Source organism: Pseudooceanicola algae (assembly GCF_003590145.2).
Lineage (GTDB): Bacteria > Pseudomonadota > Alphaproteobacteria > Rhodobacterales > Rhodobacteraceae > Pseudooceanicola > Pseudooceanicola algae.
Genome location: NZ_CP060436.1, coordinates 2,885,990 through 3,111,074 on the forward strand (window position 1 = coordinate 2,885,990; position 225,085 = coordinate 3,111,074).

A 225,085-nucleotide genomic window follows, 5' to 3' on the forward strand; every position below is an offset into this window, starting at 1 on the left:
CCGTAGCGCGACTTGGCCGCGCGGGCGAGGGATTCTTCCATCGCCTCGACCACGAGGCCGGGGTCGATCATCTTTTCGCGTGCGACGGCTTCCGCGGTCTGCAGCAGTTCTAGCTGGTTGGCTGAGGTGATGGCCATTGTACTCAGTTCTCCTCGGAACCCGGATCGGTGTCGATCTCGTCAAATTGGTCTTCGTTCAGGATGCCCGCATCCTTGCGGGCCTTCAGCATCTGTTTGATGAGCTCGTCGGTCAGGACCAGCTTGGCCTCGGCGAGCCAGTCGAAGGACAGGCCAACGGTAACTTCCGCGCCCTGGTCTTCGATGTTGATCAGCACGTCATTGCCTTCGATCCCCGCCAACACGCCCTTGAACCGCTTGCGGCCGTCGATCAGTTCGGAAGTCTCTATCCGGGCGTCGTAGCCTTCGTAGGTGTCGAAATCCTTTAGACGGGTCAGCGGGCGGTCGATGCCGGGGCTGGACACCTCGAGGTTATAGGTCTCGGTGATGGGGTCCTCGACATCGAGCGTTGCGGCAACGGCGTTCGAGATCCGGGCACATTCGTCGACCTCGATCCCGCCGCCGGGGCGCTCGGACATGATTTGAAGAGTTTTCACCGAATTGTTCCCGCCCAGCAGGCGGACCCGAACGAGTTCGAACCCCAGGTCTTCGATGACTGGGGTAATGATCTCGGCCAGGCGGCGGTCGATAGCGGTCTTGGCGATAAGGTCCATGCGGACTCCGGGCACAAAAAAACGGGCGCGCGGCCCGTCGTGCATCCGGTTGGAGCGTCAGTCCGAGAGGCCCGACACGCCGCTGTTGAGGGGGATATACGCCTGCTTTGCACGAATCGCAAGGGGGGCTGGAAAGCGGGTCGGGAAATGGCCGGGGCGGGACCCTCGGCAAGCGGGTTCTGGGGCTCTGCCCCGCCTCCCTGCGGGAGCCTCCCCGGGATATTTGGAACAGGGAAACGGGGCCGGGGTCGCCCCCGTGTCAGCCGCGTCCGATGGTGTTCATGATCTCTACCAGGCGGGCGGAAATGCCGGGTTCGGAAAGGGCGTGGCCAGCGTCGCGGATCATCGACAATTCTGCGCCGGGCCAGGCGCGGGCGATGGCATGGGCGGTTTGCGGCGGGCAGATCATGTCGTAGCGGCCCTGCACGATATGGCCGGGAATATGAGCAATGCGCGGCATGTGGGCGAGGATCTGGCCTTCTTCGAGCCAGCCGAGGTGGGTGAAGTAGTGGTTTTCCAGCCGGGCGAAGGCGCGGGCGTACTGGCCGGGCGGTTCGCCGCCGTTTCCTGTGGATCGGACAGAAGCCAGCGCATTTTCCCAGGCCGACCAGGTCTTGGCATATCGGATCTCTTCGGCCTGATCGCCACTGAACAGGCGGCGGTGGTAGGCGCCGATCATGTCGCTGCGTTCGGATTGCGGGATCGGGTCCGCAAAACGGGCCCAGGTTTCGGGCCAGAAGGCCGCGGCGCCACCGCCATAGAACCAGTCGAGTTCCGGCGTGGTCATGGTGAAGACGCCGCGCAGGATCAGGTGAGTCGTGCGCTCGGGGTGTTCCTGCGCGTAGATCAGCGACAGGGTCGCGCCCCAGCTGCCGCCGAAGACAGCCCAGGCCGCGATACCGAGGGTTTCGCGGATCTTTTCAATGTCGCGCACCAGATGCCAGGTGGTATTGGCCTCGACACTGGCATGGGGGCGCGAACGGCCGCAGCCGCGCTGGTCGAACAGCACCACGCGGTAGATCTCGGGGTCGAAATAGCGCCGCATCGCCGGAGAGCAGCCGCCGCCCGGACCGCCATGCAGCACCACGACAGGTATGCCATCGGGGTTGCCGGCCTGTTCGACATAAATGGAATGCCCCTCGCCCACCTCCAGCATCCGCTGGTCGAAAGGGTCGATCGGGGGAAACAGCAGCTGGCTTGCGCTTTTCTGACCCGAGTTCTTGTCCATCGTCGTCCCTTGCATAGATGCTTGTTACCGGGGGCCGAAACATGGCAGGCCCAATGGCAGGCAAGGGTCAGAATGACCGCAAGGAGCGCGGAATGCAAACCGACATAAACACCATCGATCCCGCCGAAGTCGCCAAGTTCGAAGCCATGGCGGCCGAATGGTGGGACCCGGCGGGCAAGTTCAAGCCACTGCACATGATGAACCCCGTGCGGCTGGATTACATCACCCGCCAGATCGCGGCGGAATTCGACCGCGACATGACCACGAAGACCCCGTTCGTCGGCATCCGCATCCTGGATATCGGCTGCGGCGGCGGGTTGCTGTGCGAACCCATGGCGCGGCTGGGTGCCACGGTCGTGGGCGCCGATGCGGCCGGGGGCAACATCCCCGTGGCGCAGGTCCATGCCGAACAATCGGGGCTGGAGATCGACTATCGCCACACCAGCGCCGAGGCCATGGCCCGGGACGGCGAGCAGTTCGACGTGGTCCTGAACATGGAGGTCGTCGAACATGTCGCCGATCCGCAGGCCTATCTGAACGCCTGCCACGATCTGCTGAAACCCGGCGGGTTGCACCTGTGTTCGACCATCAACCGCAATCCGAAAAGTTTCGGCATGGCGATTCTGGGTGCGGAATGGGTCATGCGCTGGCTGCCCAAGGGCACCCATGACTGGCAGAAATTCATCACCCCGGACGAGCTATACGGGCTGCTGCGCAAGGCCGGGTTGGAGCCGGTGGATCGCAAGGGCTATGTCTTCAACCCTTTGAGCTGGCAGTGGAAGATCAGCGACCGGGATCTGAGCGTGAACTACGTGACCGCCGCCCTGCGTCCCATCTGAGGGCTGCGGCGCGCGGTTTGCGCGGGGGGCTTGCCCCCCGGGGATCGGGCGGGGCTCGATGCCCGGCGGGATCCCGTCGGCTGGAACAGCGCCGCAAGAAAGCGGAACCGGCAGCGGGTCGGGGCGTTGAGGCGCCATGATCGCTTCTCTTCCGCTGCCCGCCCTGCTTGCCATTTTCGCTGTTTCCGGTCTGGTGATTGCCGTGTCCGGCGTCATCATGACCGGCTATGCCGACAAGATTGCTGATCGTACCGGGTTGGGCGAAGCCATTGCGGGGGCCGTGATCCTCGGTGCGGCAACCTCGCTTTCGGGCACCGTGGTGTCGGTGAATGCGGCGCTGGAAGGGCGGGCGTCGCTCGCCTTCTCGAATTCGGTTGGAGGGATCGCGGCGCAGACGGCCTTTCTGGCGCTGGCCGACCTGGCGTTTCGGCGCGCCAATCTGGAACATGCCGCGGCAGAGTTGACCAATGTCGTGCAGGGTATCCTGCTGATCTTCCTGCTGTTGTTGCCCTTGTCCGCGCTCGTCACACCCGAGGTGACGCTTTTCGCCATTCACCCGGTCTCTTTCCTTATTCCGACGCTTTATATCGCGGGGCTGATGATCAGTCAGGCGGTGCGGGAAGAGCCCATGTGGCACCCGGTGAAAACCCGCGAAACGCGCACCGATGCGCCCGAGGAAGAAGAAGCCGGGACCGCCGACAAATCCAATATTCGGTTGTATGGCGAATTCGGCGGGTTGATGGGGCTGATGGCCCTGTCCGGCTGGGCAATCGGGCAAAGCGCCGGGGCCCTGACGGATATGCTGGACCTGTCGGGCGCACTGGTCGGCGCGCTGATGACGGCGGTTGTTACATCGCTGCCCGAGCTGGTCACGACGCTGGCCGCCGTGCGGCGTGGCGCGCTGCAGCTGGCCGTGGGGGGTATTATCGGGGGCAACACCTTTGACACGCTGTTCCTGCCGCTGTCGGATGCAGCCTATCGCGATGGGTCGCTTTACCACGCAGTCGGCATGGACGATTATTTCTGGATCGTGACCGCGCTGCTGATGACCGTGGCCCTGTTGGGCGGGCTGATCGTGCGCGAACGTCAGGGGCCGGCGGGGATCGGGTTCGATTCCCTTGCACTGCTGGGGATCTACGGCGGGGCGGCTGCGCTGACGATCCTCGCCTGAAAGCAACGCCCTAGCGGTCTTCCTCCAGCTTGGCGCGCAATTCGCGCAGCAGGGGCAGAACGGCGCGGATCTTGTCTTCGCCCAGATCGTCGAGGACCCCGGCAAACATCGGCGCAACTGCCGTCAGCGCATTGTCACGGGCTTGCCGACCAGCCGGGCTGATCGCCACCATCTTGCGCCGCGCATCGTCCCAATCGGGGCGGATATGGACGTAGCCGGCCCATTCCAGCTTTGACAGCGTGTTGGTCATCGCGCCGCGCGTGACGTGAAAGCTTTGGGCAAGCTGCGCCGGGCTTCGTTCCGCGTTGGCCCGGGCCAGATGGTTCAGCACGGAAAAATGCGACAGCTCCATTCCCTTGGGAAGAACTTTGCTCAGCCGGTTCCGGGTCATCTGGTCGGCGGCCAGGATTTCGGAGAACAACGCGATGGCTAGGGAACTACGGGCGTCGCTCATCGGTCTAGGCGGATCTCTCGGTCGTGGGTCAGGGTCGGCACGCGCGACCGGGCCGAGGCGACGGCCCCCGGATCAAGGTCGACATAACCGATGCCCGGCGCGGTGCCCATGTCCAGCAGCACCTCGCCCCAGGGGGCCACGGCCAGCGAATGACCATAGGTCTTGCGTTCGCGCCCTTCGGTACGGGGATGGGTACCGGTCTGAGCCGGGGCCAGCACATAGCAGCCGGTCTCGATGGCGCGGGCCCGCAACAGGGTGTGCCAATGCGCGGCACCCGTGACCGGCGAAAAGGCCGCCGGGCCGGTCAGGATCGTCGCCCCCGCCTGGGCCAGCATCCGGTGCAGGTAGGGAAAACGCACATCATAACAGACCGTCAGACCCAGCGTGCCAAAGGGCGTCTGGGCGACAACGGCGCGGGACCCGGGGCGGTAGCCGTCGGATTCGCGATAGGTCTCGGTCTCCGACACATCGACGTCGAACATGTGGATCTTGTCATACCAGGCCGCGATCTCGCCTTCCGGGGAAATCAGGAAGGACCGGTTGGCAAAACGCCCGTCCGCATCACCGGTCTTCACCCCGAGGGAGCCGATCAGCAACCAGATGCCAAGGTCTGCTGCCGTTTCGCGCAGCCCGGCAAGGGTGGGGTCGTCTTTCTGCAGGCACAGCACCGCATTCTGGCGGCTGCGCGACGAGGACAGGCAATTGCTGACCTCGGGCGTCAGCACGAAACCGGCGCCATTCTGCGCCGCCTCGACCACCATTGCGCGGATCATGGCCAGGTTGTCCTCCGGGCTGTCAGAGGAGGTGATCTGCAGAAGCGCGGCCTTCATACGCCTGAAATCAGGCTGTCGAGCTTGCCGGAACTGTCCAGCGCATAAAGGTCATCGCAGCCCCCGACATGGGTCGTGCCGACAAAGATCTGCGGCACCGATGTTCGGCCCGCAGCGCGTTGGGTCATCGCCGCGCGGCCTTCGGAATCGCCGGTCACGTCGATCTCGGAATAGGCCAGGCCCCTTTCGTCAAGCAGGCGCTTGGCGGCATGGCAGAAGCCGCAGAAGCGGGTGGTGTAGATCTCGATCTCTTGCATGGGAACTCCGACGGTCGTGCATTCGGCCCCAACCTAAGGCGCTTTGACCGCCCGCGCCAGAGCCAGCACCGAAACCGGCCCCGAACCGGCGTCGAGGCAGGCCCGCGTCGCCGCCGAAAATGTCGCCCCCGAGGTCATCACGTCGTCGATCAACAGCACCGGGCGGCCCACCAGCGCGGCGCGCCGGGCCGGGGTCACGACCAGGCGGTCCCCAAGGGCGGCAAAGCGGTCAGCCGCACTTTTGCCATCAAGGCTGGGCGTCGCGCGGGGACGGCACAGCAGGTCCGGCAGATCCAGCGCCCCGCGATCCTGCAAACGGCGCGCCAGTCGGCGCGAGATTTCGGCCGATTGGTTGTAGCCCCGGCTGACCCGTCGCCGCCAATGCAGCGGAATCGGCGCAACGATCATGCCGTCCTGCAAGAGTGGCGCGGCGGTATCGACCATCCAGAAGGCCGCCGGCGCGGCAATGTCCAGCCGGTCGCCATGTTTCAGGCCCAGCACCAACCGGCGGCCGAGGTCTTCGTAAAGCATCACCGCGCGGCCCCGATGCCAGGGGCGCGGCGTACGCAGGCAATCGTCGCAATGGGCGATCTCGTCCGGGTCGCCGCCGGGCAGCGGCGCGCCGCACAGGTCGCAGGCCAGCCCGCCGATGAAGGGCGTCTCGGCCCAGCAGGGACCGCAAAGGCCGAAATCGCTTTCCACGATGCCACCACAGCCAAGACAGCGCGCCGGGTAGACCAGTCGCAATGCCGTTTGAACTGCCCGGCCCAAGCGCCTATCTATCCGACCCATGACAACGCCCCTTCTGACCGATCCCAAAGCCCTCGCCGCCCGCCGCGCCCGCGCAACAGCGGACGGGCTGTTCCTGCATCACCGCGTGGCGGAGGATCTTCAGGATCGGATCAGTATCGTTAACAAGTCATTTACAGAGCCGGCCCTCGTCACGCCCTTCCCCGCGTTCTGGCAGGATCTGGCACAGGACTTCCCTGTCCGGCCCCGGCTGGTGCCCGCCACAGAAGTCCTTGATTTGGAATTGGAAAGCGCCGACCTGGTGTTGCATGTTCTGGACCTCCACTGGGCGAATGACCCGGTGGGGCAATTGATTCAGTGTCGGCGGGCCCTGCGGCCAGACGGGCTTTTCCTTGGGGTGCTGTTCGGCGGACGCACCCTGACCGAATTGCGCGAATGCCTTGGCCAGGCAGAGATCGAGGTAACCGGCGGGCTGTCACCACGCATCGCCCCCATGGGCGAAGTTCGCGACCTTGGCGGATTGCTGCAACGCGCCGGGCTGGCCCTGCCGGTGGCCGACAGCGAATTGGTGACGGTCAGCTTCAGTTCTCCCTACAAGCTGCTGGCGGATCTGCGCGCCATGGGCGAGGCCAATGCCCTGGCCGGTCGCCTGCGTCAGCCAACGCGCCGCGCGGTGATCCTGCGCGCAATGGCGCTTTACCTGCAGACCTACGGCGACAGCGACGGACGGGTCCCCGCGACCTTTGAAATGGTCACCCTGACCGGCTGGTCCCCCGATGCCTCGCAGCAGCAACCCCTGCGCCCCGGCTCGGCCAGGGCCTCGCTTGCGGATGCGCTCGGGACGCGGGAAACCCCGTTGAAAAGCTGAAACGCTACGACAGGCCGCATTGACCGGGGGTCTGGAATCCCTATTTGCGGACAAGACAGCAGCAGGAGACCGAAGATGGACCGAACCCAGGCGCCCGCCGATCACCCGAAGATTCCCGTCGAAAAGGTCGGGATCCTGCTGGCCAACCTCGGGACGCCGGACGGGACCGATTACTGGTCGATGCGGCGATACCTGTCTGAGTTCCTTTCGGATCAACGGGTTATCGACTACCCAAAATGGAAATGGCAACCCATCCTGCAGGGCATCATCCTGAGCATACGGCCCCAGAAAAGCGGTGCTGCCTATCGGTCGATCTGGAACGAAGAGGCCGATGAGAGCCCGCTTCTGACGATCACCAAGCAACAGCACGCGGCGTTGTCGGACAGCCTTCACGCGCGCTACGGCGACCAGGTGTTGGTCGATTACTGCATGCGTTATGGAAACCCATCGACGGCCTCCAAGGTCCGCGCGATGGTCGAGGCCGGGTGCAGCAAGATCCTGTTCTGCCCGCTGTATCCACAATATGCCGGGGCCACGACCGCCACCGCCAACGACCAGTTCTTTCGCGCACTGATGCAGGAAACCTGGCAACCGGCGGCCCGCACCCTGCCGCCCTATTTCGACAATCCCGCCTTTATCGACGCGCTGGCGCAGTCGGTGACCCGCGCCCTGCCGGATGGCCAGCCCGACCTGCTGATCTGTTCCTACCACGGGCTGCCGGAACGCTACCTGACGGCGGGTGACCCCTATCATTGCCACTGTCAGAAGACGACGCGACTGCTGCGCGAGAAGCTCGGCTGGGACAAGGACCGTGTACTGACGACCTTCCAGTCGAAGTTCGGCCCCGAAGAATGGCTGAAGCCTGCCACGGTGGACGAAGTCGCCCGGCAGGCAAAAGCCGGCAACCGGCGAATCGCGATCTGTGCCCCGGCGTTTTCGGCCGATTGCATCGAAACGCTGGAAGAGATCAATGAAGAGATTCGCGACAGCTTCATCGAAGCCGGCGGCGAAAGTTTTACCTATATCCCCTGCCTCAACGACGATGCTGCCCATATCGCAGCGCTGACGGATCGAATCGTGGCGAATCTGGCAGGTTGGCTGGACTAGGGACTGAAGCACCGGGGACTCGCGTACCGGGGACTGGCCCTGGCGCCCGAATCAGGCGGCGGAAGGCATTGGGCAAAGAAAAAAGGCGGTGGCAAAACCACCGCCTTCTCCATTTCCGACCAGGTCGAAAATTATTCGCTTGCAGCAACAGCTGCGATAACAGCCAGCAGGATCAGCGGCAGGATGATGCCGGACGACGAGCTGGTGGTTTCTTCGACGATGACCGGAGCTTCGATCACCGGCTCGGAATATGCACCGGCGGTGGCGGAAGTTGCGGCACCGGCCAGAACAGCGGCGAGAACGAGTTTCTTCATTTTATCCTCCAGATAAAGGCCTATCACGCGATAGTTGTACGCATACAGGCACCCAAGACGTACCTCGTGATTCAGATGTAAGCGGGACGGCCTGGAAAAATCAAATGGAAGATCGTTAAGACCCACTGACCACAGGGAAATGTCGTCAAATTAGCAACACCTGCGTACCGACATTGGTCAGCTCGAACAGCTCGGTGATATGCTCGTTGTAGAGCCCGATACAGCCATTGGAGGAACGGCGGCCGATCTTGCGAGTGTCGTGCGTGCCGTGGATACGGTAGTAGGTCCAGCTGAGATACAGCGCCAGCGGGCCCAGCGGATTGTCCGGCGCGCCGCCTTCGACGACCAGCGGCCATTCCGGGTTTCTTTCCCGCATCGACGGCGTCGGACGCCACGTAGGCGCGACCACCTTCTGGATGACCGAAGTCCGGCCACGGCGGGTCAGATCCTCGTTCAACGGCACCGATGTCGGGTACAGCTTGTAGATCGACTGGTCATCAGACCAGAAATGTAGTGCCCGCGACGAGAGATCGACAAGAACGGCGCCGTTCCTGGTGTTGTCGAAATAGGGCCGCCAATCCAACGTCCGGAAGGACGATATATTGTGACGGACCACCTCGTTCGGGTCACGCTCGACCTCGGTCGAGTTCTCGAAAGGGGTCGCATAATCGGACCCCTCGCCTGAGGACTGGCTTTGCGCCAGGGCCGGGCTGGCCAGCAGGGCCGCGCTGCCCGCAAGGAAGCCGCGGCGGGTCGGAAATTTAAACGGGGGGATGCTCATCACTGTCTCCGGCTTATCGGACGCTCCTGCTTATGGTATTGCGCTTTTGACGCGGTCGCAAATCAAACAAGTGTCAATGAACCAAATCACGGGCTTGTGCGTTTGAATCTGCTCATGCAGCACGGTAGTGCTAAACGAAGGCTATTCCCAAGCAGGATTTTCATGCGTCTTACCATTCTGATCTCGACCGCCCTCATCGCTCTCTCCGCTTGTGGACCTTCGCCGTCTTCACAGCCCCAGAGGCTTGGATCGGACGGAAAGCCGCTGCCGAAGCTGTACCGGATCCCGTCGCGCGCCGAAAATACCATCCCCTACGAGATGCTGGATTCGATCAACACCCTGCGCGCCGCCTCCGGCGCCGGTGCCGTGCAGCTGAATTCAGAGCTGACAGCCGCTGCAGCCACGCATGCAAAGGATATGTCGAACCAGAACCGCCCCTGGCACTTCGGGTCCGACGGGTCTTCGCCCATCGATCGGGTCCGCCGTGTCGGTTATTCCGGCGAACTGGTCGGAGAGACAATTTCCGAAACCTACGAGACCGAGCTGGAGACGCTTTCGGCCTGGATGGATCAGGAAGACACCCGGCGGATCATCCTGGACCCCGACGCCACCGACATGGGCTTCGCATGGTACCAGGAGAACACCGGCAAGATCTGGTGGACCATGGTCCTAGGGTCCTCCGGCACCATGGGTGCGGCGATGTCGCTGGCGCAATACACCACCGAATAGGGTGATTCGGTCCCTCGGAAAATGCCGATCCGGACCCCATGACCCCCTCGCGATACCGCCCGGAGAGACGCTGAACGGCGCTCCGGGCGTTTTCGTTTGCGATTTTCCGCCGAGGGGAAATGCCCCGCAAGGGGCCGGCTTTCGCCCTCAGGGATAGATGGCGATCTGGGTTCCGTCGCCGATCATCGCATAGATTTCCTCGATCTCTTCATTGGTCACGGCGATGCAGCCCGCGGTCCAGTCGTTGCCGGCGTTGCGGTACTTGTCCGGCTTGCCGTGGATGAAGATATCCCCGCCGGCATTTTGCCCATTGGCCTGCGCGAAGGCGAGGTCGTTGGGGTTGGGATAGGAAATCCCCACCGAAAGGTGAAACTGAGAATTCGGATTGCGCCGGTCGATGTAGTAGACCCCTTCCGGAGTCTTGCCATCGCCGCGGAACTGCTTGGCGCCGGTCGGCGCGAAGCCCAGCCCGATGTCATAGGCCTTCAGCACCTGATTGCCGTGCATAAGGTACATGCGGCGCTCTTGCTTGAAGACATAGACGCGGGTCACTTCCGGTCCGTCATAGGTCTCGAATTTGGAACAACTCGCCATGGTCAGCACCAGGACGAGGATCAACACTGCCCGTATCATCGTTTTTCCATCTGTTTTTTGATGTTTTCCGATGAAATTAGCAGAATCACGCCGATCAAAGAAGCCGCTAAATCGCCTTCACGCGGTTGTGAGAGTGAAACCGGCCACAAGTTCCACGTGAGACGACCAGCGGAACTGATCCACGACCTGAACCGTGCCCATGGAATAGCCCGCATCCAGTAGCACACGCGCGTCGCGGGCAAAGGTCACCGGGTTGCAGGACACGAAGGCGATCACCGGCACACCCGACAGGGCAAGTTCGCGGGTCTGTGCCTCGGCTCCGGCGCGGGGCGGGTCGATGACCACGGCGTCGATGCCCTTCAGATCCTCGGCCGCCAGCGGATTGCGGAACAGGTCACGCGCCCGCGCCTCAAGCCGATGCAGACCCCCGGCCCGCTTCCAGCCCGCCACCAGGGCCTCGGTCATGGCCGGGTCGCCTTCGACAGCCAGAACCTCGGCCCGTTCGGACAGGGGCAGGGCGAAGGTGCCGCAGCCGGCAAACAGGTCGGCCAGCTTGCGGGCGCCGGCGGTAATCTCGGTCACGGCGGCCAGCAGCGCGGCTTCGCCTTCCGCGGTCGCCTGCAGAAAGGCGCCCGGCGGCGGGGTCACACGCGCGCGACCAAAGCGTTGATCGGGGGACTGCCGGGTAACGATCACTTCGCCGTCCCAGGCCAGCCGGGCGATATCCTGCGCCTGCGCAGTTTCGGTCAAGGCAAAGCGCAGGGGTTCGTCCAGCGGCCTGCCCCCGGTGGCCGAGATGTCCAGCCCGCCTTCGGTCAGGGTCGCCTGCACGGCCAGTTCCCCCTTGCGACCACAGCCGGTCATGGCCAGCGCCTCGGCCACGGGGCGGGCGCGCATCAGGGCCGGATGCAGCAGTTTGCAGTCGGGGATTTCGACGATGACGCCAGAGGCACGACCGTGGAAACCAGACATCGCGCCGCCCTTGGTGCGCCGGGCCGACAGGGTGGCGCGCCGCCGCGATGCCGCCGGAGAGGTCACGACCGGGGCAAACTCCGCTGCGATCCCCTGGGCCTTCAGCGCCGTTTCGACGATGCCGCGTTTCCATGTCGCGACATAGCCATCACCCGCATGTTGCACCACGCAGCCACCGCAGGACCGGAAATGCCGACAGGGCGCCGCGACGCGGTCCTGCGAGGGCAGCACAATCTTGACGTTTTCCAGACGGTCGCCGTTCAGCGTGCCGGTGACGCGTTCGCCGGGCAGGGTCATCGGGGCAAAGACCGGGGTACGATCCGCGCCATGGGCCATGCCATCGCCATGATGGCCAAGTTTCTCGATCAGATATTCCATGGCCGTCTGGTTAAATGAGCCGCCGCCCACAGCAAAGCCCTATTCCGCCGCATCCCGTGTATCAAGGAAACCGCCCGACTGCCGCGACCAGTAGCGGGCATAGACGCCCTGTTGCTCCAGAAGGTCGCTGTGGCTGCCGATCTCGACGATCTCGCCGCCTTCCAGAACCACGATCCGATCCATGTGGGCGATCGTGGACAGGCGGTGCGCGATGGCCAGCACCGTCTTGCCCTCCATCACCCGTTCAAGAGCGGTCTGGATCTGCGCCTCGACTTCGCTGTCCAGCGCCGAGGTCGCCTCGTCCAGCACGAGAATCGGCGCATCCTTCAGAATGGCGCGGGCTAGGGCGATGCGCTGACGCTGCCCGCCGGACAGCTTCACACCGCGTTCGCCCAGCCGGGCCTCGTAGCCCTTGCGACCGCCGAAATCGATCAGATCGCGGATGAAATGATCCGCCTCGGCCTTGCGGGCGGCCTCGATCATCTGCTCTTCGCTGGCGTCGGGGCGACCATAGAGGATGTTTTCGCGGGCCGAGCGGTTGAACATGGCCGTGTCCTGCGTGACCAGGGCGATCTTCTGGCGCAGGCTGTCCTGCGTGACGGCGCTGATGTCCTGCCCGTCGATCACCACCTTGCCGCCCTCGGGGTCGTAAAGCCGCAGCAGCAGCGAAACCAGCGTCGACTTCCCCGCCCCCGAGGCACCGACGATGCCGATCTTTTCGCCCGGCGCGATGTCCAGATCGACTTGCTTCACGCCGCCCTTTTCCTGACCATAGGCGAAATTCACGTGATCGAAATGCACACGACCAGCCGGCACCTGCAGCGCCGTCGCGCCGTCGCGATCATACAGTCGCACAGCGCGACCCAGGGTCTCCATGCCATCCTCAACCTCGCCAATCGACCCATAGATCCCCATCAGGGAAAAGCTGACCCAACCGGTCATCTGTGCCATGCGCACGGAAATCGCCCCGGCGGCGACGATGTCGCCGACGCTGGCGGTGCCATTGGCCCAGAAGGCCAGCGCGCCGCCGACCAGAATCACCGGCAGGACGCCCCCCATCAGGGTCAGGATCGTGCGAAAGACCGAGGACAGGCGCCCAAAGCTGAGCGCGGCTTCGCGGAACCCCGAAAGCGCCTCCAGCGCCGCCTTGTCCTCGTGATCCGCGTGGGCGAACAACTTGACCGTCTTGATGTTGGTGATCGTGTCGACGATCTGCCCCGAGACCATGGCCCGCGCCGCCGCCCGCAGCCCCGCGCGCTGACGAATGCGCGGCATGAACCAGGCGATCAGCCCCAGGTACCCCACCAGCCAGATCGCGAAACCGACCCCGAGCCAGGCATTGATCGACAACATCAGCGCCACGGCCCCGCCGACCGAGGCAAGGGCAAAGGCCACCACGTTGATGCATTCGAAGGCCACATCGGTCATCGCCCGCGCCGTCTGCATCTGCTTCTGGCTGATCCGCCCGGCGAAATCATTGTCGAAATAGGTGACCGACTGGCCCATGGTCCAGCGATGCAGCCGCGACAGCACCAGCGTAAAGACATTCGGCTGGATGATCATCGCATTGGCCATGGTCGAGGCCCCGAAGAACAACGGCCGCGCGATCAGGAAGAACCCGACAGATCCGGCCAGCAGCACGATATTCTCCATCGAGAAAAAGCCTTCGGGCCCGGCGGCATCGGCGCCATCGACGACGCGGCCCAGAATCCAAGCCGTCCCGGCCTCCATCCCGCCGGCAAGGGCAGCCAGACATGCGGCCAGCGTCAACGCGGGAAAGGCCCCGCGCAGAAGCCAGATCATGAATTTCAACAGGGTGTCAGGAGGTGCGGTCCGGGCGATCTGGAACGGATCGATAAGCTTTTCTGGTTTCAACATGAGCGGCCTTTCCGGGCAGAATAAGGGACCGGGGCACGACCGGTTGCAAGGGCGAAGGCTGCAAGGCCGTCCTTGTGGCGGGATCGGGACCACGGGACTTGCCGCGACGGGGCGCTATTCCGGACCCTGATCGTCCCTCAGCAGCGCCGCGCGGTCCAGTGCGAAACCGGAATCGATCCACTTCGCCTCAAGCGCCTGCAACTTTGCGCCGATGGCAGCCCCACTGTAGCGCGGCATCAGGTCCCGCGCGGTGATGGGAAAGACCTGACCTGCGCCTTGCGCCGCAAGAGGCAGGGTCGCGGAATCGAACGGAACCTCGAACAGGGCGGCGCGCAGCACCAGAATCTGCGTCGCCAGGCTGCCGTTGCGATAGCCGAGTTCGGCCGGGCTCGCGGTTCCCGCCGCCTGCTCGCGCAGGGCTGCGATCAGCGCGGCATCGCGTTTGGACAAGCGTAGCGCGGCGCTCGGGTCCTCGGCGCAGATTGCGGCAAGACGGCAACGCCAGTCGGGCGCAAGACCGGCAAGGGCCTCGCCATGGATCAGGGGGCCAAGCGCGCGCGGCCCGGACCCCGGCAGAAGGCGCGTCAGAATGCCAAGCTGCGCCATGGTCGCCACCGCAGGAGCGGGATCGGCGGTAGCCAGCAAGCGCGTGATCTCGACCCCGACCCGTTCGCGCGACAGGCCGTCCAGCCCTTCGGCATTGGCGGCGATGGCGGCAAGGGTATCGGCATCGAACCCGGCCTCGCGATCGGCAAATCGCGCGTGGAAGCGGAAAAAACGCAGGATGCGCAGGTAATCTTCGCGGATGCGCTGATCGGGGTCTTCGATGAACCGCAACCGACCGGCCGCAAGGTCGGTGATCCCCTGCCCCAGCGGATCGACAACCCGGCCATCGGGCGCCGCATAAAGCGCATTCATGGTGAAATCACGCCGCCGGGCGTCTTCTTCGATGTGCTCGGCAAAGGCCACGACAGCGCGGCGGCCATCAGTTTCGACATCGCGGCGAAAGGTGGTGACCTCATGCGGGATACCACCTGAAACAACGGTGATCGTGCCGTGGTCGATCCCGGTCGGCACCGGTTTCAGACCCACCGCGCGGGCCAGGCGCTGGACCTCTTCGGGACGGGCATCCGTGGCGATGTCGATATCCCCGAGCGGGATGCCCAGCAGCGCATCGCGCACGCAGCCACCGACGAACCAGGCCTGATGCCCGGCCCCGGTCAACATGGCGCAGACCGCCTGGGTGGCTGGTGCCTGCATTTCCGCCACGCAAACGGATTTGGGCATGGGCCGGGTCATCGGATGTCTTCGCCGGGCGCGCCGTTCCCCGCCGGATCCCCCGCCATGGCCGAGGCCAGCACCCGCAGCATCCGCGCCGTGGCGCCCCAGATGTAATAGGGCCCCCAGGGCACGGTGAAATATTGCCGGTCACTGCCGCGCCAACGGCGGCTTTGCACCGTGTAGTTTTCGGGTGTCAGAAGATGGGACAGCGGCACGGTAAAGACCTCGGCCACCTCGCCGGGTTCGGGCCGCGGGATAAAAGGCCGACGCACGCGCCCCACCACCGGCAGGACCGAAAAGCCGGTTACGGTTTCATGGGTGGAAAGGGTGCCCAGCACCTCGACATTGTCCGGGTCGAGACCGATCTCCTCCTGTGCCTCGCGCAGGGCGGCGGCGGTCGGGTCGGCATCAACCGGATCCTGCTTGCCACCGGGAAAGGCGATCTGGCCCGGATGATGCTTCAACGCCGAACTGCGCACGGTCAGGATGACACGCAGGTCCCCGTCCTGTTCCATCAAAGCACAAAGCACACCCGCCGGGCGCAGCTTGCGCCCCGCGGGCAGGACCGTTTCGGGGTTCAGATCAAAATCCGACGACGGCGCCTGCGCGCTGCGCAGGGCCGTGGCGATCGCTGCAAAACTCTGGTGATCAGCCTTCATCTTTCCTGGCTTCAAAACCGACCGTGGCCGGATCAAGTTCGTAATGCGCACCGCAGAATTGGCAATCGGCGGTGACGATGCCCTCATCCGTGGTCATCTTCTCGATGTCGCGGGCCGAATAGATCGACAGCGACTGGCGCACCTTGTCCTCGGAACAGGAACAGCCGAAGCGGACCGGCTGGGCGTCGAAGACCCGTGGCGTTTCCTCGTGGAACAGGCGCACCAGAAGGTCCGTCGGCGCGACCGAGGGGCCGATCAGCTCCAGCTGATCCACCGTGTCGAGGTGGAAGTTCACGCGGTTCCAGTTTTCCTCGGCATCGCCGGACACGAGGTCCTGCGCCTGCAGCAATCCGCCTTCGCCGGAGCCTTCGCTGACATGCATCCCGGCCTTGGGCATGGTCTGGATCATCATCCCGCCGGCGCGCCAATGTTCCGGCGCATCCTGTTCGGTCGATTTGCCAAAGGACAAGGCGAAGCGCGTCGGGATCTGTTCGGACTGCGCGAAATACGCCTCGGCACAGGAGGTCAGCGAGCCACCCGCCAGCGGCGTGATCCCCTGATAGGGCTGCATGCCCTGTCCCTGGTCGATCATGATGGCGAAATAGCCCTCACCGACCTGGTCGAAGGGCGCGCCATCCTCGGTCAGGCGATCCTTGTCGAAACTGGCATAGGCACGGATTCGCGCCGGTTCGCCATCGTTCTGCGGACCGTAGTAATCGGTAGAGATCATCCGCACCGGGCCCTTGCTTTGGACCTGCAACTGCAGCTTCCAACGCAGCTTGATCGTCTGGCCGATCAGGGCGGTCAGCAAGGCCATTTCGGCCACCAGGGCCTCGACCTGCGGCGGATAGGCGTGTTGTTTCAGGATGCCATCCAGCACCCCGTCCAACCGTGCGACACGGCCCCGGATGTCCGCGCCGTCCAGTTGAAACGGCAAAACGGTGTCGTCCCAGGCAATCTTGGTGCTGAGGGTCATTGGAAATATCCTATAAGCTTGCTCTTGGCATACAGCGGTGCGAGGTAAGGGGCAAGCAAGCCCGCTTCAAGGAGAGACCATGCGCCGCTATGGTAACCCCCCGATTTCCGGTCAGAAATACACGCTGCGGCCGGGGGCCTACGCGGTTCTGCCGCGGGACGGAAAGCTGCTGGTGACCTTTCAGGCGACGCCCGAGGCCGAATTTCAGCTGCCCGGCGGTGGAATCGATCCCGGTGAAGGGGCCGTTCAGGCGCTGCATCGCGAAGTCTGGGAAGAGACCGGCTGGGCCATTTCCGGCGCGCGTCGGCTGGGCGCCTACCGGCGGTTCGTCTGGATGCCCGAGTACGAAATCTTTGCCGAAAAACTGTGCCACGTCTACCTTGCCCGCCCAGTCCTGCGGCGGGACGACCCGATGGAGCCGGCCCATACCGCCGTCTGGCTTGAACCCGACGTGGCGCTGGAATTGATCGCCTCGGACGGCGACAGGGCGTTTCTGGCTTCGCTAATCTGATCCTTCGGGGGCCGATCAATTGCCGGGATATTCCACCAGTACGGCCGAAATATCGTCGGGAAACTCTGTCCCGCCGTTGTATTCCGCCAGCCGCCAGACCACGGCCTCAAGCAGGGCCGTGCCGCGCACATCACGCAGCCCGTCAAGGATCCGCGCCAACCCGTCACTGTCCAGAAGCCGCCCCCGGCTGTCCGGACATTCCGAGATTCCGTCGGATTGTATCAACAGACGATCACCCGGCGACAGGGTCAGGGCGACCTCCTGGAAGGTCATGCCGGGCAGAAGCCCGATCGGCGGCCCGCCTTCGCCGAAGTCACGGGTCGTGCCATCGGCCCTTTGCAGCATCGGGTGTGGATGCCCGGCCTGCACCATGCGCACCCGTCCGGTCGCCATATCGACCTGCGCCAGGACCATGGTGAAATAATGCTCGGTCGTCACCTCGTCCAGAACGAGGGCATTCAGATGCTCGGCCACATCAATCAGCGGGCGCGAGGCAAAGCTGCCATCGGGCAGCCTTCGCAGGGCAACATTCTGCTCCGGTACGGCGGGTGACAGGTAGCCGGCGATCCGCGCCGTCAACAGGGCCGAACTGATGCCGTGGCCCGACACGTCGATTGCGAAACAGCCGAAGCTGTTGCCATCTATCGGGTAATAGCCCACCAGATCACCGCCCACGCGCCCCGCCGGTTGCAGCAGCAGGGAGATCTGTGCAGCGCCGAAATCTCGGTGGCGTTCACGCACCAGGCTTTGTTGCAGCTTCTTTGCCTCGATCAGGTCGCTGTCGATGGAATCATGCGCCGCCTGCAATTTATCCAGCGTCTGGTGGATGATCCGGTTCTTCTCGGTCAGCAGGCGCTGCATGTCGAGGATCCGTTGACCGGCATTCAGACGAGCGCGCAATTCGTCCTTGTTCACCGGCTTGGTCAGGAAATCGTCGGCCCCGGCATCCAGCCCCTCGGCGGCGTGGGTCTTTTCGTTCTTTGAGGTCAGAAGGATGAAATAACCGTAGTCCTCGGTCTCAAGCCCCCGGAAGGCCTTGCAGAACTCCAGCCCGTCCATGCCCGGCATCATCCAGTCGCTGATCACGAAGTCCGGCGCAGTGTCACGACAGATCGCGAGGGCCTGTTCGCCGCCCTCGGCCTGCATCACCTCGAACCCCCAGGCGGTCAACAGCTTGGCAAGGATGCGGCGCTGCAGACGGCTGTCGTCCACCACCAGAACCCGGCGGGTCCGCAACGTGGCATCCCGCAGCCCCGCCACAGCCCCCCGCCCCATCGCGGCCATTGCCACAGGGTCATCCGCCTGCTCCGTCTTGTCTCCTTGCGCCGGTTCGGCCCGCATCTGTTCACCTGCTGGTTCTGAACGATCACGCAGGGGCATCGCCGGACTACCGGGCCCACCCTTGCAAGGGACCGTCTTTCCCCGATAACGCAGGCTGTTTAAAGGCCACTTAAAGGTCAAATTGTTCAGGTCCTGCCCGGCCCTGAGGGGCCACCCGGAAACCTCCCCGCCGGCAGACACGCCATCACGTGCCTGCCCCGAACTTCAGATTTCGGTAAGCGACACGTGCCAGGGTTGCGCGAGTCAAAAGGGGACAGAGGATGATTTGCTGGAGCCAGGTCACTGAACTGCGCGACGATGTCGGGCACGAGGATTTCCCCGAGGTGGTGGAAATCTTTCTTGAGGAAGTTGCGGAAAACCTTGCCTCGCTTGCACATGATCCGGCGCTCGAGGAGGTGCTTCATGCGCTCAAGGGCAATGCACTGAACCTTGGCTTTGACCGGTTTGCCACGCTTTGCGCGGACGCGGAGCGTCTGGCCACGGCCGGTGGCGGCGATGCGGTGGACCTGAAGACGATCCGCCAGACATTCGACGAAAGTCGGGCGCTGTTCCTCACCGAACTCCCGCAAAGACTGGCTGACCAGGCCCGCTAGATCAGGAATTCGGCCAATACGGGATCGCGGGTGATGTCGATGTATGTCATCCCTGCATCGGTCATCTCGGCTGTGATGCGGGTGAAATTCTCGGCCTTGAGGGTCTCGATTCCGATCAGGACAGACCCGAAGTTGCGGGCCGATTTCTTCAGGTATTCGAACCGGCTGATGTCGTCTTCCGGCCCCAATATGTCCAGAAAATCACGGAGGGCACCGGGCCGTTGCGGCAGGCGCAGGATGAAATATTTCTTCACCCCGTTGAACCGCTGCGCCCGTTCCTTGACCTCGGGCAGGCGTTCGAAATCGAAGTTGCCCCCCGAGGTGACGCAAATCACCCGCTTGCCGCGGATCTCGTCGCGCAGATCCTCCAGCGCGTTGATCGACAGGGCCCCGGCGGGTTCCAGCACGATGCCCTCGACGTTGAGCATTTCCAGTATGGTGACGCAGATCCGGTCTTCGGGCGCGGTCAGCACATGGGCAGGATCGACCCCGGCAAGCTGCGCGAACGGCTGCGCACCGATCCGGGCCACCGCGGCGCCATCGACGAAACTGTCGACCTTCGGCAGGGTCACGGGCTGCTCGGCAGCCAGACCGGCCCGCAGGGACGCGCCGCCTTCGGGTTCGACATAGCGGATCGACATCCGCCCATCGAGGTAGCGCGTCACCCCGGCGGACAAGCCGCCACCGCCCACCGGCAGCAGGATCATGTCGGCCAGACCGGGCATCTCTGCCTCGATTTCCGCCATGACAGAGGCCTGACCTTCGATCACGTCAGCATCGTCAAAAGGCGCCAGGAAATGCCCCCCGGTTTCGGCGCAATAAGCCTGCGCCTCGGCCAGGGTATCGTCGAAATAATCTCCGGTCAGCCGGATCTCGATGAATTCCCCGCCAAAGGTGCGGGTCTTGCCGATCTTCTGCTGCGGCGTGGTGATCGGCATGAAGATCACACCGGGCACCTGAAAATGGCGGCACATGAAAGCCATGCCCTGCGCATGATTTCCCGCCGAGGCGCAGACAAAGGACGAAGCCCCACCCGCACTGCCCATCACCTTGCGCATCGCATTGAAGGCCCCGCGCAGCTTGTAACTGCGCACCGGGCTCAGATCCTCGCGTTTCAGCCAGATATCGGCTTCATACTTCGCCGAAAGGTGATCGTTGCGCAGCAGCGGCGTGGCGGGAAAGACATCCCGCATGGCGACCATGGCAGCGCGTGCATTGTCCTGAAACTGGGTCATGCCCTGTCTTGCAGCGCCGCGTTCAGGGTTGCAAGGCCCTCGGGTCGGTGCCGCGCCCCTAGCCGTCATAGCCGTGCAACGTCGCCACCTGCCAAAATTTCGCAAGACGATGGCGAAGGCATGGGGGAACAATGCCCCTGATAGTGATGACCTCATACTCTGGTGGCCGCCCCCTCTGCCTTGCCGTGAAAGCACGCTCGGCCAAGCCTCAAAGGGCTCAGTTGCTTGCCCTGATGGCAAAAACCCGCTATCGCGCCAGAAAATCCGAATAAGGAAATGCAAATGTCCGCGCCCAAGAAAGTCGTGCTGGCCTATTCCGGCGGCCTCGATACCTCGATCATCCTGAAGTGGCTGCAGACCGAGTATGGCTGCGAAGTTGTCACCTTCACCGCCGATCTCGGCCAGGGGGAAGAGCTGGATCCGGCCCGCAAGAAGGCCGAGCTTCTGGGCATCAAGCCCGAGAACATCTTCATCGAAGACGTCCGCGAAGAATTCGTGCGTGATTTCGTCTTCCCGATGTTCCGCGCCAATGCAGTCTACGAAGGCCTCTACCTGCTGGGCACCTCGATCGCGCGGCCGCTGATTTCCAAGCGCCTTGTCGAAATCGCCGAGGAAACCGGCGCCGATGCGGTCGCCCACGGCGCCACCGGCAAGGGCAACGACCAGGTGCGGTTCGAGCTGAGCGCCTATGCCCTGAACCCGGCGATCAAGGTGATCGCGCCATGGCGGGAATGGGACCTGACCTCGCGCACCCGGCTGCTGGAATTCGCCGAGGCGAACCAGATACCGATCGCCAAGGACAAGCGCGGCGAAGCGCCCTTCTCGGTCGATGCGAACCTTCTGCACACTTCTTCCGAAGGCAAGGTCCTGGAAGATCCCGGCCAGATGGCGCCCGATTACGTCTACCAACGGACCGATGACCCCGTGAACGCGCCGGATGCGCCGCAATACGTCGAAATTTCCTTCGAAAAGGGCGACGCCACGGCCATCGACGGCGAGGCCCTCAGCCCCGCGACGATCCTGACCAAGCTGAACGAACTGGGCCGTATCCACGGCATCGGGCGGCTCGATTTCGTGGAAAACCGCTTTGTCGGCATGAAGTCCCGCGGTGTCTACGAGACCCCCGGCGGCGAGATCCTTCTGGAAGCGCACCGTGGCATCGAACAGATCACCCTGGACAGCGGCGCCGGCCACCTGAAGGACTCGATCATGCCGCGCTACGCGGAACTGATCTACAACGGCTTCTGGTACTCCCCCGAACGCGAAATGCTTCAGGCCCTGATCGACAAGAGCCAGGAACATGTCACCGGCACCGTCAAGCTGATGCTCTACAAGGGCTCGGCCCGCACCGTGGCCCGCTGGTCGGATCACTCGCTCTACTCCGAAGCCCACGTGACCTTCGAAGAAGACGCCGGCGCCTACGACCAGAAGGACGCAGCCGGCTTTATCCAGCTCAACGCCCTGCGGCTGAAACTGCTCGCCGCCCGCAACAAGCGGATGAAATGACACCCTGACGTAACGTTGACGCGGGCCTTCCTGACGTCAACCTTGCCAGATCCCGAGCGCCCCTTCACCCCTTGGTGGAGGGGCGTTTTCATGAGGGGGAACAATACCATGGAACTTGAAGAGATCCGGGCGAAGATCCAGCGCGGGCTGGACAAAAAGCCCATCGAGGACAGCCTGAAATTCGACTGCGGCACCGAAGGTGCAATTTCCATCCATGGCGGCACGGCCCGTCTGGCCGATGACCCGGCAGATTGCACCATCCACATCAGCCGCGAAAACCTCGCAAAACTCATGATGGGCGACCTGAACCCGCTGACCGCCTTCACCTTCGGCAAGATCAAGGTCTCCGGCGATATGGCCATCGCGATGAAGCTCGGGAAATTGCTCGGCTAGACGACCCCGACCTATGTTGCCCTGTGGAAAATATCCTCGGGGGGTGAATTGCGGCAAAGCCGCAAGAGGGGGGCAGACAGCCCCCCTTGCCTCGCCCGGCCCCCAGATCGCCCTCAGACGTCAGAAACCTCATCGCGCCGAGGAATGACATCCGCCGTTCCCAGTCGCGTTACCATCAGCGCCGCCGCCCTCTGGGCCAGTCCAATCGCGGCGCTCATGGAATGCCCCTGGTCGATCCCGGCCAACAGGTAGCCGGTAAAGGTATCCCCGGCCCCGGTGGTATCCACCGGCACCACCTTCGGCGCGGCGAAATCCTCGGACCTTCCACTGGCGGTCGCGATCCAGCGACAGCCGCGCGCGCCAAAGGTGATCACAACATCCGCGACCGGCAGGGCCTCTGGCGCCAGACCAAGCGCCGCTTCCAGTTGCGCCGCCTCCACCTCGTTCATCACCAGCAGATCGAGGTCCGGCAGGACTGCCGCCACCGCCGCCGCCTCGAAGGGGGCCGCGGCATGGGCCAGCCGCAGACCGGCGGCCTTTGCGGATCGGGCAAAGTCCACCTGCCCCGAGGTCTCGTTCTGGAACACCGCGATATCGCCCGAACTTGCCCCGGCCAAGGCGGCCGTGATCATCGCACGGTCGATTTCCCGGTTGGAACCGGGCAGGATCACGATCTCGTTCTCCCCCGCCGCGTCGAGCAGGATCATCGCCTGCCCCGTGGGGCCCGCGATTTCCGCCAAATGACCCACCCCGACCCCATATTCGGTCAGCCGGGCCTTCAGCCAAAGACCATCCTCGCCCACGGCCCCGATATGTTCCACGTGACTTCCGGCACGGGTGGCGGCGACGGACATGTTGGCGCCCTTGCCCCCGAGCCCGCGCTGAAACCCCGTCGCAGCAAGCGTCTCGCCCGGCGCGGGCATATGCGGCACGCGATAGACCAGATCGGCATTCACCGAGCCAAGATTGAAGATCGCCATCTACTTGACCTTGCAGGCGGCCAGCACGGCCATGTTCAGGATGTCGTTGACGGTCGAGCCCGTCGAACACAGCTGGATCGGCTTGTCGACGCCGGACAGGATCGGCCCGATCACCGTCGCCCCGGCCATTTCCTGCATCAGCTTGACCGAGATCGAAGCCGAATGCCGCGCGGGCACCACCAGGATATTCGCATTCCCGGTCAGCCGCGAGAACGGATAATGCTGCCGCGCGGTGGCGTTCAGCGCCACATCCACGGTCATCTCGCCCTCGAACTCGAAATCAACGCCGCGCTTCTCCAGCACCTTGGGCGCCAGGTGCATCTTTTCAGCCCGTTCCGACACCGGATAGCCGAAGGTCGAGAAGCTGACAAAGGCCACCCGAGGCTCAAGCCCAAGATCCCGCGCCACTTCGGCCGAGCGTTCGGCGATATCTGCCAGATCCTGTTCATCGGGCCATTCATGCACCAGCGTGTCAGAGATCAGCACGATCCGCCCCTTGTGCAGGATCGCCGTGGTCCCGACCGCGCCATGTTTTGCATCGGCATCGAAGACGTGGTTCACCAGCTCCATCACATGAGCCGATTTCCGGGTCGCACCGGTGATCAGCGCATCGCCATGGCCATGGGCCAGCATCAGGGCGGAGAACACGTGCCGGTCTCGAGCCGCCAGTCGGTGCACATCCTGCTGGTCATGGCCGCGACGTTGCAGGCGGTCGTAAAGGAACGACTTGTAGGTCTGCAGATGCTCCGTGGTGGCAGCGTTGACGATGGTCAGTTCCCCAACCGCATCGCCCAGACCGAGGCTGCGCAATTGTTCCTCCACATCCGAAGGACGCCCCACCACGATCGCCTCGCCAAGACCACCGCGCTGGTACATGACGGCGGCGCGCAGGATGCGGGGGTCGTCTCCTTCGGCAAAGATCATCCGCGCCTGCGCCTTGCGCGCCCGCGCGTTCAGCCCGCGCAGGATCGAGGCCGTCGGATCCATCCGCGACTTCAGGCTATGCTCATAGGCCTCCATGTCGATGATCGGGCGCCGCGCGGCGCCGGTGTCCATGCCGGCCCTTGCCACGGCAGGCGGGATCACGTGGATCAGCCGCGGATCGAAGGGCGTCGGGATGATGTAATCCCGCCCGAAGGTCAGCGACCGACCATAGGCGAGAGCAACCTCGTCCGGGACGTCTTCGCGCGCCAGCCGCGCCAATGCTTCGGCGCAGGCGATCTTCATCTCGTCATTGATGGCACGGGCATGAATGTCCAGTGCGCCCCGGAACAGGTAAGGGAAGCCCAGCACATTATTGACCTGATTGGGATAATCCGACCGGCCGGTGGCGACGATCACGTCTTCACGCACCTCGTGGACCTCTTCCGGGGTAATCTCGGGATCCGGGTTGGCCATGGCAAAGATCACCGCGTTGGCGGCCATGGATTTCACCATGTCCTGCGTGACCGCGCCCTTGGCCGAGACGCCCAGGAAGACGTCAGCGCCATCCAGCGCTTCGGCCAGGGTCCGGGTGGACGTGTTGGCGGCATGGGCCGATTTCCATTGATTCATGCCCTCGGTGCGACCCTGGTAGATCACGCCCTTGGTGTCGCACATGATGCAATTATCGTGCCGCGCCCCCATGGATTTCAGCAGCTCGAGGCAGGCAATCCCGGCAGCGCCCGCGCCGTTCAACACGATCTTCACATCGCCGATCTTCTTGCCCGAGATATGCAGCGCATTGATCAGACCGGCGGCGCAGATCACCGCCGTGCCATGCTGGTCGTCATGGAAGACCGGGATATCCATCTCTTCCTTAAGGCGTTGTTCGATGATGAAGCATTCCGGCGCCTTGATGTCTTCGAGGTTGATACCGCCGAAGGTCGGACCCATCAGCCGCACCGCCTCGATGATCTTCTCGGGGTCCTCAGTGTCCAGTTCGATGTCGATGGAGTTCACATCGGCAAAGCGTTTGAACAGAACCGACTTGCCCTCCATCACCGGCTTGGAGGCCAGCGCGCCAAGGTTCCCCAGCCCCAGAACCGCCGTCCCGTTCGAGATCACAGCGACCAGATTGCCCTTGTTGGTGTAATCATAAGCCGTCTCGGGGCTGGCATGGATTTCCTCGCAAGGCACAGCGACACCCGGGGAATAGGCCAGGCTCAGATCCCGCTGCGTGGTCATCGGCACGGTGGCCGTGATCTCGAATTTTCCGGGCGTGGGCTCCAGGTGAAAGGCCAAGGCGTCTTCGCGGCTGATCCGGCTTTTCGTCATCGTCTATCCTTCCAAGTGTTGGCGCCTCTTACCCGAGGTCCCCGAAGTTCTCAACAAGCACAGGACCAGCCCGCTATCGGCTTTCGCTGCCGGGCCGGTTTGGTTAATCTTGCCCAAACCCTGAGAGGCCCCATGAATACCGCAGCACCGATCACCCCGATGATGGCGCAGTTCCTTGAAATTAAGGAAAAATATCCCCATGCGCTGCTGTTCTACCGGATGGGTGATTTCTACGAGATGTTCTTTGACGATGCCGAAGCGGCGGCGGCGGCGCTGGACATCGCGCTGACCAAGCGCGGCAAGCATCTGGGCGAGGATATCCCGATGTGCGGCGTCCCCGTCCATGCCGCTGAAAACTATCTTCTGACGTTGATCCGCAAAGGGTTCCGGGTCGCGGTATGCGAACAAATGGAAGACCCCGCCGAGGCCCGGAAACGCGGGTCGAAATCCGTGGTGAAACGCGACGTCGTGCGGCTGGTGACGCCCGGCACCCTGACCGAGGACACCCTGCTCGAGGCACGGCGTCACAACTTCCTGTCGGCATACGCCAGCGTACGGGACACGGCGGCGCTGGCCTGGGTAGACATCTCTACCGGGGCCTTTCACGCCATGCCGCTGCCGGCGGTCAAGCTGGGTCCGGAACTGGCGCGGCTGATGCCGTCCGAGTTGTTGATCAGCGACGCGGACGAAGCGGACCTGCGCGAATTGGTCGGGGAATTCGGCATCGCACTGACTCCGCTTTCACGTGGATCATTCGACAGCGCAGGGTCGGCGGACCGGCTGCAACGGCTGTTCCGGGTCGGCACGATGGACAGTTTTGCCGCCTTCACCCGCCCCGAAATGGCCGCCATGGGGGCGCTGGTCGACTACCTGGAGATCACGCAAAAGGGCAAGCTGCCGCTGCTGCGCGTGCCGCAACGCGAGGCCCTCGACGGCAACGTGCAGATCGACGCGGCCACCCGGCGCAACCTGGAAATCACCCATGCGATGAGCGGCGGGCGCGCGGGCTCTCTGCTGGCCGCTGTGGATCGCACGGTCACCGCCGCCGGCGCACGCCTGCTGGAACGGCGAATTTCGTCTCCATCTCGCGCGCTGGATCAAATCCGCGCCCGGCTGGACGCGGTCGACTTCGCCGTGGCCGAAGGACAGCTATCTGCCGATCTGCGCGCGCTGCTGCGCAAGGTGCCGGATCTGGACCGCGCCCTGTCGCGCCTGTCGCTGGACCGGGGCGGACCCCGCGACCTGGCCGCCATCCGCAATGCGCTGGCCCAGGCCGAGGCGCTGGCGCAACGGGTCGAGGGCACGCCGCTTCCTGCATTGCTGACCGAGGCCTCCGGGGCCCTGACAGGCCACGACGCCCTTCTGGGTCTTCTGGACGCCGCCCTGGTCGCTGAACCGCCCCTGCTGGCCCGCGATGGCGGCTTCATCGCACCCGACCATGACGAAGAGTTGGACGAGGTCCGCCGCCTGCGCGACGAAGGTCGGGGCGTCATCGCGGGCATGCAGCGCGACTATGCCGAACAGACCGGCATCACGGCGCTGAAGATCAAGCACAACAATGTGCTCGGCTATTTCGTCGAGGTCACCGCCACCCATGCGGACAAGATGCTGGCGCCGCCGCATTCCGAGGCCTTCAAGCACCGCCAGACCACCGCCAGTCAGGTGCGCTTTACCACCCCGGAGCTTTCGGAACTGGAAACCCGGATCCTGAATGCCGCCGGACAGGCCCAGTCGATCGAGTTGCGCCTGTTCGCTTCCCTCCGCGAGGCCGTGATCGACGCGGCCGCCGCCCTGACCGACCTGTCCCGAGCGCTGGCCGAATTCGACCTGGCCGCAGGATTGGCGGACCTTTCACGGGCCGAAAACTGGACCCGCCCCGACGTTGACGACAGCCGCGCGCTGAAGATCGAGGGCGGGCGGCACCCGGTTGTCGAACAGGCCCTGCGCAAACAAGGCGCGCCCTTCATCGCCAATGACTGCGCGCTGGTGCCGGGCGGCGATGCGGCAGCGGTCTGGTTGCTGACGGGTCCGAACATGGCTGGTAAATCGACCTTCCTGCGCCAGAACGCCCTGATCGCCCTGCTGGCGCAGATGGGCAGCCATGTCCCCGCAGACCGGGCCCATATCGGCCTCGTCAGCCAGATCTTCTCGCGCGTGGGGGCCTCGGATGACCTGGCGCGCGGCCGGTCGACCTTCATGGTCGAAATGGTGGAAACGGCGGCCATCCTGAATCAGGCCGATGAACGCGCCCTGGTGATCCTGGACGAGATCGGGCGCGGCACTGCCACCTATGACGGGCTGTCCATCGCCTGGGCGGTTTTGGAACACCTGCACGAGGTGAACCGCGCCCGCGCCCTGTTCGCCACCCACTATCACGAGATGACGGAGCTGGCGAAACGCCTGTCGGGCGTGGAAAATGCGACCGTCGCGGTACGTGAACACGACGGCGACGTTATTTTCCTGCACGAAGTGCGCATGGGCGCCGCCGACCGCAGCTATGGCGTGCAGGTCGGGCGCCTGGCCGGCCTGCCCGAGAGCGTCGTCACCCGGGCCCGCGATGTCCTCGCCTCCCTGGAAGAAAACGCGCGCGGCGGAAAGGCACCCCGCGCCATCATCGATGATCTGCCGCTCTTCGCCGCTGCCCCGCCGCCACCTGCCCCGACCAAGCTGCCCGAAGGATTACAGGCCATGGCTGCGCTTATGGAGACTGTGCATCCCGACGATTTATCCCCGCGCGAGGCGCTCGAGTTGATTTACAAACTGAAAGAGGCGTCCCGCGATTAAGCGGAACGCCTCTGGTGTCTGTTGCTGGGGGCTTTGCCCCCGTCTCCGTGTCGGAGACTCCCCCGGAGTATTTTCGGCCAGATGATGAAGAGCCTGGCTCTTTCATCTGGCAAGAAATACTCTCGCCGAAGGCCTCCCGGCGTCAGCCGGGATTGGAGCTAACGCCGACCTGGGCCGGTCGCAGAAGGCGGTCGTGCAGCATGAAGCCTTCTGCCGAGACCTGGATGATCTCGCCGGCCTTGGTGCCGGGCAGCGGGGCTTCGAACATGGCCTCGTGGTGGTTCGGGTCGAACTTTTCGCCGACAGCCGGCGTAATCGTCACGATGCCGTGTTTGCGGAAGACGTTGACCAGTTCGCGCATGGTCAGCTCGATGCCTTCCAGCAGGGCCGCGTTTTCTTCGGTCTTCTCGCCCATGGCTTCGAGCGCGCGCTTCATGTTGTCGTAGACCGGCAGCATGTCGCGGGACAGCTTGGAGCCGCCATATTGCTCGGCTTCCCTGCGTTGCTTTTCAGCCCGCTTGCGGGCGTTTTCCGCATCGGCCAGCACGCGCATGAACTTGTCGCGGAAGGCATCCCGTTCAGCGATCACCGCGTCAAGCTCGGCCGCCTCGCCGTCGATCTCTTCTTCTTCCGCAGCATAGGCTTCTGCCTCTGCCGCTTCGAGATCGTCCAGAAAGTCTTCGTCCTTCGGCTCTGCCATTCTTCACCTCTTTCGTCGGTCACGCGCGGTCGGAGATCATCCGTCCGACCAGCTGTGCCGTGTAATCCACGATCGGAACGATCCGTCCGTAATTGAGCCGTGTGGGCCCGATCACGCCGACCGCACCGATGATCTTTCGATCCGCGTTCATATAGGGAGACACCACCAGAGAGGAACCGGAAAGTGAGAAAAGTTTGTTCTCTGAACCGATAAAAATGCGCACACCGTCGCCATCCTCGGTCAGTTCGAGGAATTCAGCGATGTCCCGCTTGCGTTCCAGGTCATCGAACAGGATGCGGATGCGATCAAGGTCTTCCTGTTCGCCTTCCAGCAGATTCGCCCGACCGCGTACGATCAGCCGCTCCTCATGCACGCCCTCGCCTTCCCAGACCGCCAGGCCGCTGTCGACCAACGCCCGCGCCAGCCCGTCGATCTGCTGCTTTCGGGTGTCGATTTCCTGCGCGACGACGCCCTTGATGTCCGAAAGCGTGCGCCCCTCCAGCGCCGCGTTCAGGAAATTCGCGGCCTCGCGCATCGAACTGGGGGTTTGCCCCGGCGGCGGCGTGAAAAGCCGATTTTCCACGTGACCATCAGCAAAGACCAGCACCACCAGGGCGCGATCATGGCCCAGGGAAACGAATTCTATGTGCTTGATCGGTGCCTCGTGCTTGGGCGCCAGCACCAGAGACGCGCCCCGTGTGGCAAAGCTGAGCGCGGATCCGATCCGGTCCAGCATCGCCCCCACATCGCCGCCGTTGCCGACCGTTGCGTCGATCTTTTCGCGGTCCGACATGTCCAGATCACCCACCTCGAGCAGACCATCGACGAACATCCGCAGGCCGGACTGGGTCGGCACCCGCCCGGCGCTGATATGGGGACTGTCTAGCAAGCCGAGGTATTCCAGATCCTGCATCACGTTGCGGATCGTGGCCGCCGAGACCTTTTCGCTCATCATCCGGGTCAGGGTGCGGGATCCAACGGGCTCTCCGTTCGCCAGATAGCCTTCGACAACCCGCCGAAACACCTCGCGCGAGCGGTCATTCATCTCATCAAGGATCGAATTTTTTGCTACCATTACCTCAACCACTACCGGAGGGTCATTAAAGAGCACCCGGTACAAAGGTCAACGGGGCTTGCCTTCCAAGGGTCCCCGCGCCTATCAGGGACCGCAAATTCAGGGAGGCACCATGCGACCGTCTGGTAGAGATTTAAGCGAAATGCGTCAGGTTTCAATCGAGATCGACGTGACGAAACATGCGGAAGGCTCCTGCCTGATCAAGGTTGGCGATACCCATGTGCTGTGCACCGCGACGCTGGAAGCCCGCGTGCCGCCCTTCATCAAGGGGTCCGGCCTGGGCTGGGTCACGGCAGAATACGGCATGCTGCCCCGGTCAACCACGTCGCGGATGCGGCGCGAGGCTGCTGCGGGCAAGCAAGGCGGAAGAACCGTTGAAATTCAAAGACTTATCGGAAGATCCCTGCGCGCTGGCGTGGATCGCGTTGCCCTTGGGGAACGCCAGATCACGATCGATTGCGATGTGTTGCAGGCCGATGGCGGGACGCGCTGCGCCTCGATCACCGGGGGCTGGGTTGCCCTGCGCCTAGCGGTCAACAAGCTGATGAAGGCCGGCGATGTGATCTCTGATCCGCTGGTCGACCCGGTGGCGGCCGTGTCTTGCGGGATCTATGCGGGGCAGCCGGTGCTGGACCTCGACTACCCCGAGGACAGCGAAGCCGGCGTTGACGGAAACTTTGTCATGACCGGCACCGGCAAGCTGATCGAAGTGCAGATGTCCGCCGAAGGGTCTGTCTTTTCCCGCGATCAGATGAACCAGTTGATGGATCTGGCCGAAAAAGGCGTAGCAGAACTCGCCGCCCTGCAGAAAGAGGCCACCGGTGCGTAAGTTCGACGGCGAAACGCTGGTCCTCGCCAGCCATAACAAGGGCAAGCTGCGCGAAATCGCGGAGCTTCTCGCCCCCTATGGCATCAAGGTCAGCTCTGCCGCCGATCATGGGCTGGAAGAGCCGGTCGAAGATCAGGATACCTTCATCGGCAATGCCCGTATCAAGGCGCATTACGCCGCCAAGGCCACCGGCCTGCCCGCCCTGTCCGATGACAGCGGAATCTCGGTCGACGCGCTGGACGGTGCCCCTGGTGTCTATACCGCCGATTGGGCCGAAACACCGACGGGGCGCGACTTCCCCATGGCGATGCGAAAGACCTGGGATGCGCTGGAGGCCAAATCTGCACCCTCCCCGCGTCGCGCGGCCTTTAACTGCACCTTCTGTCTGGCCTGGCCGGATGGGCATGACGAATTGTTCGTCGGCAAGGTCGATGGTCAGGTCGTGTGGCCCATGCGCGGCACCGATGGGCACGGCTATGACCCCATCTTCATGCCCGACGGTTACGACATCACCTTCGGGGAAATGGATGGCGCCGAAAAGAACCGGATCTCGCACCGGGCAGATGCGTTCGCAAAGCTGAAGGCCTGCTTTGAGTGACAGCCAGGCCCCTGACGACTGGCAGAACGCAGGCTTTGGCATCTATGTCCATTGGCCCTTCTGCCAGTCGAAATGCCCCTATTGCGATTTCAATTCCCACGTAACATCCAATGTCGATCAGACCCGATGGGCGGCAGCACTGGTCAGTGAACTGGAACGTTACGCTGCCCTGACACCCGGTCGTGTCGTTGGATCCGTGTTCTTCGGCGGCGGCACCCCCAGCCTGATGGAGCCCACAACAGTCGAGGCAGTTCTGAACGCCATTCGCCGTCTCTGGCCCCAGGCCAATGAGGTCGAAGTCACCCTGGAGGCCAATCCCGGCTCTATCGAAGCGGACCGGTTTCGCGGGTATGCCGCCGCCGGGGTAAACCGCGTCTCCATGGGCTTTCAGGCCATGAATGACCGCGATCTGGCCCGACTGGGGCGGATGCACACGGTCAACGAAGCCCTCGCTGCTTTTGACATCGCCAGACGCCAGTTCGAGCGTGTCAGTTTCGATCTGATCTATGCCCGTCAGGACCAGACCCCAAGTGATTGGGAAGCAGAGCTTCGCCGCGCCCTCGACCTGTCGATCGATCACCTTTCCCTATACCAGTTGACGGTTGAAGACGGCACCGCCTTCGCGGATCGTTATCGACGCGGTGGGCTGAAAGGCATGCCAAATCAAGATCTTGCGGCCGATATGTATGAGCTGACCCAACAAGTGACGGCTGACTTCGGTTATGAAGGTTACGAGGTCTCGAACCACGCCCGCGACGGGGCGCGCAGCCGCCACAACGTGCTTTATTGGCGGTACGGCGATTACATTAGCGTCGGCCCGGGCGCCCATGGCCGCGTTACCCTGGACGGTCACCGCCACGCCACCGAAGCCTACCGGATGCCTGGCGACTGGATTGCACGCGCCGAGGCCGGAAATGCGGACAAATTGCGCGACCCATTGACGGGGACCGAGCAAGCGCAGGAATATCTGCTGATGGGTCTGCGATTGCGCGAGGGAATCAGCCTTTCGCGCTACCAGACCCTGAACGGCTCAGCCCTTTGCCAGGCCGGTCTTGATGACATGATTGGGATGGGGTTTGTGAGCAGGAACAATGACATACTTGCCACCACCGATAGTGGCCGGCTGGTTCTGAATGCGGTTCTCGACAAACTTTTGGCGGATTGATGCGGTTAATCTGGCTGACGTTCGGGTGCCTGAGCGTGGCTTTGGGCGTTGTTGGCGTAGCGCTTCCGCTGCTGCCAACCGTACCCTTCATGCTGTTGGCCGCCTTTTGCTTTGCCCGGTCGTCAGAGCGCATGCATACTTGGCTGGTCACCCATCCGCGCTTCGGTCCCGCAATCCGCGATTGGCAGGAAAACGGAGCCATTTCGCTGCGCGCAAAACGGCTGTCCACGGTGATGATCGCGGGGGTCTACATGGTCTCGTTAATCATGGGCCTGAGGCCGATACTCTTGTTGATCCAGGGCGTAACACTGGCCCTTGTTCTGCTGTTTCTATGGACCCGGCCTAGCGGACCCCGCTAAGGATCTGACACAATTCGTCTAGATTTTCCAAGGACTTGTAACTAATCGTAAGACGACCAGCTTCCTGACCCGGCGAATGCTCGATCTCGACATTCATACCAATCGCCGCCGAAAGATCCGCTTCCAACGCACGGGTGTCCGCATCCTTGTCGCCCGTAGGCTGGGATCGTACACGGGGCGCCTTGGGGGCCGAGTCCTGTTTTTTGAGCATCTGTTCGGTTGCCCGGACCGACAGACCTTCGGCAACGACCTTGCGCGCCATGCCCACAGGATCGTCTGAAGTAATCAGCGCCCGCGCATGGCCGGCGGAAAGATCGCCATCCTGGACCATCCCACGCACTTCGTCCGGCAGTTGCAGAAGACGCATCAAGTTGGCGATATGGCTCCGGCTCTTGCCCAACACCTGCGCCAAACGCTCCTGTGTATGACCGAATTTTTCCATCAATTGCCGAAAACCAGCCGCTTCTTCGATCGGATTGAGGTCGGCGCGCTGAATATTCTCGATAATCGCGACTTCCAGGACCTCTGTGTCGTCGAAGTCGCGTACAATTACCGGCAATTCGTGAAGTTGCGCCATCTGAGAGGCCCGCCACCGGCGCTCCCCTGCCACAATTTCATAGGCTTCAGGATGTCCGCGTTTTGGACGCACAATCAAGGGTTGAATAACGCCCTTTTCGCGGATCGACGCGGCCAGTTCTTCGAGCTGCGGCATCGTAAATGTGCGGCGTGGCTGGTCGGGATTGGGCGAAACGCTTTCGATCGGCACCATCATATCCGGCCGACGCGCGCCTGAACCGCCCTTGGCCCCCTCTTCAGAGGACACATCAGCCATCAACGCCGAAAGACCGCGTCCAAGGCCGCGCGGCTTTTTCTTCTTGTCCATCGGGGTATCTTCGGTCTCAGGCAATTGCGGGCTCATTCTTTTTCAAAACCTCTTCTGCGAGGGCACGGTAGGCCATTGCCCCCTTCGATGTCGGGTCAAAATTCAGCACCGGCATCGCAAAGGACGGCGCCTCGCTTACCCGGACGTTACGCGGCACGATGGTGTGGAAAACCATGTCACCAAGATAGTCCCGCGCGTCCTGCTCCACCTGCTGACTTAGATTATTGCGCGTGTCGAACATCGTCAGCACGATTCCTTCAATGCGCAGCTTGTCGTTGGCCGTCTGACGGACCTCTCGGATGGTCATCATCAGTTGAGACAACCCTTCCAACGCAAAAAATTCGCTCTGCAGAGGGACCAGAACAGAATGCGCCGCCACCATTGCGTTGACAGTCAACAAACTGAGGGAAGGAGGGCAGTCAATAAGTACGAAATCAAAGCCAAAATCAGCCATTTGCGGTGACCGCAACTTGTCCCGCAACATCTGGACACGGTTCCCATTGGAAACAAGCTCAAGATCCGCCGAAGCAAGGTCGACATTGGCCGGCACTATGTGCAAATTTGAGATGGAAGTTGGCTGAATAACGTCGTCCAACTCGACGTCGTCGAGGATCAGATCATAGGTCGTAACTTTTCGGTCTTCATTCGCAATCCCCAGACCAGTTGAGGCATTTCCCTGTGGATCGAGATCGACCACGAGAACCTTACGTCCCTGCTCTACCAATGCTGCGCCAAGATTGATCGCCGTCGTGGTCTTGCCCACCCCACCCTTCTGGTTGGCAACCGCAATGATCCGCGGCACTAGACTGGAGTCTGGATTATACACGGACGATTCCTTTGATTTTCAGGATCACGGCTTGTTCATCAGTTCTACTCGCCAAGCTCGTCCAGTTAAAGTGCCAATGGCGTTCTGCCTCTTCAACTTCCGCCTTCCAGCGGGCCCCCTTGGGGAAAACGGCCATCCCATCAGCAGAGAGATGCCGAGAGGCGAAATCGAGAAGCTCTGTGAGGCTTGCGAGAGCCCGCGCAGTCAACACATCTGCACCCAAACTTGGTATTTCCTCAATTCTCTCGGCTAGAACTTGAATATCAAGGCCCGCTTCCCGCGCAACATTGCGGAGAAAAGCACATTTCCTTTGATCAGATTCGACAAGAGTGATCCGACCTTCAGGGTGGAACTCCGCACTGTAAATCGCCGCAACCAGACCCGGAAACCCTCCTCCACTCCCAAGATCGGCCCAGTGGGAAAAATTGTTCGCCAATTTGAAAACCTGAACAGAATCAAGGATATGTCGATTCCAAAGATTTGGAATCGTGGATTTGGCAACCAGGTTTATCTTTGGATTCCACTTGGTTAGAAGATTGGCATAGATATCCAGTCTCTCGAGTGTTTCACGTGAAACACTCTGCGCAATGATCTCCCTACTCATGCAGACTTGCCCCGCCTTTCACGATTGAGGCGGGCAAGAATCAAAGCCAAAGCCGCTGGCGTCATGCCCTCAATTCGGCCCGCTTGAGCCAAGTTGGCTGGACGAACCCTGACAAGCTTGGATTTCAACTCGTTGGACAACCCATCCAATCCTTCATAGGCAAATTCGTCTGGAATAACCCGATCTTCATCCTTACGAAGACTCTGTGCGTCCACCGCTTGGCGAGCAATATAAGTCGCATACAAGGCTTCCCGACCCAATTGCGTCTGAATGTCCTGCGGTACTTTTATGAGATCAGGCTCAACAGTTCCCAGGTCTTCAATGGAGACATTCGGAAACGCCAGAACCTCAAAGAGGTTTCGCATTTTACCATCCTCTCCCACCTTAATACCGCCCTCATTGAGCGTCTTCGGGGATACCGACCGAGATTTTAGCAACGTACGCCCCGCCTCCAGGGCTTCCAACTTGACCGAAAATACTTCAGCTCGGCGTTTTCCAACCAAACCCAGCTCGATCCCCTTGGGTGTTAGGCGTTGATCAGCATTGTCCGCACGCAAAGAAAGACGGTATTCCGCGCGAGAAGTAAACATACGGTACGGCTCCGATACCCCCCGCGTCGTCAGATCATCGACCATAACACCAATATAGCTGTCCGATCGGCTGAAAGTCACGGCGTCACGACCCAACGAATGGTGTGCGGCGTTCAAACCAGCTACAAGACCTTGTGCCGCAGCTTCCTCATATCCCGTCGTTCCGTTGATCTGACCAGCCAGGAAAAGACCGGGAACATCGCGCAAAGAAAGTCGGGAATCCAGCGCCCGTGGGTCGACGTAATCGTATTCGATTGCGTATCCCATTTGGGTAATTTGGACATCCTCCAAACCCCGGATGGAGCGAACATAGGCTTCCTGAACCTCTGCAGGCAGAGATGTGGATATACCGTTCGGGTAGATGGTATGATCGTCCAGTCCCTCGGGTTCCAGAAACACCTGGTGCGAACTTTTGTCCGCAAAACGGACAACTTTATCTTCGATCGACGGACAGTATCGCGGGCCGACACCATCGATGTGACCACCATACATGGCTGACCGAGACAGGTTTTCACGAATGATTTCATGAGTCTTCTCGTTGGTATGGGTCACACCGCAAGACACTTGACGAACAGCTAACCCACTGGAAAGAAATGAGAAAAACACTGGATCTTCGTCTCCTGGCTGAAGGTCCAGGGTTTTCCAATCAATTGTGCGACCGTCCAAGCGAGGCGGTGTTCCGGTCTTCAGCCGCCCGAGAGGAAGACCAAAATCATCCAATCGGTCACCTAGCCTATTCGCCGCAGAATCCCCCATTCGACCGCCCGAATAGTGTTGATCTCCGATATGAATGATGCCCCGCAGGAAGGTCCCTGTTGTCAGTACGACGGAATTTGCGCGAATTTCGGCACCATCAGCAAGACGAACCCCAGCTACGCGGTTGCCGTCCATCAGGAAGTCCACGATTTCACCGACCAAGACCTCCAGTCCCGGACATGTCTGCATTTCGGAAAGCATTTCGCGACGGTAGATTGCTCGGTCAGCCTGAGCTCTCGGCCCCTGCACCGCTGGACCCTTTCGCCGGTTCAATAAGCGAAACTGGATACCTGCTTTATCTGCAACTCGACCCATAACGCCATCGAGGGCATCGATTTCTCGTACAAGATGGCCCTTTCCCAATCCGCCGATGGCCGGATTACAAGACATCACCCCAATTCCGTCGAGCTTGAGCGTAATCAGTGCGGTTCGCGCGCCGACACGGGCTGATGCATGAGCTGCGTCACAGCCTGCATGCCCGCCCCCGACCACGATGACATCGAAATTTGTATGTTTCACGTGAAACACTCCTACTTCCCGATACAGAAACTGGAAAAGATCTCATCCAGAAGGGCTTCTACATCAACGATCCCGACCAGAGAGTCCAAAGCGCGGATTGCGGACCTCAATTCCTCGGCAATCAAATCCTCGCTATACATCGGGTCCTTCAACATATCACGAGCGTGGGACAAATCCACCAATGCCCTTTGAATGGCCGCTTGATGTCTGTGACGCGTGGCGGTTCCAACAAGAGCAGTCCTTTTGCGGAAAGTCTCGGTCAGCGTCCCAATCAGTTCTGGAACACCTTGACCCGAGACGCCACTGATCCCTGATGTGTCACCCGTGACGTCGGCTTTTCCCGAGAGAGCCAGATCATCTTTCAGCAAGTCAAATACTGGTACTTCCCCCGGTTCAAGAAGGTAGATACGAAGATCTGCCTGCCTCGCACGTTCCCTCGCCCGCGAGATCCCGATGGCTTCAACCTCGTCATCGGTCTCTCGCAAGCCGGCGGTATCCAGCAAAGTCACCGGCAGCCCATTGAGATCCATGCGAACCTCGATCACGTCCCGCGTGGTTCCTGCGACAGAGGAAGTAATTGCTGCATCCCGACCGGCCAAGTAATTGAGAAGTGTGGATTTTCCTGCATTTGGGGCACCAAGGATCGCGACCTCGAAACCATGACGAACGCGTTCAGCGACCAAAGCCCCCCTGGCTTGAGACTCCAGGCCTTCTGCAAGCGAAACCAGTAGGGCATTTACCTCTGGCCGGACGTCGACTGGTACATCTTCATCGACAAAATCAATCACGGCTTCCAGCAAGGCCGCTGCACGGATCAGATCCCGCCGCCAGTCCTGCACCAGCGCCCCCAGTTTACCCGAGAAAACCCGTTGAGCCTGCCGCCGTTGCGCATCGGTTTCGGAATCGATCAGATCTGCAAGCCCTTCGACCTGCGCGAGGTCCATCTTGCCGTTTTCCAAAGCACGCCGGGTGAACTCTCCTGCGTCGGCCATGCGTAATTCCGGAACCCCCCCAAGGAGTCGCATCACAGCAGAGACGATGGCGGGGCTTCCGTGGAGATGAAGCTCCACAACGTCTTCGCCGGTAAAGCTGTGCGGGCCCTCGAAGTAGAGCACCAAAGCTTGGTCAAGAACCGCCCCATCATCCTCCAGAAGGCGACGAAGCACGCCCTTGCGCGGCTCCGGACGGGCAACGCCAAAGGCCCCGAGTGCGGCAAGCGACGCGGGGCCCGAAATTCTGATGACGGAAACCCCTGCCCGGCCGGGGGCCGAGGCAAGGGCAAAGATCGTGTCCATTGCAATTATCCTGGGGCGACGCCCCGATCAGGTGTTCATGGAATCGAAGAAGTCCGAGTTTGTCTTGGTCTGCTTCAGCTTGGAAATCAGGAACTCGATCGCATCGGTGGTGCCCATGGGGTTCAGGATCCGGCGCAATACGAAGGTTTTCTGCAGATCAACCTTGTCGACCAGAAGATCCTCTTTCCGGGTGCCGGACTTGAGAATGTCCATCGCCGGGTAAACGCGTTTGTCGGCAATCTTGCGATCCAGAACAATCTCGGAGTTACCCGTTCCCTTGAATTCTTCGAAGATGACTTCGTCCATCCGCGATCCGGTATCGATCAGCGCTGTGGCGATGATGGTCAACGAGCCACCTTCCTCGATATTCCGGGCAGCGCCGAAGAACCGTTTCGGACGTTGCAGAGCGTTCGCATCGACACCGCCGGTCAGGACCTTGCCGGACGATGGCACAACCGTGTTGAATGCCCTACCAAGTCTTGTGATCGAATCCAGAAGAATAACTACATCTCGTTTATGTTCGACTAGGCGCTTGGCCTTTTCGATGACCATTTCCGACACGGCCACGTGGCGTGTTGCCGGCTCGTCGAAGGTCGATGAGATCACTTCACCCTTCACCGACCGCTGCATGTCGGTCACCTCTTCAGGGCGTTCGTCGATCAGCAGGACGATCAGATAGATCTCCGGGTGATTTTTCTCGATCGAATTCGCGATATTTTGCAACAGAACGGTCTTACCGGTCCGCGGGGGCGCGACAATCAAGGACCGCTGCCCCTTCCCGATCGGCGCGACAAGATCGATGATCCGGGCGGAACGGTCGCGGATCGTCGGGTCTTCGACCTCCATCTTCAGGCGCTCGTCCGGGTATAGCGGCGTCAGGTTGTCGAAGGCGATCTTGTGACGGGCCTTTTCAGGCTCTTCAAAGTTGATCTGAGTAACCGAGGTCAGGGCAAAGTACCGCTCGTTCTCGTCCGGCGCCTTCATCAACCCTTCGACCGTGTCCCCGGTGCGCAGCGACCATTGACGGATCATGTCGGGCGAAACGTAGATGTCATCGGGACCCGACAGGTAGTTCGCCTCGGGCGAGCGCAGGAAGCCGAAACCATCCTGCAGGACCTCCAGCACGCCGTCGCCACCGATCTGCCAGTCCTCATCCGCCAATTCACGGAGGATCTGGAACATCATCTCGCCCTTGCGCATGGTCGAGGCGTTCTCGATCTCGAGCTCCTCTGCCATGGCGAGCAGATCCTTGGGGCTTTTTGCCTTGAGATCAGCAAGGTTCAGGGCGTTTTCGGTAACGATCTCGTTCATCTGGGAAAAGTATCCTCGGACCGGCCCGAAAAGGGCACTCGGTCAATCATCTGTATGGGAAACGGCGACGCCCGGACGGGCAGCTTGGCAAGCGATATAAGGCCGGCTGGGGCCGGAGTCAATCATTCCTGATCCCAGGCGATTCAAATCGGGCTCAGCGCGCTGCAGCCCCCGTCAGAACTTCACTACGACCGAAGCAACGATGACGATCATCAGCAAGGTCGGAACTTCGTTCATCATCCGGTAACGCCTTCCTGGCAGGCTGTTTTCACCGCGTTCGAAGTCCTTTCGACGTTTGCCAAGCCAATGATGAAACCAGGTCATGCCCAGAACAGCCGCTGCCTTCGTCCAGGGCCAGACCATGGACCAGGCAACAATCCCCGGCGTGAAGACAAGGCAAAGGCCGAAAATCCATGTCGCGATCATCGCCGGGTTCATGATCGCGCGCAAAAGCCGGTATTCCATCACCTTGAACAGGCTGTCGATCTCGGCGCTGGCGCCCTTTTCCGCGTGATAGACGAAGAGACGCGGAAGATAGAACAGGCCCGCCATCCAAGCGATCACCGAAACGATATGAAGCGTCTTGGTCCATGGATAGGCCAGAGCCAGGAAATCCTGCATGTCGTTCTCCCTACGGTCCCACACCTCATAACAATCAATACAAATTAAAAGAAAGATTGTTGTTTGATGTAGTCCCTTTTCTTCCTGTGGATCAAAGACTCCTGCACAGAGTTATCCACAGGGGGAGGAATCATGGGATAACCCCTGTAGAGCCGTGGAAAGATTTCCAGGAAACTCTCAAAAAGGTATGAATACAGGGGTTTGTAGCGGGTCTTTCCTGTGGATATCCCGACCTCCGAAATGGGGATGAAACAAGGGATTTCCCTTGCATGACGGCTTTCCAACTTATCCTTATCCACGCAGGACGGTTTGCCCCGGGCGTCGGAACAACAGGGTGAGTCGCACACAGCCCACCGGGACTCCTTGCGTCCAGCCCCTTTTTTTCCCAGAAGAAGCAGCACGCTATCTCTGAGTTCTGCACGAAGTTATCCACATGTCGCAAAAAATCATCCTGGCTTCCGGTTCTGCCATCCGGGCAGAGCTTTTGACCCGCGCCGATGTCCCGTACGAGGTCGTAAAGCCCCGTGTGGACGAGGAAATGGTGCGCGCCTCCCTTCTGGCCGAAGGCGAAAGCCCCCGAAACCTGGCCGATGCGCTGGCGCAGTTGAAATCCGAACGGGTGGGCATGAAACATCCCGACGCCCTGACCATCGGTTGCGATCAGGTGCTGGATTGCGAAGGTAAGGTGTTTTCGAAACCCGAAACGCCGGAACAGGCGCGGGATCAGATCTCTGCCCTGTCGGGCAAAGGCCATAGCCTACATACCGCCGCGGTGATCCACGAAGGCGGCCGCCCGGTCTGGCGCAAGTCGGCCGAGGTCAAGCTGACCATGCGCACACTTTCCGACAGCTATATCGGCAGCTATGTCACGCGGAACTGGCCGGCGATTTCCTGGTCTTGCGGCGCCTATCAGGTCGAAGCCGAAGGCAGCCGGTTGTTTTCCCGTATCGATGGCGACTACTTTGCCATACTTGGTCTGCCGCTGCTGGAAATTCTGGATTACCTGATCCTGAGAGGAGCCCTGGAGACATGAGCCACGAGTCCATTCCCCTGGCGGGTGTCATCGGCTTTCCGATCATCCATTCCCGGTCGCCTCAACTGCATGGTCATTGGCTGAAAACACTTGGTCTGCGCGGGCATTACGTGCCGATGGAGGTCCATCCCGACAACCTTGCCGAAGCCTTGCAGGCGTTGCCGAAACTGGGCTTTGTCGGCGTCAATGTGACCATGCCCCATAAGGAAGCGGTGTTGGAACTGGCCAGCCATGTGACCGACCGCGCCAGCCTGATCGGGGCGGCGAATACCCTGATTTTCCGTGAAGACGGGACGTTTCATGCTGATAATACCGATGGTTACGGATTTATCGAAAACCTGCGTCAGAATGCGCCCGATTGGGATCCGCAGGTGGGTCCGGCGGCCATTCTGGGCGCCGGGGGCGCCGCGCGGGCCGTTGTAGTGTCGCTACTGGATGCTGGTGTTCCCGAAGTCATGATCTCCAATCGCACGCAGCTGCGGGCCGAGCGTCTTGCGCAGGATTTCGGCAACCGGGTGACAGCAGTGGATTGGGGGCATGCCAGTCGGATGATCGGCGAAGCCGCGCTGGTGGTGAATACCACCTCTCTCGGGATGGCCGACAAGCCGGAACTGAAGGTCAACCTGGATGGGCTGCACGCCGGTCAGGTGGTAACGGACATTGTTTATAACCCACTGAAAACAAAACTTCTTGCGCGGGCCGAGGCGCAGGGCTGCGTGACCGTGGACGGCCTTGGCATGTTGTTGCACCAGGCAGTGCCGGGGTTCGAACGCTGGTTCGGCATCAAGCCCAAGGTCACCGAAGCCCTGCGCGACGCGACGCTGGGATGAGTTTTCTGCTTGGCCTCACCGGCTCTATCGGGATGGGGAAATCGACGACTGCGGCGATGTTCAGGGACGCTGGCTGCGCGCTATGGGATGCGGACGCGGCGGTGCACCGGCTTTACGGTCCGGGCGGCGCAGCGGTGGCGCCGCTGGCAGCCGCCTTTCCGGATGCGGTGCAGGACGGACAGGTGTCGCGCCCGGCGCTGAAGGTGATCATTGCGCAGGATCCCACGGCTTTGGGCCGGATCGAGGCCATCGTGCATCCGCTTGTCGGTCAAGACCGTGCGGATTTTATCGCGGGCACGACTGCGGACATCGTGGTGTTCGACATCCCGCTATTGTTCGAGGGCGGGATGCAGGACCAGATGGACGCGACGGCGGTTGTCACCACCACTAGCGCCGAACAACGCGCCCGCGTTCTGGCGCGCGGTACCATGAGCGCGGCGGATTTCGACCTGATCCTGGCGCGGCAGATGCCCGATGCGGACAAACGCACCCGGGCGACATATATCATCGAGACGGATACGCTTGACCATGCCCGCCAGCAGGTTCTGGCGATCGTCGATCAGATTAGGGGAGCCTCCCATGCGTGAAATCGTGATGGATACCGAGACGACAGGGTTCGAACCCGAACAGGGCGACCGTCTGGTCGAAATCGGCGGTGTCGAACTGCTGAACCATATGCCGACGGGCCGCACCTATCATGTCTACATCAATCCCGAACGCGAAGTCCCCGAAGAGGCGTTCAAGGTGCACGGCCTCAATTACGAATTCCTGAAGGACAAGCCGCTGTTCCGCGAGGTTGCGCAGGATTTTCTGGATTTCATCGGTGACGCAAAGCTGGTGATCCACAATGCGGCCTTCGACATGAAGTTCCTGAACGCGGAACTGGGCTGGCTGAAGATGCCGCTTATCCCCTGGGAGCAGGCGCTGGACACGCTGGCCATCGCGCGCAAGAAATACCCCGGTTCTCCGGCGTCCCTGGATGCGCTTTGTCGGCGCTTCGGCATCGACAATTCCTCGCGGACCCTGCACGGCGCGCTGCTCGATTCCGAAATCCTGGCAGAGGTCTATCTTGAGCTGATCGGCGGGCGACAACCTGATCTGGTTCTGGCACCAACCTCGGACGGCGGGCATTCCGCCGATGGGACCGAGACATGGCGCCCCCGTCCCCGCCCGGTGCCGCTGCCATCACGGCTGACGGAAAGCGAAAGCGCCGCCCACCACAGCTTTGTCGAAAAGCTGGGCGAGACGGCGCTTTGGAAGAAATTAAACGCTGGCTGAGACGGCCGGCGGTAGGGGCCGCGCCGGAGGCGCGACCGGATCGGATCAGTTCGGCAGCGGCTGCTCGGCCGGCTGGGCGGCGGCACGGCGCTGAAGCTCTGCGCGGTAGAGAGCGACGAAATCGATCGTGTCGAGGTTCAGCGGCGGGAAGCCCCCGTCGCGGGTCACGTCCGACACGATGCGGCGCACGAAGGGGAACAGCATCCGCGGGCATTCGATCAGCAGGAAGGGGTGCATCTGTTCGTCCGGCACGCCTTCGATGTTGAACAGGCCGACATATTCCAGTTCGAGCAGGAACATCGGCTCGGCGGTTTCCTTGGCGTTCGAGGTCACGGTCAGCTTCATCAGCACTTCGTACTGGTTGCCGGTCTCGCGCTTCTTTGCATCCAGGGCGACCTGAACCTTCACGTCGGGCTGGACCTGGCCGGTCGCCGGCTTGCGCGACAGGATGTTCTCGAAGGACATGTCCCGGATGTATTGGGTCAGGACGTTCATCTTCACCTGGGGCGCCTGGGGCGCGGCGCCGTTTTGGTCTTCAGTCATCGGACAGCTCCTGCGGAGTAAATTTTGATCGTCGCGGTGGTAGCAGTATCTGCCATGTGCCTCAACGATTGTTTACCAGCGGTCCCCCTGCCGGACGGATCAGTGCCGCGTCCAGCCAGAGGGGCGGTGCGTCGGGGATTTCGGCGGATCGACTTCGGTATATTCGCCCTCGATCACGTCCGGATAGCGCGCGGGCGATTGTCCGGGGCCGCGATCCTGCGGGCGTCCCTGCGGTTGCGCGCCCGGCCCGCTTCCCCCCGGCCCGCTTCCCATCGAAAAGCTTTGCACCTTCACCCGTTTTTTCAGAAAGGTGAAAGCGGCATGGCGAAACGCCGGGGTCAGCAGGGCAAAGCCGAGCGCATCCGTGAAGAAACCGGGCGTGACCAGCAGTGCGCCGGCGAGCAGGATCATCGCGGCATCGGCCAATGGCGCCGAAGGGTCGGAGAGTTCGTTGAAGCTGCGTCGGATCTTGTCCAGCGCCTGTGCCCCCTGTTTACGCACCAGCCAGGTGCCCAGAATGGCCGTGCCAAGCACGATGGCAAGCGTCCAGCCAAGGCCGATCAGACCCCCGACCTGGATGAACAGGGCGATCTCGATCATCGGAATCGCGATAAAGGCCAATAGCAGCCACATGAAACTTACTCCTTGTTCTCCGCAAACGTGGACTTGCGGACCCTTGATGCCTACATAGGGATCAGACCAAGTTTTACCAATGTCCGGAGGCCCTAGAGGTTCTGATGTCGTCGCCAATTCTCCAGCTTCTGGTTCTCGCCGGGATCGCAATCTTCCTCATCCTGCGTCTGAAGAACGTTCTGGGCACGCGAGAGGGCTTTGAAAAGCCGCCAGTGCCGACGCAACCGCAACCCGATGCCCGGACCGGCACCTTCGAGGTGATCACCGGCGGCCCGGATCCCGATATCACGGATCATGTGGCAGAAGACAGCCAGGCCGCCCGTGCCCTGACCCAGATGAAGGGGCTCGAACCCGATTTCAGCGTTTCCGAATTCCTCGGCGGGGCCCGCGCGGCCTATGAAATGATCCTGATGGGCTTTGAAAAAGGCAACCTTGAGGATGTGAAGGGTCTGTTGGGCGAAGACGTGCACGAAAGCTTTGCCGAGGTCATCGCGGCCCGCGAACAGCAGGGCCTGACTGTCGATGCCGAATTCGTCGGCATCCGGGAGTTGACCCTGGTGGGCGCAGAGTTCGACCCGGCCACATCTCGCGCGGAGCTGACGGTGCGCTTCCTTGGCCAACTGACGCAGGTCGTGCATGATTCAAATGGAGCGGTGGTCGAAGGCGAGCCGGGCAAGGTGAAAACGCAGCGCGATATCTGGACCTTCGAACGCCAGATGGGCGTTGACGACCTGAACTGGCAACTGGTCGCGACGGGGGAATGACCCTGGGGGCGCCGGCTGCATATGCCTGCGCCCGCCTGCGGGCCGCTCTCTGCCGATCCGATCTGAAAGGCCCGCCCACGCGGGCCTTCTTGCTGTCTGCCCTGACGCTGATCGCCCCGCTGCATGCTTTGCAGGCGCAGGAGGCTGATCCGCCGACCATCGATGCCGCAGCCGAGGCAACCCCCGGCCCTTCCCCCGCTGATCCTCAGTCCGAAGCGGCCGTGCAGGTCGCCAGTCCGCGCCCTGTCGCAGCACCGGCTGTCCTGCCCGTGCCGCTGGACCTGCCCGCGGAACCCGCGCCCGAACTGACCTATTCCGTTCTCACCTTCGCCGATCTGCCCGGCTGGGCGGGGGACGATCACCTTGCGGCCCTGACGGTCTTTTTGAAGACCTGCGGTGACCTGCGCGAAGCTGATTGGGCGGCGATCTGCGCCCTGGGCCGCAAGCAGGCCGAAAGCCCCCGGTCGGCGCGGGCCTTCTTCGAACTGGTTTTCACCCCGGTGTTGATCCAGGACGGCGCTCCGATGGTCTTTACCGGTTACTACGAACCCGAACTGGCCGGATCTCGGGACTGGGATGTGCATTACCCCTACCCCGTTTACGCGCTGCCGCCCGAAGCGCCCTCGGGCGAAAGCTGGCTGACCCGGGCGGAGATCGAGACGACGGGCGCGCTCAAGCACCGGGGGTTGGAGATCGGCTATGTCGGCGATCCGGTAGCGCTGATGTTCCTGCAGATCCAGGGATCGGGGCGCATCACGCTGGAAGACGGTCGTCAGATCCGGCTGGGCTATGCCGGTCACAACGGCCATGACTACCGGTCGATCGGGCAGGAAATGGTGCGGCGCGGGATCTATGACGCCAGTCAGGTCTCGGCGCCGGTGATCTCGAACTGGGTGCGGCGGCATCCGGTCGAGGGGGCCGAACTGCTGCGCACCAATCCCTCCTACGTTTTCTTCCGCGAAATCACCGATGCCAAGCCGGATGACGGTCCGCGCGGGGCGATGAACCGCGCCCTGTCGGCAGGACGCAGCCTTGCGGTCGATCCCCGCTATGTGCCATTGGGGGCCCCGGTCTGGATCGAGAAGAAGGGGTTTCGCGCCATGCGGCGGTTGATGGTGGCGCAGGATACCGGATCGGCGATCAAGGGGCCGCAGCGGGCCGATGTCTTTACCGGTACGGGCCGCGCGGCGGGCCGCGAAGCACAGCGGATGCGCGACACTGGCCGTATGGTTGTCCTGCTGCCGATCCAGCGCGCCTATGCAATGCTGGAAGAGGGGTCCGCCCTGTGAGCCGCCGTCGTCGCCTGCGCCCCGAAGAGCTTGACCTGTGGAACAAGGTCGCCGGCACCGCCGAACGGCTGACCCGCGATCAAAAGACCCTTGCCCCGCAGCACCCCGTGGCCAAGGCACCGGCCCCGGTGCGGCCCGTGGACCCCCCGGCCACCGCCCCGCGGATCGAACCCTTTCGCCTGGGTGACAAGCTGGGCGGCAAGGCGTCGCGCAACGCCGGGGCGCATGATCTGCTGGCGCCGATCCATGAGCGGCTTCATGGCGCGCCGCTGCGGATGGACAAGAAGACCCACGGCAAGATGAAGAAGGGCAAGCTGTCGCCCGAGGCCCGGATCGACCTGCACGGGATGACCGTGGATCGCGCGCATCGGGCGCTGACGGCGTTCCTGCTGCGGGCGGCGACCAATGAAAACCGTCTGGTGCTGGTCATCACGGGCAAGGGCAGGGTCCGGGACGAAGACGGCCCGATCCCGGTGCGTCACGGCGTGCTGCGCCACCAGATGCCGCATTGGCTGTCGCAGCCGCCGTTGTCGCACCTGGTGCTTCAGGTGACCCCGGCCCATGCCGTTCATGGCGGGACCGGGGCCTATTACATCTACCTGCGCCGCAACCGCTGAGGCAGGGCTGCAGGCAGGCGTTGGTCAGTGTGCGCCGGGATGCGCACCGCCCGACGCTGGCGGCCGGCGCACGAAGAACCCGGCAACGATCAGCAACAGGGAAATCGTCGCGGCAACGGTAAAGGCTCCGTGCAACCCGAACTGGGTCGCCACGACCATCTCTGCGCCGCTGTCGAGCGCCGCACCGATCCGCAGCGACATGACCGATATGAACAGCGCGATCCCGGCCGCACCGGACACCTGCTGGATCGTTCCGATCACGGCGCTGCCATGGGGGTAGAGCTCGGGTGGAAGCGACCCCAGGCTGGAAGTGAAGAGCGGCGTGAAGAGCAGGGCCAGACCGGCGCTCAGCAGCATGTGGCAGACCAGAACCAGAGCGAAGGGCGACCCGATGCCGAGCATGGTCATCGACCACAGCCCTGCGCTGACCAGGATGGCACCGGGAATGACCAGCTTGCGGGCACCGAGACGGTCGAACAGGCGACCGACGAAGGGCGCCAGCAGGCCCATTGTCATGCCGCCGGGCAGCAGCAGCAGGCCGGAGTGAAGCTCGTCCAGCCCAAGGACGTTCTGCATGTAGATCGGCAGCAGGATGATCATGCCGAACAACGCCATCATGGCGAGGCCCATCATGATGACCGATACCGCGTAAACCCGCACGCCAAGGGTGCGCAATTCCAGCAGGGCCCGGCCTTCACGGCCAAGGCGCAGCTGGCGCCTTACGAAGATGGCCAGCACCACGATGCCCAGCACCAGCGGCAACCAGACCGGTACCGGCCCTCCGGCGCCATGGCCTTCGCCGATGGTGGACAGGCCGTAGACCAACGACCCGAAGCCGATAGCCGACAGCGGCACCGACAGCAGATCCAGCCGGGCCTTGCGCGGCTCGGTCACGTTCTGCAGCCAGAAATACCCAAGTGTCAGAGTCGCGAGCCCGATGGGCAGCATGATGATGAACATCCAGCGCCAGGCCAGCCAGTGCAGGATCAGCCCGGAAATCGTCGGCCCGATGGCCGGAGCCACCGAGATCACGATCGAGATATTGCCCATGGTGCGCCCGCGCCGTTCGGCGGGAACAAGGTTCATCACCGTGGTCATCAGAAGCGGCATCATGATCGCCGTGCCCATGGCCTGAACGATCCGTCCCAGGATCAGGAAACCTAGCCCCGGCGCCATGGCACAGAGCAGTGTTCCCGAGCAGAAAAAGCCCATCGCCATCAGGAAAACCGTGCGGGTATGCAGGCTTTGCATCAGGAAACCGGTGATCGGGATCACCACGGACATGGTCAGCAGAAAGGCCGTGGTCAGCCATTGCGCTGCGCTGGCCGTGACGGCGAGATCGTTCATGAGGCGCGGCAGGGCGACGCTCATGATCGTTTCGTTCAGGATGACCGTGAAGGTCGACACCATCAGCACGCCGATCACCAGACGGTCGCGGGCGGCGTTATCGGGGCTTGCAGCAGGCGCGGGTCGAGGTGCGCTAGGTTGCATTCGGGGAATCCTCGTTTGCGCCCGGCTGCCAGGGTGGCTCGGGCGGTCTTCGGCGAAGCTGTGACCCCGAACCGGACGCAAAGTCAACCGGTGCGGGCGCAGGCAGGGTTGTGCCGGAATGCAGATGGGGCGCGGGTAAAATCGTTACAATCGGGACGATCCCGCCCTTGCGCCCCCTGCCCTTTCATCCCCCGTTCCGCAGCCCGCCTTGCAGCCTTGGCCCGGCCCCGGCAAGGTACGCCCGAAACGGGTAGGAGGCCCCCATGCGCATTCTTTTCACCGGCGGTTCCGGCAAGGCCGGCCGTCACGCGATCACCTATCTTCTGAAACAAGGACACCGGGTGCTGAACGTGGACCGGGTGCCGCTTGACCTGCCGGGCGTGGAAACCCGCATTGCGGATATCACGGACGCGGGCCAGGTCTTTGACATCATGGCAAGTTACGCGGGGCTTGATGAGCTGGAGGCCGGGACCGGCGTGCCGCGCTTTGACGCAGTGGTGCATTTCGCCGCCATTCCCCGCATCCTCGTGACCTCGGACAACGAATGCTACCGGGTGAACACGCTTGGGACCTACAACATGCTGGATGCGGCGGTGAAGCTGGGGGTGAAGAAGGTGATCTTTGCCTCCTCCGAAACCACCTATGGCATCTGTTTCGCGGACGGAGAGCGCAAGCCCGCGTACATCCCGGTCGATGAACAGCACCCCACCGTACCCGAGGACAGCTATGCCATGTCCAAGGTGGTGAACGAGGTCACGGCGCGCAGCTTTCAGCAACGGTCCGGCATCGACATCTACGGGCTGCGGATCAACAACGTGATCGAGCCGCATGAATACGCCCGCGACTTTCCGAAATACATCGCCGACCCGGCGCTGCGGCGGCGCAACATCTTTGCATATATCGACGCGCGGGATCTGGGGCACATGGTCGATTGCTGCCTGAAGACCGATGGGCTGGGGTACGAGGTCTTCAACGTCTCGAATGACGATTCCTCGGTCGATCTGCCCGCGGAGGAGGTCATCGCGCGGTTCTATCCCCGCGTGCCGCTGCGCGAAAAGATGGGGTCGCAGGATACGTTCTATGCCAATGACAAGGCCAAGCGGATGGTCGGCTTTGCGCCGAAACATGGCTGGCGGCGGTATGTCGGCGGCTGAACGGGGCGCCTGACGCCCAAGGGGGCAAGGCGCCCCCCTTGGGCCGGTATCTTATAGCACGTAGCGGCTGAGATCGGCGCTGGCGGCCAGGGCGCCGACGTTCTTTTCGACGAAATCCGCATCGACGCTGATCGCCTCGCCCGCCCGATCTGGCGCGGTAAAGCTCAGTTCCTCGAAAACGCGTTCGATCACCGTGTAAAGACGCCGCGCGCCGATGTTCTCGACGCTGGCGTTCACCTCTGCGGCGATGCGGGCGATGGCGTGAATGCCGTCTTCGGTGAAGGTGACATTGACCTCTTCGGTGCCCAGCATCTCGGCATATTGCAGGGTCAGAGCGTTGTCGGTTTCGGTCAGGATGCGGACGAAATCGTCTTCGGTCAGGGCGCGCAGTTCGACCCGGATGGGCAGACGGCCCTGCAGTTCGGGCAGCAGGTCCGAGGGCTTGGCAATGTGGAAGGCGCCCGAGGCAATGAACAGCACATGATCCGTCTTGACCGGGCCATACTTGGTCGAGACCGAGGTGCCTTCGATCAGGGGCAGCAGATCGCGCTGCACGCCTTCGCGGGACACGTCCCCGCCACGCGCGTCGGAGCGCGCGCAAACCTTGTCGATCTCGTCGAGGAAGACGATGCCGTTCTCCTCGACCGACTTCACGGCCGCGCGGTTGACGGTTTCATCATCCAGCAGCTTGTCGGCCTCTTCCCCGATCAGCAGGGCATAGCTGTCCGAGACCTTCAGGCGCTTGGTGACGGTGCGCCCGCCGAAAGCCTTGCCGAAGATATCGCCCAGGTTCATCATCCCCATCTGCCCGGAAGGCTGGCCGGGAATGTCCATACCACCAAGGGGATTGGAGGTATCCGCGACCTCAAGCGAGATCTCGGTATCGTCAAGCTGGCCGTCGCGCAGCTTCTTGCGGAACATCTCGCGCGTGCCGTCGCGGGCGTCCTTGCCGGCGATGGCGTCGATCACCCGTTCTTCGGCGGCTTCGTGGGCCTTGGTTTTCACATCCTCGCGCATGTGGTCGCGGGTCATGGCGATGGCGCTGTCGACCAGATCACGGATGATCTGCTCCACGTCGCGTCCGACATAGCCGACCTCGGTGAACTTGGTCGCCTCGACCTTGATGAAGGGCGCGCGGGCCAGCTTGGCCAGACGGCGCGAAATCTCGGTCTTGCCGACGCCGGTGGGGCCGATCATCAGGATGTTCTTGGGATAGACCTCGTCTCGCAGATCGTCCTTCAGCTGCTTGCGCCGCCAGCGGTTGCGCAGGGCTACGGCCACGGCGCGCTTGGCGTCCTGCTGGCCGATGATGAAGCGGTCCAGTTCGGACACGATTTCGCGGGGGGTAAGGTCGGTCATGAGATCTCCGTTCGGTAGGGGGGCAGCCGGTCCTTGCCGGGAAAGCCCGGAAGGGCGCGCAGCAGGGCACCGCGGACCTGAATCCAGAAGCTGCCGAGGAGTGTGAGGAAGAGACCGATGAACAGGAAGACGAAAACCCAGTTTCCGCCGGTGCCCGAGACATCGGTGACATAGGACAGAAGAAAGATGAAATAGCCGATCCCGGCGGTCAGGAAGGACCTGCGATCCAGGATCAGCGCCAGCAGGGCGATGACCAGCAAGGCCAGCCCCATCAGGCCATAGCCGGTGCCCGGCCCCATGCCCATGCAGGTCTGGGCGACCGTATGCACCAGCGCCCCGGCGGCCACGATATGCAGCCAGAAGCCCGATGCCGACGTCCGTCCAAGGCGATGCGGGTCGCGCATGTCGAACCAGGTTCCGGCGATCAGCGCCGCCAGCCCGACAGCCAGCGTGCCCCAGGACACCAGCCCGCCTTCGGTCAGGTCGAAGGGGTTCGTGACCCCCGATTGCGCGCCACTGGCGGTGGCCATCATCATGACCGCGCCAAAGGCCGCGATCCCTACAAGGAACATGGTGAAGGGCACCCGAAAGACCCGGTACCACAGCAGCAAGGCGGCAATGACGATGCCAAAGGTCATCAGCCAGGCCGTCGCGCCCGGCTGTTCCGTCAGCAACCGGGACATCGGCGTGCCGGGCAGCCAGAAGTCAAAGCGATCCGCCGCAATCCCCAGAATGGCCAGCCCAAAGGCCGAAACCAACAGGATCGAGGGCAGCATCATCCGCCGCTTCAGGGTGAAATAGCGCGCCAGCAGCCACAGGCAGATGATGCCGACCCCCATGACCCAGGTCACGCTGGTTGCCAGCGCCAGGCCGAAGCCGCCGAAGATCAGGATGCCAAGGCCGACCGAGACGAAGATCTCGGAGAAGCCACGAAACAGTTCGAAGGGCTCGTCTTCGGCCTGCCGTGCCCCGGCGCGGATCTGTGACAGGGTCGCCAGTTCGGCCGCCTGCGCTTCGTTCAGATGACCTGCGGCGACAGCGGCGCGAAGATCGTCCTGGGTGATGTCAGCCATGGGGATGCTCCGCCCGCCGGGGGGCCTGAATGAAATTGCGGATCATGGTCCGGTTCGTCCCTGCAGGGGCACGATCAGGCCGCGCCTTCGATCCGTTCGACCGTCAGCTTGCCGTTCGTGTAGACGCAGATGTCCGATGCGATGGCCATTGCCTTGCGGGCGATGTCCTCGGCGTCCTCGACGTGGTCGTAAAGACCGCGCGCCGCCGCCAGGGCAAAGTTGCCGCCCGATCCGATGGCCGCGATGTCGTTCTCGGGCTCCAGGACGTCACCGGCGCCGGTGATCACGAAAAGCTCGGTCCCGTCGGTGACGATCAGCATTGCTTCCAGCTTTTGCAGGTACTTGTCGGTCCGCCAGTCCTTGGCAAGATCGACGCTGGCGCGCGCCAGCTGGCCGGGCGTCGCCTCCAGCTTGGCTTCAAGGCGTTCCAGCAGCGTGAAGGCATCGGCGGTCGATCCGGCAAATCCGCAGACCACGTCATGGCCTCCGGGCGACAGCCGCCGCACCTTGCGCGCGGTGCCCTTGATGACGGTCTGCCCAAGCGAGACCTGCCCGTCCCCCGCGACCACAACGCGCCCGCCCTTGCGCACACCGATGATCGTCGTGCCGTGCCAGCCGGGAAATTCGCTTTCTGCCATGTTCCACTCCTTAAGTCTGCTGGGGTATATGATGGCCTGCGACCGGTGGGGCAAGTGTCGCAGGCCCGGAAAGCCACATCCCGCTTGCCGCAACGCATTGGCGTGGCTAGCCTGCGCGCCATGGATCAGACTCGCGAGATGCGTATCTACCTTGACCCCGTGCTTGCCCGAAGCGCCGGGGCCGGAGAGCATAATTTCCTGAACCTCGTCACCGGCGTTCTGCGCGAGGCGGATTTTCGCGTCGAGATCTGTGAAACCGGGCCCGAGGCCCGTGCGCTGGCGCCACGCAAGCCGGGCCATGCGCTGTTTCACATGGAACAACCGACCCACGACCGGGCGCTGGTGTTCCGGCGGGTTTATCACTATCCGTTCTGGGCCATCGAGCCCTATGCCGAGCGCTGGCAATGGCGGGTTGCACAGACCCCGTTTCCCGCGGCCGAGGTCAATCGCAACACGGCAAAGACGTTCTTTGATCGCTGGCAGACCAAGCTGTTCGGCGCAGCGGCCAATGACACCAGCCGGGACGGTTTCGTATATGTCCCGCTACAAGGTCGCCTGCTGAACCACCGCAGTTTCCAAAGCTGCGCGCCGGTCGAAATGCTGGAACGGATCCTGGATGCCGACCCCGTACGCCGCATCCTGGTGACCCTGCACCCCAAGGAAACCTATAGTCCCGATGAACTGAGTGCGGTCGAAAAGCTGTCCCGGAAATACCCCCGCCTGTCCCTGACCAAGCGTCCGATGCAGGACTGCCTGCAACATTGCGATTATGTCGCTGCGGAAAATTCCTCGGTCGCGTTCTCGGGGTACTTCTTCCGCAAGCCGGCGCTTCTGTTTGCGCAGATCGACTTTCACCACATCGCGCTCGGCCCGGATGATTTCGACCGCGTGGCGCACCACGCCCCGGACTACGAGGGCTATATCTGGTGGTTCTGGCAGAGGATGAGCATAAATGCAGGGCGTGAGGACGCGCCACAAAAGATCGCAAATGCCCTGCGCCGCTGTGGTGTCCCCCTGTCGCGCTATGATGTCACGAAGCAGTGAGCGGACATGAAAAAGGCGCCCGAAGGCGCCCTTTCCGAGAAATCGCACTATTGAAAGCGGGTCAGATCGACTCGTTGATCCAGTTCTGCAGAGCGGCCTTGGGGGCAGCGCCGGTGCGGTTCGACACGATCTCGCCGTTCTTGAAGATGAACAGCGCGGGGATGCCACGGACACCCATCGCCTGAACGGAAGTGGGGTTGGAATCCGCATCCACCTTTACGATTTTCAGTTTGCCTTCCATCTCTTCCGAGATTTCTTCCAACGCGGGGGCAATCTGTTTGCAGGGGCCGCACCATTCGGCCCAGATATCCACCAGCACGGGCAGATCGGAGTTTTTCACTTCGGCTTCGAAGGTTTCGTCGGTGACGGGGTGGGTCGTCATTTCATCTCTCCTTGAAAGGAATTTGACTGAACCTAAGAGCGTGGACCGGGCGGGTCAAGAAGGCCTCGCCTCTTGCAAGGCTGCCATGACCAGATCGTCTGGCAGATGCATCAAGGTCGCGTTGCGGGTCCAGAGCAATGCCGTGCGAATGGGCAAATCGGGATAGATCTGTGCCAGCGCGGCGCGATAGGCGCCCATTTGCTGCAACAGCCCGCCGGGGACAGCGTCGGGGTGGTCGGGCACCACGGCATTGGTCTTGAAATCCACCGCCAGAACGTGATCGGGCGTGATGATCAGCCGGTCGATCGTGCCGTGAATGCGCGCGCCCCCCAACTCCGGCAGGCTGGCGGTGATCGAAACCTCGGCCAGCGCATCGGTGGTGAACAGCGGCCCGGTGCTGTCCTTGCTCAACACCGCCCGCGCCTCGGCCAGCAGCAGAAGCAACTCGTCACCCTCGGCGGCGTCCGCTCCGCCGGAAAGCAGCCGCGCGGCAGCCTCGGGTTGGGCTTCGCGGGGGATCACGGGCAGATGCTCCAGCAACAGGTGAACCTGCCGGCCCCGTCGCTTGGCAGCCTCTTCGTCCAGCCCTGCTTCGCCCGGCAGCGCCTTGGCCCCGCCGAGGTCGGAGGGACTGAGCGTTGGCGCATCGACCTCGGGCGCCGGTGCGTGGGTCGTGGCCCAGTCCGGCAGCTCCACCGGGGTCACCACGCGCGGCGGGTCCTCTTGAAATTCAAGGTTCGTCCAATCGCCGGTCTCAAGCCGCAGGCCGTCGCCGCCCGGCAAGGGGAAGATCTCGGCGCCCATTTCCTCCATCGCGGCGCCGATGCGGGCGTACCAATCCTTGCCCTCTTTCCCCAGGGTCCCTGCCCCGGCAACGATCAGCCATTTCTCGGCCCGGGTCATGGCGACGTAAAGCAGCCGGTCCATCTCCTGCAGCAACTTTTCCACCTTGGCTTCGCGCAGCGCGCGATAGGCGGCGGGGGCGTCGTCCTTGGCCATGGACCACAGCGGCAGATCCCCGGCCGGCACGACCTTGTCGTCGAACTTCGGCGCCGAGATCAGGGTTTCCGGCAGGATCACCACCGGCGCTTCCAGCCCCTTGGAGCCATGCACCGTCATCACCCGGATCTGGTCGCCCGCGCTGTCAAGCTGGCGTTTGATTTCCAGCGCGCCGGCATCCATCCAGACCAGAAACCCGGTCAGGCTGGGCACTTCGGTCTGTTCGTAGACCAGCGCCTGATCCAGCAGGGCGTCGATGCCATCTTCGGCCTCGTCCCCCAGCCGCCCCAGCAGTTTGCGCCGCCCGTCGTGCCGGGTCAGGATGCGTTCGACCAGGTCGAAGGGGCGTAGGAAATCCGCCAGCCCCAGCAGATCCCAGAGGATGGCGAGGGTCTGGGGATAGTCGTGGGGGCGCTCCTCCATCGCCTGCCAGAGCGTCATGCGTGCGGGGCGCTTGTGGGCAAGATCATAAAGCGCCTGTTCGTCCCAGCCGAACAGCGGCGATTTCAACGTGGCGGCCAGCGACAGGTCGTCTTCGGGCAGGGCGAGAAAGTTCAGCAGCGCGCCGATGTCGCGCACGGCAAGTTCGGCGGCTACCTTCAGCCGGTCGGCTCCGGCGATGGGCAGGTCGGCCTGCTTGCAGGCGCGGATCAGTTCGTTGAACAGGGCCGATCTTCGACGCACCAGGATCAGGATATCCCCCGCCCTGACGGATCGCGCAACATACGTTCCTGTATGTCCAACTTCTTCTGCAATTACATGTGGCTTATCCAGCATCTCGCGGATCTGTCCGGCGATCATCTGCGCAAGAAAGACGTTGTGGTTTGTCTCGGCCAGCTTGTCGACAGGATCGAACCAGGCGCGTTCTTCCCTGCCCGAAGTCTTGTCGACCAGCGGCCACAGATCGACCCGTCCCGGCATGGCCTGCTTGAAGGCGCGGTGCCGCTGATCGGTGGTAAAGCCGGCCTCGTCCCGTCCGTCGAAGACACGGTCGACCAGCCCCAGGATCGCCTCGGCCGAGCGGAAGGAATATTCCAGTTCCAGCACCTGAAGCGGTTGGCCTGTCGGTTCCAACTGGCCGCCGAATTCACGCCGCATGCGGTCGAATTCGGATGGATCGGCGCCCTGGAAGGAATAGATCGACTGCTTCTTGTCGCCGACGACGAAGATCGTGCGCTGAACCTCGTCGCGGGCCCCTGCCCCGGCGGTGAATTCGCGCGCCAGGGCGGCGACCACTTGCCATTGCACCGGCGAGGTATCCTGCGCCTCGTCTACCAGAATGTGGTCGATCCCGCCATCCAGACGCCAGAGCACCCATTGTGACACCGCGCTGTCGGTCAGCAAATCGCGGGTGCGCAGGATCAGATCGTCGAAATCCAGCCAGCCGCGCGCCTCTTTTGCCGCGTCGTAGCCGGGCAGGAAGGCACGGGCAAAATCATGCAACACCTCGGCCTTGCGCCGGGCGGCCAGAGCCAGCCGGGTTTCGCGCGCCTCGGAGACACGGGCCTGCCAATCCTGCAGTTCCGGCATCAGGTGGGGAAAGGCATCCTTGACCGCCTTGCCGGGAAACCGGGACGAGGGCGAAAACGGCTGCTTGGCTGCGGCGCCGACCAGGAACCGGTCTTCCAGCACCGGCAGCGCGTCTAGGCTACGCTCGGTGATCTGCGACAGGGACTCCAACGCGGTCTGGTCGCCCTTGGTGGTGCCGCTGCGCAGGGCCTCGATCAGGCGGGGCAACAGATCCAGATCGGCGGGGGTAAAGGCGAGGTCAAGCAGCCCGTCATCCGTCTCTCCGGCGGTCAGACCAAGTGCGGCATCCAGCGCGTCGCGGTCCAGCGGGGCGGCGAAAAGATCGCGGTGCTTGGCGATTTCGGCGGTCAGGTCGCGAAAGCTTTCGTCGCGCAGGGCCAGCGCGGCGCGGGTCAGCACATCGGCTTGCGGACCATTCGCGATCCCTTCGACCACGCTGTCGCGCAGGATCAGGGCATTGCGGTCGTCGATTTCCTGAAACTGCGGCGAGACCCCGGCTTCCAGCGGAAACCGTCGCAACAGCGCCGCGCAAAAGGAATGGATGGTCTGAATCTTCAGCCCGCCGGGCGTTTCGATAGCCGAGGCAAACAGCGTCCGCGCCCGCGCCAGCCGGTTGGCGTCGATCTGTGTTTCCACGCCCAGACGGGCCAGCGCATTGCGCAGATCCGCATCCCCCAGCATCGCCCATTCCCCAAGGCGCCGGAACAGCCGGTTCTGCATCTCCGAGGCGGCGGCCTTGGTATAGGTCAGGCACAGGATGTTCTGCGGCGAAACCCCGTCCAGCAGCAGCCGCGCCACCCGGTCGGTCAGCACGCGGGTCTTGCCGCTGCCCGCATTCGCCGACAACCAGGTCGAGGCATCGGGCCGCGCCGCCAAAATCTGACGCGCCGAGGCCGGATCGCGGGGCGTCTCTGTCACGTCGTTCATTCCACGGGCCTTTCGTCGGGATCCTGCGTCACGTCCCATTCGCCATGCCGGGCCAACTGGTCGTAATCACTGACATCCGTCATCTCGAACATGGCGCGGCGGGCGGTATAGCCCTTGGTCGGGTCCATCCAGCGGGTCGCCAGTTCGGTGAATTCCTCCCAGATCTGGCCGGGGGATTCCTCGTCCAGCGGGGCGGGCAGTTCGATGGGTTTGGGACCAAGCCCGATATAGACCGCGCCGGCCACGTCGCGCGGGCCGATGTCGCCAAAGCCCGCCCGTTCGGCAATCGCGGCCTCCAGCAGCAGTTGCTTGTCAAAGTGCTTCTGCTTGTCTTTCGACGGCGGCGTGCCGGTCTTGTAATCGAACAGGTGATAGCGCCCGGCGTGGTCCAGATCGATCCGGTCGGCCTTTGCCGCCAGGGTCAGGCCCAGTCCGGCGATTTCGGCCTTGCCCTGAAGTTCGTTCAGGATCTGCGCGGCCTCAAGCTGGCGGGCGGCTTCGCGTTCGGTGAACCAGGGCGCGATGCGGGCAAAGCGGGCACGCCAAAGGGCGCGGGTCTCGCCCCAGGGAACCTCGCGCAACAGGACCTCTTCGGCCTTGGCGATCAGGGTGGCCGGGTCGTTGGCGATCTTGCCGTCGGTCACGTCGCGGATGAAGCTTTCGATCACCTCGTGGCTGATGATCCCGCGCAGCATGGCATCGGGTTCGCGCATCAGCGGGTTGAGCCGTCGCAGCCGCAGGACCCGCTTGGCATAGATCGCGTAGGGATCCCGGATCAGCCGTTGCACATCCGTCACCCAGAGCTCTTTGGGGCGGGCTTCGACGGGGGCGCCGGCGCGGGGCGCGGGGCGGGCGGAATGGGTTTCGGGGCTTCGACCAGCCGGGCCCGTTCCAGCCATACGTTGCCGTTCGTTTCCATTTGCCGCAAGGCCGCATCACCGGTGGCGCCCAGACCCCCCAACAGGTTGGTCAGGCGGTTCAACCAGCGGGACGGCACCGTTTCGGCATCCTGAGATCGCACGGCGCGAGACAGCCAGACCTCGCGCGCGCCGATGGCCTGTTGAAAATCATGCGCCGACAGGCCGATCTGGCGTTCCGGCAGCAACAGCCCGGCCTGTTGCCGCATCCGGCGGTTCAGCCAGGGGTCGGGCGTCGATGCCTCGGGCCAGGTACCTTCGTTGAGCCCGCCAAGGATCACCAGATCGGCGCCCTGCACGCGGGCTTCCAGCGTGCCCCAGATCAGGATACGCGGATGCGGCGCCTCGGGGTTGCGGACCTCTTCGCCCGAAACCAGCGCGTCGAAAAGGTCGGCGTAGTCACGGGCGGAAAACTCGCCGCCAAAGCCTGCGTCAGCGCCAAGGCTCTGCATCAGCTCCTGCGCCTTTTCCCCGGCGTCGCGTTGCCACAGCTTGCTGGTGCCGCTGGAATCACTGCCGTGGGCGATGCGGTTGGCGCGCGTCAGGTGGTCGTCGACCCGGCCGGCCAGTGGCATCTGGCCGGGGCGTGTAGAATCGAGGATCACTTCGCAAAGCCAGTCCGACCAGCTTTCGGCGAACTCTCCGCTTTGGCGCGCGGCAAAGGCGCGGATGTCGTCGATGCAGGGACGCGGCCGGGCCTCGGCCCGCAGGTAAAGCTCCAGGCGACGGGTCAGGGTCAGGTGGTTCAGGCGATACGCTGCCGAATGGGTCAGCGGGTGCTTCAGCAGGGCAAGCAATTCCACGGCCGAAGGGGCGCCTTCGGCAAGCCGCGCGACCTGACGCAACAGGCGGCCGGGTGGTGTGACTTGCAAGGGCGTGCCGGCGGAATCGTCCGGGATGATCCCCCAGCGGCCAAGCGCGGCCGAGACCTGACGTGACAACATCCGGTCGGGGGTGATCAGCGCCGTGACCTGTCCGTCCTCGGCGGCCTTGCGCAGGCGCAGCGCGATGGCCATCGCCTCGGCCCGTGGCGACGGCGCCTTGAGCAGGGTAATCCCGCGCGTCGGCACGTCCAGATCGCCCAGACGAGGGCCTTCGGTCAGCCATTGGTGGGTGACAGGGGCCGGGCGCACGGCGAGCGAAATCAACTTGTTCCGGGCGCGGTTCGTGCCGATGTCGGGGGTCCAGCGGGTGACCTCATCCGCGCCTATTCCGAGGCCAAGCATCAACTTTCGGAAGCGGAACTGGGGGTGATCTTCGCCGGTCAGGGGGTCATCCAGACGCTGCCAGATCGATTCCGGCTGTTCGAAGTCGAAACCGGGCAGGATCAGGGCGCCTTGCGGCAGGCGCGCGACCGCCTGCATCAACAGGTTCGTGGCGCCGCGCGACCCCGTGGACCCGGCCAGCAGGACGGGGTGCTGTGGTGGATTTGCCTGCCATTCCGCGACAAGGGTTTCCACGATGAGGCGTTGCCGGGCCTCGGGGTCCAGCAGACCTTCTTCGCGCGGCAGGCTGTTGACGATACCAAGGAACCTTTGCGCCCGCGTCCAATGCCCCGACAGGTCGCTGACGTCGAGCGCGGCGATGTCCTCGGCTGTGACCTTTTCGCCCTGCATCTCGTCCAGCAACCGCGCCAGGCTATCTGCCAGATCGTAAAGAGAGGCGCGCGGTGCCAGGTCGGGTTCCGCGTCCAGCAACGCCGAGATCAGGCGGATCAGTTCCAGACGCCTGCGTATGCCGGAAACGGCGGGTGGGATCGGGGCGGCGCAGTGAAGATCGGTCAGCAACTGAATCCGGGGCAGCAGTCCCGGCGGCCCGGCATCGTACAGCGCGCGGATCCGGCGCGACATCCGCCGCGTGTTGACAACCAGTTGGACCTGCGCGACGGCATGGGGCGGCTGGCCTGCCATGCGATCGGTCAGTCCGCGCAGCAGGGCGGCAGGGAAATCCGCGCCGGGCGGCAGGCCGAAGACGCGGGGCCGGTCCGAAGCTTCAAACATCGGGGGTGTTCAGCATTGCCTCGGCCTCGGCGATATTCTCGGGGCGGCCAACATCGCACCAGAGGCCGGGATAGGGCTGGGCGAACAGCCGCTTGCGGGCGATCATGCGCTCCCACAACTTCCAGACGGAAAAGGCCGGGCCTTCGATTTCGCTCAGCAAGTCGGTCTTGAGGATTTGCGCCCCGGTATAGTTCAGGCCCGCACCGGGGGTCACGCGCCCTTCGGCGTCCAGCGTGAAATCCCCCGTTCCGGGGTGGCCGCGACTGTTGTCCGGACTGACGCACAGCAGCAGCCCGTCCATCCTTTCGGGGTCCCATCCCTCCAGCAGTACCTTCAACGCCGGCGGGCCGGCCCAGACCGCATCGGTATTCAGGCAGAACACCGGGCCGTTTCCCAGCAGCGGCAGCGCGTTCAGCAACCCGCCCCCGGTATCAAGGATGTCGGGGCTTTCGCGGTTCACGGTCACCCCGGTTCCGGCAAGATGCCCTTCGACCTGATCGGCCATGTAATGTGCGTTCGCCACGGTCACGAGGCTCGGCAGACCGGCGGCCTGGTCGCGCGCGTGATCAATCAAAGCCCTGCCCGCCACGGGGATCAGAGGCTTGGGGCGGCTGTCGGTCAGTGGGCGCATCCGGGTGCCGAAACCGGCGGCGAAAAGCATCAGGGCAGCGGGCATGTGGCACATTTGTCCTTCAGGATCTTCAGGGCTTCGGGGGTCGGGGCGGGCAGGTCATGCATCAGGCCCTTGCGCAGCCGATCCATGCCGGGCCGGTCGAGACTGCGCAGCAGGTAGCCCCAGACGCGGGGGATCAGATCGACGTAATGTGCCCTGCCATAGGCCATCGACAGGCGCGCGAAAACGCCGAGGATACGCAGGTTGCGCTGAACGCTGAGCAGGTCATAGGCGGCGCGGAAGGCCTCCGGCTCCAGTCCCGCGCGCGTGGTGAAATGGGCGATCATCGCCTCTTCCAGATCGGCCGGGACATCGCGGCGGGCGTCCTGCAGAAGCGAGACCAGATCATAGGCGCGGTGACCCAGCATGGCGTCCTGGAAATCAAGCTGACCGACCCGGGCGACCCCGTCACGTTCGGGCAGCCAAAGCAGGTTTTCAGCGTGGTAATCGCGCAGGATCAGGACCTCGGGGGTGCCGGTGAGATCCCGCAGCATCTTGTTGAATTCGAGCGTGAAATCTTCGCTGTTTTCGGGCAGTTCCCCGGTCACGCCGGCGGCGTACCATTCATGGGCCAGCACGGCCATCTGCGTCATCAGCGGCGGATCATAGGGCGCGGTACCCTTGGGTGGCTTGCCGGAATGCAGGGCGATCAGCGCTTCGACCGCAGCGGTATATAGCGGGACTTCAAGCGCGGGATCATCTGCCACGACCCGCGCAAACAGGCCATCGCCGAGGTCTTCCAGCAGCAGGAACCCCCGGGCCTCGTCCGCCGCAAGGACTTGCGGTGCGGACAGGCCAAGGGCCGTCAGGTGGCGCGCGATCCGCACGAAGGGGCGCACGTCCTCTCCCTTTTCGGGGGGCGCGTCCATCAGCACGGCGCTGCCGCCATCGGGCGAGGTAAGCCGGTCGTATTTTCGCATCGATGCATCACCCGCCAGCGGCGCGACCTGCGCCCCAGCCCATTCGGTGCCTGCGATGAAATTCAGTTTGTCGTCCTGTCGGCTCATGCGAAAACCCCCTTGAGCGCGGCGCGCGTACCGCCGGGGATGGTGACGCGCAGCTGTCGGGTGTCGTCTTGATCGGGAACGGTGACAAAGTCCATGCACAGGCCCGCAGACGGCGTCAGATCGCCCAGCCTGTCGGGCCATTCGATCAGGCAGATCGCCTCTGCAAAGGCGTCCTCGAGGCCCAGTTCCACGGCCTCCAGCGGATTGCTCAGCCGGTAAAGGTCGGCATGCCACAGCGGCCCGGCGGTCGTGTCGTATTCCTGTACCAGCGTGAAGGTGGGCGAGGGAACATCCTCGGGCACCTCTAGCAGCGCCTGGATCAGGCTGCGGGCGAAATGCGTCTTGCCCGCGCCGATGCCGCCCGACAGCAGCAGCACATCGCCGGGCCGCATCAGGGGCGCCAGACGCTGCGCCAGGGCGCAGGTCGCCTCGGGCGATGTCAGGGTCAGTTCGGTGCTATGGGGATCGCTGTTCATGTGGCAAGAGTAACGCCCGCGGGTCGGCCCGCAAGCGTGATCTCCTGCCGCATGAAGATCCTTGCCGATCCGGTTGGATCAGGCTTTTTCCAGCGCGATGGCGATGCCCTGGCCGACGCCGATGCACATGCAGGCCAGCGCCCGCTTGCCGCCGGTTTCCAGCAGTTCCAGCGCCGCGGTGCCGGTGATCCGTGCGCCCGACATGCCAAGCGGGTGGCCAAGCGCGATGGCGCCGCCGTTGCGGTTCACCCGGTCGTCGTCATCCGCGATGCCGAGGTCGCGCAGCGTGGCCAGACCCTGGCTGGCGAAGGCCTCGTTCAGCTCGATCACGTCGAAGTCGGACTGGCCGAGACCCAACCGCGCCATCAGCTTTTTCGACGCGGGCGCGGGGCCGAAGCCCATGATGCGTGGCTCGACGCCGGCGGAGGCACCGCCCAGAACGCGGGCGATCGGGGTCAGCCCGTATTTCGCCGCCGCTTCCGCGCTGGCAAGGATCAGCGCCGCCGCGCCATCGTTGACGCCGCTGGCGTTGCCCGCCGTGACCGTGCCGCCTTCGCGGAACGGCGTCGGCAGCGACGCCAGCTTTTCCAGCGTGCTCTGGCGGGGATGTTCATCGGCATCGAAGACCAGGTCGTCCTGCTTGCGGCGCGGGATGGTGACCGGGGTGATCTCCTTGCTCAGGCGGCCATTTTTCTGCGCGGCGGCGGCCTTGTCCTGGCTGCGCAGGGCAAAGGCATCCTGATCGGCGCGCGAGATGTTGAAGTCCTCGGCCACGTTTTCACCCGTTTCGGGCATGGAATCGACGCCGTACTGCTTCTTCATCAGCTTGTTGACGAAGCGCCAGCCGATGGTGGTGTCATAGATCTCGGCCTTGCGGGAAAAGGCAGTTTCGGCCTTCGGCATGACGAAGGGCGCGCGGGACATGGATTCGACACCCCCGGCGATCATCAGGTCGGCCTCGCCGGCCTTGATGGCGCGGGCGGCGGTCATGATGGCGTCCATGCCCGACCCGCAAAGCCGGTTCATCGTGGTGCCGGGCACCGAAACCGGAAGACCGGCCAGCAGCAGCGACATGCGTGCCACATTGCGGTTGTCCTCGCCGGCCTGGTTGGCGCAGCCGTAGATCACGTCGTCGACCGCTTCCCAGTCCACGCCGGCGTTGCGCAGCATCAGCGCCTTCAGGGGGATCGCGCCAAGGTCATCGGCGCGCACGGTGGCAAGCGCGCCGCCGAACCGGCCGATGGGGGTGCGGATGTAGTCGCAGATGAAGACCTCGGTCATGGCATTGTCCTTTTGGGGTCAGGTTGGGTCCCGGCGGGCGATGCCGCCGGGACAGCCGGTCACAGTTCGGGAACGTTCAGCTCCGCGACATCGCCGTCGATGTGCAGCTCGGCCCCGGTCAGGGCGCGCAGGTGGTCCATCGAGATCTGCGGCAGCTTTTCACGCAGCACGAAATGCCCGTCCTCGATATCGACCACGGCAAGGCTGGTATAGACGCGGGTCACGCAGCCCACGCCGGTCAGCGGAAAGGTGCAGCTTTCGACCAGCTTGGGATCGCCCTTCTTGGTGACGTGATCGGTGATAACCGCGACACGTTTGGCCCCATGCACAAGGTCCATCGCACCGCCGACGGCGGGCACGCCCTTGTTGCCGACGCGCCAGTTGGCAAGGTCGCCGTTCTGCGCCACCTGCAACGCGCCAAGGATGGCGACATCCAGGTGCCCGCCCCGGACCATGCCGAAGCTGTCTGCATGGTGGAAGAAGGCCGCGCCGGGCTTCAGCGTCACGGCTTTCTTGCCGGCGTTGATAAGGTCCCAGTCCTCGGTTCCCGGCTCGGGCGCGGGGCCGAAGTTCAGGATGCCGTTCTCGGTGTGGAAGATCGCCTCGCGACCCTCGACGGTGTATTGCGCGACCATCTCGGGGAAGCCGATGCCGAGATTGACGTAGGCGCCGTCCTCGATGTCCTGCGCGGCGCGCCAGGCGATCTGGGCGTTGGAAAGTTTCGCGTCGGTCATGCCTTGGCCCCTTCATAGGTTGCGCCGGCCCGGATCAGGGTCTCTTCCTGCTGCGGGTCGGTGACTTCGACCAGCGTGTCGACGTAAAGGCCGGGGGTGATGACGTTTTCCGGCTCGATCCCGCCGGGAGCGAGGATCTGACGAGCCTGCACGATGGTGGTGGTGGCCGCAGCCGCCATCAGCGGATTGAAGTTCCGCGCCGCCATCCGGTAGGTCAGGTTGCCGTAGGTGTCGGCGGTATCGGCCTTGAGCAGTGCGAAATCGGCCTTCAGCCAGCGTTCCTGCACGTAGGAGCGTCCGTCGAATTCCCCGACGGGTTTGCCCTCGGCGAGTTCGGTCCCGTAGGAGGACGGCGTGTAGAAGGCCGGGATCCCTGCCCCGGCGGCACGGATGCGTTCCGCCAGCGTGCCCTGCGGCACCAGCTCCAGCGCGATTTCACCGGCAAGATAGCGGTCGGTGAAGGCGCGGGGGTCGCTGCTTTTGGGGAAGGAACAGATCATCTTGGCGACCATCCCCGCATCTATCATCGCGGCGATGCCGATGCGGCCGTTCCCGGCGTTGTTGTTGATGACCGTCAGGTCCTTCGGGCCGGCGTCGATCAGGGCGTGTATCAGCTCGATCGGGGCGCCGGAGCCGCCGAAACCGCCGATCATGACCACCGCACCGTCCGGGATTCCCGCGACCGCCTCGGCAAGGCTGGGGCAAATCTTGTCCATAGAGCGTCTCCTTTGCCGGTGATTTATGGGCCCGCCCCCCTCGACGGCAAGAAAGTTTGTGCGATATGCTACATTTGTACGGATAACGCACAAATGGGGGCGGCGATGAACCCACGCGACATGATCTCTGGCCTCGCCAAGGGCCTTTCGGTGATCGAAACCTTTTCGGCCGATCATCCGCGCCAGTCGATCACCGAGGCCGCGCAGGCTTCGGGCCTTGATCGCGCCACGGCGCGGCGCTGCCTGCTGACCCTGACAGAGCTCGGCTATGCGCAGTATGACGGCAAGTACTTTACCCTGACCCCGCGCGTGCTGCGGCTGGGGACGGCCTGCCTTGCCACCCTGCCCCTTGCGCAGATCGTGCAGCCCTCGCTGGACCTGATGAGCGCGGAACTGGGCGAAAGCTCCTCGGTTTCCGTGCTGGATGATCTGGAGGTCGTCTATGTCGCCCGCGCCGCGCAGCGGAACCTGATGTCCATCGCGCTGATGCCGGGATCGCGCCTGCCGGGGTATTGTACTTCGATGGGGCGTGTCCTGTTGGCCGCCCTGCCCGAGACAGAGGCGCGGGCGCGGCTGGATCGCATGGCGCTGGTCGCGCGGACCGAGTTGACGGAAACCGACCCCGACCGCCTGATGGCCCGCCTGGCCGAGATCCGTGCGCAGGGTCACGCCGTGATCGACCAGGAGGTAGAGATGGGCCTGCGATCCATCGCCGTGCCGGTGCTGGATGCCCATGGTCGCACCGTCGCCGCGCTGAACATCGGCCTGCCTGTGCGCGGCGAAAACCCCGAAGACATCGTCACCCGCTACCTGCCGCCCCTGCTGACCCTTCAGGCCGAACTGCGTCGGGTGCTTACGTGAGATCCGGCGCCTTCTGTTCGATCACCGCTTCCATCGCCACGTAGGTCGAGGTCGCCGAGACATGCGGCAGGGTCGATATCTTTTCGCCCATCACCTGCCGATAATCGGCGATATCGCGGGTGCGTACCTTGAGAAGGTAATCGAATCCGCCTGCAATCATGTAGCATTCCTCGATCTCGGGGATGGTGCGGGCGGCGGCGTTGAAACGGCTCAGGGCCTCTTGGCGGGTGTCGGACAGGCGGACCTCGACAAAGGACACATGGGTCAGGCCCAGCTTGATCGGGGACAGCACGGCGCGGTAGCCGGTGATCAGCCCGCCGGCCTCCAGCGCCCTGATGCGGGCCGCGACCGGGGTTTTTGACAGGCCGACCTTGCGGGCTAGTTCAGCTACCGGGATGCGGGCATCGGCGGTCAGTTCGGCCAGGATCTTGCGATCCATGGCATCCAGATCGGGCTTTGGTCTGTCAGGGTGCATAAGGGCGGGCCTATCGTCTGTCGGGGCTGCTGAATTTGGTCCTATCGCCGCAAGTATAGCCCTATTTCAGCCGAAACGACCATTCGGGATGCGATACAAAGGTCCAAACGGTGGAGAGTGACATGACCCGGTTCGAAGAAATGCAAGGCAAGGCGAAACATGCACCCGAAGCCGAGGTGCTCGACTGGCTGGTGGCCCAGACGGATCTGGCCAAACCCGCGCGCGAGATGATCTCGCACCGGGCGGTGGATTTCGTGAAAAAGATCCGGACCTCGAAGAAACCCACGTTGATGGAACAATTCCTGGGCGAATACGGGCTGTCGACGCGCGAAGGCGTGGCGCTGATGTGCCTGGCCGAAGCCATGCTGCGGGTGCCGGACCGTCTGACCATCGATGCGCTGATCGAAGACAAGATCGCGCCGTCGGACTGGTCCAGCCACATGGGGCAGGCGTCTTCTCCGCTGGTCAATGCCTCGACCTGGGCGCTGATGCTGACCGGTCGGGTGCTGGAAGACGAAAAGCCTGGCATGGCCTCGACCCTGCGGGGCGCTGTGAAGCGTCTTGGCGAACCGGTGATCCGCGCAGCCGTGACCCGCGCGATGAAGGAAATGGGCCGCCAATTCGTGCTGGGCGAATGCATCTCCAAGGCGCTGGACCGGTCCAAGCCGCTGGAAAGTCAGGGCTATACCTATAGCTACGACATGCTGGGCGAGGCGGCGATGACCGCCTCGGATGCGGCGCGCTATGCCAAATCCTACAGCGATGCGATCGCGGCGATTGCCAGGGCCTGCACCAAGGGCTCGGTCGAGGCGAACCCCGGCATTTCGATCAAGTTGTCGGCCCTGCACCCCCGCTACGAGGTTGCGCAGGAAGACCGCGCGATCGAGGAAATGGTGCCCGTCGTGCGCGATCTGGCACGTCAGGCGGCGCGGGCCGGGATGGGTTTGAACATCGATGCCGAGGAACAGGACCGGTTGGTGCTGTCCCTGAAGGTCATCGAGAACGTGCTGGAAGACGAGGAGCTTGCCGGTTGGGATGGTTTCGGCGTCGTGGTGCAGGCCTATGGCAAACGCGCCGGACAGGTCATCGACTGGCTTTACGAACTGGCGACCCGGCTGGACCGGCGCATCATGGTACGGCTGGTCAAGGGCGCCTATTGGGACACCGAGATGAAGCATGCCCAGGTCGAAGGGCATGAAGATTTCCCGCTGTTCACCACCCGACCCGGTACCGATGTCAGCTATATTGCGAATGCCCAGAAGCTGATCCGCTATGCCGACCGGATCTATCCCCAGTTCGCCACCCACAACGCCCATACCGCTGCCGCTGTTTTGGAGATGGTTGGCAACATTTCCTATGAATTCCAGCGGCTTCACGGAATGGGCGAGCGTCTGCACGACATCATCCTGAAAGAGACCAAGTCGCGTTGCCGGATCTATGCGCCGGTGGGGGCGCACCGGGATCTGCTGGCCTACCTGGTGCGGCGGCTGCTGGAAAACGGGGCGAATTCCAGCTTTGTGAACCAGGTCGTCGATGCCCGGGTCACGCCCGAGATCATTGCGCGCGATCCCTTCGAAATGCTGGCCGAAGCACGGCGCCCCGCCGGGCTGGACCTGCCCGACAGGATCTTCGGGGATCGGCGGAACTCACGCGGTTTCGATCTGACCGATGCAACGGAACTGGCGCGGATCGACGCGGCGCGTGACGTGGCGGTGCCAGATGCGACGCCGCTGGTGGCCGGGGTGGTTTCCGGCCAGACGCGCGCGGTTTGGAACCCCGCCACCGGCGCCATCGTCGCCCAGGTGACCGAGGCGGATGCCGATTGTGTCGAGGCCGCGCTGGCCGCTGCCGCCCGCTGGAAGGCCTCGCCGCAAGAACGGGCCGAGGTCCTGCGCCGGGCGGCGGATCTCTACGAGGAACACTTTGGGTCGCTGTTCGCGACCCTGACGCAGGAGGCCGGCAAAAGCCTGCCCGATGCGGTGGGTGAGCTGCGCGAAGCTGTCGATTTCCTGCGCTATTACGCGGATCAGGGCGCGGTGCGCAGCGATGCGGCGCGCGGAGTCTTTGCGGCGATCAGCCCGTGGAACTTTCCACTGGCGATTTTCACAGGACAGATCGCGGCCGCATTGGCGGCGGGCAATGGCGTGGTGGCGAAACCGGCGGAGCAGACCTGCCTTGTCGCGGCGATGGCCGTGCGCCTGTTGCACGAGGCTGGTGTGCCGGTGAGGGCGCTGCAATTGCTGCCCGGCGATGGCGCGGTGGGCGCTGCGCTGACCGGCGATGCACGGATCGCGGGCGTGGCCTTTACCGGCTCGACCGAAACGGCCAGAAAGATCCGGCTGAACATGGTGGACACCCTCGACCCCGGCGCACCGCTGATCGCGGAAACTGGCGGGTTGAACGCGATGATCGTGGACTCGACCGCGCTGCCCGAACAGGCGGTGCGCGACATCGTCGCCTCGGCGTTCCAGAGCGCAGGACAAAGGTGTTCTGCCCTGCGCTGCCTCTACGTTCAGGAAGATATCGCGCCGCAGATGATCGAGATGATCAAGGGCGCGATGAACGAGCTGCGGGTCGGCAACCCCTGGAACCTCAGCACCGATGTCGGTCCGGTGATCGACGCCGAGGCCCGCGACGGGATCGAAGCCTATCTGGCCGAGCACGCGGATCAGGTGCTGCACCGGCTGGAAACGCCGCAAGGCGGCACCTTCATACCGCCGGTGCTGCTGAAGGTCGGGGGCATTGCCGAGATGGACCGCGAAGTCTTTGGCCCCGTGCTGCATCTGGCGACCTATCGGGCGGCGGATCTGGACAAGGTGATCGCGGCGATCAATGCGACCGGCTATGGGCTGACCTTCGGGCTGCATACCCGGATCGATACCCGTGTGCAGGAGGTGTCCGACGCGATCCACGCCGGGAACATCTATGTGAACCGCAACCAGATCGGCGCGATCGTGGGTAGCCAACCCTTTGGCGGAGAGGGGCTTTCCGGTACGGGCCCCAAGGCGGGGGGACCCCATTACGTCACCCGGTATCAGTGCCCCACCGCCTGTGATGCGGCGATACCACAGGCGCCGGTCACGGACCTGATCTTGCCCGGCCCGACCGGAGAACTGAACCGCCTGAGGCTGAGCGCGCGCGCGCCGATCCTGTGCCTTGGTCCGGATACTGCGACGCAGGTGCAGGCCGTGGAAGCGCTTGGCGGTCGCGCGGTCGCGGCCGAAGGGATGGCGCCGCAGGATCTGCAAACCCGGTTGGATATCGGCGGGGCAATCTGGTGGGGCGACCCGGAAGCGGCGCGCGCCTATGCCCGTGCTCTGGCGCGCCGGGATGGAGCGATCCTGCCGCTGATCACGGCCATGCCGGACGTCGGGCATATCTTCCTGGAGCGGCATCTGTGTGTTGATACGACAGCGGCGGGGGGCAATGCCTCCCTGCTGGCGGGGGATGCGATCTGAAGTCGGGAAAGGGGCTCTGCCCCGTCTCCGTGCCGGAGACTCCCCGGGATATTTGAAACAGGGAAACATGGTCAGGGGCACGCGGGGGCCGGCCTCGGGGTGTTCCGGGGCCGGCCTTGGGTCGGGTCAGCAGGTGTAATTGAGACCCTGACGACCGCCGTCGATATAGAGGGTCTCGCCGGTGATGTAGCTGGATTTCGGACCGGCCAGGAAGGCGACGGCTTCGGCAACTTCGCGGGCGGTGCCCATGCGTTTCAGGGGGGTGCGGGACATGGCGGTATCCATCGCCGCAGGGTTCGAGTTCACCGCCGCCATCATCGCCGTGTCGATGGAGCCGGGGCCGACCGCGTTGACGCGGATGTTATGCGGGGCGAGGGCGAGGGAGGCGGCCTTGGTAAAGCCGGTGACGCCGGCCTTGGAGGCGACATAGGAACTGATCGCCGGGTTGGCCAGAAGTGCGGCGATCGAGGACATGTTGACGATTGCGCCTTGGATGCCGGCGGCGATCATCAGGTTCGCGGCCGTCTGGTTGGCGACGAAGGTGCCGGTCAGGTTGAGGTCGATCACCCGTTTGAAATCCTCGACCGAGCATGTCAGGAAATCGCCCGCAACCGCGATCCCGGCGCAATGGGCCAGGGCCGTGGGCGCGCCGTGGTCTTCGGCGATCCGGGCGAAGGTGGCCTTGACCGCGGCCGGGTCGGCCATGTCGCAGATATAGCCGGGGGCGCCGAGGGTTTCGGCGCTGGTCAGCACCTTTTCCTGCACGTCGACAAGTACCGGGGCAAAGCCCTGTTCGGCGAGGACCTCGGCGCAGGTAAAACCGATGCCCTGGGCGGCGCCGGTCACGATGGCAATGGGTTTGGTCATGTCAGTCTCCGTCTTCTGCCAGCCCGTAGCATTCGCGGGCCTGGTCTGGGGTGATGTATCCGGCGGCAAGGTCGGCGCGGATTGCGGCCTTGTCGCGATCGCTGGGCGCACCGTAGCCGCCGCCGCCGGGAAGGGACAGGCGCAGACGCGCGCCGGCGGGCACATGTTGGCGCCCCTTGGCGCGCAGCTTGGTGCCATCGGTGAGTTCGACCCGGCCGGGCGCCCCGGGCAGGCCACCATCGCGGCCTCTGGCGGGGTGGTCGACCCGGTCGAACATGGCATTGAACCAGAAATTATAGCCGTCGCGCGCCTCTATCTCGATCACCTGGCCGAGGCCGCCACGGAATTGCCCCGCGCCCCCTGAACCGGGGCGCAGGTCCTTGCGCCACATGATGATCGGGCCGACCTGTTCGGTGACCTCGACCGACATTGTCTTGACGCCGGAGGGAAAGGCGGTGGCCGACAACCCGTCCAGACGGGGACGCGCACCGGTGCCACCGGAGTTGAACATCAGCACTTCGGCCGGGGGCAGGGCGCTTTCGGGGTCTGTCGCGCGGGCCGAGATCTGGATATTCCAGAGGGCCGAGGCCCCTTCGGCCGGGACGGTGCCGGGCAGGGCCTTGTGCAGCGCGCCCAGCACCACGTCGGGCACCAGGTGACCTATCACATGGCGTACCGAGACCGGCGCGGGGCGCCGCGCCGCCAGGATGCAGCCTTCGGGCGCCGAGATCGCGAAAGGTTCCAGCGAGCCGGTGTTGTTCGGCACCTCCGGCGCGATGGCGCATTTCAGCGCGTAGCAGGCATAGGCGCGGGTGTAGACCTCTGGCACGTTGACACCGAAGCGCGACATTGGCCCGGTGCCGGTGAAATCCGCGCTGAGCCTTTCGCCCGCGATGTCCAGCGTGACGACGAGGTCGACCGCTTCGTCGTAGCCATCGACGCGCATCCGGTTCTCGTGGCGGCCATCTGGCAGCGCAGCGATGGCGGCAAGGGTGGCGGCGCGGCTGCGCTCGAGGATGAAGGTCGAAAGCCCATCCAGATCGTCGAGGGCGAATTCGTCCAGCATGGCCTGCAGGCGCTTTTCCCCGGCCTCGTTGCAGGCGGCGAGAGAATAGAGATCGCCGATCACCTGATCCGGCTGTCGGGTATTCCAGCGCAGCAGGTCGAGCAGAATGGGCGAGACTTCTCCGCCATCGGCAAAGCGCATGATCGGGACCAGCAGCCCTTCTTCGTAGACTTCGTTCGCATCCGGCCCAAAGCCGCGCCCGCCAATATCGACCACATGGGCGGTGCAGGCGAAGAAGCCGATATGCACCCCGGCGCGGAACACCGGTGTCGTGACGGTGAAATCATGCAGATGGCCGGTGCCCATCCAGGGGTCGTTTGTCAGGTAGACATCGCCGGGTCGGAAGGTCTGCGCGCCGATCCGGTCGATGAAATGGCCGACGCTTTCGGCCATGGCGTTGACATGGCCCGGCGTGCCGGTCACCGCCTGCGCCATCATCCGGCCTTGCCGGTCGAAGAGGCCCGCTGACAGGTCACCGGCCTCGCGGACCGAGGTGGAAAAGGCGGTGCGGATCAGCGTGGTGGCCTGTTCCTCGACCACGGCGATGAGGCGGGACCACATGATCTGGTAATCCAGAGCGGACATCTCAGCCTCCTTTCCGAAGCAGAAGAAGCGCACCGTCCGGCTGGGCGATGGCTGTGAAGGCGCTTGTGACGATGGTGGTGGTTTCGGATTCAGTGATGACGGCGGGGCCTTCGATACGCATGCCGGGGGTCATTCCGGCGCGGGGGATTTCGCATGCCTCGACGCGGCGACGCAGGGCGGCGTCAAAGACCATACGGGTCTGGCTGGTGTCTGCTTGCGTCGTGCCGAGGCTGCGGGTGACGGGCGTGGGGTCGGGCGTCTCGGTGGCGAGGGTCAGCGACCAGTTCGTGACCTCGACCGCCAGATCGTCGATGACGCGGCCGAAAAGCTGGCGATAGCACGTCTCGAAAGCGCGGCGCAGGGCGGGCAGGTCATTGGGGCCGAAGCTGTCCTGGGCCAGCGGCACCGGGATCTCCCAGCCCTGCCCGGCATAGCGCATGAAGGCGGTCAGCCGGGGAATCAGCGGCCCCTTGGTGTTGCCGAGAAACCTCGTGGCCTCGTCGTGCATCTCGGCCAGCGTCCTGTTGACCGTTGCCGCGTCGAAGCTGTCGAGGCGCTGGAACAAGCCGCGCGTCGCCTCGTAGCTGAAAGGCGCCTGCAGAAACCCGATGGCAGACCCGACGCCCGCGCCGGGCGGGATCAGCAGAGCATCTATACCCAGCTTTTCGCATTGGCGGCAGGCGTGCAGCGGCGCGCCCCCGCCAAAGGCGATCATGGTGAAGCTTTCGATGTCACGACCGTTCTCGACCGTATGGACGCGGGCTGCGTTGGCCATGTTCTCGTCCACCATCTCTGTCACCGCGAAGGCGGCTTCGTCAGCGGTCAGGCCCGAGGGCGCAAGCGCTTGCATCGCCTTTGTCGACAGGTCGGGCGACAGAGGGATTGCGCCGCCGGCAAAGTTCTGTGGGTCCAGTCGACCCATGAGCAGGTTTGCATCGGTCACCGTCGGGTCGCTGCCGCCACGTTGGTAACAGGCGGGTCCCGGTTCCGACCCGGCCGACGCGGGGCCGACCTGCACGCGCCCCATGGCATCGACCGAAGCGATGGAGCCGCCACCGGCACCGATCTCGACCATCTCGACCACGGGGGTCGAGACGGGCATGCCGGAGCCCTTCTTGAAGCGGTAGGTCCGGGCGACCTCGAATGTATTGGCGGTCTTTGGGCGGCCGTCCTCGATCAGGCAGATCTTGGCGGTGGTCCCGCCCATGTCAAAGCTCAGCGCGCGGGGGATGCCATGGGCGCGGGCAAGCTCGGCGGCAAAGATCGCGCCCCCGGCGGGACCGGATTCCAGCAGGCGGACGGGCTGCTCGGCGGCGGTGTCGACCGAGATCAGCCCGCCCCCGGAATGCAGCATGTAGACCGGGGCCGGGATGTGTTCGGCGCGCAACCTTTCCACAAGGCGGCCAAGGTACGCGGCGACCTGCGGCTGCACGTAGGCATTGGCGATCACGGTGTTGAAGCGCTCGAATTCCCGCATCAGGGGCGAGATCACCGAACTGAGGGAGATCGACAGGTCGGGCAGGGCGGCGCGCAGGGCGGCGGCGACCTGCAGTTCATGGGCGCCATTGGCATAGGCGTGCAGGAAACCGATGGCGACGGACTCATACCCGCCATCGCGGATCGTCTCGACCAACTGCGCGATTTCCGTCGGATCAAGCGGCAGCAACACCTTGCCCTCGGCGTCCATACGTTCGCGCAGGGTGTGGCGGTGCTGCCGGGGGACCAGCGGTTCGGGCAGTTTGAGGTTCAGGTCATATTGCTCGAACCGGTTTTCGGACCGCATCTCGATCACGTCGCGAAAGCCTTCGGTGGTGACAAAGGCCATATGTGCGCCGCGCCGCTGGATCAGGGCATTCGTGACAAGCGTGGTGCCATGGATGACCTGAACGATGGCAGAGGGCGCGACATTCGCGCTGGCGCAGGCCTGGGCGATGCCGGTCAGGATCGCGTCTTCGGGGCGGCTGTAATCGGTCAGCACCTTGGCACTGGCCAGCCCGCCGGGGTGGCTCAGGGCGACATCGGTGAAGGTGCCGCCGATGTCGACTCCGACGCGGATGGGGGCGCGGCTGGGATGGGGGGGCATGGGCAGGCTTTCAGATCGACTTGAGGAATTGATGGGCGGCAAAGCCCACGCGGTAGACGCCGGCCTTCAGGCCGCGCGCGCGGTCGCGGGTCGGGGCGGTCAGGGGCAGCGGCAGGCTGTCTTCACCGGCGCCGGTCAGCAAGGCCGCGATGGCCTGGCCAAAGATCGTGCCGGTGGTGATGCCGCGCCCGTTATACCCGATCGGCGTGTAAAGATCGGGCGCCAGGCGGTGAATGCGGGGCAGATGATCGGGGGTCATGGCGATGGTGCCATGCCAGCAGGTTTCGAACCCGACCGGGGGCAATTCGGGATAGAGCCGCTGCAGCGTCCGGTTCGCCCATCGAAGCGAGGTCCCGCGCGTGATCCGCCCCATGGAGCCGAGAATGATCCGCCCGTCCGCATCGCGCCGCAGGGATGTCATCACCGGCGCCGTCGTCCAGAGACCCTGGCCACCGGGCAGCACATGCGCGGCCTCGGCCCCCAGCGGGGCGGTGGCGCATTGGAAGAAACTGATCGGCGTGAACCCCTGCGCCAGACCGGGCCAGAGGCCCCCGGTGTAGGCGTTGGTCGCCAGCACCACGGCGCGGGCGGTGATGTTTCCCTGCGAGGTCGTCAGATGCCAGAGATCCCCGTCGCGCCGCAGCGCCGTGACCTCGGTCCCGGTGGCGATACGCGCCCCGGCGGCACGGGCGGCACGGGCCAGCCCGCGACAATAGGCTTCGGGGTTGATGGTACCGGCCCGGTGATCCAGCAGCCCACCGTGGAACCCCCGCGTGCCGGTCAGCTTTGCGGTCTCGTCCGGGTCCAGCAGGTCGACCGGCGCGCCGATGGCGTGCCAATCCGCGGCACGGGCCTGAAGATCGCGGAACCCGGCAGGGGAATGTGCCGCGTGGATCGTGCCATTGCGGCGTGGCTCGCATCGGATCTGGTGCTTTTCGATCAGATCGAAGACCCGCTCTGGCGCAGTGCCGAAATAGTCGATGAACTGCGCCCCCGGCCCGTCGCCCATGGTGGCGCGCACCTTGCGCGGGGGCAGCCAGACCCCGGCATTGACCAGCCCGACATTGCGCCCGGAACCGCCGAAACCCGGCCGCTCTGCCTCCAGCACAAGGCAGTCCAGCCCGGCCGTGGCCCCGTGCAGGGCGGTGGACAGGCCGGTGAATCCGGCGCCGACGATGGCAAGATCAGCATGGGATGCGCCCGCCAGGGGCGAGGCGGTTTCCGGCTCTGCTGCCGAGATTTGCCAGAGGGGGGTCGCGGAAGGGGTCCGCATCTGCAAGGCTCCGTTCAGGGCCGCCTCCTGGCGGCAGGAGGACTTTGGCGAAGGCGCGGAAGTGTGTCAATATTCAGAAATACGATTTCGAATAGCGGCACATGATGATGCACAGGGAGAGGGCAATGCGAAAACTGAAACGGAGTTCAGCGAATATGGTCGCGGCGGCGCGGGCGCGGATCGAAGAGGTCCCGACCGAGGCCCTTATCGCGGAATTGGGCGATCCGGATCTGGTCATCGTGGATCTGCGCGATCTGCGGGAGCGACAGCGCGACGGTGTCATTCCCGGCAGCCTGCATGTGCCACGCGGCATGCTGGAATTCTGGATCGACCCGGAAAGCCCCTATTTCCGACCAGTCTTCGGCGAGGAGAAACGCTTTGTCCTGCATTGCGCTTCGGGCTGGCGGTCTGCGCTGTCAGCGGCGACGCTGCAGGACATGGGGCTGGAGGTCGCGCATCTGAAGGACGGGTTCAGCGATTGGAAAGCCGAAGGTGGGCCAGTGGAAGAACTTGACACCTGAAGGGTTTGCCCGCTTCAGACGCGGGCAAGCCGGGCGGTGACCTCTGCCGCCGCATGGCGGACCAGCGCGCCATAACGTGCCTCTGCATCGGCGGGCAGGTTGAGGTCGGGCAGCGAAATCCCGATGGCAGCGGTGACAAATCCGTCGGGCAGGGTGATCGCCGCGCCGTATCCATGCACCCGCTCGCGGAACTCTCCGGTATCGATGGCATAGCCGCGTGCGCGGATCGTGGCTATTTCAGCATCGAGCGCGGCAAGATCGGTCAGGGTCCGGTCGGTATGGCGGTCCATCCCGGTTTCGAGCAACGGGCGGAAGCGGTCGTAATTCGCCGCCAGAATCGCCTTTCCGGTCGACACCGCATGGATCGGGGCGGCACCGCCCACCGGGTTCCAGGTGCGGATCGGCTGGCGGCTTTCGATCTTGTCGATGTAGATGACGGTGCGCGCCTCGGGCACGGCAAGATAGACAGCTTCGCCGGTTTCATCCGACAGCATCCGCATCTGCGGCGCGGCCAGTTCGCGCAGGTTGAGGTTTTCGACCACGGACCGGCCCACTTGCCAGGTCTTCAGCGTCGCCTCGTACTGCTTGTCGGCGGTATGGCGGACGTAGCCCAGCACGCAAAGCGTCTGGAGCAGGCGAAAGACGTTGGACTTGGTCAGGCCAAGATCCCGCGAAAGCTCTGTCACGCCCTTGGGGCGATCGGTCGAGGTCAGCACCTCGAGGATCAGCAACCCCTTTGACAGGGTGGAATCGACCCTTGGCTGGCCGGTGATCGGCCCCGAAGTCGCGGTGGTGCCGCGCGGCGTGTCGTTCAAATGCTTGTCCCCTCTCCCCGGTCCGGCGGGACGATGGTCTTACCCAATCCGCGCGGACCCCTGATGGCATGCGGGCCCTCTGGCCGTATGCGCCTCGTCGAATATATGATCTGTGCCATATATCGCAACAGCAGGAACGGGATTTCGGAACGGATAGGGTGGGGGTGAAGCAGGCGCTGTCGACGGCGCGACTATTCGGCGGCGGTCTCTTCCGACAGTTCGGACAGGTCCAGCAGCGGCAGGGCCGCCTGGGTGTTCTGAAGATTGCCGAAGGTGACCATGCAGGCGCCCGAAACCAGGGGCAGCACCCGGCAGGGGATCTCGCCCGTGTCCCGTAGTACCAGGGTAAAGTGCCGGTCCGCATCGCACTTGTCGCGCCGTGTCAGAAGCTGGGTCAGCATCGGGTCCAGGTCACGCGCCTCGGTTGCGCTGCGGCTCCACATGCGATGGGCGTCGCGGATCGCGACCTCGGACAGATCGGCGTCCCTTTCGATGCGGAACAGGTGGCGGTAGGAGGTGTTGCAATAGCTCATCATCCCCTGGGCGTCGAAGATCACGATGGCATCGGTGATCGCGTCCAGCACCGATTGCGACAGCGAAAGCTGCTGGCGGAACCGGCGGGTCATCAGGATTTCGTCGGTAATGTCCTCGAAAAGGAAGGCGACGGCGCCATTGGGGTGCGGGCGGCCCGTGACGCGGTAGGTGGCGCCGGTCGACAGCGACCAGGTCTCCTGATAGCGGCCATCGGCGGCGGCCGAGACCAGCGCGTTCAGTTGATCGCGCCAGGAGGCGTAGTTCTTGGGTTCCGGCATGATCTGGCGGTCGCGCAGGTTGTCGAAGAACTGCGACAGGCTGGGGCGCGAGGTCAGCAGTTCCGGCGAAAGCTGTGTAAGGTCGATCAGCGCGGGATTGAACAGGATCAGCTGGCGATCCCGGTCAAAGATCGCCAGCCCGGTGGACAGTTGCGCAAAGGTCTTGGTCAGGGTCTGCACGAAATTGCGCTGCGCCAGTTCGGCGCGCACCAGGGCGGTGACATCCTGAGCTGAACAATGCCAGCCGGCCTTTTGCCGTCGGGCCGAGACATCGAACCAGCGTTCCGGCGACCGACCGCGCGGATCCAGCATGACCCGGTAATTGAACGCCGGCTGTTCCTGCGCCACATCGGCGCTTCGCAACAGCGGGGCGGTGATGTCCTTTGACCCGGTCAGCTGTACCTCCAATTGTCGGAAGGCCGCGTTTCGGTCGGTGATCGCCCCGCTGAAATCCATCGACCACACCGGGATCGAGATCTGTTCCACGACCGACCGCAGGTTCGACAGCTGGATCCGGTTCAGCCGCGCGTTGTTGCGGTCCTGCATGCAGGGCGGTTCGGCTTCGCGCAGGGTCACGCGCAGGCGATGGCCGATCTGGCGGATCCGCAGCACTGCTTCATCCCCGCTGAGGCAGGACAGATGGATGCCGAAATTTTCCCCCGGCGACAGGGCGGGCAGATCCGGCATGGTCGGGAACCGCGGGGCAAACTGGCGGTGCAGCCGCTCCCAGTCGGATTCGTCTTCGCCGTCGTTTCCCAGAGGGTCGTGCCAGTCCTGGGGACCGGATAGCAGCCGGTGTTCATCGAAAACGAAGACGGCATGCGTCGAGCGGGACGCCTCCAGCGTTTCGGGCAATCCGGTCTTTCCCCGCCGTGTTCCGAACATGATCATTGCGACGCAGACCGCCGATAATCCAAGGCTCAGGACAACGGCGATAATGGATTCAGCAACGTTCAGCCCGGCCAGCTGTGCGCCGACCTCGAAATTCAACTGCAGTTCCTCCCCAATGACATTCATAGTTCTGAATGATCGGTAAACAACAGGTTAACCGAAATGCACTCGGAGTAATATATTTCGAACTAACATAATAAGAGGCACGTGTTTACGGGGAATTCATAGACGCCATTAAATACTCGGGTCGCAACGGAATTGCTGTTTCACCCGGTTATGGGTCGGTTTTGCCCAAGGGGTCCGGAATGTTCGCCGATCTGTGCATCGACCAGACGGCGTGGCCAGGCGACGACGACGATGGCCCCGCGCAGGGTGGCGTCCGCCGTGCCTTCGGGCGAGGCATTGGCAAAGCTCAGTTCCGCGCCGGTGCGTTCCAGCAGGGTCTTGGCGATGAAAAGGCCAAGGCCCATGCCTTCGTATTCCGGGCGGGCGATGCCTTCGGCTGGCAGGCGGCGCCGGCGCATGAAGGGGTCGCCGATGCGTCCAAGGACCGTGGCGGAAAACCCCGGACCGTCATCGGTGATGCGTACGGTCACACGGTGATCGTCCCAGGTGCTGTCTACCCTGACCTCGGAACCGGCGAAATCGACCGCATTCTGGACCAGGTTGCGCAATCCGTGGATCAGCTCGGGGCGCCGCAGGATCAGGGGCGGGGTGTCGGTCGCTCCGCGCCTTGCCTCTTCGGGCCGAAGGGGCTGACTCGCCAAAGGCCGGCGCCGCCCGCCGTGGGACCCGGCGTAGGTGAAATGGATGTCCTTGCCGCGCAGGCGGTGGGGTTCGGCGGCTTCTTCGATCACGGCGGACAGGGGGGCGGTCCGGATCAGCAGATCCTCCTTTCCGCTGCGCCCCATGGACCGCAGGATATCGCGGCAACGGTCGGCCTGATCGCGGATCAGCCGGGCATCGTCCTGCTGGTCGGGGTGGCCGTCCAGATCGTCGATCAGTTCGGCCGAGGTCAGCTTGATCGTGGCGAGCGGCGTGCCAAGCTCATGCGCGGCGGCCGCGACGACTCCGCCAAGGTCGGTCAGCTTCTGTTCGCGCGCCAGAGCCAGCTGCGTCGCCTGAAGCGCGTCGGACATGGAATGCATCTCGGTCACGATCCAGCGCGAATAGATGCCAAGGAAGATCACCGCGATTACGATGGCCAGCCAATTGCCGAACAGGAACAGCTCTGCCACCTGCAGGACATTGCCCGAGGCGGTGCGCAGCGGCAGGTGATATTCGGCCAGCAGGGTGACAAGGATGATCGCGGCGGAGCCGACGAAGATGGTCGAGCGCGCCGACAGCGCCGCTGCCGAGACCGTGACGGGCCCGACGATCAGGATCGAGAACGGGTTGTGCAGCCCGCCGGTCAGGTACAGCAGCAAACCCAGTTGCAGCAGGTCGAAGAGCACCATCAGCAGGTTTTCCGCCTCTGTCAGGCGCTTGCTTTCGGGAAAGATGATGCTGGCGATCAGGTTGCCGATCACCGACAGCCCGACAACGAACAGGCACAGCCCGTATTCCAGTTGCAGATCATAGGCTTCCGAGGCGACCAGCAGCGCCGAAAGCTGGCCCGTGATCGCCCCCCAACGCAGCAGGATCAGCGTGCGCAGACGGATCCAGTTCCCGCGATTTTCGCCCTTCAGGATCGGAAAGGCCAGGTCCGGGGCCGTTTCCGGCGCCGCCTCGGGCAAAGGGTCGGGTCCGGTATTGGCCATCTGCGGCTCCTCCAGCGGGACAATCCCTCGATATGGGCCTTGATACGGGCTTGCCGGGGCGGAGGCAAATCTGACGGGGCTCCGGCGCGCGCGGACCAGGGCGGTTCCTGTCTAGGTGTTTGATAATGTTGTGGAAATTGTAAGGGTGCCGAACCCGCACCGATTGTCGCAGGGACCGGTTGCGTTTGACGCCGCAGGGCTTCGGGTCTAGGATCGTTGGACGCGCGCGCTGTCTCTTGCAGGGCGTTCAAGCGCAGAGCCAGAAGGACGGGTCGCTATGGAAGACATGCTGGAACTCGGGGCCGACAGGACTCTGCTTCTTCTGGATGACGATGAGCCCTTCCTGAAGCGGCTCGCCAAGGCGATGGAAAAACGCGGATTCGAGGTCGAGACCGCCGAAAGCGTTGCCGCCGGTCGGGCCATCGCCACTGCCCGCCCCCCGGCCTATGCGGTTTGCGATCTGCGGCTTGAGGATGGCAATGGTCTCGACGTGGTCGAGGTGCTGCGCGAAAAGCGCCCCGATTGCCGGATCGTCGTGCTGACGGGGTATGGCGCCATCGCGACGGCCGTCGCGGCGGTCAAGATCGGGGCCACGGATTACCTGTCCAAGCCCGCGGACGCCATGGACATCACCAACGCCCTGCTGGCGCGTGGCGACGAACTGCCCCCGCCGCCGGAAAACCCGATGAGCGCGGACCGCGTCCGTTGGGAACACATCCAGCGCGTCTACGAGCTTTGCGACCGCAATGTCAGCGAAACCGCGCGGCGGCTGAACATGCACCGAAGGACTCTGCAACGCATCCTGGCGAAGCGGTCGCCGCGTTAGGCCCCGCCGGTCAGATCCTGAGCCAGCATGAGCGCGTTTCCGTCCGGATCATAGAAGGTCGCGGTGCTGACCATGCCTTCGATAACGTCCGTCGCTCCGTCGAATGTCACGCCTGCGGATTCCAGAGCCTTGCGCGCGGAATGGATGTCGGCGACGCCGAAGACCGGGACGGTATTGCCCGGCGCGGGTTCTGCCTATCCGCCAAGGCCAAGGGTGACGCCCGTGGTCAGGGTTTGCAATTCGCTCCAGCCGGCGTCATCCGCATGGTAGAGCAGATCGAAGCCGAGCATTTCACCATACCATTTCGCGCTGGCATGGCGGTCACGCACCGACAGCGCGAGGGTGATCGTTTCTTCAAGGGTGACGACCGGCATGGGGGATTCCCTCCTTGTATAAAATGTAGTAACTATACTTTATGGACATAGATACTCTTGTCAGGATTACCTCGCGCGCCTGGTCGCTGAACATCCTTGCAAGCCTTGATGCAGGTGTTCCGGGGCGACAGGCGGCGCTTCTTGCGGCAACCGGGGCCAGTCGGACGGCTTTTGCCCAAAGCCTTGGACATCTGGTCGAGCTTGGCCTTCTTGAGCGCAATCCCGGCCATGGCCACCCATTGCGTCCGGAATTCCGGCTGACACCGAAGGGCATCGAAATGGCCGCTATCGCGGGTCAGATCCTGAAAGTCGGGTCGAAAGCGGCCCGTGCCAACGGCGCTGACGAGGAGGATATCGGCAAGGATCCTTCCGGCGAGGAAACAGCGAGCAGGATTTTGTTGCGGCGGGCCTGGACTGTCCCGATCCTTGTTGTCTGTCAGACGCCGCGCCATTTCGGCGAAATCCGGGGGGCGCTTGCGCCGATCTCGGATCGGGCCCTGTCGCAATCCCTGAAACAGCTGCACGCGCATCGCTGGCTGAAAAGAACAACCGATCCGCAGATGTTCCCGCCGCGTCCGCTTTACCGCGCTGACAACGCCGGGCTGGGGATCGGCGCGGCCCCCGGAGCGATCATTGATCAGGCCGCAAACCCCTAGGCCAGTTCCAGCGCCGTCGCCTTAAGCGTTTCGGCCGAGGCTTTCAGCGCCTTCATCTCGGAAAATGTCAGGTGCGGGATCAGGGTTTCAACGATGCCGGTCGCGCCGACCACGCGGGGCAGGGACAGGGCCACGTCCGACACGCCCTGGAAATCCTGCACGACCATCGACACCGTCAGGACGGCGCGCTGGTCGTCGCGGATGGCCTGCACCAGCCGGGCCAGGCCTGCGCCGATGCCGTACCAGGTGGCGCCCTTGCCTTCGATGATCTTGTAGGCTGCGTGGCGAACCGCATCGTCGATGCGCGCGCGGACCGCTTCGGTCAGGGGGGCACCGATCTGGTCGGCGAAATCACTGATCGACTCGGACCCGGCGCGGGCGCTGGACCAGGCGAGGACCTCTGAATCGCCATGTTCGCCCAGCACATAGGCATGGACGGATTCCGCCGCGATGCCCAGGTGGTCGCCCAGCAACATGCGGAACCGGGCCGTGTCCAGCACCGTGCCGGAGCCGATCACCCGTTCGGGCGGCAGGCCGGATGCGCGCAGGGCGACTTCGGTCATGATGTCGACGGGGTTGGAGGCGATCAGCAGGACCGCGTCCGGCGCAACCTGCATGACGCGGCTGATCACATCCGAAAACACCTCGGCATTGCGGCCCAGCAGGGAAAGGCGGCTTTCGCCGGGTTTCTGCGGCACCCCGGCGGCGATGATGACCACCCCGGCACCGGCCAGCGCGTCATAGCTGCCCGCGTGGACCTGGCAGGGATGCACGAAGGGCACCGCGTGGGCGATATCCTCGGCCTGGGCGCGGGCGAGGGCGGGGTTGTGATCGACGAGGGCGATCTCTCCCGCCGCGCCGCGCAGCACCAGCGCATAGGCCGCTGCTGATCCGACCATGCCTGTTCCGACGATTCCGACCTTCATCGTGTTTCTCCTTCTGGTTCGGGGCCAGCATGACAGGCGCGGCGGCGCAGTCAAAGGGGTGGAGGGTGTCGGCGTGTTGTCTTTGGCAGGACTGGCGGATCTGTGGACGATCCGGCGGCAAGACCCCGCCGGGGTTACAGATCGTAGCGTTTCAGCCGCTTGTCCACCAGACTGCCGTCGCCCAGGCGATAACCTTCGATCCGGCCGTAATCCTCGAAGCCGCGGCTTTGGTAATAGGTCAGGCCAGAACTGTTGTCGGCGCGGATCTCGGCATCGATCCAGGTGTAGCCCTCGGCGCGGGCGGCGGTTTTCGTCGCCTCGAAAAGGGCAGAGCCGATGCCGAGCCCGGTGCGACCGACGCGGGCAAAGGTGGCGATCTGCGCGACCTTGGGGCCATGTTTCGGATGCGGCTGAACATATTGAAAGCCAAGCAGCGTGCCGCCATCGTCTTCGGCGATATGCCACAGCGACCGTGGGCTGCGGGTCATCCAGCCGGCAAGGATGTCGCCAGTGACCGGCTGGGTCATGGCGGTGGTGCCACCGATGGCGATGATCTGGTTCAGCAGGTCGGCCATGGGCGCGCAATCCAGTGCCCCGGCGCGTCGCACATGCAGGGTCATGACATCTGGTCCAGCAGGGCCGCGACGCGGGCGGTGAAATCGCGGCGGACCTCGACCGGAGGGCGCAGAAGGATGTCGAGGCCCTCCATCAACCCGCTTTCGATGCGGCCGAACAGGCGGGTGGCTTCGGAGTCTGAAAAGCCAGCGATCCGGGTGGCCTCCATCCAGGCGGAAATCCGGTCTGCGCGCTTGATCCGGGCCTTCAGCGCCTTGGTCGGCACCGCCGGCAGGCCGAAACGGATGTGGATTGCCGCCGCCAGCCGGGCATCAAGGTGCCCATAATCCGGGCCAATTGCCGCCTTTACAGGCGAAATCATGTCTCCGATAACATATTCCGGGGCATCATGCAGCAGCGCAGTCAGCCGTTGCGCCGGGGATGCAGTGGGGCAAATACGGGCAAAAAGCGCTTCGACCAGCAGCGAATGTTCGGCCACGGAATAGGCGTAATCGCCGCGCGTCTGACCGTTCCAACGGGCGACGAAAGCCAGCCCATGCGCGATATCGTCGATTTCGATATCCACCGGCGTCGGGTCCAGCAGATCGAGCCGCCGTCCCGAAAGCATGCGTTGCCAGGCCCTGGCTTGAGTCATGTTTACACCTTCGTCACTAAGCTATCGTAGAGCAATGGGCCTGCCATTGCCCGCTCGGGGACCACCTGCTATCCCGGCACAGGACCGACCCACCAGGAGACCGGACTATATGACCCAGGACTATATCGTAAAGGACATTAACCTTGCAGACTTCGGTCGCAAGGAGCTTGATATCGCGGAAACCGAAATGCCGGGGCTGATGGCCCTGCGCACGGAATTCGGCGACAGCAAGCCGCTGAAAGGTGCGCGGATTGTGGGGTCCCTGCACATGACCATCCAGACCGCCTGCCTGATCGAAACGCTGACGGCGCTGGGCGCCGATGTCCGCTGGGCCAGCTGCAACATCTTCTCGACCCAGGACCACGCGGCCTCGGCGATTGCCGCCGGCGGTACGCCGGTCTTCGCGATCAAGGGGCAAAGTCTGGTCGAGCACTGGGATTACCTCGACAGGTCCTTCCAGTTCCCGGACGGCGCCAACATGATCCTCGACGACGGTGGCGATGCCACGCTTTACGTCCTGCTGGGCGCGCGCGCCGAGGCGGGCGAAGATGTGCTGGGTGTCCCGACCTCGGAAGAAGAAGAGGCGATCTTTGCCCAGATCCGCAAGCGGATGGAGCAATCGCCGGGCTGGTTCACCAAGACCCGCGACGCGATCATGGGGGTCTCCGAGGAAACCACCACCGGTGTGCACCGCCTCTATGACCTGCAAAAGAAGGGCCTGCTGCCCTTCCCCGCGATCAACGTCAACGATTCCGTCACCAAGTCGAAGTTCGACAACAAGTACGGCTGCAAGGAATCCCTGGTCGACGGCATCCGCCGCGCCACCGACACCATGATGGCCGGCAAGGTCGCCGTGGTCTGCGGTTACGGCGATGTGGGCAAGGGCTCTGCGGCTTCGCTGGCCGGTGCCGGTGCCCGCGTGAAGGTGACCGAGGTCGATCCGATTTGCGCCCTTCAGGCCGCGATGGACGGCTTCGAGGTGGTGACGCTGGAAGATGTCGCCGACAGCGCCGATATCTTCATCACCACCACCGGCAACAAGGACGTGATCCGCATCGAGCATATGCGCGCGATGAAGAACATGGCCATCGTCGGCAACATCGGCCATTTCGACAACGAGATCCAGGTTGCCAGCCTGAAGAACCACAAGTGGACCAACATCAAGGAACAGGTGGACATGATCGAGATGCCCTCGGGCAACAAGATCATCCTGCTGTCCGAAGGCCGCCTGCTGAACCTGGGCAATGCCACCGGCCACCCGTCCTTCGTGATGTCGGCCAGCTTCACCAACCAGGTGCTGGCCCAGATCGAACTGTTCACCAAGGGCGAGCAATACGGCAACGAGGTCTACATCCTGCCCAAGCATCTGGATGAAAAGGTCGCGGCCCTGCACCTGGCCAAGGTCGGCGCAAAGCTTAGCAAGCTGAGCCCCGAGCAGGCCTCCTACATCGGGGTCAGCAACGAGGGCCCGTTCAAGCCGGAACATTATCGCTACTGATCCGCGTTTCTTTCGCGATTGCCGAACCCCGTGGCCGAAAGGCTGCGGGGTTTTTCGTGGGCGCCTTTCGGCCTGTAGGGGGGCAGGGGTGCAACCGGGCCATACCTCGGCGCGTTTCTCCTGTAGATTGCCCCGAAAAGGAGCCGCCATCATGACCCGCCCCATCCTCGCTCTGCCCGTGATCCTTGCCGTTCTGGCAGCGGGCCCCGCCGTGCAGGCCGAAGGGATCGTCGGGCTGGACGATCCAACCGGACAATTGCAGATCCAGAACCAGCTGCGTCAGGGGGCGGATGCGCAGAAGCGGCTGAAACTGGGCAACCAGGCGTCGCAGCAATATGTGCAGGACCTTGATACCGGCACACCCCCGTCACAGGCGGCGCAGGAGTATCGGCAGCGGCTGAAGCAGATCAACGGCAACACCCTTGGGGGTCAGCCGCTGTTTTACGAAAACCAGATCCCCGGTTCGATCCTCGACTGATATCCATGACGCAAAAGGGCCCCGCCGAAGCAGGGCCACCTTTGTCGCGATGTCACCGGATCAATGCTTGAAGCGCTTGATCTCGCCCGATTTCAGCCGGCTGACATAGCTGTTCAACTCGCGCTTCACGATCGGCATCAGCAGGTAGAGCGCGATGATGTTCACGATCGCCATCGAGAACAGCATGGCATCCGAGAAGTCGATCACCGGGCCCAGGCTGGCGGCCGCGCCGACCACGATGAACAGGCAGAAGATCACCTTGAACGTCAGCTCGCTGCCCTTGCTTTCGCCGAACAGGTAGGTCCAGGCCTTCAGCCCGTAATAGCTCCAGGAGATCATCGTGGAGAAGGCGAAGAGAACCACCGCAATGGCCAGCATGACCGGGAACCAGGAAAACGCCTGCGCATAGGCGGCCGAGGTCAGCGCCACGCCGGACACCCCGCCGTCAGTGGCGATGCGACCCGCCTCTTCGTTCCAGATGTACAGACCGGTTTCGGGATCCACGTTCAACACCCCGGTGATGACGATGACCAGCGCGGTCATGGTGCAGATCACGACCGTGTCGATGAAGGGCTCGAGCAGGGCGACATAGCCTTCGGTCACGGGTTCCTTCGTCCGGACGGCCGAATGGGCGATGGCCGCCGACCCGATGCCCGCCTCGTTGGAAAAGGCCGCGCGGCGGAAGCCCTGGATCAGCGCCCCGGTAAAGCCCCCGGCGACGCCGAGCCCGGTAAAGGCCCCGGCAAAGATCTGCCCGAAGGCCCAGCCGATCATGTCGAAGTTCATCGCCAGGATGACCAGCGAGACGGCGACATAGAAGATTCCCATGAAGGGCACGACCTTTTCGGTCACGCGGGCGATGGACTTGATACCGCCGACGATGACCACGAAGGTCACGCCCGCCAGGATGGTGCCTGTGATCCAGCCGGGATAATCACCCAAGACGTTGGTCAGCTGGGAATGTGCCTGATTGGACTGGAACATGTTGCCGCCACCAAGCGCCCCGAGGATGGTGAAGACGCAGAAGATCACCGCCAGCACCTTGCCCCCCGGCAGGCCGCGGTCGCGAAAGCCCTTGACCATGTAGTACATCGGCCCGCCCGACACCCGTCCGTCGGGGTATTCATTGCGGTATTTCACCCCCAATGTGCATTCGGTGAACTTCGTCGCCATGCCGAACAGTCCGGCAATGACCATCCAGAAGGTCGCCCCCGGCCCGCCGATCCCGACGGCCACCGCGACCCCGGCGATATTGCCAAGCCCGACCGTCCCCGACAGCGCCGTGGCCAACGCCTGAAAATGGCTGACCTCGCCCGCGTCGTCTGGGTCGGAATAATCGCCCTTCACCAGCGCGATGGAATGGCCGAAGCCCTTCAGCTGGATGAAGGCGAAATAGAGGGTGAAGATCACCGCCCCAACCACCAGCCAGAGCGCGATCCAGGAAAAGTTGGTGCCCGGAAGATCCGCGAAGATGAAGCCCACGTACCAGCCGGTGTAATCGGCGAAGACCCGGTTTATGGTCTCGTCGATGGACTGGGCGCTGGCCGGCAGGGCCGCCAGAGCCGCGAAAACCGCCGCGACGGCCAGAGTGATTATGTTTCTCATGACACTGCCTTTCAGCTCAGGGAACGATGACCGTGGGAACAGAGGCGATCTGGGCCAGACCCAGGGGCACCGACCCGAAGACCCTTGCAGAAATCGAATTAGATCCCGAACGGCCGACGAAAAGCATGGCCGCCCCAAGTTTCGTCGCCGTGGCCGAAACGATCTCGACCACCTGGCCGTATCGGATCTCGCCTGTGGCCTCGATCCCGGCGGCGGCGGCGATGGCCAGGGCGGGATCAAGGATGATCTCCTTGGCGCGGGCCAGTTCGGTCTTGCGGCGGGTGTGGCGTTCTTCGACCTCTTCCGGGGTCAGGAAGCTGTAGGGCGACCATTCCAGAACGTGGATGATATGCAGGGCAGAGCCGTCTTTCGTCGCCCGTTCAATGGCATAGCTTAACAGTGTATCCTTGTCGTCATCACCTTCATAGGCGACGATGAAGATTTCCCTTGTCATGAATGTCTCCCAATTCCTGTGCCCGTCAGTCCTGTTTTCCGGGACCTGTTTCGGCGTTCTGGTGGTTCTGTGCTGCGGATGGCTGAGGTGTCGCTGATCCGATGGTCGCCAGCAGGTCCTGCGATATGCCCGGCTGCGGGGTTTGATACCGGAAAACGGCTCCGGTAGGATCAGCCTGCAACCCCCGGCTTTGCCCTGTCACGTATTTTTCACGAATTCGCCTGAAATGGGCAATGAATTGATTGCAGAGCGTAGTTTTGCTTCGGATTGCTATCTCAATTCCCCGACATTCCTGCGGTTTGGGGCAATACCGGCAATGTCTTTCCAGTGGATTAAGGGAATAGGCGGGATTCTCGGGATTTGGAATTTGCGCTGGATAGCCGATCCGGGGTATCACAGTCCCACGGCCAGTAAGGCCCCGACCTTTCAGAGATCACGTGTGGTGCTAGGGAGCACGTGGGGTAACGGAGGGTAACGGGACCGGCCGACCCTCCGTTTTTAATTTACGAGGTTGAGGCCTGTATCAGGGAATTCCCTTTGATCGGGCCGCTTGTCACCTGTCGCATTTCAGATCTGTTCGCGCGCTTTGCCGCCCGGTCTGAACCGCGCAGCAAAAGAATGCCGTCAATCCGCTTTGGTCAGGCCCAATTCGCAGATTGCTTCCCATTCCAGGCGGGTGACCGGCTGAACCGACAGCCGGGAATTCTTCACCAGCACCATCTCCGACAGGCGCGGGTCGGTCTTGATCCGATCCAGAGGCACCGGTTTGATGAAACTGCGCAGCGCCTTGATGTCGACGCATTCCCAGCGGGGGTCGCCGGCCTTGCTGTCGGGGTGGATCTCGGCGCAGATCTCGACAATGCCGACGACGGACTTTTCGGTCTGCGAATGATAGAAGAAACCGCGATCCCACAGGGCCATTTCCCGCATGAAATTGCGGGCCTGATAGTTGCGCACCCCATCCCATTCTTCGCCTGCGTCGCCACGGGCGACCTGATCTTTCCAGCCCCAGGTGGTGGGTTCGGATTTGAAAAGCCAGTAGCGCATGGGCCGGTCACCTTCTTGCGGGAACAGAGCCCGAGCCTAGCAAAGCGGCCCGCCCGTGCAAGGGGCAGCGGGCGCCTATTCTTCCTTCAGCGGGCGCGACAGCAGCGCGTCCATGGCCGAGGTCACATCAAGCGCGCCGGTCACGAGGCCGGTCACCACGCGGGTGATCGGCATGTCGAGGCCCAGTCGCGCCGCCAGCGCATCCGTCGCCTGCGCCGTTGCGGCGCCTTCGACGGTGATGGTGGGATCAAAGGGTTCGCCGCGCCCTATGGACTGGCCAAATCGGTAGTTGCGCGACCCTTCGGAGGTGCAGGTCAGCGTCAGATCCCCGAAACCCGACAGCCCGGCAAGGGTTTCGGGCTGGGCCCCAAGGGCGGCGGCCATGCGCTGCATCTCGGCGTAGCCGCGGGTGATCAGCGCGGCACGGGCGCTGTCGCCCAGACCCGCGCCGGTGCAGGCGCCGCAGGCGATGGCCATGACGTTCTTCAGCGCGCCGCCGAGTTCGACGCCGGTCAGGTCGGTCGACCGGTAAAGGCGCAGGGTCGGGGTCGACAGGCTGGCTTGCAGCGCGGCGGCCAGACCCGGTTCGGCGCAGGCCAGTGTCAGCGCCGTGGGCAGGCCGCGTGCGATATCGGTGGCAAAGCTGGGTCCCGACAGCAGGGCGGGCAGGGCGCCGGGCAGTACCTCGGCCACGACTTCAGAGGCACGCTTGCCGCTGGAAAGCTCGATCCCCTTGCAGCACAGGACAAGGGTGCGCTGGTCCAGCCGGGCGGCATGGGCCTTGAGCACCTGGCGCAGGGTTTGCATCGGCACGGCCATCAGGACCGGCCCCGTCGCGGTCAGCTCGGCAAGGTCGCCGGAACAGGTCAGCCCGTCGGGCAGGGTGACACCGGGCAGGCGCGGGCAATCGCGGCTGTCCTGCATGGCGCGCAGGCTGTCGCCGTTGCGCCCCCAAAGCCAGACCAGCGACCCGCCTTCCGCGATCGAGATGGCAAGGGCGGTGCCAAAGGCCCCGGCGCCGAGGACCGAGATCATGCCTTGGCCCCCCGCTTGCCACTGCCCAGCATCGCCGGGGCGCGGCGGTCCAGCGGCCAGCGCGGCCGGGCGGACAGGTCCATGCCGTCGCTTTCACCCACGGCATGACGTTCCATCCCGGCATAGGCGATCATCGCGGCATTGTCTGTGCATAGGGCCAGGGGCGGCGCGGTAAAGCGGGTGCCGTTCTGGTCGCAAAGCTCCTGCAGCGCAACCCGGATCGCACCATTGGCCGCGACGCCGCCCGCGACGGCCAGAACCGGAACGGCGGGGGCGTCCTGTAGATAGATCTCCAGCGCGCGGCGGGTCTTTTCGCGCAGAGTCTCGACGATGGCGGCCTGAAACCCCGCGCAAAGGTCGGCACGATCCTGACGGTGCAGGGCATTGTCGGTCATCATTTCGTCGCGCGCCCGGAGCAGAGCCGTTTTCAGCCCCGAAAAGCTCAGGTCGCAGCCGGGGCGGTCCAGCAGCGGACGTGGAAAGCGCAGCCGGGCGGGATCGCCGGCGCGGGCCTCTGCCTCGACCGAGGGGCCGCCGGGCTGAGACAGGGCCAGCAGGCGGGCGGCCTTGTCGAAGGCTTCGCCGGGGGCATCGTCGATGGTGCCGCCGAGGCGGGTGAAATCGTCCGGGCCGCGCACCAGCAGGAACTGGCAATGCCCGCCCGAGACCAGCAGCATGAGATAGGGAAAGGCGACCGCATCGGTCAGCCGGGGGGTCAGCGCATGGCCCGCAAGGTGGTTCACCCCGATCAGCGGCTTGCCGGTTGCCGCGGCCAGCCCCTTGGCGCACATGACGCCTGACAGCACGCCGCCGATCAGCCCCGGCCCGGCGGTGACGGCAATCGCATCGACATCGCGCAGGGCGATCCCGGCCGTTTCCAGCGCCTCGGCCACGCAATGATCCAGCCGCTCGGCGTGGGCGCGGGCGGCGATTTCGGGAACCACGCCGCCGAAGGCCGCATGCAGTTGCCCCTGCCCCTGAACGACCGAGGACAGCACGCGCGCCTCGCCCGGCGTGCCGGTGACCACGGCCGCGCCGGTATCGTCGCAACTGCTTTCAATTCCAAGAAGGGTAAGGCTGGCGGTCATTTCGGTCTGACGTCCTGCTTTCGTTGCGCAATGCACCTGCCGCAGGTAACACCGTGTCAGGCCGCAAACAACTCTGCCCGGAGTTTTGCCCGCTGGCGATGGCCCGGCGGACCTTGCGCCATCACTGGCCGTTGATCCGGCACGGGGCCGCCCGCGACGGTATCGAAGATCCACGGAGGAACGCGCTTGCGACCCCTGGTCCTGATCACCCGGCCCGCGCCTGACGGGCAGAGACTGGCTGACCTGTTGCAGGCAGATCCTGCCTGCGAGGTCGATATCCTTGTCAGCCCATTGCAGCAGATCGAGTTCCTGCCCCTGCCGGCCCCGGAACCGGGGACCGAGCTGATTTTCACCTCGCGCAACGGTGTGCGGGCCTGGCAGGCGGCGAATGGGCAGGGCGCCTTGCAGGCCTGGTGCGTCGGGGATGCCACCGCCTCGGCTGCGCGGGAAGCCGGTCTGGAGGCGCGCTCTGCCGCGGGTAGTGTCGAGGATCTGCTGACCTTGCTGCGCGCGCAGGCCCCTGCGGCCCCGCTGCTGCATCTCAGGGGCGAACGCCATCGCGGCGATCTGACGGGGCGTTTGCAAGCGGCCGGTTTGCTTGCGCAGGGCGTCACCGCCTACCGCCAATGCGCCCTGCCGTTTTCGCCCAAAGCGCAGACGGCGATGAAACAGGCGCCCCTGATCATCGCGCCGCTCTATTCACCGCAGGGCGCGCGGCTTTTTGCCACTGGCTGGAAAAGCGACGCTTTGCTGATGATCGGCGCTATCAGCCCGGCAATCGTTCCGATCGTGGCACCTCTGGCCGCACATGCGGTTCGGATTGCCGCTCAACCAGATGGCGTTAGCATGCTTGAAGTAATTGCTGGACTCATCGACACTTCGCATCAGCTTGAGGCATCAGAAGGGGGTGACTAAGTTGGTCAAGTACCCATGACGCCGGTTCACAGAATCAAGGGGGGTTCTACCCGTGGCCAAAAAACCCAAAGACGACCAGGTGGAAACCGGAAACGAGGAGACCGCGATCAGTGCCGAAAGCGCACCGCGCCCCTCTGAAACTGATCCGCAGGCCCTGACCGAAGACGATCGGGACGCAGCCGGAGTGCCCGGTAACGATGACATCGGCGTTGCACCCAGTGATACGGTGACCGCCCCGGAAGGGATCGTCGCCGGCACGCCCGACGTGATGGACGAAGACGATGCCAGTGCAGTGGCGGATGTGCCCCCCGTGGCCAGACAGCTTGCCGCGCCCGTGCACGACCCGCGCGACGAAGCCGGGGCTGAGGCCGCGAGTCTGGGCGCCGAGGTCGAAGAGCTCATGGCGCTGGACGGAACCGCGCCCGACGACATGGCCTCTCCCGCCGCGGTGCCGCCGGAAATGGTGAACCCGGATGCGCAAACGCCTGCAAGCCCCCCATCTGCCGCCACATCCCCCAAGGCGCAGACCGAGGTCGTGAACCGCCATCGCTTCTTCCCGGCGCTGCTGGGCGGCGTGGTGGCTGCCGGTCTTGGCTTTGGCCTGGCGCTGGTGGTTCTGCCCGACGGGTTGGCCGGACTGCCGGGGCAGGGCGGGACAACGGTCAAGGATGACATGGCAACCCTGCAGGCCGAGGTTGCCGAGCTGAAATCTTCTGTCGCGCCGGTGGATCTGACCGGGATCGAGGATCGGGTGGAAACCCTCGGCTCCGGTCAATCGGGGCTGGAAAGCAGCCTGTCCGAAGCCACGGCGACGCTCGCGGCGTTGGGCGACAGGGTTGCGGCGCTGGAAGACGCTCCCGAAGATCAGGGGGTCGCGCCCGAGCAGATCGAGGGGATCAACGATCAGGTTGCGGCGCTGAAACAGGCGCTCGATGACCAGAGCGCGGCGCTGAAACAGGAAATCGAATCCGCTGCCCAACAGTCCGAGCTGAGCGCGGCGATGACCGAACTTGATGCCGCGCTGGACAGTGGCGAGGCCTATGAGGACTCCGTCGCCACGCTGTCCCGCCTCGGCATGACCGTGCCCGACGGGTTGACTGCCAATGCAGCAGGTGTGCCCACGCTGAACACGCTTCAGCAAAGCTTTCCCGATTACGCCCGCGCCGCGCTGCGCGCCACGGTGGACATGGGCGACACCAGTTCGGTCATGTCCTTCGTGAAATCGCAGCTTGGCGTGCGGTCCCTGACCCCGCAGGAAGGCGACACCACCGATGCGATCCTGTCGCGGGCCGAAGCGGCCCTGCGTGCCGGAGATCTCGACACAACGCTGAGCGAACTCGACAGCCTGCCGGAGGAAGCCAAATCCCCGATGCAGGACTGGATGGACAGCGCCCAAACCCGCGCCGAAGCTGTCGGGGCCCGTTCCGGCCTTGACGCCGCCACGCAGACGAATTGAGGTAGTTACGGATGCTTTGGTCATTTATCAAAATCGGCGTTTTCATTTGCCTGGTGGCTGCGGCCGCCATGGGGGCGAGTTACCTTCTGGAACTCGACGGGGGCGTGCAGATCGCCTTTGGCGCCTACGAATTCAACCTGACGCCGATGCGCGCGGTGCTGGCCCTGTTGCTGCTGCTGGCAGCGGTCTGGGTGCTGTTCCGGCTGGCGGGCCTTCTGATTGCCCTGCTGCGCTTCATCAACGGCGACGAAACCGCGCTGAGCCGGCATTTCGACCGCAACCGCGAACGCAAGGGCATCCAAGCGCTGAGCGAAGGCATGATGGCCCTGGCCTCGGGCGAAGGACGCCTGGCCATGGCCAAGGCCGCGCGGGCTAAGAAATACCTTGATCGCAGCGATCTGACCAACCTGCTGACCGCCCAGGCGGCCGAGCTGACCGGCGACAAGAAGAAGCGCGAGCAGGCCTATCGCCAGTTGCTGACCGATGACCGCACGCGCTTTGTCGGTGTGCGCGGGCTGATGAAGCAGCGGCTTGAGGAAGGCGATACCGAAACGGCGATGAAACTGGCCGAAAAGGCCTTTGCGCTGAAGCCCGGTCATGTCGAGGTGCAGGATACGCTGCTGCGCCTTCAGGCCGCCAATTCCGACTGGCAGGGCGCACGCAACACCCTGAAGGCCAAGCTGCGCACCGGGGCGCTGCCGCGTGATGTGCATCGCCGCCGTGACGCGGTGCTGGCCCTGTCCGAAGCCAAGGTGATCATCGACGAAGATGCCTCGATCGAGGCGCGCGAAGCGGCGATCCAGGCCAACAAGCTGAGCCCCGACCTGATCCCGGCGGCCGTCTATGCCGCGCGGGCCTATCACGAGCAGGGCAAGGACAAATACGCCAGCCGCGTGCTGCGCAAGGCATGGGAAACCAGCCCGCATCCAGACCTGGCCGTGGCTTTTGCCGCCCTCGTCCCGGACGAAACGCCCGCGGCGCGGCTGAAACGCTTCCGCGCGTTGACCAAGCTGCGTCCCGATCACCGCGAAACCCGGCTTCTGCTGGCCGAGCTGAACATCGGCGCCGAAGATTTCCCCGAGGCGCGCCGCGCCCTGGGTGATCTTGCCACGGTCAAGCCCGATGCCCGTGCGCTGACCATCATGGCGGCGATCGAACGCGGCGAAGGCAGCCCGGATGCGATCGTCAAGGGCTGGCTGACCCGTGCCGTCAGCGCCCCGCGCGGCCCGCAATGGACCTGCGAGAACTGTCATCATACCCACACCCACTGGGCGCCGGTCTGCGAGAACTGCGACGCCTTCGACACCCTGGCCTGGAAAGACGCCCCGGCGACGGAATACCAATCTCCGATGTCGCAGCAGATGTTGCCGCTGATCGTCGGGCGGGTCGATGATGCGGTGAACATGCCCGTGGTCCCGACCGAACCCGCCGTGAACCCGGCTGATCCTGCGGCGCCCGTTCCGCCGGCCGACACCGCTGACGAGGTCCCGGATGCAGAGCTTCTGCCGCCCGAGGAAACGACTGCCGAGGCGGGCAGCGAGCCCAAGGTCAGGTCCTGATCCCTCTCGCGCTGCGGGGCCATCAGGACCCGGAGCGCGAGGCACCGTGCAGGGGAAAATAGCACTTTCCCATGGGTCGGAGGGGTGCTATAGCCCCGCTCCACGAGGCCCCGCCAGCCACAGGCTTGCACCGCCTCGGGAAGAAGTGCCGGTGTAGCTCAGCTGGTAGAGCACGTCATTCGTAATGATGGGGTCGTAGGTTCGAGTCCTATCACCGGCACCACTTCTCTCCTCCCTTCCAAAGGTATCTCGCGATCCCGCTGCCAGGGACTTTGGTCGCTGTGGCATCAGCCCTACCAGGACCTCGCGATACCGGCCCCGGCGTATAGCTGGCTGCGTCGGCGCACCACCGGGCTGTTGGCGGCGTCGTCCAGCAGGTAGGAATAGATCATCCCGCCCACCACTGCCCAGTCTTCGGACACCGGTTGCACGAAGACGGCTGTCAGGCGGGCATCGCGCCAGCCCGATCTGGCGCTGTATTCGGTCAGCCCGCTGGCGGCCGATCCGGCGGATGTGACCGAGAAATAGCTGTCCATGTAAGAGGCCGATCCCCAACTGCCTGCCAGCCCCAGACCGAAGGCGCCATAGCGCCCCATGGGCAGCCAGCGCCGCAGGTTCAGGTCCATGACATGGCCCCCGTGTGCGCCCGTCGCGTCCTGCAATGCCCCGGTGCCGATATGCCAGCGGTCCCGCGGATCCGCACCGCCGGTTTCCCAGGCGACAAAGCCACCAAGGTCGACGGACATGTCGATATCCGGCAGCGCGGCAACCTGCGCATCCTGCACATCCCCGCGTCCAAAGCGCAGGATTCCGGCGGGCCCGGCCTTCCAATGTGGATCGTCGACCAGGTTCACGCTCAGGTAATTGGCTTCAAGGCTGATGTAGCGCCTGTCAAAGCTTTTGCGGATCAGTGGTGCGGCGGCCCGGATCGTATCGCCCGAGCCGATGTACTGCGGCCCCGCCCCTATCCCAACGGCAGCGAAATCGGGGAAGCCGGGCAGGTCCAGCACCGGGCTTTCGGCCAGCGCGGGTGGGGCCAGCAGTACCATTGCGGCGGCGATCTGGCGCTTCATGGGGGTCCCTCCGGTGGTGGTGACTGTCAATTCCTAACCACAGGTTGTGACAGGCTCCGGCGCCGGAGGGAATGGGAAGTTGTGTCGTCGGGGCCGGATCAGGCCCGCTGGGTCGCCCCGCCATCGACATAAAGATCGGCCATGGTGATATGCCCCGCTTCGTCCGACAGCAGGAAGATCGCGGCGCGGGCGATGTCTTCGGGCGTGGCGAGCTTGCCAAGTGGGATGCCGGACTTGAAGCTGTCGAGCGATCCGCGAATGACCCCCGCCGCGCCGCTTTCGGCATCGTCCCACATGCCGGTCTGCATCGGCGTCAGGGTCGATCCGGGGTTCACCAGGTTGCAGCGGACCCCGTGCTGACCCAGTTCCAGCCCCAGGCAGCGCACCGCCATGGCCGCTGCGGCCTTGCTGGCCGGATAGCCGCCCATGCCGAGCCGGGGAATACCGGCGGAATTCGACGCGACCGCGACGATGGCCCCGGTCCCGCGCGGCGCCATGACGCGGCCAAGCGCCTGGGTCACGAAGAAAGTGCCATGGGTATTGATGTCGAAGATGCGGCGCCAGTCCTCGGCCGGGGTCTCAAGCATCGAAGACAGGAACAGCGCCCCCGCCGCATGCAGGCCAAGCGTCAGGGGCCCCCCGGCCTCGGCGCGGGCGATGGCCTTGGTGACGGCCTCGGGGTCACTGACGTCCAGCGGTTCCCAACGGGCCAGGTCGGTGGCATCGGTGGGCAGGGTCTCCAATGCGGCGGGCAGGTCGGTGGCTGTGACCATGGCGCCGGCTTCATGCAGCAGGCGCACGGCGGCAAGGCCGATGCCCCCCGCCGCCCCGGTGACAAAGGCGCGGCGGCCGTCAAATCCGGTCAGTTTCATGCGGGCTCTCCTGCGGTCAGGGTGGCGAGGGTGTCGTCGGTGTCGATGGGCACGCCGCAGGTCGCGGCAACCCAATTCAGCGCCATGGCGTGTTGATCGGGACCGAAATCGGCCAGGGCATCGGCGACGAAGAAGGGTTCGATATCGCGCTGAAAGGCCTCGGTCGCGGTGCAGAGGCAGCCGATATGGGCATAGATCCCGGTGATCATCAGCTGATCGCGTCCCCGTGCCCGCAGCAACTGATCCAGGTTCGACCGCTGGAAGGCGCTGTAGCGATGCTTGTGCAGGGTGATGTCGCCCTCGGACGGTGCAAGTTCGGGCAGGATGTCCTCGTGCTCCGGCGTGGCCGACATCCCCGGTCCCCAAAGGTCAGCCTGAAGGCCGCGATCCGGGCGGAACTGGTCGCCTTTCTGCGCGGTGTAGAAGACGGGCACGCCGACGCGGCGGGCGGCATCCAGCAGGCGGGCGATATTGGCAGTCGCGCGGCGCAGCGGACCATTGTTGCGCGTCGCGGCATCGGCCCCGTAGGGCGCGCAGAAGTAACGCTGCATGTCATGGACCAGAAGCGCGGCGCGGTTGCGGTCCAGCGCAAAGGGCGCGCGGGGTGTCGGCAATCGTTCCGGCAGGGCGTAATCGGGGATGGTGGGCAGGGCCATGGGCCTCCCTTTCTTCTACGGGTCAGGTTGGGCCTAAAGCTGGTCGCGCAGCGCCGCGCAGCCAAGGGCGCGCAGCATGGTGCCGAACTTGGCCCCGGTTTCGGCGGTTTCGGCGGCGGGGTCGGACCCTTCCACAATGCCGGCCCCGGCGAAAAGCCGGGCGCGGGTGCCTAGCAATTCGGCGCAACGGATGGCGATATGCCAGGCACCATCGCCGGTGCTGTCACCCCAGCCGATGGCGCCGGCAAAGAAGTCACGCGGCGCGGCTTCGAGGTCGGCGATCGTGCGTTCGGCTTGCTCCATCGGCGTGCCGCCGACGGCTGGCGTCGGGTGCAACCGCACTGCCAGATCGAAGGCGGTGTGATCCGCGTCGCGCAGGGTGGCGCGGATCGGCGTGCCGAGGTGCAGCATGGAGTCGGTGGTGAAGACCTCGGGAGGGCCGGGCGGGGTGAAATCGCGGCACAGCGGGGCGAGCGTGTCGCTGATATATTCGACCACCAGCGCGTGTTCGCCCCGATCCTTGCCCGAGTCCGTCAGGCGGGCGGCGGCGGCGTGATCCTCGGCGGCATGTCCGGTTCGGCGGGCGGAGCCGGCCAGTGGATGCGACCTGACCGCCGTGCCGGTCTTTTCCAATAACAGCTCGGGGCTGGCGCCGATCAACTGCTTGGCGGCCTCGCGCGAGGGGTCGTGGATCGGCAGCAGAAACGGCAGCGCGACGGGATCGCGCGACAATTCGGCCAGCAGCGCCTGCGGATCCGGCGCCCTTTCGAAGGTCAGGTCCAGCCCCCGCGCCAGCACCACCTTGCGGAAGGCGGGGTCAGCCTTCAGGCGGCGCACCGCTTCGGCCACGGCGGCGGCGTAGTCCGCCGCGGCGGGGACTTCCTGGTGGGTCAAAAGGCGTGGGGCTGTGGCAGGGGCGGCTTCGGCCGTGGCAGGGGACAGCCCGGTCAGCAGCATCCCGGTGCCGCTGCGGGCAAAGGGCAGGGCGGCGACGTAGCTTTCGCCGATCCGCGCCGCAAGGGCCGCGACGCTGCCGCGGGACCATTTATGGGCAATGCCGTGACGCGACCCGATCCGATAGGGCAACGCCGCGCTGCCGGCGGTCAGACCGGAAGAGGCCGAAGGAAAGGACGCGGGAAAAAAGGTCATGGCATGCTCGGATTGATGCCCGGCGGCCTGATCTGCCTGTGCAGGGGGCAGAGATCTGGGATCGGGTGTAAAGCTGACTGTTTAGGTCGGCTATAGGATGATCGCGCGCCAACGGCAAGAGGGCAGCCGGGCCATCGGCGCCCGAAAGCCGGGACTGCGCAAATGTGGCCTTGCCGGTCGGCGGACGATCGGCCAAGGATTCGGGCGTTCCGACAGGGAACCGGATAGCAGCAGGAGACAGACCATGACCCGTATCATTCTGGACGTGGACACCGGGATCGATGACGCAATGGCCATTCTCTATGCGCTCGGCCACCCGGAGATCACACTGGAAGCCGTGACCTGTACTTTCGGCAATATCGACGTGGACAGCGCCACCCGCAACACCCTGCAGGTGCTGGAAGCCGCCGGGCGCGGAGATATTCCGGTCGCCACGGGCGCGCGGCGTGCCCTGACCCGCCCCTATGAAAAGCGCGGCAGCCGTATCCATGGCGCCAACGGGATCGGCGACGTGGTCATGCCCGACCCGCAGGCCCGCGCGCTGGACACCTGGGGCCCGGACCTGATCATCGACATGGTGCGTGCCGCCCCTGATGAGCTGATCCTGGTGCCGGTCGGCCCGATGACCAATGTTGCCCATGCGCTGATGAAGGCGCCCGACATCGCCGAAAAGCTGAAGGGGATCGTCCTGATGGGCGGCACGATCTGGCACCCCGGCGTGCCCGGCATCCCCAGCCCCGTCGCTGATGCGAATTTCTTCAATGACCCCGAAGCGGCGCGGATCGTCTTCCAGTCCGGCGCGCGGGTCACGATGATCGGCATGGATGTGACCATGAAGACCCGCCTGACCGCCGCCATGATGGCCGATATCGCAAAGCGTGGCGGTGTCGCGGCGGGCCATGTCATGCAGGCGGCGCGGTTCTATCTTGCGGCTTATCAGGCGCAATATCCCGGCATTGACTGGTGCGCCCTGCATGATCCGCTGGCCGTGGCCGTTGCGCATGACCCGTCGCTGGTCACCTGCGAGGCGATGCAGGTCGATGTCGAATGCGCCGGCACCCTGACCCGTGGCCAGGTCATCCCCGACCGCCGCAAGACCGGCAAGACCGTGCCCAATGCGCTTGTCGCGCTGGAAGTGGACTCCGCCCGGTTCGAGGAAGCCTTCACCGAGACGCTCGTCAGCGTGTAAAACTCCCGCCGGCGCCCCGCTTCGGCCCTAGTCCCGCACCTTGCCCATGATGAAGGGCAAGCCGAGGTCGGCGAATTCCTCGGAGGCGCGGTCCGCGCCGGGGCGCAGGGCGGCGATGGCCACTGAAAGCGCCTCAAGAAAGGCCAGGATCGCGCAATCCGATGTCGAGCCGAGTGTGCGGCGCGCCTGAAGATAGATCGACCAGCTGGCCACCTGCGCCAGCGGCGAGGATTGCGTATCGGTGATGCCGACCACGGTCAGACCCCGCAGGGTGGCGACCTCGGCCAGTTCCACGGTGTCGCGGATGTAGCGTGGAAAGGCGATCGCCATGACGATGGAGCCTTCGGGCAGCCGGGCGATTTCCCGCGCGGCGGTCAGCCGGCCACCCCCCGTCGGATTGGTCTGCACATGCACCCCCGCCACCGCCAGCCGGTGCGCGAAGATCGAGGAAAGCGCGGCGGAATTGTCGAACCCCAGGGCATAGACGTGGTCCCGGGCGACGATCTCTCGCGCCAGGGTTTCCACCCGCGCCATGTCGAGATTGGCGAGCGTGTCGCGCATGTTCTCGATGTCCTCGTTGAAGCTGGCGCTGACCCGTTCCGCGATGCTGGACCCTTCCGAGATCTGCTGGCGCAGCCGGTCCACCGGGGCCAGCACATGTTCGAAGGCGCGCACCACTTCGGCGCGGAACTGCGGATAGCCGTCATAGCCCAGACGACGGGCGAACCGGTTCGCCGTGGCGACCGAGACCCCCGAGGCATGGACCGTGTCGTTGATCGACAGCTGCACCACCTTCATCGGTGAGCCGAGCACGAAATCCGCGAAGATTCGCAGCGCGTCCGACAGCTCCGGATAGATCGCTTCGATCTTTTCCGCGACTTCGGAGCTGGCCGGCAGCACCCTGATTGCCCGATTTTCTTGCATTCGGCGCCTCTTCCCGAAAATTATCCCTGCGGAACCTGTAATTCATATTACAGGAATTGACCGTCCTTGTAACTATAGTTGTGAGCTTTGCAGCAAGCAGGGCCAAATGCCGCGCAAGATGCGTGCAACAACTCCGCCACAGGGAAATCGCCATGACCAGAACAATCAGCATGACGCGCCGGGGTCTTCTTGCCCTTGGAACCGCGCTGAGCTTTGCCACGCTGCCTGCAATCGCCTCGGCCCAGGATGCCTTCGAGATGACCTATGCCTATGGCTGGATCTCGAATATCGAACAGGGCGGCCTTTGGGGTGGGCTTGACCAGGGCTATTTCACCGAAGAAGGCCTGGACCTGAAATACATCCCCGGCGGCCCGAACGCGCCGCAGACGCTGGTGTCCCTGTCGGCCGGATCGGCGGATATCGTGACCGCGAACTGGCTGCCGGTTCTGGACGCGATCGACAGCGGCAACGATTTCATCATCCTCGGTGCAGTCTGGGCGAAAAGCCCCGCGGCGTTCCTGTCGATGGGCGACCTGCCGTTGACCGGTCCCGAGGACCTGGTGGGCAAGACCTTCCTGGCGCAGAAGCCCGAGGATTCCTCGATCATCGACGCGATCCTCGACACCGAGGGCCTGCCGCATGAATACGAGGTCAAGCCGACCGGGTTTTCGCCCGAACCGCTGGTGGCGGGGGATGGCGACATCTATTTCGCCTTTGCCACGAACCAGCCGATCACCATGGAACAGCTGGGCCTGAGCGAAGGCACGGATTTCCACACCACCCTGCTGGATGACCTTGGCTACGAGGTGAAGCAGAGCCTGATCATCGCCAAGCGCGACTATGTCGAAGCGCATCGGGGCGAAGTCGTCGGCTTCCTGCGCGGCTTCATGAAGGGGTGGGATTACGCCATCGCCAATCCCGGGGCCGTCGCGGATCTGGTGGTCGATGAATACGGAGCCGATCTTGGCCTCAGCAAGGACCAGCAGGTCCGCCAGATGGAGCTTCAGGCGCCGCTGCTGACCCCGGCCGAGGGCGAGACCTTCTTCGTCTTCGACCCTGCCCTGATCGAAGGCACAATGACCGAAGTGGCCGGTGACCGGACCGTGCCCCCCCTGGACCAGCTTCTTGACCTTTCCCTGGCCAAGGAAGCTGCCGAGGGCCTCTGAGCCGACCTCAGAGTTGCCCCTGCCCCCGGCGCCGGCCTCTCCCCCCCATGCGCCGGGGGCTGATTTCCCCCATTTCATCTGAACGGAAGGATCCATCATGGACCGCCGCAAATTCCTTGCCGGGACCGCCGGCCTGACTGCTGGACTGACTGCCACCACGATGATGCCCCGTCTGTCCCTTGCCGCTGATACGACCGCGCTGACGGCGCAGTTCGGCTGGATCGCCAACGTGGAATACGGCGACCATTTCATCGCGCTGGAAAACGGCTTTTTCGCCGAAGACGATCTGGAGGTCGAGATCAGCGCCGGGGGCCCGAATGCGCCCAACCCGCTGACCATGGTATCGGCCGGGACCGCGCAGATCGGCTATGCCAGCTGGCTGCCCTTCCTTGATGCGGTGAGTCAGGGCAACGACTTCGTGCTGATCGCCGCGCGTTTCCAGCAATCGCCCCTGGGCATCATATCCATGGCGAAGAAGCCGATCCTGACCGCCGAGGACATTGTGGGCAGTCGCATCCTGCTGCAGGGCGCGTCCGAGGAAACCGCCATCCAGGCGACCCTTGGCCTGAATGGGATCTCGGGCGAATTCACCGCCGTTCCGGCCGGCTTTTCACCTGAACCGCTGCTGGCGGGGGATGGCGACGGCTATACCGCCTTTGCGACCAACCAGGTCATCACGATGGAAACGATGGGCCTTGAGCGCGACAAGGACTTCTTCTTCAAGACCTTCGATGAACTCGGCTTCCCCGGCTATGCGGGCATCGCCTTTGTCGAACGCAAGTTCCTGGAGGCCAACCGCGATGCGCTGGTGGCCTATACCGCCGGGCTGATGAAGGCCTGGAAGGTCAGCTACGACGATCCCGCCTATGCGGCCAGGCTGGCGGTCGAGACATACGGGCGCGACTACGGGCTGGATCTGGATCAGCAGACCCGCCAGAACACCGCACAGATCGATTTCGTCTTCCCCGGCATGGATGCAGACTATCCGCTGTTCACGCTCGACAAGGCCAAGATGAGCGGGATCATGTATGACGCCGCCCGCGCCACGGGCCGCACGGATCTGCCCGACATCGACAGCATCGTCGATACCTCGATCGTCGAAGACGCGAGGAAGATGCTGTGAGCGACGGAACGACCAGGGCACCGCAGAAGGTCGATATCCTGATCCGTCACGCCGACGTGGTCACGATGGACGCCGAAGGCACCGTCATTTCCGACGGGGCCATCGCGGTGGACAAGGGGCACATCGTCTGGATCGGCAAGACCGACGCGGCGAACTTCATCGCCGCCGAGATCCTCGATGGCACCGACAAGATCGTCCTGCCGGGCCTGATCGACGCGCATTTCCACACCGGCCAGCAATTGCTGCGCGGCAAGCTGCAACAGATCGGGCGGACCCGCCCGCTGAAGCTGCCGGTCTGGAAGAACTACCTGATCCCCTGGGAAAGCTGCCTTGAACCAGAGGACGCCTATCTGTCGGGGCTGGTCGCCTATACCAACATGATCCAGGTCGGCACGACCTGCTTTGCCGAGGCGGGGGGCCCGCACCCCGACGAATTCGGCCGCGCGGCGATGGATGTGGGCATTCGCGGCTTCATCAGCCAGTCAACCGTCAACCAGTCCGAAAACATCGGCGCCGAAGTCCCCGCGAACATGCTTCAGACCCATGACGAGGCGTTGGAAAAGAACACCGGTCTGGTGGATCGCTGGAAGGACAACGACCGGGTTTCGGCGTGGTTTTCCCTGCGCCAGGTCATCGTCTGCTCGCCCGAACTGATCCGCGACATCGCCGCCGAGGCCGAGGCGCGGGACACCAAGATCCACACGCACCTTTGCGAAGGCAGCTACGAGATCGACTATACGACCGAGAAGTTCGGCAAGCGTCCGACAGAATGGCTCGAGGATATGGGGGTGCTGTCGCATCGCCTGCATTGCGCCCATTCGGTCATGCTTTCGCATCACGAGATGGATCTGTACGAGAAATACCGCCTGTCCTCCTGCCATTGCGCCTTTGGAAACTATTCCATCGGGGCGCATCGCCTGACCGAGATGTGGCATCGCGGCATGGACGTCGGTCTTGGCACCGACGGGCCGGGCGGCGGCGGCACCCTCGACATCTTCCAGGTGGCTCATACGGCGCATGCCGGGCAGCAGGCCGTCAACGCGGCTGCCTTCCACTGGCGCGAACCGATCTCCTTCCAGGAGCTTTTGCGCGTGGCCACCGTGGGCGGGGCGCGGGCGCTTGGCATCTTTGACGCCGTGGGATCGCTGGAGGTCGGCAAGAAGGCCGATATCCTGTTGGCAGACGCCAGCCAGATGGACGCCGCGCCGCATTACGACCCGCTGTTCACCGCCTCCAACGTGCTGGTCGGACGCGACGTGGAAACCGTCATCATCGACGGGGCCATCACCATGCGCGACCGCCAGATGGTCAATGTCGATACCGACCGGATCAAGGCAAAGCTGCGCGAACGCCTGCCCGTGATCACTGAAAAGTTCGACCGGCTGACCGCCTGAACCCGTCCCGAGAGAGACCCCGAGAAAAGAGATGAGCCTGACCCAATGAGCAAGGATACCGCCATTCATGTCGATCACGTCGGCATGGTCTTCACTCTTGACGACGGGACCGAGCTGACGGCCGTCAAGGATGTCGATCTTCGCATCGGCAAGGGCGAATTCGTCGCCCTTCTGGGCCCCTCGGGCTGTGGCAAGTCGACGATCCTGCGGCTGGTCGCGGCGCTGGAAAAACCCAGCCTTGGCCAGGTGCTGATCGAAGGCCAGGCCCCCGCGCAACTGTCAAAGGCGCACCGGCTGGGCGTGGCCTTTCAGGATCATGCCCTGCTGCCCTGGCTCAGCGTGCGCGACAACGTCTGCCTGCCCTACAAGGTCGCCGGCAAGAAGGCCGACATGGCGCGGATCGACTATCTGCTGGACCTGGTCGGGCTGGCGAAATTCGCCGGCGCCCGGCCCAGCCAGCTGTCGGGGGGGATGCGGCAGCGGGCCTCGATCGCGCGGGCGCTGGTGCTGCGGCCCGATGTGCTGTTGCTGGATGAACCCTTTGGCGCGCTCGACGCGGTGACGCGGCGGCACATGAACGTCGAATTGCAGCGCATCTGGGCCGAGGACGAGGTGACGACGCTGCTGGTGACCCATTCGGTCGAAGAGGCGCTGTTCCTTGCCGACCGCGTGATCGTCATGACCGGCCGACCCGGCACCATCGGGATGGAGATGAAGATCCCCTTCGCCCGCCCGCGGGACCCATCGATCCAGCGCACGCCCGATTTCCACGCGCTGGCCGACAAGCTGACCCTCGCGCTGGAGCCGGAGGCATGAAGCTGACCCGCCACCAGATGCAGGACCTGGCCCTGGGCATCATCGGCATCCTGCTGTTCCTCATCGGCTGGGAGATGATCGGCTATTACAAGCTGGCCGGGCTGACCTGGCCGCGCTTTTCCACGGTGATGGCCTATCTGTTCGATCCCTCGCGGCGCGGGCTGTTCGGGCGGGCCATGGCCTCGTCGTTCTCCATGATCCTGGGGGGCTATGTGCTTGGCTTCGTGATCGGGCTGGGGGCCGCGATGCTGTCCTATCTGGTCAAGCCCCTGCAGCCGGGGGTGGATCGGCTGGCCTCGACCATCAATGCCATTCCGCCGATCGCGCTGGCACCGCTGTTCATCGTGCTGCTGTCGCGGGATGTGACCGGCATGGCCATCGCCACGATCAACGTCTTCTTCGTGATCTATGTCGCGGCGACATCGGGTCTTGAGCGCAGCCGCCAGAACCACCGGGACCTTTTCGCGGTGCTTGGCGCCAGCCGGGTCAAACGGCTGATCCGGCTGGATCTGCCCGCCGCGCTGCCTTCCATCGTGTCGGGGATGAAATATGCCACGCCGGCCGCCTTCATCGGCGCGATCCTGGGCGAATGGTTCGGAGCCTCGCGCGGGCTGGGCCTGCTGATGGTCTCGGCCATGCAGAATTTCCAGATCCCGCTGTTGTGGAGCGCGGTCTTCATCGCCTCGGCGGCCTCGCTGATCGTTTTCGGGCTGATGTCGCTGCTTGAACGGTTCGTCCACGGGAGGTTCTCATGACCCATCGCAGCATCGGGCAACGCAGCATCGGGTTCCTTGGCAAATACTGGGGCATCATCGGAGTGCTGCTGCTGTGGCAGGGGTGGATCTGGGTCAAGGACCTGAACGCCATCGTCATGCCGCAGCCCTTTGACGTGGTGAAGGATCTGGTGACCCATCCGGGGATCTATATCTCCAACGCCGCGCTGACGCTGACGCTGGCGGCCCTTGGGCTGGTGCTGGGCATGGCGCTTGGCACGCTGATCGCCGTGCTGGCCTGGACATCGCGCCTGCTGTCGGGGGTTTTGATCCCGCTCGGGCTGATCTTTTCCTCGGTGCCGGTGGTGGCCCTGATCCCGATCCTGGCCCGCCTGCTGGGCTATGACGTCAAGACGGTGCTGGCCATCGTGGTCATCATCAGCTTCTTCCCGGCCTTCGTCTTTACCTCGGCCGGACTGCGCGCCCTGCCCGCCGGCTCGGACGACCTGTTCAGGGTCTTCGGCGCCTCGCCCTGGCAACGGTTCGTCCGGCTGGTGCTGCCATCCGCCGTGCCGTCCTGGATGATCGCCCTGCGCCTGTCCGCCCCGCCTGCCGTGCTGTCGGCCATGGTGGCCGAGTTCCTGATGGGGACCTCCGGTCTTGGTTACATGTTCCGCCAGAGCGCTGCGGATTTCCAGACCGACCGCGCCTTTGGCACCTCGGTCGTGGCCACCGCCATATCCGTCCTGTGTTTCACCCTTGCGACGCTGGCCGAGCGCCGCGTCAACGCCCGCTGGAGCTGACAAATGTCCCAATTCATCCCCGCCGACGTCATCCAATACGAAGACAACGACAAGGTGCGGGTGACGCGCTACACCTTCCCGCCCATGGGCGAGACGGGGTGGCATACCCATGAGTTTCCCTATGTCGTCACCCCGACGATCAGCGGGACGCTCACCATGATCGACGCCGAGGGCAATCGTACTTCCTACGATATCACCGCCGGAGTGGCCTATTTCCGCACCTGCGGAGTCAGCCACAATGTCGTCAACCTGACCGACGAAACCGTGGAATTCGTAGAAATGGAAATCAAATGAAGATCACCCTTCCCGCCGATCCCTGGCAGCGCGTGCGCACCCATCATGACGTGCCCGCCGACGAAGTCATCTCGGGCCTGCAAAAGTCCCTGCGCCGGGGGCTTAGTGAAACCGCCCTGTTGCTGGCCTATGAAATGTTCCTGACCTCCGTCCAGATGGAGGAAATGCTCTGGTCCCGTCTGCAGGTCATCGCGGTCGAGGACGTGGGGTTGGGCCACCCGATGCTGCCCGTGCTGGTCGAGACCTGCTATCAGCAGCATCTGCGCATCCCGCGCCCGCTGCACGACCGGTTCCTGTTCGCCGCCCATGCGGTGCGCCTGATCGCGGATGCGCCCAAGGACCGGACCAGCGACGACATGGCGAATTTCGCCAAGCTGGAACTGAGCGTGCGCGACAAGGCCCCCGAGGTCCCCGATTTCGCCATCGACATGCACACGAAACGCGGCTGGGAAATGGGCCGTGGCTATGAGCATTTCATGACCGAGGCCAGCAAGGTGAACAACGAGGTCACCGATCGCGATCTGACCTTCCGTGCGAAACTTCTTGAGGCAATCGAGGCGGGCGAGCTTTCCTGAGCCGCCTCGCAACACTGCCAAACCCCGGAGATTGCACATGAAAGTCTACCTAGCGGGTCCGGAGGTCTTCTATGCGGACTTCGCGGCCCTGTCGGACCGGCGCAAGGCGCTGGCCCGTGCCGCCGGTTTCACCCCCAGCGGTCCCGGATCGGATCAGGACAAGCTGGACGATGCAGAGATCACCGGCCTGTCCATCTATCGCAACAACCTGCAGATGATGCAGGGCGCCGACCTTTGCATCGCGAACCTGACCCCGTTTCGCGGGCCGGCTGCCGATCCCGGCACTGTCTGGGAAATGGGCTACCTGACCGGCCGTGGCATCCCTGTCTTTGCCTTTTCCTTCGAGCCCCGCGATTACCGCGACCGGATCGAGGCCTGGGCAGGCGAGACCGCCACGGAGGCCGGGGATGGCCTGCTGCGCCTGTCCGATGGAATCATGGTCGAAAACCACGGCATGTCGGACAACCTGATGATGGAAGGGTCGCTGATGGATGCCGGCACGCCCTTCGTGCGCGCTGCCCCCGGTGAAACCGAGGACAGCGTGTTGAAACGGGTGTTTGCCCTGGCCGCTGAAACCCTCGGCGTGAGTGCCTGACCACCGGGCTTGATGACTGAGCCCAATTGAAAGGGCCGCGCTTCAAAATCTGTAGCGCGGCTCGACCAGACCGGTGATGCCGAGGCCGGTGATGGTAAAGACCGCCCCGCCTTCGACCGCGTCGCGGGGCTGGTCCGGGGACAGTGGCCGACCCATCGAGGTCACGTAAAGGATATCCATCTCCGGTCCGCCGAAGGTCAGGCTGGTGATATGGCGTACGGGCATGTCGAGACGCAAAAGCTCCTCTCCCTCCGGCGACAGGCGCAGGATCTGACCAATCCCCGTCAACACCCACCAGATGCAGCCCTCGGCATCGACGGTCGCCCCGTCCAGCTGCCCCGCACCCAGCCGCGCCAGCACATGCGGGGCCGGAAGCGCGCCATCGTCTTCACCGTAGTCAAAGCGCAGGATCTCCGGCCGCGTGGTATCGGCGAAATACAAGCTGGCGCCATCGGGGGAAAAGCAGGGTCCATTGCTGAGCGTGAAACCCGTGCGCAGCGTCTCGACCCGGCCCCGGTCCATCCGGTAAAGCGCGGCATCAGGGGTGCTGCCCTCGACATTCATCGAGCCGAAGACGAAGCGTCCCCGCCGGTCGACCTTGCCATCGTTCAGGGTATGGCCGGGGAAATCGGGTTCCGGGTCCGCAATCAGCTCGGCCTTGCCGGTGGCGAAATCGAACAGGTGCACGCCATTGCGCATGGCCAGTATCGCGCGCCCGTCCTCGCAAAGCGCCATGGAGCCGACGCTGGCCTCAAGGTCCCAGGCGCGCAGGGTGTCGCCGCGCTGCGAACAGCGAAAGATCCGCCGCCCCAGGCTGTCGACCCAGAAAAGCCGTTCCGTCACCGCGTCCCAGACCGGGCTTTCGCCGAGGGTCGGGCGGGTATTGGCGAGGATGCCGATCTGCGGTGTCATAAAGGAAGTGCCATGGGTTGGATGCGCTCTGCCCCCCTTTCTATGTCAGCGGGTGGGGGAAGACGAGTTTCACAGGGAAATCAGGGGCTTTGCCGCGCTTTCCTGCCGGTTTTCGCGGCAGGGGAGGCTGCGCCGGGAAGTCGCCTGCCAAGGCGCCCTCGCAGGCTTCTGACCAGCCGGTCAGAAATTGCCTTGAAATAGAGCATTGCCGCTGCGCTGCCGCAGCCCGGCGATGGTGGCGGGTCAAGGCGTCTTGACGGGGCGGCGGGGCACGCGCCACATGGCTGGAACCGTCGCCGGGGCTTTGCCGGCGGCCAGAAGACACGCGAACGGACAAGCGCACCGGCACCAGACCGGTCCAATCCACAGGGAGACTACCATATGTCGAAATTGATCATGAACCGCCGCCGCCTGCTGGCCACCGGTGCCGCCTTCGGCACCGTCCCGCTGTTCGCACCGGCCCTGCGCGCCCAGACCGCGCCGATCAAGGTGGCGGGCATCCATGCCTCGCCGGTCGAGAACGCCTGGAACTCTGTCCTGCACGCGGCCATGGTCGCCGCCGATGCGGAAGGGGTGATCGAATACAGCTTCTCCGAAGGGGTCTCGGCCACGGATTACCCGCGCGCGATGCGGGAATATGCCGAAGCGGGCAATGCGCTGATCGTGGGCGAAGCCTATGCGGTGGAACGCGAAGCCCGCGTCGTGGCGGCGGATTACCCGGACACCGCCTTCTTCCTCGGCTCCTCGGGCGAGGCATCGGGCGACAACTTTGGTGTCTTCGGCACCTGGAACTGGGAAGCGGCCTATCTGTGCGGCATGTTGGCCGGGGCGATGACCACCAGCGGAACCGTGGGCTCGGTCGGTGCGATCCCGATCCCCGAGGTCAACATGCTGATCAACGGCTTTGCCGATGGCGCCAAGGCGACGAACCCCGATGTGATCCACCTGGTCAGCTTCATCGGCACCTTCTTCGATCCGCCCAAGGCCCGCGAAGCCGGTCTGGCCCTGATCGACAGCGGCGCGGACATCCTGTTCGGCGAACGGATCGGCACGGCCGACGCGGCTCAGGAACGCGGGATCATGGCCGTGGGGTCGATGATCGACTACACGCCGCGCTATCCCGAAACGGTCTTTGCCAATGCCATGTGGTCCTTCCGTCCGCTGCTGGACCTTGCGCTGGCCGATGTGGCCGCGGGCAACCCGGTAGCGCGCAACTACACGCCCGAAAGCCTGATGCAGAACGGCGGCAACGATATCTTCCTGGTCGAAGGCTCTGCCCCCGAGGCGGCCGTGAAGCAGATGATGGATGTGCGCGAAGCCATCATTGCCGGCACCTTCGACGTGCCGCGCAACTTTGACGAACCGGCCTGAACAGGCCCCGGCCCGGCATCCGTGCCGGGCCATTGACCGGAGGTCCCTTGGACAGGATGAACGCCGCGCCTTCGGACGCGACAGAACTGGCAGGCAACATCGCCTCGGGTGCCATATCGGCGCGCGGGGCGATGACGCTTGCGCTGACCCACGCGACAGCCTGTGGCAATCTGGGCGCGATCAGCTGGCAGAACGCCGGGGCGGCGGAGCTTTCCGCGACCGGCGCGGGGCCCTTTGCCGGGGTGCCGCTGCTGGTCAAGGATCTGGGCGGGCCCTTCGCGGGCATTCCGCTGCGGCTTGGCTCTGCCGCTTTTGCCGGGGATGCAGGGCTGGGGGACAGCGACCTTGCGGCGCGGTTCCGCGCGGCCGGTTTCGTTGCCTTCGGGGCCACCACGGTGCCCGAACTTGGCCTGTCACTGGCCTCTGAACCCGTGGTCGGGCCGGTTTGCCGCAACCCGCTGAACCCGGCGCTGTCCCCGGGCGGGTCATCGGGCGGTGCGGCGGCGGCAGTGGCGGCGGGGATCGTGCCGCTGGCCCATGCGACGGATGCGGGCGGCTCGATCCGGGTGCCGGCGGCGGCTTGCGGGCTGGTGGGGCTGAAACCTTCGCTTGGCGCGATGCCCGGCGGGCCGGGGTTCGGCAATGCCCTTGGCGGGATCGCGTCGGAATTCGCGGTGACGCGCAGCCTGCGGGACGCGCGCGCGCTTTGGCCCTGCCTTGCGGGGCAGGCCCGCGGCCCTGTGCCGGATCCGGCGCAATTGCCTGAAGGGGTCGGACTGACCATCGGGCTGGTCGCCGACACCGACGATATCGTCCCCGACCGGCAGGCGGTTCTTGCCGAAGCTGCCCGAACGCTGGAGGCCGCGGGCCACAAGGTCATCGACCTTTCCGCCCGCCAGCTGGCACCGATCCGCAGCATCTGTGACCGGGTCTTTGACACCTATGTCTCGGTCAACCTGGCCGCAGCCTTTGCCGAAGACCCCGTGCCGGATCTGGTCGAGCCGCTGACCCGCGCCTTCCTGGCCCGTGGCCGGGCGATCGGCGCGCCGCAGCTTTGGAACATGATGACCGAGGCGACGCAGGCCAGCCATGCCCTTTGGCGGATCTTCGATCAGGTGGATATCCTGCTGACCCCGATGCTGGCCTCGGCCCCGTTGCCGCTGGGCTCCTTCCCGACCGATCACGCCGACGTGGACCTGCACCTGTCGCGCATGTCCGCTTTCGCGCCTTATGCGACGCTGGCAAATGTCACAGGCGCGCCCGCCTTGACCCTGCCCTTTGGTGCGGATGCCGAGGGCCTGCCCTTGCCGGTGCAGCTGATCGCGCCGATGGGCGGTGACCTGCGGCTGCTGGCCCTGGCCGATGCGCTGGAATGCGAAGGCCGCTGGCAGCATCCCTTCCCGGTTTTCGGAGGCCCCCGATGAAGGTTCTCGAGCTCGACAACATCACCAAGCGCTTCGGCGCTGTCAGCGCGAACGAAGATGTCTCGCTTCACCTCGACAAGGGCGAGATCGTCGCGCTTCTGGGGGAAAACGGCGCGGGCAAGACGACGCTGATGTCGATCCTTTTCGGCCACTACACCGCCGACACGGGCGAGGTCCGGGTCGAGGGCGCGGCCCTGCCGCCGGGCAAGCCGCGTGCCGCGATCCGCGCCGGCGTCGGCATGGTGCATCAGCATTTTGCCCTGTCCCCCAACCTGACGGTGCTGGAAAACGTCATGACCGGCACGGAATCCCTGTGGAAGCTGCGCTCTGACAGGGGCGCGGCGCGGACAAAGCTGGCTGGTCTGGCGACGCGGTTCGGGCTGAAGGTGGACCCGGACGCCCGCGTGTCGGACCTGTCGGTCGGGGAATGCCAGCGGGTCGAGATCCTGAAGGCGCTCTACAACGATGCCCGCATCCTGATCCTGGATGAACCCACCGCCGTCCTGACCGCACAGGAGGCCGAAAGCCTGTTTGCCACCTTGCGCGAAATGGCTGCCAAGGGCCTGTCGCTGATCTTCATCAGCCACAAGCTGCACGAGGTCATGGCCGGGGCAGACCGTGTCGTCGTGTTGCGCCGGGGCCGCGTGGTGGCCGAGCGGCGGACCGAGGCGACCTCGAAGGAAGAGCTTGCCGAGCTGATGGTGGGCCGTGCGGTCAAACGCCCTGAACGGGCGCCGGCAACCCCCGGCGACGTGCTGCTTGAGGGCGTGAACCTGGCGCTCGGCGGGCGTGGCGGGGCGTCTTTGCAGGGGGTGAACTTTCGCCTGCATGCACGTGAAACGCTGGGTATCATCGGGGTGTCGGGCAATGGGCAGACGACGCTGGCCGGTCTGGTCTCGGGGCTTTATCCGCCCGATGGCGGGGCGCTGCTGATCCGCGGGGAAAGCCCGGCGAAGCACGACGTCCCCCATGCGATGGCCGCCGGGGTGGGGCGCATCCCCGAGGATCGCAATGCCGAAGGCGCGATCGGAGACATGACGATCTGGGAAAACACGGTGCTGGAACGGCTCTGGGATACAGAGTTTGCCGGGCGTGGCGTGGTGAAACGTGCCGCCGCCCGCGCCGCGACCGAGGAAATCCTGCGCGATTACGATGTGCGGGGCGCTGTGGTCGATGGCCGCATCCGCCTGCTGTCCGGGGGCAATATGCAAAAGCTGATCCTCGGCCGCGTGTTGCGGGCCCGGCCCGAGATCCTTGTGGCGGCCCAGCCCGGTCGGGGTCTGGACGAAGGCGCCATCGCCGGAGTCCATGAACGCCTGCTCGAGGCCCGCGATGCCGGGGCCGGGGTACTGCTGATTTCCGAGGACCTCGAAGAGGTCATGGCCCTGTCCGACCGCATCCAGGCGATTGTCGGTGGCCGACTGTCCCCGGCCATTCCGACCGAGCGCGCCGATGCGCGCCTGCTGGGGTTGATGATGGCGGGTGACTGGTCCGCCGCCCGTGAACTAGAGGCCGAATATGCGCTTTGAAAGACGAGAGCACCCGCCGACCGCGCTGGTCCTGCTGGCGCCGGTGGGCGCCATACTGGCCGCGCTGCTGCTGTCGGGCGGGCTGATCGCCCTTGCCGGGGCCAATATGTTCGAAGCCTACGGGCTGATCCTGAAGGGGGCCTTCGGGTCGCGCCTTGGCGTGTCGGAGACCCTGACCCGGACCGTGCCGCTGATCCTGACCGGGCTGGCGGCGGCGGTGGCCTTTCGCGCGCGGCTCTGGAATATCGGGGCCGAGGGGCAGTTCTATGTCGGCGCGCTGGCGGTCGCGGCCTTCGGGACCGTGCCGGGGATCGCGGGTCTGCCGCCGGTCCTGGCCGTCCTGATGTGCCTGCTGGCCGGAGCCCTCGCGGGGATGGTCCTGTTGCTGGGGCCCCTTGGTCTGCGGCTGAAATTCGGCGTGGACGAGGTCGTGACCTCGCTTCTGCTGAACTTCGTCGCGCTGCTGTTCGTGTCGATGATGATCGAAGGCGCGATGAAGGACCCGCTGGCCTTTGGTTGGCCACAGTCCATTCCGGCGCCCGATTCCGCGCTGCTGCCCAAGCTGATGGCGCGGACCCGCCTTCATGCCGGCCTGCTGATCGCCGTGGTCATGGCCGTGGCGGTCTGGTGGATACAGGCCCGCACGGTCTTTGGCATGCGGTCGCGGGCGGCGGGGCTCAACCCGCGCGCTGCCGGGTTCGCCGGTGTCCCACTGGGCCGCACGCTGATCACCGTCGCCTGCCTTTCGGGCGGGCTGGCCGGTCTGGCCGGCGCGGTCGAGGTGCTGGGGGTCAAGGGCTATGTCACCACGGATCTCTCGCCCGGCTATGGTTATTCCGGGATCATCATCGCGATGCTGGCCAATCTTAACCCGCTGGGCGTCATCGCCGCGGCCCTGTTCAGCGCCGTGATGTTCGTCGGCGCGGATTCGATGAGCCGTGCCCTGTCGATCCCGTCCTATATCGCCGACGTCACCGTTGCCCTGTCGCTGCTGACCATGCTGGTGGCGATCTTCCTGACCCAGTACCGGATCCGCAGATGAGCCAGCTTCTTGATATCCTGTCCTCTGTCGGCATGTGGGAAGCCGTCCTGCGCATCGCCACGCCGCTGATCTTCGGCACACTCGGCGTGCTGCTGTGCGAAAGGGTCGGTGTGCTGAACCTTGGTATCGAAGGCATCATGACCTTCGGCGCCATGGTCGGCTGGGTCACGGTCTATTCCGGCGGAGACCTCTGGACCGGCATGCTGGCCGCCGCTGTCGGTGGCGCGGCCTTCGGGTTGCTGCATGCACTGCTGACCGTGCCGCTGGGACTAAGCCAGCATGTCACCGGCCTTGGCATCACGCTGTTTGCCTCCAGCTTCGCCTATTACACCTTCCGCCTTGCGGTGCCCGTCGCCACGTCCCCCCCCACGGTCGACCCGTTCCGGCCCTGGCCGGTGCCGGTCCTGTCCGACATCCCCTTTGTCGGGCCGGTGCTGTTCAACCAGACGCCGCCGACCTACCTGGCGCTGGCGCTGGTCGCGCTGCTGGCCTGGGGGCTTTATCGCACCCCGCTGGGGCTGGCCCTGCGGATGACCGGGGAAAATCCCCATGCGGTCGAGGCCCAGGGGATTGACCCGGTCTGGCTGCGGATCTGCACGATCATGGCCGGATCGGCACTGATGGGTCTGGGCGGGGCGTTTCTGACGCTGGCGGCCTTCAACAGCTTCTTCCCGACCATGGTGCAGGGGCGTGGCTGGATCTGCGTGGCGCTGGTGGTCTTTGCCAGCTGGAAGCCGGGTCGGGCCCTGCTTGGCGCGCTGCTGTTCGCCTTCTTCGATGCCTTCCAGCTGCGCCTGCAGACGGTGGTCGAAGGGGTGCCCTATCAGTTGTTCCTGATGCTGCCCTATCTGCTGTCGATCCTGGCGCTGATCCTGATGGCACGGCGCGCCCGCGTGCCTCAGGCCCTGATGCAACCCTACCGGCGGGGGGAACGCTAGGCCAACAGCAGTCGCTTGCATTGGTCATGCCAATACCCGCAGACCTGATTGCGCCGCCAATCATGGGCGGCTTCAATGCGAAGGCCACTTTTTCAAATGCGCATTTGCATTAGTTTACTTTACGCAAATTCAGCGGCATTCACGGCTGGCGCCAATGGGCGTTAATCCAGCTCTGGGTCAGTCGGGGGAATTCAGGACCTGCCGCCGGTGTCATCCAGCATCTTGCAGATCAGATTTTTCAACTGAGCGGCCTCGTCAGGCAACAGCTTCTCCGTAATCAGATCCTGAAACAGGGCATTCCGCGCCGCTGCCGCCTGGCGGATGTTGCGCCCATGGTCCGTCAGCACGACAGAAACCGACCGGGCGTCCTGTTGCGATGCAGCGCGGGCTACAAGGCTCTTGCGTTCCATCCGGCGCAGGGTGTCGCTGACCGTGTTGACATCCAATGACACCGCCTGGCTCAGCACACGCTGAGACGCTCCGGGGTTCTGCTCGACAGCGATCATCAGGGTCAGTTGCCGAGAGGTGACCTCAAGGTCTTCATGGATCTGCGAGAAAAGGGATTCCGCGTGAAAATGCGACCGTCGAAGAAGATGCGACAGGGTCTCTTCAAAGGAATACGTGACCTCGACGGCCTGGGGGACGGGGGCTGGATCTGGGTTATCTGGCACGTTACCCACAAAATTCATTACGCTTCAGTACATATAAACGGACTGAAATGATTACCGGTAAGAAAGATTGACCTGCAAGTTATCACGAGTCCTTGTTGCCAGTTATTCTTGTAAACAGGTATCTGTCAAATTCCATTTTCCTAAATGCAAATTTTGGCAAGTTTCCCCGGCGTCGCAGAGATTTTGTCCGCCAGAGGACCGTCGGCCGCGACGCAAGGTCGGGTCGATGGGGGTGGTGTTGCAGGTGAATGCCTTTGCGGGTCGTCGGCACGCCAGTGTCGCCGCCCGGTTTATCCGGAGCGGCACATCGGGGTGTTCCTAGCGTCCGAGGGCGTCGATCGTGGCCAGCAGGCCCTCGTCCACGGGGATGCCTTTTTCGGTGATTTCGGCGCGGATCTGCTGGCGCCGGCGACCTGGCAGGCGAGCGCCGTCCTGAGCTTCGATCTCGCCAGCCAGATCGGCGAACCGCTGGGTCGCATTGGCGCTGAAGACGCCTGCGTCGATGGCGATGATGGTCTGTCCCGTGGCCGGGGCAGGCCCCTCGGCATCCATGAAGCCCGATGATTCATAGCCGAAGTTGGCATTGTTCAGCCCGGCGCAAAGCATTTCGACCATGATGGCCAACGATGTTCCCTTGGCGTCGCCCATCGGCAGCATGGTTCCGCGCATCGCGGCCTTGGCATCGGTGGTCGGGTTGCCGTTTTCGTCCACTGCCCAGCCCTCGGGGATCGGTTCGCCGCGTTGCACCGCCGCCAGGATCTTGCCCCGCGCGACCTTGGAGAGCGAGATGTCGACAACCACCGGATCGGCCCCGGCGATCGGCGCGGCAAAGGCAAGGGGGTCGGTGCCGTAAAGCGGTTTCGACCCCCCCCATGGTGCCATTGAGGCCGGAGCATTGGCGGTCAGGATCGCCATGAGTCCCTGTTCAGCCAGTTTTTCCACCGGGATGCCCGCAACGCCGCAGTGATGCGACCGGGTCAGCCCGGCAATCGCGATCCCGTTGGCGCGCGCCGCTGCGGGCAGCCAGTCGAGCGCCAGATCGAGGGCCGGGTAGGCAAAGCCGAGGGCGGCATCGACGGCCAGGGCTCCGGGGCGCACAGCCTCGGCGGTCGGGGTTGCAAATCCGTCGACCTTGCCGATGAGGGATTGCTCCCCATAGGTCTGAACGCGACGCAGACCATGACCGAACTGGCCGGCAAGTTCGGCCCCCAGAAGGGCTTCGGCGACGGCTTCGGCATTGGGACGCGAGGTACGGCAGCGTATCATCGTGTCGACGACAAGCCGGCGGGCATCGGTCAGGGAAAGGCGGAGGTCTGTCATGGAAAATTCCTTGGAGTCGGGCCGACTTGTGCAGGCTGGCAAGAGGAGGTCAAGACCTGCACCGGCAGGATGCCATTGTTTCGCCGACATGGCTTCCGGTGTGAGGACGCAAGGGCCAACTTGCGAGCGATGGGGGGTGACGCGGCGGCGGATATGGGGCTCTGCCCCCGCGCTGCGCGCTCCCCCGGGATATTTGGAACAGGGAAACGGGGGGGGGGCGCAGGCGGGGGGGCTGGTGCCGCGGATACGGATCAGGCTTGGCATCGGTATCGGTTTGAATCGTTTTGCGGATCCCGGTGCTTTTCGGAGCGGTCTTGGAGTTGTATAGCTGCTCCGTGGCAAGAGCAGCAAAACAGTCAAAGAACACCGGCAAGAAATCGTCGGCAAAAGGGGCCCCGCGCAGGCGGATCAGGCCTTTTCGGTGGTTGTTGGGCCATGGCTGGCGTCTGGTGCTGATTCTGCTGCTGGCCTTCCTTGGGATCATCGCCTTGCACGGCATGGTGAAACCCTGGGGTGGGATCTATATGGCGTCGGAGGCGCGGCGTCTTGGCGGCGTTGAGCGGCAATGGGTGGCGATGGAGGAAATCGCTCCGGTCATGGCGCGGTCCGTCGTTGCTGCGGAGGACGCCAATTTCTGCCTGCATTGGGGTGTCGACATGTCCGCCATCCGGGATGCCATTGCTGACGGTGGGCAGCGCGGGGGCTCTACGATCTCACAACAGGTGGTGAAGAACGTCTATCTCTGGCACGGGCGCACCTATACCCGCAAGGCGATGGAAACGGTGTTGACGCCCGTGGTCGAAGCCTTCTGGTCCAAGCGACGGGTTCTTGAAGTTTACCTCAACATTGCGGAATTCGACGAAGGGGTCTTTGGCGTCGAGGCCGCGGGGCAGCATTATTTCGGCGTGGATGCAGCGGATCTGAGCGCCCGGCAGGCGGCGCTGATGGCGGCGATCCTGCCTTCGCCACAAAGCCGGTCGGCGTCTAATCCGGGTGAATATACACGGCGGCGGGCCAACGCGATCCAGGACGGCGCGGCGACGATTCAGCGCGACGGCCGAGCAGATTGTTTCTCGGGATAGGCGGTACAGGGCACTGCGATGAAACAGGGCATTGAATTCCGGTGGTTCAGCAGGCATTCAATCTGGCAAGCCATGGAAGATGCCGAATGACCACCGCCGAACTCTACCACGTGCCCCTCTCGCCCTTCTGCCGCAAGGTGCGGCTGTCGCTGGCCGAGAAAAAGATCGACTGCCGCCTGATCGAAGAGCGCTACTGGGAAAAGGACACCGATTTCTTGCGTCGCAATCCGGCGGGCAAGGTGCCTGTCCTGAAGCTGAACGGGGTTGTTCTGGCTGAAAGTGCCGCGATCTGCGAATATCTCGAAGAGATCTACCCTGAGCCTTCCCTGATGCCCGAGGACCCGCTCGAACGACACGAGGTCCGCCGTCTGGTCTTCTGGTTCGACGACAAGTTCCAACATGAGGTGACGTCGAAACTGCTTTACGAACGGGTGAACAAGAAGGTCACCGGGCAGGGCTTTCCGGACAGCAAGAATGTCCGGGCGGGGCTATCGGCGATCAAGTTTCATCTCGACTACCTTTCCTGGCTTCTGGAACAGCGCCGCTGGCTGGCGGGAGACAAGATGACCCTGGCGGATTTCGCCGCCGCCTCGCATCTGAGCGCACTGGATTACATCTCGGACGTGGATTGGCACCGCAGCGCGGCGGTCAAGGATTGGTATGCCAAGATCAAGTCTAGGCCCGCCTTCCGGAATATCCTGATGGACCATGTGCCCGGCTTCCCGCCGCCTGAGCACTACGCCGACCTTGATTTCTGAAGAAAAAAGGGCGCTGCCCCCGCCCGGCCTGCGGCCATGTTCCCCCGGGATATACGAAACACGAAAACCTGCGGATTTCTCTAGAAGTTTCCCTGTTTGAAATATCCTCGGGGGGAATTTCGCCGCAGGCGAAAGGGGGGCAGACAGCCCCCCACCCGTTTATTCAGCCGCCGCGCGCTTGGGCAGGACCCAACCGGGACGTGGGAAGTGGCAGGTATAGCCGTTCGGGAGCCGCTCGAGGTAATCTTGGTGCTCCGGCTCGGCTTCCCAGAAATCCCCGACAGGGGCGATTTCGGTGACCACCTTTCCGGGCCAGAGACCGGAGGCATCGACATCCGCGATCACCTCTTCAGCACTGGATTTCTGCGTTTCGCCTTCGAAATAGATCGCAGAGCGGTAGGACATGCCGATATCATTGCCCTGCCGGTTCAGGGTGGTCGGGTCATGGATCTGGAAGAAGACCTCAAGCACCTGTCGGTAGGAAATCACTTCGTCGTCGAAGATGATCTCGATGCCTTCAGCGTGGGTGCCGTGGTTGCGATAAGTCGCATTGGGCACATCCCCGCCAGTGTAACCGACGCGGGTAGAGATAACTCCGGGTAATTTGCGGATCAGGTCCTGCATGCCCCAGAAGCAGCCTCCGGCCAGGACAGCGCGTTGTTCGGTCATGTCAGGTCCTCCACCTGGTTCAGGTATTCGCCATAGCCTTCTGTTTCCATCTCCGACTTGGGAATGAAGCGCAGTGAGGCCGAGTTGATGCAGTAGCGCAGGCCGCCGGTTTCCCGGGGGCCATCGGGGAAGACATGCCCCAGATGGCTGTCGCCATGTTTGGAGCGGACTTCTACCCGGACCATCCCGTGAGTTTCGTCGCGCAATTCGACTACGTTGTCGGGCACGACCGGTTTCACGAAGCTGGGCCAGCCGCAGCCGCTTTCGTATTTCGCGGCGCTGGCGAACAGAGGCTCTCCGGAGACGACATCCACGTAGAGGCCGCTTTGCTTGTTGTCGTTGTAGGCACCGGTGCCGGGGCGTTCGGTGCCGTTTTGCTGAGTGACCCGGTATTGTTCGGGGGTCAGTCGGGCGATGGCGTCATCGCTCTTGCTGTATTGCGTCATGTCGCCTCCTTCATGCTTTGACCTAATGTGGGGTCTTCGGAGCGCGGGGGAAAGCCCCCTCCCGCCATGGTGATGTGTGCCCCCGGCTTTTTCGGTTTTCAGGGGATCATGGGCCAAGCCGGGCGGCAGCCCAGCGGGCTGCCTCCGCCACCGTTTCATCGGGGTCGTTTGTCAGGCTGGCGGCAACAGGGCGCAGCGTGGGGTCTTCGCTGTTGCCGATCGCGTAGAGGACATTGCGGACGAAGCGGTCGCGGCCGATCCGCTTGATCGGCGACCCCGAGAACCGGGCCCGGAAGCCTGCGTCGTCAAGCTGCGCGAGGTCGGCGAGAGCTGGCGCGCGAAGATCATCGCGGGCGTGGTACTTTACCTCTTGTGCCGTGCTGGCGAACTTGTTCCAGGGGCAGACAGCGAGGCAATCGTCACAGCCATAGATCCGGTTGCCGAGCTTTTCCCGCAAGTCGAGTGGGACCGGGCCGCGGTGTTCGATGGTCAGGTAGGAAATGCACCGCCGTGCATCCAGTTGATAGGGCGCCGGAAAGGCCTGGGTCGGGCAGATATCCAGGCATTTGCGGCAGCGCCCGCAATGGTCGACCTCTGCACTATCGGTCTGAAGGTCCAGCGTGGTGAAGATCGCGCCGAGGAAGAACCAGCTGCCAAGTGTGCGGCTGACGAGGTTGGTGTGCTTGCCCTGCCAGCCGAGGCCGGCGGCCTGGCCAAGCGCCTTTTCGGGGACGGGGGCCGTATCGACGAAAACCTTGACCTGCGCCGGGGCACCGGCAATCGCATCCGGGCCTGCGGCGTCGATCAACCAGCGAGCCAGGCGTTTCAGGCGTTTCTTGACCACATCGTGGTAATCCCGGTTTTGTGCATAGACGGAAATCGCTGCGCGGTCCCGCGCGTCCAAGATCGTCATGGGGTCGGTGTCGGGGCCATAATTCTCGGCCAGCATCAGGATGCTGCGGGCTTCGGGCCAGAGGCAGGAGGGATCACCGCGCCAATGGGACCGTTCAGCGAGCCAGCCCATCTGGCCCTGGTAGCCGGCCGCGAGGAAAGCTTGCAGGCGGGCGGCGACCTCGGGGACATCCACGGGCCGGCAGACGCGGGCTTCGGCGAAGCCTTCTGCGCGGGCCTGGTCCAGAAGGCGTAGGGTCAAGTCGTCGCTCATCAGGGTCTTTTGCCAGAGATTTGGACCGAGATCACCCTTGTTGCGGCGCCTTTGATCGGGGTGGCCAGTATTGGGGCCAGTATTGGGGGCTGTCTGCCCCCCTTTCGCCTGCGGCGAAATTCCCCCCGAGGATATTTCGAACAGGGAAACAGCTTAAGGGGAGCCTGAAGGTGGGTTTCGTCAGATGGGGCGGAGGAGGAGGGCGAGGCTCATCAGGGCAATGGCGGTGATCCAGCTTGCGACGATACGAAGGGCAATGTGGCGCCGGGGGCAGGGGGGCCAGAGGAGGAGGCGGGCGGCGAAGAAGGTCAGGGTGGCGGGGGCGGGTGCGGTGAGAAATACGCCGAGGGTTTCGGCGAGAGGTGCGTTGCCGGTGCCCTGGCCTTGCAGGACCCCTGCCGTGGTCGCGCCGCAGGTAAGGGCCGCGAGGGGCAGGGTCGCGAGGCGCGGGAGACCCTGGCCGAGCAGTGCGATGGGGAGGACGAGGGCCGCCCCGAGCACGAGCGCGAGCGCAGCCATGTCGAGGTCGATCCAGCCAGCGGCAAGGACCCCGGCGCCGAGACCGGCGAGCATCCATGGCAGGGCGCGGAACAATCCGTCGCGTCCCGCCAGCGCGATGCCGATGCCGAGGGCCAGCATCGGCAGCAGGCCTTCGGGGCGGGTCAGCGTGGCAAGGGCCCCGTCAAGAAAGATCTCGGTCGGGCCATGCGCGCCCGCATGGGCAAGGGCTGTCTTCGGGGCAAGGAGCGCCGCCAGCAACAGACGGATGCCGGACCGGCGCATGGGCTTATGCCAGGCCGGTAAGGAACGCGCCGCCGACCGCTGCGATGGCGAGGCCCATGGCGCGGATGGCGATACGGCCGGGGCGGCTGGTGGTCAGCATCCCGAATCCGATCCCAGCCAGGTGCAGCAACCCCGTCGCCAACACGAAACCAACCGCATAGGCCAGCGGATTGGCAGCCGAGGGAAGCTCGGTCCCATGGGCATGGCCGTGGAACAGCGCGAAGATCCCGACGATCACGGTGGCGATCCAGAGCGGTGCCTTGACGGCGAAGGCGATCAGCAGCCCCAGGACCACGCCGGACAGGGCTATACCGGTTTCCACCGCCGGCAGGGGCAGGCCGATGATGCCGATCGTTGCCCCGGCGGTCATGATCAGGGGAAAGGTCACCGGCAGGATCCAGCGCGCCCGGCTGCCGAGGAAGGCGCCCCAGAGACCGACCGCGACCATGGCGATGACGTGATCCCAGCCGAGGATCGGATGCGAGAATCCGCTGACGAAGCCGCCAGCGTGGCCGGTGGCATCATGTGCGCTGGCCGGGATCGCAGCGCTGACGAGGACCAGCGCGAGGGTCGGCAGCAGCAGAAGCCGCGTCAGGTCGGTGGATTTGCGCATGTGGATCCTCGTCTTTCTTCAGGTTTTGGACCAGGGGTTGGCGGCCATCGTGGCAAGGTGCCTCGGGCCGTGGGCAAGGTCAATCCGGCTTGCGGCTGTGCGGATCAAGCGCGGCGCCAAGTCCATCGGACAGCAGCGGGGTGCCCTGATCCGTCAGCAGGATGGCGAGGCCCGGAAAGGTGGCCAGCCACCGGCCGATCAGCAGGAAGTTCCGGTCTTGCCCCATGATCAATCCCCAGGACGGGCGATCTGGGTCCGCAGGACCCGGGAACCCCAGCCCGGCTTCGTAGAGCAGCGGACCTACACAGCAGGCCACCAGCATCGCCAGCAACAGGCCTGCCGCTGATGCGAGCCGCGCCGGAAGCCGGGGGTCATGGCTCGCGGTCAAGCGTCAGATAGGGCGAGATCGCGCCCCAGATAGACTGTGGCAGCCCCGTCACCTCGGCGCGGGCTGCCGTGTAAAGCGGCAATTCGTTGATGAACAGGATCGGCGCCTCTTCGACGACGATGTGCTGGAACCGTGCATATAGCGCGGCGCGTTCTTCCGGATCGGGTTCGGTGGCGGCGCGGGCCAGCAGATCATCGACCTCGGCGTCGGAATATCGCTGGGTATTTGACCAGATCACCCCTTCACGGATGTTCGAGGACAGGTAGGTCCGGTGTACGCCGATCACCGGATCGCCCCAGTTGAAGACATTGTCCTGGGTGATGTCGAAATCATGGGTGGCGATGCGCTGGGCCCAGGTAGGGAAATCCGGCGCGCTGCGCAGTTCCAGCGCGATCCCCAGCGGGGCCAGCTGGCTTTTCATGTATTCGGCGACGTTGCGGCCCTGTTCGGGCACTCCGGGGATGAAATCCATCCGGGCCGTGAAGCGCAGACCATCTGCCCCGACCGGATACCCCGCCGCATCCAGCAGGTCCGCGGCGCGGACCGGGTCATAGGTATAGGGTTCGATCCCGGCATCGGCAAAGGGCGAGCCGGGCGCGATGGGGCCAAGCGCATCGCGGGCAAGTCCGGCCATCATCTGGTCCAGGATATAGCGTTTGTCGATTCCGAAACCGATGGCCTGCCGGACCCGGACATCGTCGAAGGGCGGCTTGCCCATGTTGAAGGCGATCCAGTTCAGCGGGCCGATCGCCTCGTGGCCGGCGTCGCTGACCTGCATGCCCGGGATCGCCTGCAGTCGCTGGATGTCGTGCACGCCGGACACCAGCAGGATCATGTCGATCTCTCCGCTTTCCAACGACAGCAGCATGGTCATCGGGTCCGAGAATATCTTGACGATCAGCCCGTCCAGTCTTGGTGCATCGGGCAGGAAGAAATCCGGGTTCCGCTCCAGCCGGTAATGGTCGCCCTGGCGATATTCCACGAAACGGAACGGTCCGGACCCGACAGGCTTCAGGTTGGCCGGGTTGTCGGCAAGATCCGGGCCGCCATAGATATGCTCCGGCAGGATCGGCATCAGCGCCGGGCTCATCGCCAGCAGCAGGGCGGGATGGGGATGCGCCAGGTGGATGATTGCCGTCAGCGGATCCGGCGTCGAGACCGAAGTGACCGGCGCCAGCATGCTGGCGAAGGGGTGGTTGTCCCGGATCGTGCGGATTGAAAAGGCCACATCCGCCGAGGTGATCGGCATCCCGTCGTGAAAGGTCGCATCCGGCGTCAGGTGAAGGGTTACCGAAAGCTGATCCTCGGCGACCTCCCAGCTTTGGGCAAGATAGGGACGCGGGGTCCAGTCGTCCTCATACCGCAGCGGCGAGGCAAAGATCTGGGCCGTGGGCATCATCGTCGCGATGCCGGACTGGATGGCGCCGTTGAAGTGGCGGGGCACTTGCGTGGTGCCAAGGATCAGGGTTTCCGCACCCAGGGGAACAGCGGACAGGACCAGTGCAACGGCCATCATGGCCACCCTTGAGAAAAATCGCACGCATGCCCCCCTCGTCCTTCGTATTCAGTTCACAGCAGCCCCCCGAGCCCCCGCAGGGCGCTGAGCGCGGCCATCACGGCCAGAAGCACAATGGCGGCAGTGCGATAGCTTGCCTCGGTCAGCCAGCCGAAGGCGCGGCCTCCGGCCCAAGTGCCTAGCAGCAGGGCAGGCAAGGCGACAAGGGCTTCGATCAGCGTGGCGCGGTCGACTTCGCCCGCCCAGATCAGGCCGGGCAAGGTGAATAGCGAGGTCAGGAAGAAGAAGATCAGCATCGAGGCACGGGTTTCCACCGCCCGTGTGCCAGTGCCGAGGAAATAGGCGAGGACGGGTGGGGCGGGCATGGCCGCAAGCCCCGAGAACAGGCCGGCCAGCGCCCCGGCGCCAAGCGCCGAGTTGCGCGTTTGCGGCAACTTGACCTTCATCACCAGCGCCACGAGGCCCAGCCCGACAACCACCGCCAGAAGCACCCGCATCGTTTCGGGCGACAGCCGGGTCAGCGCAAAGATCCCCAGCGGCGTGCCGACAACCGCGCCGATGCTCATCGGGACCAGCGCTTTCCAGTTGGCCAGATGGCGTTGGGTCACGCTGTCACGCAGGCCGACAAGGGATTGCAGCAGGATTGCCACGGTCACGGCGCTGGCGGGCGGGATGAACAGGCTCATCGCGGGCACCGCCGCCATGGCAAAGCCAAAGCCGGTCAGCCCGCGCAGGACCGCCGCCAGGAAGACGGCGATGGAAATCGGCAGAAGCTGTTCCATGTCAGTCGAAATTCATCACGATTGTCTTCTTCCGGGTGAAATGGTCCAGCATAGCTTCCAGTGACGCCTCCTTGCCCAGACCCGACCGCCCGAAGCCCCCATATGACACGTTGGGCTGGATGGTCAGGTTCTGGTTGACCTGAACATAGCCCGCATCAAGCCGCGCCGTGGCATCCAGCGCGGTCGACAGGGAATCCGTCCAGACCGTTGCCGCCAGACCGTAGCGGGTTGCATTGGCACTGGCGATAACCTCTTCGTAATTGTCCCAGGCCTGAATGACCGCGACGGGGCCAAAGATTTCCTCCTGCACGCAGGGGTGATCTTCGGGCAGGCCCAGGATCAGGGTCGGCTGCATGAACAGGTCGGGCGACAGGTCCGCGTCCTTCGGCAGGGTGCCGCAGCGCAGGACGATGGCCTGCGGGGTCGCGGCGGCGCGGGCGACATAAGATCGGATCACCCCGGCCTGACGGGCCGAGATGATGGTGCCGATATCCGTGGCCTCGTCCATCGGGTCGCCGATGATCAGCTTTTCAAGCTTGCCGGCCAACTTGTCGACAAAGGCGCTGAGCAGGCTGGAATGCACGTAGATCCGGCTGGCAGCCGTGCAGCTTTGGCCCTGTCGGGTAAAGCGCATGCCGTTGATGGCCCCGGTCACGGTCTTGTCCAGATCGGCATCGGCGCAAATGATCATCGGGCTCTTGCCGCCCAGTTCCAGGCTGACGGGAATGATCCGCCCGGCCCCGGCCTTGTAGACCACTTCGCCGACCTCTTCGGAACCGGTGAAGGTGATCTTGGCGATATCCGCGTGGGCGGTCAGGGCTGCACCGCAATCAGGGCCATCGCCGTTCACCACGTTCAGGACGCCGTCGGGCAGATACTGCATCAGGATCTCGGCGGCGGCGAAGGTGGCAAATGGGGCCTCTTCGGCGGCTTTGACAACCACGGTATTCCCCGCCACCAGCGCCGGAGCAATCTTGAGCATCATCAGCACCAGCGGCACGTTCCAGGGCAGGATCGCGGCAACCACCCCAAGCGGTTCGCGGGTGGTCACGGTCAGGGAGCGGGGATGAAAGGGCACGGTCTCGCCCTTCAACTCCGACGCCAGCCCGCCGTAGAATTCCAGCAGATCGGCGGCAACGGCCAGTTCACCGCGGCATTCGGTGCGGATCGCCTTGCCGGTTTCAAGGCAAAGCACGCGGGCCACGACCTCGGCTTCCGCAGCAAGGGCCCGACCGGCGGCCGCCACCCGGCGCCCCCGTTCGCGGGCCGGCAGGGCGGCCCAGGCGGGCCCGGCGGCCTTGGCGGCGGCGACGGCGGCAGCGGTTTCCCCGGGGTTGCTGGCGGCGGCCATGCCGATCCGCGCGCCGGTGGCGGGGTTTGTCACCGCCATGCCGGTGCCCACAGGGACGCGGACGCCGCCGATCAGGTTGACCTGCGCATAAGAGGCGATCACCGCAAGCGGATCGGCGGGAAGAAAAGGATCATGGGTCATGGTCGGGTTCCTGCTGGTTACGGCGCGCGGCTGCCGGGGGCAATGGCGCGACCGTATGCGCCCCGTGCGGAGGGCCATTTATGTCCTGTCCTGACTAGGATCAGGGCGCGCGGCACTACAGGGCCAGATACCCCCGATGGATAGGGCCAGTTGACGGGGCGCTCCCGCCTCCGGCACCGCAGGTGGCTCCGGCTGCCGCCCCAACTGGACCTATCCGATGCGCCCAGCTGGCTCTGTTGCCGGGGCGGAGAGTCGGATATGTGGCATAATTGGAAAATACTGTGAGGTGAGTCATGTATGATAACGATCTGAGCGATATCGTCGCTGCCGACAAACGCCACGTCTGGCACCACCTCGTGCAGCACAAGGCCTTTGAATCCTCCGACCCGCGCGTGATCGTCGAAGGCAAGGGCATCCACGTCTGGGACGCCACCGGCAAACGCTATCTTGATGCGGTGTCGGGTGCTGTCTGGACGGTGAACGTGGGCTACGGCCGCGAAAGCATCGCCGACGCGGTGCGCGATCAGCTGGTGAAGCTGAACTATTTCGCCGGTGCCGCCGGCAACATCCCCGGCGCGCTGTTTGCCGAGAAGCTGATCGAAAAGATGCCGGGCATGTCCCGCGTCTACTACAACAACTCGGGCTCGGAGGCGAACGAGAAGGCCTTCAAGATGGTCCGCCAGATCGCCCACAAGAAATCCGGCGGCAAGAAGCACAAGATCCTGTTCCGGGATCGCGATTACCACGGTACGACGATCACCTGCCTGTCCGCAGGCGGCCAGCCGGAGCGTTCGGCACAATACGGACCCTATACGCCGGGTTTCGTCGAAGTGCCCCATTGCCTTGAATACCGAGCAGCCGATCAGGGCTGGGGCGATCTGTCGGGCGCCGAATACGGTCGCCGCGCCGCCGATGCCATCGAAGAGGTCATCCTGCGCGAAGGCCCCGATACCGTGGGCGCGCTCTGCCTCGAGCCGGTAACCGCAGGCGGCGGGGTCATCACCCCGCCCGAAGGCTACTGGCCCCGCGTGCAGGAGATCTGCAAGAAGTACGACATCCTGCTGCATATCGACGAGGTCGTCTGCGGGCTGGGTCGCACCGGCACCTGGTTCGGCTACCAGAACTACGGGATCGAACCGGACATGGTCACCATGGCAAAAGGCGTTGCCTCGGGCTACGCGGCCATTGCCTGTCTCGTGACCACCGAAGAGGTCTTTGACATGTTCAAGGACGATGCCTCGGACCCTATGGGCTATTTCCGCGACATTTCGACCTTCGGCGGCTGCACGGCCGGTCCCGCTGCCGCGCTGGAAAACATGCGTATCATCGAGGAGGAAGGCCTGCTTGAGAACACCCTCGCCATGGGCGCGCGCCTGATGGAGCGGCTGGAAGAGATCAAAGCCCGACACGAGGTCGTGGGCGACGTGCGCGGCAAGGGGCTGTTCTGCGGCCTCGAACTGGTCACCGACCGCGAAACCAGGGCTGCCGTGGCCGAGAATGACGCACAGGCCGTGGTCGCGGACTGCGCGGCGCAAGGCGTGATGATCGGCGTCACCAACCGGTCGCTGCCGGGGTTGAACAACACACTCTGCCTGTCGCCAGCCCTGATTGTCACTGCAGGCCAGATCGACGAAATTGCGGCGGCCATAGATGCCGCCCTGACGAAGGTCTTCGGCTAGACTTCTGGCCTTCGTTGATCAACCACCTGACGGTGCGGTCTGCCTGCAGTGCCGCACCGTTCCCGTTTCAGAGGCAGATGTCGTGCGCGTCACCTCTGTGGGATGCCTCCGGCGGGAGTATTTCTGGCCAGATGACATGGGAGCGCTGCTCTTTATCATCTGGCCGAAAATACTCCGGGGGCCGCGCAGCGGCGGGGCAGAGCCCCTTGGGACTGGTGCAATTTCGCGCGGCTTTGGATCGCAGGGCTTGGCAAGCTCCGTCGTTCTGCTTCTCGCGGTTGCCGTGGAGAATGGTCCGTCTAGGGTGGTGAGAACCCCGCCGGATGGAGAGCCAGGATGCCCGAGAAGACTTTGGAAATGACCGTGTTGATGACGCCCGACATGGCGAACTTCAGCGGCAAGGTGCATGGGGGTGCGCTGCTCAACCTGCTGGACCGCGTCGCGTTTTCCTGTGCCTCACGTTATTCGCAGCGCTATGCGGTCACGCTGTCCGTCGATCAGGTCACCTTCAAGGAACCGATCAATGTGGGCGAACTCGTGACTTTTCGCGCCAGCGTCAACCATACCGGGCGCACCTCGATGGAGATCGGCATTCGTGTCGAGGCTCAGGAGATTCGCTCCAGCCTCTCGAGGCATACGAATTCATGCTATTTCACGATGGTTGCCGTCGATGACAACGCCAAGCCGACTCCGGTTCCGCAGGTCGAACTGGCGGACGAGGAATCCTTGCGGCGCAATCGGGCGGCTGAACTGCGCCGGGATCTGCGGCGCGAGTTCCAGAACCGTATGAAGGAAGCCTCCAAAGGCTGAGGGTGGCATTGCGGCGCCAGATATACAGCCCCGCAAAATGCAGGCCCTGAAACGCGAAACGGCCCGCCTGGAAGGGCGGGCCGTTTCGACGATCAACCACCTTGGGAAAGTGGTGCCCAGGAGAGGACTCGAACCTCCACGTCCTTGCGAACACTAGCACCTGAAGCTAGCGCGTCTACCATTCCGCCACCTGGGCCGGTGTCGTGAGGCAGGCATATATGGGGGTAGCAAAACACTGTCAACGCCGATTCATCGGATTTTTCAAAACTGCCATGCGGATTCTTGTCTGAGCGCTTGCCGGGGCCGGGCGAGGGGGCTAGGAACAAGGAAAGCAGACCAGCCGGAGGTGTCTAATGTCCAAGCTCGTCACAGTTTTCGGGGGATCCGGATTCGTCGGCCGCTATATCGTTCAGCGCCTGGCGCATCAGGGGTGGCGCGTCCGCGTCGCCTGTCGTCGCCCCAACGAGGCCGGGTTCCTGCGCACCTATGGTGTCGTCGGCCAGGTCGAGCCCGTCTTCTGCAACATCCGTGACGACAACTCTGTTCGTCTGGTCACCATCGGGTCGGATGCGGTGGTGAATTGCGTCGGGACCTTCGACGCGCGCGGCAAGAACAACTTTGACGCGGTGCAGAACGAGGGCGCGGGTCGTATCGCCCGGATCGCCGCCGAGGAAGGCGTGAGCCGCATGGTGCACCTTTCCGCACTTGGCGCCGATGCAGAGGGTGAAAGCACCTATGCTCGTTCCAAGGCTGCCGGTGAAGAGGCCGTTCTGGCCGCGATGCCCGGCGCCATGATCCTGCGTCCTTCTGTGATCTTCGGGGCCGAGGACCAGTTCTTCAACCGTTTTGCCGGCATGGCCAAGATGGGACCGGTGGTGCCGCTGGTGGGCGGACAGACCCTGTTCCAGCCGGTCTATGTCGACGACGTCGCCGCAGCCGCAGAAAAAGGCGCAATCGGGCAGGCCCCCGGCGGCATTTATGAGCTGGGCGGGCCGCATGAAGCGACCCTCGCCGAATGTGTACGCGAGATGCTGGGCGTGATTCAGCGCCGCCGCCTCGTGCTGAACATGCCGGGCTTTGTCGGGACGCTGATTGGCGGTGGACTCGATTTCCTTTCGGGGGTTTCCCTTGGGCTGTTCAGCAACTCCGTGCTGACCCGCGATCAGGTGCGCCAGTTGAAGACGGACAACGTGGTCAGCGGTACGCAGATGGGTTTCGAAGACCTCGGTATTGCTCCGGTTGCCGCTGAAACCGTCCTGCCGGATTACCTGTGGCCGCACCGTCCTTCGGGGCAATATGCGGCGATCAAGGCATCGGCGCGCAATCTGAAAATCTGATCTGACAACCCCTTCAAGAAGGGGACGAGATAGCCTGACAAACAGAAAACCCGGCGCCTTTCGGTGCCGGGTTTTTTGCGTGTGTCGTTGCTGCGGCTCAGGCGTGTGGCGGCATCGTCGCGCCGTGGACATAAGCGTACCACAGCAGCGCCAGCCCCAGCAGCACCCGGTAGATCACATAGGGTGTGAAGCTGATCGAATTCAGCAGCTTCATCATCAGCGACAGGGCGACCAGCGCCGACAGGAAGGCAAAGACCGCGGCAATTGCCCCGTCTCGGGCGGCCTGAACATCTGCGGTGGCAATGACTTCGCCCGACAGGTAGATGGCCGAAGCGATGATCATCGGGATCGACATCAACATCGAGATCTTGGCGGCCGCCTTGCGTTCATATCCCGCGAAAAGCGCTCCGGTGATGACGATGCCAGACCGCGAGGTCCCGGGGATCAGGGCGATGGCCTGCCAGATGCCGAAGATCACGGCTTCGCGCAGGGTCCATTCTTCGGGCACCCTGCCCGTGTCGCCCCTGCGGTCGGCGATATAAAGGACGATGCCGAAGATGAGCATGGTCCAACCGATGACGGCGACGGATCTGAGCCTGTCATCCAGCCCGGTCATGGCCAGGAACAGGCCGAACAGGATCCCCGGAATCGTGGCGATGATCAGCAGCAGTGCTAGACGGGAGCCAGGCGTATCGGCCTTGCCCGTGCACAGACGCGGCAGGCCCTGGATCGCCTCTCGGACATCGGTCCAGAAATACAGGACCACGGCACCCAGGGTGCCGACGTGGACGGCGACATCCAGTACCTGACCCTGATCCGCCATGCCGGTGATTCCCGGCAGAAGAATCAGGTGGCCCGATGAAGAAATGGGCAGAAATTCAGTAATGCCCTGGATCGCGGCCAGAAGCAGAAGGTGAAGCAATGGCATTGGTGACGCCGTCTCCTGTGATTGAATTAGGATAGCGTGTTGAAAACAAGGGGAGTCGCTGAAATTAGGTCCGCTACGTTACATAAATTGGCTCTCTCTATTCGTGCTTAAGGCGAATAACTTGGTCAAAGAGATATAATAGGTCAGCCCTTGTGACTTTTATTCCGTTTCACTATGTCATAAAACCCGCCGAGACGTTATGCGTATAAGGAGCTAGGCCGTGGCGAAGCAACCGATGCTGAAATTCGTGACCGTTGACCGGGATATGCCCGAGAAACGTGACGCGAAAGTGCGCGCACATGATTTCGATGAGATCTATGCAGAGTTTGCCGCTGCCAAGGCAGAAGAGCAAGCCAGCCGCTGCTCACAGTGCGGTGTGCCTTATTGCCAAAGCCACTGCCCCTTGCACAACAATATCCCGGATTGGTTGAACCTGACCGCCACCCATCGCCTTGAAGAGGCCTATGCGATCAGCCAGGCCACCAATACCTTCCCCGAGATCTGTGGGCGGATCTGTCCCCAGGACCGGCTCTGCGAAGGCAATTGCGTCATCGAACAATCCGGTCATGGCACGGTTACCATCGGCGCTGTCGAGAAATACATTACTGACACCGCCTGGGAGCGCGGCTGGGTGAAACCCGCAGCCCCGGATGTCGAACGCAGCGAAAGCGTCGGCATCATCGGTGCCGGTCCCGGTGGGCTGGCGGCGGCCGACATGCTGCGCCAGGCTGGTGTGCAGGTCACCGTCTATGACCGTTACGACCGCGCCGGTGGCTTGCTGACCTACGGGATCCCCGGTTTCAAGCTGGAAAAGGACGTGGTCATGCGCCGCATCAAGCAGCTTGAGGATGGCGGCGTGATCTTCGTGATGGATTGCGACGTGGGCAAGGATATCTCCTTTGCCGAGATCCGTGAAAAGCATGACGCGGTGATCATCGCGACCGGTGTCTACAAGACGCGGGATCTGACCGGTGAGGGAGCAGATTCGAAGGGCATCGTGCGGGCCATCGACTATCTTACCGCATCCAACCGCGCCTCGAACTTCGGCGATATCGTGCCCGAATTCGAAAGCGGAGAGTTGAACGCCGCCGGCAAGAAGATCGTCGTCATCGGTGGGGGCGACACGGCCATGGACTGCGTGCGCACGGCGATCCGTCAGGGTGCGGAAAGCGTGAAGTGCCTCTATCGCCGTGACCGGGCCAACATGCCCGGCTCGCAGCGCGAAGTTGCCAATGCCGAAGAGGAAGGCGTTGAATTCGTCTGGCTTTCCGCCCCGGTCGGTTTCACCAGCGGTGTGGTCGAACCCGGTGCCGCGGGCGCCGCGGCCGGTGTCGTGAAGACCGCCATGGTCCAGCGCATGCGCCTTGGCGCGCCGGATGCCTCTGGTCGCCAAAGCCCCGAGGTGATCGATGGAAGCGATTACCACGAAGACGCCGATATCGTGATCAAGGCGCTCGGTTTCGAACCCGAGGACCTGCCGACGCTTTGGGACACCGACGGGCTGGAAGTGACCCGCTGGGGCACCGTGCGGGCCGAATTCGGGTCGGGCAAGACCAGCCTGCCGGGCGTCTATGCCGTGGGGGACATCGTGCGCGGTGCCAGCCTTGTGGTCTGGGCCATCCGGGACGGGCGCGATTGTGTCGCCGCCCTGCTGGAAGACCTGAACGCGGGCGCCGCCATCGCCGCCGAATAGCCGGTCCGCCGTCGCCGCGACCCGGTTTCGCTGCGCGCGCCCCGGACAGAATTTCGGAACGGATGGCCCCGCTGTCCCTTCCGCCCCGAACAGACCGATCAGAAGACCGATCGATGCACAGGCGGTCCGGCGCAACAGCCCCAGAGGGGCGCGCCCGGATCGACTCAACATCCAGGGGCGTGGGCCGCGATGCGGCACGCCTCTTCGGCAAGGGAGACCTGACATGACCAAATATGATGCCAGCTGGGCAAAGGCCGAAGAGGCCAAGCGCAAACACATGGAAGAAAACGGCCTGTTCCGCGAAGAGCACGAGCACAGCTCCTGCGGCGTGGGTCTTGTGGTGTCGATCGACGGCAAGCCGTCGCGCAGGGTCGTGGCCGCCGGGATCACCGCGCTGAAGGCGATCTGGCACCGGGGCGCTGTCGATGCGGATGGCAAGACCGGGGACGGCGCTGGCATCCACGTGCAGATCCCGGTTCCCTTCTTCTACGACCAGATCCGCCGTACCGGCCATGAACCGCGCGGCGATGAATTGATGGCTGTTGGCCAGGTCTTTCTGCCGCGCACGGACTTCGGGGCCCAGGAAACCTGCCGGACAATCGTCGAGGCTGAAGTCTTGCGCATGGGCTATTACATCTACGGCTGGCGCCATGTCCCGGTCGAGATCGACTGCCTTGGCGAAAAGGCCAATGCGACCCGACCCGAGATCGAGCAGATCCTGATCTCGAACTCCAAGGGCGTCGACGAAGAGACCTTTGAACGCGAGCTCTACGTGATCCGCCGCCGGATCGAAAAGGCCGCGCTGGCCAAGAACGTCGGTGGTCTCTACATCGCGTCGCTGTCCTGCCGGTCGATCATCTACAAGGGCATGATGCTGGCCGAACAGGTTGCTGTCTTCTACCCCGACCTGATGGACGAACGCTTTGAAAGCGCCTTTGCGCTTTATCACCAGCGTTATTCCACCAATACCTTCCCGCAGTGGTGGCTGGCCCAGCCGTTCCGCATGCTGGCCCATAACGGCGAGATCAACACGCTGAAGGGCAACGTCAACTGGATGAAAAGCCACGAGATCCGCATGGCATCCGGGACCTTTGGCGACCTGGCCGAGGACATCAAGCCGATCATCCCCGGCGGGTCGTCGGATTCCGCCGCCCTTGATGCGGTCTTCGAGGTTCTGGTGCGCGCAGGACGTTCGGCGCCCATGGCAAAGACCATGCTGGTGCCCGAAAGCTGGTCCAAGCAGGCGGTCGAGCTGCCGCAGGCCTGGCGCGACATGTATTCCTATTGCAACGGCGTGATGGAACCCTGGGACGGCCCCGCCGCCCTGGCGATGACCGATGGCCGCTGGGTTTGCGCCGGTACCGACCGTAACGGCCTGCGCCCCATGCGCTATGTGGTGACCGGCGACGGCTTGCTGATCGCGGGGTCCGAGGCGGGCATGGTCCCGACGGACGAAGCCACGGTGCGCGAAAAGGGCGCGCTTGGTCCGGGGCAGCTGCTGGCGGTCGATACGCGCGACGGCAAGCTTTACCACGACACCGAGATCAAGGACAAAATGGCCTCCAGCCAGCCCTTCGGCGAATGGGTCGGCAAGATCAACGAGCTCGACGAGGCGCTGGACAAGCTGGACGAAAAGCCCTTGTTCGAAGGCGGCGAACTGCGCAAGCGCCAGATCGCGGCCGGCTACACCATCGAGGAAATCGAGAACATGCTGGCCCCGATGGCGGAAGACGCCAAGGAGGCGCTGGCGTCGATGGGCGACGACACGCCCTCGGCCGTTCTCAGCAACAAGTACCGTCCGCTCAGCCACTTCTTCCGGCAGAACTTCAGCCAGGTGACCAACCCGCCGATCGACTCCTTGCGCGAATTCCGCGTGATGAGCCTGAAGACCCGGTTCGGCAACCTGAAGAACGTGCTGGATGAAAGCAGCGCCCAGACCGAGATCCTCGTGCTGAACAGCCCCTTCGTGGCCAATGCCCAGTTCGAAGAGCTGAAGACGCATTTCAACGCCGAGATGATCGAGATCGATTGTACCTTCCCGGTGGGCGGTGGTGATCACGCCCTGCAGGAGGCGCTGGCGCGCATCCAGGCCGAGGCCGAGGATGCCGTGCGTTCGGGTGGCGGCCATATCGTGCTGACCGATCAGCATCAGGACGCGGCCCGCGTCGGGATGCCGATGATCCTGGCGACCAGCGCCGTGCATTCCTGGCTGACGGCCAAGGGGCTGCGGACCTTCTGCTCTATCGGTGTGCGGTCGGCGGAATGCATCGATCCGCATTACTTCGCCGTGCTGATTTCCAGCGGCGCGACGATCGTGAACGCCTATCTGGCCGAAGACACCCTGGCGGACCGCATCAAGCGCGGCCTGATGGATGGCACCCTGACCGAGAACATGAAGCGCTACCGCGAAGCCATCGATCAGGGTCTGCTGAAGATCATGGCGAAGATGGGGATTTCGGTGATCTCTTCCTATCGCGGCGGTTTGAACTTCGAAGCGGTCGGGCTGAGCCGGGCCATGTGCGCGGAATTCTTCCCCGGCATGCTGTCGCGGATCTCCGGCATCGGGGTTTCGGGCATCCAGAAGAAGGTCGAAGAGGTCCATGCCCTCGGCTGGCTCAAGGGGCAGGACGTCATGCCCATCGGCGGCTTCTACAAGGCGCGCAAGTCCGGCGAGACCCATGCCTGGGAAGCGCAGACGATGCATATGCTGCAGGCAGCCTGCAACCGCGGGTCCTTCGAGATCTGGAAGCAGTTCAGCGCCCGGATGCAGGCCAACCCGCCGATCCACCTGCGTGACCTGCTGGCGATCAAGCCGATCGGCAAGTCGATCCCCATCGAAGAGGTGGAAAGCATCACCTCGATCCGCAAGCGTTTCGTGACGCCGGGCATGTCGCTGGGGGCGCTGAGCCCCGAGGCGCACAAGCTGCTGAACGTCGCCATGAACCGCATCGGCGCCAAGTCGGATTCCGGCGAGGGTGGCGAAGACCCGGCGCATTTCGTGCCCGAGCCCAATGGCGACAACCCGAGCGCCAAGATCAAGCAGGTCGCCTCGGGGCGGTTCGGCGTCACGGCGGAATACCTGAACCAGTGCGAAGAGCTTGAAATCAAGGTCGCACAGGGCGCCAAGCCCGGTGAAGGGGGGCAGTTGCCGGGGATGAAGGTCACCGACCTGATCGCCCGCCTGCGCCATTCCACCAAGGGCGTGACGCTGATTTCGCCGCCGCCGCACCACGATATCTATTCGATCGAGGATCTGGCGCAGCTGATCTATGACCTGAAGCAGATCAACCCGACGGTGAAGGTGACGGTCAAGCTGGTGTCGTCTTCCGGTGTCGGCACGATTGCCGCCGGTGTGGCCAAGGCCAAGGCGGACGTGATCCTGATCTCGGGCCACAATGGCGGGACCGGGGCCAGCCCCGCGACCTCGATCAAGTTTGCGGGTCTGCCCTGGGAAATGGGCCTGACCGAGGCGCATCAGGTCCTGGCGATGAACAAGCTGCGCGAACGGGTGACCCTGCGGACCGATGGTGGTCTGCGGACCGGGCGGGACATCGTCATGGCGGCGATGATGGGCGCCGAGGAATACGGCATCGGCACCGCCGCGCTGATCGCGATGGGCTGCATCATGGTGCGTCAGTGCCAGTCCAACACCTGCCCGGTCGGGGTCTGCACGCAGGATGAACGCCTGCGGGCCAAGTTCACCGGCTCGGCGGACAAGGTCGTGAACCTGATCACCTTCTACGCTCAGGAAGTGCGCGAAATCCTTGCCTCCATCGGGGCGCGCAGTCTGGATGACGTGATCGGGCGCGCCGATCTTCTGCATCAGGTCAGCCGGGGTGCAGAGCATCTGGATGACCTCGACCTCAACCCGCTGCTGATCACCGTCGATGGCGCCAAGGACATCCATTACGACCGGCTGAAGCCGCGCAATCCGGTGCCCGACACGCTGGACGTGGAAATCGTGCGGGACGCGGCGCGCTTCCTGCGCGATGGCGAGAAGATGCAGCTGTCCTATGCGGTGCAGAACACCCATAGGTCCGTCGGCACGCGCACCTCGAGCCACATCGTGCAGAAGTTCGGGATGCGCAATGCGCTGCAGCCCGATCACCTGACGGTGAAGCTGACCGGCTCTGCCGGGCAGTCGCTGGGGGCCTTCGCGGCGCCGGGGCTGAAGATCGAGGTTTCGGGCGAAGCCAACGACTACGTCGGCAAGGGGCTGTCGGGGGGTACGATCATCGTGCGGCCTGCCATGGCCTCGCCTTTGGTGGCCAGCAAGAACACGATCATCGGCAATACGGTGCTTTACGGTGCGACGGATGGCTACCTGTTTGCCGCCGGCCGTGCCGGAGAGCGCTTCGCGGTGCGGAACTCCGGCGCGAAGGTGGTGATCGAGGGCTGTGGCTCCAACGGGTGTGAATACATGACCGGTGGTGTCGCGGTGATCCTGGGCAGCATCGGGCCGAACTTCGGCGCCGGGATGACCGGGGGCATGGCCTATCTCTATGATCCCGAGGGCCTGACGGCCGACATGATGAACATGGAGACCCTGGTGACCTGTCCGGTGACCGTGCCCTATTGGGTGGGTCAGCTGGAAAGCCTGATCGCACGTCACGCCACGGAGACCGGCAGCCGCAAGGCCGCGGATATCCTGCAGCACTGGGAACTGGAGCTGGGGAATTTCGTTCAGGTCTGCCCGAAGGAAATGCTGGCCCTGCTGCCGCATCCGATCATGGAAGAGGATCAGGCGGTGCCCGCCGAGTGATCTGACGGCTTCGCTTCAGAAACAGGAAAAGGCCCCCTCGGGGGCCTTTTTCGTTGTGCGTCTTGCGGGCCGGGTCAGGGGCTTTGCCCCGCCTCCCTGCGGGAGGCCCCCCAGGATATTTTCGACAGGGAAACGTGCCGGGGTTCGAGCCGGGATCAGAGCGGGGCGAAGTCGCTTCTGGCGTAGCCTTGCAGGTAGAGCAGGGCGGTCAGGTCGCCGAAATTGACCCGCAGATTGCATTGGGCGGCGACGGCGGGCTTGGCGTGCAGGGCGACGCCGGCACCGGCGCGGGTCAGCATGCCGAGGTCGTTGGCGCCATCCCCGACCGCGAGCACATCGGCATCGGTCAGGCCGAGGCGGGCGGTGATTTCTTCGAGGGCCTGAACCTTGGCCTCGCGGCCGAGAATGGGGCGGGCGACCTTTCCCGACAGGGTGTCGCCATCGGTCAGCAGGGTATTGGCGCGGTTTTCGTCAAAGCCGAGGCGGGCGGCGATTGCGGCGGTGAACATGGTGAATCCGCCCGAGACCAGAGCGCAATAGGCGCCATTGGCCTTCATCGTCGCCAGCAATTCCGGGCCGCCGGGCATCAGGGTGATCCGGTTCGCCAGCACCCGGTCGACGGTGGCCAGCGGCAGCCCCTGCAGCAGGCCGACACGTTCGGTCAGGGCGCCGTCGAAGTCGAGCTCTCCGTTCATGGCGCGGGCGGTGATGTCCTTGACGCGGGCGCCGACGCCGGCTTCGTCGGCCAGTTCGTCGATGCATTCCTGCTGGATCATGGTCGAATCCATATCCGCGAGCAGCATCTTCTTGCGCCGGTTCTCGGCCGGTTGCAGGCAGAGGTCGACGGCCTCGGACAGGAGGCTTTCGTGCAGTTCGTCGAAGTTTCCGGGGATATGGGGCAGCGGGAATTCGGCGGCTTCTTCGGTGGACAGCCAGCGGGCTTCGCCGCCCCCCATGGCGTTGCGCAGCGCGGCGACAAGCGAGGGATCGAGGCGCCGATCGGGCGCGGTAAGCAGCGTTGCGACGAACATGGGGGCCTCCGGGTTTCTGCCGCCGTCATTAAGCATGGCGGCGGTGGAAGTGCCAGAGGCGGCTAGCCGATCAGGCGCAGCCCCAGGAAGCAGATCCCCGAGAGCAGGGCGGCTGCCGGCACCGTGATCACCCAGGCGGCGATGATGGTCAGGAAATGCGACCGGCGGACCAGCTTGCGGCGGGCGCGTTCCTGGCGGGGCATGATGCTGCCTTCGGCATTTCCGCGGCGGCTCATGTACCATTCCCGGAAGAAACCGACGCCGAAGACGCCCCCGACGGCGATATGGGTCGAGCTGACCGGCAGCCCGAGCGCCGAGGCCGCGATGACCGTGACCGCCGCCGACAGGGCGACGCAATAGGCGCGCATCGGGTTGAGCTTGGTGATCTGATTGCCGACCATGCCGATCATCTTCGGCCCGAAAAGCACAAGCCCGACCGAGATGCCGACTGCGCCGATCAGCATGACCCATGTGGGGATGAAGACTTCGCCAGCCACGTCGGCGGTGGATTGGGCATAGACCACGGCGGCCAGTGGACCGACGGCATTGGCCACATCGTTGGCGCCGTGGGCAAAGGACAGCGCGGCGGCCGAGACGATCAGCGGCAGGCGGAACAGCACCTTGAGCGAACGGTTGCGGTTCTCCAGCCCTGCGGACTGGCGGCGGATCAGCGGGCGCGAGGCAAGGCCCGTCACCAGCCCGATGACCGCGCCGATCAAAAGCGCGACCGGCAGGGAAATATGGGCAACGTGGCTCAGTCCCTTGAGGGCCAGATAGGCGGCGAAGGCAAAGGACATCAGGCCGATCAACACCGGCACCCAGGTCCGGGCCGCGGCGATCTTGTCCTCGACGTTGATGATCTTCCACTTGATGAAGGCCAGCATCGCGGCCGCGATCACCCCGCCCAGAACAGGCGAGATCACCCAGCTGATGGCAATCGTTCCCATGGTTGGCCAGTTCACCACTGAAAACCCGGCGGCTGCGATGCCGGCGCCCATGACCCCGCCGACCACCGAATGGGTGGTCGAGACCGGCGCGCCGATCCAGGTGGCGATATTGACCCAGAGCGCCGCCGACAGCAGGGCCGCCATCATTGCCCAGACGAAGACCCGTGTATCCGCCAGCCCGGCGGGGGATACGATGCCCTTCGAGATCGTGGAGACGACGTCGCCGCCCGCCAGCAGGGCGCCGGCGCTTTCACAGATCGCGGCGATGGCGATGGCGCCGAGCATCGACAGCGCATTGGCCCCGACCGCGGGTCCCATGTTGTTGGCCACGTCATTGGCGCCGATGTTCAGGGCCATGTAGGCCCCGAAGGCGGCGGCGACGATGACCACAAGGCTTTGCGGCGCCCCGCCCGACAGCATCGCAGCCAGCAGGGCCGCTGCGGTCACGAAAACCAGCGACAGGCCGACGCCGATCAGCGGACGCGAGGCATACATGGACGCCATTTCCAGGCGGGAGAGGCGGTTCAGGTCCCGGTCAAGCGTTTGCCAGGAGGGTGTCTGATCATTCTGTGGCAAGGTCTGTCCTCAAGTCCTCGGGGCGGTCCGGCGGGGGCGGTCCTGCGGTTCTGTGCTGTCGCTGCAATGGATGGGCATTGTCAGGCCGCGCGGTGCGCGGAACTGACGCCGCGCCCGATCCTGGCCACAGGGGCCAGCGCGGACCCTAATGCCCTGCGCGGCCTTTCAGTCTTGCGGCGACAAGGGCCGGGGCCTGGCGCAGAAGCGTCTTGAGCTCCTCTTCCTGGACCAGCCGGGCGGCTTCTGCGGGGCGGACCCAGCGACGTTCGCGCTGACCGACTTCGGGATAATCGTCGAGCAACCGGTCGATTTCCACGGCGTAGACATCGACCTCGGTTGCGGCGGGCAGGCCGCCATCAAGGCGCTTGTCGTAGTGATAGCGCCCGATCCTGATGGGTTTCATGCTGCGTTGCTTGATCCCGGCCTCTTCCCAGGCTTCCTCAAGCGCGGTATCGGCCGCGTCATAGCCGGTCTTGGGCCAGCCCTTGGGCAGGATCCAGCGCCGGGTTTCGCGCGACGTGACCACGAGAATCTCCATATCCTCTCCGCGCCCGCGATAGCACAGGGCAGCGACCTGAAACATCGGCGGGCGGCCCATCAGGGGGCGGACATAATTGAACCAGAAATGAGCGAACACGTGGGTCTCCGGGGCGGGGCAGGATCAGGGTCTTTACACTGCCACATAGGGCTTTCTCAACCAAAGGGCCTTAGTTTCTTACAATTCTCGAATGAGAAGAGGTATTTTGGACGGCATAAAATGCAAATTTTTTACGGATTTCGCGTCAGAATGGGCCCCCGGATCAATTCCTGCAACCCTGAGGGCAGCAGGGGTCAGGCAGGACGAGGCACCGCCGGGGGTGATGGGACCCGATAAGCGACAAGGCCCCGCCGGATTGGCCTGAATGCGACGCTTTGCGGAAAACCTGCGCCATCAAGCGTCTTGCGCGGCGGGGGAATCGCTTCTATACGCATCGGCGGGACACCCTTCCCCAACGAAGGGCGATTATCTGTAAGGATACCATCAATGGCTATCGAAGCTCCGGCCACGCGGCCGGCAAACCCGCGTTTTTCTTCCGGCCCCTGTGCCAAGATCCCCACATTCAAGCTCGACATGCTGTCGGATGCCGCCCTGGGCCGCAGCCACCGCGCCGCTGTCGGCAAGGACAAGCTGAAGGCCGCGATCGAAGAGACGCGTGACCTGCTTGGCGTTCCGGCGGACTACAAGATCGGTATCGTGCCCGCCTCCGACACCGGCGCCGTCGAAATGGCGCTGTGGTCGATGCTTGGCGAACGCCCCGCGACGATGATCGCCTGGGAAAGCTTCGGCGCAGGCTGGGTGACCGACGTGGTCAAGCAGCTGAAGATCGAAGCCGAGGTCAAGACCGCCGACTACGGTCAGATCGTCGATTTCGCTGATGTCGATTTCAACACCGACGTGGTCTTTACCTGGAACGGCACAACATCTGGCGTGCGCGTCCCCAACGGTGACAAGATCCCGGCGGACCGCGCAGGTCTGACGATCTGCGACGCGACCAGCGCCGCCTTTGCGCAGGACCTGCCCTGGGACAAGCTGGATGTGACGACCTTCTCCTGGCAGAAGGTCATGGGCGGTGAAGCGGCCCACGGGATGCTGATCCTGTCGCCGCGCGCTGTCGAGCGTCTGGAAAGCTACACCCCCGCATGGCCGCTGCCGAAGATCTTCCGCATGACCAAGGGCGGCAAGCTGAACGAAGGTATCTTCCGCGGCGAGACGATCAACACGCCCTCCATGCTGGCGGTCGAGGATTACCTCGTGGCCCTGGCCTGGGGTCGTGAGGTCGGCGGTCTGAAGGGCCTGATGGGCCGCGCCGATGCCAACGCAAAGACGATCTGGGACTTCTGCGAAGCCCGCGACTGGATCGCGAACCTGGCCGAAGATGACGCCACCCGGTCGAACACCAGCGTCTGCCTGAAGTTCACCGACGCTCGCATCAAGGACGGTGCGGCCTTCGCCAAGGCCGTTGCAAAACGGCTCGAGAAGGAAGGTGTTGCCTTGGACGTGGGTGCCTATCGGGATGCCCCTGCCGGTCTGCGGATCTGGTGCGGTGCCACGGTCGAGCAATCCGATGTCGCGGCCATGCTGCCCTGGCTTGAATATGCCTTCGAGGCCGAAATCGCGGCCCAGTCCGAAGCGGCCTGATCCAGGCGGTGCGTGGGAAACCGCGCACTCTACGCGACATGACCTGTAGGGTGCGTGGATCCCACGCGCCCGATACCCCAGACATTCCATCTGAAGGAGCGCCAGACATGGCCCCCAAAGTCCTTATTTCCGACAGCCTGTCCGAAGCCGCCGTCCAGATCTTCCGTGATCGCGGCATCGAGGTCGATTTCGAACCCACCCTTGGCAAGGACAAGGAAAAGCTGGCCGAGGTGATCGGCAAGTACGACGGTCTTGCCATCCGGTCGGCCACCAAGGTTACCGAGAAGATCCTCGAGAACGCGACCAACCTGAAGGTCATCGGCCGCGCCGGGATCGGCACCGACAACATCGACAAGGAAGCGTCCTCGAAAAAGGGCGTGATCGTGATGAACACGCCGTTCGGCAACATGATCACGACGGCGGAACATGCCATCGCGATGATGTTCGCCGTGGCACGCCAGATCCCCGAGGCCAGCGCCTCGACCCATGCCGGCAAATGGGAGAAGTCCAAGTTCATGGGCGTCGAGCTGACCGGCAAGACCCTGGGCGTCATCGGCGCGGGCAACATCGGTGGCATCGTCTGCGACCGCGCCCGTGGCCTGAAGATGAAGGTCGCGGCCTATGATCCCTTCCTGAGCCAGGAAAAGGCCGACAAGATGGGCGTCGAGAAGGTCGAACTGGAAGACCTGCTGAAGCGCGCCGACTTCATCACCCTGCACGTGCCCTTCACCGAGCAGACCAAGAACATACTGAGCCGCGAAAACCTGGCCAAGACCAAGAAGGGCGTGCGGATCATCAACTGCGCGCGTGGCGGTCTGGTCGACGAGGAAGCCCTGGCCGAGCTGCTGACATCCGGTCATGTCGCGGGCGCCGCCTTCGACGTGTTCAAGGAAGAGCCCGCCAAGGAGAACCCGCTGTTCAACCTGCCCAACGTGGTCTGCACGCCGCACCTTGGCGCCGCCACCACCGAAGCCCAGGAAAACGTGGCCCTTCAGGTGGCCGAGCAGATGGCGAACTACCTGCTGGACGGTGCGGTCGAAAACGCGCTGAACATGCCCTCGATGACCGCCGAGGAAGCCAAGGTCATGGGCCCCTGGGTCGCGCTCGCCGGGCATCTTGGCACCTTCATCGGTCAACTGACCGACGAACCGGTCGAGGCGATCAACATCCTTTACGATGGTGTCGTGTCGGAGATGAACATGCCGGCGCTGAACTGCTCGGTCATCGCGGGAATCCTGAAAAAGGCCAACCCGGATGTGAACCTTGTCTCGGCGCCCGTGGTGGCCAGGGAACGTGGCGTCAAGATTTCGACCACGAACCAGGCCAAGGCGGGGACCTTCGAGGGCTACATCAAGGTCACGATCAAGACGCCGACCCTGGAACGTTCGGTTGCCGGGACCGTGTTCAGCGACGGCAAGCCGCGCTTCATCCAGATCAAGGGCATCAACATCGACGCCGAGGTGGGTGAGCACATGCTTTATACCACCAACGAAGACGTCCCCGGTGTCATCGGGACGCTCGGCATGACCCTGGGTCAGAATGGTCAGAATATCGCGAACTTCACCCTTGGCCGGACCTCGACCGGAGCACAGGCGATCGCGCTGCTCTACCTTGATGAAAAAGCCAAGCCCGAGGCCATGAAGGCCCTGCGCGACACCGGCATGTTCCAGCAGATCCGCCCTCTGGAATTCACCGTCTGAATCACCTGATCAGGTAACGACAGCAGGGCCGTCCCGACCTGGGGCGGCCCTTTTTCCATTGCCCGCTTCGTGGACCCTCAGACCGGCGCCCGCCCCCGCGTGGCGACGATATAGGTGAACAGCAGCATCGACAGCAGGGTCAGCACCGAGCCGAGCTTGGCTGCCCCTTCGCCGCCGCCGGTGATCGCCAGGTAGATACCGGGGATGATGACCACCACGCCAAGCACGGTCAGGCCAAGGTGGATCTTGGGCAATACGCCGAGCTCTGCGCCGGGGGTGATCTGGTAGAAGATGCCGAACAGCGCCATGCCGACCCAGCCGATCAGGTTCATATGCGCATGGACCGGCATCAGCGAATGGTCATGACTGGCGGACATCTGGATGCCAAGGACCATGCCGAGCAGCGCAGAGATCGTCGCGAGCAGGAAGAAGACGTAGGAAACGGGTTTCATGAATGCCCCCATCAGGGATGATGCTGCGCACCGTCTCGGGACTGCCTCGGGTTTCCTCGGGCGGCTGCGTTGCAAATGTGTCGTGAACCTTGCCTAATGTCGGCACATGCAAGCAGGATTCCCGAACAGATCAAGGGAATTTCTTGCCGCGATCCTGTTTTTTACCGGGAAAGCAACATGGCGGGTGGGCTCTCTGGTGTTTTCCGGCGAAGCGTGGTTGCCTGCCATCTCAGTCAGTCCGGAGTGACCCATGACCATCTATGCAATCGGAGACATCCACGGCCAGACCGGGATGCTGGACGCGGCCCTTGAGCGGATCGACCGCGATGGCGGCGAAACCGGTCCTGATGGCGCGGACGAGGTGATCTTTCTGGGCGATCTGGTCGACCGGGGACCGGATGCGGCCGGGGTGATCGAAAAGATCGCCTCCGGTATTGCGCAAGGCAAGCGCTGGACCGCGATTCGGGGCAATCACGACACGATGTTCCGGCGGTTCCTGCGTGACGGCACGCTGCATGATGCCGCGATCCTCAGCGGCAATCCCTGGACCCATTTCCGGCTGGGCGGGGTGGCGACGCTTTACAGCTATGGCCTCGACCCGGATCTGGACCACGAAGATCTTGTTGCCGCAGCGCAGAAAGCCGTGCCGCAACACCATGTCGAATTTCTTGATACCTGCCCGCTTTGGATCGAACGGGGGGGCTGGCTGTTCGTTCATGCGGGCATCCGCCCCGGCGTCGCGCTGGAAAAGCAGGCCGAACAGGATCTGATCTGGATTCGTGACGGGTTCCTGACCCATGCCGGGGACCTGCCCTGGACCGTGGTGCACGGGCATACGGTCATGGACGATCCCGTCTGGGCAGGGAACCGGGTGTCGCTGGACACCGGTGCGGGTGCCATGCCGCCGCGCCATCTGACCGTCGCCGCGATCGAGGATGACACGGTGTTCATCCTGACCGACGAAGGCCGGCAGGAGTTGCTGCGCGAGGCCCATCCCGATGCCCGCCACGCGGCACGGCAGACCCGGGCGTCCTGATCGGCCTGACACCCGGGGTCGGTGACGACGGGTGCAGGGGAAACTGCCGGAACGTCACGGCCCACAAGGGCGCGGTCCTTGCTAGGGTCGCCGGAAAACGGGGAGGGTCTTCATGGAAGATATCGTCATTCTTGGTGCTGCGCGCACCGCCATCGGCAGCTTTGGTGGCGGTCTGGCCGCCGTGCCGCCGATTGATCTGGGTACCATTGTCGCCAAGGCCGCGCTTGAGCGTGCCGGGGTCGACCCGGCGCAGATCGGCCATGTGGTCTACGGCCATGTCTTGAACACCGAACCGCGCGACATGTACCTGTCGCGGGTTGCCGCAATGCAGGCGGGTGTCCCTGAGACAACCCCGGCGATGAACGTCAACCGGCTCTGCGGGTCGGGGGCGCAGGCCGTGGTGTCGGCGGTGCAGTCGCTGGCCCTGGGGGATGCGGATTTCGCCCTGGCGGGCGGCGCCGAAAGCATGAGTCGCGCGCCCTATATCGTGCCCGCGCAACGCTGGGGCGCCAAGATGGGCGATGTGCAATCCCAGGACATGATGCTGGGCGCGCTGACCTGTCCCTTTGGCACCGGCCACATGGGGATCACGGCGGAAAACGTGGCCGCCGAGGTCGATATATCCCGCGCCGCGCAGGATGCCTTTGCCGCCGAAAGCCAGCGCCGCGCCTCTGCCGCCATGGACGCGGGGTATTTCGACAGCCAGATCACCCCGGTCGAGGTGCGGGTGAAGCGTGAAACGGTTGAATTCAAGCGCGACGAACACCCCAAGCCCGCGACGACCGCGGAAACCCTGGCCAAGCTGCGTCCGGCTTTTCGCAAGGACGGCAGCGTGACGGCGGGCAATGCCTCGGGGTTGAATGATGGCGCGGCGGCGGTGGTGATGGCCCGCGCCTCGGTTGCCGAGGCCGCTGGCCTCACGCCCTCGGCGCGCGTCCTGGGCTACGCCCATGCCGGGGTGCGCCCGGATGTGATGGGCTATGGCCCGATCCCGGCCGTCAGGGCCCTGTTCGAGCGTACCGGGCTGAGCGCCGCGGATTTCGACGTGGTCGAATCCAACGAAGCCTTCGCGGCGCAGGCCATCGCCGTTTCCTCGGCCCTCGGGCTGGACCCCGCGAAGGTGAACCCCAATGGCGGGGCCATCGCGCTTGGCCATCCGGTCGGGGCCACCGGGGCGATCCTTGTCGTGAAGGCGCTTTATGAGCTGGAGCGGATCGGCGGGCGCCGCGCCCTTGTCACCATGTGCATCGGCGGCGGTCAGGGCATTGCCCTGGCGCTGGAGCGGCTCTGACGCGACCGGGGTCGCGGAAAGGAAAAGGCGCGCCAACCGAGGCGCGCCTTTGTCGTTCATGGCAGGGGAATCAGACCTTTTCGGCCAGTTCCTCGGCGGTTTCCTGGGGCAGGACCAGGTTGAGGATGATCGACAGCGCCGCTGCTGGCAGCAGGCCCGAGGTCATCAGGATCTGCAAGGTGCGCGGCAGGTGCTGCAGCGCCGTTGGTTCAAGTTGCAGACCGAAGCCAACCGACAGGGACACGGCCAGGATGATCATGTTCCGGCGGTTCCAGACGACCTCGGACAGCATGTTGATCCCGGATGCGGCGACCATGCCGAACATCACGATCACACCGCCGCCCAGCACGTTGATCGGTACGGTGTTGATGACGGCGCCGACCTTGGGCACCAGCCCGCAGACGATCAGGAAGACCGCGCCGATGGTGACGACATGGCGGCTCATGACGCCGGTCATCGCGATCAGCCCGACGTTCTGGCTGAAGGAGGTGTTGGGCAGCCCGCCGAAGACACCGGCGATGGCCGAACCGACGCCGTCGGCGAAGGTTGCGCCCTGGATCTCCTTGTCGGTGGCTTCGCGCCCTGCGCCGCCCTTGGTGATCCCCGAGGTATCCCCGACCGTCTCGATGGCCGAGATGATCGCCATGAAGCACATGCCCACCACGATGGCCGGATCGAAGGCAAAGCCCCATTTGAACGGCATCGGCAGGTCAAAGATCGCGGCCCGACCGACATTGGCAAAGCTGACCTGACCCATCAGCGCCGCCACGATGTAGCCCGCCAGAATGCCGATCAGAACCGAGGCGACCGACAGCAGCCCCTTGGTCGCAAAACTCAGCGTCAGGGCCACGACGATTACCACCAGCGCGGGCAGCCACATGGCCAGCGTACCGTATTCCGGCTTGCCCACCAGCGGAACACCCCCGGCGGCATATTGGATGCCGGTCTTCAGCAGGGCCAGACCGATCATCAGCACGATCAGCCCGGTGACCAGCGGCGGCAGGGCAAAGCGGAACTTGCCGATGACGAAGCCCAGGCAGAAGTGGAAGCACCCGCCGATCACAACGCCGGTCATCAGGCCGGGCATCCCGTCGACGCCCAGGCCAGCCACCGCGGGAATCATCACCGGCAAAAAGGCGAATGAGGTCCCTTGCACGATCGGCAGCCTGGCCCCGATCGGCCCGATGGTCAGGGTCTGGATCAGCGTCGCGATCCCGGCGAACAGCATCGCCATCTGGATCATGTAGGTCATGTCCGGGAAGCCGAGCGCACCCTGGTCCGAGCCAAAGCCAAAGCCCGCCGCCCCGGCAATGATGATCGACGGTGTGACGTTCGACGCAAACATCGCCAACACGTGCTGGATGCCAAGTGGCACCGCATCCACGAGTGGCGGCATGTAGTCGGGATCCTGAAGTTGTTCCTTCGTCCCGAGAATTCTTCCGGCCATTTCCTGTCCCCTGTCTTGTGCTGCGCAGCACACCGGGGCGTGCCGCCTTATGACAGTATCCTGAAAGGCGCGCTCAGGAAGTGTTCATCAAGGTTGGAGGTATCGCCGATCCGGTCAACCACGGCAAAAAGGCCGGGTTCTGCCAAAGGTGTAAGCACTCCGTGCCAGGTGCCGCGATGAAAGTTGACGCCCTGACCCGGTTGCGGAAGAAACGCCCGGGGCTGGCCGGGCACGCCATGGTCGTCGGGGGCGACGATAACCAGCCAGGCGGCCTGCGACATGGGCAGGAAGGCCTGCGATCCTTCGGGGTGGCGTTCCAGCAGGTCGCATTCATAGGGCAGGCTGCGCGGCACGGCCTTGAACAGGCTGATCCCGGCGCGCCCTTCGGGCCCGAAATCCAGTTCGGCGCGGTCGTGATAGCGTCCGCACATCCCCGCGTTGATCAGCTTGTCGGGTGCCCCCGCAACGTCGAGCACATCGCCGAAGGGGGCAAAGGCCTCGGCGCTCAGCGGTTCGGCGTGGATGACCCGGCTCACAGGGACAGCGCCGGGTGGCGGTTGACGTCCTTGTAAAGCAGGTAGCGGAAGGGCGCATCGCCAAGCTGTTCGCAGGCCTGCGGGCAGAAGGCGCGCAGCCACATGAAATCGCCCGGCCCGACCTCGACCCAGTCGGTATTCAGCAGGTAGCGCGCGCGGCCTTCCAGCACGTAGAGCCCGTGTTCCATCACATGGGTCTCGGCAAAGGGAATGCGCCCGCCGGGCTGGAAGGTGACGATATTCACATGCATGTCGTGGCGCAGATCGTCGGGGTCGACGAAACGGGTCGTGGCCCAGGCGCCGTTCGTGCCGGGCATGGCGACGGGGGTGATGTCATCGTCGTGTCCAAAGATCGGCTCGGGTGCGGGGATGCCGGGGGCCTCTTCGTAGCGCTTGCGGACCCAGTGGAAGCTGGTGGTCGCCGCGCTGCGGTTGGCAATGCTCCAGCCGCTGCCGGCGGGCAGATAGGCATAGCCGCCGGGGGTCAGGTCGCGGGTCTGACCGTCCAGCGTGACCGATACCACGCCGTCGGTGACAAAGATCACGCCCTGCGCGCCCATGTCGGGTTCGGGGGCGTCGGCACCGCCGCCGGGGGTCAGTTCGACGATCAGCTGAGCGAAGGTTTCTGCGAACCCCGACAGCGGACGCGCGATGATCCAGGCACGCGCGCCGGTCCAGCCGGGCAGGCAGGAGGTCACGATATCGGACATGCAGGCCGATGGGATCACCGCATAGGCGGTAGTGAACCGGGCAGGGTCATAGTGCTTTTCCCCCTGGCCGGGCAGGCCGCCACGGGGCGTGTAGTAGCTGCGGGACGTCACGGCAGCAGGTCCTTCAATCTGTGATAGGCGATGCGTTCGACATGGCGGCAGGCTTCCTTGAATTCCGTTTCGGGATCGCTCGCGATACGGGCGGGGAAGGCTTCCATGATCGTTGCCTTGGTATGATCTTTGACACAGATGATAAAGGGGAAGCCGAACTTTTCGGTATACTCGGTATTGCCGGCGACAAAGAATTCACGCTCGGCATCGGTCAGCGCATCCAGCCCGGCGCTGGCCTGTTCGCCGGTGCTTTCGGCCGTCAGACGCTTGGCCGTGGCCAGTTTTCCGGCAAGATCGGGGTGGGCCTTCAGAACGCCAAGGCGTTCCTCGGGCGAGGCCCGGCGAAAGACCCGCACAAGCGCGCTCCACAATCCGATGGCGCTGTCGTTGACCGGGCCAAGCTCAGCCTCCCAGGCCCGTTCGGCGATCCAGGGGGAATGTTCGTAGATCGACCCGAAGGCGGCGACGAAACCCTCGCGGCTCATGGTGCTCGGGACCATTTCCGGCGTTTCGGAAGGGTGATGTTCAAGCCAGTGATCGTAGATGTCGATGCGGCGCGGGAACCAGACATCGCCCTTGGCCTGAGCATATTCGATGAATTTCTTCAGCGCAGCCATGCGGCCCGGACGGCCCAGCAGGCGGCAATGCATCCCGATCGAGAACATCTTGGCGCTGCCAGCCTCGCCTTCCTCGTAAAGCACATCGAAGGCGCCCTTGAGGTATTCGAAGAACTCTTCCTGCCCGCCGAAGGTCGCAGGCCCGGCAAAGCGCATGTCGTTGGTGTCCATCGTATAGGGAATCACCAGCGTCTCGGCATCGCCGAAGCGGCGCCAATAGGGCAGGTCATCGTCGATCGTGTCCGAGACCCACTTCATCCCCATCTCGGCGGCCAGCCGGACGGTATTCATCGAACAGCGCCCCGTGTACCAGCCCTCGGGCGGAGTGCCGACGACCTCGGTGTGCAGGGCAACGCCTTCTTCCATGACAGCGCGTTCCTCGGCCTCTGTCATGTCCTTGTGTTCGATCCATTTCTTGCCGTGGCTGGCAATTTCCCAGCCGGCGTCCTGCATCGCCCAAAGCTGTTCCGGCCCGCGGGCCAGCGCATCGGTCACGCCGTAGACGGTCAGCGGAACGCCCTTTTCGGTGAACAGGCGATGCAGCCGCCAGAACCCGGCGCGTGCGCCGTATTCATAGTTGCTTTCCATGTTCCAATGGCGCTTGCCCTCCCAGGGGGTCGCCCCGATCACTTCTGACAGGAAGGCTTCGGAGGAAGGGTCGCCATGCAGGATGTTGTTTTCCCCGCCTTCTTCGTAGTTCAGCACGAAGGAGACCGCGATCTTGGCGCCGCCGGGCCAATTTGCATCGGGCGGGGTGGGGCCGTAACCGATCATGTTGCGCGGATAGCGGTTCATGTGCTTGTCTCCGTCTGAATTTCGGGAGTCCCGGAGTGCGCCGCGGACCGCGGCAATAACTTCACGGGCGCACGAAGGTTTCAAGAGGATTTTCCGGGAAGGGGACAGGAATGGCCGAAGGCTACCTGACAACGCATGTTCTTGATACGGCACGGGGCGTTCCGGCCGAAGGGATGGAGATCGTCCTTTATCGGCTGGTCGACGGGGTGCGGGACGAGTTGGCGCGCATGACGACCAATGCCGATGGCCGCACCGACAGCCCGATCCTGCCCAAGGCGCATTTCCTGCCCGGCACCTATGAGCTTGAGTTTCATGCCGGGCCCTACATGGATGCCAGCGGCGTGCCCCCGGAAGCACCGCGCTTTCTGGATGTGATCCCGCTGCGCTTCGGTATTTCGGATCCGGAAAGTCATTATCACGTGCCGCTGCTGGTCTCGCCCTTCAGCTATTCGACTTATCGGGGCAGCTGACCGCTTTCCAGTATCGCGACCTTGGTCACAAGGGGGGTGGGCAGGGCATCGGCATATGCCTCTTGCAGGGCTACGCATTCGGGGTCGGCAAGAAAGGCGGACAGGGTATCCCTGTCCGGCACGCTCAGCAGGTGGGTTTCGCCGCTGCTGTCCAGATGCCGCAACCGCAGGACCATTTCACCGCCATAGCCGGCCAGGACCGCGAGGGCCCTGGTTTCGTATTCCTCGAAACGCTGAAACAGGTCGGGATCTACCTTGAAGGTCAACAGCAGCAGCATGGTCGGTTCCGGTCCAGAAAGCCCAGCAGGGAAAGTTTCCGGAGAAGCCTACTCCAAGCGGGCTTAAGCCAAGGTTATCTCATGACGATCTCGCCGCAGACTGACGGTCTTGCGGGGCGGCGCTGCATTGGAAAGGTGGGGGAAGTGGGGCGGCGTCGGGACGCTCGGGATCATCGCGCGATGCGGGTGGCCCCGCCCGGAAATATCGGGCGGGGCCGGGATCTGCGATCAGCTGTTGGGCAGGATCACGATATCGACGCGACGGTTCTGCGCGCGCCCTTCGGCGGTCAGGTTGTCCGCGCGGGGCTGGTCTTCGCCACGGCCGATGGGCTGCAGGCGGCTGGAAGAGACGCCATAGGAAATCAGCGTGTTGGATACCGAGGCGGCGCGGCGTTGCGACAGGCTGAGGTTATAGTTCGCATCGCCGGTATTGTCGGTATGGCCAATCACCTGAACCCGCGTGTTGGGGTATTCGTTCAGCGATTGCGCCACGGTGCGCAGATCCGCCGTCAGGTCCGACCGCAGGGTCGCGCTGTCGGTGGCGAACAGGATGTCCTGCGGCATGGTCACGATCAGCCGGTCGCCGGTGTTGGTGATCTGGACGTTGTTGCCAAGATCGTTGCGCAGCGCGGCTTCCTGCTTGTCGAGGCTGGAGCCATATGCGGCGCCGGCGGCACTACCCAGAATCGCGCCGATTGCAGCGCCTTTGCCCTGGTCGTCGCTGACGATGGCGCCAAGCGCCCCACCGACCAACGCGCCGGTGCCGGCGCCGGTGCGGGTGTTGCGGTAGCCGTCATCGGGGTTTTCGCAGGCGGCAAGCAGGATCATCGCGGATCCGGCGGCGGCCAGGGTCGAAGTCTTCAGAAATGTCATGTCGCTTTGTCCTCTTGCGGCCGCATGCCGCGGCCAACCTGTTCCTGCAGATAGCCTATCAGACAGTGCAGCCCAACGGATTTGACGTTTTCCTTCGGCATATTTCCGCCTTTTTTCGCACTCTGCGGGCTGTGGCACCCAGAGCAGGCAGGTCGGCCCGCGTGGCTAAAGACTGTCAGTGCGCGCACTTTCCCAGGCCAGCATGGCGCGTTTGACCGGCAGGCCCCAGTGGTATCCGCCCAGCCCGCCGCTTTTGCGGATCGCACGGTGGCAGGGGATCAGGAAGCTGACCGGATTGCGCCCCACGGCGGTGCCCACGGCACGCACGGCGCGATCGGCTCCGATACGGCGGGCGATATCGGAATAGGTCGCGACATGGCCGGAGGGGATCTGCAGCAACGCCTCCCAGACCTTGATCTGGAAGGGCGCACCAAGCATGTGCAGGCGGGTTTCGCCACGGCCGGCAAAGACGGGGCCGGCCAGTTGGCGGATCGCCGCATCGTCTTCCTTGAAAGCCGCCTTGGGCCAGCGCGCGGCCATGTCGGCCCAGGCAGCGCCGGGGCCGGTTTCAGCGGTGAAGGCGATGCCGCAAATGCCCTTGTCGGTCACCATGACAAGCGCGGGGCCGAAGGGCGTCGGTATCTGCGACCAGCGGATCATCAGGCCGTCACCGCCCGCGGCATATTCCCCCGGGCTCATCGCCTCCCATGTCAGGAAAAGGTCATGCAGCCGCCCGGTCCCCGACAGGCCGGTCTGCAAGGCGGTATCCAGCGTTGTATGGCGATGGGCGAGCAGGCTGCGGGCATGGTCGATCGTCAGATATTGCTGGTACCGCTTGGGCGAAACCCCGACCCAAGCCGAGAAAAGGCGCTGGAAATGCGCCGGGCTCATCTTCATCCGGGATGCAAGGTCATCGAGCGTCAGGGGGGCATCGGCGCTGTCGATCTCGTTAATGGCGCGGCGCATCAGGGCATAGTGGTAGCTGTCCGCAGCGGTATCGCCCGCTTGTGCCGTCGCAACGGGGGCGTCGGGCTGGATCGCTGCATCGGTCATGGGGTCTCTCCGGTCATCTGCCCGGACAGATTAGCAGGCCGGACGCTCCTGAGGCGACCCGGTTCCTGCGCAAAGCGGCCGTGCGGCCTTTGGGAAGGATAGCGTTCAGGCAGAGAGCAGATCGAGCAGGGAGGTTTCCTGTGGGCAGGTGTCGCGGATCAACCGAGCCTCCTGCCGGGTCAGGCAGCGCCGGGGTTCAGGTGTTTCGGGGTCGAGAAGCCGGGTGGCGCGGCGTACGGCGTCGGGCAGATCAAGTCGGGCGGCCATGTCCGGGCCGGTGGTTTCGATCCAGAGGGAGCCGGCATTTATGACCTCGTGATGTTCCATGATGATCAGATGGTAGGTCAGCCCACCCATGGTCGGGTCCTTTCGGGCGCGATTGCGCCGCGAGATGTCGCAGAATCGGACCAGCGCCTCTTCGCAGCCGAAATTCTGCCGGATCGCACCGTGTCGGATCAGCCCGCGATGGCCCGGCGCAACGCGCAGCTTGCCCTGCAATTCGCCCTGTGGACCCAGTTCGCCCGGCTGAAAGCGCATGGGCGCGGGCAAAGCGCCGCCTTCCGGCAGCTTGCGAAGTCGACAGATGTGCAGCACCGGCATGGCGCCATGGTCGCGGGTCATCACCTTGTCGCCGGGCGCCAGCCATTCGATGGGCATGTCGCCTTCCAGGGTCAGGACCATGGTGCCCGGTCCGAGACCGGAAATGGGTTCTGGGGATTCGGTCATTTGCGGCCTCCGGAGGGCAGGGTGTGACATTCCGGTTTCTTTCAGGTTAAACCGACTTGTTGCCTTGCGGATTTCCGGGCAAGGATTCCGCATGGCCCGCCAATTGCCCTACATGACGCTCCGCGAGGTATTTCGCCGTTTCGAGGCCGCAAGTGCCCATCCGGAAGGCGAATTGCACCATTCGAACGCCTACACGCTGTTGGTGGCCGTGGCCCTGTCGGCCCAGGCGACCGATGTCGGCGTCAACAAGGCGACGCGCGATCTGTTCCCGATTGCCGATACGCCGGAAAAGATGCTGGCGCTCGGCGAAGAGGGGCTTGTTCAGCATATCAAAACCATCGGCCTGTATCGCAACAAGGCGAAGAACGTGATCAAGATGGCGCGGATCCTTGTCGATGACTATGGCGGCGAAGTCCCCAATTCGCGCGCGGCCCTGCAGGGGCTGCCCGGCGTGGGGCGCAAGACGGCGAATGTGGTGCTCAACATGTGGTGGCATTTCCCGGCCCAGGCCGTGGATACGCACATCTTCCGGGTCGGAAACCGGTCGGGCATCTGTCCGGGCAAGGATGTCGTCGCCGTGGAACGCGCCATCGAAGACAACATCCCCGTGGATTTCCAGCTTCATGCGCATCACTGGCTTATCCTGCACGGACGGTATGTCTGTGTGGCGCGCAAGCCGAAATGCGCGGCCTGCCTTATCCGCGATCTCTGTGAATTCGAGGAAAAGAACCTATGACCAAATATGACGTGATCGGGATCGGCAATGCCGTGATGGATGTGATTACCCAATGCGACGACGCCTTCCTGTCCCGAACGGGGATCGAAAAGGGGATCATGCAGTTAGTGGAGCAGGAAAGATCGGATTTCCTGTTCAATGAAATGGGTGAAAGCCGCCGCATCCCCGGTGGCTCGGTGGCCAATACGGTCGCAGGCGTGGCCAACATGGGTCTGAAGACTGCATTCATCGGCAAGGTGGCGGATGACGAGGTCGGGACGAGCTATATTTCCCAAACGGTGGCCAGCGGGACGGATATGCCCAATGCCGCGGTTTCGGGCGGGGCGCTGCCGAGTTCCCGCAGCATGATCTTCGTCAGCCCGGATGGCGAGCGGTCGATGAATACCTACCTCGGGATTTCCTCGGAGGTCGGGCCGGAAGACGTGCCCGAAGCGGTCTGTGCCGAGGCGCAGATCCTGTTCCTCGAGGGGTATCTGTACGACAAGGACAAGGGCAAGGCGGCCTTCACCACGGCGGCGCGGCTGACCCGTGCGACCGGTGGCCTGGCGGGGATCGCCCTGTCGGATCCGTTCTGCGTCGACCGGCACCGCGGGGATTTCCGCAAGCTGGTCCGGGAGCTGGATTACGTGATTGGCAACGAACACGAGTGGAAATCGCTTTACGAGACCGATGACCTGGGCGCGGCGTTGGAACAGGCAGCGAGCGAAAGCGGCTTGATCGTCTGCACCCGGTCGAGCCAGGACGTGGTGCTGGTCCGGGGCGATGAAGAGGCCGTCGTGCCGGTGAAACGCGTGACGCCGGTGGATGCCACCGGGGCCGGGGATCTGTTCGCGGCGGGTTTCCTTTACGGGTTGGCGACCGGGGCCGACCTGGCGGTCTCCGGCAGGATGGGCGTCGTTGCGGCGGCCGAGGTGATCAGCCATTACGGGGCGCGGCCGGAAGCCGACCTCGGGGCCCTGTTCAAGGCCGAAGGGCTGATCTGAGCAACGGGGTCGCGTGAGCGGCCGGGGAAGGGGGCGCTGCCCCCTCGCGGCAGGCCGCTCACCCCCGGGATATTTCGAACAGGGAAACGGAAGGGGTGTGGCGCTGGGCTGCGCCCCTTTTGCAATCAGCGCGGGAAGAGGCGATCGAGAGCGGTGTCGAGGGGGGTGGCGTCCTGCAGGGAGAGGCGGACGGGCAGGGTCAGGACCTTTTGACGGAAGTCCGCGGGCACGCGGACTGCGTCCTTTTCGGTGGTGACCAGTTGGGCGCCGTGGGCGGCGGCATCACGTTCGAGACGGGCGAGCAGCGCCGGGGTCAGTGGCTGGTGGTCAGAGAGGGCCTCGCAGTGCAGGAGGCGCGCGCCGAGGCCGCGCAGCGTGGCAAAGAATTTCTCGGGGTGGGCGATGCCGGCGAAGGCGAGGACGGGCAGGCCCGTCCAGTCCATGCCGGTTTGCAGCGGGTCGAGGCGGCCCCTGAGGTGGGGCAGTTGGACCTGGTCGCCCCATGTGGCGAGGAACCTGGCCTGAGCGTCATCGGGGCCGATGGAGAGCAGCAGGTCGGCGCGGGCAAGGCCGGGCGTGACCGGTTCGCGCAAGGGTCCGGCGGGCAGGCAGCGGCCGTTGCCGAAGCCTCGGGTGGCATCGACCACCACGATGGAAAGCGTCTTTTTCAGTGTCGGATCCTGAAAGCCGTCGTCGAGCAGGATCACGTCTGCCCCCGCTTCGGCGGCGGCGCGGGCACCGGCGGCGCGGTCGCGGGCGATCCAGCCGGGGGCGAAGGCGGCGAGCAGAAGCGGTTCATCCCCGGTTTCGGCGGCGGTATGGCGTTTGGGGTCGACCCGGATCGGCCCTTGCAGCGAGCCGCCGTAGCCGCGTGACAGGAAATGCGGGGTCAAGCCACGGGCGTTGAGGCGCATAAGCACCTCGATCGCCGTCGGGGTCTTGCCAGTGCCGCCGGCGTTGAGGTTGCCGATGCAGATCACCGGCGGGCCGGGGTCGATCCCCGCCTTTCCGGCCAGGCGCCGCGCCGTGCCTTGCGCGTAGAGCGTCCCGAGCGGGCTCAGCAACCGCGCCCGCCAGCCCGGCCGGTCAGGCGGGGTGAACCAGTAGCCGGGGGTGCGGATCACAGCAGGTTCCTTTCTTCAAGCTGGGCGAGGGTCCAGTCGAGCACGCGGTCGGTGGCCTCGGCCCCTTCGGTCACGGTGGACCAGGCGGCGGCGGCCATGCTGGCCGCCTGGTCCGGGGCCAGCAGCATCGAGACCGAGGCTTGCAGCCCCCCGGCATCGCGGATGATCCGGGCGGCCCCGGCATGGGACAGGCGGGTATAGGCGGGCAGGTGGCCGGCGACATAAGGTCCGTAGATGATGGCCGAGCCGTGGGTGGCAGGTTCATAGGGGTCATGCCCCTTCATGCCGCGTTGCAGGGAGCCGGCCATGAAGGTGACCGGGGACAACCGGTACCACAGTCCCATGTCGCCATAGGTATCGGCCAGCAGGACCTGACATTCGTCGCGGGGGGCGTCCTTGTCGGACCAGCGCTGAAACCGCCAGTCTTGGGCGGTAAGCGTTTCGGCGAAGGCATCGCTGTCCCCGGGCGCATTGGGCACCAGGATCAGTAGCAGGCGATGCGCCATGCGGCTGGCCTGACGCTGGGCGTCGAGGACCTGTTCCAGCTCGTCCGCGCAGACCATCGCGGCCAGCCAGATCGGCCGGCCGGCCAGCACATCCGCCAGTTCGTCGCGATCCGCGATGTCGCAGGGCAGGGCCATGCGGCCTTCCTGCAGGGGTTCGGAAATGCGGATCCGGCTGGCATCCGCCCCGAGCCGTTGCAGGCGACGGCCGGCACCCGCCGAGGCGGCATGGAAGGCAGAAAAGCCTTCCAGCGCGCGGCGGGTTTGCAGGGCACGCAGGCTCCAGCGCGGATCCGAGAGCGCGCGTTCCTCGGCCCCGGCCAGAAGCACCGGCACCTCGGCCTTGTTCAGGGCGGCCATCAGGGCGTTGCGGATATGCCCGCTGAGCCAGATCACCAGATCAGGGCGCCAGTGGTCGAGGAAGGTCGGGATGTCGTCGTGGGTGTCTTCGGGAATGGGCACATGCAGCAGCTCCGGGCCGCCGACCGCTTCGGGCAGTGCAGTCCCGTCGGGCAGGCTGACGAGGACCCGCGCGGTCGCGCCTTCGGTGCAAAGGCGGTCATCCAGCAGGGCGGCCAGCAGATGTGCGGCAGGCAGCCGGTCGGGATCCGGCACGATGAGCCAGATCAGCAGCCCCTCGGGCCGCTGCGCCATGCCTGGCGAGGCCCCCCGGTTGCCCCGGCGACCTAGCGCCCTGGCAAGTCCCCCGCCCCGCGTCATGGTCGTCTCAGCCCAGTTCCTCGGTTGCCGAGACCTCGATCTCTTCGTCGCGCAGGCGATGGATATGGGCGATGTAGTAACGCATATGCGCGTTATCCACGGTCTTCTGCGCGGCCGCCTTCCAGGCGTCGTAGGCCGAGGCGTAATCGGGGAACATCCCGATGATGTCGATGTCGTCCACATTGCGGAAGGCGTTCTTGGCGGGGTCGATCAGCTCGCCTCCGAACACGAGGTGCAGGCGTTGCGGCATGGGGGTCTCCTTCTGGGGATGATGCGGCAGCTTGCGGGCAAACTGCGCAGAATGGGGCCTGTGGTCAAGGCTGGGTCAGGGTCGGTGGTGTATTGATGCCGAAGGCGGCGGGTCCCAGGCGGGGTGGTCCGACAGGGCGCCGCAAGGCTTAGCGCCGGGCGGTTACCGAACCGTTGCGCACCGTCATTCGAAAGGCGGGCGTGGGGTGGCGGGCAGGGGGGCCGAGGGGACCAGCCGCGCGGCAATGTCCCCGTGCAGTGCGGGTCCGGCGGCGATCACCCCATTCAGCAGCGCGGTCGCGGAATTGAAGCGCAGGGGCTGGCCGTCCCGGTCGGAAATGCGCGCCCCGGCTTCTTCGGCGATCAGGCTGCCGGCGGCGATGTCCCATTCCCAGCTTGGCCGCAGGGTGAGCATCGCGTCAAAGCGTCCCTGCGCGACCAGCGACAGGCGATAGGCCAGCGCCGGGCGTTGGTGGCGGCTGAATCCGGGCACCGCGCCCTGCCAATGGCCCGCGGCGAAGCTGGGCTTGGCGGCCAGGATCGTCGCGCCTTCGGGGTCGGTGCGGGCGCTGCAGGTCAGCGCCGTGCCGTTCAGGGTTGCGCCACGGCCGCGCGCGGCGGCGAACATCCGGTCGAGCACCGGCAAAAAGACCACTCCCGCCGTGACGACCCCCTGATCGGCGACGGCGATGGAATGGGCCCAGGCCGATTGTCCGTCCATGAAGCTGCGGGTGCCATCGATGGGGTCGATGATGAACACCCGCCGCGCGGCAAGGCGGGCGGGATCATCGGGGCTTTCTTCGGAAAGCCAGCCATAGGCGGGGCGGGCCTGTGTCAGGCGTTTGCGCAGGGCATCGTTGACGGCCAGGTCGGCTTCGGTCACCGGGCCCTGATCGCCGGGCTTGTCCCAGAAATCGAGGTTTCCGGCGGTGAAGGCCATGGCGATGTCCCCGGCTTCGCGGGCGGCCTCGATCAGCAGGGCCAGGTCGTCTTCGCGGGCCGAAGGCGCGCCGGGGTCCTGCCCGTCACGCTCCGGCAATGGTCATCCCTTCGACGAGAAGCGAGGGGACGACCGACCCGCGCCAGGCCTGCGCGTCATTGGCCGGGTTCAGGGACAGCAGCATCTGGCGCAGATTGCCCGCGATGGTGCATTCGTTCACCGGGCGCACCGCTTCGCCGTTCTCGATCCAGAAACCAGCAGCACCGCGGGAATAATCGCCGGTGTTGGAATTGATCGTCTGCCCGATCAGCGAGGTGACCAGCAGGCCGGTGCCCATGTCGCGCATCAGTTCCTCGCGGCTGGCGCTGCCCTGGGTCAATTCCAGGTTCCAGTTGCTGGGCGAGGGCGGCGACGACAGACCGCGCGCGGCATTGCCCGTCGGGGTCATTCCCAGCTTGCGGGCCGTGGCCAGGTCCAGCGTCCAGCCTGTCAGCACCCCTGCGTCGATGATGCGGCGGGGTGCAACCGTCAGCCCTTCGGCGTCGAAGGGGCGGCTGGCGGGGCCGCGCGGGCGCAGGGGGTCTTCTGTCATGGTCAGCGACTCAGGCAGGACCAGTTCGCCGAGGGCGTTCATCAGGAAGGACGACCCCCGCGCCACCGCCGCGCCGTTCACTGCGCCGCACAGGTGGCCGATCAGGCTGGCGGCGACACGTTCGTCGAACAGCACCGGGTAGCTGCCGGTTTTCGGGGCGACGGCGCCCATGCGTTCCAGCGTGCGGGTGGCGGCGCGATTGCCGATCTCTTCGGGGCTGCGCAGGTCGGATTGAAAGACCCGGGCATCGCCGTCGTAGTCACGCTCCATCCCGTTGCCGGTCCCGGCGATGGCCACGCAGGACAGCGACCGTGAACTGCGCCGATAGCCCCCGGCGAAACCGTTGCTGGTGGCGATGAAGGCCTCGCTTGCGCCATAGCCGGCCGAGGCCGATTGCACCTGGCTGATGCCCTCATGCGCCAGGGCGGCCGCTTCGGCGCGGCGGGCGTCTTCTTGCAGCTCTTCCGGTGCAGGTTCGGGCGCGGGGTCGTGCAGTTCCAGCCCCTCTGCGTTGCGCCGGGCGGACAGTTGCGCGGGATCGGCCAGGCCGATCCAGGGGTCCTCGGGGGCTTCGCGGGCCATGGCCACGGCGCGTTCGGCCATCATGGCAAAGGTCTCGGGCCGGATGTCGGAGCCGGAGACACAGGCCTGCCGCTGTCCCATGAAGACCCGCAGGCCGGCTTCGATCCCCTCGGCGCGTTCGGCATGTTCAAGCGTGCCGGCGCGCATGTCGATCGAGATCGAGCTGCCTTCGCGCAAGATCACATCGGCGCTGTCGGCCCCGGCAGCGCGGGCGGCGTCCAGCAGGGACTGGCTGAGGTCGGAAAGGGAATGGGACATAACTGCCTTCTTCTTTTGCTGCCCCTTGCCTAGCCGTTGGGCGGGGTCGGATCAAGGTTGTGCGGATCGGGCGGTTTGTCAGCGACGGGAATCAACGACCGGGGATCAGCGGGCTGCCGTTCACCGACAGGCTTTCGTCCAGACCCAGCCGCAGCCGGGTGCTGAGCACATCACGGCTGCCCTCCTGTTCCGCCAGCAGCGGCAGGTAAAGCGGCAGCGCCATCACCAGCGCCGGGGGCACAAGCCCGCTGTCGCCAAGCGCGTTCAGCAACGCCAGCAGGCCCTCGCCACGCAAATCGATGCTGCCTTCGGCGCGGGGCACCGGGCCAAAGCGACTGGGGTTGCCGGGATCAAGCTGCAGGGTACCCTGCCCGCTTAGGGCCGCCCCGGCGCCGGTCAGATTGAACGCTTCGATCCGCAGGGCGCTGGTCTGCCCGGCGCCGGTCAGCGGCAGGCTGGCGATGGCGACATCATCGGAGACGGCAAGCGCCTGTTTCGTGCCCGTGGCCGACAGGGCAAGCGACAGCGGATCGCGCGGCAAGCGCCCGGCGGGGTCGATCAGGGGCCAGGCCATCGCTGGCGGGGTCACATCGGCCAGCCGCAGGTCGAAGGAAAAGGGCGCCTCGGCCCCGGTCATCACCGTCGGGCCGGTACTCGCCAGCCGCGCCTCGTCCACCCGCCCGTTCAGGGGGGCGGTCAGGGCGTCGCTGCTCAGGGCAAAGGCGACGGCCCGGCTTGTAGCCAGAAAACTGGTCTGACCGTCCCCGCTGCGCAGATCCAGCGCGCCGCCGCCCGAGGCGGTCGACAGGTTACCGCTTCGCGTGCCGTCCAGGGTGGTCTGCATCTGGCCGCTGTCCCAGGTCAGGTGGGCGTCCCGTTCGGACCCCGGACCGGGTCGGGTGCTGCCGTCGGTTGCGATCCCTTCCAGCTTGCCCGACACGACGATGTCTTGCCCGCGGGCGGGGGCGGCATGGGTCATGTCGAAGCTCAGCGAGGTGGCCTGCGCGTTATGGGTCAGCCGGGCGGGGCTGTCCGCCTCGGGAAGCAAGGCGACCTGACCTTCGGGGGCTTCGGCGACAAGGCGGATTGCGCCCGGTTGCGTCTTTCCGCCCGCGATCAGGCTGTCGATGGTCAGGTTCAGCGCAGCGGCGGTGAAATCGCTCAGGATCTCGTCACTGCCACTCACCGAATGGCTGCGCATCACGAACTGGTCCTGCAGCAACCGGCCCTCGGCTCGCCAGGGCTTGTCTCCCCGGTCCAGATCGACGCTGAAAGGCGTCTCCGCCGGCAATTCGACCGAAACCAGCCCTCCGGCAAGCTGATGCAGTTCAATCCCGCGCAACTCGACCGCCAGGGTGTTGGCGCCGTCTGCGCCGGGAAGGGTCAGGGCCATGCGGTCCAGGATCACCGTGTCGCCGTCCTGCCGCAGGCGGGTGGTCACGGTGAAGCCCGCGTCCTGAAGGACCTCTTGCCATTGTCCCAACATGGCTTCGGGGGTCAGGGCGGCGGCGGGGCTGGCCAGGGCCAGCCCGAAGGACAGCATCATCGCGCCAAGGCGCAGGCCTCGGGCGGGGCGGCGGGGGCGTTTCGCTGGCATGTGGGACCTTGCTGAAGACCGGCCCGTTCCGGGCCATGGAGTTTCTCATGATGTGGGGGAGGCGCCGCCGCGGTCAAGCCGACACCGGCGTTTCCCCGCCGCCAGTGGCGGGCATGGGGCGCCGCCGCAGGGTTTGGCCGCGCATTTCGCGAAGCAGGGCGGCTGCCCACTGGACCCGCCGCCGGTGCTTCGTTAGCTCTGGGGCAACGCGCATCCCGCAAGGAGGGAGAGAGATCTCATGACCGACCTGACCGGCAAGACCGCCGTCATCACCGGGGCCAGCCGCGGCATCGGCGCCGCCACCGCCCGCATTTTTGCCGAAGCCGGGGCCAATGTCGCCCTGCTGGCCCGCAGCGATGATGAAATCGCCGAGCTTGCCGGCGAAATCGGCGCGCAGGCCGTGGCCATCCCCTGCGACGTGTCGCGGTTCTGGGAGGTCTCGGAAGCCTTCGAAAAGGTCCGCGCGGCCTTCGGCAGCCTCGACATCCTGATCAACAACGCCGGGGTGCTGAAACCCATCGCCCCACTGGCCGAAGCCGACCCCGAGGATTGGGGCAAGGTCATCGATATCAACGTGAAGGGCGTCTTCAACGGCATGCGTGCGGTGATCCCGGCCATGGCGGCGGCAGGCGGCGGCACGATCATCACGGTTAGTTCCGGCGCGGCGCATAACCCGCTGGAAGGCTGGTCGGCCTATTGCACGTCAAAGGCCGGGGCGGCGATGCTGACTCGCGCGGCGCATCTGGAAAACGTCGACAAGGGCCTGCGTATCATGGGCATGTCGCCGGGCACCGTCGCCACGCAGATGCAGCGCGACATCAAGGCCTCGGGCGTCAATGCGGTCAGCGAGCTGGACTGGGAAGACCACATTCCCCCCGAATGGCCCGCGAAACTGATGCTCTGGATGTGCGGGGCCGGCGCTGACGCCCATCTTGGCGAGGAACTGAGCATGCGCAGTGAAGAGCTGCGGCGCATCATCGGCGTGCAGGCGTGACCGGACGGGCGCGCGGCTAGGAATGGCGCAGGCGCTGGTCATCGGCGGCGGCCCGGCAGGGCTGATGGCGGCGGGGGCCCTGGCCCGTGGCGGCCATGCGGTGACGCTTGTCGAGCAGATGCCGACCATGGGGCGCAAGGTCCTGATGGCCGGGAAATCCGGCCTGAACCTGACCCGCGACGAGGATCTCGAAAGCTTCCTGTCTGCCTATGAAGAGGCCGCGCCGCAGTTGCGCCCCGCTTTGCAGGGCTTCGGCCCCGAAGCGGTGCAGGACTGGGCGCGTGATCTGGGCGAAACGCTGTTCACAGGCTCGACCGGGCGGGTGTTTCCGGTGGGCATGAAGGCATCGCCCTTGCTGCGGGCCTGGTTGACGCGCTTGGCGGGGCAGGGCGTCACCCTGCGCACACGCTGGCGCTGGACGGGTTGGGACGCCGCTGGCGCGGCCTGTTTCCAGACCCCGGAAGGCGTTCAATCCATCGCGGCAGAGGCCACGGTACTGGCCTGCGGCGGCGCAAGCTGGCCGCGTCTGGGCTCGGACGCGGCCTGGGCGGGTTGGCTGCCGGTGGTGCCCTTCCGCCCGGCGAACTGCGGTTTTCGGCGGCGCTGGTCCGACCACATGACCCCCCATTTCGGCGCGCCGATCAAGTCGGTGGCGCTGCGGGCCGGAAACCGGGTGACGCGCGGCGAATGCGTGCTGACCCGCGACGGCATCGAAGGCGGCGCAATATACACCCTGTCCCGCGCCCTGCGGGATGGCGCGCCGCTGCTGATCGACCTTGCCCCTGATCTGAGCGTGCAGGACATCGCCAGGCGTCTTGCGGCGGGGCGGCCCGGGGAAAGCCTGTCGAACCGCCTGCGCAAGGCGCTGAAACTGGACCCGGTGAAACGTGCGCTGATCAACGAACTGGCCCGACCGCTGCCGACCGACCCGCTGGCGCTGGCGGAAAGGGTCAAGGCGCTGCCCCTGCCACTGGAGGGTGCGCAGGACATGGCCCGCGCGATATCCACCGCCGGGGGGGTGCCCTTCGAGGCGCTGACCGAAGGGCTGATGCTGCGCGCCCGCCCCGGTGTCTTCGCCGCGGGTGAAATGCTGGATTGGGAGGCGCCGACGGGGGGCTACCTGCTGACCGCCTGCCTTGCGACCGGGCTTTGGGCCGGGCGTCATGCGGCAGAGTACCTTGACGGAACCGCGTCCTGAAATCAGCCCCTAGCGGGCGCGCCCCATCATCGCGAGGCGGATCAGCATCCGTTCCACCAGCGCCATGTCCGGGGCCGATTGCCCGGCCGAGCGCAGGGTCAGGTCGGTATCCGTCACCACCCCGAGCGCCTGTTCCAGCTTCGGCGCGCCCCAGCCCTGGGCCTGACGCAACAACTTGTCCCGGCGCGGTCCGAAGGCCGGCGGGCGCAGCCGCCCGATCCCTGCGCCCGCCCCGTCGGGATGCGCGGCGACAGCATACAGCGTCTTGAAATGCCGCAGCGTGGCGATGCAAAGCGCCACCGGCTGCACCCCTTGCGCCTTCAGCCGGCGCATCATCGGGCCGACCTGATCCGATCGTGCTTCGGCCACGTGGTCGATGATCTCGTCCAGCTCGGCCTCGGTCGAGGCGGGCGCGGACAGGGCGATCTCGGCCTCGGTCAGGGGGGTGGGGTCGTTGTACTTGTACAGCGCGATCTTCTCGATCGTCTGGCGGAAGTCGCCGGGGTCGAGGACCATCGCCAGGCTGGTCAGGGCGCGCAGGGCATCGGGGGGCAGACGGGTCAACCCGGCCTTGTTCAGCGCGGCCTCGATTTCCTCACGCGATGGCGGGTCGTCGTAGATGCCACAGGCATAGGCGCGGGGGTGGGCTTCGAACGCCTTGCGGATCTTCGAGGTGGGCTTCAGCTGCCCGGCGGCCACCACCAGATGTGCATCGCCCGGCTGCCAGTCGGCAAGTGCGGGCAGGATGTAATTCGCCTGCATCTCTGTCGCGCCTTCGACGAAGACGGCGCGCGGGCCGGGAAAGAAGCTTTGCGCACGCAGCGCGACGTTCAGTCCGTCGGGATCACGGCGCAGGTCGGTGGCCTGAAACCGCGAGATCCGCATCTCGGAATCGCCGTTGGGGCCGGTGAGGTTGGCGATGATCTCTTGCCGCCGGATCGCGATGCGCATGGCGTCGGGTCCGTACAGCAGGATGCCCGCGCGATCCGGGTCCGGTTTCGCCGCGTAGCGGGCAATGTCCTTGGAGGCCAGCTTCATTGGCCGGAAACCGGGGGCGCCCCCATTGCCGACTGGGAAACCGACTGGGTATGGAGCGCCATGTCCGCGGTCAGGCGGGCCACCAGCATGTCCGACAGGATCACCATCAGCCGTTCATGGGCATCCGATTGCGACGCCAGCGTGGCGACCGTTGTGCCGGTGGCGGAATAACCGGTGAAGGATTGCACCTTGCCCGACCCGATCTCTGTCGCGCTCTCGATCTGGGTCAGGGTGTAGGTCAGCGATCCCACCACGTTGAACCGCGTCGTGGTGTTGTCGCTGGTGACGGCCAGGCTTTCTTCTCCGACGCTCAATTGCAGCGTCAGGTCGTACAGCGGGGCCGTTACCCGGCCAAGCCGCTGTTCCAGTTCGCGCACAAGCACATAGCTGTCGTCACTGTCGGGCGCGGGAATCCGCGTCGTGTTCAGAAGCGGCAGCGTGCCGCCCCCGGGTCCGTAGCTGGGGGTAAAACCACAGGCTGCGAGGCCGCCAAGGGCCAGCCCCGAAGCCAAGGTTGCCAGAAAACTGCGCCGGTCAGATGACCACATTCACGATCCGCCCTGGGACAACGATAACCTTGCGTGGCTGGGCCCCGTCCAGCGTCCGCTTCACATTGTCGACTTCCAGCGCCAGCTTTTCAACCTCTGCCTTGTCCATGTCGGCGGGAACGGTGATTTCGCCGCGTCGCTTGCCGTTGACCTGGATCGGCATGGTGATGCTGTCCTCGACCAGCATGGCCTCGTCCGCGACTGGCCAGGGGGCCTGCGCAATCAGGCCCTCCCCGCCCAGCATCTGCCACATCTCTTCGGCCAGGTGCGGGGTCATGGGCGACATCAGCTGCGCCAGAACCTTCAGCGCCTGACGTTTGGCGTCCGAGCCGGCCCTGGATTTGGCAACGGTGTTGGTAAAGCCGTAGAGCTTGGCGATGGAGGCGTTGAAGCCGAAGCTTTCCACGCCAAGGGTCACGTCGCGGATCGCCTTGTGCATATCGCGCATCAGGGTGGTGTCGGCATCGCCATTCGCGGGGCTGTCACCCAGTTCGGCGGCAAGGCGCCAAACCCGCGCCAGGTGCTTGGCCGACGCTTCGGCGCCGGCGGCGGTCCATTCCACATCGCGCTCGGGGGGCGAATCGCTCAGCACGAACCAGCGCGCGGTATCGGCGCCGTACTGGTCGATGATGGAGACCGGGTCGACGACGTTGTTCTTGGATTTCGACATCTTGGCCGAGGGGATGATCTGCACCTCGGTGCCGTCCTCGAGGAAGCCCTTGCCGTCCTTCAGCGTCACCGCTTCGGGGTAATGATAGACCGGGCGGCCATTGGCGCCTTCGGTCTGGTAGATCGCATGGGTCACCATGCCCTGGGTGAACAGTGCGTCGAAGGGCTCGCTGGCGCTGTCGGGCAGGTGGCCGGTGATGTTCATCGCACGGGCAAAGAAACGCGAATAGAGCAGGTGCAGGATCGCGTGTTCGATACCGCCGATATATTGATCGACGTTCATCCAGTAGGCGGCTTCGGCCATATCGGTCGGGGTGTCGGCATGGGGCGCGGTGAAGCGCGCGAAATACCACGACGAATCGACGAAGGTGTCCATCGTGTCGGTTTCGCGCTGCGCATCCCCGCCGCAGGACGGGCAGGCGCAGTCGCGCCAGGTCGGGTGCCGGTCCAGCGGATTGCCCGGCACAGAGAAGTCGATCGGCTTGCCGCCTTCGTCGTAGGGCAACTGGATCGGCAGGTTCTCTTTCTTCTCGGGCACCACGCCGCATTTGGCGCAATGCACGACCGGAATCGGGCAGCCCCAGTAGCGTTGCCGCGACAGGCCCCAGTCGCGCAGACGGAACTTGGTCACGCCTTCGCCGATGCCCTTGGATTCGCAGAAGGCAATCGCGGCGTCGATGGCCTCGTTCCCGGTCATGACCTCATCGCCCGCGACCGGGCGGGTGAAGCGCACCTTGTCGGGTTTCGGCGGCACATAGGCACCGCGCGCGGGGTAATCGCCCTCGACCGGTTCAAAGACCGGTGTGATGGGCAGGTCGTATTTGGTGGCGAATTCCTGGTCGCGCTCGTCATGCGCCGGCACACCGAAGATCGCCCCGGTGCCATAGTCCATCAGGATAAAGTTCGCGATCCAGACCGGCAGTTTCCAGTCGGGATCAAGCGGATGGGTGACGGTCAGGCCAGTGTCGTAGCCCAGCTTTTCCGCGGTCTCGATGGCCTCTTCGGTGGTGCCGCCCTTGCGCGCTTCGACGCAGAAGGCCGCCAGCTTTTCGTCCTTGGCTTCCAGCGATTTGGCAAGGGGATGGTCCGGCGAAATGCCGACAAAGCTGGCCCCCATCAGGGTGTCGGGCCGGGTGGTATAGACCTCGATCTGCTCGAAACCCTCTGCCGGTTCGGTAAGATCCCATGCGAATTGCAGACCGCGCGATTTGCCGATCCAGTTGGCCTGCATCAGCTTGACCTTTGCCGGCCAGTTGTCGAGCCCGTCGAGCGCGCTCAGCAGATCGTCCGAGAAATCGGAGATCTTGAAGAACCACTGGGTCAGTTCCTTGCGTTCCACCAGCGCACCGGAGCGCCAGCCACGCCCGGCCTCGACCTGTTCGTTGGCCAGAACGGTCATGTCGACCGGATCCCAGTTCACCACGGCGTTCTTGCGATAGACCAGGCCCTTGTCGAGGAAGTCGAGGAACAGCGCCTGCTGCTGGCCATAGTATTCCGGGTCGCAGGTGGCGAACATCCGGCTCCAGTCCAGGCCGAAGCCAAGCGGCTTCATCTGCTCGACCATCGTGTCGATGTTGGAATAGGTCCAGTCCTTCGGATGACCGCCATTGGCCATCGCGGCGTTTTCCGCCGGCATGCCGAAGGCGTCGAAACCCATGGGGTGCAGTACGTTGTGCCCGGTGCTGAGCTTGTAGCGCGCGATCACGTCGCCCATCGTGTAGTTGCGCACATGCCCGATATGAATGCGCCCCGAAGGATAGGGGAACATCTCGAGCACGTAATACTTGGGCTTGCTGTCACCGGTCAGGTCCTTGCCGCGCGGGGCCTTGAAGACCAGGGCATCGTCCCAGGCTTTCTGCCACTTGGGTTCGATTTCGGCAGCGGAATAGCGCGACATGAAAGGGCCTTTCGGTGATGGGCGTCTCGGGGCGGGTTGATAGGGCGGCAGGGCGCGGGGGTCCAGCGATTTAAAGATTCGGGCTCAAAACGGCACGGGCGGGCCGGGATGGCAAAAGCACGGGTTCCCAACGCGACCGTGGGGGGTAATCTGCAGTCTAGCAGGAGGGCCCCCGTGAACATCCTATTCATCCACCAGAATTTTCCCGGCCAGTTCAGGCATCTTGCCGTGGCGCTGGCCGCGCGCGGCGACAGGGTCGTGGCGCTGACCCTGCGGGTGAAACAGGCGACCGACTGGCAGGGTGTGCGGATGCTGCCCTATCAGATCGCGCGCAAGGGGGGGCAGAAAGTGCATCCCTGGATGCTCGACCTGGACACCAAGGTGACGCGGGCCGAGGCCTGCTTTCGCGCCGCGCTCAAGTTGAAGGAGACGGGCTTTGTTCCCGATCTGATCGTGGCGCACCCGGGCTGGGGGGAATCGCTGTTTCTGCGCGATGTCTGGCCGCAGGCGCGCATCGGGCTGTATTGCGAGCTTTACCATCTGGCCGACTATCCGCACCTGGGCTTTGACCCCGAATTTCCGTCCCCCGATCCCCAAGGCGCGGCGCCGCGCCTTCGCCTGAAGAACCTGCACAACCACCTCAGCTTTGACGTGGCGCAGGCGGGGATCAGTCCGACCCAATTCCAGGCCGGGACCTTTCCGCAGGCGATGCGCGACCGGATTTCGGTGATTCACGACGGGATCGACACCGAGGCGCTGAAGCCTGATCCGGGGGCGCAATTCAGCCTGCCCTCGGGCCAGGTCCTGACCCGCGCGGACGAGGTGGTGACCTTCGTGAACCGCAACCTCGAACCCTATCGCGGCTATCACGTCTTCATGCGCGCGCTGCCGCGCCTGCTGCGGGATCGCCCCGGGGCACAGGTGCTGATCACCGGCGGGGACGGGTCGTCCTATGGTGCGCCGCCACCCCAGGGGCAGACCTGGAAGCAGATCTTACTTGATGAGGTCGCGCCCCAGATCCCGGAATCCGACATGGCGCGGGTGCATTTCCTGGGCCGCATTCCCTATGGAAATTTCCTGCAGATGCTTCAGGTGGCGCGGGTGCATGTATACCTGACCTACCCCTTCGTGCTCAGCTGGTCGCTGATGGAGGCCATGGCCTGCGAGGCCGCTATCGTCGCCTCGGACACCGAACCGGTGCGCGAGGTTCTGCGCGATGGGGAAACCGGGCGGCTGGTCGATTTCTTCGACGGCGCGGCGCTGGCCGATCAGGTCTGCAGCCTGCTGGAGGATGCCCCCACCCGCGCCCGGCTTGGCCGCGCCGCGCGCGAGGTCATCACCCAGGGGTATGATCTGAACCGGCATTGCCTGCCGCGGCAGCTGGACTGGGTGGACGCCGTGGCGGCGATGCCGCTGTGATCGGGGATGCGTGACACGAAAAAGCCGCCCCCGAAGGGCGGCTTTCCGTCTGTTCCCTGGTGGGGCGCTGGCGGTCTCAGCGGCCCCGGTCGGCCACCCGCAACTGGCGGGCGCGGGTCAGGATCGCGTCCTCGACGGCGCGTTGCGTGCCGGCATCGGCGGCGCGGCCCCCGCTGGTTTGCAGCGCCACGTTCAGCGACCGGGCTTCCAGTGCCGGATCCGAGATATAGACCGTCGCCCGATAGGACCGACCGCCGCCCGGAGGCGTGCCGTAGTCGGTGACGATGACGCCGGTAAAGGGATCAACCTCTTTGACGGGCAGGAAATCGAGCACTTCCAGCGAGGCGTTCCAAAGATAGCGGTTCACCGCGACCTTGGTGCCATCATCGCGCTGGCTGAAGATTTCCCAGACTGTGCTTTCCTCGGCGTAGGTCGACCCTTCGGTCCGACCGCCGGGCACATAGACATCGCCCGAAGCGTTACTGACCGGAACGCTCGTGGTTTGCGTGCCGGTTGATCCGCAGGCGCCGAGCGCGAGAAGGGCGATCCCGGCCGCCAGGCCGATAGCGCGAGTAGACGTCATGCCAAGCCTCATTTCCATAGGCACAAAGTGCCATGTGTCCACCCTGATCTAACGAAGCGGGCAAGGGGGGGCAAGGAACATTCCGGGTCCGGGCCTTCCTTGCAGCCGGCAAGACCGACATTGCCCGGACTGCGGACATCTCAGGGCTGTTGCGGGCTGCCGCGTTTCTCGCCGCGGGGGCGGGTCCGGGACCCCGAGGTGTTGCGGGCAGCGGTCGGGCCAATGCGCAGATATCTCTACATACTGTTAAGGGGACGCATAATGTGACCGCTGCCGGGTGTTCTGCGGGCAAATGGTCTGCGCGGTGTCTGGCGGTGCGCGGGACAAGGGGCGTCAGGCCCTGGTGCAGACGCGGTCAAGACCCTGATCAAGCGGGGTTTCCCGCCGAAAATGGGCTTTTCACCCTTCTCTCGCGTGGATTTCCGCCGAGCCGGCTTTCTGGCCATTGGCATTAACGGTTCTGAAATCTGCCACTGATCGCGACAGCATCACCGGGTCAGGGCGGCAGACTGTGGCAGAGTTGCACCAGCTTCGGACCCGCATTACCCCGCCCGATCCGGTTTACTTGCAATGATAAGGGGAAAAGAGCGAAAGACCTTGGCATACCCAAATCGGATTCCCCGTTTTGGGGCAGACTGAGAAAACCGAGGGAAACACGATGAAAAAAGTTCTCTTCGCAACGACCGCGCTGGTAATGACCGCCGGTGCTGCGTCCGCAGATATCGACCTGGTCGGCTTCGCCCGTTTCGGTGTCGTTTACAACGATGGTACCGAAGACTGGAACCTGACCAACCGGTTCCAACTTGACGTCATCGGCACCACTGAAGCCGACAACGGCATGGAATTCGGTGGTAAAGTCCGCATGCGGATCACCTCCGCTGGCGACTACATGAACGCCAACGGCACCACCACCAACGGCTTCAACGACCCGATGCTGTGGGTGTCCTCCGACGGTCTGACCCTGATGGTCGGCAACGTCGAGTACGCGCTCGACAACATGCCCGGTCTGGCAATGCCCTCCCCCGGTCTGCTCGGCCTCGAGTTCATCTCGCCGGCTATCAGCATCCCCGGCTACGGCTCCAACGCCATCAACGGTTCCGATGCCGTTGCTATGACCTACGAAATGGATGCCTTCGCAGCGCATCTGTCGTATGACCCGGTCTACGAAGGCACCGACATGTATGTCGCGTACACCTTCTCGGGCTACACCTTCGCTCTGGGTTACCAAGACGCATACGCTTACTCCACCGAGTGGGCTGCTGCTGTCTCCGGCGACATCGCCAACATCGGCTTCAACGCTTCCTACGCCGACAACGGCTCGGACGGTGATGCATACGGTGTCGGCTTCGACTACGACATCAACTCCGCTCTGAACGTTTCGGGCTTCGTTGCATACGTTGACGCTCTGGACGACGCCAACTACGGCGTTGGCTTCGCTTACGACCTGGGCGGCGGCGCTGCTCTGAAGGGTTCCGTCGGCTACCTGATCGAATACACCGTTGCTGACTTCGGTGTGACCTTCAACTTCTGATCCCAGAAGCTGAATGTTGCGATCCAGGGGGCAGGTCTTCGGACCTGCCCCTTTTCGTTTGCCGCCTCTTTCCTGGGGTCGCAGCCCGAGGTGCCCCTTTCCTTTCCGGCTGCATTGATGTTCCTTGGCCGCGCTTGCAAAGAGGGTGCCATGACCACAACCAGCCTTGAAACCAGCCCCGACCAGACGCCGCTTGATCAGATCCGGTCGCGCATCGCCGCCGCCTGCGCCGAGGCCGGGCGAAGCCCCGACGACGTAACGCTGATCGCCGTATCCAAGCTGCAACCAGAAGACCGCGTGCGCGCTGTCCTGAAGCAGGGCCAGCGGATCTTTGGTGAGAACCGCGTGCAGGAAGCGGCCGGCAAGTGGCCCGCCTACCGCGATGAATTTCCCGGAATTTCCCTGCATATCCTCGGCCCACTGCAAAGCAACAAGGTCCGTCAGGCCATGGAACTGGCCGAGGTCATCCATTCCGTCGATCGCCCCAAGATTGCCCAGACCATCGCGCGTATCGCGGACGAGATCGGCACCTGTCCGGAGCTTTTCCTGCAGATCAATACCGGCGAGGAACCGCAGAAAGCGGGCGTTCTGCCAGCCGAAGCCGATGCCTTCGTCGCCGAATGCCGCGACCTGTCCCTGCCGGTGAAGGGGTTGATGTGCATTCCCCCTGCCGACGAAGAAGCCAGCCTGCATTTCGCCCTTCTGGCAAAGATCGCCGCCCGCAACGGGCTTGCCGGGCTTTCGATGGGCATGTCGGGGGATTTCGAAAAGGCCGTGTCCTTCGGCGCGACCCATGTCCGCGTCGGCTCGGCCATCTTTGGCGCGCGCGGTTAGGCCGGGCGGGGCGCGACCTCGATCACGTCACCGGGGCGCAAATGGCGGATCAGTCTGTGCAGATGATCGCGGCGCAGCGCGATGCAGCCTTCTGTCGGAAACCCCGGGCGACGCCATTGGTGCAGGAAAATCGCCGATCCGGCCCCCGGTCGGGCGTTCGGCCAGTTCCAGTCCAGCACTATGACCATGTCGTACAGTGGATCGGCACGGCGCAGTCTTTCGTGGCTCGCGGCGAAGGGCGCGCGACAATGCTGGTTATACGCCCCGTGATCTGGCGCGTCGCACCACAGGTCCGAAGGCCCGATCGGCCGCGCCCATGGAACTGGCCGGGCCAGACGATCGGGGCGATACCAAAGCTGGGCCACCCGGTGTCGTCCAACCGGCGTCGCCCCGTCCCCTTCGCATTTGTCCGGATGGATCCCGCCGCGCCCGATACTGCAGGGCAGTGTCACGCATCCGGTACGCAGGCCCATCGGTGTCAGGCGCAGCCTCATAGAAGGTGCCCGGATTTCTTGGCCTTGGTGGCAAGATAGGCCTTGTTGAAAGGATTTTCACCGACCTTCAGCGGGACCCGTTCGACAACCGCGACGCCTTCTTTTTCCATCATCGCGATCTTTGCCGGGTTGTTGGTCAGCAGCCGCACCTGACTGAAGCCCAGCCGTTGAAGCAATTCCGCGCCAAGGCGGAAATCGCGTTCGTCATCTTCGAAGCCAAGGCGATGGTTCGCCTCGACCGTGTCAAAGCCTTGATCTTGCAGGGAATAGGCCCGCATCTTGTTGGCCAGACCGATGCCGCGCCCTTCCTGATTGAGGTAAAGCAGGATGCCCGCGCCTTCCGATCCCATCTGGGTCAGGGCGCCATGTAGTTGGGGGCCGCAATCGCATTTCAGGCTGCCCAGAACATCGCCGGTGAAACAGGCCGAATGCAACCGCGCCAAAACGGGCTTGTCCCGCGCGGGGCGGCCAATCTCGACCGCATAATGTTCCTCACCGCCGTCTGCTGGGCGAAACACATGCAGGCGCCCGGCTTCGGACACCGCCAGGGGCAGGCGGGCCGAAACCACCGCATTCATCGGGCTGGCAAGGTCCAGTTGCGCCGCGGTATGCACGGCGGGCAGCAGGGTCAGGTTGTGATCACGGGCAAAACTGGCGGGATCCCCAAGCTCCGCCAGGATGGCGGCGGGCAGGATTCGGGCGGATTTCGCCAGCTTCAAAGCGATGCGATGCAGGTCGGCCGACCCGTCGCGCAGGGCGGTCAACGGGCCTTTCATCGGGTGGCGCAGATCATCTGCCGGATCGGCCAGCGCGCCGACCCATTCCGGTGTGGCCCCGGGTGGAACCGGCAGGCGGGCCAGGTCACCGTCATAAGGCCGCGCCTTAAGCGTCTCGGCCCGGCGCGCAGTGATCGCCAGCACCGGTTGGCCCGGCAAGGCCATGAGATCGCGCAACCGCGCGGGGCGCAGCGTTTCCGCAGCCAGCACCAACGCCCCGTGGCCGCCGCCTTGCAGCACCACTGGCAAGCCCATGCGCAGATCGGTGCGGGCGCGGGCAATAAGTTCGGCGACCTCGGGAAGAAGGCTCATGCGGTAATTCCGTTTCGGACCGGGATCGACCCGGTTCCGGGCAGGGCCGGACGGGTGCGGGTTTCAGGCGCCTACCAATAGCCGGATGGTGGGGGATTTGAAACAATTCCCGTTTCTCCAACACGAGAGCGTGAGAGCCTGTAGCAAAACTTGTCGTGGCGGCAAGGCAGGCGCATGTGCGCTTGACGGGCATAGGAGACCGGAAATATGGCGCAATTGAAAAAGATCCTGCTTGTCGATGATGATGACGACCTGCGCGAGGCGCTGAGCGAGCAGCTTGTCATGACCGAGGATTTCGATGTCTTCGAGGCCGGCAGTGGCAGCGATGCGATGCAGAAGGTGAAGGAGGGGCTGTTCGATCTGTTGATTCTGGACGTCGGTCTGCCAGATACCGACGGGCGCGAACTATGCCGGTTGATGCGCAAACAGGGGGTGAAAAGCCCGGTATTGATGCTGACGGGGCACGATACCGATGCGGATACGATCCTTGGGCTGGATTCTGGGGCGAATGACTACGTCACCAAGCCATTCAAGTTTCCGGTCCTGCTCGCTCGGATCCGGGCGCAATTGCGTCAGCATGAGCAAAGCGAGGACGCGGTGTTCCAGCTTGGCCCCTACAGCTTTCGCCCTGCAATGAAGCTGCTGGTCACGGAGGATGAGCGCAAGATCCGCCTGACCGAGAAAGAGACAAATATCCTGAAGTACCTTTACCGATCCGCCGATGGCGTGGTGGCCCGGGATGTCCTGCTGCACGAGGTATGGGGGTATAATGCGGGGGTCACGACCCATACGCTGGAAACCCATATCTATCGCCTGCGTCAGAAGATCGAGCCTGATCCATCCAACGCCCGCCTGCTTGTGACCGAGTCCGGAGGGTACCGTCTGGTCGCCTAGCGTATTCCCTGCTTTCCGTGGTCGTCGGAAAAATGTATGTTGATAGCATGTTCCTTGGAACAAAACCGAACATATCCGGGTTAGATATGTACCTCCCTGTTGGACTGCCCGGGCTTATGGCCCGGGCTTTTTTCTTTTCCTACAGTTGGTTAAGGTGAATTCCCGTAAAATTAAAACAGACTCTCCCATCTTCGGCAGGATTTGCGTCTCTTCGAGGTGACGCGAATCGGCGTCGGTTTTTTCAACTGGCGCCTCTCTTAGGCTCATAAGATCTGCGGTTTATCAGCGGATCTCTGCCGTTCGCCCGTGCCCTGAGCTGCTTATGGGGGCTGAACGTCAGGACCTCCGGCAGCCCCTCGCCTTGGCAAGGCCCTGGACCGGCAAGGGATGAAACAAGGTCAGAATTCATTCCAATCGTCCTGACCGCCGGCGGGCGGACCGTTCACTACTTGCTTGGCCGAAGCAGCGGGCATCGGCGCGGCCGGTGATCGGCGTGCGCCGGGAGCCTGGTCAGTATCTGCGCCTGTCTGGAACCGGGTCATCAACGCGCTCAATTCCTCCGCCTCGCGGTTGAGGGCGGTAGAGGCCGCATTGGTCTCTTCGAACATGGCGGCATTCTGCTGGGTTACCTGGTCGAGTTCCTTCATCGTATCGTCGATAAAGGCCAGAGAGCTGGATTGTTCATTCGCCGAAGAGGCAATCTGCGACACCAGTTCCGCCACGTTGCGCACCACTTCCGAGATCCGTTTCAACGAAACTCCGGTTTCATTCACCAGCGCCACGCCGTTCTTCACCTGTTCGTTGGAGGTGGAGATCAACGAGCTGATCTCACGCGCCGAGGTGGACGAGCGCGCAGCCAAAGCCCGAACTTCTGTCGCGACCACGGCAAAGCCGCGGCCCGCCTCACCTGCGCGGGCGGCTTCGACACCAGCATTAAGCGCCAGAAGGTTCGTCTGGAAGGCGATATCCTCGATCACCTGGCTGATATTCGAGATCTCGGAGGATGAGGTTTCGATCTCGGCCATGGCCGAAACGGTGCGTTGCACAACCTCGTCCGAGGTCTGTGACTGGGCGCGGGCGCCGTCGGCGGCGGAACTGGCGCTGCGCGCGGCCTCGGCGGTGGCGCGCACGTTGTTGTTGATCTCCTGAATTGCATTGGAGGTTTCCTGCAGCGAAGCGGCCTGCCGTTCGGTCCGCTGCGCGAGGTTGTTGGAGGCATTGGCGATGGCGTCTGCATCCTGCGACACGGCCTGGGCGTTGCGGATCACGTTCTGGACGGTTTCGCGCAGTTCAGCGACCGCGTGGTTGAAATCCTGCCGCAGACTGTCGTGGTTTTCATCGAAGGGCGTGTTGATCGTGGCGCCCAGATCCCGACTGGCGAGCCGGTTCAATGCCTCCCCCAGCCCGTCAACGACGATCTGCTGGGCTTCGGCGGCGCGGATGCTGATTTCCTGTTCACGCTGCATGGCGCGGCGCGAGGCAAGGTCAGACTCGGCCACCCGCTCGTCCAATGCGACACGGTTTCGGATCGAGACGAAGAGCACGATGGCCTCCATTACCACGATGACACCATGCAGGGCCGTGCGTTCGATATTCTGCGCCAGCGAGCTTGAGGGGTAGATCAAGGTCGGCAAGGCGATGGCCAGGGTCAGGTGATGCACGGCGATCAGCGCGGCGCAGCCAATGACGACCCGCGCGTCCGACATGGCCATCGTGACCGCCAGAAGCGCAAAGAACAGCATATGGCTGTCGACCTGCCAGGGGTGCCCGGCCAATGCAGCCGAAAACCCCATGGCTTGCCCGATCAGCGCCATCCCGACGATCATTCGCCCGCCCGGTCCCCCGCTGCTGCTGCCGAAAAAGGCCAGCCCGGCGACAGCCAGCGCGAAAACCAGGACCGGCAGCACCGGGTTGCCAGCCAGCAGCGCGGCGGCGGGCGGCAGGATTGCGAGCCCCATGGCTGCCTGCCCGACAAGCCGCATCGCTTGTTTCCGCGAGGCTTCGAACCCGTTCTCGTCTTTCAAATCCTGATCGGCGGTCATGTCAGTCACGTTCATCCGGTCACTCCGCAAAATTTCGCGACGGCGGTGCCGTCGACAACTAGAAAGGCCCCTGCTTCGCGTAAGCGATCCCCGAAATCGGGGTTGCCCGCCTGGGCGAGCGTCGCCATCGGCGCCCATGTTGGCCCGACCCCGTGGCCCCCGGCCGCGGCAATCGCCGCCTCTCGGTCTGCCCACGGCCCCGAAAGTACCAGAACCAGCCCGTGACTGGCCCTTGGCAAAGAGGCGAGTCCCAGAACCGGCCCGGACAGGCAGAGCCCCAGGAAGGTCATCGCGACGATGATATTCTGTGTGACGATCCGCACTGGCGCCCCCTTCAGCCTCCGCGATAGCGCGAATCCCTTGCCGCCGCGTTAAAGCTAGAATGCATTGGATCTGCCTGTGGGGACGCTCGCGGTGCCGGGTCGGGCTTTTCCTGCCGCGTCCCGGATGCTACCGAAGACCTGCCCAACATCCGGAGCTTGCCATGCCCTTTACCCTTGCCACTTGGAACATCAATTCGGTCCGCCTGCGCGAAGGACTGGTCTGCAAGTTGCTGGAACAGGACGCGCCGGATGTGCTCTGCCTGCAGGAATGCAAGAGCCCGGTCGACAAGATTCCGGTCGAGGCCTTCCATGCCGCTGGCTATACCCACATGGTGGCACGCGGTCAGAAGGGCTACAACGGCGTCGCCATCCTGTCGAAGCTGCCGCTGGAAGATGTCGGGGACAAGGATTTCGCCGCGCTTGGCCATGCCCGCCATGTTGCTGCCCGCCTGCCCAACGGCGTCACGATCCACAATTTCTACGTCCCTGCGGGGGGCGACAAGCCCGACCGCGAAGTGAACGTGAAATTCGGTCAGAAGCTCGACTACCTGACCGGGATGCGGGACTGGTTCCATGCCGAGCCGCCGAAGAAGGCGATCCTGGTCGGGGATCTCAACATCGCGCCACGCGAAGATGACGTCTGGGACCACAAGAAGCTGCTCAGGGTCGTGTCGCACACGCCGATCGAGGTCGCCCATCTGGCCGAGACCCAGGGCGCCGGGAACTGGGTGGACATCACCCGGCAGGACATCCCCGAAGGGAACCTCTATTCCTGGTGGTCCTATCGCAGCCCGGATTGGGATGCCGCGGACAAGGGGCGCCGCCTCGATCATGTATGGGCCACGCCGGATATCTCGAATGCGGCGCATTCCAGCCGGGTTTCACGCGCGGTGCGCGGTTGGGAACAGCCCTCGGACCACGCCCCGGTGTTTGCAACCTTCGACCTGTGACCTGCTAGGCGATAGCCAGCACCAGCAGCGACAGGGCCAGACCGACAGCAAGGGCAAAGACCCCGTTCCAGCGGAAACAGACCGCTGACGGGGTGACCCCGCCAAGCCGCGCGATCAGCATGACCGAGGCGGTGAAGGGCGATGTCACGGCGGCGATCGACCAACCGGCCGTCAGGGCGATTACCATGGCTGCGGGCGCGATGCCCAGGGTGGCCGGATCCGGCAGTAACGGGCCGAACAGCGACACGAACAGGATCGGGTTCATGCCGAACTGCCCGCCCAGCGGGATGATCCAGATCGGCACCAGCAGCAGGATCCAGACAGGCAGGCTGCCAAGGTCGATGCCGCTGGCGCTCAGCGCCGGTGCAAGCATCGCCCCTGCCGCACTGCCCAGGAAACCGGCCATGGCCAGCAGGATGATCTCGCCGCCGAATCCGGGCAGTTCCTGAAACAGGAACGCCCCGCCGTGCTGGCGCAATTGCCGCCCCCCGGTCCGCCTCGGCGCCTCGGCCACCAGCCAGAGCGCGGCGACGACCGGCACCACGGCCAGCACCGACAGGGCTGCTGAAACGCCGCTGACCAGATGGATCGCATAGACCGGCACCGCGACCAGCAGCATCATCCACAACACGGGCAATAGGGCGGCGGGGCTGTCCCGGCGCTGATAGGCCGGCACGCGTGACGGGTCGACCTTCGGCTTGAAGAACCGGTCCAGCGCCCAGCCGATCCCGGTCTGTATGGCAGCCGAGGCCATCGCAACCGGCAGAACCGCCGCCCAGCTAGCCCCTGCGATCACGCTGGTCGAGATCACCATGGCGAAGCTCAGCGGCGACCAGACCAGACTGGCCGCGAACCCTCGGTGCACGGCCAGCAACATCCGTCGCGTGCGGATCTCGCGGATCAGCGGATCCGACTCTTTCACCGCGGATGTCTGCGCCATCCCGCCAAGCAGCGAAATGGACCCGTAATTCAGCACCAGCGCAAAGACCTGCGCCCCCAGCACCAGCGCAGAGTAGCGCCGCCCCGGCGGCTGTTGTGCCAGATAAATAGCCGCCCGCGTGATCGGGGCCGAAATCTCGGCCGTGTGGCGCAGCGTTGCCAGGGCGCAGAAAAACGCGGTGATAAAGCTCGCCTGGCTCAGCGCCGTCCCGATCACCGCCCCTGCATCCTCGGCCAGGGCAACCACATAGACCGCCAGCGCCAAGCCAATCAATACGAAAACCCGCCGCCCCCAGCGGGCCCGCAACGACAGCAGGGCCACGGCCAGCACCGTACCACCCTTTGCCACCGCATCGGACCAATCCCAGCCGGTGAAGCTGCGCAGCACCACGCTCAGGACCACGGCGGCAAGGATCAGCCCGATCACCCGGTCCATCCGCAAGGACCCCGGTCCCGGCACCCTCGCCCCTTCCGGCGCTTCCCCTGCGGTGATATTCGTCATCTCTGGTCTTCCCGGCTTTCGCCGAAACTAAGCCCGTCCCAACCAGGAAAGGCAAGCCACGCCTGCCGCGCTTGCCCCTATGCAAAAATGCACCCACCCGGTTTCCCTGTTGTAAATATCCCGGGGAGTCTCCGGCACGGAGACGGGGCAGCGCCCCGGCCACATCCGCAAGGAACGCCCGGCGGAACCGCTTGGAAAACCGCCCCCGAAGGTCCATATAGTTTCCGACCCAGCCAATAAGGGAGCTCTCGCCATGATCGAGCTTGGAACCGGACCCGCCACTGCCCCCGCCGGGGGATACGTGAAAGACGTCACCGAGGCGGATTTCATGCAGGAGGTCGTCGAGGCCTCTCAGAAAACCCCTGTCATCGTCGATTTCTGGGCGCCCTGGTGCGGCCCCTGCAAACAGCTCGGCCCGGCGCTTGAAGAGGCCGTGAATGCCCAGGGCGGCAAGGTCCTGATGGCCAAGGTCAACGTGGACGAGAACCAGATGATCGCCGGCCAGATGCGGGTGCAATCCATCCCGACGGTCTATGCCTTCTTCCAGGGCCAGCCCGTGGACGGTTTCCAGGGCGCCCTGCCGGGGTCCGAGGTCAAGGCCTTCGTCGAAAAACTCGCCGCCATGGTCGAAGACGATGACGGCGGCCTCGCGGATGCCGTCACCGCAGCCGAAGAAATGCTGGCCGAAGGCGCCGCCTCCGATGCGGCCCAGACCTTCGCGGCGATCCTGCAGGAAGATCCGAACAACGCCCCGGCCTATGGCGGGCTGGTCCGCGCCCATCTGGCGCTGGACGAACTGGATCAGGCCGAGGCCATCCTCAACGGCGCCCCGGCCGAAATCTCCTCGGCACCGGAGCTCGAAGCCGCCCATGCCCAGCTCGAACTCGCCCGCCAGGCTGCCGATGCCGGCCCCGTGGCCGAGTTGCGCGCTGCGGTGGAGGCCGACCCTGCCGACCTTCAGGCTCGTTTCGACCTGGCGCTTGCGCTGCACGCCACAGGCGAGGTCCAGGAAGCGGTGGATGCCCTGCTCGAGATCTTCCGGCGCGACCGGGAATGGAACGAAGGCGCGGCCAAGCAGCAACTCTTCACCATCTTCGACGCGCTCAAGCCGCAGGACCCCGTCGCGCTCAACGGACGGCGCAAGCTCTCCTCGATGATTTTCGCCTGAAGGGGTTTCCGCAGGGCCGATGCGGGTTAGATTTCCACCATGATGAAACCCGCCGACCTGCCCGACATCCTTCCGGTGTTTCCCCTGCCCGGGGCGCTCATGCTGCCCCGCGCACGCCTGCCGTTGCACCTTTTCGAGCCGCGCTATCTGGCGATGTTCGAAGACTGCCTGAAATGCAAGGACCGGCTGATCGGCATGGTCCAGCCCTGCGGAACCCCCGAAGGTGCCGAAGACAGGCTGCACAGCATCGGATGCGCCGGGCGGCTGACCCAGTTCTCAGAAATGGAAGACGGCCGCTACATGATCACTCTCAGCGGAATGTCACGCTTCCGACTGTGCAAGGAGGTGACGGGGTTCACCGCCTATCGCCGCTTCGAAGTGGACTGGTCCGGCTTCGACCGCGATCTCGGCGCGGCGGAAACCGATCCGGATTTCGCCCGCAAGTCCTTTCTGTCCCTGCTCGACCGCTACTTCCTCGACCAGGGCCTCTCGACCGATTGGGATTCCCTCAAGGACGCCGATGACGAATTGCTCATCAACTCCCTGTCGATGCTGCTCAACTTCGACCCCGAGGAAAAACAGGCGCTCCTCGAAGCGCCCTCTCTCACAACCCGTCGCGAAACCCTCGTGACGCTGATGGAATACGCCCTGCGGGGCGGCAACGGCCAGGACATGCTGCAATGACCGACACCCCCCTCTTCGACCGCCGCATGATCGAGGCGCTGGTCTGCCCGCAAAGCCATACCACCCTCAGCTACGACGCCGAGGCACAGGAACTCATCTCCAGGGCCGCCAATCTCGCCTTCCCGATCCGCAACGGTATCCCGATCCTGCTGATCGACGAGGCCCGCAGCCTCTAGGCGCCCTATCGGTTTCCCTGTTCCAAATATCCCGGGGGAGTCTCCGGCACGGAGACGGGGGCAGCGCCCCCACGTGGGCCTCACCGCATCAGATCGGGCAGATCCCCGGTCAGGCCGGCGGCCTCACGGATGAACCCGCGACGCAGCTTCGGCAAGGCGGAAACAGCCCCAAGGCCCAGGCCGCGCCCAAGTCGTAGCAGCGGATTATCATTTGAAAACAGTTTGTTGGTAATGTCCGTTCCCATGGCCAGCGTGGCCGTGTCGAACCGCCGCCATTCCTGATAGCGGGCCAGCACATCCCCGGCGCCGATGTCTTCGCCGCGCTCCCGCGCCTCGCCCAGTACCTGGGCCAGCGCAGCCACATCTCGCAGACCGGCGTTCAACCCTTGTCCGGCCAGGGGGTGCAGCCCATGCGCGGCATCCCCCACCAGCGCCAGCCGCGGGGCGCTGAATTTCTCCGCCAATGACAACCCAAGCGGATAGGCAAAGCGCTGGCCGGCCAATGCGATTTCGCCCAGAAAATCCCCGAACCGGGGGCGTAGGGCAGCGAGGTAATCGGTATCCTCCAGCGCCTGGATCGCGCGGGCGGCGGCACTGGTTTCGCTCCAGACGATCGAACTGCGGTTGCCCGGCAGCGGCAGGATCGCCAGCGGGCCCGGCGGCATGAAGAACTGATGCGCGACGCCGTGATGCGGTTTCTCATGGGAAATCGCGCAAACCAGCGACGTTTGCCCATAGGACCAGCCCTGGCGGCGGATCCCGGCTCTCTGGGCCGTGCCGCTGGTCTTGCCATCGCAACCGATCAGCACCCGCCCGCGCAGGCGCTCGCCGGTATCAAGGGTGACCTCGGCGCCTTCGGCCTGCACACTCTGCGCGACAACCCGCGTTTCACTCAACTGCGTGATCAGCGGGCTACGGTCCATCGTCTCCAGCAGGGCTCGGCGCAGATAGCGGTCCTCGATCATCTGGCCCATCGGGCCTTCCTCGATCTCCGCATGGTCGAAATGCAGGAAGAACGGCGCGGCGCCGCGCCCTGCGTGCCCATCCGAAACCTTGATATCCAGCATCGGCTGGGCCGATTCCTGCAGCGCGTCCCACAGGCCGATGGCCGCCAGCATCCGGACCGAGGCCAGCGCCAGCGCATAGGCACGGCCGTCGAAATCCGCCGCCTCGCGCGTGGGCGCGGGCAGGGCGTCCACGACAGTGCTGCTCAGCCCCATATGCGCGGCGGCAAGGGCCATGGCGGGGCCGTTCAGCCCGCCGCCGATGATCAGAAGATCGCTATCAAAATCCATGCTGCAAATATGAGGCCCCGCCCGGGATTGTCCATGGCGGATCACGGCGTTACCGTCGCGGCAAAACGCGCAGGGCAAAGGGGCGGATGATGCAGGAATGGCTATGGATGCAGGCGGGGGACCTGGGGCGCGGCATCGGGGCGGGCGAAATCGACCCGGTGGCCCTGACGCAATGCTACCTTGATGCCATCGCGGCCCATCCCGACAGCGACCGCATTTATGCCCGTACCACGCCGCAGCGCGCCCTTGCCGAAGCCGAAGCCGCGGCAGAGCGCGCCCGGCTGGGCACCCGCCGTCATCCGCTGGACGGGGTGCCGATCAGCTGGAAGGACCTTTTCGACAGCGCCGGCACCGCGACAGAGGCAGGCAGCGCCCTGCTGAAAGGCCATGTCCCGGACCGCGATGCGCTGGTGCTGCGCAATGCCACGCAGGCCGGGCTGATCTGTCTCGGCAAGACCCATATGTCCGAGCTGGCCTTTTCCGGCATCGGCATCAACCCGGTGACCGCGACGCCGCCCAATGTGAACGACCCGGCCCTGGCGCCGGGGGGCAGTTCCTCTGGCGCGGCGACATCGGTGGCCTTCGGGCTGGCGGCCGGGGGCATCGGCTCCGACACCGGGGGGTCGGTGCGCATTCCGGCGGCCTGGAACAATCTGGTCGGGTTCAAGACCACCTCGGGGCGGATCAGCCTTGAAGGGGTGCAGCCGCTTTGCAAACGCTTCGATACCATCGGCCCGCTGGCCCGGTCGGTTCAGGATTGCACCCTGCTGCTCTCCGCGCTCGAAGGGCGCCCGGCCCCGGACCTGCGCGGCGTCAGCCCCCGTGGCCTGCGCCTGGGCGTGCTGCGCAACGTGGCCTTCGATTCGATCCGCGACGCCCCGTTGGCCGCCTTCGATGCGGCAGCGGCCCGGCTGCAGGACGCCGGTGCCCGGTTGACCGACATCACCGTCCCCGCGCTGGACGCGGCCATGCCGCTGTCGGCACTGTTGTTTGCCTCCGAAGGCTACGGGTTGTGGAAGGACCGCATCGAAGCCGCACCCGACCTGATGTTCCCGCAAATCCTGGAGCGGTTCCGTGCCGGGGCGCAGGTTTCGGCCCCCGATTACGTTGCGGGATGGGAAAAGCTCTATGCCCTGCGCGCCGAATGGCAGGCCGCGACGGCGGGCTTCGACGCGGTGATCTGCCCTACGGCCCCGATCCTGCCGCCCGATGTGGCGCGGATGCTGAGCGACGAAGACTACTACATCACCGAGAACCTGCTGGCGCTGCGCAATACCCGCATCGGCAACCTGATGGGCCTGCCCGCCGTTTCCCTGCCGACGCCCAGCCCGGCCTGCGGCCTGATGTTAATGGGTCAGCCCCTGCAGGAAGAGCGCCTGGCCCGTGTCGCCGCCGCTGCGGAACCCGTTGTCCTGGGGGCAACATAAGCGTTGCAAAAGGGCCATGGCGCTGGACGCGACCCGGCCATGTAAGCTAACCTGCCCGCAAACGGGGCGAAATGACCCCGGTGAAAGAGGCAGTAGAAATGTTTCCAGAGCGGTTTTCGGACCTTCCGGAATATGCGTTCCCGCGCCTGCGTGCCCTGCTCGACCATCACGAGCCGGGCGGCGAGGTTCTGCATATGACCATCGGCGAACCCAAGCACCCATTCCCCGAATGGGTGGCTGAAACCGTTTGCGCGACCACTGCCGGGTTCAACAGCTATCCGCCCAATGACGGCACGCCGGAACTGCGCGGTGCGATTTCGGATTTCATCGCGCGGCGTTACGGTTCGACGATCCCTCCCGAGCAGGTCATGGCGCTCAACGGCACCCGCGAGGGGCTCTACAATGCCGCCATGGCGCTGCTGCCGGAAACCAAGGCGGGCAAGCGCCCCGTGGTGCTGATCCCGAATCCCTTCTACCAAGTTTACATGATCGCGGCGATTTCCGTCGGGGCCGAGCCGGTCTTTGTTCCGGCGAGCCGCGACAACGGCTTCCTGCCCGATTACGCCGCCCTGCCGCCCGAGATCCTTGATCGCACCACCGCCTGCTACCTTTGCACGCCGACCAACCCGCAGGGCGCCGTGGCCGGTGCGGAGTACCTTGCGGACCTGCTGGCCCTCGCGGAGCGCCATGATTTCAAGATCTTCGCGGACGAATGCTATTCCGAGATCTACCGCGACACTGCCCCCATGGGTGTGCTGAGCGCGGCCGACAAGGCAGGGGCCGACCCCGAGCGCGTGGTGCTGTTCCAGTCGTTGTCCAAGCGGTCGAACGTGCCGGGTCTGCGGTCGGGTTTCGTGGCGGGTGGGCCGGAAAGCCTGCGCCGCATCCGCCAGTTGCGCGCCTATTCCGGGGCGCCGCTGCCGCTGCCGATCCAGAATGCCTCGGCCCTTCTGTGGGCGGATGACGCCCATGTGGTGGAGAACCGTGCGCTTTATGCCGAAAAATACGATGCCGCCGACGAAATCCTGTCGGGTCTGCCCGGCTATGCGGGCCCGGAAGCGGGGTTCTTCCTCTGGCTGCCGGTCCCGGATGGAGAGACGGCGGCGCTGCGTCTCTGGCAGGCGACCGGGGTCCGGGTTCTGCCGGGGGCCTATCTCAGCCGCAGGGTCGACGGGGACAATCCCGGTGCGGGCTATATCCGTGTCGCCATGGTGGCACCGAAAGACGAGATGATCGTGGGGCTGACCCGCCTGCGCGATTGTCTTTACAGCTAGGGAGCAAGCGACATGGCTTACCAGACCAAGGGACGCGATCCGCTGTTCGACAGATCCATGCAGGATACGCTGCGCAAGCGCGGGAAAGAGCTTATGGGGCTTGGCCTGCTGATCTGCGGGCTGGGGCTGGCGGCTATTCTGTTCAGTTACGCCCCCGATGATCCTTCGATGATGTCCGCCAGCGATGCCCCGGTGCAGAACTGGCTGGGCCGTTTCGGCGCGGGTGTCGCGGCTCCGGTGGTGATGATCGTCGGGGCAGGGGGCTGGGCCATTGCGCTGCTTTCGGTGGTCTGGGGGCTGCGCTTCACGCTGCATGTGCCGGATCTGCCGCCGGTCGGGCGGTTGGTTTTTGCGCCGGTCTTCGTCATCCTTGTCTCGGTCTATGCCGGTACGCTGAACACGGCGGCGGGTTGGCCCCATGCCTTCGGTCTGGGCGGGCTGTTCGGGGATACCGCGCTCGGAGCACTGCTGGGTCTGCTGCCGATGCCGATCGACGCCGCGATCCGATTGCTGGCGCTGATCATGGGAATCGGGTCTGCCGTGCTGGGTCTGTTCGTCATGGGTTTTACCCTGCGCGAATTCCATCAGGGCTTCCGCCTGCTGCTGATCGGGCTGGTGCTGGGCTACATGTTCCTGTTGCGCTTGCTGGGTCGCGGTGCCGCTGGCACCTGGCGTATGACCTCCGGTGCCGCCGCACGCGCCGCCGAAGGCAACCGCAACCGCCGCGAAGCGCGCCTTGCGCGGCGTCATGACATGGGCGACTGGGGCGACGATCAGGTCTGGCAGGAGGAACCGCCGGTGTCCCAGGGGTGGGCCAATCAGCCCGCGCCCGAGTGGTCGCAGGACTGGTCCCGGCACGAAGACAACGGACAGGCCTGGCAGCCGACCCTGCATGACCCGCAGGACCCAAGCTGGCAGGGCGATCCCGACGATTACCCCTATGATGTCTACGAAGAGGTCGAGCAGGAATACCACTCCGAGGCAGAGCCGCTTCAGGAGCTTTACGCGCCCGCCGAGGAGCCCCCGCGCCCCGAGCCGCGCGGGCTGCTTGGCCGCCTGATCCGCCGCGCCGAACCCGAGATGCCGCAAAGCGAACTGATCCCCAACGATCCGGTCACCTACCTGCCGGCCGACGATGGCGATCTGCCCGGGGATGAGCGCATCCGCAGCAAGATCGAGAACGCGGTTCGCTCCAGCCGTCAGCGCACCGCGGTGATCCGCAAGACCCGCCCGGCAGCGCCCCAACGCCATCCGCGTGGGCCGAAACCGCTGGTCTTTGATCCCAAGACCCGCAGCGAACCACCCCTGATGGCGTCCGAGCAAACCGGTCTGCCGCCGGAACCCCCGGTCAGCGCCCCGCCGACCAGCTATCGCCCTGTGGGGGCCGCGCCGACTGGTGCCGCACCGCTTGGCGGTGCGCCGGTGTCCTTCGAAACCTCGGCCTATCCCGATATGGACGCGCCCGAGCTGTCCGAGGCCCCCGAGGCCCCGCCCTGGCGCGAGGGCCCGGACAGCATCTATCCGACCGATCCCGAGTGGGCCATGGATGTCGGGGATATCGGACCCACGCCCCCTGTTCCGCAGGGCGAAACCTATGTCCCCGAAGCCTATCCCCTGACGGCAGAGGAGCCGTTCGACGAGACCGCATTTGACGGGGCCTCGGCCTTTGACAAGACGGATTTCGAACGGCCGGATGACGCCGGGGAGCCTCCGGCGGAAACCGACGACCCGCTGCCGCGCACACCCGCGCCTCGACTGCCCTCGGCAGAGCCGAAGAAGGTCGTGCAGCATACCGCCCCCCGGGCGCCGCAGCAGTCTGAGCAGGCTCGCAAGGAGGCCCAGCCGGGTTTCGGCTTTGTCCCGGAAGAGGCGAAATACGCCCTGCCGCCGCTGAGTCTGCTGCGCAATCCCGAAAGCATCACACGCCACCACCTGTCCGATGACGCACTGGAAGAAAACGCGCGCATGCTGGAAAGCGTTCTGGACGACTACGGCGTGAAGGGAGAGATCGTCTCGGTCCGCCCCGGTCCTGTCGTCACCATGTATGAACTGGAACCGGCACCGGGCCTGAAGGCCAGCCGGGTGATCGGCCTTGCCGACGACATCGCGCGGTCGATGTCGGCCCTTTCGGCGCGGGTTTCCACCGTCCCGGGTCGGTCGGTCATCGGGATCGAACTGCCCAACGACAACCGCGAGATGGTTGTCCTGCGCGAGATCCTCGCGGCCAAGGACTTCGGCGACAGCCACATGAAGCTGCCACTGGCGCTCGGCAAGGACATCGGCGGCGAAAGCATGGTCGCCAACCTTGCCAAGATGCCCCACCTGCTGATCGCGGGGACGACCGGGTCGGGCAAGTCGGTGGCGATCAACACCATGATCCTGTCGCTGCTCTACCGGCTGACGCCGGAAGAATGCCGGCTGATCATGATCGACCCGAAGATGCTGGAACTGAGCGTCTATGATGGTATCCCCCACCTGCTGAGCCCGGTTGTCACCGATCCCAAGAAGGCCGTCGTGGCGCTGAAATGGGTCGTGGCCGAGATGGAAGAGCGCTATCGCAAGATGTCCAAGATGGGCGTGCGCAACATCGACGGCTACAACGGCCGGGTGGCGGATGCGCTGGCCAAGAACGAGACGTTCTCGCGCACCGTTCAGACCGGCTTTGATGACGAGACCGGCGATCCGGTGTTCGAGACGGAAGAGATCCAGCCCGAGAAGATGCCCTATATCGTCGTCATCGTCGACGAGATGGCCGACCTGATGATGGTCGCGGGCAAAGAGATCGAGGCCTGCATCCAGCGCCTGGCGCAGATGGCGCGGGCCTCTGGTATCCACCTGATCATGGCGACCCAGCGGCCGTCCGTCGACGTCATCACCGGGACGATCAAGGCGAACTTCCCGACCCGGATTTCCTTCCAGGTCACGTCGAAGATCGACAGCCGCACCATCCTGGGCGAAATGGGCGCCGAGCAGCTTCTGGGCATGGGCGACATGCTCTACATGGCCGGTGGCGCGCGGATCACCCGGTGCCACGGGCCCTTCGTGTCGGACGAAGAGGTCGAGGAGATCGTCAACCACCTCAAGGGCTACGGTCCGCCGGAATACATCGGTGGCGTGGTCGACGGGCCGGAGGACGACAAGGCCGACGACATCGACGCCGTGCTTGGCCTTGGTGGCAATACCAACGGCGAAGACGCGCTGTACGACCAGGCGGTGGGGATCGTGATCAAGGATCGCAAATGCTCGACCTCTTATATCCAGCGCAAGCTGGCGATCGGGTACAACAAGGCCGCCAGGCTGGTCGAGCAGATGGAGGACGAGGGCGTCGTGTCTTCGGCCAACCATGTCGGCAAGCGCGAAGTGCTGGTGCCCGAGCAGTAAGGACGGCAGGGGGCCTGGCCCCCGCCGCCTGCGGCGCCTCCCCCAGAGTATTTCAAGCCAGATGACAGGGAGCAGCGTCTTTCCGCTGCGGCGTCGGACCTGTGATTGCTTCGTGAGCGTTGGGTACTGGAAGCCACGCAATCCGAGGATTACATCTTGGTCATGAATACCCTGACCCGCCTTCTGGCGCCCGCCGCCGCCGTCCTTGCCCTGGCCGTTCCGGCCATGGCGGACCCCATTCCGCTGTCGCAGATCTCGGCCTATTTCAATGGCTGGAAGACTGCCGAAGCGGATTTCACCCAGATCAATGGCGATGGCACGGTGTCGACCGGCACGCTTTTCATCAAGCGACCGGGACGGATGCGGTTCGAATATGATCCCCCCGAAGAGGCGCTGGTGCTGGCCAGTGCGGGGGCGGTCGCGGTCTATGATCCCAAGAGCAACGGCGGGCCGAATACCTATCCACTGGACCGCACACCGCTGAGCCTGATCCTGTCGAACACGGTGGATCTGGGGCGCGCCAACATGGTGACGGATCACCGCGAGGAAGGGCCGGCCACGGTGGTGCGGGCGCAGGACCCGGAGCATCCCGATTACGGGTTCATCGAACTGGTGCTGACGGGTGATCCGGTGGAGCTGCGCCAATGGGTCGTGCATGACAGCGGTGGCAGCGTGACCACGGTCGCGCTTGGCCACATGCAGACCGGGGTTTCCCTGGGCGACAGCATGTTCCGTATGGTGGGCGCCTTCGACGAAGACAATGGTCGCTGATCGGGGCGGTGCATGGCGGCCCTTTGGGGCCGCCATGCGAGCGGCTTAGTCGCAGTAGGCCAACTGCTTGCCGTAAAGGATCGAGCGGCTTCCGACGCTGGAAGAGACATTCAGCAACCAGGACTTTCCGTTGTGTGATCCGCGGGAATAGCCGGCCCGACCTTCGTGATAGGCGAGGTATTGACGGCGGGCATCGGTGAGCGGGATGCCCAATTGCTTGGTCGTTCCGGTCAGATACCAGCCGATGAAATCCGCCGCGTCGTCGATGTCGTTGCGCTTGGCACGACGACTGCGGGTGGCATCCTGGTATTCCTGCCAGGTCCCGTCCAGCGCCTGACTATAGCCGTAGGCCGAACTGACCCGTCCCATGGGAATGATCCCAAGTGCATATTTATGCGGGGTCTTGGCGTTCCCGATGAACTTGCTCTCCTGGTACATGATCGCCATCTGTACGTTGATGGGCACGCCCCAGCGGCGCTCGGTTCGCTTGAAGGCGCGCGCGTAATGCGGTCTCTGGTCCAGGATCGCACAGGCGTCATTCAGGTTGCGCGGGGCTGTCGTGTCACGCCCGCCGCAGGATGCGGCCAGTAACACGAACAGAAGCGCGAAAATCTTTCTGCCCATCTGCCTCTCAATTTTTATTATCTGCTCTGTTTTTTGCCAAATTTTACACGAAAGAAGGCAGGAGCGAAACAGTCAATCCGGCGATGACCGGGATTGTGAACTGAGCCGCGCGAAGCGGGCCTAGAGCAGCAGAGCCAGCAGGATCGGCAGCGCGGGGACCGAGACCAGGGTCGACACGACCACCAGGCCGGCGACGGAATCCGCATCCGCGCCGTATTTCTCGGCCAGCAGGAAAGAGGTGACCGCGACGGGCGTGGAAAGCTGGATTACCAGGATCGTGAAAGCTTCGCCGCTGAGGCCGAAAAGGCGCCCGGCTTCCCAGGCGATGCCGACGCAGAGCACCAGTTTCAGCAACGACAGCCCAAGTGCCTTCAGGACCGAACTGGGGGTCAGGCGCGCCACGGCGACGCCCAGGGTCAGCAGCATGACAGGGATCGAGATCTGGCCGAGCAGAGACAGGGTATTTCCCAGGAAAACAGGCACCTGCCAGCCCTGCCACAGGAAGATCCCGCCAAGGACAGTGCCCCAGAGAAGCGGTTCCTTCAGCGCCTTGATAACCGATCCGCCGCCCGCCACGATCCAGATACCGAAGGTAAAGCTCCAGATTGCCATGACGGCAAAGACGACAACCGCATAGCCAAGCCCGGTTTCGCCGAAGGCGAACAGCGCCACGGGCAGGCCCAGATTGCCGGTATTGCCAAAGATCAGCGGGGCGAGATAGGTGCGCATCGACAGGCCGAGCGCCAGCAGCACTCCGGCCGTCACCAGGGCGAGGGCACCATAGGAAACGACAGCGGCAAGGGACAGGGCGCTGACCGCTGCGGGGTCAAGTTCGGTGCCGATCAGAGCCATGAAAATCAGGCAGGGCACCGACAGGCTCATGGTCAGCCGGGTGACGAAATTCATGTTGAATTCATAGCCCAGACGCACCCAGGCAAAGCCGATGGCCGCGAGGATGAAGACCGGCGCGACGATCTCGAGTACGGTCAGGACAAGGCCCACGTGCGGTAACTCCGAATTCGGTTATCGGTTGGACAATGTCCGGGATTTGACGTTAGTAGTGGGCTCCATGAGCTGCAAGCGATGCTGACAACAAGAGCAAAATATCATCTGGGCCAGATCGTGCGCCACAAGAAGCACCCCTTCAGGGGTGTGATCTTCGATGTCGATCCGGAATTCAGCAATACCGAGGAATGGTATGATTCCATTCCCGAAGACAGTCGGCCTGCGCGCGAGCAGCCCTTCTATCACCTTCTGGCCGAGAACGACCAAAGCTACTATGTGGCTTATGTTTCGGAACAAAACCTGATCGAGGACCTGTCGGGGGAACCCGTGGATCACCCCGACATTCCGGATTTGTTCGGCCCCTTCGAAGACGGGGCCTACCAGCTTCACTTTCAGCTGAACTAGAGGCGCGGGCGTGATGCCGCGACGCCGTCAGTAGCCGATCGCGCAGCCGTCCTTGCGCGGATCGGACCCCGCTTCGAGAACCCCCGAGGCATGGATTCGAATCGCCTGCGCGCCACCGATGGGGGCGTCGCTGACGGTGACCTTATGACCCATTTCGGCCAATCGGGTTGCGGTTTCAGGGCTGTGACTGCTTTCCAACGTCAGGATGCCGCCCTCGGCAAAGGCGCGCGGGCCGTCGATGGCAGCCTGGGGGGACATGCCGAAATCACGCAGGTTGGTGACGAAACGGGCATGGCCATTGGCCTGATACTGGCCACCCATGACGCCGAAGGGCAGGTTGGGCACGCCGTCTTCGGCCAGCATGCCCGGGATGATCGTGTGCATGGGGCGCTTGCCCGCGCCCAACTCGTTTGCATGGCCTTCGGTCAGGGCAAAGCCGCAGCCACGATTGTGCAGCATCACCCCGAACTTGTCGCTGGCGGTGGTCGACCCGAAAGCACTGAAGATCGAATAGATCAGCGAAACCGCCATGCGGTCGCGATCCACCACGGTGATATAGATCGTGTCCTTGTGCGGCTGACCTTCAGGGCGTGACACCAGGTCAGAGGCCCGTTCCGGGTCGATCCGGGCGGCGAGTTCGGCGGCAAAGCCGGGGTCGGTCAGCCGGTCGGTGGCGTCGCTGTGGGTCGGATCGGCGATGAAGGTATCGCGGGCGGCATAGGCCAGCTTGGCGGCTTCGGCTTCGATATGGGTGCGGGTGGCGCCGAAGGGATCGAGATGCGCAAGGTCGAAACGAGCCAGAATGTTCAGCATCAGGATCGCGATGGCGCCTTGCCCGTTTGGCGGATGTTCGAACAGCTTTGCACCATGGTATTCGCCCGAGATCGGGTGCGTCTGTTCACCGGCGACGGATGCGAAGTCCTTGGCGGTGTGGCCGCCACCCTTTGCGGCAAGTGCGGCGATCATGTCTTCGGCGACCTCGCCCTGGTAAAAGGCCGAGGCGCCGTCGCGGGCGATACGGCGCAGGACTTCGGCCTGCCCGGGCAGGGCAAAACGGGCGCCGGGCGCGGGGGGATGGCCCCAAGGCAGGAAATGCCGCCGTGCGGCGCCGGTCAGGCCTGCATGGTTTTCGGCCCAGTCATGGGCGGCGCGTTCATGCACGGGAACGCCTTTTTCGAAATACCGGATTGCCGGGGCAAGGGAATCGGCGAGGCCCAGCTTGCCCCAGAGCGCCGACATCCTGTCGAAGGCGTCGACCGCGCCGGGCAGGGTCACCGCCTGTGCGTCGGTCGCTGGGATCTGGCGCAGGCCGCGGTCGCGCAGCGCCTGCGGGTCGGCGGTGGCAGGCGCCTGACCCGAGCCGTTGAAGCCCAGCACCTCGTTCGATCCGGCGGGTTTCACCAGGGCAAAGCAGTCGCCGCCCAAACCGCACATCGCCGGTTCGCAAACGCCAAGCGCGACCGCGCCGGCAATCGCCGCATCCATGGCGTTGCCGCCGTTTTTCAGGATATCAACGGCCGCCTGCGCGGCAATCGGGTGCGACGTGGCGCAGATCCCGCTGTCAGCCCAGATGGTGGATCGTCCCGGAACAGTGAATTTACGCATCGTCGACCCCCATTACTTGAGGTGAAGCTGCGCGGAGCCGGGAGCAAGGTCAAGGGCATAGCGACCTTGTCCCCGGTGAAGGGCATAAGGTGGCCGATCCTTCGGGTGCTTTGGCGATACGGAGGGGAGGCGAAGGGCCAAGGTCAAGAGCGGACCGGGCCGATCTTCACCGTCCTTCGGGCATCTTGATCCGGATGCGAAAGGACAGGGTATTGACGCCGGCTTCGCGGCGGTAGGAGACATCCCGGGACAGGTCGCGGATCAGGAACCAGCCGAACCCGCCTTCGGGCAGGGCGGCCAGTTCATCTGGAAGCGGGACACGTGTGCCGATAGGGGCATGACCGTCTGGCATCTCGCGGCCCTGATCCTGAATTTGCACGTGCAGCCCACCCGGTGACCAGAGACATTCGAGGTGGATCAGACCCCGGTCCTCTCCTTCGTAGGCATGTTCGCCGATATTGTTCAGGGCCTCGGCGAGGACAAGTTCGATCGTGCCCAGTTCCTCTGCGTCCATGTCATAAGGCTGCAGGGAGGTCAGCACCGCCTTCAGGCCATTGCGGACCGACATCGGGTTGCTCGGGAATGTCAGGCGGATCGCACCTGGCTGATTCTTGACCGCACCGCTTTCGGGATCGGTCTCTTCCCCCGGGCTAGTTTTGTCCGGGGGGCAGCCTTCGGCGCAGGGCGGGCTACCGGTGTCCGGTCGTTCCTGTTTTCCGGAGGCAATCCCTGGCGAGGCCATTCCGGAAGCGGCCGGCCGGCCGTCGCTATGCATGGGGCACCACGGCGGCGGCGACACCGTCATGGATCGGAAAGACGGTGTCCATCCGGGTCAGGCGGAACACCTTGTCCACATTGGGACGCAAGGTCGCTAGTTCCAGCCGCGCGCCGTCTTCCAACTGCTTCATGGCGGCGACGATCGCGCCAAGCCCACTGGAATCGATGAAGTCGACCTGCGCCAGATCCAGCACGACGCGTCCATCGCAATCGCGCGTGATCTCGCGCATCAGATCCTTGAACCGGATCGCCACCGCCGCATCTATGCGCATGGCGTTCACCGTGACCAGCGTCACGCCGTCCTGCACTACCGTCGTCAGGTTCATTGCCGCATCTCCCGGTTTCGCGTCGATACTGGACAGGCTATTGGCCAATCCTTACCAATCCATGAGCACCCGCCCCTTCCTTCAGGAGATCCCATGCCGCTGGCCAGCCCCGAGACCGGACTTGACTACCGCGGCCTTGCCGCCCGCATTGCCTCCCTGACCGAAGGAGAGACCGACGCGGTCGCGCTGATGGCGACGCTGACCTGCGAAATCCACCACGCGGATGCGCGTTTCGACTGGACCGGTTTCTATCGCGTGACGGAACCCGAGGTGCTGAAGATCGGCCCCTATCAGGGCGGGCATGGCTGTCTTGTGATCCCGTTCTCGCGCGGTGTCTGCGGGGCGGCGGCGCGCACCGGCCGGACCCAGCTGGTCGCGGATGTCGATGCCTATCCGGGCCATATCGCCTGCGCCAGCACGACCCGCTCCGAACTGGTGATCCCGGTGCGCAACGGGGCGGGGGATGTCATCGCGGTGCTCGATATCGACAGTGATCGCGCGGACGCCTTCACCCAGGCGGATGCGGATGAGCTCTCAGCCATCCTCGATGCGGTTTTCGGGCGGCTCTGACCAAAGGCAGCGGATGGACCTTGCAGCCTTCTGCGCTTAGACCGTGCGCATGTCCGATACCTATGCGCCACCCGATACGCCGCTTGCCGTCCTGCACGAGGATCACGAGATCCTGATTGTCGACAAGCCCTCTGGTCTGCTGTCCGTGCCGGGGCGCGGAGAGCATCTGGCCGATTGTCTGCTGTCGCGCATTCAGGCGGCCTTTCCCATGGCGCTGCTGGTGCATCGGCTGGATCGCGATACCTCGGGCGTCATGGTCTTTGCGCTGACGCCCCATGCGCAGCGCCACCTTGGGCTGCAATTCGAACACAGGCGCACGAAAAAGACCTATGTCGCCCGTGTGTCTGGCCGGGTAGAGCCGAAGACGGGCCTTGTCGACCTGCCCATCGGCGTCGACTGGCCGAACCGGCCGCGCCAGATGATCGACCACGACAATGGCCGGCCGGCGCAGACGGAATGGAAGGTCGTCAAATCCTCGGATACCGAAAGCCGGCTGCGGCTGTTCCCGCGCACCGGGCGGTCGCATCAACTGCGGGTGCATATGCTGGCGCTTGGCCATCCGATCCTGGGCGATCCCTTTTATGCAACCGGCGAAGCCTTACACCATCCCCGCCTGATGCTGCATTCCGAAGAACTGCGCCTGCTGCATCCCGATGGCGGACAGGGGATCAAGTTCCGGGCCAAGGCGCCCTTCTAGCGGCGCAGGATCCGGTCGGTCAGATTCTGCCGCCCCGCGATCAGCGGCGCGAGCATCGGGCCTAGGTCGGGGTCGCGATCACAGGCCAGTTCAAGCTCATCCAGGCGATTGGCGGCGATCAGGGCCAGAAGATCCGTGCGCGGGCTGCCGTCCGCATGACGCGGCATCCGGGCGACCGGCTGCACCCTTTCCGAGAGGGTTTCGGGGATCAGGGCGCGCAGATCATCCTGCGATATATTTGTTTCAGCAAATGTGTAGAGCCCGACGCCCTTGCCCGGCAAGGCAAAGCTGGCCAGGGCATGATCGCTGACGCGCGGATCGGTCTGCAGCAGGCGGGCGATCTCGGCACCGTCGGTTTCATGGCGGTCCTCGGTCCCTTCTCCATCGGACCAGTCGAACAACCGCCGGGTAATGAAATTGTAAAGACGCTTGCCTGTTGCCATCCAGATCCGGCTGGGCAGGGCCTTCTGGTCCAGCATGGCCAGTTCGGCGGGTGTCAGCAGGTCGGGCGCGAAGGAGCGTTTCTGCTTCAGCAGGTGGCGCAGGTCCTCGCGCGCCATGATGCGGAACATTCGTCCCTGCCGGCGATGGACCGAGGCGAGCTGGAAATCGATCACCGCCGCGCCACCGTCCGGACGCATCAGCCAGTTCTGCGGTTTGGCGATGTCGTTATGGGTCACGCCGCGTCGCCGCATTTCGCGCAGCAACCGCTTGGCATCATGGTAAAAGGCCGCTTCCGAAGGGCGGGCCAGTTGCAGGGGCGTGCCTTCGGACCAATCGCGCAGAATGCCGACGCGGTCATAGCGTATCAGCTCGGGGCAGCCGGTGATCCCGTTGACGGCACGCAGCCCGCGCACCTCTCGTCGGGCCAGGAAACGTGCAATGGGGCGCGACCACATGGGCAGGTCGTCCAGTTTGCGCAGCGCCAGCTTGCGGTCGGGGGCGTCGGACAGATGGCCGGTGATCGTCTCGGAAAACGGATCCCGCTTCAGGACCGTCACGGGAATGAACTTTGCTTCTGCCACTGTCGTTCCGATCCTGCCCGCTTTGGGCCTGTCTAGCAAAGTCGGGATTGCCGGGGCAAGCGAATGCCTTTCACCCCGGCCGTTCAGCCCCTAGAAATGACGCAAGGCCGCCCCGGCCACCCCTGTTGCAAAGGAACTTCCCATGGCTCGCATGATCCATTCCATGCTTCGCGTCCGCGACGAAGCCGCATCGCTTGATTTCTACAGCCGCGCCTTCGGGCTGAAGATTGCGGACCGGCTGGATTTCGAGAGCTTCTCGCTGATCTACCTGTCCAACGCCGAAAGCGACTTCGAACTGGAACTGACCGTGAACAAGGGCGAGACCGCGCCATATGACCTTGGCAATGGCTACGGTCACCTCGCGGTTTCTGTCGCGGATCTCGAGGCCGAACATGCCCGCTTTGTCGCCGAAGGTCTGGCGCCGCGCGATATGGTGTCCTTTGCGCCTGCAGGTGAGTTGATCGGGCGGTTCTTCTTCGTCAAGGATCCCGATGGGTATGAAATCGAGGTGCTGGAACGTAGTTGCCGTTTTGCCTGAAGGAGTCCCTACAAACTTGCGTCGTCAAATTAAGTTTTAGCCTGAAGATCTGGTGTGACAGCGCTTTTAGGCGCTCATATTCGACGCGATTTCGGCACGCGGGGGGCGAATAAATACGATTTATCAATCGTGTGTAGGATTTCTATCCAAAACGAAAAGGGGGAGGCGCCCAGCCTCCCCCGTCTTCGTTCAGATCGCGAAACGGATCAGGCGGGCTCCTTGGCCCAGCCCGAAACCGATTTTACTTCCATGAAGTCTTCCAGCCCCCAGACGCCGCCTTCGCGTCCGATGCCCGATGCCTTCATGCCGCCGAAGGGGGCACCGGCGCCGCGTGGCTGGCCGTTCATCTCGACCATGCCCGACCGCAGGGCCAGGGCCATGCGGTTGCGCCGCGCACCATCGGCGCTCTGGACATAGTTGGTCAGACCATAGGGCGTGTCATTGGCGATCTCGATGGCCTCTTCTTCGGTGTCGAAGGGCATGATCGTCAGGACCGGGCCAAAGATTTCCTCGCGCGCGATGGTCATCTGGTTGTTGGCATCGGCAAAGACGGTGGGACGGACGAAATAGCCCCGGTTGAAGCCTTCGGGGCGGCCGGTGCCGCCTGCGACAAGGCGCGCGCCTTCGTCGATGCCCTTCTGGATCAGCCCCTGGATCTTGTCGAACTGCGCGGCATTGACCACCGGGCCGATATGCTTGCCCTCGTCATGGGCCGAGCCGATCTTGACGGCATTCGCCACGGCGGCGGCCTCTTCGACGGCAGCATCATATATCTCGCGCTGGACCAGCATCCGGGACGGCGCGTTGCAGCTTTGGCCGGTGTTGTTCATCATGTGCAGCACGCCGCGCTCGACGGCCTTGTCGTCGGCATCGGCAAAGATCACATTCGCGCCCTTGCCGCCCAGTTCCAGGTGAACTTTCTTCAGGGTGGCGGCGGCGCTTTGCGAAATCGCAATGCCGGCGCGGGTCGAGCCGGTGAAGCTGACCATGTCCACATCCGCATGGGATGTCAGCGCCGAGCCGACGCCTGCGCCATTGCCGTTCACCAGGTTGAAGACACCGGCGGGCACGCCGGCGGCATCCATCAGTTCGGCAAAGACCAGTGCGTTCAGCGGGCTTTCCTCGGACGGTTTCAGGATCATCGTGCAACCGGCGATCAGCCCGGCAATGACCTTGAGCGTGATCTGGTTCAGCGGCCAGTTCCAGGGTGTGATCATGGCGCAGACGCCGAAGCCTTCATGGACGATCCGGTCGTCGGGCGCATGGTCGCCAAGCGGGCGGACGAACTGGAATTCCTTGGCCGCTTTCAGGAAATTCTCGGTGTGCCAGGTGCCCGCACCCCATTGGTTGTTGCGCGCGAAATCGATCGGCGCGCCCATTTCCATCGACACGGCCTTGGCCACATCTTCGCGGCGCTCGGCATAAAGGTCGAGGAAGCGTTCGACGATGGCGATCCGCTCGGCGGGGTCGCGCTTCATCCAGGCGGGAAAGGCGGCGCGGGCGGCGGCGACGGCGGCATCGACATCCGCCTGTCCCCCGAGGGAAATCACCGCGCAGGGTTCCTCGGTCGAGGGGTCGATCACGTTGTGATCGCGGGTCTGCGCCGGGTTCACCCAGGCGCCGTTTATATAGAACTGGCGTTTCTCGATCATGGAAATCTCCTGACTTGTCCGGGAATTTCCCCGGAGCCTTGCCTTGTGAAATCCGCATTGCAGGCGGCAATTTCAATGGCTCGGCAGGCAGTTTGTCACCGCCCGGCGACCGGCGCAATCCCTGACCGGGCGCGTGGCGACTGGGCGCCCCCGGGGCGGGCAAAGGTTCCGATGGCAAGGGGGGTGCAATGGCGCGCGACCGCGCTTAGGTTAACCGCAACGCAACGTCAAAACCGGAGGACGACATGTCTCTGCGTATCAACGATACCGTGCCCGATTTCACCGCCCAGACCGACAAGGGAGAGATCTCTTTCCACGATTGGATAGGCGACAGCTGGGCGATCCTGTTTTCGCACCCCAAGGATTTCACCCCGGTCTGCACCACCGAATTCGGGGCCGTGGCGCAGCTGGCGCCGGAATGGGAAAAGCGCGGCACCAAGGTGATCGGCATCTCCGTCGACGGCGTGGCCGAGCATGAGAAGTGGAAAGGCGATATCGAAAGCTTTGCCGGCGTGGCCGCAGGGTTCCCGATCATCGCCGACAGCGACCTGGCTGTGTCCAAGCAGTTCGATATGCTGCCCGCCGATGCCTATATGCCCGATGGCCGCACCCCGGCGCATTCGGCGACCGTGCGCTCTGTCTTCATCATTTCGCCGGACAAGAAGCTGCAGCTGACGATGACCTATCCGATGTCGGTCGGGCGCAACTTTGCCGAGGTGCTGCGGGCGCTCGACGGTCTGCAGGCCACCTTCCAGACGCCGATCGCGACCCCGGCCAACTGGCAGGTTGGCCAGGACGTGATCGTCGCCCTGTCGCTGGACGATGCCGCCGCAGAAGAGAAATACGGCAAGCTCGACAAGAAGCTGCCCTATCTGCGGCTGGCAAAATCGCCGCTTTGAACCACTTTTGCAGCGGGCGCGCGGGGTTCTCCGGCGCGCCCGCCGTGGGTTTTGCGGTTTGGTAAGCAGGCATGCTGGGATTCATCTTCGGGCGCAAGGCGCCGTTTGCGCCGCCCGAGGATTGGCAGGATCTGCAGGTTCCGGGGCCCTCGGGCCTGCGCCTAACTGTCAACCGCGCGCTGGAAACCTGGGACAAGCGGTTCGATTTCGGGGTCCTGCTGCGTATCCGTCTGGCCCGGCCCAATGGCCCTGATCCGGGGCCCTTTCAGACCCGGCTACTGGCGCTCGGCGCACCGGAAGGTCGCGCGCTGCTGGCCGCTGTCCTGGCCGAAACCGACGGGTGGGTCTTTTATTGTTATTCGGTCTCGCTGCACGAGGCGCAGACCTTGCAGGAGGCGCTGACGGGTGAATTCCCCGGACCTGCGGTCGCCATCAGTGTCGAGCGGGACAATTTCTGGCAGGTCTATCGCGAACTTCTGACGTCATGAGGTGATCTTGTACCAGTCGGGCGGCAAGATGTCGGGGTTGCTCAGCTCGGCCTTGCCGAACCATTGCGCCGGGGCCATGACCTTCTTGCTAGGATTGGCATTCAGCCAGGCACCCCACCAGGAAAACGACGAATTGGCGATGATGTTGTGCTGGCACAGGGACATCAGTCGCAGATCCTCGAAATCGGCTTCGGCGCCGTTGTGATCCACAATCACCGGCTGGCCGGGCAGGCGCAGATTGTCGCGCGCCCAATCGGGGTCGTCGGAAAAGACATAGATCACCGGGTCATGGGGCAGTTGCGGCAGAAGCGCGGCCAGCGCGGCATCGTAGTAGGGCTGACCGCAGATCACGTGGCTGGCATTGCTGACGTAATCTCCGCGACGCAGATGCAGGGACACCGACGGCCCGCTGGCGATCTGTTCGGCCAGATCGGCATTGCGGCCCTGCGGCGCGGGAAAGGCGAAATCGCGGCGGATCTCGTCTTCGGCACCGGCGAAGTATTTCGCACTTTGCCAATAGCCGTGCAGGTAGGTTTCGTCCGGGGCTTCCAGCACGGCGGGGTCAAAGCCAAGGCCCTTTTCGCGCAGATACTTCGGTTTCGTTCCGCCATAGCGCCACAGCAGATAGGCCAACCGGCGGTCCTGTTGCGAGGGCGGCATCTGGTGCGGGGCGACCGTATGCAGGTTGAAGATGCGGTTCAGGCTTTTCTCGCCCCGCGCGACGGCCAGCCGGTCATCGACGACCAGCCCGACGCAAAGCCGCTTGGCCAGGGCGCGGCCCAGGGCGTATTGGAACATCTGGTTCCCGGTGCGGCCGTGAAAGCGGGTGTAGATCATGAGGTGCCGGATTTCTTCGCGATGGCGCGGCGATAGCGGGATCGTTTCCAGCTGCGGGTGATCTCCGACAGCGGGGTTTTCTTGCGCTGGATGGTCGAGCCGCCGGTGGTCGCCGCCCCGCTGGAAATATCCGCAGGCCAGATCGTCAGACTGTCCACGCCGGTTTCCCACCGCATCTGAAGCCAGGTGTCCACGGGTCGGTCAAAGCGTTCCGACGCCTCAAGCAGGCGTTCGGCGGCACCCCGTCCCAACAGATAAAGCGCGGCCGTCAGCCCGATCACCTCTGGGCGGAACAGGCGGTGGCCGCCTGCTTCTGCCACGACCTTGGCCGGGGTCTCGCGCGGCGACATGGGAAAGCGGATCAGGCTGTCTTCGCTCGCATGCTCCAGCGCCAGGGCCAGCGCCGTCGCGAAGTCCTTGCCCAGCACCACGTCATCCTCGGCCACGATTCCGAAGGGGTCCCGCGATCCGACAATCCGTTCCCAGGCGGCGCGATGGGACAGGAAACAGCCAATTTCCGAGGGCATCAGCGGGAAGGGATAGCGCGGTTTCAAAAGCGCTGTGCCGGCGATTTCGGCCACGGCTTCGTGGCTCATGGCGCGGCCGTTGACGGCGGGGACCACGTGCAGATCCGGCAGGCCACGGGCCAGCGCCTTGACCAGTGGTTCGCGCGCCGTGCTGGCGTCCAGATGGATGACGTAAGATTGCACCATGCCGCCTGCTTAGGCGGGATTGTTCAGCCGGTCCAGAGTTTTGACGCCCCTTGGCATCCCCTCGCCGGTCAGCGCCGCGCCCGCATCGAGCGGCCACGCCGCTGCGGAGGCCGGGGGCCTCCGGGCGCCCCGACCCGCCGGTTGCGATCAGGAGAGGGGGCAAAGGAAAAGGGCCCCGGCATTTCCGCCAGGGCCCTTCGAAATCTCGGAAGAGGTCAGAAGATTACTCTTCTGCCGCTTCTTCCTTCGCGGATTCTTCGCCGGTTTGCTGATCGACCATCTTCATCGACAGGCGGACCTTGCCACGGTCATCGAAGCCGACCAGCTTGACCCAGACTTCCTGACCTTCTTTCAGAACGTCGGACGGGTGGTTCAGGCGGCGGTTCTCGATTTGCGAAACGTGCACGAGGCCGTCACGCTTGCCGAAGAAGTTCACGAAGACGCCGAAGTCGACGATCTTCACGACCTTGCCCTTGTAGATCTTGCCTTCTTCCGGCTCGGCCACGATCGAATAGATCATGTCGTAGGCGCGCTGGATGGCTTCACCGTCGGACGAGGCGATCTTGATGATGCCGTCGTCGTTGATGTCGACCTTGGCGCCGGAGGTTTCCACGATCTCGCGGATGACCTTGCCGCCCGAGCCGATCACTTCACGGATCTTGTCGGTGGGGATCTGCATGGTTTCGATGCGCGGGGCATGTGCCGAGAATTCCGCGGCACCCGAAAGCGCCTTGTTCATCTCGCCCAGGATGTGCATCCGGCCTTCCTTGGCCTGGGCCAGGGCAGTTTTCATGATCTCGGGCGTGATGCCCTGGACCTTGATGTCCATCTGCAGCGAGGTGATGCCTTCGGAAGTCCCGGCAACCTTGAAGTCCATGTCGCCCAGGTGGTCTTCGTCACCGAGGATGTCGGTCAGGATCGCGTAGTCGCCATCGTCTTCCAGCACCAGGCCCATGGCCACACCGGCAACGGCGGACTTCAGCGGGACGCCTGCATCCATCATCGACAGCGAACCACCGCAGACCGACGCCATCGAGGACGAGCCGTTGGATTCGGTGATCTCCGACACGATGCGGATCGTGTAGGGGAAATCGGTGGCGGCGGGCAGGACAGCCTGCAGGGCGCGCCATGCCAGCTTGCCGTGGCCGATTTCACGACGACCCGGACCGCTGACGCGACCGACTTCACCGACCGAGTAGGGGGGGAAGTTGTAGTGCAGCAGGAAGTTCGACTTGAAGTTGCCGTGCAGCGCGTCGATGAACTGTTCGTCATCGCCGGTTCCCAGCGTGGTCACGACCAGGCCCTGGGTTTCGCCACGGGTGAACAGGGACGACCCATGGGTCCGCGGCAGGATGCCGGTTTCCGCAACGATCGGGCGCACCTGGTTGGTGGCACGGCCGTCGATCCGCTTGCCGTTCTTCACGACATCGCCACGCAGAACGCCGGATTCCAGCTTCTTCAGCGCGGAACCGAGGTTGGCATCAGCCAGCTGCTCTTCGGTCAGGGCGGCCTTGATGTCGTCCTTGACGGCGGCAACGGCAGTGGTCCGTTCCTGCTTGTCGGTGATGGCGTAGGCGGCGCGCATCTTGTCTTCGCCAGCGGCTTTCACGGCTGCGAACAGATCCGAGTAATCCGGGGGCGAGAAGGCAAATGGCTCTTTCGCGGTCTCTTCGGCCAGGTCAATGATCAGGTCCAGAACCGGCTGGATCTGCTCATGGGCGAAGGTCACGGCGCCGAGCATTTCTTCTTCGGTCAGCTCGTAGGCTTCCGATTCGACCATCATCACGGCATCTTTGGTGCCGGCCACGATCAGGTCGAGACGCTGCTCGGGGTTGTTGCGCAGGTTGTGCATGTCGTCGACCGACGGGTTCAGCACATATTCGCCGCCCGAGAAACCGACGCGGCAACCGGCGATCGGGCCCATGAAGGGCGCGCCGGAAATGGTCAGCGCAGCGGAGGCGGCGATCATGGCGACGACATCGGGGTCGTTTTCCAGATCGTGGCTGAGCACGGTGCACATGACGAGGACTTCGTTCTTGAAGCCCGAGGCGAACAGCGGGCGGATCGGACGGTCGATCAGGCGCGCAGTCAGGGTTTCCTTCTCGGTGGGGCGGGCCTCACGCTTGAAGAAACCGCCGGGAATCTTGCCCGCGGCGTAGTATTTTTCCTGGTAGTGGACGGTCAGCGGGAAGAAGTCCTGGCCTTCTTTCTGCTTCTTGGCAAACGTTACGTTGGCCATGACGGAAGTCTCGCCCAGAGTGGCGATGACCGAACCGTCGGCCTGGCGGGCAACCTTGCCCGTTTCCAGCGTAAGCGTCTCTTCGCCCCACTGCATCGATTTCGTTGTCACGTTGAACATCGGTAAATCCTATCGGGGAGCACTCCCGGGCCTTCCCGGGTCTCCCGTTTTCCTGGCGGCCCCATTGCCGCCGACCCCATTATCCTTTGCTTCACAGCGCGGGGGTCCTCGCGCTACGTCTCAGATGGCCGGGCCATACAGGAAAAAGGCCTGCGTGGAAAGGGTCTTCACGCTGTGGAGGCGGGCCGGTGGGCGCAAACGGAGGTCGCCAGATGTGGGGCCGGAAGGACCGGCGCGGTGTCCTTGTTCAGGGTCTTCCAAAAGGTACAGGGCGAGGCATCGGCCGGCGCCCGCAAGTCACGAAGTGCAGACCCGCCACATGCAAAAGGGGCCGCCCAATGGCGACCCCTTCGCGAACGTTCGTCCGGCAGCGCTTAGCGGCGCAGGCCGAGGCGTTTGATCAGGTCCGTGTACCGGGCCTCGTCCTTGCCTTTGAGGTAGTCCAGCAGCTTACGACGCTGTGCAACCATCATCAGCAGGCCGCGACGGCCGTGGTTGTCTTTCTTGTGGGTCTTGAAGTGCTCGGTCAGCGTGGCGATACGCGAGCTGAGAATGGCAACTTGGACTTCGGGCGAACCGGTGTCGCCTTCCTTGGTTGCGTATTCCTTCATGAGGCGCTGTTTGTCTTCGACGGTGATCGACATCGGGGTCTCCTGTCTGTTGAGGGTGAGGGCGCAAGCCGGGATGTCGTCCAGCAAGGTCCATGGAGTCATCCCCGGCCACGGCAGGGCCGCACCGGAAGATTGCGCGCTGATAGGGGATTCGCCCGCGCTTGGAAAGGGAAATCTCTTGTTTTGCGGGTCCGGGAGGGTCTGGCCCGGGTCGGGGCGATCTCGGGCACGGGTGCAACGGGCTGCGTCCGCTGCTTCATCCGGTCCGGTGTCAGGCCTGGCGGCCGCGCCGGGCCTCGATGTCGCGGGTCAGGCGGATGTCGGTCTGTTCCAGCGCATCCGCCCCGGCCAGCACCACGACGCAATGGCCATCGGCAAAGATGCGGGTCAGGTTGGCTCCGGGGTCGGCCCGGATTTCGATCACCGGCAGCGGGTCGCCGGCGGGATAGGACAGTTCCAGACGATCGACGCCCCCGGCAAAGCGGGGAATGACCGGGATCTCGCCGCGGCTGTTCCTGTTCGCGGTTTCGCCGACAAGGCGGGTCACGGCCTGACGCTTGGCGCGGTCGCGCGCCTCGATCGCGTGCCGGATGGCGCCGATGCGGGCCAGAAGCGTATCCGGCCCCAAGGGCGCGGAGTTGCCTCCCGCGCCGACCTCGGCACCTGGCCCCGCTCTTGTGCGGTCGGGTCGTATCATGCGGATCTTTCCCCGGAATGGCCCCATGTCACCCGTCCTCCTTCGACAAGAGCTTGTCTCATGCCGGATCAGGACGCGTCCAAGTCTATCGGGTGCAAAGGTGAAGCGTCGGTTAACGCTGCCAAGGCTCGGGCTGGACCGTATAGGCACGGTAAAGCGGGTGGCGCGGGTGGCCGCCCTTGGTCAGGCCAAGGTGCGCAAGGGGGCGCCCGGTGCCGTGCAGCAGGTCCAGCACCTCGGCATCGCGGGCCAGGTGGCCGCCGTGCACGCCCCAGCCGCACAGCAGCAGACCGCCCTCGCCGACCCAACCGGCGCTGTCGCGCAGCACGGCGTCATTGTCCGGGCCGATAGGCTGCGCGGCCGCCTTCAGCCGCGCCGGGGCGGTTTCACGCCAGGCGAACAGGTTGCAGACCCGGAAGCCGCCAAAGCCAAGCGCCCGTGCCCGGCGTTCGCAGCGTTCCACCGTGGGGTCATTGGCCGTTTCCGTCGCGGTCGAGGGGTTGAGCATCACGAACAACATGCGCGGCCCCGGCCCCCAGGTGCGGGTCAGGGCATAGCGATAGGATTCGCAGGGGGAATAAAGCGCGCTGCTATCTGCGTCGCCCTTGCGGAAGTGGCGCGTGACCAGTCCGCTCATGCGCCTTCGGTCAGGTTGAACACCCGGCTGGGGTGCAATTCACCGCCCCGGAAGGTGCCCACGGCGACCGGTTGCCCATTCAGGCTGGCCCAGCAGGTTTCGCCGTACTCAAGCCCGCTGGCGATCACCATGCCGGGGTTGCCGTGACGCAGGCGGGTGGCGCCTTCGGCGGTGGCATGGACCTCTGGCAGATCGGCCAGGCCCAGTTCCAGCGGCAGCAGATAGGCGTCAAGCTCGGGCGTGCGGGCCAGCCTTTCGACCTCGGCGAAGGCAATGCCTTCGGCCACGTCGAACGGCCCGGACCACAGGCGGCGCAGGTGGTCCACATGGGCGTGGCATCCCAGCACGCGCCCCAGGTCCCGCGCGATGGAACGGACATAGCCGCCCTTGCCGCAGACCATTTCCAGTCGGGCGTGATCCGCATCGGGGCGGTCCAGCAGGATCAGGCTTTCGACGAACAGCGGGCGGGCCGCGATTTCCATCGCTTCGCCGTCGCGGGCGCGTTTGTAGGCGCGTTCACCGTCGATCTTCACCGCACTGAACTGCGGCGGGACCTGTTCGATGTCCCCGACGAAGCCTTGCAGGGCTTCCTTGATGTCATGGTCCGACGGGCGGGCGTCACTGGTCGCGATGACCTCGCCTTCGGCATCGTCGGTATTGGTGCCCTGTCCCAGCCGGATTACGAAATCATAGGCTTTCAGCGCGTCCGTCACGAAGGGCACGGTCTTGGTCGCCTCGCCAAGGGCAACGGCCAGCACGCCGGTCGCTTCGGGATCAAGGGTGCCCGCATGGCCGGCCTTGTTGGCATCCAGCGCCCAACGGACCTTGTTCACCACGGCGTTGGAGGTCAGCCCGGCGGGCTTGTCGACCACGAGCCAGCCGGAAATGTCGCGTCCCTTGCGTCTGCGTCCCATGAAGATATCGCCCCTGTTTGCCGAAGGTCCGCGACCTAGCGGGCCGGACCTCAGGCGTCAAGGGGGCTGAAGTGCGGCGTGTGTCAACGCCTTTCCACGTCCTGCCGTACTGACGGTCGTAAACACCGATTGGCACAATCAGGGATTGATATGTGTCCGCGCCAATGTCAGCTTGACGTAGGGGGAGGGCGCCGCACTGACACATCAGCGCAGTGTCCGGATTTCCGTCATTCGGCGGAGCATTTTCGGAGGAGTTTCCATGACCATACCCATTTCGACAGGCAGGACAGGAATCGCGCGGCGTCCCGCAGGATCGCGCGCGGCGGCGGCGGTGCTTTTGCTGACGGCAGCCAGCCTTGCTCTGCCCCAGGGCCCGGCCCAAGCGCAGGACGCAACCGGCGACATGGCCTGCGTCGGCAACGGCTGGTTCGACAAGTCCGATGCCGATTTTGCGGCTGATTGCGCCGCCATGGCCTTTGGCGACAGCCTCGCGGATCGCGAGACCCTGGCCTGGATGTTCTTTGCGCGGGTCAATCGCATGATCGCGGACACGGCGAACGGCGGCATGTCCGGCACCGATCAGGCCCCGCTGTGGATGTCCTGGCCAAGCGATCCGGATACCTTCGACACCCGCATGCCCTTTGATTTCGGCGCCGGCGCGGATCACGCCATGCAGCCGAGCGCGGAAAAGAAGGATATCCTTGCGGGCCGTGTCTCGACAGAGGACCCGGACGGCGCCAATGAACAGGTGACGCGCAACAAGATCAGCTATGACTATCTTGTCGACAACGGGCTGACGACGAAACGCGATCTGGCCAGTTTCTTTACCGACAACGAATACGTCGACATGCCCGTCGGTTCGATCGAACTCAAGGCGTCCTGGTTGCAGGTCACCCCCGGCAGCCCGGTCCCCGAAGGCGCGCTGACCTTCACCTTCGACAGCGGGGAATACTGGTGGCGGGGCCTTCATATCATGGTGAAGATGCAGTCGCTGTCCGACCCTTCGCAGGTGTTCTATTCCGAAGATCCCAGCTGGTTCTGGACCACTTTCGAATTCAACGACAACCCCGGCGTGGCCGAGGTGCGCGATGCACTGATCACCCAGCGGGCCCCGCTGAGCAGCGACGAAATCGCCGCGATCCTGCGCGCGGCGGGTCTTGGGGATGCGGGGCTGCAGGCCTATGCGCCGAACGGCACCCAGATCCGGTTCACCGAGAATGGCGAAGGCACGGTACCGGTGATCCTTGGTCACACGGACATGGAGGATTTCGCCGGCAGTCCCAATACCGCGCAGCCGACCTACTGGACCCGGTTCGAGGCCAGTTGCCACAGTTGCCATGCCACGGCGGCCTACAACCCGACCTCGGCCGAGTTCTTTCCCTTCTCGGTGCCGACGGGGGCGCTGCATCCGGGGTACAACATGGCCGACAAGGCAGGGGTGACCCATTACCTGGGCCAGGGCTACAAATCGCTTGATTTCATGTGGCCGATCGCCTTCCAGACCCACTAGCTGCCTGAAAAGGCAGAAGGCCGGCAGTCCCGGATTGCCGGCCTTGGCCGTCAGTCGCCTTCGCGGTCGACCACGACGCCGACAATCGGCCCCATGGCGCGACCCCAGTCGTTCCGTCCAAGTTCCGGTGCATACAGGCGCGAGATATTGCCATCGAAGAACAGCGCCTGGTTCAACCCGAGGTCGTCGCGAAAGACCTTGCCGAATTCATGGAAGGTGACCGGATTGCGCGAAATCAAGAAGGTCGCCGTCTTGCCGTCATCACTGGTGCCGACCCCGTTGCGGATATAGCGCGAGGTGCTGTCGGGCAGGAAGCGGGGATGCAATTCGCCGTCGATGACCAGCATCGGACCGGATTGCGTGGCATAGCGGCAGGCGGGGGCCTCGTCTTGAAACCGCAGGGTCTCGATCACGCGGGCGGACCCGTCGCCAAGGCAGAAGACCCCGTTGGGCAGCAGCCCGAAATTGCCCGGCCCGGCGTTGGGGATCAGGCGCATGACCTCCTTGCCGTCTTCGACGTAATGGCCGACAGGGGCGCGGTCTTCGTGATACATGCCAGCGTTCATGGCAAAGGCCAGCACCTTGCCTTCCCCGGCCAGCCGTGCGTCGATCGCGGAAAATTCGCCATAGGGCGCGCCGCCGGCATCATAAAGGAACAGGCGCAGGTCCTCTTGCGTCATGTCGACCTGGCAAAGCGCATACCGGTTGCCGGAAAACTCTGCGTTCCGGCAGGTGACCGCGCCGGCTGGAACGCCGGAAAACGCCGGGCTCAGCCCGGCCCCTGCCGCAAGTGCAATCAGCCAGGGACGCAGGCGCATCGGCTTATTCTTCCTTGTGGGATTCCGGCCCTTCGCTGTCAGGCCCCGCGCTGGTGTCTTCGGCCTGATCGTCGCTGACCTGATCCTCGCCGGACTGGCCGGCCGCGATATCGCGGCGCACCGTTTCGTCGGAAAACAGGCGACGGGATTCGTCCAGCAGATCAAAGGTGTCGTCGGGGCGGAACCGCAAATCCGGGGTGAACTTCAGCTTCAGCTTGCGGCCGATCATGCGGCGCAGTTCATACTTGTTGCGGGCCAGAAGCGCGACGGCATCGTCGACATTCCCACCGCCAAGCGGCATCACGAAGGCAGTGGCGATCTTCAGATCGCCGGTGGTCCGCACTTCGCCGATGGTGATCGACAGACGGTTCAGCTCCGGGTCGTGGATATCGTCCCGCGCCAGAATTTCGGAGAGGGCACGACGGATCGTCTCGCCCACGCGCAGCTGGCGTTGCGAAGGTCCGTCCCCATCGGTGAATTTGTTCCTGCTCATGTCCCGCATCTAATCGCTCTGCGCGCCTTTGCCAAGCGGTGCAGGGCTCCCGCGACCCTTTGCCAAGCGCCTTTTCGCAGGATAAGACACGCCTGCGGCTGACATGCAGGAGATCGAGATGGCTGAAACGGGATCGCAACTGCCCGGAATCGTGGTGACCGGCGCCTCGGGGCGGATGGGTCAGATGCTGGCGCGCAGTGTCCTCGACAACCCCGCGACCCGGCTTGTCGGCGCGGTCGAACGCAGCGGAAGCGATTGGATCGGCCGCGATCTGGGTGCGGCCATGGGGGGCAGCGCGCTCGGCATCACCGTGACCGACGATGCGGAGGCCGCCTTCGCTGGGGCTGATGCGGCCATCGACTTCACGGCCCCAGCCGCGACAGTGGACTTTGCCGACCTCGCCGCCCGCCACGGGCTCGTCCATGTCATCGGAACCACAGGCCTGGCGCCCGAAGACATCGCCCGTATCGCGACCGCCGCAAAGCAAACCGCCATCATCCGGGCCGGCAACATGAGCCTCGGGGTCAACTTGCTGACCCAGCTGACCCGCAAGGTCGCCCAGGCCCTGGACGAAGACTTCGATATCGAGATCGTCGAATACCACCACAACCGCAAGGTTGACGCGCCCTCCGGCACCGCCCTGATGCTGGGCGAAGCAGCCGCTGAAGGGCGCGAGGTCTCGCTCGAAGGCGTGGCCGACCGTGGGCGCGACGGGATCACCGGCGCGCGGGAACGCGGTCATATCGGCTTTGCGGCCATCCGTGGCGGCGGCATCATCGGGGAACACGACGTGCTCTTCGCCTCGCAATCCGAACGCATCATCCTGCGCCATGTCGCCGAAGACCGCACGGTTTTCGCCAAGGGCGCGCTGAAAGCCGCGCTCTGGGGACAAGGCAAAGCACCGGGCGAATACGACATGCTCGACGTGCTCGGCCTCAACGACTGATCACGCCACCCGTTTCCCTGTTCGAAATATCCCGGGGGAACGCGCGCTGACCGCTTCAAGCGGCCAGCGCGCGTGGGGGCAGAGCCCCCGGTGCCCTGTACCCACCGGTGCAAGAGCGCCTAAAGCGCTCAGAAGTCGATCGCCAGCCCCTTCTTTTCCCAGTCGCCGTAGCGCGCAGGGTCCGGGCCATCCCGGCCACCATATTCCTTCGGGGTGGCAATGGCCTCGGCTTCGGCCTTTTCACGGCGCGCCTGCGCCTCTGCCAGGGCGCGTTGCGCGGCGGCGGGCAGATCGTTGTGGTTTTCATCCATCGGCATCATGCTTCCTTTCGGCTCGCCCCATGTTATACGCCCGCCCTGACCCCCGGCAAGGAGTCCGCCGTCATGCAGAACCCACGCAAGCCCAGATCCCGCCGGCCCGCGCCGCAAACGCAGGGCCCGAAACCGGCTGCACCGGCCGATCCGCAGGACAGGGCACCACGGATTCCGACCGCGCGAGACGCCGCGCTGCGGATGCTGAACGAGGTGCTGGGCGAAGACCCCCGCCTGCTGTCGGACCTGCGCGACGCGCCCTGGCTGCGGCCCATGCCCCCGGCGGACCGCGCGCGCGCCCTGCGCCTGGCGACGGAAACCCTGCGCGGGCTGGAGCGTTGTGACCGGCTGTTGTTCAACCACCTGAAAAAGACCCCGCCGCCCGAGATCCTCAACATCCTGCGCCTCGGCTGCTACGAACTGGCCACGGGTGCAGCGGCTCATGGGGTGGTCAACGACCTTGTCCAGGCCGCAGGACGGGTGCCGAAACAAGCCCACATGAAGGGCCTCGTGAACGCCGTATTGCGCAAGACGGCCGAGGAAGCGCCGGTGCAATGGACCCGCCTGCGCGCCCCGCGCCTGCCCGACTGGCTGCGAGAACCTCTTTGCGAAGCCTATGGAAAACCACGTGTTTCCGCCTTCGAACTGGCGCAGTCGCAGGGCGCGCCCCTGGACCTGACCCCGCGCGATCCCTCGGCGGCGGCCGACTGGTCGGAAAAGCTGGGCGGCGTTCTCCTGCCCATCGGCTCGATCCGGCTGGAAGCCGGGCAGCAGGTCTCGGCCCTGCCGGGCTACGACGACGGGGGCTGGTGGATTCAGGACGCCGCCGCCGCGCTACCGGCGCGTATCCTTGCGCCGCAAGCGGGGGAAAACATCCTTGATCTTTGCGCGGCACCGGGCGGCAAGACGCTGCAACTGGCCGCGGCGGGTGCCCGCGTCACCGCGCTGGACCTGTCGGAAAACCGCCTGAAACGTCTGCAGGAAAACCTGCAACGCACCGGTCTGACGGCCAGCGTCCTGGGCGGCGATGCGTTGGAATTCCAGCCCGAGGACGGCACCCTGTACGACGCCATCCTGCTGGACGCGCCCTGCTCTGCCACCGGCACGATCCGCCGCCACCCCGACTTGCCGCTGGTGCGCGAAGGGGATGAGATCGGCGGGCTGATCGAACTGCAGGCCGCCATGCTGGACCACGCGCTGACCCTGCTGAAACCAGGTGGGCGGCTGATCTTCTGCACCTGTTCGCTGATTCCCGACGAAGGCGAATGCCAGGTCGAAGAGGCCCTTGCCCGCCATCCCGGCCTGAGCGTGGACCGGGATGCCCTGACCTTGCCAGGGGTTGAACCCGATTGGATCACCGAAGAAGGCGGGCTGCGCCTGACCCCGGACATGTGGCCCGACCTTGGCGGCATGGACGGCTTCTACATGGCCTGCCTGCGCAAGGGCGCCTGACAAGAAGGCTTTGGAAGGGTGTCGCGCAGGCTTTGGCGATGCAACCGGCGCGCCGGGCCGAATGCTGCATGACAGGGACGCGACCAGCGGCTAGGGTGAGGAAACAGGGCGACGCACCGGGGTAACCCGGCGCCAACAGGCCCCCGGAACCCAGAGGCAGGTCGATGACGCACCCCGGATCCCGGCGTTCAGCCGGGGTGGGCACAGTGAACAGGATCCACGCCAGGCTCGCCGCGCGGGCCCGGATCGAGACCGCTTTCATCTTCTACCCCGATCCGCGCGGCTTTGGCCCGGTGGAGCGGGGCAAGGCCCTGATGGCGGGGGATTTCCTGTTCGCGGGCACAGAAATTTCGGCTCCGGAAACCGATCCCGACGCGGCCCCCTGGCGGGTCGAGGTGCCGGATGCGGGCTTTTCCGATGCGGTGCAGGGGTTCGACTGGCTCGAAGACCTCGCGGCCCTCGGGGACAAGCCCGCGCGCCTGCGGGCGCAAGGCTGGATGCGGGACTGGATCGACCTTTATGGCCGGGGCGGCGGGCCCGGCTGGACGCCCCTGCTGACCGGGCGCCGCCTGTTGCGCTGCATCAATCACAGCCAGTTCCTGATGCGCAAGGCCAGTGCCGAGGACAGCGCCGCGATCTCGACCAGTCTGGGCCGTCAGGTGCTGTTCCTTGGTCGCCGCTGGCACAAGGTCCCGCCCGGTCTGCCACGGGTCGAGGCCCTGACCGGCCTGCTTTGCGCGGCCCTTTCCCTGCACGGTGCCGAAGGGTTCGTCGCCCCGGCCCAGACCGGTCTGGAAAGCGCCATCGCCGATCTGGTCACCGCCGATGGCACGCTGGCCAGTCGCAACCCCGAGGACCTGCTGAAGGTCTTCACCCTGCTGATCTGGGCGCTGACCGCGCTGGAGGAAGCCGACAGCCCGGCCTTGCCCGGTCATCTGGCCGCCATCCGCGCCATTGCCCCGGTGCTGCGCACCCTGCGCCATTCGGATGGCACGCTGGCGCGGTTTCAGGGCGGCGAGCGTGGGGTCAACGGCCGGCTGGACCGGATGCTGGCGGCCTCGGGCGTGTCGCTGCCCAGCCCGCAGGGCCGGGCGATGGGCTTTGCCCGGCTGGGCGCGGGGCGTGTCAGCGTGATTCTTGATGCCGCGCCGCCCGCGCGGGGGCGCGAGGGGGCGCATGCCCATGCCTCGACCCTTGCGATGGAGATCACTTCGGGGCGGCGGCCCCTGGTGGTCAGTTGCGGATCCGGCGAAGGCATGAGCGCGGATTGGCAGCGCGCGGGCCGCTCCACCCCCAGCCATTCGACGCTGATCCTAGACGGTAAATCCTCGTCCCAGTTTGCGACCCGTAGCGACGGCTTTGCCCATATGCCCCGTCACGTGCAGGCCGAGATCACCACCAGCCCCGAGGGCACCCGGCTGGAGGCCAGCCATGACGGCTATGTCAGGGACTACGGGCTGACCCATGCGCGGCTGCTGGATCTGTCCTTCGATGGTCGCGCCATGGGCGGCGAGGACATGTTGCTGGCGCTGGCCGACCGGGACAAGAAACGCTTTGACCGTGCCGGGGGGCAGGCGGCGGATCTGGGCATTCCCTACAAGATCCGCTTTCACCTGCACCCCGAGGTCGAGGCCGCACCCGATGCCGACGACGGCGCGCTGCGGCTGACATTGCCAAGCGGGGAAACCTGGCTGTTCCGATATGACGGGCAGGCGGGGCAGGAGGTCGAAGCCTCGGTTTTCCTTGAAAAGGGGCGTATCCGGCCGAGAAGCTGCAAACAGTTGGTTCTATCTGGCCGCGCGATGGGATATGCGACCCGCATCCGTTGGTCCTTTGCCAAGGCTCCGAACATGCCGGTTGCCACCCGCGACCTTGCCGGGATCGAGGCCGATGACCTGAAGATGCCCGAATTGTTCTGACCCGTTGCTGCTGGATGGCCCAAGACATGACCGAGACCCTCGCGCTTTACCCCCTGCGTCGCGCCCTGATTTCCGTATCCGACAAGACCGGCCTGATCGACCTGGCCAGGTCGCTTGCCAGTCGCGGGGTCGAGCTGCTGTCGACCGGCGGCAGCGCCGGGATGCTGCGCGAGGCCGGGCTGGAGGTCACCGACGTGGCCGATGTCACCGGCTTCCCGGAAATGATGGACGGGCGCGTCAAGACCCTGCATCCCAAGGTGCACGGCGGTCTGTTGGCGCTGCGCGACGACGCCGGCCATGTCGCGGCGATGAACGAACATGACATCACCCCGATCGACCTGCTGATCGTGAACCTGTATCCGTTCGAGGAAACCGTCGCCAAGGGCGCGGATTACGACACCTGCATCGAGAATATCGACATCGGCGGCCCGGCCATGATCCGGGCGGCGGCGAAGAACCACAGGTTCGTCTCGGTTGTCACCGATACCGAAGACTACGCCGCGCTGCTGGAAGAACTGGACGAACATGACGGCCAGACGACTTACGCCTTCCGACAGAAGCTGGCGCTGAACGCCTATGCCCGCACCGGCGCCTATGACGCGGCCGTTTCCGCCTGGATGACCGGCGCGCTTGGCCAGGAGGCGCCGCGCCGCCGGGTCTTTGGCGGCACCCTGGCGCAGACCCTGCGCTATGGCGAGAACCCGCACCAGAAGGCGGGCTTCTACCGCGACGGCTCGTCCCGGCCCGGCGTGGCTTCGGCCACTCAGGTGCAGGGCAAGGAGCTGAGCTACAACAACATCAACGACACCGATGCCGCATTCGAGCTGGTGTCGGAATTCCTGCCCGGCAACGGCCCGGCCTGCGCGATCATCAAGCACGCCAACCCCTGCGGCGTGGCGCGCGGCGAGACCCTGCGCGAAGCCTACATGCGCGCCTTCGACTGCGACCGGACTTCGGCCTTCGGCGGGATCATCGCGCTGAACGAGGCGCTGAATGCCGAAACCGCCGAGGAGATCGCGCAGATCTTCACCGAGGTCATCATCGCGCCGGGTGCCGATGAAAAGGCGCGCGAGATCCTCGCGAAGAAGAAGAACCTGCGCCTGCTGCTGACCGATGGCCTGGCGGATCCGCTGACCGCCGGCCTGATGGTCAAGCAGGTCTCGGGCGGCTTCCTGGTGCAGGACAAGGATTCGGGTCACATCGACATGGACGACCTGCGGGTGGTGACGAAACGCGCGCCCTCGGACAAGGAAATGGCCGATCTGCTGTTCGCCTGGAAGGTCGCCAAGCACGTGAAGTCCAACGCCATCGTCTACGTCAAGGATGGCGCGACCGTCGGCGTCGGGGCCGGCCAGATGAGCCGCGTCGACAGCTGCCGGATCGCCGCCCGCAAGAGCCATGACATGGCCGAGGCGCTTGGCCTTGCCGAGCCGCTGACCAAGGGATCGGTCGTGGCCTCGGATGCTTTCTTCCCCTTCGCGGACGGCCTGCTGACGGCGGCGGAAGCTGGGGCGACGGCTGTCATTCAGCCCGGTGGCTCGATGCGGGATCAGGATGTGATCGACGCGGCAGATGACGCGGGGCTGGCCATGGTGATGACCCGCATGCGCCATTTCCGGCACTGAGCGGATGATGCGTATCGTTTTCTGGGCCGGGTTCTGGGTGTTCCTTGCGGATCAGCTGAGCAAGTACCTCGTGGTGCATTTCCTAGACCTGCAGGCGTTGAAGGAAATCGACGTCATTCCGGGTTTCGTGGCCTTCCACATGGCCTGGAACGACGGCATCAACTTTGGCCTGTTGTCGCAAGGCAACACCAACGGACGCTGGATCCTGATCGGCATCGCCCTGGTGATCTGCGCCGGGGTCCTGTTCTGGGTGCACCGCGAAAGACCGCGGCGGATCGGGCTGATCGCGGCAGGTTTCCTGGTGGGCGGCGCGCTTGGCAATGTGGTGGACCGGCTGCTTTACGGGGCCGTGGCGGATTTCATGAACGTTTCCTGCTGCGGGATCGTGAACCCCTATGCCTTCAATATCGCGGATGTCGCGATCTTTGTGGGCGCAGTGATGCTGGTCTTCCTGCCGGCCGAGAAAGGGACGTGACCTTGGCCTGCCAATCGGTTAGGTCTCGGCGAGAGATACGAAAGGGAAGGCCATGAAGATGGCACGAGGGCTGCGCCTTTTTGCGAATGGTCTGAAAACGGGCCTGGTCGGCTGCGTCGTTATCGGCGCGCTGGCGGCTTGCAGCAGCGAAGACACGCTGCGCAGCTTCCGGGACACCAGTCCGGGGCCGGAAGAATTCAACGTCGTTCCGACCAAGCCGCTGCAGACGCCGGAAAACCTGGCATCCCTGCCGGTGCCGACACCGGGTGGCAGCAACCGGGTCGATCCGACGCCCAAGGCCGATGCCGTCGCCGCCCTTGGTGGCAATGCCGCGGCGCTGAACAGCACCGCCGTGCCGTCGTCCGATGGCGCGCTGCTGTCCTATGCCGGGCGCGCCGGGGTCGATCCGTCGATCCGTGCCTCCCTCGCGGCCGAGGATGCGGAATTCCGCCGCAAGGAAGCGCGCTGGACCTCTCTCAACCCGTTCAACATCGACCGCTATTACCGCGCCTACGAAGATCAGACCCTTCAGCCGCGCGACGTGGCCGAGGCCTATCGCCGCGCCGGTTACGACACCCCGAGCTATCCACCCCAATAAGGCTCCGCGCGCCGGACATCGCCCCGAATATCGCGCCGGCCCCCGAATATCGCACCAGCCATTGTCCGTTCAGTGGGCTCTTCACCCGCCCCGTCTCTGCACGGCGGCGGGTGTGTGCATCTTCGGGCATGGTTAACCCAATCTTAGCCGTCCTGGGGCAACCCTGCGGGGATGCGCGGGGGATGCGCGGCGGCTCCGGCATCGTCACATAGGGGTGAAAACCGCGTCAGGCGGTTGCGGTGGACGGGCTGGCGCCTATGGTCTCTGGCAGACACAAGAACAGCCGAGAGGACAAGAGATGCTGAGACGGCTCGCCGCCGGGGCGCTGACCCTGGCCATAATGAGCACAGCCCTTGCCGCGCCCGCCCTGTCGCAGGAAACGACATCGGATCTGGTGACGGATTTCACCCTGGATAACGGGTTGCAGGTGGTGGTGATCGAAGATCACCGGGCGCCGGTCGTGGTGCAGATGGTCTGGTATCGCGCCGGATCGGCGGACGAACAGCCCGGTGTCTCCGGCATTGCGCATTTTCTTGAGCACCTGATGTTCAAGGCAACGGATACGCTGGAGACGGGCGAGTTTTCCGCCGTGGTGGCCGAGAACGGCGGCACGGACAATGCCTTTACCAGCTTCGACACCACCGCCTATCACCAGCGTGTCGCGGCCGACCGCCTGCCGATCATGATGCAGATGGAAGCCGACCGAATGGTGAACCTGAACCTGACCGAGGATGTGATCGCCACCGAACGCGATGTCATCCTGGAAGAACGCAACATGCGCATCGACAGCGACCCCGGCGCTCTGTTTCAGGAACAGATGCGGGCGGCGCAATACCTGAACCACCACTATGGCATCCCGGTCATCGGCTGGCGGCACGAGATGGAGGAACTGGATCTGGATGATGCAGAGGCTTTCTACAAGACCTATTACGCGCCCAACAACGCGACCCTGATCGTCGCCGGCGACGTGACCCCCGAAGGCGTGCGTGCGCTGGCCGAGGAATACTACGGCCCGATCCCCGCCAACCCCGACCTGCCGGACCGCATTCGCCCGCAAGAGCCACCGCAACTGGCCGAACGGCTGCTGCGCTTCAGCGATCCGCGGATTGCGCAACCTTACGTGACCCGGACCTATCTGGCACCGGAACGGGATTCGGGCGCGCAGGAAGAGGCCGCCGCCCTGGTGATGCTGTCCCAGCTGCTGGGTGGCGGACAGACCGGTTACCTGACGGAAAAGCTGGTTCTGGAACAGAAGATCGCGGTCTATACATCGGCCTATTACAGCGCCACATCGCTGGATGACACGGTCTTTGGCACCTATGTGGTGCCGGCCCCCGGTACCAGCCTTGAAGAGGCCGAAGCGGCCATGGACGCCGCCCTTGCCAGCTTTGTCGAGGAGGGCGTCGATGAAGAGGACCTCGACCGGATCAAGCTGCAGATCCGGGCGCAGGACATCTATGATCGCGACGACGTGGCTGGCCTGGCGCGGATGTATGGCACTGCCCTGACACGTGGCCTGACGATCGAGGATATCCAGGCATGGCCCGGTATCCTGCAGGAGGTCACGCCGGATCAGATCATCGCCGCCGCGCAGGAGGTCCTGAACCGCGACCGAGCGGTCACCGGATACGTGATGAGCGAGGAGACCCAACAATGATGCGCTTCGTCCTTCCCCTTGTCGCCAGCCTGCTGACCGCTCCGCTGCTGGCCGGGGCCGCTATCGCGGAAACCGACATCCAGCCCGTCACCAGCCCCGGCGGCATCGACGCCTGGCTGGTCGAGGAGCATTCCATCCCCTTCGTCGCGCTGGAATTGCGCTTTGCCGGGGGGGCGTCGATGGACCTCGCCGACAAGCGCGGCGCGACCTATCTGATGACCGCCCTGCTTGAAGAAGGCTCGGGCGAGATGGATTCGCAGGAATTTGCCAAGGCGACCGACGCGCTGGCGGCGAGTTTCAGTTTCGACGTTTCGTCCGATGCGCTGTCGATCTCGGCCCGCTTCCTGAGCGAGAACCGGGACGAGGCCGTGGATCTGCTGCATCAGAGCCTGGTCGACACGACCTTCCCCGAGGATGCCATCGCGCGGGTGCAGGGGCAGATCACCTCGTCCCTGCGGTCGGACGAACAGGATCCCCAGACCATCGGGTCGCGGGCCTTTGCGGCGATGGCCTTTGGCGATCACCCCTATGGCAGCCCGGTCGAAGGCACGATCGACAGCGTCGAGGCGCTGAACCGGGACGACATGTTTACCGCGCGCGACAACGTGCTGGTGCGTGACCGGGTGAGCGTGGCCGCGGTCGGGGATATTACGCCGGAGGAACTGGGCGCGCTGCTGGATCACCTGCTGGGCGATCTGCCGGAGGGCGGGGCGCCGCTGCCGCAGATGGCCGAGCTGAGCCTGACCCCCGGTGTGACGATCATCCCCTTCGACACGCCCCAGGCGCAGGTGATCTGGGGGCAGGAGGGGCTGGGCCTTGAAGATCCCGACTTCTTCCCCGCGTTCATCCTGAACACGATCCTTGGCGGTGGCGGGTTTGAAAGCCGCCTGATGCATGAGGTGCGCGAAAAGCGCGGGCTGACCTATGGCGTCTATTCCTGGATCGCGGATCGCGATTACGCGGATCTGTGGCAGGGGGCTGTCGCCTCGGGCAATGAACGGGTGGCCGAGGCCATTTTGGTGATTCGCGATGAATGGAGCCGCATTGCCGAGGATGGCGTCACCGAGGAAGAGCTTGAGGCCGCCAAGAAGTACATGACCGGGGAATATCCGCTGCGCTTCGACGGCAACGGGCCAATTGCCTCGATCCTGGTCAGCATGCAGCATGACGGGATGTCGATCGATTATCCAGACAGCCGCAATGACCGGGTGAACGCGGTGACGCTGGAAGATATCAACCGCGTCGCGAAGACATGGCTCGATCCGGACAAGTTGCGCTTTGTAGTGGTTGGCCAGCCCGAAGACCTTGACGAGGTGAATTGAAGGAAGGGGGCCTCGGCCCCCTTCTGTCACCCCGAGGGGCGCCATTCATCCCCCGAGGATATTTCCGACAGGGAAACATGTCGGGGTGCGCCTCAGGCCGGGAAGCCGGAAGCGGGGCGGATACTGCCGCAATCGATGCCGCGGCGGTTCAGCAGCGGGACATTCATGCGATTGCGGGCGGCCTGGCTGTTCGGGTCGAGGACGCCCAGATCGGCAAGGATCGCCGCAATGGCGCATTCCGAGGCCCGCGTGCTGCCGTCGAGGATCTTGAGCGCAACGCCGAGGCCGAGATCGGGAATGATCGCGACAAAGACGGCTTCGGCGCCGGTCTTGACCGTGACACGTCCCTTCATGGCGCGCATGAGTTCGGTGCAGGCGCGGGTTTCGCCGGCGACCATCTCGGGGTAGCTGGCCATGGCGGCGGTCAACCGGGCGGCGGATTTTTCCCGAATCGAACCGCCCTTGTGGGCATTGGCGAAGAAGGCCATGGCGCGGGCGAGGCCGGTGACGGAGGTCGCGTAATTAGGCGCCGAGCAGCCGTCGATGGCGTAGCCGGGGCTGTCGAGCCCGGTGGTGGATTCGAAGGCCTCGCGCACGGCCTTCTGGACCGGGTGATCCGCCTCGCCGTATTCGCTGCCGCCGCCGATGTGGCGGTTGAACGTCAGGAAGCCGGCGTGCTTGCCCGAGCAATTGTTGTGGATCTGGCAAGGGCTGCTGTCGGTCTTGATCAGGGCGTCGCGGGCGGGAATATCGGCCGGTTCCTGGGGGCCGCAGCGCAGGTCGGTTTCGGACAGGCCAAGCTGCGCCAGCCAGTCGGTCACCGCTTCGCTATGGATGGCCGCCCCGTTATGGGAGGCGCAGGAAAGCGCCAACTGCCTGTCGGTCAGGCCCGCTGCATCGGCGGCGCCGCTTTCCAGCAGCGGCAGCGCCTGCAACATCTTGCAGGAAGAGCGCGGCAGGATGATGGTGTCCGGGTCGCCCCAGGCCCGGATCACCTGTCCGTTGGCGTCGACGATTGCGGCATGGCCAAAATGGATTGATTCGCAGATCGGACCGCGCCAGACTTCGACCAGTTTGTCGGCTCCCGACAGGGTGGCGTCCCTTGTTGCAGCGATCTCCATGTCATGCCTTTCGGTGATGTGCGGTTTTCTGCCAATTGGCCTTTCGCATGTGGCAGATTTCCGTCTAATATTGCAATGTCGCGTACGTAGGAAAAGCCCTAGAGACGAAGCGAATTCGCGGGGCATGAATGAGGCAAGGACAGCTTGGAGGCTGGACAAATGACATCTCGGATTTTGGGGGTCGCCCTCGCCGTTCTCGCGGTTGCAGGCAGCCAGGCCATGGCGCAGACCGTGAGCGAAAACCAGGTTGCGGTCATGACCGACTGGA

213 protein-coding genes, 2 tRNA genes and 3 pseudogenes (2 of these 218 cut by a window edge) are annotated in these 225,085 nt (G+C 64.4%); 93 read left to right on the top strand and 125 right to left on the bottom strand.

The features are described 5' to 3' along the window. The 3 genes from nusA to pip all read right to left on the bottom strand — a co-directional run. Positions 1-137, bottom strand: partial view of a transcription termination factor NusA gene (nusA, locus tag PSAL_RS13450; RefSeq protein ID WP_119841134.1) — the 5' end (the start) only. 1,486 nt of this gene lie to the left of the window's left edge; 137 of the gene's 1,623 nt are visible here — the first part of the coding sequence; the start codon lies at positions 135-137; its stop codon lies beyond the left edge, outside the window. Between the two features lie 5 nt (positions 138-142). Next, on the bottom strand, positions 143-730 hold the full coding sequence (gene rimP / locus PSAL_RS13455; protein WP_196222916.1) for a ribosome maturation factor RimP: 588 nt from the start codon (positions 728-730) through the stop codon (positions 143-145). Positions 731-989: 259 nt separating this feature from the next. Further along, positions 990-1,958, bottom strand: coding sequence for a prolyl aminopeptidase (pip, locus tag PSAL_RS13460; RefSeq protein ID WP_119841136.1), 969 nt, complete (start codon positions 1,956-1,958; stop codon positions 990-992). A 92-nt stretch (positions 1,959-2,050) separates the two neighbouring features. Here pip and ubiG point away from each other — a divergent pair, with 92 nt between their 5' ends. Continuing rightward, positions 2,051-2,797, top strand: a complete 747-nt coding sequence (gene ubiG, locus PSAL_RS13465; protein WP_119841211.1) for a bifunctional 2-polyprenyl-6-hydroxyphenol methylase/3-demethylubiquinol 3-O-methyltransferase UbiG — start codon at positions 2,051-2,053, stop codon at positions 2,795-2,797. Positions 2,798-2,933: 136 nt separating this feature from the next. Continuing rightward, on the top strand, positions 2,934-3,968 hold the full coding sequence (locus PSAL_RS13470) for a sodium:calcium antiporter (protein ID WP_119841137.1): 1,035 nt from the start codon (positions 2,934-2,936) through the stop codon (positions 3,966-3,968). A gap of 10 nt (positions 3,969-3,978) precedes the next feature. Here PSAL_RS13470 and PSAL_RS13475 read toward each other — a convergent pair whose 3' ends face one another. From PSAL_RS13475 to PSAL_RS13490, 4 genes are read right to left on the bottom strand one after another with little or no spacing between them, the layout of a single operon-like run. Further along, positions 3,979-4,422, bottom strand: coding sequence for a MarR family winged helix-turn-helix transcriptional regulator (locus PSAL_RS13475; protein ID WP_119841138.1), 444 nt, complete (start codon positions 4,420-4,422; stop codon positions 3,979-3,981). After that, on the bottom strand, positions 4,419-5,252 hold the full coding sequence (locus tag PSAL_RS13480) for a carbon-nitrogen hydrolase family protein (RefSeq protein WP_119841139.1): 834 nt from the start codon (positions 5,250-5,252) through the stop codon (positions 4,419-4,421). Before PSAL_RS13480 ends, PSAL_RS13475 begins: the two co-directional genes overlap by 4 nt. Next, positions 5,249-5,509 carry a glutaredoxin 3 gene (gene grxC / locus PSAL_RS13485; protein ID WP_119841140.1) on the bottom strand — a complete coding sequence of 87 codons (261 nt, stop codon included), beginning with the start codon at positions 5,507-5,509 and terminating at the stop codon, positions 5,249-5,251. The genes PSAL_RS13480 and grxC overlap by 4 nt, the downstream gene beginning before the upstream one ends. A gap of 33 nt (positions 5,510-5,542) precedes the next feature. Next, a complete protein-coding gene (locus PSAL_RS13490) occupies positions 5,543-6,301 on the bottom strand; it encodes a double zinc ribbon domain-containing protein (protein WP_119841141.1) in 759 nt (252 codons plus the stop codon). On the opposite strand from PSAL_RS13490, the gene PSAL_RS13495 reads away from it, so the two are divergent. Further along, complete coding sequence (locus PSAL_RS13495) at positions 6,300-7,127, top strand: methyltransferase domain-containing protein (RefSeq protein ID WP_119841142.1); 828 nt, start codon at positions 6,300-6,302, stop codon at positions 7,125-7,127. The genes PSAL_RS13490 and PSAL_RS13495 overlap by 2 nt on opposite strands. A gap of 75 nt (positions 7,128-7,202) precedes the next feature. Continuing rightward, a complete protein-coding gene (gene hemH, locus PSAL_RS13500; RefSeq protein ID WP_119841143.1) occupies positions 7,203-8,234 on the top strand; it encodes a ferrochelatase in 1,032 nt (343 codons plus the stop codon). A 131-nt stretch (positions 8,235-8,365) separates the two neighbouring features. Here hemH and PSAL_RS13505 read toward each other — a convergent pair whose 3' ends face one another. Both PSAL_RS13505 and PSAL_RS13510 read right to left on the bottom strand, forming a co-directional pair. Next, positions 8,366-8,548: a hypothetical protein gene (locus PSAL_RS13505; protein ID WP_119841144.1), complete on the bottom strand. Its 183-nt coding sequence runs from the start codon at positions 8,546-8,548 to the stop codon at positions 8,366-8,368. Positions 8,549-8,693: 145 nt separating this feature from the next. Further along, positions 8,694-9,329: a L,D-transpeptidase gene (locus tag PSAL_RS13510; protein ID WP_119841145.1), complete on the bottom strand. Its 636-nt coding sequence runs from the start codon at positions 9,327-9,329 to the stop codon at positions 8,694-8,696. Between the two features lie 162 nt (positions 9,330-9,491). Here PSAL_RS13510 and dalA point away from each other — a divergent pair, with 162 nt between their 5' ends. Next, on the top strand, positions 9,492-10,058 hold the full coding sequence (gene dalA, locus PSAL_RS13515) for a divisome-associated lipoprotein DalA (protein WP_119841146.1): 567 nt from the start codon (positions 9,492-9,494) through the stop codon (positions 10,056-10,058). 147 nt (positions 10,059-10,205) lie between these two features. Here the strand turns inward: dalA and PSAL_RS13520 are convergent, their stop codons facing one another. The 6 genes from PSAL_RS13520 to hslO all read right to left on the bottom strand — a co-directional run bounded on the left by PSAL_RS13520 (position 10,206) and on the right by hslO (position 16,796). Beyond that, positions 10,206-10,691, bottom strand: a complete 486-nt coding sequence (locus PSAL_RS13520; protein ID WP_119841147.1) for a L,D-transpeptidase family protein — start codon at positions 10,689-10,691, stop codon at positions 10,206-10,208. Between the two features lie 78 nt (positions 10,692-10,769). Continuing rightward, positions 10,770-12,002 (bottom strand): class I SAM-dependent RNA methyltransferase, encoded by a 1,233-nt coding sequence (locus tag PSAL_RS13525; protein ID WP_119841148.1) that lies wholly within the window; start codon positions 12,000-12,002, stop codon positions 10,770-10,772. Positions 12,003-12,041: 39 nt separating this feature from the next. Next, entirely contained in the window at positions 12,042-13,880 is a 1,839-nt protein-coding gene (locus PSAL_RS13530) for an ABC transporter ATP-binding protein (RefSeq protein ID WP_196222917.1), read from the bottom strand. A 114-nt stretch (positions 13,881-13,994) separates the two neighbouring features. After that, on the bottom strand, positions 13,995-15,167 hold the full coding sequence (locus PSAL_RS13535) for a CCA tRNA nucleotidyltransferase (RefSeq protein WP_231388520.1): 1,173 nt from the start codon (positions 15,165-15,167) through the stop codon (positions 13,995-13,997). Between the two features lie 8 nt (positions 15,168-15,175). Further along, on the bottom strand, positions 15,176-15,820 hold the full coding sequence (locus PSAL_RS13540) for a CoA pyrophosphatase (protein WP_119841149.1): 645 nt from the start codon (positions 15,818-15,820) through the stop codon (positions 15,176-15,178). After that, positions 15,810-16,796: an Hsp33 family molecular chaperone HslO gene (hslO, locus tag PSAL_RS13545; RefSeq protein WP_119841150.1), complete on the bottom strand. Its 987-nt coding sequence runs from the start codon at positions 16,794-16,796 to the stop codon at positions 15,810-15,812. The genes PSAL_RS13540 and hslO overlap by 11 nt, the downstream gene beginning before the upstream one ends. A gap of 79 nt (positions 16,797-16,875) precedes the next feature. Between hslO and PSAL_RS13550 the strand changes: the two genes are divergently transcribed. Further along, positions 16,876-17,307, top strand: coding sequence for an NUDIX domain-containing protein (locus tag PSAL_RS13550; RefSeq protein WP_119841151.1), 432 nt, complete (start codon positions 16,876-16,878; stop codon positions 17,305-17,307). 15 nt (positions 17,308-17,322) lie between these two features. Here the strand turns inward: PSAL_RS13550 and PSAL_RS13555 are convergent, their stop codons facing one another. Further along, on the bottom strand, positions 17,323-18,648 hold the full coding sequence (locus tag PSAL_RS13555) for a PP2C family protein-serine/threonine phosphatase (RefSeq protein WP_331274409.1): 1,326 nt from the start codon (positions 18,646-18,648) through the stop codon (positions 17,323-17,325). A gap of 260 nt (positions 18,649-18,908) precedes the next feature. Between PSAL_RS13555 and PSAL_RS13560 the strand changes: the two genes are divergently transcribed. Continuing rightward, a complete protein-coding gene (locus PSAL_RS13560; protein WP_119841152.1) occupies positions 18,909-19,241 on the top strand; it encodes an Hpt domain-containing protein in 333 nt (110 codons plus the stop codon). Here the strand turns inward: PSAL_RS13560 and ilvA are convergent. Beyond that, complete coding sequence (gene ilvA / locus PSAL_RS13565; RefSeq protein ID WP_119841153.1) at positions 19,238-20,476, bottom strand: threonine ammonia-lyase IlvA; 1,239 nt, start codon at positions 20,474-20,476, stop codon at positions 19,238-19,240. The two genes, PSAL_RS13560 and ilvA, sit on opposite strands and share 4 nt — an antisense overlap. Positions 20,477-20,758: 282 nt before the next feature. Between ilvA and PSAL_RS13570 the strand changes: the two genes are divergently transcribed. Together PSAL_RS13570 and PSAL_RS13575 are read left to right on the top strand one after the other, a co-directional pair. Then, positions 20,759-21,982, top strand: coding sequence for an argininosuccinate synthase (locus tag PSAL_RS13570; protein ID WP_119841154.1), 1,224 nt, complete (start codon positions 20,759-20,761; stop codon positions 21,980-21,982). Positions 21,983-22,072: 90 nt separating this feature from the next. Beyond that, the gene (locus PSAL_RS13575; protein WP_231388521.1) at positions 22,073-22,375 is read left to right on the top strand and encodes an SCP2 sterol-binding domain-containing protein; all 303 of its coding nucleotides are present in this window, start codon (positions 22,073-22,075) and stop codon (positions 22,373-22,375) included. Positions 22,376-22,488: 113 nt separating this feature from the next. On the opposite strand, the gene PSAL_RS13580 is transcribed toward PSAL_RS13575, so the two are convergent. Next, a complete protein-coding gene (locus tag PSAL_RS13580) occupies positions 22,489-23,355 on the bottom strand; it encodes a ribokinase (protein ID WP_119841156.1) in 867 nt (288 codons plus the stop codon). Next, on the bottom strand, positions 23,356-25,611 hold the full coding sequence (locus PSAL_RS13585) for an NADP-dependent malic enzyme (RefSeq protein WP_119841157.1): 2,256 nt from the start codon (positions 25,609-25,611) through the stop codon (positions 23,356-23,358). Between the two features lie 132 nt (positions 25,612-25,743). Between PSAL_RS13585 and mutS the strand changes: the two genes are divergently transcribed. Continuing rightward, positions 25,744-28,395 carry a DNA mismatch repair protein MutS gene (mutS, locus tag PSAL_RS13590; protein WP_231388522.1) on the top strand — a complete coding sequence of 884 codons (2,652 nt, stop codon included), beginning with the start codon at positions 25,744-25,746 and terminating at the stop codon, positions 28,393-28,395. Positions 28,396-28,537: 142 nt separating this feature from the next. Here the strand turns inward: mutS and PSAL_RS13595 are convergent, their stop codons facing one another. Both PSAL_RS13595 and hrcA read right to left on the bottom strand, forming a co-directional pair. Beyond that, the gene (locus PSAL_RS13595) at positions 28,538-29,095 is read right to left on the bottom strand and encodes a nucleotide exchange factor GrpE (RefSeq protein ID WP_119841158.1); all 558 of its coding nucleotides are present in this window, start codon (positions 29,093-29,095) and stop codon (positions 28,538-28,540) included. A gap of 19 nt (positions 29,096-29,114) precedes the next feature. Continuing rightward, on the bottom strand, positions 29,115-30,170 hold the full coding sequence (hrcA, locus tag PSAL_RS13600; RefSeq protein ID WP_119841159.1) for a heat-inducible transcriptional repressor HrcA: 1,056 nt from the start codon (positions 30,168-30,170) through the stop codon (positions 29,115-29,117). 112 nt (positions 30,171-30,282) lie between these two features. Here hrcA and rph point away from each other — a divergent pair, with 112 nt between their 5' ends. From rph to PSAL_RS13620, 4 genes are read left to right on the top strand one after another with little or no spacing between them, the layout of a single operon-like run. After that, a complete protein-coding gene (gene rph, locus PSAL_RS13605) occupies positions 30,283-30,999 on the top strand; it encodes a ribonuclease PH (protein ID WP_119841160.1) in 717 nt (238 codons plus the stop codon). After that, positions 30,992-31,597, top strand: a complete 606-nt coding sequence (gene rdgB / locus PSAL_RS13610) for an RdgB/HAM1 family non-canonical purine NTP pyrophosphatase (RefSeq protein ID WP_119841161.1) — start codon at positions 30,992-30,994, stop codon at positions 31,595-31,597. Before rph ends, rdgB begins: the two co-directional genes overlap by 8 nt. Further along, positions 31,590-32,762: a radical SAM family heme chaperone HemW gene (hemW, locus tag PSAL_RS13615; protein ID WP_119841162.1), complete on the top strand. Its 1,173-nt coding sequence runs from the start codon at positions 31,590-31,592 to the stop codon at positions 32,760-32,762. The genes rdgB and hemW overlap by 8 nt, the downstream gene beginning before the upstream one ends. After that, positions 32,762-33,121 (top strand): YbaN family protein, encoded by a 360-nt coding sequence (locus PSAL_RS13620; protein WP_119841163.1) that lies wholly within the window; start codon positions 32,762-32,764, stop codon positions 33,119-33,121. The genes hemW and PSAL_RS13620 overlap by 1 nt, the downstream gene beginning before the upstream one ends. Here the strand turns inward: PSAL_RS13620 and PSAL_RS13625 are convergent. The 7 genes from PSAL_RS13625 to hemJ form a co-directional block, all read right to left on the bottom strand. Continuing rightward, positions 33,105-34,004 (bottom strand): ParB/RepB/Spo0J family partition protein, encoded by a 900-nt coding sequence (locus PSAL_RS13625; RefSeq protein WP_119841216.1) that lies wholly within the window; start codon positions 34,002-34,004, stop codon positions 33,105-33,107. The two genes, PSAL_RS13620 and PSAL_RS13625, sit on opposite strands and share 17 nt — an antisense overlap. A 16-nt stretch (positions 34,005-34,020) precedes the next feature. Beyond that, positions 34,021-34,830: a ParA family protein gene (locus PSAL_RS13630; protein ID WP_119841164.1), complete on the bottom strand. Its 810-nt coding sequence runs from the start codon at positions 34,828-34,830 to the stop codon at positions 34,021-34,023. Beyond that, entirely contained in the window at positions 34,823-35,434 is a 612-nt protein-coding gene (gene rsmG / locus PSAL_RS13635; RefSeq protein ID WP_119841165.1) for a 16S rRNA (guanine(527)-N(7))-methyltransferase RsmG, read from the bottom strand. Before rsmG ends, PSAL_RS13630 begins: the two co-directional genes overlap by 8 nt. Beyond that, complete coding sequence (mnmG, locus tag PSAL_RS13640) at positions 35,431-37,299, bottom strand: tRNA uridine-5-carboxymethylaminomethyl(34) synthesis enzyme MnmG (RefSeq protein WP_119841217.1); 1,869 nt, start codon at positions 37,297-37,299, stop codon at positions 35,431-35,433. The genes rsmG and mnmG overlap by 4 nt, the downstream gene beginning before the upstream one ends. An 11-nt stretch (positions 37,300-37,310) precedes the next feature. Beyond that, complete coding sequence (gene mnmE, locus PSAL_RS13645; RefSeq protein WP_119841166.1) at positions 37,311-38,594, bottom strand: tRNA uridine-5-carboxymethylaminomethyl(34) synthesis GTPase MnmE; 1,284 nt, start codon at positions 38,592-38,594, stop codon at positions 37,311-37,313. A 27-nt stretch (positions 38,595-38,621) separates the two neighbouring features. After that, positions 38,622-39,905, bottom strand: coding sequence for a transcription termination factor Rho (gene rho / locus PSAL_RS13650; protein WP_119841167.1), 1,284 nt, complete (start codon positions 39,903-39,905; stop codon positions 38,622-38,624). Between the two features lie 174 nt (positions 39,906-40,079). Continuing rightward, positions 40,080-40,526: a protoporphyrinogen oxidase HemJ gene (gene hemJ / locus PSAL_RS13655; protein ID WP_119841168.1), complete on the bottom strand. Its 447-nt coding sequence runs from the start codon at positions 40,524-40,526 to the stop codon at positions 40,080-40,082. A gap of 433 nt (positions 40,527-40,959) precedes the next feature. Between hemJ and PSAL_RS13660 the strand changes: the two genes are divergently transcribed. From PSAL_RS13660 to dnaQ, 4 genes are read left to right on the top strand one after another with little or no spacing between them, the layout of a single operon-like run. Continuing rightward, positions 40,960-41,559: a Maf family protein gene (locus tag PSAL_RS13660; protein WP_119841169.1), complete on the top strand. Its 600-nt coding sequence runs from the start codon at positions 40,960-40,962 to the stop codon at positions 41,557-41,559. Beyond that, positions 41,556-42,389 (top strand): shikimate dehydrogenase, encoded by an 834-nt coding sequence (locus tag PSAL_RS13665; RefSeq protein ID WP_119841170.1) that lies wholly within the window; start codon positions 41,556-41,558, stop codon positions 42,387-42,389. The genes PSAL_RS13660 and PSAL_RS13665 overlap by 4 nt, the downstream gene beginning before the upstream one ends. Beyond that, positions 42,386-42,976 carry a dephospho-CoA kinase gene (gene coaE, locus PSAL_RS13670; protein ID WP_119841171.1) on the top strand — a complete coding sequence of 197 codons (591 nt, stop codon included), beginning with the start codon at positions 42,386-42,388 and terminating at the stop codon, positions 42,974-42,976. The genes PSAL_RS13665 and coaE overlap by 4 nt, the downstream gene beginning before the upstream one ends. Next, entirely contained in the window at positions 42,969-43,667 is a 699-nt protein-coding gene (gene dnaQ, locus PSAL_RS13675) for a DNA polymerase III subunit epsilon (protein ID WP_119841172.1), read from the top strand. Before coaE ends, dnaQ begins: the two co-directional genes overlap by 8 nt. A 45-nt stretch (positions 43,668-43,712) precedes the next feature. Here the strand turns inward: dnaQ and secB are convergent, their stop codons facing one another. Both secB and PSAL_RS13685 read right to left on the bottom strand, forming a co-directional pair. After that, positions 43,713-44,210 carry a protein-export chaperone SecB gene (gene secB, locus PSAL_RS13680; RefSeq protein ID WP_119841173.1) on the bottom strand — a complete coding sequence of 166 codons (498 nt, stop codon included), beginning with the start codon at positions 44,208-44,210 and terminating at the stop codon, positions 43,713-43,715. A gap of 99 nt (positions 44,211-44,309) precedes the next feature. Further along, the gene (locus PSAL_RS13685; protein WP_119841174.1) at positions 44,310-44,843 is read right to left on the bottom strand and encodes an FxsA family protein; all 534 of its coding nucleotides are present in this window, start codon (positions 44,841-44,843) and stop codon (positions 44,310-44,312) included. 104 nt (positions 44,844-44,947) lie between these two features. On the opposite strand from PSAL_RS13685, the gene PSAL_RS13690 reads away from it, so the two are divergent. From PSAL_RS13690 to PSAL_RS13700, 3 genes are all read left to right on the top strand, one after another. Continuing rightward, positions 44,948-45,607 carry a Tim44/TimA family putative adaptor protein gene (locus PSAL_RS13690; protein ID WP_119841175.1) on the top strand — a complete coding sequence of 220 codons (660 nt, stop codon included), beginning with the start codon at positions 44,948-44,950 and terminating at the stop codon, positions 45,605-45,607. 263 nt (positions 45,608-45,870) lie between these two features. Then, complete coding sequence (mltA, locus tag PSAL_RS13695; RefSeq protein WP_231388697.1) at positions 45,871-46,896, top strand: murein transglycosylase A; 1,026 nt, start codon at positions 45,871-45,873, stop codon at positions 46,894-46,896. Then, positions 46,893-47,513 carry a Smr/MutS family protein gene (locus tag PSAL_RS13700; protein WP_119841177.1) on the top strand — a complete coding sequence of 207 codons (621 nt, stop codon included), beginning with the start codon at positions 46,893-46,895 and terminating at the stop codon, positions 47,511-47,513. Before mltA ends, PSAL_RS13700 begins: the two co-directional genes overlap by 4 nt. Positions 47,514-47,537: 24 nt before the next feature. On the opposite strand, the gene PSAL_RS13705 is transcribed toward PSAL_RS13700, so the two are convergent. Next, on the bottom strand, positions 47,538-49,004 hold the full coding sequence (locus PSAL_RS13705; RefSeq protein WP_119841178.1) for an MDR family MFS transporter: 1,467 nt from the start codon (positions 49,002-49,004) through the stop codon (positions 47,538-47,540). 263 nt (positions 49,005-49,267) lie between these two features. On the opposite strand from PSAL_RS13705, the gene PSAL_RS13710 reads away from it, so the two are divergent. Next, the gene (locus PSAL_RS13710) at positions 49,268-50,158 is read left to right on the top strand and encodes an NAD-dependent epimerase/dehydratase family protein (RefSeq protein WP_119841179.1); all 891 of its coding nucleotides are present in this window, start codon (positions 49,268-49,270) and stop codon (positions 50,156-50,158) included. Positions 50,159-50,209: 51 nt separating this feature from the next. On the opposite strand, the gene hslU is transcribed toward PSAL_RS13710, so the two are convergent. From hslU to hslV, 3 genes are all read right to left on the bottom strand, one after another. Continuing rightward, positions 50,210-51,517: an ATP-dependent protease ATPase subunit HslU gene (hslU, locus tag PSAL_RS13715; protein ID WP_119841180.1), complete on the bottom strand. Its 1,308-nt coding sequence runs from the start codon at positions 51,515-51,517 to the stop codon at positions 50,210-50,212. After that, a complete protein-coding gene (locus PSAL_RS13720; RefSeq protein WP_119841181.1) occupies positions 51,514-52,590 on the bottom strand; it encodes a hypothetical protein in 1,077 nt (358 codons plus the stop codon). Before PSAL_RS13720 ends, hslU begins: the two co-directional genes overlap by 4 nt. A gap of 74 nt (positions 52,591-52,664) precedes the next feature. Beyond that, a complete protein-coding gene (gene hslV / locus PSAL_RS13725; protein WP_119841182.1) occupies positions 52,665-53,228 on the bottom strand; it encodes an ATP-dependent protease subunit HslV in 564 nt (187 codons plus the stop codon). An 84-nt stretch (positions 53,229-53,312) separates the two neighbouring features. Between hslV and PSAL_RS13730 the strand changes: the two genes are divergently transcribed. Then, a complete protein-coding gene (locus tag PSAL_RS13730) occupies positions 53,313-54,272 on the top strand; it encodes a hypothetical protein (protein ID WP_231388523.1) in 960 nt (319 codons plus the stop codon). Positions 54,273-54,333: 61 nt separating this feature from the next. Here PSAL_RS13730 and trxA (PSAL_RS13735) read toward each other — a convergent pair whose 3' ends face one another. The 9 genes and pseudogenes from trxA (PSAL_RS13735) to PSAL_RS13775 form a co-directional block, all read right to left on the bottom strand. Then, complete coding sequence (trxA, locus tag PSAL_RS13735) at positions 54,334-54,654, bottom strand: thioredoxin (protein ID WP_119841184.1); 321 nt, start codon at positions 54,652-54,654, stop codon at positions 54,334-54,336. 54 nt (positions 54,655-54,708) lie between these two features. Then, positions 54,709-58,110 carry a double-strand break repair helicase AddA gene (addA, locus tag PSAL_RS13740; RefSeq protein ID WP_119841185.1) on the bottom strand — a complete coding sequence of 1,134 codons (3,402 nt, stop codon included), beginning with the start codon at positions 58,108-58,110 and terminating at the stop codon, positions 54,709-54,711. Then, positions 58,107-61,027, bottom strand: a pseudogene (gene addB / locus PSAL_RS13745) (double-strand break repair protein AddB). The gene addA and the pseudogene addB overlap by 4 nt, the downstream one beginning before the upstream one ends. Beyond that, positions 61,020-61,703: a nucleotidyltransferase family protein gene (locus PSAL_RS13750; protein WP_119839492.1), complete on the bottom strand. Its 684-nt coding sequence runs from the start codon at positions 61,701-61,703 to the stop codon at positions 61,020-61,022. Before PSAL_RS13750 ends, addB begins: the two are co-directional and overlap by 8 nt. Next, a complete protein-coding gene (locus PSAL_RS13755) occupies positions 61,688-62,707 on the bottom strand; it encodes an aminoglycoside phosphotransferase family protein (RefSeq protein WP_119839493.1) in 1,020 nt (339 codons plus the stop codon). Before PSAL_RS13755 ends, PSAL_RS13750 begins: the two co-directional genes overlap by 16 nt. Then, the gene (gene tsaE, locus PSAL_RS13760; protein ID WP_119839494.1) at positions 62,704-63,183 is read right to left on the bottom strand and encodes a tRNA (adenosine(37)-N6)-threonylcarbamoyltransferase complex ATPase subunit type 1 TsaE; all 480 of its coding nucleotides are present in this window, start codon (positions 63,181-63,183) and stop codon (positions 62,704-62,706) included. Before tsaE ends, PSAL_RS13755 begins: the two co-directional genes overlap by 4 nt. Before the next feature lie 78 nt (positions 63,184-63,261). Continuing rightward, positions 63,262-64,464 carry a 3-oxoadipyl-CoA thiolase gene (gene pcaF / locus PSAL_RS13765; RefSeq protein ID WP_119839495.1) on the bottom strand — a complete coding sequence of 401 codons (1,203 nt, stop codon included), beginning with the start codon at positions 64,462-64,464 and terminating at the stop codon, positions 63,262-63,264. 59 nt (positions 64,465-64,523) lie between these two features. Further along, a complete protein-coding gene (locus PSAL_RS13770; protein ID WP_119839496.1) occupies positions 64,524-65,198 on the bottom strand; it encodes a 3-oxoacid CoA-transferase subunit B in 675 nt (224 codons plus the stop codon). Beyond that, positions 65,195-65,914 (bottom strand): 3-oxoacid CoA-transferase subunit A, encoded by a 720-nt coding sequence (locus tag PSAL_RS13775; RefSeq protein WP_119839497.1) that lies wholly within the window; start codon positions 65,912-65,914, stop codon positions 65,195-65,197. Before PSAL_RS13775 ends, PSAL_RS13770 begins: the two co-directional genes overlap by 4 nt. A 105-nt stretch (positions 65,915-66,019) precedes the next feature. On the opposite strand from PSAL_RS13775, the gene PSAL_RS13780 reads away from it, so the two are divergent. Continuing rightward, the gene (locus PSAL_RS13780) at positions 66,020-66,775 is read left to right on the top strand and encodes an IclR family transcriptional regulator domain-containing protein (RefSeq protein ID WP_196941859.1); all 756 of its coding nucleotides are present in this window, start codon (positions 66,020-66,022) and stop codon (positions 66,773-66,775) included. Here the strand turns inward: PSAL_RS13780 and PSAL_RS13785 are convergent. Next, complete coding sequence (locus PSAL_RS13785) at positions 66,768-67,214, bottom strand: Lrp/AsnC family transcriptional regulator (protein ID WP_231388524.1); 447 nt, start codon at positions 67,212-67,214, stop codon at positions 66,768-66,770. The two genes, PSAL_RS13780 and PSAL_RS13785, sit on opposite strands and share 8 nt — an antisense overlap. 158 nt (positions 67,215-67,372) lie before the next feature. On the opposite strand from PSAL_RS13785, the gene putA reads away from it, so the two are divergent. Beyond that, positions 67,373-70,708 (top strand): bifunctional proline dehydrogenase/L-glutamate gamma-semialdehyde dehydrogenase PutA, encoded by a 3,336-nt coding sequence (gene putA, locus PSAL_RS13790; protein WP_119839500.1) that lies wholly within the window; start codon positions 67,373-67,375, stop codon positions 70,706-70,708. 126 nt (positions 70,709-70,834) lie between these two features. Here the strand turns inward: putA and PSAL_RS13795 are convergent, their stop codons facing one another. Genes PSAL_RS13795 through PSAL_RS13810 form a run of 4 tightly spaced genes read right to left on the bottom strand, consistent with a single transcriptional unit; the run spans position 70,835 to position 76,582 of the window. Next, positions 70,835-71,575, bottom strand: coding sequence for an SDR family NAD(P)-dependent oxidoreductase (locus PSAL_RS13795; RefSeq protein WP_119839501.1), 741 nt, complete (start codon positions 71,573-71,575; stop codon positions 70,835-70,837). 1 nt (position 71,576) lies between these two features. Beyond that, complete coding sequence (locus tag PSAL_RS13800) at positions 71,577-73,226, bottom strand: hydantoinase B/oxoprolinase family protein (protein ID WP_119839502.1); 1,650 nt, start codon at positions 73,224-73,226, stop codon at positions 71,577-71,579. 1 nt (position 73,227) lies between these two features. Next, positions 73,228-75,309, bottom strand: a complete 2,082-nt coding sequence (locus PSAL_RS13805) for a hydantoinase/oxoprolinase family protein (protein WP_119839503.1) — start codon at positions 75,307-75,309, stop codon at positions 73,228-73,230. 10 nt (positions 75,310-75,319) lie between these two features. After that, a complete protein-coding gene (locus PSAL_RS13810) occupies positions 75,320-76,582 on the bottom strand; it encodes an NAD(P)/FAD-dependent oxidoreductase (RefSeq protein WP_119839504.1) in 1,263 nt (420 codons plus the stop codon). Positions 76,583-76,707: 125 nt separating this feature from the next. On the opposite strand from PSAL_RS13810, the gene PSAL_RS13815 reads away from it, so the two are divergent. Next, positions 76,708-77,103, top strand: a complete 396-nt coding sequence (locus PSAL_RS13815) for a rhodanese-like domain-containing protein (RefSeq protein WP_119839505.1) — start codon at positions 76,708-76,710, stop codon at positions 77,101-77,103. Positions 77,104-77,117: 14 nt separating this feature from the next. On the opposite strand, the gene PSAL_RS13820 is transcribed toward PSAL_RS13815, so the two are convergent. From PSAL_RS13820 to regB, 3 genes are all read right to left on the bottom strand, one after another. Further along, a complete protein-coding gene (locus tag PSAL_RS13820; protein WP_231388525.1) occupies positions 77,118-77,918 on the bottom strand; it encodes an IclR family transcriptional regulator in 801 nt (266 codons plus the stop codon). A 191-nt stretch (positions 77,919-78,109) separates the two neighbouring features. Beyond that, positions 78,110-79,747: a PAS-domain containing protein gene (locus tag PSAL_RS13825; protein WP_119839506.1), complete on the bottom strand. Its 1,638-nt coding sequence runs from the start codon at positions 79,745-79,747 to the stop codon at positions 78,110-78,112. 140 nt (positions 79,748-79,887) lie between these two features. After that, positions 79,888-81,381 carry a sensor histidine kinase RegB gene (regB, locus tag PSAL_RS13830; protein WP_119839507.1) on the bottom strand — a complete coding sequence of 498 codons (1,494 nt, stop codon included), beginning with the start codon at positions 81,379-81,381 and terminating at the stop codon, positions 79,888-79,890. Between the two features lie 277 nt (positions 81,382-81,658). On the opposite strand from regB, the gene PSAL_RS13835 reads away from it, so the two are divergent. Continuing rightward, a complete protein-coding gene (locus PSAL_RS13835) occupies positions 81,659-82,207 on the top strand; it encodes an ActR/PrrA/RegA family redox response regulator transcription factor (RefSeq protein WP_119839508.1) in 549 nt (182 codons plus the stop codon). Here PSAL_RS13835 and PSAL_RS13840 read toward each other — a convergent pair. Next, positions 82,204-82,581, bottom strand: a pseudogene (locus PSAL_RS13840) (VOC family protein). The gene PSAL_RS13835 and the pseudogene PSAL_RS13840 overlap by 4 nt on opposite strands. Positions 82,582-82,622: 41 nt before the next feature. On the opposite strand from PSAL_RS13840, the gene PSAL_RS13845 reads away from it, so the two are divergent. Then, positions 82,623-83,237 (top strand): winged helix-turn-helix transcriptional regulator, encoded by a 615-nt coding sequence (locus tag PSAL_RS13845; RefSeq protein ID WP_119839509.1) that lies wholly within the window; start codon positions 82,623-82,625, stop codon positions 83,235-83,237. Here PSAL_RS13845 and PSAL_RS13850 read toward each other — a convergent pair. The 3 genes from PSAL_RS13850 to PSAL_RS13860 form a co-directional block, all read right to left on the bottom strand. Continuing rightward, positions 83,234-84,163, bottom strand: coding sequence for an L-lactate dehydrogenase (locus PSAL_RS13850; RefSeq protein WP_119839510.1), 930 nt, complete (start codon positions 84,161-84,163; stop codon positions 83,234-83,236). The genes PSAL_RS13845 and PSAL_RS13850 overlap by 4 nt on opposite strands. A gap of 134 nt (positions 84,164-84,297) precedes the next feature. Beyond that, the gene (locus tag PSAL_RS13855) at positions 84,298-84,783 is read right to left on the bottom strand and encodes a GNAT family N-acetyltransferase (protein WP_119839511.1); all 486 of its coding nucleotides are present in this window, start codon (positions 84,781-84,783) and stop codon (positions 84,298-84,300) included. Next, positions 84,780-85,373 (bottom strand): HD domain-containing protein, encoded by a 594-nt coding sequence (locus tag PSAL_RS13860; RefSeq protein WP_119839512.1) that lies wholly within the window; start codon positions 85,371-85,373, stop codon positions 84,780-84,782. Before PSAL_RS13860 ends, PSAL_RS13855 begins: the two co-directional genes overlap by 4 nt. A 109-nt stretch (positions 85,374-85,482) precedes the next feature. Here PSAL_RS13860 and ahcY point away from each other — a divergent pair, with 109 nt between their 5' ends. Together ahcY and PSAL_RS13870 are read left to right on the top strand one after the other, a co-directional pair. Then, on the top strand, positions 85,483-86,871 hold the full coding sequence (ahcY, locus tag PSAL_RS13865; protein ID WP_119839513.1) for an adenosylhomocysteinase: 1,389 nt from the start codon (positions 85,483-85,485) through the stop codon (positions 86,869-86,871). A gap of 151 nt (positions 86,872-87,022) precedes the next feature. Continuing rightward, a complete protein-coding gene (locus PSAL_RS13870; RefSeq protein WP_119839514.1) occupies positions 87,023-87,349 on the top strand; it encodes a hypothetical protein in 327 nt (108 codons plus the stop codon). 60 nt (positions 87,350-87,409) lie between these two features. On the opposite strand, the gene PSAL_RS13875 is transcribed toward PSAL_RS13870, so the two are convergent. The 5 genes from PSAL_RS13875 to tsaD all read right to left on the bottom strand — a co-directional run bounded on the left by PSAL_RS13875 (position 87,410) and on the right by tsaD (position 92,578). Further along, complete coding sequence (locus PSAL_RS13875; protein ID WP_119839515.1) at positions 87,410-88,954, bottom strand: alanine/glycine:cation symporter family protein; 1,545 nt, start codon at positions 88,952-88,954, stop codon at positions 87,410-87,412. 16 nt (positions 88,955-88,970) lie between these two features. Further along, complete coding sequence (locus tag PSAL_RS13880; protein WP_119839516.1) at positions 88,971-89,408, bottom strand: universal stress protein; 438 nt, start codon at positions 89,406-89,408, stop codon at positions 88,971-88,973. Between the two features lie 624 nt (positions 89,409-90,032). Then, complete coding sequence (locus tag PSAL_RS13885) at positions 90,033-90,455, bottom strand: EVE domain-containing protein (RefSeq protein ID WP_119839517.1); 423 nt, start codon at positions 90,453-90,455, stop codon at positions 90,033-90,035. Between the two features lie 75 nt (positions 90,456-90,530). Further along, complete coding sequence (locus tag PSAL_RS13890) at positions 90,531-91,490, bottom strand: NAD(P)H-dependent glycerol-3-phosphate dehydrogenase (protein ID WP_119839518.1); 960 nt, start codon at positions 91,488-91,490, stop codon at positions 90,531-90,533. Then, the gene (gene tsaD / locus PSAL_RS13895; protein WP_119839519.1) at positions 91,487-92,578 is read right to left on the bottom strand and encodes a tRNA (adenosine(37)-N6)-threonylcarbamoyltransferase complex transferase subunit TsaD; all 1,092 of its coding nucleotides are present in this window, start codon (positions 92,576-92,578) and stop codon (positions 91,487-91,489) included. Before tsaD ends, PSAL_RS13890 begins: the two co-directional genes overlap by 4 nt. Before the next feature lie 186 nt (positions 92,579-92,764). Here tsaD and PSAL_RS13900 point away from each other — a divergent pair, with 186 nt between their 5' ends. The 4 genes from PSAL_RS13900 (at position 92,765) to PSAL_RS13915 (ending at position 96,731) form a co-directional block, all read left to right on the top strand. After that, positions 92,765-93,493, top strand: a complete 729-nt coding sequence (locus tag PSAL_RS13900) for a uroporphyrinogen-III synthase (protein ID WP_196222805.1) — start codon at positions 92,765-92,767, stop codon at positions 93,491-93,493. A gap of 52 nt (positions 93,494-93,545) precedes the next feature. Beyond that, a complete protein-coding gene (locus PSAL_RS13905; protein WP_119839521.1) occupies positions 93,546-94,949 on the top strand; it encodes a COG4223 family protein in 1,404 nt (467 codons plus the stop codon). A gap of 11 nt (positions 94,950-94,960) precedes the next feature. Continuing rightward, positions 94,961-96,508: a heme biosynthesis protein HemY gene (locus tag PSAL_RS13910; protein WP_119839522.1), complete on the top strand. Its 1,548-nt coding sequence runs from the start codon at positions 94,961-94,963 to the stop codon at positions 96,506-96,508. Between the two features lie 147 nt (positions 96,509-96,655). Next, positions 96,656-96,731, top strand: a tRNA-Thr gene (locus PSAL_RS13915). A gap of 70 nt (positions 96,732-96,801) precedes the next feature. Here the strand turns inward: PSAL_RS13915 and PSAL_RS13920 are convergent. The 4 genes from PSAL_RS13920 to PSAL_RS13935 form a co-directional block, all read right to left on the bottom strand. Next, on the bottom strand, positions 96,802-97,581 hold the full coding sequence (locus tag PSAL_RS13920) for a MipA/OmpV family protein (protein ID WP_119839523.1): 780 nt from the start codon (positions 97,579-97,581) through the stop codon (positions 96,802-96,804). A 98-nt stretch (positions 97,582-97,679) separates the two neighbouring features. After that, positions 97,680-98,453 carry an SDR family oxidoreductase gene (locus PSAL_RS13925; protein ID WP_119839524.1) on the bottom strand — a complete coding sequence of 258 codons (774 nt, stop codon included), beginning with the start codon at positions 98,451-98,453 and terminating at the stop codon, positions 97,680-97,682. Continuing rightward, complete coding sequence (locus tag PSAL_RS13930) at positions 98,450-99,109, bottom strand: isochorismatase family protein (RefSeq protein ID WP_119839525.1); 660 nt, start codon at positions 99,107-99,109, stop codon at positions 98,450-98,452. The genes PSAL_RS13925 and PSAL_RS13930 overlap by 4 nt, the downstream gene beginning before the upstream one ends. A 33-nt stretch (positions 99,110-99,142) precedes the next feature. Beyond that, the gene (locus PSAL_RS13935; protein WP_119839526.1) at positions 99,143-100,258 is read right to left on the bottom strand and encodes an isochorismate synthase; all 1,116 of its coding nucleotides are present in this window, start codon (positions 100,256-100,258) and stop codon (positions 99,143-99,145) included. Positions 100,259-100,502: 244 nt separating this feature from the next. On the opposite strand from PSAL_RS13935, the gene PSAL_RS13940 reads away from it, so the two are divergent. Further along, positions 100,503-101,447, top strand: coding sequence for a nucleoside hydrolase (locus PSAL_RS13940; RefSeq protein WP_196222806.1), 945 nt, complete (start codon positions 100,503-100,505; stop codon positions 101,445-101,447). 27 nt (positions 101,448-101,474) lie between these two features. Here PSAL_RS13940 and PSAL_RS13945 read toward each other — a convergent pair whose 3' ends face one another. Further along, complete coding sequence (locus PSAL_RS13945) at positions 101,475-102,371, bottom strand: MurR/RpiR family transcriptional regulator (protein WP_119839528.1); 897 nt, start codon at positions 102,369-102,371, stop codon at positions 101,475-101,477. 152 nt (positions 102,372-102,523) lie between these two features. On the opposite strand from PSAL_RS13945, the gene PSAL_RS13950 reads away from it, so the two are divergent. The 9 genes from PSAL_RS13950 (at position 102,524) to PSAL_RS13990 (ending at position 109,850) form a co-directional block, all read left to right on the top strand. Beyond that, entirely contained in the window at positions 102,524-103,537 is a 1,014-nt protein-coding gene (locus PSAL_RS13950) for an ABC transporter substrate-binding protein (RefSeq protein WP_119839529.1), read from the top strand. A gap of 97 nt (positions 103,538-103,634) precedes the next feature. Continuing rightward, positions 103,635-104,660, top strand: coding sequence for an ABC transporter substrate-binding protein (locus PSAL_RS13955; protein ID WP_196941860.1), 1,026 nt, complete (start codon positions 103,635-103,637; stop codon positions 104,658-104,660). After that, positions 104,657-106,054 carry an amidohydrolase family protein gene (locus PSAL_RS13960; RefSeq protein WP_196941861.1) on the top strand — a complete coding sequence of 466 codons (1,398 nt, stop codon included), beginning with the start codon at positions 104,657-104,659 and terminating at the stop codon, positions 106,052-106,054. Before PSAL_RS13955 ends, PSAL_RS13960 begins: the two co-directional genes overlap by 4 nt. Positions 106,055-106,099: 45 nt before the next feature. Further along, positions 106,100-106,870: an ABC transporter ATP-binding protein gene (locus PSAL_RS13965; RefSeq protein ID WP_119839530.1), complete on the top strand. Its 771-nt coding sequence runs from the start codon at positions 106,100-106,102 to the stop codon at positions 106,868-106,870. Next, positions 106,867-107,625, top strand: coding sequence for an ABC transporter permease (locus tag PSAL_RS13970; protein ID WP_119839531.1), 759 nt, complete (start codon positions 106,867-106,869; stop codon positions 107,623-107,625). Before PSAL_RS13965 ends, PSAL_RS13970 begins: the two co-directional genes overlap by 4 nt. Continuing rightward, complete coding sequence (locus PSAL_RS13975; protein ID WP_119839532.1) at positions 107,622-108,386, top strand: ABC transporter permease; 765 nt, start codon at positions 107,622-107,624, stop codon at positions 108,384-108,386. Before PSAL_RS13970 ends, PSAL_RS13975 begins: the two co-directional genes overlap by 4 nt. A 3-nt stretch (positions 108,387-108,389) precedes the next feature. Next, positions 108,390-108,680 carry a cupin domain-containing protein gene (locus tag PSAL_RS13980; protein WP_119839533.1) on the top strand — a complete coding sequence of 97 codons (291 nt, stop codon included), beginning with the start codon at positions 108,390-108,392 and terminating at the stop codon, positions 108,678-108,680. After that, the gene (locus PSAL_RS13985) at positions 108,677-109,255 is read left to right on the top strand and encodes an AAA family ATPase (protein ID WP_119839534.1); all 579 of its coding nucleotides are present in this window, start codon (positions 108,677-108,679) and stop codon (positions 109,253-109,255) included. The genes PSAL_RS13980 and PSAL_RS13985 overlap by 4 nt, the downstream gene beginning before the upstream one ends. Positions 109,256-109,292: 37 nt before the next feature. Further along, positions 109,293-109,850, top strand: a complete 558-nt coding sequence (locus PSAL_RS13990) for a nucleoside 2-deoxyribosyltransferase (protein WP_119839535.1) — start codon at positions 109,293-109,295, stop codon at positions 109,848-109,850. A 42-nt stretch (positions 109,851-109,892) separates the two neighbouring features. Here PSAL_RS13990 and PSAL_RS13995 read toward each other — a convergent pair whose 3' ends face one another. Next, positions 109,893-110,762, bottom strand: coding sequence for an SMP-30/gluconolactonase/LRE family protein (locus PSAL_RS13995; RefSeq protein ID WP_119839536.1), 870 nt, complete (start codon positions 110,760-110,762; stop codon positions 109,893-109,895). Between the two features lie 381 nt (positions 110,763-111,143). Here PSAL_RS13995 and PSAL_RS14000 point away from each other — a divergent pair, with 381 nt between their 5' ends. The 5 genes from PSAL_RS14000 to PSAL_RS14020 are packed head-to-tail and all read left to right on the top strand — an operon-like array spanning position 111,144 to position 117,066. Further along, the gene (locus tag PSAL_RS14000; RefSeq protein ID WP_119839537.1) at positions 111,144-112,133 is read left to right on the top strand and encodes a BMP family protein; all 990 of its coding nucleotides are present in this window, start codon (positions 111,144-111,146) and stop codon (positions 112,131-112,133) included. A gap of 56 nt (positions 112,134-112,189) precedes the next feature. Further along, a complete protein-coding gene (locus PSAL_RS14005; RefSeq protein ID WP_119839538.1) occupies positions 112,190-113,557 on the top strand; it encodes an amidase in 1,368 nt (455 codons plus the stop codon). Then, on the top strand, positions 113,554-115,086 hold the full coding sequence (locus PSAL_RS14010) for an ABC transporter ATP-binding protein (RefSeq protein WP_119839539.1): 1,533 nt from the start codon (positions 113,554-113,556) through the stop codon (positions 115,084-115,086). Before PSAL_RS14005 ends, PSAL_RS14010 begins: the two co-directional genes overlap by 4 nt. Continuing rightward, positions 115,076-116,128: an ABC transporter permease gene (locus PSAL_RS14015; protein ID WP_119839540.1), complete on the top strand. Its 1,053-nt coding sequence runs from the start codon at positions 115,076-115,078 to the stop codon at positions 116,126-116,128. Before PSAL_RS14010 ends, PSAL_RS14015 begins: the two co-directional genes overlap by 11 nt. Then, positions 116,125-117,066: an ABC transporter permease gene (locus PSAL_RS14020; protein ID WP_119839541.1), complete on the top strand. Its 942-nt coding sequence runs from the start codon at positions 116,125-116,127 to the stop codon at positions 117,064-117,066. The genes PSAL_RS14015 and PSAL_RS14020 overlap by 4 nt, the downstream gene beginning before the upstream one ends. A 191-nt stretch (positions 117,067-117,257) precedes the next feature. Here the strand turns inward: PSAL_RS14020 and PSAL_RS14025 are convergent, their stop codons facing one another. Together PSAL_RS14025 and PSAL_RS14030 are read right to left on the bottom strand one after the other, a co-directional pair. Continuing rightward, a complete protein-coding gene (locus tag PSAL_RS14025; protein ID WP_196222807.1) occupies positions 117,258-117,737 on the bottom strand; it encodes a MarR family winged helix-turn-helix transcriptional regulator in 480 nt (159 codons plus the stop codon). Between the two features lie 318 nt (positions 117,738-118,055). Further along, the gene (locus PSAL_RS14030) at positions 118,056-119,057 is read right to left on the bottom strand and encodes an Ldh family oxidoreductase (protein WP_119839543.1); all 1,002 of its coding nucleotides are present in this window, start codon (positions 119,055-119,057) and stop codon (positions 118,056-118,058) included. A 335-nt stretch (positions 119,058-119,392) separates the two neighbouring features. Here PSAL_RS14030 and mtgA point away from each other — a divergent pair, with 335 nt between their 5' ends. Beyond that, positions 119,393-120,139, top strand: a complete 747-nt coding sequence (gene mtgA, locus PSAL_RS14035) for a monofunctional biosynthetic peptidoglycan transglycosylase (protein ID WP_119839551.1) — start codon at positions 119,393-119,395, stop codon at positions 120,137-120,139. An 86-nt stretch (positions 120,140-120,225) separates the two neighbouring features. Next, on the top strand, positions 120,226-120,897 hold the full coding sequence (fzlA, locus tag PSAL_RS14040) for an FtsZ-binding protein FzlA (RefSeq protein WP_119839544.1): 672 nt from the start codon (positions 120,226-120,228) through the stop codon (positions 120,895-120,897). A gap of 159 nt (positions 120,898-121,056) precedes the next feature. Here the strand turns inward: fzlA and msrA are convergent, their stop codons facing one another. The 9 genes from msrA to PSAL_RS14085 form a co-directional block, all read right to left on the bottom strand. Then, positions 121,057-121,566: a peptide-methionine (S)-S-oxide reductase MsrA gene (gene msrA / locus PSAL_RS14045; RefSeq protein WP_119839545.1), complete on the bottom strand. Its 510-nt coding sequence runs from the start codon at positions 121,564-121,566 to the stop codon at positions 121,057-121,059. Then, a complete protein-coding gene (gene msrB, locus PSAL_RS14050; protein ID WP_119839546.1) occupies positions 121,563-122,012 on the bottom strand; it encodes a peptide-methionine (R)-S-oxide reductase MsrB in 450 nt (149 codons plus the stop codon). The genes msrA and msrB overlap by 4 nt, the downstream gene beginning before the upstream one ends. A 106-nt stretch (positions 122,013-122,118) precedes the next feature. Beyond that, the gene (gene queG / locus PSAL_RS14055) at positions 122,119-123,177 is read right to left on the bottom strand and encodes a tRNA epoxyqueuosine(34) reductase QueG (protein ID WP_119839547.1); all 1,059 of its coding nucleotides are present in this window, start codon (positions 123,175-123,177) and stop codon (positions 122,119-122,121) included. A 180-nt stretch (positions 123,178-123,357) separates the two neighbouring features. Next, the gene (locus tag PSAL_RS14060; RefSeq protein WP_196941862.1) at positions 123,358-123,960 is read right to left on the bottom strand and encodes a hypothetical protein; all 603 of its coding nucleotides are present in this window, start codon (positions 123,958-123,960) and stop codon (positions 123,358-123,360) included. 4 nt (positions 123,961-123,964) lie between these two features. Continuing rightward, on the bottom strand, positions 123,965-124,573 hold the full coding sequence (locus PSAL_RS14065; protein WP_119839209.1) for a HupE/UreJ family protein: 609 nt from the start codon (positions 124,571-124,573) through the stop codon (positions 123,965-123,967). Between the two features lie 79 nt (positions 124,574-124,652). After that, a complete protein-coding gene (locus PSAL_RS14070) occupies positions 124,653-124,799 on the bottom strand; it encodes a hypothetical protein (protein WP_196222784.1) in 147 nt (48 codons plus the stop codon). Positions 124,800-124,944: 145 nt separating this feature from the next. Beyond that, on the bottom strand, positions 124,945-126,477 hold the full coding sequence (locus PSAL_RS14075) for an ABC transporter substrate-binding protein (protein WP_119839428.1): 1,533 nt from the start codon (positions 126,475-126,477) through the stop codon (positions 124,945-124,947). A 53-nt stretch (positions 126,478-126,530) separates the two neighbouring features. Continuing rightward, complete coding sequence (locus PSAL_RS14080) at positions 126,531-127,259, bottom strand: sulfite exporter TauE/SafE family protein (RefSeq protein ID WP_119839211.1); 729 nt, start codon at positions 127,257-127,259, stop codon at positions 126,531-126,533. Between the two features lies 1 nt (position 127,260). After that, a complete protein-coding gene (locus PSAL_RS14085) occupies positions 127,261-128,751 on the bottom strand; it encodes an aldehyde dehydrogenase family protein (RefSeq protein ID WP_119839212.1) in 1,491 nt (496 codons plus the stop codon). A 293-nt stretch (positions 128,752-129,044) separates the two neighbouring features. Here PSAL_RS14085 and PSAL_RS14090 point away from each other — a divergent pair, with 293 nt between their 5' ends. Together PSAL_RS14090 and PSAL_RS14095 are read left to right on the top strand one after the other, a co-directional pair. Further along, positions 129,045-130,430: an aminotransferase family protein gene (locus PSAL_RS14090; protein ID WP_119839213.1), complete on the top strand. Its 1,386-nt coding sequence runs from the start codon at positions 129,045-129,047 to the stop codon at positions 130,428-130,430. Between the two features lie 336 nt (positions 130,431-130,766). Beyond that, positions 130,767-131,240 (top strand): acyl-CoA thioesterase, encoded by a 474-nt coding sequence (locus PSAL_RS14095; RefSeq protein WP_119839214.1) that lies wholly within the window; start codon positions 130,767-130,769, stop codon positions 131,238-131,240. A 110-nt stretch (positions 131,241-131,350) separates the two neighbouring features. Here PSAL_RS14095 and PSAL_RS14100 read toward each other — a convergent pair. Continuing rightward, a tRNA-Leu gene (locus tag PSAL_RS14100) sits at positions 131,351-131,436 on the bottom strand. A 157-nt stretch (positions 131,437-131,593) separates the two neighbouring features. Between PSAL_RS14100 and PSAL_RS14105 the strand changes: the two genes are divergently transcribed. Next, positions 131,594-132,577, top strand: coding sequence for a complex I NDUFA9 subunit family protein (locus PSAL_RS14105; protein WP_119839215.1), 984 nt, complete (start codon positions 131,594-131,596; stop codon positions 132,575-132,577). Positions 132,578-132,674: 97 nt separating this feature from the next. On the opposite strand, the gene PSAL_RS14110 is transcribed toward PSAL_RS14105, so the two are convergent. Continuing rightward, positions 132,675-133,505, bottom strand: a complete 831-nt coding sequence (locus PSAL_RS14110; protein WP_119839216.1) for an undecaprenyl-diphosphate phosphatase — start codon at positions 133,503-133,505, stop codon at positions 132,675-132,677. 220 nt (positions 133,506-133,725) lie between these two features. Here PSAL_RS14110 and PSAL_RS14115 point away from each other — a divergent pair, with 220 nt between their 5' ends. Together PSAL_RS14115 and gltB are read left to right on the top strand one after the other, a co-directional pair. Further along, the gene (locus tag PSAL_RS14115) at positions 133,726-135,198 is read left to right on the top strand and encodes an NAD(P)-dependent oxidoreductase (protein ID WP_119839217.1); all 1,473 of its coding nucleotides are present in this window, start codon (positions 133,726-133,728) and stop codon (positions 135,196-135,198) included. Between the two features lie 223 nt (positions 135,199-135,421). Next, positions 135,422-139,960: a glutamate synthase large subunit gene (gene gltB / locus PSAL_RS14120; RefSeq protein WP_119839218.1), complete on the top strand. Its 4,539-nt coding sequence runs from the start codon at positions 135,422-135,424 to the stop codon at positions 139,958-139,960. A gap of 155 nt (positions 139,961-140,115) precedes the next feature. Here the strand turns inward: gltB and serB are convergent, their stop codons facing one another. The 3 genes from serB to PSAL_RS14135 all read right to left on the bottom strand — a co-directional run bounded on the left by serB (position 140,116) and on the right by PSAL_RS14135 (position 143,151). Further along, positions 140,116-140,991 carry a phosphoserine phosphatase SerB gene (serB, locus tag PSAL_RS14125; protein ID WP_119839219.1) on the bottom strand — a complete coding sequence of 292 codons (876 nt, stop codon included), beginning with the start codon at positions 140,989-140,991 and terminating at the stop codon, positions 140,116-140,118. A 62-nt stretch (positions 140,992-141,053) separates the two neighbouring features. After that, a complete protein-coding gene (locus tag PSAL_RS14130; protein WP_119839429.1) occupies positions 141,054-142,442 on the bottom strand; it encodes an inorganic phosphate transporter in 1,389 nt (462 codons plus the stop codon). Between the two features lie 217 nt (positions 142,443-142,659). Further along, positions 142,660-143,151, bottom strand: a complete 492-nt coding sequence (locus tag PSAL_RS14135) for an NUDIX hydrolase (protein WP_196222785.1) — start codon at positions 143,149-143,151, stop codon at positions 142,660-142,662. Between the two features lie 387 nt (positions 143,152-143,538). On the opposite strand from PSAL_RS14135, the gene PSAL_RS14140 reads away from it, so the two are divergent. Both PSAL_RS14140 and serA read left to right on the top strand, forming a co-directional pair. Then, positions 143,539-144,693 (top strand): phosphoserine transaminase, encoded by a 1,155-nt coding sequence (locus PSAL_RS14140; protein WP_119839220.1) that lies wholly within the window; start codon positions 143,539-143,541, stop codon positions 144,691-144,693. A 107-nt stretch (positions 144,694-144,800) separates the two neighbouring features. Next, a complete protein-coding gene (gene serA, locus PSAL_RS14145; protein ID WP_119839221.1) occupies positions 144,801-146,393 on the top strand; it encodes a phosphoglycerate dehydrogenase in 1,593 nt (530 codons plus the stop codon). 77 nt (positions 146,394-146,470) lie between these two features. Here the strand turns inward: serA and PSAL_RS14150 are convergent, their stop codons facing one another. After that, a complete protein-coding gene (locus PSAL_RS14150; RefSeq protein WP_119839222.1) occupies positions 146,471-146,845 on the bottom strand; it encodes a hypothetical protein in 375 nt (124 codons plus the stop codon). 250 nt (positions 146,846-147,095) lie between these two features. Here PSAL_RS14150 and PSAL_RS14155 point away from each other — a divergent pair, with 250 nt between their 5' ends. Together PSAL_RS14155 and PSAL_RS14160 are read left to right on the top strand one after the other, a co-directional pair. Then, on the top strand, positions 147,096-147,881 hold the full coding sequence (locus tag PSAL_RS14155) for a metallophosphoesterase (protein ID WP_119839223.1): 786 nt from the start codon (positions 147,096-147,098) through the stop codon (positions 147,879-147,881). A gap of 112 nt (positions 147,882-147,993) precedes the next feature. Further along, positions 147,994-149,172, top strand: a complete 1,179-nt coding sequence (locus tag PSAL_RS14160; protein ID WP_119839224.1) for an acetyl-CoA C-acyltransferase family protein — start codon at positions 147,994-147,996, stop codon at positions 149,170-149,172. A gap of 70 nt (positions 149,173-149,242) precedes the next feature. Here PSAL_RS14160 and PSAL_RS14165 read toward each other — a convergent pair whose 3' ends face one another. Genes PSAL_RS14165 through puuE form a run of 4 tightly spaced genes read right to left on the bottom strand, consistent with a single transcriptional unit; the run spans position 149,243 to position 153,388 of the window. Continuing rightward, positions 149,243-150,619: a uracil-xanthine permease family protein gene (locus PSAL_RS14165; protein ID WP_119839225.1), complete on the bottom strand. Its 1,377-nt coding sequence runs from the start codon at positions 150,617-150,619 to the stop codon at positions 149,243-149,245. A gap of 47 nt (positions 150,620-150,666) precedes the next feature. Continuing rightward, complete coding sequence (locus tag PSAL_RS14170; RefSeq protein ID WP_119839226.1) at positions 150,667-151,155, bottom strand: ureidoglycolate lyase; 489 nt, start codon at positions 151,153-151,155, stop codon at positions 150,667-150,669. Next, entirely contained in the window at positions 151,152-151,976 is an 825-nt protein-coding gene (locus PSAL_RS14175; protein ID WP_119839227.1) for a bifunctional allantoicase/(S)-ureidoglycine aminohydrolase, read from the bottom strand. The genes PSAL_RS14170 and PSAL_RS14175 overlap by 4 nt, the downstream gene beginning before the upstream one ends. Then, a complete protein-coding gene (puuE, locus tag PSAL_RS14180) occupies positions 151,973-153,388 on the bottom strand; it encodes an allantoinase PuuE (RefSeq protein WP_119839228.1) in 1,416 nt (471 codons plus the stop codon). Before puuE ends, PSAL_RS14175 begins: the two co-directional genes overlap by 4 nt. Positions 153,389-153,498: 110 nt before the next feature. Between puuE and uraH the strand changes: the two genes are divergently transcribed. After that, a complete protein-coding gene (gene uraH / locus PSAL_RS14185) occupies positions 153,499-153,858 on the top strand; it encodes a hydroxyisourate hydrolase (protein WP_119839229.1) in 360 nt (119 codons plus the stop codon). Here the strand turns inward: uraH and PSAL_RS14190 are convergent. From PSAL_RS14190 to PSAL_RS14205, 4 genes are all read right to left on the bottom strand, one after another. Then, positions 153,843-154,136, bottom strand: a complete 294-nt coding sequence (locus PSAL_RS14190; protein WP_119839230.1) for a hypothetical protein — start codon at positions 154,134-154,136, stop codon at positions 153,843-153,845. The two genes, uraH and PSAL_RS14190, sit on opposite strands and share 16 nt — an antisense overlap. Before the next feature lie 228 nt (positions 154,137-154,364). Then, entirely contained in the window at positions 154,365-155,009 is a 645-nt protein-coding gene (locus PSAL_RS14195) for an OmpA family protein (protein WP_119839231.1), read from the bottom strand. A 165-nt stretch (positions 155,010-155,174) separates the two neighbouring features. Then, positions 155,175-155,975: a methylated-DNA--[protein]-cysteine S-methyltransferase gene (locus tag PSAL_RS14200; RefSeq protein WP_231388698.1), complete on the bottom strand. Its 801-nt coding sequence runs from the start codon at positions 155,973-155,975 to the stop codon at positions 155,175-155,177. A gap of 192 nt (positions 155,976-156,167) precedes the next feature. Further along, positions 156,168-156,788 carry a Hint domain-containing protein gene (locus PSAL_RS14205; protein WP_196222786.1) on the bottom strand — a complete coding sequence of 207 codons (621 nt, stop codon included), beginning with the start codon at positions 156,786-156,788 and terminating at the stop codon, positions 156,168-156,170. Positions 156,789-156,879: 91 nt separating this feature from the next. Between PSAL_RS14205 and nth the strand changes: the two genes are divergently transcribed. Beyond that, complete coding sequence (nth, locus tag PSAL_RS14210) at positions 156,880-157,524, top strand: endonuclease III (protein WP_119839234.1); 645 nt, start codon at positions 156,880-156,882, stop codon at positions 157,522-157,524. Then, positions 157,521-158,507, top strand: coding sequence for an adenosine kinase (locus tag PSAL_RS14215; protein WP_119839235.1), 987 nt, complete (start codon positions 157,521-157,523; stop codon positions 158,505-158,507). Before nth ends, PSAL_RS14215 begins: the two co-directional genes overlap by 4 nt. A 125-nt stretch (positions 158,508-158,632) precedes the next feature. Here the strand turns inward: PSAL_RS14215 and lpxK are convergent, their stop codons facing one another. The 6 genes from lpxK to PSAL_RS14245 form a co-directional block, all read right to left on the bottom strand. Further along, positions 158,633-159,628, bottom strand: coding sequence for a tetraacyldisaccharide 4'-kinase (lpxK, locus tag PSAL_RS14220; protein ID WP_119839431.1), 996 nt, complete (start codon positions 159,626-159,628; stop codon positions 158,633-158,635). After that, entirely contained in the window at positions 159,628-160,788 is a 1,161-nt protein-coding gene (locus tag PSAL_RS14225; protein WP_196222787.1) for a 3-deoxy-D-manno-octulosonic acid transferase, read from the bottom strand. Before PSAL_RS14225 ends, lpxK begins: the two co-directional genes overlap by 1 nt. Before the next feature lie 73 nt (positions 160,789-160,861). After that, complete coding sequence (locus tag PSAL_RS14230; RefSeq protein WP_119839237.1) at positions 160,862-161,104, bottom strand: DUF4170 domain-containing protein; 243 nt, start codon at positions 161,102-161,104, stop codon at positions 160,862-160,864. A 183-nt stretch (positions 161,105-161,287) separates the two neighbouring features. Continuing rightward, positions 161,288-162,142, bottom strand: coding sequence for an inositol monophosphatase family protein (locus PSAL_RS14235; RefSeq protein WP_269212579.1), 855 nt, complete (start codon positions 162,140-162,142; stop codon positions 161,288-161,290). Continuing rightward, on the bottom strand, positions 162,129-163,475 hold the full coding sequence (locus PSAL_RS14240) for a TldD/PmbA family protein (protein WP_119839238.1): 1,347 nt from the start codon (positions 163,473-163,475) through the stop codon (positions 162,129-162,131). The genes PSAL_RS14235 and PSAL_RS14240 overlap by 14 nt, the downstream gene beginning before the upstream one ends. 91 nt (positions 163,476-163,566) lie before the next feature. Beyond that, entirely contained in the window at positions 163,567-165,072 is a 1,506-nt protein-coding gene (locus tag PSAL_RS14245; RefSeq protein ID WP_119839239.1) for a translocation/assembly module TamB domain-containing protein, read from the bottom strand. 238 nt (positions 165,073-165,310) lie between these two features. Between PSAL_RS14245 and PSAL_RS14250 the strand changes: the two genes are divergently transcribed. Further along, entirely contained in the window at positions 165,311-166,066 is a 756-nt protein-coding gene (locus PSAL_RS14250; RefSeq protein ID WP_119839240.1) for an SDR family oxidoreductase, read from the top strand. Positions 166,067-166,088: 22 nt separating this feature from the next. Further along, positions 166,089-167,264 (top strand): TIGR03862 family flavoprotein, encoded by a 1,176-nt coding sequence (locus PSAL_RS14255; protein ID WP_119839241.1) that lies wholly within the window; start codon positions 166,089-166,091, stop codon positions 167,262-167,264. A gap of 9 nt (positions 167,265-167,273) precedes the next feature. On the opposite strand, the gene holA is transcribed toward PSAL_RS14255, so the two are convergent. From holA to leuS, 3 genes are read right to left on the bottom strand one after another with little or no spacing between them, the layout of a single operon-like run. Next, positions 167,274-168,302 carry a DNA polymerase III subunit delta gene (gene holA / locus PSAL_RS14260; protein WP_119839242.1) on the bottom strand — a complete coding sequence of 343 codons (1,029 nt, stop codon included), beginning with the start codon at positions 168,300-168,302 and terminating at the stop codon, positions 167,274-167,276. Further along, positions 168,299-168,850 (bottom strand): LPS assembly lipoprotein LptE, encoded by a 552-nt coding sequence (gene lptE, locus PSAL_RS14265; protein ID WP_119839243.1) that lies wholly within the window; start codon positions 168,848-168,850, stop codon positions 168,299-168,301. The genes holA and lptE overlap by 4 nt, the downstream gene beginning before the upstream one ends. Further along, the gene (gene leuS, locus PSAL_RS14270) at positions 168,837-171,416 is read right to left on the bottom strand and encodes a leucine--tRNA ligase (protein ID WP_119839244.1); all 2,580 of its coding nucleotides are present in this window, start codon (positions 171,414-171,416) and stop codon (positions 168,837-168,839) included. The genes lptE and leuS overlap by 14 nt, the downstream gene beginning before the upstream one ends. Before the next feature lie 174 nt (positions 171,417-171,590). Between leuS and PSAL_RS14275 the strand changes: the two genes are divergently transcribed. Continuing rightward, positions 171,591-172,835, top strand: coding sequence for a glycosyltransferase (locus PSAL_RS14275; protein ID WP_119839245.1), 1,245 nt, complete (start codon positions 171,591-171,593; stop codon positions 172,833-172,835). Positions 172,836-172,911: 76 nt separating this feature from the next. On the opposite strand, the gene PSAL_RS14280 is transcribed toward PSAL_RS14275, so the two are convergent. Next, entirely contained in the window at positions 172,912-173,418 is a 507-nt protein-coding gene (locus tag PSAL_RS14280) for a DUF3576 domain-containing protein (RefSeq protein WP_119839246.1), read from the bottom strand. A gap of 658 nt (positions 173,419-174,076) precedes the next feature. Between PSAL_RS14280 and PSAL_RS14285 the strand changes: the two genes are divergently transcribed. After that, positions 174,077-174,949, top strand: a complete 873-nt coding sequence (locus tag PSAL_RS14285) for a porin (RefSeq protein ID WP_147407627.1) — start codon at positions 174,077-174,079, stop codon at positions 174,947-174,949. Between the two features lie 150 nt (positions 174,950-175,099). Next, on the top strand, positions 175,100-175,783 hold the full coding sequence (locus PSAL_RS14290; RefSeq protein WP_119839248.1) for a YggS family pyridoxal phosphate-dependent enzyme: 684 nt from the start codon (positions 175,100-175,102) through the stop codon (positions 175,781-175,783). On the opposite strand, the gene PSAL_RS14295 is transcribed toward PSAL_RS14290, so the two are convergent. Both PSAL_RS14295 and ribA read right to left on the bottom strand, forming a co-directional pair. Next, positions 175,780-176,277 (bottom strand): L,D-transpeptidase family protein, encoded by a 498-nt coding sequence (locus tag PSAL_RS14295; protein WP_196222788.1) that lies wholly within the window; start codon positions 176,275-176,277, stop codon positions 175,780-175,782. The two genes, PSAL_RS14290 and PSAL_RS14295, sit on opposite strands and share 4 nt — an antisense overlap. Continuing rightward, positions 176,274-177,365, bottom strand: a complete 1,092-nt coding sequence (ribA, locus tag PSAL_RS14300; protein ID WP_119839249.1) for a GTP cyclohydrolase II — start codon at positions 177,363-177,365, stop codon at positions 176,274-176,276. The genes PSAL_RS14295 and ribA overlap by 4 nt, the downstream gene beginning before the upstream one ends. A gap of 207 nt (positions 177,366-177,572) precedes the next feature. Between ribA and PSAL_RS14305 the strand changes: the two genes are divergently transcribed. After that, the gene (locus PSAL_RS14305; RefSeq protein WP_119839250.1) at positions 177,573-178,259 is read left to right on the top strand and encodes a response regulator transcription factor; all 687 of its coding nucleotides are present in this window, start codon (positions 177,573-177,575) and stop codon (positions 178,257-178,259) included. A 398-nt stretch (positions 178,260-178,657) separates the two neighbouring features. Here PSAL_RS14305 and PSAL_RS14310 read toward each other — a convergent pair whose 3' ends face one another. Then, positions 178,658-180,316 carry a methyl-accepting chemotaxis protein gene (locus tag PSAL_RS14310; protein WP_196222789.1) on the bottom strand — a complete coding sequence of 553 codons (1,659 nt, stop codon included), beginning with the start codon at positions 180,314-180,316 and terminating at the stop codon, positions 178,658-178,660. Continuing rightward, a complete protein-coding gene (locus PSAL_RS14315) occupies positions 180,313-180,624 on the bottom strand; it encodes a hypothetical protein (protein WP_147407628.1) in 312 nt (103 codons plus the stop codon). The genes PSAL_RS14310 and PSAL_RS14315 overlap by 4 nt, the downstream gene beginning before the upstream one ends. A 161-nt stretch (positions 180,625-180,785) precedes the next feature. Here PSAL_RS14315 and PSAL_RS14320 point away from each other — a divergent pair, with 161 nt between their 5' ends. Then, positions 180,786-181,574, top strand: a complete 789-nt coding sequence (locus PSAL_RS14320; protein WP_119839252.1) for an exodeoxyribonuclease III — start codon at positions 180,786-180,788, stop codon at positions 181,572-181,574. Between the two features lie 4 nt (positions 181,575-181,578). Here PSAL_RS14320 and PSAL_RS14325 read toward each other — a convergent pair whose 3' ends face one another. Further along, a complete protein-coding gene (locus PSAL_RS14325) occupies positions 181,579-183,015 on the bottom strand; it encodes a hypothetical protein (protein ID WP_147407629.1) in 1,437 nt (478 codons plus the stop codon). 253 nt (positions 183,016-183,268) lie between these two features. On the opposite strand from PSAL_RS14325, the gene trxA (PSAL_RS14330) reads away from it, so the two are divergent. From trxA (PSAL_RS14330) to PSAL_RS14340, 3 genes are read left to right on the top strand one after another with little or no spacing between them, the layout of a single operon-like run. Beyond that, positions 183,269-184,183, top strand: coding sequence for a thioredoxin (gene trxA, locus PSAL_RS14330; RefSeq protein WP_119839254.1), 915 nt, complete (start codon positions 183,269-183,271; stop codon positions 184,181-184,183). 39 nt (positions 184,184-184,222) lie between these two features. Beyond that, positions 184,223-184,867 (top strand): LON peptidase substrate-binding domain-containing protein, encoded by a 645-nt coding sequence (locus PSAL_RS14335; RefSeq protein WP_119839255.1) that lies wholly within the window; start codon positions 184,223-184,225, stop codon positions 184,865-184,867. After that, entirely contained in the window at positions 184,864-185,043 is a 180-nt protein-coding gene (locus PSAL_RS14340; RefSeq protein WP_119839256.1) for a Trm112 family protein, read from the top strand. Before PSAL_RS14335 ends, PSAL_RS14340 begins: the two co-directional genes overlap by 4 nt. Before the next feature lie 80 nt (positions 185,044-185,123). On the opposite strand, the gene PSAL_RS14345 is transcribed toward PSAL_RS14340, so the two are convergent. Continuing rightward, positions 185,124-186,338 carry a UbiH/UbiF/VisC/COQ6 family ubiquinone biosynthesis hydroxylase gene (locus PSAL_RS14345; RefSeq protein ID WP_119839257.1) on the bottom strand — a complete coding sequence of 405 codons (1,215 nt, stop codon included), beginning with the start codon at positions 186,336-186,338 and terminating at the stop codon, positions 185,124-185,126. An 89-nt stretch (positions 186,339-186,427) separates the two neighbouring features. On the opposite strand from PSAL_RS14345, the gene PSAL_RS14350 reads away from it, so the two are divergent. The 4 genes from PSAL_RS14350 (at position 186,428) to PSAL_RS14365 (ending at position 193,191) form a co-directional block, all read left to right on the top strand. Then, positions 186,428-187,765: an amidase gene (locus tag PSAL_RS14350; RefSeq protein WP_119839434.1), complete on the top strand. Its 1,338-nt coding sequence runs from the start codon at positions 186,428-186,430 to the stop codon at positions 187,763-187,765. A 98-nt stretch (positions 187,766-187,863) separates the two neighbouring features. Beyond that, a complete protein-coding gene (locus PSAL_RS14355; RefSeq protein WP_119839258.1) occupies positions 187,864-189,039 on the top strand; it encodes an aminotransferase class I/II-fold pyridoxal phosphate-dependent enzyme in 1,176 nt (391 codons plus the stop codon). 12 nt (positions 189,040-189,051) lie between these two features. Further along, positions 189,052-192,420 (top strand): DNA translocase FtsK, encoded by a 3,369-nt coding sequence (locus PSAL_RS14360; protein WP_119839259.1) that lies wholly within the window; start codon positions 189,052-189,054, stop codon positions 192,418-192,420. Positions 192,421-192,582: 162 nt separating this feature from the next. Next, the gene (locus PSAL_RS14365) at positions 192,583-193,191 is read left to right on the top strand and encodes a LolA family protein (protein WP_119839260.1); all 609 of its coding nucleotides are present in this window, start codon (positions 192,583-192,585) and stop codon (positions 193,189-193,191) included. A gap of 45 nt (positions 193,192-193,236) precedes the next feature. Here the strand turns inward: PSAL_RS14365 and PSAL_RS14370 are convergent, their stop codons facing one another. Both PSAL_RS14370 and PSAL_RS14375 read right to left on the bottom strand, forming a co-directional pair. Then, positions 193,237-193,815 (bottom strand): transglycosylase SLT domain-containing protein, encoded by a 579-nt coding sequence (locus PSAL_RS14370; RefSeq protein ID WP_119839261.1) that lies wholly within the window; start codon positions 193,813-193,815, stop codon positions 193,237-193,239. Positions 193,816-193,935: 120 nt separating this feature from the next. Continuing rightward, complete coding sequence (locus tag PSAL_RS14375) at positions 193,936-194,817, bottom strand: AEC family transporter (RefSeq protein WP_119839262.1); 882 nt, start codon at positions 194,815-194,817, stop codon at positions 193,936-193,938. A gap of 81 nt (positions 194,818-194,898) precedes the next feature. On the opposite strand from PSAL_RS14375, the gene hspQ reads away from it, so the two are divergent. Further along, on the top strand, positions 194,899-195,225 hold the full coding sequence (hspQ, locus tag PSAL_RS14380; protein WP_119839263.1) for a heat shock protein HspQ: 327 nt from the start codon (positions 194,899-194,901) through the stop codon (positions 195,223-195,225). A gap of 27 nt (positions 195,226-195,252) precedes the next feature. Here hspQ and ggt read toward each other — a convergent pair whose 3' ends face one another. From ggt to PSAL_RS14395, 3 genes are all read right to left on the bottom strand, one after another. Further along, positions 195,253-196,830, bottom strand: a complete 1,578-nt coding sequence (ggt, locus tag PSAL_RS14385; protein WP_119839264.1) for a gamma-glutamyltransferase — start codon at positions 196,828-196,830, stop codon at positions 195,253-195,255. A 166-nt stretch (positions 196,831-196,996) separates the two neighbouring features. After that, positions 196,997-197,635 (bottom strand): ATP-binding protein, encoded by a 639-nt coding sequence (locus PSAL_RS14390; protein ID WP_119839265.1) that lies wholly within the window; start codon positions 197,633-197,635, stop codon positions 196,997-196,999. Further along, positions 197,598-197,933 carry an STAS domain-containing protein gene (locus PSAL_RS14395; protein WP_119839266.1) on the bottom strand — a complete coding sequence of 112 codons (336 nt, stop codon included), beginning with the start codon at positions 197,931-197,933 and terminating at the stop codon, positions 197,598-197,600. Before PSAL_RS14395 ends, PSAL_RS14390 begins: the two co-directional genes overlap by 38 nt. Before the next feature lie 93 nt (positions 197,934-198,026). Between PSAL_RS14395 and PSAL_RS14400 the strand changes: the two genes are divergently transcribed. Further along, the gene (locus tag PSAL_RS14400) at positions 198,027-198,503 is read left to right on the top strand and encodes a GAF domain-containing protein (protein WP_119839267.1); all 477 of its coding nucleotides are present in this window, start codon (positions 198,027-198,029) and stop codon (positions 198,501-198,503) included. A gap of 49 nt (positions 198,504-198,552) precedes the next feature. Beyond that, on the top strand, positions 198,553-199,200 hold the full coding sequence (locus tag PSAL_RS14405; protein ID WP_119839268.1) for a pseudouridine synthase: 648 nt from the start codon (positions 198,553-198,555) through the stop codon (positions 199,198-199,200). Here the strand turns inward: PSAL_RS14405 and PSAL_RS14410 are convergent. Next, on the bottom strand, positions 199,197-200,225 hold the full coding sequence (locus tag PSAL_RS14410; protein ID WP_119839269.1) for a serine/threonine protein kinase: 1,029 nt from the start codon (positions 200,223-200,225) through the stop codon (positions 199,197-199,199). The two genes, PSAL_RS14405 and PSAL_RS14410, sit on opposite strands and share 4 nt — an antisense overlap. Before the next feature lie 142 nt (positions 200,226-200,367). Here PSAL_RS14410 and PSAL_RS14415 point away from each other — a divergent pair, with 142 nt between their 5' ends. After that, positions 200,368-200,763, top strand: a complete 396-nt coding sequence (locus tag PSAL_RS14415) for a VOC family protein (RefSeq protein WP_119839270.1) — start codon at positions 200,368-200,370, stop codon at positions 200,761-200,763. Positions 200,764-200,969: 206 nt separating this feature from the next. On the opposite strand, the gene PSAL_RS14420 is transcribed toward PSAL_RS14415, so the two are convergent. Continuing rightward, positions 200,970-202,415: an aldehyde dehydrogenase family protein gene (locus tag PSAL_RS14420; RefSeq protein WP_119839271.1), complete on the bottom strand. Its 1,446-nt coding sequence runs from the start codon at positions 202,413-202,415 to the stop codon at positions 200,970-200,972. Positions 202,416-202,660: 245 nt separating this feature from the next. Between PSAL_RS14420 and PSAL_RS14425 the strand changes: the two genes are divergently transcribed. Together PSAL_RS14425 and PSAL_RS14430 are read left to right on the top strand one after the other, a co-directional pair. Then, on the top strand, positions 202,661-203,314 hold the full coding sequence (locus PSAL_RS14425) for a peroxiredoxin (protein WP_119839272.1): 654 nt from the start codon (positions 202,661-202,663) through the stop codon (positions 203,312-203,314). Between the two features lie 71 nt (positions 203,315-203,385). Then, on the top strand, positions 203,386-203,802 hold the full coding sequence (locus PSAL_RS14430; protein WP_119839273.1) for a hypothetical protein: 417 nt from the start codon (positions 203,386-203,388) through the stop codon (positions 203,800-203,802). Here PSAL_RS14430 and PSAL_RS14435 read toward each other — a convergent pair. The 7 genes from PSAL_RS14435 to truB form a co-directional block, all read right to left on the bottom strand. Next, a complete protein-coding gene (locus PSAL_RS14435) occupies positions 203,797-204,639 on the bottom strand; it encodes an alpha-1,2-fucosyltransferase (protein WP_119839274.1) in 843 nt (280 codons plus the stop codon). The two genes, PSAL_RS14430 and PSAL_RS14435, sit on opposite strands and share 6 nt — an antisense overlap. Beyond that, positions 204,636-205,352 carry a glycosyltransferase family 25 protein gene (locus PSAL_RS14440; RefSeq protein ID WP_119839275.1) on the bottom strand — a complete coding sequence of 239 codons (717 nt, stop codon included), beginning with the start codon at positions 205,350-205,352 and terminating at the stop codon, positions 204,636-204,638. Before PSAL_RS14440 ends, PSAL_RS14435 begins: the two co-directional genes overlap by 4 nt. A gap of 223 nt (positions 205,353-205,575) precedes the next feature. After that, a complete protein-coding gene (gene pnp, locus PSAL_RS14445; RefSeq protein WP_119839276.1) occupies positions 205,576-207,711 on the bottom strand; it encodes a polyribonucleotide nucleotidyltransferase in 2,136 nt (711 codons plus the stop codon). A 374-nt stretch (positions 207,712-208,085) separates the two neighbouring features. Further along, the gene (gene rpsO, locus PSAL_RS14450) at positions 208,086-208,355 is read right to left on the bottom strand and encodes a 30S ribosomal protein S15 (protein WP_119839277.1); all 270 of its coding nucleotides are present in this window, start codon (positions 208,353-208,355) and stop codon (positions 208,086-208,088) included. 238 nt (positions 208,356-208,593) lie between these two features. Then, positions 208,594-209,019 carry a hypothetical protein gene (locus PSAL_RS14455; RefSeq protein WP_147407630.1) on the bottom strand — a complete coding sequence of 142 codons (426 nt, stop codon included), beginning with the start codon at positions 209,017-209,019 and terminating at the stop codon, positions 208,594-208,596. 112 nt (positions 209,020-209,131) lie between these two features. Next, a complete protein-coding gene (locus PSAL_RS14460; RefSeq protein WP_119839435.1) occupies positions 209,132-209,647 on the bottom strand; it encodes a DUF1643 domain-containing protein in 516 nt (171 codons plus the stop codon). Between the two features lie 5 nt (positions 209,648-209,652). Continuing rightward, positions 209,653-210,570: a tRNA pseudouridine(55) synthase TruB gene (gene truB, locus PSAL_RS14465; RefSeq protein WP_119839279.1), complete on the bottom strand. Its 918-nt coding sequence runs from the start codon at positions 210,568-210,570 to the stop codon at positions 209,653-209,655. A 259-nt stretch (positions 210,571-210,829) separates the two neighbouring features. On the opposite strand from truB, the gene PSAL_RS14470 reads away from it, so the two are divergent. Further along, a complete protein-coding gene (locus PSAL_RS14470) occupies positions 210,830-212,080 on the top strand; it encodes a hypothetical protein (protein ID WP_147407631.1) in 1,251 nt (416 codons plus the stop codon). A 50-nt stretch (positions 212,081-212,130) separates the two neighbouring features. Here PSAL_RS14470 and PSAL_RS14475 read toward each other — a convergent pair whose 3' ends face one another. Next, positions 212,131-212,898 carry a phosphodiester glycosidase family protein gene (locus PSAL_RS14475; RefSeq protein WP_119839281.1) on the bottom strand — a complete coding sequence of 256 codons (768 nt, stop codon included), beginning with the start codon at positions 212,896-212,898 and terminating at the stop codon, positions 212,131-212,133. Positions 212,899-212,983: 85 nt separating this feature from the next. Continuing rightward, a pseudogene (gene rbfA / locus PSAL_RS14480) lies at positions 212,984-213,391 on the bottom strand (30S ribosome-binding factor RbfA); the annotation flags it as partial. Between the two features lie 118 nt (positions 213,392-213,509). Here rbfA and dapB point away from each other — a divergent pair. Then, a complete protein-coding gene (gene dapB / locus PSAL_RS14485) occupies positions 213,510-214,337 on the top strand; it encodes a 4-hydroxy-tetrahydrodipicolinate reductase (RefSeq protein ID WP_119839437.1) in 828 nt (275 codons plus the stop codon). Between the two features lie 128 nt (positions 214,338-214,465). Here dapB and PSAL_RS14490 read toward each other — a convergent pair whose 3' ends face one another. Continuing rightward, positions 214,466-214,648: a DUF1674 domain-containing protein gene (locus PSAL_RS14490; protein ID WP_196222801.1), complete on the bottom strand. Its 183-nt coding sequence runs from the start codon at positions 214,646-214,648 to the stop codon at positions 214,466-214,468. Positions 214,649-214,720: 72 nt separating this feature from the next. On the opposite strand from PSAL_RS14490, the gene PSAL_RS14495 reads away from it, so the two are divergent. The 7 genes from PSAL_RS14495 (at position 214,721) to PSAL_RS14525 (ending at position 223,696) form a co-directional block, all read left to right on the top strand. Then, on the top strand, positions 214,721-216,100 hold the full coding sequence (locus PSAL_RS14495) for an RsmB/NOP family class I SAM-dependent RNA methyltransferase (RefSeq protein ID WP_119839283.1): 1,380 nt from the start codon (positions 214,721-214,723) through the stop codon (positions 216,098-216,100). 206 nt (positions 216,101-216,306) lie between these two features. Next, positions 216,307-218,019 (top strand): heparinase II/III family protein, encoded by a 1,713-nt coding sequence (locus tag PSAL_RS14500; RefSeq protein WP_331274410.1) that lies wholly within the window; start codon positions 216,307-216,309, stop codon positions 218,017-218,019. A 26-nt stretch (positions 218,020-218,045) separates the two neighbouring features. Continuing rightward, the gene (gene purH / locus PSAL_RS14505) at positions 218,046-219,644 is read left to right on the top strand and encodes a bifunctional phosphoribosylaminoimidazolecarboxamide formyltransferase/IMP cyclohydrolase (protein ID WP_119839438.1); all 1,599 of its coding nucleotides are present in this window, start codon (positions 218,046-218,048) and stop codon (positions 219,642-219,644) included. Positions 219,645-219,651: 7 nt separating this feature from the next. Next, positions 219,652-220,119: a signal peptidase II gene (gene lspA, locus PSAL_RS14510; RefSeq protein ID WP_119839439.1), complete on the top strand. Its 468-nt coding sequence runs from the start codon at positions 219,652-219,654 to the stop codon at positions 220,117-220,119. A gap of 52 nt (positions 220,120-220,171) precedes the next feature. Beyond that, a complete protein-coding gene (locus PSAL_RS14515) occupies positions 220,172-220,717 on the top strand; it encodes a DUF3035 domain-containing protein (RefSeq protein WP_231388528.1) in 546 nt (181 codons plus the stop codon). A 298-nt stretch (positions 220,718-221,015) separates the two neighbouring features. After that, on the top strand, positions 221,016-222,374 hold the full coding sequence (locus PSAL_RS14520; protein WP_119839285.1) for a M16 family metallopeptidase: 1,359 nt from the start codon (positions 221,016-221,018) through the stop codon (positions 222,372-222,374). Beyond that, positions 222,371-223,696 (top strand): M16 family metallopeptidase, encoded by a 1,326-nt coding sequence (locus tag PSAL_RS14525; RefSeq protein ID WP_119839286.1) that lies wholly within the window; start codon positions 222,371-222,373, stop codon positions 223,694-223,696. The genes PSAL_RS14520 and PSAL_RS14525 overlap by 4 nt, the downstream gene beginning before the upstream one ends. A 92-nt stretch (positions 223,697-223,788) precedes the next feature. Here PSAL_RS14525 and PSAL_RS14530 read toward each other — a convergent pair whose 3' ends face one another. Next, positions 223,789-224,817 carry an asparaginase gene (locus tag PSAL_RS14530; protein ID WP_119839287.1) on the bottom strand — a complete coding sequence of 343 codons (1,029 nt, stop codon included), beginning with the start codon at positions 224,815-224,817 and terminating at the stop codon, positions 223,789-223,791. Between the two features lie 159 nt (positions 224,818-224,976). Between PSAL_RS14530 and PSAL_RS14535 the strand changes: the two genes are divergently transcribed. After that, positions 224,977-225,085, top strand: partial view of an invasion associated locus B family protein gene (locus PSAL_RS14535; RefSeq protein ID WP_196222791.1) — the beginning only. Its footprint extends 416 nt past the window's final position; the window shows 109 of its 525 coding nt (coding positions 1-109); the start codon lies at positions 224,977-224,979; the stop codon falls past the right edge of the window.

Excerpts from the sequence above, each read along its gene's own strand:
- rimP (WP_196222916.1), bottom strand. The coding sequence starts at position 730 with ATGGACCTTATCGCCAAGACCGCTATCGACCGCCGCCTGGCCGAGATC.
- pip (WP_119841136.1), bottom strand. The coding sequence starts at position 1,958 with ATGGACAAGAACTCGGGTCAGAAAAGCGCAAGCCAGCTGCTGTTTCCC.
- ubiG (WP_119841211.1), top strand. The coding sequence starts at position 2,051 with ATGCAAACCGACATAAACACCATCGATCCCGCCGAAGTCGCCAAGTTC.
- PSAL_RS13470 (WP_119841137.1), top strand. The coding sequence starts at position 2,934 with ATGATCGCTTCTCTTCCGCTGCCCGCCCTGCTTGCCATTTTCGCTGTT.
- PSAL_RS13475 (WP_119841138.1), bottom strand. The coding sequence starts at position 4,422 with ATGAGCGACGCCCGTAGTTCCCTAGCCATCGCGTTGTTCTCCGAAATC.
- PSAL_RS13480 (WP_119841139.1), bottom strand. The coding sequence starts at position 5,252 with ATGAAGGCCGCGCTTCTGCAGATCACCTCCTCTGACAGCCCGGAGGAC.
- grxC (WP_119841140.1), bottom strand. The coding sequence starts at position 5,509 with ATGCAAGAGATCGAGATCTACACCACCCGCTTCTGCGGCTTCTGCCAT.
- PSAL_RS13495 (WP_119841142.1), top strand. The coding sequence starts at position 6,300 with ATGACAACGCCCCTTCTGACCGATCCCAAAGCCCTCGCCGCCCGCCGC.
- PSAL_RS13490 (WP_119841141.1), bottom strand. The coding sequence starts at position 6,301 with ATGGGTCGGATAGATAGGCGCTTGGGCCGGGCAGTTCAAACGGCATTG.
- hemH (WP_119841143.1), top strand. The coding sequence starts at position 7,203 with ATGGACCGAACCCAGGCGCCCGCCGATCACCCGAAGATTCCCGTCGAA.
- PSAL_RS13505 (WP_119841144.1), bottom strand. The coding sequence starts at position 8,548 with ATGAAGAAACTCGTTCTCGCCGCTGTTCTGGCCGGTGCCGCAACTTCC.
- PSAL_RS13510 (WP_119841145.1), bottom strand. The coding sequence starts at position 9,329 with ATGAGCATCCCCCCGTTTAAATTTCCGACCCGCCGCGGCTTCCTTGCG.
- dalA (WP_119841146.1), top strand. The coding sequence starts at position 9,492 with ATGCGTCTTACCATTCTGATCTCGACCGCCCTCATCGCTCTCTCCGCT.
- PSAL_RS13520 (WP_119841147.1), bottom strand. The coding sequence starts at position 10,691 with ATGATACGGGCAGTGTTGATCCTCGTCCTGGTGCTGACCATGGCGAGT.
- PSAL_RS13525 (WP_119841148.1), bottom strand. The coding sequence starts at position 12,002 with ATGGAATATCTGATCGAGAAACTTGGCCATCATGGCGATGGCATGGCC.
- PSAL_RS13530 (WP_196222917.1), bottom strand. The coding sequence starts at position 13,880 with ATGTTGAAACCAGAAAAGCTTATCGATCCGTTCCAGATCGCCCGGACC.
- PSAL_RS13535 (WP_231388520.1), bottom strand. The coding sequence starts at position 15,167 with ATGCCCAAATCCGTTTGCGTGGCGGAAATGCAGGCACCAGCCACCCAG.
- PSAL_RS13540 (WP_119841149.1), bottom strand. The coding sequence starts at position 15,820 with ATGAAGGCTGATCACCAGAGTTTTGCAGCGATCGCCACGGCCCTGCGC.
- hslO (WP_119841150.1), bottom strand. The coding sequence starts at position 16,796 with ATGACCCTCAGCACCAAGATTGCCTGGGACGACACCGTTTTGCCGTTT.
- PSAL_RS13550 (WP_119841151.1), top strand. The coding sequence starts at position 16,876 with ATGCGCCGCTATGGTAACCCCCCGATTTCCGGTCAGAAATACACGCTG.
- PSAL_RS13555 (WP_331274409.1), bottom strand. The coding sequence starts at position 18,648 with ATGCGGGCCGAACCGGCGCAAGGAGACAAGACGGAGCAGGCGGATGAC.
- PSAL_RS13560 (WP_119841152.1), top strand. The coding sequence starts at position 18,909 with ATGATTTGCTGGAGCCAGGTCACTGAACTGCGCGACGATGTCGGGCAC.
- ilvA (WP_119841153.1), bottom strand. The coding sequence starts at position 20,476 with ATGACCCAGTTTCAGGACAATGCACGCGCTGCCATGGTCGCCATGCGG.
- PSAL_RS13570 (WP_119841154.1), top strand. The coding sequence starts at position 20,759 with ATGTCCGCGCCCAAGAAAGTCGTGCTGGCCTATTCCGGCGGCCTCGAT.
- PSAL_RS13575 (WP_231388521.1), top strand. The coding sequence starts at position 22,073 with ATGAGGGGGAACAATACCATGGAACTTGAAGAGATCCGGGCGAAGATC.
- PSAL_RS13580 (WP_119841156.1), bottom strand. The coding sequence starts at position 23,355 with ATGGCGATCTTCAATCTTGGCTCGGTGAATGCCGATCTGGTCTATCGC.
- PSAL_RS13585 (WP_119841157.1), bottom strand. The coding sequence starts at position 25,611 with ATGACGAAAAGCCGGATCAGCCGCGAAGACGCCTTGGCCTTTCACCTG.
- mutS (WP_231388522.1), top strand. The coding sequence starts at position 25,744 with ATGAATACCGCAGCACCGATCACCCCGATGATGGCGCAGTTCCTTGAA.
- PSAL_RS13595 (WP_119841158.1), bottom strand. The coding sequence starts at position 29,095 with ATGGCAGAGCCGAAGGACGAAGACTTTCTGGACGATCTCGAAGCGGCA.
- hrcA (WP_119841159.1), bottom strand. The coding sequence starts at position 30,170 with ATGGTAGCAAAAAATTCGATCCTTGATGAGATGAATGACCGCTCGCGC.
- rph (WP_119841160.1), top strand. The coding sequence starts at position 30,283 with ATGCGACCGTCTGGTAGAGATTTAAGCGAAATGCGTCAGGTTTCAATC.
- PSAL_RS13620 (WP_119841163.1), top strand. The coding sequence starts at position 32,762 with ATGCGGTTAATCTGGCTGACGTTCGGGTGCCTGAGCGTGGCTTTGGGC.
- PSAL_RS13625 (WP_119841216.1), bottom strand. The coding sequence starts at position 34,004 with ATGGACAAGAAGAAAAAGCCGCGCGGCCTTGGACGCGGTCTTTCGGCG.
- rsmG (WP_119841165.1), bottom strand. The coding sequence starts at position 35,434 with ATGAGTAGGGAGATCATTGCGCAGAGTGTTTCACGTGAAACACTCGAG.
- mnmE (WP_119841166.1), bottom strand. The coding sequence starts at position 38,594 with ATGGACACGATCTTTGCCCTTGCCTCGGCCCCCGGCCGGGCAGGGGTT.
- rho (WP_119841167.1), bottom strand. The coding sequence starts at position 39,905 with ATGAACGAGATCGTTACCGAAAACGCCCTGAACCTTGCTGATCTCAAG.
- hemJ (WP_119841168.1), bottom strand. The coding sequence starts at position 40,526 with ATGCAGGATTTCCTGGCTCTGGCCTATCCATGGACCAAGACGCTTCAT.
- PSAL_RS13660 (WP_119841169.1), top strand. The coding sequence starts at position 40,960 with ATGTCGCAAAAAATCATCCTGGCTTCCGGTTCTGCCATCCGGGCAGAG.
- PSAL_RS13665 (WP_119841170.1), top strand. The coding sequence starts at position 41,556 with ATGAGCCACGAGTCCATTCCCCTGGCGGGTGTCATCGGCTTTCCGATC.
- coaE (WP_119841171.1), top strand. The coding sequence starts at position 42,386 with ATGAGTTTTCTGCTTGGCCTCACCGGCTCTATCGGGATGGGGAAATCG.
- dnaQ (WP_119841172.1), top strand. The coding sequence starts at position 42,969 with ATGCGTGAAATCGTGATGGATACCGAGACGACAGGGTTCGAACCCGAA.
- secB (WP_119841173.1), bottom strand. The coding sequence starts at position 44,210 with ATGACTGAAGACCAAAACGGCGCCGCGCCCCAGGCGCCCCAGGTGAAG.
- PSAL_RS13685 (WP_119841174.1), bottom strand. The coding sequence starts at position 44,843 with ATGTGGCTGCTATTGGCCTTTATCGCGATTCCGATGATCGAGATCGCC.
- PSAL_RS13690 (WP_119841175.1), top strand. The coding sequence starts at position 44,948 with ATGTCGTCGCCAATTCTCCAGCTTCTGGTTCTCGCCGGGATCGCAATC.
- PSAL_RS13705 (WP_119841178.1), bottom strand. The coding sequence starts at position 49,004 with ATGCAACCTAGCGCACCTCGACCCGCGCCTGCTGCAAGCCCCGATAAC.
- PSAL_RS13710 (WP_119841179.1), top strand. The coding sequence starts at position 49,268 with ATGCGCATTCTTTTCACCGGCGGTTCCGGCAAGGCCGGCCGTCACGCG.
- hslU (WP_119841180.1), bottom strand. The coding sequence starts at position 51,517 with ATGACCGACCTTACCCCCCGCGAAATCGTGTCCGAACTGGACCGCTTC.
- PSAL_RS13720 (WP_119841181.1), bottom strand. The coding sequence starts at position 52,590 with ATGGCTGACATCACCCAGGACGATCTTCGCGCCGCTGTCGCCGCAGGT.
- hslV (WP_119841182.1), bottom strand. The coding sequence starts at position 53,228 with ATGGCAGAAAGCGAATTTCCCGGCTGGCACGGCACGACGATCATCGGT.
- trxA (WP_119841184.1), bottom strand. The coding sequence starts at position 54,654 with ATGACGACCCACCCCGTCACCGACGAAACCTTCGAAGCCGAAGTGAAA.
- addA (WP_119841185.1), bottom strand. The coding sequence starts at position 58,110 with ATGAACGACGTGACAGAGACGCCCCGCGATCCGGCCTCGGCGCGTCAG.
- PSAL_RS13750 (WP_119839492.1), bottom strand. The coding sequence starts at position 61,703 with ATGCCCGCTGCCCTGATGCTTTTCGCCGCCGGTTTCGGCACCCGGATG.
- PSAL_RS13755 (WP_119839493.1), bottom strand. The coding sequence starts at position 62,707 with ATGAGCCGACAGGACGACAAACTGAATTTCATCGCAGGCACCGAATGG.
- tsaE (WP_119839494.1), bottom strand. The coding sequence starts at position 63,183 with ATGAACAGCGATCCCCATAGCACCGAACTGACCCTGACATCGCCCGAG.
- pcaF (WP_119839495.1), bottom strand. The coding sequence starts at position 64,464 with ATGACCGAGGTCTTCATCTGCGACTACATCCGCACCCCCATCGGCCGG.
- PSAL_RS13770 (WP_119839496.1), bottom strand. The coding sequence starts at position 65,198 with ATGACCGACGCGAAACTTTCCAACGCCCAGATCGCCTGGCGCGCCGCG.
- PSAL_RS13775 (WP_119839497.1), bottom strand. The coding sequence starts at position 65,914 with ATGGACAAGATTTGCCCCAGCCTTGCCGAGGCGGTCGCGGGAATCCCG.
- PSAL_RS13780 (WP_196941859.1), top strand. The coding sequence starts at position 66,020 with ATGAACCCACGCGACATGATCTCTGGCCTCGCCAAGGGCCTTTCGGTG.
- PSAL_RS13785 (WP_231388524.1), bottom strand. The coding sequence starts at position 67,214 with ATGGATCGCAAGATCCTGGCCGAACTGACCGCCGATGCCCGCATCCCG.
- putA (WP_119839500.1), top strand. The coding sequence starts at position 67,373 with ATGACCCGGTTCGAAGAAATGCAAGGCAAGGCGAAACATGCACCCGAA.
- PSAL_RS13795 (WP_119839501.1), bottom strand. The coding sequence starts at position 71,575 with ATGACCAAACCCATTGCCATCGTGACCGGCGCCGCCCAGGGCATCGGT.
- PSAL_RS13800 (WP_119839502.1), bottom strand. The coding sequence starts at position 73,226 with ATGTCCGCTCTGGATTACCAGATCATGTGGTCCCGCCTCATCGCCGTG.
- PSAL_RS13805 (WP_119839503.1), bottom strand. The coding sequence starts at position 75,309 with ATGCCCCCCCATCCCAGCCGCGCCCCCATCCGCGTCGGAGTCGACATC.
- PSAL_RS13810 (WP_119839504.1), bottom strand. The coding sequence starts at position 76,582 with ATGCGGACCCCTTCCGCGACCCCCCTCTGGCAAATCTCGGCAGCAGAG.
- PSAL_RS13815 (WP_119839505.1), top strand. The coding sequence starts at position 76,708 with ATGCGAAAACTGAAACGGAGTTCAGCGAATATGGTCGCGGCGGCGCGG.
- PSAL_RS13825 (WP_119839506.1), bottom strand. The coding sequence starts at position 79,747 with ATGAATGTCATTGGGGAGGAACTGCAGTTGAATTTCGAGGTCGGCGCA.
- regB (WP_119839507.1), bottom strand. The coding sequence starts at position 81,381 with ATGGCCAATACCGGACCCGACCCTTTGCCCGAGGCGGCGCCGGAAACG.
- PSAL_RS13835 (WP_119839508.1), top strand. The coding sequence starts at position 81,659 with ATGGAAGACATGCTGGAACTCGGGGCCGACAGGACTCTGCTTCTTCTG.
- PSAL_RS13845 (WP_119839509.1), top strand. The coding sequence starts at position 82,623 with ATGGACATAGATACTCTTGTCAGGATTACCTCGCGCGCCTGGTCGCTG.
- PSAL_RS13850 (WP_119839510.1), bottom strand. The coding sequence starts at position 84,163 with ATGAAGGTCGGAATCGTCGGAACAGGCATGGTCGGATCAGCAGCGGCC.
- PSAL_RS13855 (WP_119839511.1), bottom strand. The coding sequence starts at position 84,783 with ATGACCCTGCATGTGCGACGCGCCGGGGCACTGGATTGCGCGCCCATG.
- PSAL_RS13860 (WP_119839512.1), bottom strand. The coding sequence starts at position 85,373 with ATGACTCAAGCCAGGGCCTGGCAACGCATGCTTTCGGGACGGCGGCTC.
- ahcY (WP_119839513.1), top strand. The coding sequence starts at position 85,483 with ATGACCCAGGACTATATCGTAAAGGACATTAACCTTGCAGACTTCGGT.
- PSAL_RS13870 (WP_119839514.1), top strand. The coding sequence starts at position 87,023 with ATGACCCGCCCCATCCTCGCTCTGCCCGTGATCCTTGCCGTTCTGGCA.
- PSAL_RS13875 (WP_119839515.1), bottom strand. The coding sequence starts at position 88,954 with ATGAGAAACATAATCACTCTGGCCGTCGCGGCGGTTTTCGCGGCTCTG.
- PSAL_RS13880 (WP_119839516.1), bottom strand. The coding sequence starts at position 89,408 with ATGACAAGGGAAATCTTCATCGTCGCCTATGAAGGTGATGACGACAAG.
- PSAL_RS13885 (WP_119839517.1), bottom strand. The coding sequence starts at position 90,455 with ATGCGCTACTGGCTTTTCAAATCCGAACCCACCACCTGGGGCTGGAAA.
- PSAL_RS13890 (WP_119839518.1), bottom strand. The coding sequence starts at position 91,490 with ATGATCTCGGTCCTCGGCGCCGGGGCCTTTGGCACCGCCCTTGCCATC.
- tsaD (WP_119839519.1), bottom strand. The coding sequence starts at position 92,578 with ATGACCGCCAGCCTTACCCTTCTTGGAATTGAAAGCAGTTGCGACGAT.
- PSAL_RS13910 (WP_119839522.1), top strand. The coding sequence starts at position 94,961 with ATGCTTTGGTCATTTATCAAAATCGGCGTTTTCATTTGCCTGGTGGCT.
- PSAL_RS13920 (WP_119839523.1), bottom strand. The coding sequence starts at position 97,581 with ATGAAGCGCCAGATCGCCGCCGCAATGGTACTGCTGGCCCCACCCGCG.
- PSAL_RS13925 (WP_119839524.1), bottom strand. The coding sequence starts at position 98,453 with ATGAAACTGACCGGATTTGACGGCCGCCGCGCCTTTGTCACCGGGGCG.
- PSAL_RS13930 (WP_119839525.1), bottom strand. The coding sequence starts at position 99,109 with ATGGCCCTGCCCACCATCCCCGATTACGCCCTGCCGGAACGATTGCCG.
- PSAL_RS13935 (WP_119839526.1), bottom strand. The coding sequence starts at position 100,258 with ATGACCTTTTTTCCCGCGTCCTTTCCTTCGGCCTCTTCCGGTCTGACC.
- PSAL_RS13940 (WP_196222806.1), top strand. The coding sequence starts at position 100,503 with ATGACCCGTATCATTCTGGACGTGGACACCGGGATCGATGACGCAATG.
- PSAL_RS13945 (WP_119839528.1), bottom strand. The coding sequence starts at position 102,371 with ATGCAAGAAAATCGGGCAATCAGGGTGCTGCCGGCCAGCTCCGAAGTC.
- PSAL_RS13950 (WP_119839529.1), top strand. The coding sequence starts at position 102,524 with ATGACCAGAACAATCAGCATGACGCGCCGGGGTCTTCTTGCCCTTGGA.
- PSAL_RS13955 (WP_196941860.1), top strand. The coding sequence starts at position 103,635 with ATGGACCGCCGCAAATTCCTTGCCGGGACCGCCGGCCTGACTGCTGGA.
- PSAL_RS13965 (WP_119839530.1), top strand. The coding sequence starts at position 106,100 with ATGAGCAAGGATACCGCCATTCATGTCGATCACGTCGGCATGGTCTTC.
- PSAL_RS13970 (WP_119839531.1), top strand. The coding sequence starts at position 106,867 with ATGAAGCTGACCCGCCACCAGATGCAGGACCTGGCCCTGGGCATCATC.
- PSAL_RS13975 (WP_119839532.1), top strand. The coding sequence starts at position 107,622 with ATGACCCATCGCAGCATCGGGCAACGCAGCATCGGGTTCCTTGGCAAA.
- PSAL_RS13980 (WP_119839533.1), top strand. The coding sequence starts at position 108,390 with ATGTCCCAATTCATCCCCGCCGACGTCATCCAATACGAAGACAACGAC.
- PSAL_RS13985 (WP_119839534.1), top strand. The coding sequence starts at position 108,677 with ATGAAGATCACCCTTCCCGCCGATCCCTGGCAGCGCGTGCGCACCCAT.
- PSAL_RS13990 (WP_119839535.1), top strand. The coding sequence starts at position 109,293 with ATGAAAGTCTACCTAGCGGGTCCGGAGGTCTTCTATGCGGACTTCGCG.
- PSAL_RS13995 (WP_119839536.1), bottom strand. The coding sequence starts at position 110,762 with ATGACACCGCAGATCGGCATCCTCGCCAATACCCGCCCGACCCTCGGC.
- PSAL_RS14000 (WP_119839537.1), top strand. The coding sequence starts at position 111,144 with ATGTCGAAATTGATCATGAACCGCCGCCGCCTGCTGGCCACCGGTGCC.
- PSAL_RS14005 (WP_119839538.1), top strand. The coding sequence starts at position 112,190 with ATGAACGCCGCGCCTTCGGACGCGACAGAACTGGCAGGCAACATCGCC.
- PSAL_RS14010 (WP_119839539.1), top strand. The coding sequence starts at position 113,554 with ATGAAGGTTCTCGAGCTCGACAACATCACCAAGCGCTTCGGCGCTGTC.
- PSAL_RS14015 (WP_119839540.1), top strand. The coding sequence starts at position 115,076 with ATGCGCTTTGAAAGACGAGAGCACCCGCCGACCGCGCTGGTCCTGCTG.
- PSAL_RS14020 (WP_119839541.1), top strand. The coding sequence starts at position 116,125 with ATGAGCCAGCTTCTTGATATCCTGTCCTCTGTCGGCATGTGGGAAGCC.
- PSAL_RS14030 (WP_119839543.1), bottom strand. The coding sequence starts at position 119,057 with ATGACAGACCTCCGCCTTTCCCTGACCGATGCCCGCCGGCTTGTCGTC.
- fzlA (WP_119839544.1), top strand. The coding sequence starts at position 120,226 with ATGACCACCGCCGAACTCTACCACGTGCCCCTCTCGCCCTTCTGCCGC.
- msrA (WP_119839545.1), bottom strand. The coding sequence starts at position 121,566 with ATGACCGAACAACGCGCTGTCCTGGCCGGAGGCTGCTTCTGGGGCATG.
- msrB (WP_119839546.1), bottom strand. The coding sequence starts at position 122,012 with ATGACGCAATACAGCAAGAGCGATGACGCCATCGCCCGACTGACCCCC.
- queG (WP_119839547.1), bottom strand. The coding sequence starts at position 123,177 with ATGAGCGACGACTTGACCCTACGCCTTCTGGACCAGGCCCGCGCAGAA.
- PSAL_RS14060 (WP_196941862.1), bottom strand. The coding sequence starts at position 123,960 with ATGCGCCGGTCCGGCATCCGTCTGTTGCTGGCGGCGCTCCTTGCCCCG.
- PSAL_RS14065 (WP_119839209.1), bottom strand. The coding sequence starts at position 124,573 with ATGCGCAAATCCACCGACCTGACGCGGCTTCTGCTGCTGCCGACCCTC.
- PSAL_RS14070 (WP_196222784.1), bottom strand. The coding sequence starts at position 124,799 with ATGGGGCAAGACCGGAACTTCCTGCTGATCGGCCGGTGGCTGGCCACC.
- PSAL_RS14075 (WP_119839428.1), bottom strand. The coding sequence starts at position 126,477 with ATGATGGCCGTTGCACTGGTCCTGTCCGCTGTTCCCCTGGGTGCGGAA.
- PSAL_RS14080 (WP_119839211.1), bottom strand. The coding sequence starts at position 127,259 with ATGGAACAGCTTCTGCCGATTTCCATCGCCGTCTTCCTGGCGGCGGTC.
- PSAL_RS14085 (WP_119839212.1), bottom strand. The coding sequence starts at position 128,751 with ATGACCCATGATCCTTTTCTTCCCGCCGATCCGCTTGCGGTGATCGCC.
- PSAL_RS14090 (WP_119839213.1), top strand. The coding sequence starts at position 129,045 with ATGTATGATAACGATCTGAGCGATATCGTCGCTGCCGACAAACGCCAC.
- PSAL_RS14095 (WP_119839214.1), top strand. The coding sequence starts at position 130,767 with ATGCCCGAGAAGACTTTGGAAATGACCGTGTTGATGACGCCCGACATG.
- PSAL_RS14105 (WP_119839215.1), top strand. The coding sequence starts at position 131,594 with ATGTCCAAGCTCGTCACAGTTTTCGGGGGATCCGGATTCGTCGGCCGC.
- PSAL_RS14110 (WP_119839216.1), bottom strand. The coding sequence starts at position 133,505 with ATGCCATTGCTTCACCTTCTGCTTCTGGCCGCGATCCAGGGCATTACT.
- gltB (WP_119839218.1), top strand. The coding sequence starts at position 135,422 with ATGACCAAATATGATGCCAGCTGGGCAAAGGCCGAAGAGGCCAAGCGC.
- serB (WP_119839219.1), bottom strand. The coding sequence starts at position 140,991 with ATGTTCGTCGCAACGCTGCTTACCGCGCCCGATCGGCGCCTCGATCCC.
- PSAL_RS14130 (WP_119839429.1), bottom strand. The coding sequence starts at position 142,442 with ATGGCGTCCATGTATGCCTCGCGTCCGCTGATCGGCGTCGGCCTGTCG.
- PSAL_RS14140 (WP_119839220.1), top strand. The coding sequence starts at position 143,539 with ATGGCTATCGAAGCTCCGGCCACGCGGCCGGCAAACCCGCGTTTTTCT.
- serA (WP_119839221.1), top strand. The coding sequence starts at position 144,801 with ATGGCCCCCAAAGTCCTTATTTCCGACAGCCTGTCCGAAGCCGCCGTC.
- PSAL_RS14150 (WP_119839222.1), bottom strand. The coding sequence starts at position 146,845 with ATGAAACCCGTTTCCTACGTCTTCTTCCTGCTCGCGACGATCTCTGCG.
- PSAL_RS14155 (WP_119839223.1), top strand. The coding sequence starts at position 147,096 with ATGACCATCTATGCAATCGGAGACATCCACGGCCAGACCGGGATGCTG.
- PSAL_RS14160 (WP_119839224.1), top strand. The coding sequence starts at position 147,994 with ATGGAAGATATCGTCATTCTTGGTGCTGCGCGCACCGCCATCGGCAGC.
- PSAL_RS14165 (WP_119839225.1), bottom strand. The coding sequence starts at position 150,619 with ATGGCCGGAAGAATTCTCGGGACGAAGGAACAACTTCAGGATCCCGAC.
- puuE (WP_119839228.1), bottom strand. The coding sequence starts at position 153,388 with ATGAACCGCTATCCGCGCAACATGATCGGTTACGGCCCCACCCCGCCC.
- uraH (WP_119839229.1), top strand. The coding sequence starts at position 153,499 with ATGGCCGAAGGCTACCTGACAACGCATGTTCTTGATACGGCACGGGGC.
- PSAL_RS14190 (WP_119839230.1), bottom strand. The coding sequence starts at position 154,136 with ATGCTGCTGCTGTTGACCTTCAAGGTAGATCCCGACCTGTTTCAGCGT.
- PSAL_RS14195 (WP_119839231.1), bottom strand. The coding sequence starts at position 155,009 with ATGACATTTCTGAAGACTTCGACCCTGGCCGCCGCCGGATCCGCGATG.
- PSAL_RS14200 (WP_231388698.1), bottom strand. The coding sequence starts at position 155,975 with ATGCGCCGCGCCATTAACGAGATCGACAGCGCCGATGCCCCCCTGACG.
- PSAL_RS14205 (WP_196222786.1), bottom strand. The coding sequence starts at position 156,788 with ATGACCGAATCCCCAGAACCCATTTCCGGTCTCGGACCGGGCACCATG.
- nth (WP_119839234.1), top strand. The coding sequence starts at position 156,880 with ATGGCCCGCCAATTGCCCTACATGACGCTCCGCGAGGTATTTCGCCGT.
- PSAL_RS14215 (WP_119839235.1), top strand. The coding sequence starts at position 157,521 with ATGACCAAATATGACGTGATCGGGATCGGCAATGCCGTGATGGATGTG.
- PSAL_RS14225 (WP_196222787.1), bottom strand. The coding sequence starts at position 160,788 with ATGGCGCAGCGGCCCGAGGGGCTGCTGATCTGGCTCATCGTGCCGGAT.
- PSAL_RS14230 (WP_119839237.1), bottom strand. The coding sequence starts at position 161,104 with ATGCCGCAACGCCTGCACCTCGTGTTCGGAGGCGAGCTGATCGACCCC.
- PSAL_RS14240 (WP_119839238.1), bottom strand. The coding sequence starts at position 163,475 with ATGTCCCATTCCCTTTCCGACCTCAGCCAGTCCCTGCTGGACGCCGCC.
- PSAL_RS14245 (WP_119839239.1), bottom strand. The coding sequence starts at position 165,072 with ATGCCAGCGAAACGCCCCCGCCGCCCCGCCCGAGGCCTGCGCCTTGGC.
- PSAL_RS14250 (WP_119839240.1), top strand. The coding sequence starts at position 165,311 with ATGACCGACCTGACCGGCAAGACCGCCGTCATCACCGGGGCCAGCCGC.
- PSAL_RS14255 (WP_119839241.1), top strand. The coding sequence starts at position 166,089 with ATGGCGCAGGCGCTGGTCATCGGCGGCGGCCCGGCAGGGCTGATGGCG.
- holA (WP_119839242.1), bottom strand. The coding sequence starts at position 168,302 with ATGAAGCTGGCCTCCAAGGACATTGCCCGCTACGCGGCGAAACCGGAC.
- lptE (WP_119839243.1), bottom strand. The coding sequence starts at position 168,850 with ATGTGGTCATCTGACCGGCGCAGTTTTCTGGCAACCTTGGCTTCGGGG.
- leuS (WP_119839244.1), bottom strand. The coding sequence starts at position 171,416 with ATGTCGCGCTATTCCGCTGCCGAAATCGAACCCAAGTGGCAGAAAGCC.
- PSAL_RS14280 (WP_119839246.1), bottom strand. The coding sequence starts at position 173,418 with ATGACGTCTACTCGCGCTATCGGCCTGGCGGCCGGGATCGCCCTTCTC.
- PSAL_RS14285 (WP_147407627.1), top strand. The coding sequence starts at position 174,077 with ATGAAAAAAGTTCTCTTCGCAACGACCGCGCTGGTAATGACCGCCGGT.
- PSAL_RS14290 (WP_119839248.1), top strand. The coding sequence starts at position 175,100 with ATGACCACAACCAGCCTTGAAACCAGCCCCGACCAGACGCCGCTTGAT.
- PSAL_RS14295 (WP_196222788.1), bottom strand. The coding sequence starts at position 176,277 with ATGAGGCTGCGCCTGACACCGATGGGCCTGCGTACCGGATGCGTGACA.
- ribA (WP_119839249.1), bottom strand. The coding sequence starts at position 177,365 with ATGAGCCTTCTTCCCGAGGTCGCCGAACTTATTGCCCGCGCCCGCACC.
- PSAL_RS14305 (WP_119839250.1), top strand. The coding sequence starts at position 177,573 with ATGGCGCAATTGAAAAAGATCCTGCTTGTCGATGATGATGACGACCTG.
- PSAL_RS14310 (WP_196222789.1), bottom strand. The coding sequence starts at position 180,316 with ATGAACGTGACTGACATGACCGCCGATCAGGATTTGAAAGACGAGAAC.
- PSAL_RS14320 (WP_119839252.1), top strand. The coding sequence starts at position 180,786 with ATGCCCTTTACCCTTGCCACTTGGAACATCAATTCGGTCCGCCTGCGC.
- PSAL_RS14325 (WP_147407629.1), bottom strand. The coding sequence starts at position 183,015 with ATGACGAATATCACCGCAGGGGAAGCGCCGGAAGGGGCGAGGGTGCCG.
- trxA (WP_119839254.1), top strand. The coding sequence starts at position 183,269 with ATGATCGAGCTTGGAACCGGACCCGCCACTGCCCCCGCCGGGGGATAC.
- PSAL_RS14335 (WP_119839255.1), top strand. The coding sequence starts at position 184,223 with ATGATGAAACCCGCCGACCTGCCCGACATCCTTCCGGTGTTTCCCCTG.
- PSAL_RS14340 (WP_119839256.1), top strand. The coding sequence starts at position 184,864 with ATGACCGACACCCCCCTCTTCGACCGCCGCATGATCGAGGCGCTGGTC.
- PSAL_RS14345 (WP_119839257.1), bottom strand. The coding sequence starts at position 186,338 with ATGGATTTTGATAGCGATCTTCTGATCATCGGCGGCGGGCTGAACGGC.
- PSAL_RS14350 (WP_119839434.1), top strand. The coding sequence starts at position 186,428 with ATGCAGGAATGGCTATGGATGCAGGCGGGGGACCTGGGGCGCGGCATC.
- PSAL_RS14355 (WP_119839258.1), top strand. The coding sequence starts at position 187,864 with ATGTTTCCAGAGCGGTTTTCGGACCTTCCGGAATATGCGTTCCCGCGC.
- PSAL_RS14360 (WP_119839259.1), top strand. The coding sequence starts at position 189,052 with ATGGCTTACCAGACCAAGGGACGCGATCCGCTGTTCGACAGATCCATG.
- PSAL_RS14365 (WP_119839260.1), top strand. The coding sequence starts at position 192,583 with ATGAATACCCTGACCCGCCTTCTGGCGCCCGCCGCCGCCGTCCTTGCC.
- PSAL_RS14370 (WP_119839261.1), bottom strand. The coding sequence starts at position 193,815 with ATGGGCAGAAAGATTTTCGCGCTTCTGTTCGTGTTACTGGCCGCATCC.
- hspQ (WP_119839263.1), top strand. The coding sequence starts at position 194,899 with ATGCTGACAACAAGAGCAAAATATCATCTGGGCCAGATCGTGCGCCAC.
- ggt (WP_119839264.1), bottom strand. The coding sequence starts at position 196,830 with ATGCGTAAATTCACTGTTCCGGGACGATCCACCATCTGGGCTGACAGC.
- PSAL_RS14390 (WP_119839265.1), bottom strand. The coding sequence starts at position 197,635 with ATGACGGTGTCGCCGCCGCCGTGGTGCCCCATGCATAGCGACGGCCGG.
- PSAL_RS14395 (WP_119839266.1), bottom strand. The coding sequence starts at position 197,933 with ATGAACCTGACGACGGTAGTGCAGGACGGCGTGACGCTGGTCACGGTG.
- PSAL_RS14400 (WP_119839267.1), top strand. The coding sequence starts at position 198,027 with ATGCCGCTGGCCAGCCCCGAGACCGGACTTGACTACCGCGGCCTTGCC.
- PSAL_RS14405 (WP_119839268.1), top strand. The coding sequence starts at position 198,553 with ATGTCCGATACCTATGCGCCACCCGATACGCCGCTTGCCGTCCTGCAC.
- PSAL_RS14415 (WP_119839270.1), top strand. The coding sequence starts at position 200,368 with ATGGCTCGCATGATCCATTCCATGCTTCGCGTCCGCGACGAAGCCGCA.
- PSAL_RS14420 (WP_119839271.1), bottom strand. The coding sequence starts at position 202,415 with ATGATCGAGAAACGCCAGTTCTATATAAACGGCGCCTGGGTGAACCCG.
- PSAL_RS14425 (WP_119839272.1), top strand. The coding sequence starts at position 202,661 with ATGTCTCTGCGTATCAACGATACCGTGCCCGATTTCACCGCCCAGACC.
- PSAL_RS14430 (WP_119839273.1), top strand. The coding sequence starts at position 203,386 with ATGCTGGGATTCATCTTCGGGCGCAAGGCGCCGTTTGCGCCGCCCGAG.
- PSAL_RS14435 (WP_119839274.1), bottom strand. The coding sequence starts at position 204,639 with ATGATCTACACCCGCTTTCACGGCCGCACCGGGAACCAGATGTTCCAA.
- PSAL_RS14440 (WP_119839275.1), bottom strand. The coding sequence starts at position 205,352 with ATGGTGCAATCTTACGTCATCCATCTGGACGCCAGCACGGCGCGCGAA.
- pnp (WP_119839276.1), bottom strand. The coding sequence starts at position 207,711 with ATGTTCAACGTGACAACGAAATCGATGCAGTGGGGCGAAGAGACGCTT.
- rpsO (WP_119839277.1), bottom strand. The coding sequence starts at position 208,355 with ATGTCGATCACCGTCGAAGACAAACAGCGCCTCATGAAGGAATACGCA.
- PSAL_RS14455 (WP_147407630.1), bottom strand. The coding sequence starts at position 209,019 with ATGATACGACCCGACCGCACAAGAGCGGGGCCAGGTGCCGAGGTCGGC.
- truB (WP_119839279.1), bottom strand. The coding sequence starts at position 210,570 with ATGGGACGCAGACGCAAGGGACGCGACATTTCCGGCTGGCTCGTGGTC.
- PSAL_RS14470 (WP_147407631.1), top strand. The coding sequence starts at position 210,830 with ATGACCATACCCATTTCGACAGGCAGGACAGGAATCGCGCGGCGTCCC.
- PSAL_RS14475 (WP_119839281.1), bottom strand. The coding sequence starts at position 212,898 with ATGCGCCTGCGTCCCTGGCTGATTGCACTTGCGGCAGGGGCCGGGCTG.
- dapB (WP_119839437.1), top strand. The coding sequence starts at position 213,510 with ATGGCTGAAACGGGATCGCAACTGCCCGGAATCGTGGTGACCGGCGCC.
- PSAL_RS14490 (WP_196222801.1), bottom strand. The coding sequence starts at position 214,648 with ATGGATGAAAACCACAACGATCTGCCCGCCGCCGCGCAACGCGCCCTG.
- PSAL_RS14495 (WP_119839283.1), top strand. The coding sequence starts at position 214,721 with ATGCAGAACCCACGCAAGCCCAGATCCCGCCGGCCCGCGCCGCAAACG.
- purH (WP_119839438.1), top strand. The coding sequence starts at position 218,046 with ATGACCGAGACCCTCGCGCTTTACCCCCTGCGTCGCGCCCTGATTTCC.
- lspA (WP_119839439.1), top strand. The coding sequence starts at position 219,652 with ATGCGTATCGTTTTCTGGGCCGGGTTCTGGGTGTTCCTTGCGGATCAG.
- PSAL_RS14515 (WP_231388528.1), top strand. The coding sequence starts at position 220,172 with ATGAAGATGGCACGAGGGCTGCGCCTTTTTGCGAATGGTCTGAAAACG.
- PSAL_RS14520 (WP_119839285.1), top strand. The coding sequence starts at position 221,016 with ATGCTGAGACGGCTCGCCGCCGGGGCGCTGACCCTGGCCATAATGAGC.
- PSAL_RS14525 (WP_119839286.1), top strand. The coding sequence starts at position 222,371 with ATGATGCGCTTCGTCCTTCCCCTTGTCGCCAGCCTGCTGACCGCTCCG.
- PSAL_RS14530 (WP_119839287.1), bottom strand. The coding sequence starts at position 224,817 with ATGGAGATCGCTGCAACAAGGGACGCCACCCTGTCGGGAGCCGACAAA.